The sequence below is a fragment of the Flavonifractor sp. An10 genome (assembly GCF_002161215.1).
Taxonomy (GTDB): Bacteria; Bacillota; Clostridia; order Oscillospirales; family Oscillospiraceae; genus Flavonifractor; species Flavonifractor avistercoris.
Window position 1 is genome coordinate 170,117 of sequence record NZ_NFMB01000004.1, and the last position, 230,686, is coordinate 400,802.

The 230,686-nt window shown below is 56.4% G+C and carries 188 protein-coding genes, 6 tRNA genes and 7 pseudogenes (2 of these 201 cut by a window edge); 85 read left to right on the top strand and 116 right to left on the bottom strand.

Annotated elements, in window-relative coordinates; all coding sequences use genetic code 11:
* The 4 genes and pseudogenes from B5E42_RS08350 to B5E42_RS08365 all read right to left on the bottom strand — a co-directional run.
* On the bottom strand, positions 1-321 hold the 5' portion of the coding sequence (locus tag B5E42_RS08350) for a DUF6050 family protein (protein WP_087238582.1). Its footprint begins 15 nt before the window's first position; 321 of the gene's 336 nt are visible here — the first part of the coding sequence; it begins with the start codon at positions 319-321; the stop codon falls past the left edge of the window.
* Positions 322-414: 93 nt separating this feature from the next.
* On the bottom strand, positions 415-1,764 hold the full coding sequence (locus B5E42_RS08355) for a relaxase/mobilization nuclease domain-containing protein (RefSeq protein ID WP_087238585.1): 1,350 nt from the start codon (positions 1,762-1,764) through the stop codon (positions 415-417).
* A pseudogene (gene mobC, locus B5E42_RS08360) lies at positions 1,725-2,055 on the bottom strand (plasmid mobilization relaxosome protein MobC). Before mobC ends, B5E42_RS08355 begins: the two are co-directional and overlap by 40 nt.
* Before the next feature lie 304 nt (positions 2,056-2,359).
* Positions 2,360-3,319, bottom strand: a complete 960-nt coding sequence (locus tag B5E42_RS08365; protein ID WP_087238587.1) for an AraC family transcriptional regulator — start codon at positions 3,317-3,319, stop codon at positions 2,360-2,362.
* Positions 3,320-3,529: 210 nt separating this feature from the next.
* On the opposite strand from B5E42_RS08365, the gene B5E42_RS08370 reads away from it, so the two are divergent.
* The 8 genes from B5E42_RS08370 (at position 3,530) to B5E42_RS08405 (ending at position 12,562) form a co-directional block, all read left to right on the top strand.
* Positions 3,530-5,305: an ABC transporter ATP-binding protein gene (locus tag B5E42_RS08370; protein ID WP_087238589.1), complete on the top strand. Its 1,776-nt coding sequence runs from the start codon at positions 3,530-3,532 to the stop codon at positions 5,303-5,305.
* The gene (locus tag B5E42_RS08375) at positions 5,299-7,041 is read left to right on the top strand and encodes an ABC transporter ATP-binding protein (protein ID WP_087238591.1); all 1,743 of its coding nucleotides are present in this window, start codon (positions 5,299-5,301) and stop codon (positions 7,039-7,041) included. Before B5E42_RS08370 ends, B5E42_RS08375 begins: the two co-directional genes overlap by 7 nt.
* An 88-nt stretch (positions 7,042-7,129) precedes the next feature.
* Positions 7,130-8,071, top strand: coding sequence for an ABC transporter permease (locus B5E42_RS08380; protein ID WP_162613938.1), 942 nt, complete (start codon positions 7,130-7,132; stop codon positions 8,069-8,071).
* Positions 8,061-8,885, top strand: a complete 825-nt coding sequence (locus B5E42_RS08385; RefSeq protein WP_087238595.1) for an ABC transporter permease subunit — start codon at positions 8,061-8,063, stop codon at positions 8,883-8,885. The genes B5E42_RS08380 and B5E42_RS08385 overlap by 11 nt, the downstream gene beginning before the upstream one ends.
* Positions 8,882-9,667: an ABC transporter ATP-binding protein gene (locus tag B5E42_RS08390; protein ID WP_087238597.1), complete on the top strand. Its 786-nt coding sequence runs from the start codon at positions 8,882-8,884 to the stop codon at positions 9,665-9,667. Before B5E42_RS08385 ends, B5E42_RS08390 begins: the two co-directional genes overlap by 4 nt.
* Before the next feature lie 4 nt (positions 9,668-9,671).
* Positions 9,672-10,430 (top strand): dipeptide/oligopeptide/nickel ABC transporter ATP-binding protein, encoded by a 759-nt coding sequence (locus B5E42_RS08395; protein WP_087238599.1) that lies wholly within the window; start codon positions 9,672-9,674, stop codon positions 10,428-10,430.
* Positions 10,431-10,492: 62 nt separating this feature from the next.
* Complete coding sequence (locus B5E42_RS08400) at positions 10,493-12,148, top strand: ABC transporter substrate-binding protein (protein ID WP_087238601.1); 1,656 nt, start codon at positions 10,493-10,495, stop codon at positions 12,146-12,148.
* A 42-nt stretch (positions 12,149-12,190) separates the two neighbouring features.
* Entirely contained in the window at positions 12,191-12,562 is a 372-nt protein-coding gene (locus tag B5E42_RS08405; RefSeq protein ID WP_087238604.1) for a metal-dependent transcriptional regulator, read from the top strand.
* A gap of 61 nt (positions 12,563-12,623) precedes the next feature.
* Here B5E42_RS08405 and B5E42_RS08410 read toward each other — a convergent pair whose 3' ends face one another.
* Positions 12,624-12,953: a helix-turn-helix transcriptional regulator gene (locus B5E42_RS08410; protein WP_087238606.1), complete on the bottom strand. Its 330-nt coding sequence runs from the start codon at positions 12,951-12,953 to the stop codon at positions 12,624-12,626.
* 489 nt (positions 12,954-13,442) lie between these two features.
* On the opposite strand from B5E42_RS08410, the gene B5E42_RS08415 reads away from it, so the two are divergent.
* From B5E42_RS08415 to B5E42_RS08430, 4 genes are all read left to right on the top strand, one after another.
* Positions 13,443-13,868: a sigma factor-like helix-turn-helix DNA-binding protein gene (locus B5E42_RS08415; RefSeq protein WP_242967065.1), complete on the top strand. Its 426-nt coding sequence runs from the start codon at positions 13,443-13,445 to the stop codon at positions 13,866-13,868.
* Positions 13,861-14,103, top strand: a complete 243-nt coding sequence (locus B5E42_RS08420) for a helix-turn-helix domain-containing protein (protein WP_087238610.1) — start codon at positions 13,861-13,863, stop codon at positions 14,101-14,103. Before B5E42_RS08415 ends, B5E42_RS08420 begins: the two co-directional genes overlap by 8 nt.
* 403 nt (positions 14,104-14,506) lie before the next feature.
* Complete coding sequence (locus B5E42_RS08425) at positions 14,507-14,686, top strand: hypothetical protein (RefSeq protein ID WP_087238612.1); 180 nt, start codon at positions 14,507-14,509, stop codon at positions 14,684-14,686.
* Between the two features lie 98 nt (positions 14,687-14,784).
* Positions 14,785-16,494, top strand: a complete 1,710-nt coding sequence (locus B5E42_RS08430; RefSeq protein WP_087238614.1) for a recombinase family protein — start codon at positions 14,785-14,787, stop codon at positions 16,492-16,494.
* Positions 16,495-16,554: 60 nt separating this feature from the next.
* On the opposite strand, the gene B5E42_RS08435 is transcribed toward B5E42_RS08430, so the two are convergent.
* Positions 16,555-16,642: transfer RNA gene (locus B5E42_RS08435), tRNA-Leu, on the bottom strand.
* 254 nt (positions 16,643-16,896) lie between these two features.
* On the opposite strand from B5E42_RS08435, the gene B5E42_RS08440 reads away from it, so the two are divergent.
* The 3 genes from B5E42_RS08440 to B5E42_RS08450 all read left to right on the top strand — a co-directional run bounded on the left by B5E42_RS08440 (position 16,897) and on the right by B5E42_RS08450 (position 20,220).
* Positions 16,897-17,457, top strand: a complete 561-nt coding sequence (locus B5E42_RS08440) for a TetR/AcrR family transcriptional regulator (RefSeq protein ID WP_087238616.1) — start codon at positions 16,897-16,899, stop codon at positions 17,455-17,457.
* A gap of 152 nt (positions 17,458-17,609) precedes the next feature.
* Positions 17,610-19,571: an oleate hydratase gene (locus B5E42_RS08445; protein WP_087238618.1), complete on the top strand. Its 1,962-nt coding sequence runs from the start codon at positions 17,610-17,612 to the stop codon at positions 19,569-19,571.
* A 211-nt stretch (positions 19,572-19,782) separates the two neighbouring features.
* Entirely contained in the window at positions 19,783-20,220 is a 438-nt protein-coding gene (locus B5E42_RS08450; protein WP_087238620.1) for a MerR family transcriptional regulator, read from the top strand.
* A 127-nt stretch (positions 20,221-20,347) separates the two neighbouring features.
* On the opposite strand, the gene B5E42_RS19965 is transcribed toward B5E42_RS08450, so the two are convergent.
* The 12 genes from B5E42_RS19965 to B5E42_RS08505 form a co-directional block, all read right to left on the bottom strand.
* On the bottom strand, positions 20,348-21,856 hold the full coding sequence (locus B5E42_RS19965; protein ID WP_087238622.1) for a hypothetical protein: 1,509 nt from the start codon (positions 21,854-21,856) through the stop codon (positions 20,348-20,350).
* A complete protein-coding gene (locus tag B5E42_RS19150; RefSeq protein WP_162613939.1) occupies positions 21,849-22,004 on the bottom strand; it encodes a hypothetical protein in 156 nt (51 codons plus the stop codon). The genes B5E42_RS19965 and B5E42_RS19150 overlap by 8 nt, the downstream gene beginning before the upstream one ends.
* On the bottom strand, positions 21,929-22,387 hold the full coding sequence (locus tag B5E42_RS08460; protein WP_087238625.1) for a sigma-70 family RNA polymerase sigma factor: 459 nt from the start codon (positions 22,385-22,387) through the stop codon (positions 21,929-21,931). Before B5E42_RS08460 ends, B5E42_RS19150 begins: the two co-directional genes overlap by 76 nt.
* Positions 22,388-22,595: 208 nt before the next feature.
* The gene (locus B5E42_RS08465; protein WP_141242494.1) at positions 22,596-24,167 is read right to left on the bottom strand and encodes a hypothetical protein; all 1,572 of its coding nucleotides are present in this window, start codon (positions 24,165-24,167) and stop codon (positions 22,596-22,598) included.
* Positions 24,061-24,462, bottom strand: a complete 402-nt coding sequence (locus B5E42_RS19570; protein ID WP_141242495.1) for an S-layer homology domain-containing protein — start codon at positions 24,460-24,462, stop codon at positions 24,061-24,063. The genes B5E42_RS08465 and B5E42_RS19570 overlap by 107 nt, the downstream gene beginning before the upstream one ends.
* 15 nt (positions 24,463-24,477) lie before the next feature.
* A complete protein-coding gene (locus B5E42_RS08475) occupies positions 24,478-25,668 on the bottom strand; it encodes an ABC transporter permease (protein WP_242967066.1) in 1,191 nt (396 codons plus the stop codon).
* On the bottom strand, positions 25,665-26,408 hold the full coding sequence (locus tag B5E42_RS08480) for an ABC transporter ATP-binding protein (protein ID WP_087238631.1): 744 nt from the start codon (positions 26,406-26,408) through the stop codon (positions 25,665-25,667). The genes B5E42_RS08475 and B5E42_RS08480 overlap by 4 nt, the downstream gene beginning before the upstream one ends.
* A gap of 1 nt (position 26,409) precedes the next feature.
* Complete coding sequence (locus B5E42_RS08485) at positions 26,410-28,149, bottom strand: HlyD family efflux transporter periplasmic adaptor subunit (protein WP_242967067.1); 1,740 nt, start codon at positions 28,147-28,149, stop codon at positions 26,410-26,412.
* A 429-nt stretch (positions 28,150-28,578) separates the two neighbouring features.
* Positions 28,579-29,076, bottom strand: a complete 498-nt coding sequence (locus tag B5E42_RS08490; protein WP_087238633.1) for a response regulator transcription factor — start codon at positions 29,074-29,076, stop codon at positions 28,579-28,581.
* Entirely contained in the window at positions 29,069-30,484 is a 1,416-nt protein-coding gene (locus B5E42_RS08495; RefSeq protein WP_087238636.1) for a HAMP domain-containing sensor histidine kinase, read from the bottom strand. Before B5E42_RS08495 ends, B5E42_RS08490 begins: the two co-directional genes overlap by 8 nt.
* A gap of 148 nt (positions 30,485-30,632) precedes the next feature.
* Complete coding sequence (locus B5E42_RS19155) at positions 30,633-32,168, bottom strand: hypothetical protein (RefSeq protein WP_087238639.1); 1,536 nt, start codon at positions 32,166-32,168, stop codon at positions 30,633-30,635.
* Positions 32,169-32,195: 27 nt separating this feature from the next.
* Entirely contained in the window at positions 32,196-34,355 is a 2,160-nt protein-coding gene (locus B5E42_RS08505) for an S-layer homology domain-containing protein (RefSeq protein WP_162613941.1), read from the bottom strand.
* A gap of 447 nt (positions 34,356-34,802) precedes the next feature.
* Here B5E42_RS08505 and B5E42_RS08510 point away from each other — a divergent pair, with 447 nt between their 5' ends.
* The 5 genes from B5E42_RS08510 (at position 34,803) to B5E42_RS08530 (ending at position 46,086) form a co-directional block, all read left to right on the top strand.
* The gene (locus tag B5E42_RS08510) at positions 34,803-36,677 is read left to right on the top strand and encodes an HlyD family efflux transporter periplasmic adaptor subunit (RefSeq protein WP_087238643.1); all 1,875 of its coding nucleotides are present in this window, start codon (positions 34,803-34,805) and stop codon (positions 36,675-36,677) included.
* Between the two features lie 12 nt (positions 36,678-36,689).
* Complete coding sequence (locus tag B5E42_RS08515; protein WP_087238645.1) at positions 36,690-37,385, top strand: ABC transporter ATP-binding protein; 696 nt, start codon at positions 36,690-36,692, stop codon at positions 37,383-37,385.
* Complete coding sequence (locus tag B5E42_RS08520; protein WP_087238647.1) at positions 37,382-38,590, top strand: ABC transporter permease; 1,209 nt, start codon at positions 37,382-37,384, stop codon at positions 38,588-38,590. The genes B5E42_RS08515 and B5E42_RS08520 overlap by 4 nt, the downstream gene beginning before the upstream one ends.
* Positions 38,591-38,652: 62 nt before the next feature.
* Positions 38,653-41,070, top strand: coding sequence for an S-layer homology domain-containing protein (locus tag B5E42_RS08525; RefSeq protein ID WP_087238649.1), 2,418 nt, complete (start codon positions 38,653-38,655; stop codon positions 41,068-41,070).
* Positions 41,071-41,931: 861 nt separating this feature from the next.
* Positions 41,932-46,086 (top strand): S-layer homology domain-containing protein, encoded by a 4,155-nt coding sequence (locus B5E42_RS08530; protein WP_087238651.1) that lies wholly within the window; start codon positions 41,932-41,934, stop codon positions 46,084-46,086.
* Positions 46,087-46,138: 52 nt separating this feature from the next.
* Here B5E42_RS08530 and B5E42_RS08535 read toward each other — a convergent pair whose 3' ends face one another.
* Positions 46,139-46,555 carry a hypothetical protein gene (locus B5E42_RS08535; RefSeq protein WP_087238653.1) on the bottom strand — a complete coding sequence of 139 codons (417 nt, stop codon included), beginning with the start codon at positions 46,553-46,555 and terminating at the stop codon, positions 46,139-46,141.
* Positions 46,556-46,668: 113 nt separating this feature from the next.
* On the opposite strand from B5E42_RS08535, the gene B5E42_RS08540 reads away from it, so the two are divergent.
* Positions 46,669-47,064, top strand: coding sequence for a hypothetical protein (locus tag B5E42_RS08540; RefSeq protein WP_087238655.1), 396 nt, complete (start codon positions 46,669-46,671; stop codon positions 47,062-47,064).
* A gap of 69 nt (positions 47,065-47,133) precedes the next feature.
* Here B5E42_RS08540 and B5E42_RS08545 read toward each other — a convergent pair whose 3' ends face one another.
* Positions 47,134-51,258 carry an S-layer homology domain-containing protein gene (locus B5E42_RS08545; RefSeq protein WP_087238657.1) on the bottom strand — a complete coding sequence of 1,375 codons (4,125 nt, stop codon included), beginning with the start codon at positions 51,256-51,258 and terminating at the stop codon, positions 47,134-47,136.
* 526 nt (positions 51,259-51,784) lie between these two features.
* Between B5E42_RS08545 and B5E42_RS08550 the strand changes: the two genes are divergently transcribed.
* The 5 genes from B5E42_RS08550 to B5E42_RS08570 all read left to right on the top strand — a co-directional run bounded on the left by B5E42_RS08550 (position 51,785) and on the right by B5E42_RS08570 (position 56,859).
* Positions 51,785-53,077 carry a UDP-N-acetylglucosamine 1-carboxyvinyltransferase gene (locus B5E42_RS08550; protein ID WP_087238659.1) on the top strand — a complete coding sequence of 431 codons (1,293 nt, stop codon included), beginning with the start codon at positions 51,785-51,787 and terminating at the stop codon, positions 53,075-53,077.
* Between the two features lie 118 nt (positions 53,078-53,195).
* Positions 53,196-53,984 carry an MBL fold metallo-hydrolase gene (locus B5E42_RS08555; protein ID WP_087238661.1) on the top strand — a complete coding sequence of 263 codons (789 nt, stop codon included), beginning with the start codon at positions 53,196-53,198 and terminating at the stop codon, positions 53,982-53,984.
* Positions 53,981-54,469 (top strand): 23S rRNA (pseudouridine(1915)-N(3))-methyltransferase RlmH, encoded by a 489-nt coding sequence (rlmH, locus tag B5E42_RS08560; RefSeq protein WP_087238662.1) that lies wholly within the window; start codon positions 53,981-53,983, stop codon positions 54,467-54,469. Before B5E42_RS08555 ends, rlmH begins: the two co-directional genes overlap by 4 nt.
* Before the next feature lie 126 nt (positions 54,470-54,595).
* Positions 54,596-56,323 carry a phospho-sugar mutase gene (locus tag B5E42_RS08565; protein ID WP_087238664.1) on the top strand — a complete coding sequence of 576 codons (1,728 nt, stop codon included), beginning with the start codon at positions 54,596-54,598 and terminating at the stop codon, positions 56,321-56,323.
* 113 nt (positions 56,324-56,436) lie between these two features.
* Positions 56,437-56,859, top strand: coding sequence for a hypothetical protein (locus tag B5E42_RS08570; protein WP_087238666.1), 423 nt, complete (start codon positions 56,437-56,439; stop codon positions 56,857-56,859).
* 54 nt (positions 56,860-56,913) lie between these two features.
* Here the strand turns inward: B5E42_RS08570 and B5E42_RS08575 are convergent, their stop codons facing one another.
* Together B5E42_RS08575 and B5E42_RS08580 are read right to left on the bottom strand one after the other, a co-directional pair.
* Complete coding sequence (locus B5E42_RS08575) at positions 56,914-60,714, bottom strand: S-layer homology domain-containing protein (RefSeq protein WP_162613942.1); 3,801 nt, start codon at positions 60,712-60,714, stop codon at positions 56,914-56,916.
* A 370-nt stretch (positions 60,715-61,084) separates the two neighbouring features.
* Entirely contained in the window at positions 61,085-61,963 is an 879-nt protein-coding gene (locus B5E42_RS08580) for an aldose 1-epimerase family protein (protein WP_087238670.1), read from the bottom strand.
* Between the two features lie 178 nt (positions 61,964-62,141).
* Between B5E42_RS08580 and B5E42_RS08585 the strand changes: the two genes are divergently transcribed.
* From B5E42_RS08585 to B5E42_RS08600, 4 genes are all read left to right on the top strand, one after another.
* A complete protein-coding gene (locus B5E42_RS08585) occupies positions 62,142-62,933 on the top strand; it encodes a TIGR04255 family protein (RefSeq protein ID WP_087238672.1) in 792 nt (263 codons plus the stop codon).
* Between the two features lie 85 nt (positions 62,934-63,018).
* The gene (locus B5E42_RS08590) at positions 63,019-63,549 is read left to right on the top strand and encodes an isochorismatase family cysteine hydrolase (protein ID WP_087238675.1); all 531 of its coding nucleotides are present in this window, start codon (positions 63,019-63,021) and stop codon (positions 63,547-63,549) included.
* Positions 63,550-63,563: 14 nt separating this feature from the next.
* Positions 63,564-65,012: a nicotinate phosphoribosyltransferase gene (locus B5E42_RS08595; protein ID WP_204244394.1), complete on the top strand. Its 1,449-nt coding sequence runs from the start codon at positions 63,564-63,566 to the stop codon at positions 65,010-65,012.
* A 461-nt stretch (positions 65,013-65,473) separates the two neighbouring features.
* The gene (locus B5E42_RS08600; RefSeq protein WP_087238677.1) at positions 65,474-65,845 is read left to right on the top strand and encodes a hypothetical protein; all 372 of its coding nucleotides are present in this window, start codon (positions 65,474-65,476) and stop codon (positions 65,843-65,845) included.
* 57 nt (positions 65,846-65,902) lie between these two features.
* On the opposite strand, the gene B5E42_RS08605 is transcribed toward B5E42_RS08600, so the two are convergent.
* The 3 genes from B5E42_RS08605 to B5E42_RS08615 form a co-directional block, all read right to left on the bottom strand.
* Positions 65,903-71,098, bottom strand: coding sequence for an S-layer homology domain-containing protein (locus B5E42_RS08605; protein ID WP_087238679.1), 5,196 nt, complete (start codon positions 71,096-71,098; stop codon positions 65,903-65,905).
* Between the two features lie 379 nt (positions 71,099-71,477).
* Positions 71,478-73,064 (bottom strand): recombinase family protein, encoded by a 1,587-nt coding sequence (locus B5E42_RS08610; RefSeq protein WP_087238681.1) that lies wholly within the window; start codon positions 73,062-73,064, stop codon positions 71,478-71,480.
* Entirely contained in the window at positions 73,061-73,687 is a 627-nt protein-coding gene (locus B5E42_RS08615) for a helix-turn-helix transcriptional regulator (protein ID WP_087238683.1), read from the bottom strand. The genes B5E42_RS08610 and B5E42_RS08615 overlap by 4 nt, the downstream gene beginning before the upstream one ends.
* Before the next feature lie 363 nt (positions 73,688-74,050).
* Here B5E42_RS08615 and B5E42_RS08620 point away from each other — a divergent pair, with 363 nt between their 5' ends.
* The 3 genes from B5E42_RS08620 to B5E42_RS08630 all read left to right on the top strand — a co-directional run bounded on the left by B5E42_RS08620 (position 74,051) and on the right by B5E42_RS08630 (position 76,093).
* Positions 74,051-74,284, top strand: a complete 234-nt coding sequence (locus B5E42_RS08620; protein WP_087238685.1) for a hypothetical protein — start codon at positions 74,051-74,053, stop codon at positions 74,282-74,284.
* A 77-nt stretch (positions 74,285-74,361) separates the two neighbouring features.
* The gene (locus B5E42_RS08625; protein WP_087238688.1) at positions 74,362-75,459 is read left to right on the top strand and encodes a hypothetical protein; all 1,098 of its coding nucleotides are present in this window, start codon (positions 74,362-74,364) and stop codon (positions 75,457-75,459) included.
* Entirely contained in the window at positions 75,422-76,093 is a 672-nt protein-coding gene (locus B5E42_RS08630; protein WP_087238690.1) for a hypothetical protein, read from the top strand. The genes B5E42_RS08625 and B5E42_RS08630 overlap by 38 nt, the downstream gene beginning before the upstream one ends.
* 226 nt (positions 76,094-76,319) lie before the next feature.
* Here the strand turns inward: B5E42_RS08630 and B5E42_RS08635 are convergent, their stop codons facing one another.
* The 6 genes from B5E42_RS08635 to B5E42_RS08660 all read right to left on the bottom strand — a co-directional run bounded on the left by B5E42_RS08635 (position 76,320) and on the right by B5E42_RS08660 (position 80,206).
* Positions 76,320-76,508 carry a helix-turn-helix domain-containing protein gene (locus B5E42_RS08635; protein ID WP_224765873.1) on the bottom strand — a complete coding sequence of 63 codons (189 nt, stop codon included), beginning with the start codon at positions 76,506-76,508 and terminating at the stop codon, positions 76,320-76,322.
* Positions 76,492-76,899: a sigma-70 family RNA polymerase sigma factor gene (locus B5E42_RS08640; RefSeq protein WP_087238694.1), complete on the bottom strand. Its 408-nt coding sequence runs from the start codon at positions 76,897-76,899 to the stop codon at positions 76,492-76,494. Before B5E42_RS08640 ends, B5E42_RS08635 begins: the two co-directional genes overlap by 17 nt.
* 147 nt (positions 76,900-77,046) lie before the next feature.
* On the bottom strand, positions 77,047-77,664 hold the full coding sequence (locus tag B5E42_RS08645; RefSeq protein ID WP_087238696.1) for a hypothetical protein: 618 nt from the start codon (positions 77,662-77,664) through the stop codon (positions 77,047-77,049).
* Entirely contained in the window at positions 77,664-78,473 is an 810-nt protein-coding gene (locus B5E42_RS08650) for an ABC transporter permease (protein WP_087238698.1), read from the bottom strand. Before B5E42_RS08650 ends, B5E42_RS08645 begins: the two co-directional genes overlap by 1 nt.
* Positions 78,474-78,486: 13 nt before the next feature.
* Positions 78,487-79,299, bottom strand: a complete 813-nt coding sequence (locus tag B5E42_RS08655; protein WP_242967068.1) for an ABC transporter permease — start codon at positions 79,297-79,299, stop codon at positions 78,487-78,489.
* A complete protein-coding gene (locus B5E42_RS08660; RefSeq protein ID WP_087238703.1) occupies positions 79,283-80,206 on the bottom strand; it encodes an ATP-binding cassette domain-containing protein in 924 nt (307 codons plus the stop codon). Before B5E42_RS08660 ends, B5E42_RS08655 begins: the two co-directional genes overlap by 17 nt.
* 155 nt (positions 80,207-80,361) lie before the next feature.
* Here B5E42_RS08660 and B5E42_RS08665 point away from each other — a divergent pair, with 155 nt between their 5' ends.
* The 10 genes from B5E42_RS08665 to B5E42_RS08705 all read left to right on the top strand — a co-directional run bounded on the left by B5E42_RS08665 (position 80,362) and on the right by B5E42_RS08705 (position 93,247).
* A complete protein-coding gene (locus tag B5E42_RS08665) occupies positions 80,362-81,054 on the top strand; it encodes a response regulator transcription factor (RefSeq protein ID WP_087238706.1) in 693 nt (230 codons plus the stop codon).
* Entirely contained in the window at positions 81,051-82,412 is a 1,362-nt protein-coding gene (locus tag B5E42_RS08670; RefSeq protein ID WP_087238708.1) for a HAMP domain-containing sensor histidine kinase, read from the top strand. The genes B5E42_RS08665 and B5E42_RS08670 overlap by 4 nt, the downstream gene beginning before the upstream one ends.
* Positions 82,413-82,703: 291 nt before the next feature.
* Entirely contained in the window at positions 82,704-84,758 is a 2,055-nt protein-coding gene (locus tag B5E42_RS18830) for a hypothetical protein (protein WP_141242496.1), read from the top strand.
* Positions 84,759-84,844: 86 nt separating this feature from the next.
* Complete coding sequence (locus tag B5E42_RS08675; RefSeq protein WP_087237682.1) at positions 84,845-86,035, top strand: IS256 family transposase; 1,191 nt, start codon at positions 84,845-84,847, stop codon at positions 86,033-86,035.
* A 1,023-nt stretch (positions 86,036-87,058) separates the two neighbouring features.
* On the top strand, positions 87,059-88,402 hold the full coding sequence (locus B5E42_RS08680; protein ID WP_087238710.1) for a transposase: 1,344 nt from the start codon (positions 87,059-87,061) through the stop codon (positions 88,400-88,402).
* A gap of 137 nt (positions 88,403-88,539) precedes the next feature.
* Positions 88,540-88,881: a hypothetical protein gene (locus B5E42_RS08685; protein ID WP_087238712.1), complete on the top strand. Its 342-nt coding sequence runs from the start codon at positions 88,540-88,542 to the stop codon at positions 88,879-88,881.
* Positions 88,875-89,231 carry an IS66 family insertion sequence element accessory protein TnpB gene (gene tnpB / locus B5E42_RS08690; protein WP_087238714.1) on the top strand — a complete coding sequence of 119 codons (357 nt, stop codon included), beginning with the start codon at positions 88,875-88,877 and terminating at the stop codon, positions 89,229-89,231. The genes B5E42_RS08685 and tnpB overlap by 7 nt, the downstream gene beginning before the upstream one ends.
* Before the next feature lie 96 nt (positions 89,232-89,327).
* Positions 89,328-90,866 (top strand): IS66 family transposase, encoded by a 1,539-nt coding sequence (locus B5E42_RS08695; protein WP_087238716.1) that lies wholly within the window; start codon positions 89,328-89,330, stop codon positions 90,864-90,866.
* 259 nt (positions 90,867-91,125) lie between these two features.
* Positions 91,126-92,445, top strand: coding sequence for an IS21 family transposase (istA, locus tag B5E42_RS08700; RefSeq protein ID WP_087238718.1), 1,320 nt, complete (start codon positions 91,126-91,128; stop codon positions 92,443-92,445).
* Positions 92,438-93,247, top strand: coding sequence for an ATP-binding protein (locus tag B5E42_RS08705; protein WP_204244395.1), 810 nt, complete (start codon positions 92,438-92,440; stop codon positions 93,245-93,247). Before istA ends, B5E42_RS08705 begins: the two co-directional genes overlap by 8 nt.
* A gap of 246 nt (positions 93,248-93,493) precedes the next feature.
* Here the strand turns inward: B5E42_RS08705 and B5E42_RS08710 are convergent, their stop codons facing one another.
* The 5 genes from B5E42_RS08710 to B5E42_RS08730 form a co-directional block, all read right to left on the bottom strand.
* Positions 93,494-95,902, bottom strand: coding sequence for a DUF4062 domain-containing protein (locus B5E42_RS08710; protein WP_087238720.1), 2,409 nt, complete (start codon positions 95,900-95,902; stop codon positions 93,494-93,496).
* Between the two features lie 12 nt (positions 95,903-95,914).
* Entirely contained in the window at positions 95,915-97,183 is a 1,269-nt protein-coding gene (locus tag B5E42_RS08715) for a DNA methyltransferase (RefSeq protein ID WP_087238722.1), read from the bottom strand.
* Positions 97,134-98,537 (bottom strand): HD domain-containing protein, encoded by a 1,404-nt coding sequence (locus tag B5E42_RS08720; protein ID WP_087238724.1) that lies wholly within the window; start codon positions 98,535-98,537, stop codon positions 97,134-97,136. The genes B5E42_RS08715 and B5E42_RS08720 overlap by 50 nt, the downstream gene beginning before the upstream one ends.
* Before the next feature lie 459 nt (positions 98,538-98,996).
* Complete coding sequence (locus B5E42_RS08725) at positions 98,997-100,406, bottom strand: radical SAM protein (protein WP_087238727.1); 1,410 nt, start codon at positions 100,404-100,406, stop codon at positions 98,997-98,999.
* A gap of 28 nt (positions 100,407-100,434) precedes the next feature.
* Positions 100,435-101,241, bottom strand: a complete 807-nt coding sequence (locus B5E42_RS08730) for a hypothetical protein (protein ID WP_087238729.1) — start codon at positions 101,239-101,241, stop codon at positions 100,435-100,437.
* Between the two features lie 452 nt (positions 101,242-101,693).
* Between B5E42_RS08730 and B5E42_RS19575 the strand changes: the two genes are divergently transcribed.
* A complete protein-coding gene (locus B5E42_RS19575; RefSeq protein WP_242967069.1) occupies positions 101,694-102,023 on the top strand; it encodes a helix-turn-helix domain-containing protein in 330 nt (109 codons plus the stop codon).
* Between the two features lie 97 nt (positions 102,024-102,120).
* Positions 102,121-102,363, top strand: a complete 243-nt coding sequence (locus tag B5E42_RS19330) for an IS30 family transposase (RefSeq protein ID WP_204244396.1) — start codon at positions 102,121-102,123, stop codon at positions 102,361-102,363.
* 219 nt (positions 102,364-102,582) lie between these two features.
* On the opposite strand, the pseudogene B5E42_RS08740 reads toward B5E42_RS19330, so the two are convergent.
* From B5E42_RS08740 to B5E42_RS08795, 12 genes and pseudogenes are all read right to left on the bottom strand, one after another.
* A pseudogene (locus B5E42_RS08740) lies at positions 102,583-103,383 on the bottom strand (PDDEXK nuclease domain-containing protein).
* A 66-nt stretch (positions 103,384-103,449) separates the two neighbouring features.
* Positions 103,450-103,938, bottom strand: coding sequence for a low molecular weight protein-tyrosine-phosphatase (locus B5E42_RS19160; RefSeq protein ID WP_087238731.1), 489 nt, complete (start codon positions 103,936-103,938; stop codon positions 103,450-103,452).
* A gap of 575 nt (positions 103,939-104,513) precedes the next feature.
* On the bottom strand, positions 104,514-105,263 hold the full coding sequence (locus B5E42_RS08755) for a metallophosphoesterase (RefSeq protein ID WP_087238733.1): 750 nt from the start codon (positions 105,261-105,263) through the stop codon (positions 104,514-104,516).
* The gene (locus B5E42_RS08760) at positions 105,260-106,906 is read right to left on the bottom strand and encodes a recombinase family protein (protein WP_087238735.1); all 1,647 of its coding nucleotides are present in this window, start codon (positions 106,904-106,906) and stop codon (positions 105,260-105,262) included. Before B5E42_RS08760 ends, B5E42_RS08755 begins: the two co-directional genes overlap by 4 nt.
* Positions 106,903-107,655 (bottom strand): recombinase family protein, encoded by a 753-nt coding sequence (locus B5E42_RS08765; protein WP_087238737.1) that lies wholly within the window; start codon positions 107,653-107,655, stop codon positions 106,903-106,905. Before B5E42_RS08765 ends, B5E42_RS08760 begins: the two co-directional genes overlap by 4 nt.
* Entirely contained in the window at positions 107,655-109,256 is a 1,602-nt protein-coding gene (locus B5E42_RS08770) for a recombinase family protein (protein WP_087238739.1), read from the bottom strand. The genes B5E42_RS08765 and B5E42_RS08770 overlap by 1 nt, the downstream gene beginning before the upstream one ends.
* Before the next feature lie 72 nt (positions 109,257-109,328).
* The gene (locus B5E42_RS19335; RefSeq protein WP_204244397.1) at positions 109,329-109,472 is read right to left on the bottom strand and encodes a hypothetical protein; all 144 of its coding nucleotides are present in this window, start codon (positions 109,470-109,472) and stop codon (positions 109,329-109,331) included.
* 658 nt (positions 109,473-110,130) lie between these two features.
* A complete protein-coding gene (locus B5E42_RS08775; RefSeq protein WP_087238741.1) occupies positions 110,131-110,535 on the bottom strand; it encodes a helix-turn-helix transcriptional regulator in 405 nt (134 codons plus the stop codon).
* Between the two features lie 252 nt (positions 110,536-110,787).
* Positions 110,788-111,216: a hypothetical protein gene (locus B5E42_RS08780; RefSeq protein ID WP_087238743.1), complete on the bottom strand. Its 429-nt coding sequence runs from the start codon at positions 111,214-111,216 to the stop codon at positions 110,788-110,790.
* Positions 111,217-111,226: 10 nt separating this feature from the next.
* Entirely contained in the window at positions 111,227-112,120 is an 894-nt protein-coding gene (locus B5E42_RS08785; RefSeq protein ID WP_087238745.1) for a DUF4367 domain-containing protein, read from the bottom strand.
* Between the two features lie 61 nt (positions 112,121-112,181).
* Positions 112,182-112,673 carry an RNA polymerase sigma factor gene (locus tag B5E42_RS08790; RefSeq protein ID WP_087238747.1) on the bottom strand — a complete coding sequence of 164 codons (492 nt, stop codon included), beginning with the start codon at positions 112,671-112,673 and terminating at the stop codon, positions 112,182-112,184.
* Positions 112,674-112,711: 38 nt separating this feature from the next.
* Entirely contained in the window at positions 112,712-113,068 is a 357-nt protein-coding gene (locus tag B5E42_RS08795; protein WP_087238750.1) for a helix-turn-helix transcriptional regulator, read from the bottom strand.
* A gap of 1,117 nt (positions 113,069-114,185) precedes the next feature.
* On the opposite strand from B5E42_RS08795, the gene B5E42_RS18840 reads away from it, so the two are divergent.
* Positions 114,186-114,671 carry an IS3 family transposase gene (locus B5E42_RS18840; RefSeq protein ID WP_162613944.1) on the top strand — a complete coding sequence of 162 codons (486 nt, stop codon included), beginning with the start codon at positions 114,186-114,188 and terminating at the stop codon, positions 114,669-114,671.
* A 480-nt stretch (positions 114,672-115,151) separates the two neighbouring features.
* Here the strand turns inward: B5E42_RS18840 and B5E42_RS08805 are convergent, their stop codons facing one another.
* From B5E42_RS08805 to B5E42_RS08825, 5 genes are all read right to left on the bottom strand, one after another.
* A complete protein-coding gene (locus B5E42_RS08805; RefSeq protein WP_087238752.1) occupies positions 115,152-116,537 on the bottom strand; it encodes an IS1182 family transposase in 1,386 nt (461 codons plus the stop codon).
* A gap of 127 nt (positions 116,538-116,664) precedes the next feature.
* Positions 116,665-119,148, bottom strand: a complete 2,484-nt coding sequence (locus tag B5E42_RS08810) for an O-antigen ligase family protein (RefSeq protein ID WP_087238755.1) — start codon at positions 119,146-119,148, stop codon at positions 116,665-116,667.
* Between the two features lie 15 nt (positions 119,149-119,163).
* Positions 119,164-120,546 carry an undecaprenyl-phosphate glucose phosphotransferase gene (locus B5E42_RS08815; RefSeq protein ID WP_087238757.1) on the bottom strand — a complete coding sequence of 461 codons (1,383 nt, stop codon included), beginning with the start codon at positions 120,544-120,546 and terminating at the stop codon, positions 119,164-119,166.
* A gap of 280 nt (positions 120,547-120,826) precedes the next feature.
* Positions 120,827-121,336 (bottom strand): polymer-forming cytoskeletal protein, encoded by a 510-nt coding sequence (locus tag B5E42_RS08820; protein WP_162613946.1) that lies wholly within the window; start codon positions 121,334-121,336, stop codon positions 120,827-120,829.
* A gap of 853 nt (positions 121,337-122,189) precedes the next feature.
* Positions 122,190-123,329 carry a glycosyltransferase gene (locus B5E42_RS08825; RefSeq protein ID WP_087238762.1) on the bottom strand — a complete coding sequence of 380 codons (1,140 nt, stop codon included), beginning with the start codon at positions 123,327-123,329 and terminating at the stop codon, positions 122,190-122,192.
* Between the two features lie 172 nt (positions 123,330-123,501).
* Here B5E42_RS08825 and B5E42_RS08830 point away from each other — a divergent pair, with 172 nt between their 5' ends.
* Complete coding sequence (locus B5E42_RS08830; protein ID WP_087238764.1) at positions 123,502-123,918, top strand: hypothetical protein; 417 nt, start codon at positions 123,502-123,504, stop codon at positions 123,916-123,918.
* 72 nt (positions 123,919-123,990) lie between these two features.
* Here the strand turns inward: B5E42_RS08830 and B5E42_RS08835 are convergent, their stop codons facing one another.
* Complete coding sequence (locus B5E42_RS08835; RefSeq protein ID WP_087238766.1) at positions 123,991-129,120, bottom strand: S-layer homology domain-containing protein; 5,130 nt, start codon at positions 129,118-129,120, stop codon at positions 123,991-123,993.
* 182 nt (positions 129,121-129,302) lie between these two features.
* Here B5E42_RS08835 and B5E42_RS08840 point away from each other — a divergent pair, with 182 nt between their 5' ends.
* The 3 genes from B5E42_RS08840 (at position 129,303) to B5E42_RS08850 (ending at position 131,653) form a co-directional block, all read left to right on the top strand.
* Positions 129,303-130,442, top strand: a complete 1,140-nt coding sequence (locus B5E42_RS08840; protein WP_087238769.1) for a site-specific integrase — start codon at positions 129,303-129,305, stop codon at positions 130,440-130,442.
* A 93-nt stretch (positions 130,443-130,535) separates the two neighbouring features.
* On the top strand, positions 130,536-131,102 hold the full coding sequence (locus B5E42_RS08845; RefSeq protein WP_087238771.1) for a S24 family peptidase: 567 nt from the start codon (positions 130,536-130,538) through the stop codon (positions 131,100-131,102).
* 134 nt (positions 131,103-131,236) lie between these two features.
* Complete coding sequence (locus B5E42_RS08850; RefSeq protein WP_087238773.1) at positions 131,237-131,653, top strand: hypothetical protein; 417 nt, start codon at positions 131,237-131,239, stop codon at positions 131,651-131,653.
* Between the two features lie 58 nt (positions 131,654-131,711).
* Here the strand turns inward: B5E42_RS08850 and B5E42_RS08855 are convergent, their stop codons facing one another.
* Positions 131,712-136,802 carry an S-layer homology domain-containing protein gene (locus B5E42_RS08855; RefSeq protein WP_087238775.1) on the bottom strand — a complete coding sequence of 1,697 codons (5,091 nt, stop codon included), beginning with the start codon at positions 136,800-136,802 and terminating at the stop codon, positions 131,712-131,714.
* 219 nt (positions 136,803-137,021) lie between these two features.
* Here B5E42_RS08855 and B5E42_RS08860 point away from each other — a divergent pair, with 219 nt between their 5' ends.
* Together B5E42_RS08860 and B5E42_RS08865 are read left to right on the top strand one after the other, a co-directional pair.
* A complete protein-coding gene (locus B5E42_RS08860) occupies positions 137,022-138,350 on the top strand; it encodes a site-specific integrase (RefSeq protein ID WP_087238777.1) in 1,329 nt (442 codons plus the stop codon).
* 466 nt (positions 138,351-138,816) lie between these two features.
* Positions 138,817-139,719: a DDE-type integrase/transposase/recombinase gene (locus B5E42_RS08865; protein ID WP_242967070.1), complete on the top strand. Its 903-nt coding sequence runs from the start codon at positions 138,817-138,819 to the stop codon at positions 139,717-139,719.
* Positions 139,720-139,810: 91 nt separating this feature from the next.
* Here B5E42_RS08865 and B5E42_RS18850 read toward each other — a convergent pair.
* Positions 139,811-140,002 (bottom strand): annotated as a pseudogene (locus B5E42_RS18850) (transposase); the annotation flags it as partial.
* A 235-nt stretch (positions 140,003-140,237) separates the two neighbouring features.
* Between B5E42_RS18850 and B5E42_RS19580 the strand changes: the two are divergent.
* The 22 genes from B5E42_RS19580 to B5E42_RS08970 all read left to right on the top strand — a co-directional run bounded on the left by B5E42_RS19580 (position 140,238) and on the right by B5E42_RS08970 (position 165,549).
* Entirely contained in the window at positions 140,238-140,579 is a 342-nt protein-coding gene (locus B5E42_RS19580; RefSeq protein WP_162613948.1) for a hypothetical protein, read from the top strand.
* A gap of 633 nt (positions 140,580-141,212) precedes the next feature.
* Positions 141,213-142,334, top strand: a complete 1,122-nt coding sequence (locus tag B5E42_RS08875) for a glycosyltransferase family 1 protein (RefSeq protein WP_087238783.1) — start codon at positions 141,213-141,215, stop codon at positions 142,332-142,334.
* Complete coding sequence (locus tag B5E42_RS08880; RefSeq protein WP_087238785.1) at positions 142,331-144,025, top strand: phospho-sugar mutase; 1,695 nt, start codon at positions 142,331-142,333, stop codon at positions 144,023-144,025. The genes B5E42_RS08875 and B5E42_RS08880 overlap by 4 nt, the downstream gene beginning before the upstream one ends.
* Entirely contained in the window at positions 144,026-145,273 is a 1,248-nt protein-coding gene (locus B5E42_RS08885) for a glycosyltransferase (protein WP_087238787.1), read from the top strand.
* A complete protein-coding gene (locus B5E42_RS08890) occupies positions 145,266-146,240 on the top strand; it encodes a type I phosphomannose isomerase catalytic subunit (RefSeq protein ID WP_242967071.1) in 975 nt (324 codons plus the stop codon). The genes B5E42_RS08885 and B5E42_RS08890 overlap by 8 nt, the downstream gene beginning before the upstream one ends.
* A gap of 14 nt (positions 146,241-146,254) precedes the next feature.
* Positions 146,255-147,325: a mannose-1-phosphate guanylyltransferase gene (locus tag B5E42_RS08895; protein ID WP_087238792.1), complete on the top strand. Its 1,071-nt coding sequence runs from the start codon at positions 146,255-146,257 to the stop codon at positions 147,323-147,325.
* Between the two features lie 36 nt (positions 147,326-147,361).
* Positions 147,362-148,402, top strand: a complete 1,041-nt coding sequence (gene gmd, locus B5E42_RS08900) for a GDP-mannose 4,6-dehydratase (protein WP_087238795.1) — start codon at positions 147,362-147,364, stop codon at positions 148,400-148,402.
* Complete coding sequence (locus tag B5E42_RS08905) at positions 148,399-149,313, top strand: GDP-mannose 4,6-dehydratase (protein ID WP_087238796.1); 915 nt, start codon at positions 148,399-148,401, stop codon at positions 149,311-149,313. Before gmd ends, B5E42_RS08905 begins: the two co-directional genes overlap by 4 nt.
* A gap of 21 nt (positions 149,314-149,334) precedes the next feature.
* The gene (locus tag B5E42_RS18855; RefSeq protein ID WP_141242502.1) at positions 149,335-150,147 is read left to right on the top strand and encodes a hypothetical protein; all 813 of its coding nucleotides are present in this window, start codon (positions 149,335-149,337) and stop codon (positions 150,145-150,147) included.
* Positions 150,148-150,181: 34 nt separating this feature from the next.
* Positions 150,182-150,949 (top strand): ABC transporter permease, encoded by a 768-nt coding sequence (locus B5E42_RS08910; protein ID WP_087238798.1) that lies wholly within the window; start codon positions 150,182-150,184, stop codon positions 150,947-150,949.
* Positions 150,950-150,957: 8 nt separating this feature from the next.
* Complete coding sequence (locus B5E42_RS08915) at positions 150,958-151,728, top strand: ABC transporter ATP-binding protein (RefSeq protein WP_087238801.1); 771 nt, start codon at positions 150,958-150,960, stop codon at positions 151,726-151,728.
* Positions 151,725-152,378: a hypothetical protein gene (locus B5E42_RS08920; RefSeq protein ID WP_087238803.1), complete on the top strand. Its 654-nt coding sequence runs from the start codon at positions 151,725-151,727 to the stop codon at positions 152,376-152,378. Before B5E42_RS08915 ends, B5E42_RS08920 begins: the two co-directional genes overlap by 4 nt.
* 20 nt (positions 152,379-152,398) lie before the next feature.
* The gene (locus tag B5E42_RS08925; RefSeq protein ID WP_162613950.1) at positions 152,399-153,865 is read left to right on the top strand and encodes an FkbM family methyltransferase; all 1,467 of its coding nucleotides are present in this window, start codon (positions 152,399-152,401) and stop codon (positions 153,863-153,865) included.
* Positions 153,862-156,378, top strand: a complete 2,517-nt coding sequence (locus B5E42_RS08930) for a glycosyltransferase (protein WP_087238808.1) — start codon at positions 153,862-153,864, stop codon at positions 156,376-156,378. The genes B5E42_RS08925 and B5E42_RS08930 overlap by 4 nt, the downstream gene beginning before the upstream one ends.
* A 248-nt stretch (positions 156,379-156,626) precedes the next feature.
* A complete protein-coding gene (locus B5E42_RS08935; protein ID WP_162613951.1) occupies positions 156,627-158,639 on the top strand; it encodes a hypothetical protein in 2,013 nt (670 codons plus the stop codon).
* A 16-nt stretch (positions 158,640-158,655) separates the two neighbouring features.
* Positions 158,656-160,641 (top strand): hypothetical protein, encoded by a 1,986-nt coding sequence (locus tag B5E42_RS18860; RefSeq protein ID WP_162613952.1) that lies wholly within the window; start codon positions 158,656-158,658, stop codon positions 160,639-160,641.
* 16 nt (positions 160,642-160,657) lie between these two features.
* Positions 160,658-161,023, top strand: a complete 366-nt coding sequence (locus tag B5E42_RS08945) for a cupin domain-containing protein (protein ID WP_087238815.1) — start codon at positions 160,658-160,660, stop codon at positions 161,021-161,023.
* 5 nt (positions 161,024-161,028) lie between these two features.
* Complete coding sequence (locus B5E42_RS08950; RefSeq protein ID WP_087238817.1) at positions 161,029-161,955, top strand: NAD-dependent epimerase/dehydratase family protein; 927 nt, start codon at positions 161,029-161,031, stop codon at positions 161,953-161,955.
* An 11-nt stretch (positions 161,956-161,966) separates the two neighbouring features.
* A complete protein-coding gene (locus B5E42_RS08955) occupies positions 161,967-163,181 on the top strand; it encodes an FAD-dependent oxidoreductase (RefSeq protein ID WP_087238818.1) in 1,215 nt (404 codons plus the stop codon).
* 8 nt (positions 163,182-163,189) lie between these two features.
* Positions 163,190-163,954 (top strand): glycosyltransferase family 2 protein, encoded by a 765-nt coding sequence (locus B5E42_RS08960; RefSeq protein WP_087238820.1) that lies wholly within the window; start codon positions 163,190-163,192, stop codon positions 163,952-163,954.
* Complete coding sequence (locus tag B5E42_RS08965; RefSeq protein WP_087238822.1) at positions 163,951-164,364, top strand: GtrA family protein; 414 nt, start codon at positions 163,951-163,953, stop codon at positions 164,362-164,364. Before B5E42_RS08960 ends, B5E42_RS08965 begins: the two co-directional genes overlap by 4 nt.
* Positions 164,365-164,622: 258 nt before the next feature.
* A complete protein-coding gene (locus tag B5E42_RS08970; RefSeq protein ID WP_087238825.1) occupies positions 164,623-165,549 on the top strand; it encodes a DUF368 domain-containing protein in 927 nt (308 codons plus the stop codon).
* A gap of 29 nt (positions 165,550-165,578) precedes the next feature.
* Here the strand turns inward: B5E42_RS08970 and B5E42_RS08975 are convergent.
* A pseudogene (locus B5E42_RS08975) lies at positions 165,579-166,338 on the bottom strand (IS5 family transposase).
* 570 nt (positions 166,339-166,908) lie between these two features.
* Here B5E42_RS08975 and B5E42_RS08980 point away from each other — a divergent pair.
* Complete coding sequence (locus B5E42_RS08980; RefSeq protein ID WP_242967072.1) at positions 166,909-167,304, top strand: ATP-binding protein; 396 nt, start codon at positions 166,909-166,911, stop codon at positions 167,302-167,304.
* A gap of 284 nt (positions 167,305-167,588) precedes the next feature.
* On the opposite strand, the gene B5E42_RS08985 is transcribed toward B5E42_RS08980, so the two are convergent.
* The 9 genes and pseudogenes from B5E42_RS08985 to B5E42_RS09035 form a co-directional block, all read right to left on the bottom strand.
* The gene (locus B5E42_RS08985) at positions 167,589-167,846 is read right to left on the bottom strand and encodes a helix-turn-helix domain-containing protein (protein ID WP_087238827.1); all 258 of its coding nucleotides are present in this window, start codon (positions 167,844-167,846) and stop codon (positions 167,589-167,591) included.
* The gene (locus B5E42_RS08990; protein WP_087238829.1) at positions 167,843-169,246 is read right to left on the bottom strand and encodes a type IV secretory system conjugative DNA transfer family protein; all 1,404 of its coding nucleotides are present in this window, start codon (positions 169,244-169,246) and stop codon (positions 167,843-167,845) included. The genes B5E42_RS08985 and B5E42_RS08990 overlap by 4 nt, the downstream gene beginning before the upstream one ends.
* 66 nt (positions 169,247-169,312) lie before the next feature.
* Positions 169,313-169,948, bottom strand: a complete 636-nt coding sequence (locus B5E42_RS08995; protein ID WP_141242505.1) for an HNH endonuclease signature motif containing protein — start codon at positions 169,946-169,948, stop codon at positions 169,313-169,315.
* Positions 169,949-169,991: 43 nt separating this feature from the next.
* A complete protein-coding gene (locus B5E42_RS09000) occupies positions 169,992-170,612 on the bottom strand; it encodes a reverse transcriptase domain-containing protein (protein WP_162613953.1) in 621 nt (206 codons plus the stop codon).
* Between the two features lie 113 nt (positions 170,613-170,725).
* A pseudogene (locus B5E42_RS09010) lies at positions 170,726-171,187 on the bottom strand (reverse transcriptase domain-containing protein); the annotation flags it as partial.
* Between the two features lie 139 nt (positions 171,188-171,326).
* Positions 171,327-172,086 (bottom strand): annotated as a pseudogene (locus tag B5E42_RS09015) (IS5 family transposase).
* Positions 172,087-172,923: 837 nt separating this feature from the next.
* Positions 172,924-173,307 (bottom strand): hypothetical protein, encoded by a 384-nt coding sequence (locus tag B5E42_RS09020; protein WP_343214185.1) that lies wholly within the window; start codon positions 173,305-173,307, stop codon positions 172,924-172,926.
* Between the two features lie 144 nt (positions 173,308-173,451).
* Positions 173,452-174,375 (bottom strand): DUF3991 and toprim domain-containing protein, encoded by a 924-nt coding sequence (locus tag B5E42_RS09025; RefSeq protein WP_242967073.1) that lies wholly within the window; start codon positions 174,373-174,375, stop codon positions 173,452-173,454.
* A gap of 67 nt (positions 174,376-174,442) precedes the next feature.
* Positions 174,443-175,036: an SOS response-associated peptidase gene (locus B5E42_RS09035; RefSeq protein ID WP_087238838.1), complete on the bottom strand. Its 594-nt coding sequence runs from the start codon at positions 175,034-175,036 to the stop codon at positions 174,443-174,445.
* Positions 175,037-175,149: 113 nt separating this feature from the next.
* Between B5E42_RS09035 and B5E42_RS09040 the strand changes: the two genes are divergently transcribed.
* The gene (locus B5E42_RS09040; protein ID WP_087238840.1) at positions 175,150-176,397 is read left to right on the top strand and encodes a DNA polymerase IV; all 1,248 of its coding nucleotides are present in this window, start codon (positions 175,150-175,152) and stop codon (positions 176,395-176,397) included.
* A gap of 16 nt (positions 176,398-176,413) precedes the next feature.
* Here B5E42_RS09040 and mobP3 read toward each other — a convergent pair whose 3' ends face one another.
* The 7 genes from mobP3 to B5E42_RS09075 form a co-directional block, all read right to left on the bottom strand.
* On the bottom strand, positions 176,414-177,868 hold the full coding sequence (gene mobP3, locus B5E42_RS09045) for a MobP3 family relaxase (protein WP_087238842.1): 1,455 nt from the start codon (positions 177,866-177,868) through the stop codon (positions 176,414-176,416).
* The gene (locus B5E42_RS09050; RefSeq protein WP_087238844.1) at positions 177,865-178,284 is read right to left on the bottom strand and encodes a hypothetical protein; all 420 of its coding nucleotides are present in this window, start codon (positions 178,282-178,284) and stop codon (positions 177,865-177,867) included. The genes mobP3 and B5E42_RS09050 overlap by 4 nt, the downstream gene beginning before the upstream one ends.
* 322 nt (positions 178,285-178,606) lie before the next feature.
* Complete coding sequence (locus B5E42_RS09055) at positions 178,607-179,422, bottom strand: hypothetical protein (protein WP_087238846.1); 816 nt, start codon at positions 179,420-179,422, stop codon at positions 178,607-178,609.
* On the bottom strand, positions 179,419-180,780 hold the full coding sequence (locus tag B5E42_RS09060; protein ID WP_087238848.1) for a hypothetical protein: 1,362 nt from the start codon (positions 180,778-180,780) through the stop codon (positions 179,419-179,421). The genes B5E42_RS09055 and B5E42_RS09060 overlap by 4 nt, the downstream gene beginning before the upstream one ends.
* On the bottom strand, positions 180,767-181,027 hold the full coding sequence (locus B5E42_RS09065) for a DUF6103 family protein (protein ID WP_087238850.1): 261 nt from the start codon (positions 181,025-181,027) through the stop codon (positions 180,767-180,769). Before B5E42_RS09065 ends, B5E42_RS09060 begins: the two co-directional genes overlap by 14 nt.
* Entirely contained in the window at positions 181,009-182,040 is a 1,032-nt protein-coding gene (locus B5E42_RS09070; RefSeq protein ID WP_141242507.1) for an S-layer homology domain-containing protein, read from the bottom strand. Before B5E42_RS09070 ends, B5E42_RS09065 begins: the two co-directional genes overlap by 19 nt.
* On the bottom strand, positions 182,021-182,386 hold the full coding sequence (locus tag B5E42_RS09075) for a DUF3846 domain-containing protein (protein WP_087238855.1): 366 nt from the start codon (positions 182,384-182,386) through the stop codon (positions 182,021-182,023). Before B5E42_RS09075 ends, B5E42_RS09070 begins: the two co-directional genes overlap by 20 nt.
* A 152-nt stretch (positions 182,387-182,538) precedes the next feature.
* Between B5E42_RS09075 and B5E42_RS09080 the strand changes: the two genes are divergently transcribed.
* Positions 182,539-182,868, top strand: a complete 330-nt coding sequence (locus tag B5E42_RS09080) for a hypothetical protein (protein WP_087238857.1) — start codon at positions 182,539-182,541, stop codon at positions 182,866-182,868.
* Positions 182,869-182,913: 45 nt separating this feature from the next.
* Here B5E42_RS09080 and B5E42_RS09085 read toward each other — a convergent pair whose 3' ends face one another.
* From B5E42_RS09085 to B5E42_RS09130, 10 genes are all read right to left on the bottom strand, one after another.
* Positions 182,914-183,984 (bottom strand): M23 family metallopeptidase, encoded by a 1,071-nt coding sequence (locus tag B5E42_RS09085; RefSeq protein ID WP_087238859.1) that lies wholly within the window; start codon positions 183,982-183,984, stop codon positions 182,914-182,916.
* Positions 183,981-184,772 carry a hypothetical protein gene (locus B5E42_RS09090; protein WP_087238861.1) on the bottom strand — a complete coding sequence of 264 codons (792 nt, stop codon included), beginning with the start codon at positions 184,770-184,772 and terminating at the stop codon, positions 183,981-183,983. Before B5E42_RS09090 ends, B5E42_RS09085 begins: the two co-directional genes overlap by 4 nt.
* The gene (locus B5E42_RS09095) at positions 184,769-186,610 is read right to left on the bottom strand and encodes a DUF87 domain-containing protein (RefSeq protein WP_087238863.1); all 1,842 of its coding nucleotides are present in this window, start codon (positions 186,608-186,610) and stop codon (positions 184,769-184,771) included. The genes B5E42_RS09090 and B5E42_RS09095 overlap by 4 nt, the downstream gene beginning before the upstream one ends.
* Positions 186,603-187,187, bottom strand: coding sequence for a hypothetical protein (locus tag B5E42_RS09100; RefSeq protein ID WP_087238865.1), 585 nt, complete (start codon positions 187,185-187,187; stop codon positions 186,603-186,605). Before B5E42_RS09100 ends, B5E42_RS09095 begins: the two co-directional genes overlap by 8 nt.
* Positions 187,180-187,446: a hypothetical protein gene (locus tag B5E42_RS09105; RefSeq protein ID WP_087238867.1), complete on the bottom strand. Its 267-nt coding sequence runs from the start codon at positions 187,444-187,446 to the stop codon at positions 187,180-187,182. The genes B5E42_RS09100 and B5E42_RS09105 overlap by 8 nt, the downstream gene beginning before the upstream one ends.
* Positions 187,447-187,505: 59 nt before the next feature.
* A complete protein-coding gene (locus B5E42_RS09110) occupies positions 187,506-187,907 on the bottom strand; it encodes a hypothetical protein (protein WP_087238869.1) in 402 nt (133 codons plus the stop codon).
* Between the two features lie 110 nt (positions 187,908-188,017).
* Positions 188,018-188,593 carry a DNA cytosine methyltransferase gene (locus B5E42_RS09115; protein WP_242967074.1) on the bottom strand — a complete coding sequence of 192 codons (576 nt, stop codon included), beginning with the start codon at positions 188,591-188,593 and terminating at the stop codon, positions 188,018-188,020.
* 778 nt (positions 188,594-189,371) lie between these two features.
* Entirely contained in the window at positions 189,372-190,385 is a 1,014-nt protein-coding gene (locus B5E42_RS09120; protein ID WP_087238873.1) for a site-specific integrase, read from the bottom strand.
* The gene (locus B5E42_RS09125; RefSeq protein ID WP_087238875.1) at positions 190,372-191,346 is read right to left on the bottom strand and encodes a tyrosine-type recombinase/integrase; all 975 of its coding nucleotides are present in this window, start codon (positions 191,344-191,346) and stop codon (positions 190,372-190,374) included. The genes B5E42_RS09120 and B5E42_RS09125 overlap by 14 nt, the downstream gene beginning before the upstream one ends.
* Positions 191,324-192,577, bottom strand: a complete 1,254-nt coding sequence (locus B5E42_RS09130; RefSeq protein ID WP_162613954.1) for a site-specific integrase — start codon at positions 192,575-192,577, stop codon at positions 191,324-191,326. The genes B5E42_RS09125 and B5E42_RS09130 overlap by 23 nt, the downstream gene beginning before the upstream one ends.
* Before the next feature lie 525 nt (positions 192,578-193,102).
* On the opposite strand from B5E42_RS09130, the gene B5E42_RS09140 reads away from it, so the two are divergent.
* The 3 genes from B5E42_RS09140 to B5E42_RS09150 are packed head-to-tail and all read left to right on the top strand — an operon-like array spanning position 193,103 to position 196,429.
* On the top strand, positions 193,103-194,446 hold the full coding sequence (locus B5E42_RS09140) for a site-specific integrase (protein ID WP_087238879.1): 1,344 nt from the start codon (positions 193,103-193,105) through the stop codon (positions 194,444-194,446).
* On the top strand, positions 194,443-195,411 hold the full coding sequence (locus B5E42_RS09145; RefSeq protein WP_087238881.1) for a tyrosine-type recombinase/integrase: 969 nt from the start codon (positions 194,443-194,445) through the stop codon (positions 195,409-195,411). Before B5E42_RS09140 ends, B5E42_RS09145 begins: the two co-directional genes overlap by 4 nt.
* Positions 195,404-196,429, top strand: a complete 1,026-nt coding sequence (locus B5E42_RS09150) for a tyrosine-type recombinase/integrase (RefSeq protein WP_087238883.1) — start codon at positions 195,404-195,406, stop codon at positions 196,427-196,429. Before B5E42_RS09145 ends, B5E42_RS09150 begins: the two co-directional genes overlap by 8 nt.
* 107 nt (positions 196,430-196,536) lie before the next feature.
* Here the strand turns inward: B5E42_RS09150 and B5E42_RS09155 are convergent.
* The 31 genes and pseudogenes from B5E42_RS09155 to B5E42_RS09305 all read right to left on the bottom strand — a co-directional run.
* Positions 196,537-196,761, bottom strand: a pseudogene (locus tag B5E42_RS09155) (DNA cytosine methyltransferase); the annotation flags it as partial.
* Positions 196,758-197,645 (bottom strand): conjugal transfer protein TrbL family protein, encoded by an 888-nt coding sequence (locus B5E42_RS09160; RefSeq protein WP_087238887.1) that lies wholly within the window; start codon positions 197,643-197,645, stop codon positions 196,758-196,760. The gene B5E42_RS09160 and the pseudogene B5E42_RS09155, both read right to left, overlap by 4 nt.
* 17 nt (positions 197,646-197,662) lie before the next feature.
* Positions 197,663-198,313, bottom strand: coding sequence for a DUF4240 domain-containing protein (locus tag B5E42_RS09165; RefSeq protein ID WP_087238890.1), 651 nt, complete (start codon positions 198,311-198,313; stop codon positions 197,663-197,665).
* Positions 198,314-198,327: 14 nt separating this feature from the next.
* Positions 198,328-198,672 (bottom strand): DUF3852 domain-containing protein, encoded by a 345-nt coding sequence (locus B5E42_RS09170; RefSeq protein ID WP_087238892.1) that lies wholly within the window; start codon positions 198,670-198,672, stop codon positions 198,328-198,330.
* 69 nt (positions 198,673-198,741) lie between these two features.
* Entirely contained in the window at positions 198,742-204,834 is a 6,093-nt protein-coding gene (locus B5E42_RS09175; protein WP_242967075.1) for a SpaA isopeptide-forming pilin-related protein, read from the bottom strand.
* A 74-nt stretch (positions 204,835-204,908) separates the two neighbouring features.
* Positions 204,909-205,712, bottom strand: coding sequence for a hypothetical protein (locus B5E42_RS09180; RefSeq protein WP_087238894.1), 804 nt, complete (start codon positions 205,710-205,712; stop codon positions 204,909-204,911).
* Positions 205,713-205,842: 130 nt separating this feature from the next.
* The gene (locus tag B5E42_RS09185) at positions 205,843-206,646 is read right to left on the bottom strand and encodes a class D sortase (RefSeq protein ID WP_087238896.1); all 804 of its coding nucleotides are present in this window, start codon (positions 206,644-206,646) and stop codon (positions 205,843-205,845) included.
* Complete coding sequence (locus B5E42_RS09190) at positions 206,643-207,557, bottom strand: cell wall anchor protein (RefSeq protein WP_087238899.1); 915 nt, start codon at positions 207,555-207,557, stop codon at positions 206,643-206,645. Before B5E42_RS09190 ends, B5E42_RS09185 begins: the two co-directional genes overlap by 4 nt.
* 17 nt (positions 207,558-207,574) lie before the next feature.
* Entirely contained in the window at positions 207,575-207,928 is a 354-nt protein-coding gene (locus B5E42_RS09195) for a SpoVG family protein (RefSeq protein ID WP_087238901.1), read from the bottom strand.
* Positions 207,870-208,586, bottom strand: a complete 717-nt coding sequence (locus B5E42_RS09200) for a hypothetical protein (protein ID WP_087238903.1) — start codon at positions 208,584-208,586, stop codon at positions 207,870-207,872. Before B5E42_RS09200 ends, B5E42_RS09195 begins: the two co-directional genes overlap by 59 nt.
* Positions 208,583-208,951, bottom strand: coding sequence for a hypothetical protein (locus tag B5E42_RS09205; RefSeq protein WP_087238905.1), 369 nt, complete (start codon positions 208,949-208,951; stop codon positions 208,583-208,585). The genes B5E42_RS09200 and B5E42_RS09205 overlap by 4 nt, the downstream gene beginning before the upstream one ends.
* A gap of 21 nt (positions 208,952-208,972) precedes the next feature.
* Entirely contained in the window at positions 208,973-209,986 is a 1,014-nt protein-coding gene (locus B5E42_RS09210) for a DNA adenine methylase (RefSeq protein ID WP_087238908.1), read from the bottom strand.
* Positions 209,970-210,293: a hypothetical protein gene (locus B5E42_RS09215; RefSeq protein ID WP_087238910.1), complete on the bottom strand. Its 324-nt coding sequence runs from the start codon at positions 210,291-210,293 to the stop codon at positions 209,970-209,972. Before B5E42_RS09215 ends, B5E42_RS09210 begins: the two co-directional genes overlap by 17 nt.
* A gap of 110 nt (positions 210,294-210,403) precedes the next feature.
* A complete protein-coding gene (locus tag B5E42_RS09220) occupies positions 210,404-210,805 on the bottom strand; it encodes a hypothetical protein (protein WP_087238912.1) in 402 nt (133 codons plus the stop codon).
* Between the two features lie 18 nt (positions 210,806-210,823).
* Entirely contained in the window at positions 210,824-211,819 is a 996-nt protein-coding gene (locus B5E42_RS09225) for a hypothetical protein (RefSeq protein ID WP_087238914.1), read from the bottom strand.
* A 1-nt stretch (position 211,820) separates the two neighbouring features.
* A complete protein-coding gene (locus tag B5E42_RS09230) occupies positions 211,821-212,987 on the bottom strand; it encodes an antirestriction protein ArdA (RefSeq protein WP_087238917.1) in 1,167 nt (388 codons plus the stop codon).
* Positions 212,980-213,735 carry a DUF4314 domain-containing protein gene (locus B5E42_RS09235; protein WP_087238919.1) on the bottom strand — a complete coding sequence of 252 codons (756 nt, stop codon included), beginning with the start codon at positions 213,733-213,735 and terminating at the stop codon, positions 212,980-212,982. The genes B5E42_RS09230 and B5E42_RS09235 overlap by 8 nt, the downstream gene beginning before the upstream one ends.
* Positions 213,736-213,908: 173 nt before the next feature.
* Positions 213,909-214,619, bottom strand: coding sequence for a hypothetical protein (locus B5E42_RS09240; protein ID WP_087238921.1), 711 nt, complete (start codon positions 214,617-214,619; stop codon positions 213,909-213,911).
* 17 nt (positions 214,620-214,636) lie between these two features.
* Positions 214,637-215,572, bottom strand: coding sequence for a hypothetical protein (locus B5E42_RS09245; protein ID WP_087238922.1), 936 nt, complete (start codon positions 215,570-215,572; stop codon positions 214,637-214,639).
* Positions 215,569-216,255: a hypothetical protein gene (locus tag B5E42_RS09250; RefSeq protein WP_087238925.1), complete on the bottom strand. Its 687-nt coding sequence runs from the start codon at positions 216,253-216,255 to the stop codon at positions 215,569-215,571. Before B5E42_RS09250 ends, B5E42_RS09245 begins: the two co-directional genes overlap by 4 nt.
* A 2-nt stretch (positions 216,256-216,257) precedes the next feature.
* A complete protein-coding gene (locus B5E42_RS09255) occupies positions 216,258-216,536 on the bottom strand; it encodes a hypothetical protein (protein WP_087238927.1) in 279 nt (92 codons plus the stop codon).
* The gene (locus B5E42_RS09260) at positions 216,520-217,182 is read right to left on the bottom strand and encodes a hypothetical protein (protein ID WP_087238929.1); all 663 of its coding nucleotides are present in this window, start codon (positions 217,180-217,182) and stop codon (positions 216,520-216,522) included. The genes B5E42_RS09255 and B5E42_RS09260 overlap by 17 nt, the downstream gene beginning before the upstream one ends.
* 225 nt (positions 217,183-217,407) lie before the next feature.
* Positions 217,408-218,064 (bottom strand): hypothetical protein, encoded by a 657-nt coding sequence (locus B5E42_RS09265; RefSeq protein WP_087238931.1) that lies wholly within the window; start codon positions 218,062-218,064, stop codon positions 217,408-217,410.
* Between the two features lie 51 nt (positions 218,065-218,115).
* A complete protein-coding gene (locus B5E42_RS09270) occupies positions 218,116-218,562 on the bottom strand; it encodes a DUF4313 domain-containing protein (protein WP_087238933.1) in 447 nt (148 codons plus the stop codon).
* 36 nt (positions 218,563-218,598) lie between these two features.
* Positions 218,599-219,558 carry a DUF4240 domain-containing protein gene (locus B5E42_RS09275; protein ID WP_162613955.1) on the bottom strand — a complete coding sequence of 320 codons (960 nt, stop codon included), beginning with the start codon at positions 219,556-219,558 and terminating at the stop codon, positions 218,599-218,601.
* A gap of 472 nt (positions 219,559-220,030) precedes the next feature.
* A tRNA-Lys gene (locus B5E42_RS09280) sits at positions 220,031-220,106 on the bottom strand.
* A gap of 3 nt (positions 220,107-220,109) precedes the next feature.
* Positions 220,110-220,184, bottom strand: a tRNA-Gln gene (locus B5E42_RS09285).
* 68 nt (positions 220,185-220,252) lie between these two features.
* A tRNA-His gene (locus B5E42_RS09290) sits at positions 220,253-220,328 on the bottom strand.
* 148 nt (positions 220,329-220,476) lie between these two features.
* A tRNA-Arg gene (locus B5E42_RS09295) sits at positions 220,477-220,553 on the bottom strand.
* Positions 220,554-220,556: 3 nt separating this feature from the next.
* Positions 220,557-220,630, bottom strand: a tRNA-Gly gene (locus B5E42_RS09300).
* 140 nt (positions 220,631-220,770) lie between these two features.
* Positions 220,771-221,799 (bottom strand): YeiH family protein, encoded by a 1,029-nt coding sequence (locus B5E42_RS09305; protein ID WP_242967076.1) that lies wholly within the window; start codon positions 221,797-221,799, stop codon positions 220,771-220,773.
* Positions 221,800-221,996: 197 nt separating this feature from the next.
* Between B5E42_RS09305 and asnA the strand changes: the two genes are divergently transcribed.
* Positions 221,997-223,010, top strand: coding sequence for an aspartate--ammonia ligase (gene asnA, locus B5E42_RS09310; protein ID WP_087238937.1), 1,014 nt, complete (start codon positions 221,997-221,999; stop codon positions 223,008-223,010).
* 85 nt (positions 223,011-223,095) lie between these two features.
* Here the strand turns inward: asnA and B5E42_RS09315 are convergent, their stop codons facing one another.
* Together B5E42_RS09315 and B5E42_RS09320 are read right to left on the bottom strand one after the other, a co-directional pair.
* Positions 223,096-223,683 carry a dipicolinate synthase subunit B gene (locus B5E42_RS09315; RefSeq protein WP_087238939.1) on the bottom strand — a complete coding sequence of 196 codons (588 nt, stop codon included), beginning with the start codon at positions 223,681-223,683 and terminating at the stop codon, positions 223,096-223,098.
* Between the two features lie 2 nt (positions 223,684-223,685).
* Positions 223,686-224,135: a dipicolinate synthase gene (locus B5E42_RS09320; RefSeq protein ID WP_087238941.1), complete on the bottom strand. Its 450-nt coding sequence runs from the start codon at positions 224,133-224,135 to the stop codon at positions 223,686-223,688.
* A 379-nt stretch (positions 224,136-224,514) separates the two neighbouring features.
* Between B5E42_RS09320 and B5E42_RS09325 the strand changes: the two genes are divergently transcribed.
* From B5E42_RS09325 to B5E42_RS09340, 4 genes are all read left to right on the top strand, one after another.
* On the top strand, positions 224,515-226,113 hold the full coding sequence (locus B5E42_RS09325; RefSeq protein WP_087238943.1) for a recombinase family protein: 1,599 nt from the start codon (positions 224,515-224,517) through the stop codon (positions 226,111-226,113).
* Between the two features lie 78 nt (positions 226,114-226,191).
* Positions 226,192-226,908, top strand: coding sequence for a hypothetical protein (locus B5E42_RS09330; RefSeq protein ID WP_141242509.1), 717 nt, complete (start codon positions 226,192-226,194; stop codon positions 226,906-226,908).
* Between the two features lie 190 nt (positions 226,909-227,098).
* Positions 227,099-230,389: an S-layer homology domain-containing protein gene (locus B5E42_RS09335; RefSeq protein WP_162613956.1), complete on the top strand. Its 3,291-nt coding sequence runs from the start codon at positions 227,099-227,101 to the stop codon at positions 230,387-230,389.
* A gap of 73 nt (positions 230,390-230,462) precedes the next feature.
* Positions 230,463-230,686 carry the 5' portion of a hypothetical protein gene (locus B5E42_RS09340; protein ID WP_087238949.1) on the top strand. 205 nt of this gene lie beyond the right edge of the window, so 224 of the gene's 429 nt are visible here — the first part of the coding sequence; the start codon lies at positions 230,463-230,465; its stop codon lies off the right edge, out of view.

The following is a 230,686-nucleotide window of genomic DNA, read 5'->3' on the forward strand; positions in this document are numbered from 1 at the left end:
CAGGCGGTAGATGGTGAGGGGCACATACCACGCCGCCACCAGCAGACGCCACACCAGGACGAAGCCCCCGATGAGGCCGCCGATGATGAAGTTCAGCACGAACAGCGCGGCGCCGCCGCCCAGGGAGCCGCCGCCCGGCACGATCCAGACGCACATCCGATGGATGCCGAAGGGCAGGCCGCAGAGTATCCAGAGCCAGAGGAGATCCAGCTCTCCATTCCTGATGCAGGCGGATTTGAAAATGCAGTACAGCAGCCCGGCGATGGCGACGGGCAAAACTGCCTTCTTGAAAAATTCCTTGATGGTTTCGGTTCTCGTCATTGGCGGCACCTCCATTCCTGCCTCCATTATACCGGGAAAATCTGACCGCGCCCAGGGGCTTTTGAAAAGCCTGGTAAAGGCGCACAACCTCCGCTATTCCAGCTCGTTATTTCGCTGCCTCTGCGGTTCGGCCTCCCTCGGCTTTTCCAGTAGGGCCTCCACATTCTGACGGAGGGTGTCATACTGCCGTTCCTCCCGCTGGGCCTTTCTATATTCCGATTGCAGGGCGGCTTTCCTGGCGGTGAGCTCGTCCATCTCGGCCCGGAGCCGCTGGGTGGCAGGCAGGGGTACGGCGTCCAGGCGTTTCAGTTCTCTTGCCGCCGCCTCAAACAGGATGATCTCCCCCTCATGCCCCCGGAGGAATTTTTCCTTGTCCCTGGACTGGCGATATTGGTCATACAGGGGACGGAGCTGGCGGTAGGTGGCGGCGTGCTTCATGGTGAGGGTCAGCCGCTCCATTTCCTTCTCCGTTGCCCGGAGATCCGCCTTCACCCTGGCGGTGGCGGCCGCCGCCCCGTCGCACCGCTCGGACAGATCCTCCAAACTTCCAATACCATGCTCCGTCAGGAAGTTCAGCGTTTCCGCCGCCCGCTTCAAATTCTCGATAGTCGCCCAATGCTTGTAGCCGGCGCTCTGCTGGGCTTTGAGATTGTTCTGGATGTCGATGAGCAGGCTGGGCTTCCCGGTGCGCTGCTGCGGCTGGCGGGAGGGGCTGGGCCTTCCGGCCATCCGGGCGGTCAGGGCCTCCTCGGCATAATCGGCGCCCAGGGTTTTCAATCGGGTGAACCGTTCCTGGCCCGGAGCCCTGGCGGATATGTACTTGCCCCGTTTCAGTTCGTACCCTTCCCGCTGAAGGCGGCGGAGCAGGTCCTCCAGGTCAGAGCAGCCGGGCAGGAGCCGGTCAATGGCGGCACGCAGCTTCGCCTTGTAGCTGGTGCCGTTCTGTTCCGCCTGATGCTCAATGTAGCTCTTGCCCTTGTCCCGGCCGGGGACGATGACGGACAGGCCATGTTCTTTGCAGATCCGGTCACTGGTGCGGCGGATGAAGTGATAGCTCCGCTTATTGGAGTGATAGTGCTTGTGATCCTGGAAACTGACCGCATTGAAAATCAGGTGGTTATGGACGTGATCCCTGTCTATGTGGGTGGTGAGGACAAACTCATATTTTCCGCCCAGGACCTCCCGCGCCAGCTCCATGCCGATGCGGTGGGCCTCCTCCGGCGTGACCTCCCCAGGCTCAAACGCCTGGATGAGATGCCGGCCCAGGTTCGTGCCCTTGTCGATGGCATGGCGGCGGGTCCATGCAAATTCAATATCGGCGGTCTCCACGGTGCAGCCGAAGGAGGACACCAGCAGCTTCCCGTCCGTCTTGTCTGGATTGCAGATATAGTCGATGGCCGCTTTCAGCGTTGACTTAATAGGATGCGTCTTTGTAACTGCCATATCTGCTCCAATCTCTCCAGGATCTCCTCCATATCGGCTTGATAGGTTGGGCCGCCGGCGTTCACCCTCTTGGCGATTTGATTGATGTTCCGGCCGATGGAGCCCAGGGCCTTTGTCATCTCCTTGATGTCGGTGGTGTCCACCTGAATGATATACCCGTCAATCGCCATCTTCCGCAGATATGCCCCATACCGCTTTGTGGGGAGCTGCGCCATCTTCTCGTCGATGAGCCGCTTCTCCCTCCTCCGTCACCCAGAACTTCATCTGGATGTTCCGCTTTCTGTTTACCATTCCGCTTCGCCTCCGTTTCTTATAAGGGTCTGGGACTATCCCAGCAAGCAATTTTCGTGTTTAGGGGCAGGGGGTTCCCTAAAGCCAAAAATCGCAAGCGGGTACTCGCTTGCTGTGCTTGCTATCGTAACTCTATCCTCGTATTCTCCCTCTACTAATACTACAATTCTTGTGCTTCCAAATGGCAGAAGGGAAATAAAATAATTCAAAAAAGCTGTTGCAGGTCAGATAACTCTGCAACAGCTTAACTTTACTTTGATAAAGGAACATAAATCCGACATTTTCAAATCGTTGAACGGAATACTTATAGTTCTCCCGGTGTAATTCCATATCTTTTCCTAAACGCCTCTATGAAGTGACTTGTATTGCTGTAACCTACCATCCATACAACGTCTTTCACCTTGTATCTCTCTTTCTGCAACAGCCTATAAGCCATCTCCATACGTTTTTCCACGATATATTCATAGACGGTGCAGTTAAAGCAGGTTTTGAATCCCTGCTTTAATTTTGTTTCGCTCAAAAAACACTCCTGCGCGATCTGCTGGATGGTAAGGGGATGGAGAAAATGATGGTCGATCATTTCCCTTGCATTCTGTAGGCAACGATGATCTTCTCTTGAGATTTCTTTATCCCCACTCTGTTTCCCAACGACTTCATCGCAGAACAGGGACAAAAGTTCCAAAACTTTCCCTTCCAAGTATATTTTCCTCAATTTCCGTTCTGGAGGGCAATCGACAAGATGTTGCAGCACCAATCGAATCTCGGATGTAGTAGGAAACACATGAGAACAGATTTTCTGTTCCGGGCAAATCAAATGGACTGTTTCTAACTGTTCTGTCAATTCTGCAAACCGATTTCTTTCCATAACAATGCCAAGGGTGCGATATGTTTCTCCCGGCTTATAGTAGCTGGAGCACTTGGAAAAGCGCCCACACTGAAGGCTACACTCTGTGGGTGAAATCTCATAATGTCCACCTTTACCCGTTTCAAAATTCCACTCCATACAACCATTCAGGCAAAAGGAAAGCTGAAGGACTCCACTTTCGGGATATTCTTCACGTAGTTCTGTCTCCCGGTTGAATGTCATCTCCGAGTGGAGCAAAAACAGCCCTGGAGACAGTTCCTGCGTATCTACACGCTGGCTTGCACCCTTTCTGCATCGTCCCGAGCCTTTTTCGGGCAATGCGGATGCTTTTTCCCAGACACTTTCTGAGATTGGAAGGTCGTGCTGTATGCAAATCGGCGTATGTACAGTTGAAGGCATGTCATGCGCCTCCTTTCATCTTTACGGGTTAGCAATGTCTAACCGCCTTTAATATTACCATAGCGAATGCAAAAAATCAAGGTGCGAGAATAATCCGCCGGATTGGGGTATGGAATTGCCGGCTTCGGTTACAAAAGCGAAAAAGGGCCTGATAAACTAAGTGTGTATCTGAATGTGTGTAATCCTCTAAAGAAAGCCAGGTGAAACGATATGAAGAAAGAGAAAGTGAAGCGTGAATCTCCCTACAAAGGGATTTTCCGCTTTACCAGTGCAAAAAAGCAGCAACTAACATTTTCCGTTATTCTGTCTGTTCTATCTTCTATATTCGGAATTGTTCCATATATTGCGGTAGCGGTGTTGCTTCAATTTGCTTTGGAAAGCAAACTGACGATGGAATGGGCGGTGCTGCTTCCTGTAATTGCCCTGTGCGGATTTTTCTTAAAACATTGGCTCTATGCCAAATCTACCTTGTGCTCCCACAAAGTGGCCTATGAAATTATTAAAAATATCCGTGTTGCTGTTATGCGAAAGATGTCCAGAGTATCTATGGGTACGGTACAGAGTAAATCTTCCGGTGAATTTAAGCAGCTTATCATGGACGATGCAGATCGTTTGGAAGTACCTATTGCCCATGCGATTCCTGAGATGATCGCAAGCACACTGGTACCTGTCCTTGTCATTTTATATCTGCTTTTGATTGATTGGCGCATGGCTCTGGCGGCTCTTGCCACCGGCGTTATTGGCAATGTGATTTATTACTGTATGCTGATTGGCCGGGGCGAAATGATGAAGGAGTACATGGCTTCCAATGCCAATATGAATGCCACGATAGTGGAATATGTGAACGGTATGGAGGTCATCAAAGCGTTTAACCAAACGGCCTCATCCATGGATCAGTTTCAGTCCTCCGTTTTGAAAGTACGGGATGTAACAACAAAATGGTATAGACACTGCTGGCCTTTTATGAGTATCAGTCAGGCCGTTTTACCGTCCTCTATCGCTTTTGTCCTGCCGGTTGGCATGGCGCTTTTTTCTGGCGGTGCAGTTAGCCTATCCGAACTCATTTTGTGCATTTTGCTTTCTATGGCTATTGTAGGTTCCTTACAGACCTTTTTGGATTTCTGGGAAAGTACTGCTGTTGTTGCAGAGGTACAACCCCGTATCCAAGCGCTTCTTGATATGGAGGAACTGCCAGAGCCGACACAGCCAAAACATAGTACTGGAGCGAATGTGGAGCTGAAAGATGTTCATTTTGGATATGGAGACAGTGAGGTCATTCATGGCGTTTCCTTTGCAGCAAAGGCGGGAACGGTCACAGCTTTGGTAGGGCCATCCGGTTCAGGCAAATCTACGCTTGCCAAGCTGATCGCCCGTTTCTGGGATGTCGATGCAGGTGCGGTTTTGGTAGGCGGCACAGATGTCCGGGAACTTTCCCTTTCCGATTTGACAGAGAAAATCAGTTTTGTATCTCAGGACAATTTCTTATTTAATATGAGCTTGCGTGACAACATTCGCATTGGAAAACCGGACGCTACTGACAAGGAAGTGGAGTGGGCGGCTGCGCAGGCTGGATGTGACGAATTTATTGCACGTTTCCCCAAAGGTTACGATACGAATGCCGGTGACGCCGGGGCAAGGCTTTCCGGTGGTGAGCGCCAGCGTCTTGCCATAGCAAGGGCAATCTTGAAAAATGCACCTATTGTGATTCTGGACGAGGCTACTGCCTTCACAGACCCGGAAAATGAAGATAAATTGCAGCATTCCATTGATAAGCTGACAAAAGGTAAAACACTGATCGTTATCGCCCACAGGCTTTCTACTGTCATGTATGCAGATCAGATTTTGGTTCTTGAAGATGGTCAGATTACTTCACGAGGCACACATGAGCAGCTTCTTACCAGTTCGGAAACCTACTTGGATATGTGGAAAGCTCATATCAGCACAATGGACTGGAGTATGAATCAGGAGGTGAGCGAATCATGCTGAAAATCATCCGTCGCGTATTGCGTTTGAGCGGCAACCTATCAAAACGAATTTGGGGCAGCTTTTTCTGCGGCTTTTTGGAATCCATGTTTGGCCTTCTGCCAATCGTTGCCGTATTTTTCGTATTAAACCAATTACAAAGTGGCCTTGAAATTACCGGCCAGACTTGGGGTATCGTTCTTACCCTGATTATAGGAGGACTTGTGCTGCGCAGCATTTTCAAATATCTCGTGTATCGCCTGCAAAGTACCGCAGGATTTGAATTTGTGGCACGGGAACGAATCTCCTTGGGCGACCGGCTCCGCAATGTACCGATGGGCTTTTTTCACGACCACAGCATGGGCGAGCTGACCGCCACCATGACCTCTGACCTGAATTATCTGGAGAACTACTCCATGCATATTCTGGACAAAGTGACATCTGGCGTTTTGACCATGATTGTTATGGCGATTTGCGTTCTGACCTTCGACTGGCGCATTGGAATTGTATTCCTGCTGGGGATTTTTCTCTCTTTCCCGGTCTACAACCATATGCAGAAAAAGGGAAAGGATCTGTCCGAAAAACGGCAAACAATTCAGGCGGATGCGATTGCGGCCACTCTGGAATATGTGCAGGGGATTTCGGTGGTTAAATCCTTTAATATGTGTGAAAAGAATGTCAGTGAGATTGAAAACGCTTACGAAAAAAATGCGGATTCTGCCTATGAAGTAGAAAGCGTGTTTACACCGCTGAACATGAGCTACTCTTTGGTGTTTCGCATTTGCGCCTGCATTATGATGTTCTGTGCAGGGCTCTTGGCTATTGGCGGTGAACTCACCTTTGCAAGACTTTCCGTTATTCTGCTTGCCTCGTTTACCATCTTCAATCCCCTTGAGGTCATGGGACAGATGACTACGTTAATTCGTATGCTGGATTCCACGCTTGACCGGGTAGAACGTATCAAGCAGGCAAAGAGAATTGATGAAAATGGCAAAGACATCTCTTTGGATTCCTTTGATATTGCCTTTGACCATGTTTCCTTTGCCTATGAAAATGGTAATCCGATTTTGAATGACGTGAGTTTTTCCATTCCGCAGGGAAGCATGACTGCGATTGTCGGTCCTTCTGGCAGCGGAAAAACTACGATTACGCGACTGATTGCCAGGTTTTGGGATATACAGGACGGCAGCATTACTGTTGGCGGCCACGATGTCAAAGAGTTTACCTGCGACAGCCTATTAAAGAATATGAGCATGGTGTTTCAGAATGTCTATCTATTCCGCGATACCATCGAGAATAATATCAAGTTCGGATTCCCGGAAGCAACACATGAACAAGTTGTGGAGGCCGCGAAAAAAGCCTGTTGCCATGATTTTATCACAGCGCTTCCAGACGGATACAATACGGTCATCGGAGAAGGCGGCTCTACTTTATCCGGCGGTGAAAAGCAACGAATCTCTATCGCGCGTGCCATGCTAAAAGATGCACCGATTATCTTACTTGATGAAGCTACTGCCAGTGTTGATCCCGAAAATGAAGTGCATTTGCAGCAGGCCATCAGCGCCTTAGTAAAAAACAAAACGCTGATTGTTATTGCCCACCGGCTGTCTACCATCCGGGATGCCGATCAGATTTTAGTGGTGGATAACGGAAAAATCGCACAAAAAGGTGTTCATGCCGATTTGATTCAGCAAAAAGGAATCTATCAAAACTTCTGGAATATCCGGCAGAAAGCACGGAACTGGAAACTTGCACAGTGATTTGTGGACTGCGGCGGGCAATATGCCGCCTGCCGCAGTAATCTTTACAGCATGGTTAGCTTGGATTAACCGGGAAAGGAGGGAAAAGATGAAATCTTATTGGATAAAACGGATTGTACGGTTGCTGATTTTGCTTTTGGGCGTAAGTGTTCTGTGTTTTGTTCTGACTGCGCTATCCAGCACAGATCCAGCCGTTTATATTATACGCCGTGGCAATCTCTCTCCCACACCGGAAATGATAGCGCAGGTACGCACAGAGCTTGGCTTGGATCAGCCTCTCCCTGTTCGATATTTTAACTGGATTGGCGGGATCTTTCACGGTGACTTCGGAGAATCTGTTTTTTCAACAAACGAAGTGGCGGAAGATTTGGCGAGATATTTCCCGCAAACACTGCAATTAGTTGTCCTTTCACTGGCTGAAATTATTGTGTTTTCCATATTGCTTGGGGTTTTATGCGCAGCAAAAAAGAATAAGCTAACTGACCATATTATGCGGATTATTTCGCTGTTTGGGATTTGTATTCCACCTTTTTGGCTTGGTTTTTTACTATTGCTTGGCTTTGCTGTGGAAATCCCTATTTTCAGTGTAACACCTGCACCGGGAATCGTAGGGTTGATATTACCATCCATCACACTATCCTTTCCTGTAATTTGCTCTACTGTCCGCGTATTTCGGGCTTCGTTGCTGGAGGAAATGCACCGTGATTATGTAAGCTACGCCCGTGCCAATGGAATGACGGTGAACAGAATACTTTGGACAAAAGCGTTACGCAATGCATTGCCGCCCGTTATCACTTTGTTCTGTCAATATGTAAGCTATTTAATTGCGGGAAGCGCCGTAGTTGAAAAAGTCTTTTCCATCAAAGGCGTAGGCAATTATTTAATGAATTGTATTATGGCCGCTGATGCCAATGCGATAGGCGCTTGTATGCTGATTATTGCAACGCTGTATCTTTTGGCTGAATTATTTGGAGAAATACTCAACCGTTTACTGTGTCCGTGGAGAAAGGAGGAGAGCGATGTTGCGTAAAATATTGAAAAATCCGCAAGCGGTCATTGGGCTTGTTTTGATTGTATTGATTTGCGCCATCGCAATCCTCGCACCGATTCTGGCTCCACATTCGCCGGACGAGGTAAATCCTTTGATGAAATATCAAGCGCCGAGTGCGAATTATCCCCTCGGAACCGATCAGCTTGGGCGGTGTGAATTATCCCGCTTGCTTTACGGTGCAAGAGCATCCCTTGGGCTGGCGCTCCCTATTTTGATTTTGCTGGGAGGAATTGGTTTAGTTCTTGGGATGATGACAGCGTGTATCGGCGGGGTATTTGACCGCATTATGACGGGAATCAGTCAGGTGTTCATCGCTTTCCCCACGCTCATTATCGCCGTAGCGATTATCGGCGTTTTGGGAAATGGCCTGCAAAATATTATTTGGGCGGTTGTCATTTCCATGTGGGCGAGGTTTATGCAGCTTATTCGCACCTACGCTAAAACGGAACTCGGACGGGATTACATTGTCGCCGCAAGAGTGTCTGGCTGCGGGATGTGGCAGCTTATCATCCACCATTTAATTCCCAATATACTTCCTCAATTTTTGGTGTATTTTTCAACAGGCGTAGCTTCTGCTATCCTCACTGTTTCCAGCTTTTCGTTCCTCGGCCTTGGGCTACCAAGCGGAACAGCTGAATGGGGCGCAATGCTGGAAGAAGCACAGGCGGCACTATATTCCCACCCGGAACTGCTTATTTACCCTGGTATCTGCATTTTCATCGCCGCCGTAGGCTTCAATTTGTTTGGAGAGGCACTTCGAGACATTCTCCAGCCACAGGAGGATGTGTTATGAGTAAAAAACTGTTGCAGGTAGAACAACTTAGTATTGCTCTTAAAAATCCACATCAGCAATTAATCAGAGATATTAACATTTCGCTGGAGGAAGCAAGCGCAGCTATCCTTTTGGGCCAGTCGGGAAGTGGGAAAACCATGACCTGCCGGGCAATTCTGGGCCTGCTTAATCGTAATACTTTTCAAGTGGATGGTAACATCCAGTTTGATGGAGTATCGCTTTTACAGTTAAAGGAAAAAGAACGCACACTTTACTATGGCAGCAAAATTGCTTTTGTGCCGCAAAACCCAATGACATCCCTTGATCCTTCCAGAAAAATCGGCGTTCAAATGGCTGGATTTCTCAAACTTCATCAAGATCTGAAGGGAAAAGACGCGCTTTCTCTTTATGAACAGGCATTATCACGGGCAGGTCTTACAGACACCAAAAGGATTTTAGGCAGCAGACCGTATCAGCTTTCGGGAGGTATGCTCCAGCGCTGTCTCATTGCTCTTGCGATTGCCGGTAAAGCAAAACTGGTAATCGCAGATGAACCGACTACCGCTTTAGACGCGATTCACAGGGACAAAGCAGTTGAGCAATTTTTGCATCTACAGGAGCAAGGCTGCGCCCTTTTGATTGTGACCCATGATTTTGACGTTGCCCGGCATATCGGTGGCCATGTCCTGATTATGAAGGAAGGCCGGATGGTGGAACAAGGCCGAGCTAAAGAGGTTTTGCAAAATCCGCAGGCTGCCTATACGAGAGAACTGATCGAGGCAATCCATTTAGGGTGGAGGTGAGTGTGTGCTGGAGGTGAAAAATGTAAGTAAGCAATACAAAGGTGAGGATAAACTGCTGTTTGACGCAGTTTCCGATGTGAGCCTGTCTATGGCGGATCACAGGATCTATGCTTTGGTAGGTGAAAGCGGCTGTGGGAAGAGCACTTTGTCACGACTGATTTTGGGATTGGAATCCCCTTCATCCGGGCAAATCCTACTGGATGGTAAACCGATTTCCCGTAAAAGAAAAAACAACCGGAAAGAAACAGCGAAAGCAATTCAGCTTGTTTTACAGGATGGAAAAAGCGCGCTTGATCCGCATTTTACGGTTTATCAGGTGATTGCCGAACCATTGCGAAATCTGCTGGCCTTACCGAAGGATAAGGAACGGTCAAGAGTTTATGAATTGCTTGACCGCATGGAACTGTCCAAAGAATCGGCAGCAAAGAAAACAGGGGAATTATCCGGCGGGCAGCAAAAGCGCATAGGTATCGCCCGTGCTCTGGCTGCGTCCCCGCGCTACATCGTCTTTGACGAATCCATCAGCGGTTTAGATGTCATCTTGCGAAAAAACATTTTAGAATTGCTAAAAAGAATTCAGGAGGAAGAACAATGCAGTTATCTTTTCATTACCCATGAAATTGACGCCGCGCTTTACCTTGCGGACGAGATTCATGTTATGCAAAATGGGAAACTGATTGAAAGCCGCAGGTGGTGCGGAAATCTGGATGTATTCAAAAATCCATATACCAAACAGCTTTTGCAGGCTTCCCACTTGATTTAAAACAGGTATATACGCTCCTAAAGGGCGTGATATATACAAAAAAACGAAAGGACGGTAATGTTATGAAACTAAAGTCACTTGCAGCACTGATGATGGCCGGTGTTATGGCTCTCGGCCTTTGTGCTTGCACAAACAGCGGAACGCCGGATGATTCCTCGACTTCTGACACTTCGGAGGCAGCAAATGCAGAACCGGTAAGCATTACAACAACAGAAAGCTGGGATTTTTCCACAGGTTTTTATCCCGCGCTATCTGCGGGCAGTTCCAATGGAACGATGGGATTTACCTATTATGCCCGTAACTGCTATGATACGCTTGTTGTTCGTGAAGGCAGTGAATTTAAGGGCGGGCTTGCCGAAACATGGGATATCAGCGACGATGGCCTGACCTACACTTTCCATCTCAAAGAAGGCGTAAAGTTTTCGGATGGTGCCGACTTCAATGCGGAGGCGGTAAAGACCAGTATTGAAGCAGCTTTTTCCAATATGGGACAGAGTATTGCCCAGTTTGGCAAGATCGGTGTTCTTACGGAATCCATCGAAGTAATCGACGAGTATACTGTCGCATTGCACCTGACAACACCGTATTACGGCGTTTTAAGTGACCTTGCCATGTGCAATCCAATGGGAATCGTATCGCCCAATGCGTTCAATGAGGATTTGACCACCAAAGAAGAACTGATGACCCAGACAATGGGAACCGGCCCCTACATGTACGCCGGGGACAGTGACGGAACCTCTTATACCTTTGTCCGTAATCCGAACTATTGGGGAGAAGATCCTGATGTGGACGAGTTTACCGTAAAGGTAATCGCTGATCCGGAATCTGCTGTTCTTGCGCTTCAAAGCGGCGAAGTAGATTTGCTTGCCGGTACATCCCGCTTGAGTTTTGCAGGGTTTTCCGAGCTTTCCTCTGCGGATGGAATTGGGACGACAGTGGACGACAGTGTTTCAAATAGCCGTTTTATTGGTTTCAACACACAGAAAGCCCCATTTAACGATGCGGCTGTTCGTCAGGCAGTTGCCTATGCGATTGATAAAGAAACTATCAGTTCCAATGTTTTCTCTGGACTGGAAACAGCATCGACCTATCTGCTTGATACATCCCTGCCGTATTGCGATGTAGAAACTACTACCTATAGCTATGATCCTGAAAAGGCCGCAGAACTTCTGGAAAGTGCCGGTTGGGTAGACAGCGATGGAGATGGGATTCGAGAAAAAGATGGTACAAAATTGAGCGTCACGTTGGACTATATCACCAATCAAGGAACGCTGGATGATGCTGCCCTTGTCATTGCGCAGGAATTGGGCGAAGTAGGCTTTGAAGTAACGCCACGCGGTGCAGACAATATGACTTGGTTTACACAGGTTTCCACCGATTTTGATTTCTCGCTCCACACAACCTACGGTGGCTACTATGACCCGTTCCTCACCATGACAAATATGAACCCTGAGATGATGTCCGACCCGATTTTGTGGCAGGTTGCTTTGACGATGGAAAATGGCACAAACATCATAAAGGAATTGGACAGCACCGCCGATCTGGATCGTGTGCAGGAAATCTATAACGAGGTGCTGACCTTTACAGCAGATCAGGCCGTACTGGTTCCGTTTACTTCGGCTCATCAGTATGCGGCATTTAACAGCGACAAGATTGAATCTTTCAGCTTCGGCAGTGACCAGCTTTTCATTGAGATTGCCAATGTAAAGGCAAAATAACGGTAGCTAATACCCAAAATACTCTGGATGGGAGGTGTGCCAATGGCTTTGACATCAGCAATGGAGGACTATCTGGAGGCAGTCTTGATGATGCAGAAAAGACATGGTTATGTCCGCTGTGTGGATGTGGCAGAGCATTTAGGAGTAAAAAAGCCCTCTGTAAGCCGGGCTGTCAAGGAATTGTCCAAATCCGGGCATCTTGTAAAAAATGCTGACGGCACACTCTCCCTGACAGAATTGGGATTGCAGTTTGCCGAACAGATTTATGAAAAGCACCTGTTTTTCACCCAGCAGTTGCTTGAAGTAGGAATTTCCCCCGAGTTAGCTGAACTTGATGCGTGCCGGATGGAGCATGTCATCAGCCAGGAGTCCTTCGAGCATCTGAAAAATGCTTACAAAACAAAAGAAGAATAAACTGCCCGCATAGCAAACGGGTGAAACAGTAACGCGGCCGGGCACATCGAACCCGACCGCGTTACTCACCTTTCTGGAAGGCTTCCGCCTGTTTGCAGAGCGCGATAAATTTTTCGATCTCTGCTTCACTTTTCCCGGCAAAGAAGTCTACGACTGTTTTCGAGACTGTCTGATTTACCATTTCCGGGAAGATGGCGGCGTCCACGCTGATATTCAGTTCTTTGGCGACAAGGACCACCGTTTCAAATTTCGGATTACTCTGGCAGGTCTCCAAATCTATGATCGTGCGGGAGTTCATACCGAGGCGTTCAGCTAACTGCTTCTGCGTTAGATGCTGGCGCTTCCGTTCTGACCGCACCTTCCATGCAAATAGATCCAGCGGATTGTTCACTACACATCACCTCTACATCATTGTAGAGTGTGCTTCCGCTCATATAAATAACATTAGAACTCATATAAAGCGAGTTATAACTCATATTCTGGAGTAAAGGGAGATATGGATGAGAACGCCAACATAAAGGAGGTCAAAATAAGGCGGGGTTCACCGTTTGTACGGCGGACACCCATGCCACTACAAAAAATATTCCAATAACACAGCAGCGAGCCATGCTCATGAAAGTGAGTTATGGCTCGCTTTTTATATACTGTTGCTCACATCTCGCAAAACCCGTCTCTTTGAGTGCCTGGGCGTAGGCTGCCGCTCCCCGCCCCGTTTCGTTCCGGCCTGTCAACCTGAACGAAACGAAAGGAGCCAATTATGAGCGGCAAAAAATTTTTTCAGATAGATCCAGAAAACCGGCCAAACCGGACCACTCGTGAACGAGTAGTGAGCGAAAGGGGAAGAAAAGAACTGCCTCCCGGCACGAAGGGAGGTGAGAACTTGAAACCTGACCGCCACTACGAGCACAAGCAGTACGCCTTTGACAGCTACTGCAAGAAGGTGCTGAAATGCGAGGCGTTCAACGGCTATCGCCAGATCAGCCGCCGCCAGAAGCGTTTCACATCTTTGGAAGAACTGTCCGAGGCAGAAATGGCCCAGCTTGCGGTATATGACCGCTACCCGTGGGAATACACGACCTTCCCTGTGGGAGGGGCCGTGATCCTGATCGAGGACGACGGGCTGGCCGAGGCGCTTCTGGGGCTGTCCCAGGAGGACCGGGAAATCTTTATGATGCACTGGTTCCTGCGGATGACCGATGAACAGATCGCCAGGTACATGGATATGGCCCGCCGGACGGTCAACACCCGCAGGCATAAAGCCTATCGGCTGCTGAAGGAGCTGATGGGAGGTGAAGCGGATGAGTAAATCTGCACGCACGCGGGCATCGCTGATCCCTTACCCGGTGATCGCCGCCGCTGTGGGAGGAGACCCCGAAGCGGTGAGCCGGGTAGTCCGGCATTACTCCGGCTACATCGCCGCGCTGTCTACACGGACGAGCTATGGCCCTGACAGCTATCCCCGTCCCCAGGTGGACGAAGATCTGCGCGGTCGGCTGGAAGCAAAGCTGATTATCTCCATCCTGGATTTTGACCTGAGCTGATCCAGGGCCGGGCGCTGTGTGTTCCCCTTTCCACACGGCGTCCCTTTATAGCTCCTTGACAAAGAAAGCCCGGCGGGAGGCCTCCGGCGCAGTATAAGGCAGACGGATACGATCTGTCTGTGTGGAGCCGGTCGGCCGGTGCGCCAAGATCCTGTTGCAAGTCCGCAGGACGGGACCCCTACCAAACAGGAGAGCGACAAAACCGGGCCGTAAAACAGGTGTGGCAGCCTGTGGGCGAGGACGCGCAGGCAGGATAATGAGACTCGCGCATTGGACGCCCGCAAAGCATCGTGCGCCGCACCCATCAGTATGGGCCGGGGTGAAATTCCCGTGGAGCTGTGCCAGCAGCCATCCGTTTTCTGCCTCTTTCGTATTGATCTTTCTTGCGAAAGGGGGTCATTTTATGCAAGAAAAAACTATTGCCGGTAAGCCCGGCTCTTCCAAGAAATCGTTAGATGAAAAGACGACCTATCGCTTCGGCAATAGGTCGTTTGTCGTTGAACCCGTTTTTCGGCAAGATGGCCCGGATACCCTGGGCAGCATCCTTCTGCGGCTGATGAAGTCCGAGAGCGAGGCAAAGTAAATCTCCCGGACCCGGCTGACAGGGACAGCGGATGGCGGTATAATGAACATAGACAAGTTATATTTGCTATTCGGCTGTCCCGGAGGAAGGAGGACTGAATGAGACAGTCGAACAACCGCAAATCCCGTGCTGTAACCGCATTCCTCTATGAGCGGCTTTCCCGCGATGACAACCTGGAGGGCGAGAGTTACAGCATCGGAAATCAAAAGAAACTGCTGACCAAGGTGGCGAAGGAAAAAGGTTACACCAATCTGGTCCACTTCCTGGATGACGGCATCTCCGGCGTCACGATGGACCGCCCCGGTTTCAACGACATGATGGAACAGCTTGCCGCCGGCAAGGCCGCCGCCGTGTTTGTGAAGGATCTGTCCCGGCTGGGCCGCAACTACATTGAGGTGGGGCGGCTGACCGAGGAGTTTTTCCCGGAGCACGACATTCGCTTGGTAGCGGTCTCGGATAACATCGACACCGCTGAGGGTGAGAACGAGCTGGCGCCCATCCGCAATCTGTTCAATGAGTGGTACGCCCGTGACATCAGCAAGAAGCGCCGGATCAGCAATAAGATCAAGGGCAATGCGGGCGAGCCGATGGGGCAACCTCCCTACGGCTATATCAAGGACCCTGACAATCCCAAACGGTGGATCGTGGATGAGGAGGCCGCCCAGGTGGTTCGTCGGATTTATCGTATGACCTTGGATGGTTATGGAACAGAGCAGATTGCAGCAAGTCTTGAACAAGACGGTATCCTGACGCCCCGCGCCTACTGGCTCAAAAAAGGCATTAAACGGCCCGGCAAAGGAAAGGAGCAGGCTCCGACAAAGTGGAACAGCTCCAGTGTTACCAAAATACTGTCTTTGCAAGAGTATTGCGGCGACATCCTTAATTTCAAAACCTACTCCAAGTCGTACAAGAACAAAAAGCGAATTGAAAATGACCGGGAGAACTGGGTTATCTTTAAGGACGTCCACGAACCTATCATTGAGCGGGCGGTCTTTGAGCAGGTCCAGCAGAAGCGCGGCAAGATCCGCAAGCGCCGTACCCACGAAGGGGAACGCAATATGTTTTCCGGCCTGCTGGTCTGCGCTGATTGCGGACACAACCTACACTTTCATTTCAATCAGGGCAACCCCGACATCAAGTATTTCAACTGCTCCAACTACAAGGGCAACCGTGGGACCTGTACTTCTACCCATTATATCCGTGTGGACTTCCTGGAGCAGGTGGTGTTAGGCGAGATCCGGAGGCTAACTAAATTTTCCAGTCAGTTTGAGGATGAGTTTGTGAAGGCTGTGATCGGCCATTCCCAGCAGGCAGAGGCCACCGACCGAAAGCTGAAGGAGAAAGAGCTGAAAGCCCTGCAAGCCCGCGATGAGGAGCTGGACGGCCTGTTCGAGAGGATCTATGAGGATAATGTTTCCGGCAAACTCTCGGATGACCGTTTCGCCAGAATGTCGAGGCGGTATGAGGAGGAGCAGAAGGAATTGGCGGAGAAGATCAAGGCGCTCCGCGCCGAGATCGACAAGCAGAACAGCCAGTCCATGACCACGGATATGTTCATCTCCCTGGTCCGCAAATACACCCGCGCCCGCAAGCTGACGCCCCGGATGCTGAACGAGCTCATCGAGAAGATTGAGGTATTCAACGCCGAGAAGGTAGACGGGGTGTGGGAGCAGCGGCTCCGTATCCACTACAACTGCGTGGGCGCCATCGAGATCCCCGACCTCATCCCGCTGCCCGCCCCGGAGGTGTCCGTAAACACAAGAAAGGGCGTAGTCGTCAACTACGCCCCATCCACCATCGCCGGATGAAATTAACAAAAAAAGACGAGTGTTCTTACAGCATTTCAAATGCTATAAGAACACTCGCCATGGTGCGCGAGGCGGGACTTGAACCCGCACGTGCGTAATGCACACTAGAACCTGAATCTAGCGAGTCTGCCAATTCCACCACTCGCGCAGCTTGGCGCAATCATCAGCGCGAGGAATATGATATCACACGATATATGGATTGTCAACTCTTTTTTGCTCAAAAGGGGAATAATTTTGCAGCCAGCCTGATCAAGGCAGAAAAAAGGGGGGAGGGAAGATCCCGCGGCAGGCGCAGAAAGCGGGCCCGTGCCGCTTCCGGCAGAGAAGGCCTTTGCGGATCCTGCTATTTCAGGTATAATGGGGTCAGGAAAGGGACTCAGGGAGCAACAGGAGGATCATTTCATGACGAACACCACCAAGCAGGCCCTGGAGGCATCGCTCAAGCACATGCTGCTGAAAAAGCCTCTGGACAAGATCACCATCCGGGACATCACCGAGGACTGCGGCATCAGCCGCATGGCGTTTTACTACCATTTCAAGGACATCTACGATCTGGTGGAGTGGGCCTGTATTGAGGACGCCTCCCGGGCCCTCCAGGGAAAAAAGACCTACGAGACCTGGCAGGAGGGGCTTTTGCAGATCTTCGAGGCGGTGCTGGAAAACAAGCCCTTCATCCTCAACGCCTGTCGCTGCATCAGCCGGGAGCAGATGGAGCGCTTCCTCTATCACCTGACCTACGGGCTGATCCGGGGGGTGGTGGACGAGCAGAGCCGGGGTGCAGCGATCTCCGAGGAGGAGCGGGCATTTATCGCGGAGTTTTACAAGTACAGCTTTGTGGGGCTGATGCTGGACTGGATCCGCCAGGGGATGAGTGCCGATTACCGGCAGCTTGTGGAAAAGATCAGCACCACCATGCGGGGGAATATCGCCAACTCCATCCGAAATTTTGCGGCCGGCGGCTGAACCGGTCTCTTTACAAAACCGGCCCGGTGATCAAAATCTGATCACCGGGCCGGTTTTGTAAATGGAAGCGCCGGCGGAACCCGGTTAGAATAGGGCCGAAACAAAGGATGAGCCGCCCCCGGGCGGCAGCATTCGGAAAGGTGGCCTGATTCATGGCAAAAAGTATGGAGAAGCTGGCGGCAGCGGCCGTCGGACTGGCGGCCGCGAGCGCGGCCGGCATGGCAGTAAAGAAGCACGCCGGAGGCAGAAAGGCGGCGCCCGATGCCGCCCCCAGCTCCTACCGGAATACAGAGCTGGGGAAGCAGCGGAAAAACCGCAGGGGTATCTATTACTCCAGCGGCAACTACGAGGCATTTGCCCGGCCTGAGAAGCCGGCGGGCGTGGAGGAAAAGAGCGCCTACATCGTGGGCAGCGGCCTGGCGGCCCTGGCGGCGGCGTGCTTCCTGGTGCGGGACGGGCAGATGCCCGGCTCCCACATCCACATCCTGGAGGCCATGGATCTGGCCGGCGGCGCCTGCGACGGCATCTGTGATCCCAGCCGGGGCTACATCATGCGGGGCGGTCGGGAGATGGAGGATCACTTCGAGTGCCTGTGGGATCTGTTCCGCTCCATCCCCTCCCTGGAGAAGCCGGGCGCCTCGGTGCTGGACGAGTTCTACTGGCTCAACAAGCGCGATCCCAACTACTCCCTGTGCCGGGCCACGGTGAACCGGGGCCGGGACGCCCGCACCGACGGGAAATTCAACCTGAGCCAGAAGGGCTGCATGGAGATCATGAAGCTCTTTATGACCCCCGACGAGGATCTGTACGACAAGACCATTGAGGACGTCTTTGACGACGAGGTGTTCTCCTCCACCTTCTGGCTGTACTGGCGAACCATGTTCGCCTTTGAGAACTGGCACAGCGCCCTGGAGATGAAGCTCTACTTCCAGCGTTTTCTCCACCACATTGCCGGCCTGCCCGACTTCAGCGCCCTGAAGTTTACCCGGTATAACCAGTATGAGTCCCTGATCCTCCCCATGCAGAAGTACCTGGAGGACGCGGGGGTGGATTTCCGGTTCAACACCGAGGTCACCAATGTGATCTTCGACAAGAAGGACGGCAGAAAGACCGCCACCGCCATCGAGTGCCGGGTGGACGGCGTGGAGCAGGGCATTGTCCTCACGGAGAATGATCTGGTGTTTGTCACCAACGGCTCCTGCACCGAGGGAACCATCTACGGCGACCAGGATCACGCCCCCAACGGGGACGCGGAGGTGCGCACCAGCGGGTGCTGGAGCCTGTGGAAGAACATCGCCAGGCAGGATCCCGCCTTCGGCCGGCCGGAGAAGTTCTGCGGCCAGATTGACAAGACCAGCTGGGAGTCGGCCACCATCACCACCCTGGACGACCGGATCCTCCCCTATATCACCAGCATCTGCCAGCGGGATCCCCGCACCGGGAAGGTGGTCACCGGCGGCATCGTCAGCTGCCAGGACTCCAAGTGGCTGCTGAGCTGGACGATCAACCGCCAGGGACAGTTCAGGGAGCAGGCGCCGGAGCAGGTGTGCGTCTGGGTATACGGCCTGTTCACCGACGTGCCCGGGGACTATGTGAAAAAGCCCATGCGGGAATGCACCGGAAAGGAGATCACCCAGGAGTGGCTCTACCACATCGGGGTGCCGCTGGAGCAGATCCCGGAGCTGGCGGAGCACAGCGCCGTGTGCGTGCCCACGATGATGCCCTACATTACCGCCTTCTTCATGCCCCGGGCGGCCGGCGACCGGCCCGCCGTGATCCCGGACGGATGCGTGAACTTCGCCTTCCTGGGGCAGTTCGCCGACACCCCCCGGGACACCGTGTTCACCACCGAGTACTCGGTTCGCACCGCCATGGAGGCGGTCTACGGCCTGCTGGGGGTGGATCGGGGCGTGCCCGAGGTGTGGGGCAGCGTGTACGACATCCGGGAGCTGCTGCACAGCTCCGTCTGCCTGATGGATGGCAAATCGCCCCTGGACATCGGCCTGCCCGGGCCGCTGGAGCTGCTGAAAAAGCCTCTGCTGAAGGGAATCCGGGGCACGGTTGTGGAGAAGCTGCTGCGGGAGCAGGGCGTCCTCCGGGACGGGATGCGGTAAACCCGCCTCCCGTCCGCCCTGGGAAAGCCCTTGTCCCGCGCTTGGGCGGGACAAGGCTCTGCCGATTATAACCTCATGCCCTCTCCGCCCGATTCCATTCTGAGAGAAGACGCTCCGCGGCGCCGGTTTGACAGGCCGCCGGTTCTCTGATAGAATGGCTTGTAAGATCTGAATCTGACTTCAGGTCAAGACTTTATCGGGAGCTCAAAAGATGTATACAATCGGACAGGTCTCTGAGATGTTTCATATCCCCGTCTCCACCCTTCGGTATTACGACAAGGAGGGGCTCTTCCCCGGGCTGGAACGGGCATCCGGCATCCGGCGCTTCGGCGACGCGGAGCTGGAGGCCCTGCGGGTCATCGACTGCCTGAAAAAATCCGGGCTGGAGATCAAGGACATCAGGCAGTTCATGCAGTGGTGCTGCGAGGGCAGCGGAACCTATGGAAAGCGCAGGGAGTTGTTTGAGCGTCAGCGCCGGGTGGTGGAGCAGCAGCTGCGCCAAATGGAAAAGACCCTGTCCATGATCCGGTTCAAATGCTGGTATTATGAGCAGGCCCTTCAGGACGGCAGCGAGGAGCGGGTCACCCGGATGATGCCGGATCACCTGCCGGCGGAGATTCAGAGGCTCTATGACGATGCGCGGTCATGAGCCCGGAAGGGCTGGGCGCGCCCGCGCACAGCGCCGTCTGTCCTTGGATGAATTGCAGAGACTCCAGCAGGGGCACTCCCGCAGATGCGGGAGTGCCCCTGTTGTCCGATTGGCGGCCGTCTTCCGGTCACCACGTCTGATAGCTCCCCTTCTCCGCCTCGGATGCCGGGTAGAACTGGATGGCGGTCTGGGCGGTGTGGAAGGCGCCGAAGCCGTTCCAGATCCCGGATCTGTCGTACTCCTGGGCGGTCATGGCGGGGTAGTTCAGCCATTTGACCTGGTGGGTGTAGTTGATCCAGGAGTCCAGGAGCCACCCGTCCTCCACCGTCTCCACGCCGTAGGTCAGATAGCCCCGGCAGTACTCCCCCCGCCGCGGCAGGGAGAAAAGGGCGGTGGGGTCGGTGCTCTGACTCTCCCCCCAGAAGAAAGAGTTGGTGGTGTATGGCTCCGTGGAGATGCTGTAGTAGTCCCCTTCATAGGTGGTTCCCTGCCAGTCGAAGAGCAGCCGGCCGGTCACCTCCCCCTCCTGCCGCCAGCCGTCGAAGCCGTCACGGGTGGTGGGCCACAGGCTGATGCACTCGGTGGTTCGCAGACCGGGCTCCGCCTGCCAGAGGAAGTGGTGGATGATCCGCCAGCGCCCGCCCGGCAGCTCCACGGCGATGTCGCTCAGGCGCAGCTCCCGCACGTCGTAGACGGTTTGGACGTGGATGGTTCTCCCTGAGACGCTGCGCTCCTCCCGCCCGTCGTTGAAGGGCTCCTCGTGCACCTGGGCGGTCACGCTGAGGGCCCCCTCCAGCAGGGCCAGATCCCCGGGCGCCAGATCCTCCGCCACCTGCTCCGGCATCCCCAGCGCCAGCAGGCTGTCCCGGATCTCCTCCAGCTGCTGCTGTTCTCCGGCCTCCACCGGACTCCACTCCATGGGATAGCGGCAGAACGCCGTCCCCGCCACCAGGAGCCCCGCTGCCAGGAGAACCGCCCAGGTGATCCACACCGCCAGTTCGGACAGGCGCGCCCCGGCGGCCCGCACCACGTAGCCCGCCCCGTCCAGCAGGGCGGGCAGCTTCGCCAGGCTGCGCATGATGCAGATGTAGAGCCCCAGAAAAATCACCGCGAAGAACAGCCCCTGGAGCTGGAGATTCCCCCCGCCCAGCAGGCCCAGGGCCACCAGGGCGCACTGGAACGTCAGCAGGGCCGCCGCCGCCCCGGCCCTGTCCTCCTGCCCGGCACACCGGCGCACCGCCCGGATCCCCCGCCACAGGCAGAAGCTCCGCACCAGGCCCAGCAGGGCCAGCGCCGCCCCCAGGGGCGGGAGATCCCGGGCCCAGATGGTGGCGTCCATCACCCGTCCCACATAAAAGGAGGCCAGATCCAGCAGGCTCAGCCCCCAGCAGAGGGCAAACCAGCGGTTTTCCCGCCGCAGGGTGCGGAACCCCAGGAACAGCAGCACCACTCCCACGGCGGGGAGCAGGTAGTTCAGGTACCAGAAGTTCAGGGTCAGGGTGGTCAGGCCGGTTCCCCACACGATGCGCACCATGGCCCGCCGCCAGGGGTTCACCTCCGCCACCGTATCGTCGGGCAGGGGCAGCGCAGTCAGCTCCTCCTCCAGCATCCGGTCAAATTCCCGGTCATCACCCATCCAGCTCACCTCCCAGCTCCTTCCGCAGGCGGCGGCGGAGCCGGTGCAGCCGGCCCTCCACCCCCCGCGGGGTCAGCCCCAGCTCCGCCGCCATCTGGGCGGTGGACTGGAGGTAGTAGTATTTCCGGTACAGCAGCTCCCGCTCCATACCGCCCAGCCCGTCAATGACCTCCGGAGCCGCCGCAGCCGCTCCTTCCGCAGCATCACTCCTCCGGGCCGGGGAGGGTCGGGGCGTCGGGGACAACTCGGAAGCTCCGCCGCCGCGGCCTCCCCGGCGCGCAGGCGGTTCCTCGCCGTGTTCCGGGCCACCGCGGACAGCCAGGCCGGGAATCCGCCCCGCCCCCGGTCATACTGCCCGATCCGATCCCAGGCCCGCATGACCACGTCGTTCAGGCACTCCTCCCGCTCCCGGGGATCGGGCAGAATGGGCGCGATGATATAGCGCAGCATGGGGCCGTAGCAGCGCAGCAGCTCGTCCGCGCCCCGCTCCTCCCGCCGCACCAGCAGCTCCACCAGCTCCCGGTCGTCCATGGGCCTCCCCCTTTCTTCCTTCCTATATGATTATACACGCTGAACGGGGCGGATCCCATGCCGGCGGGGGGAAAATTTGAAACCGGACAGGCCGGAGGGTTTATCGACAGCCTAAGGCCGGAGGGGGAATCCCCCTCCGGCCTATCCGGTTGGTTCGGTTCGGGCGGCAGTTATCTGCTGTGAGGCGCGTCCTGCCCGCATGCCGCGCTTACTTCGGCACCGCCACTAGAATGCGGATGCGGCCGCCGGCGGCGCAGTCCAGATCGTCGTACCAGCCGGTGAGGCGGTAGTCCTCGTCATTGATCTCGGACAGGGTGGTCACGTAGTAGGTGTTGGAGCTGCTGCTGTCCTTGAGCAGCACCTCCAAGTCGTCGGCCAGCATGTATTTCTTGTTCCCCGCCATGGCGTACAGGTCGGAGAGCTGGCTCAGGGTGACGGACTCCAGCTGGCGGATGCTGCTGATGCTGCCGTTGTTGTAAATGAGGGCGATGCCCCCGTGGGTGATGTTGTAGTTGGTGGAGCCGCTGACGGTATAGGTCTCCCCGTCCAGCAGATAGGTGTAGGAGGCGGAGATCTCCAGATTCTCGGAGTTCACCTCGCCGTCCACCAGGAAGGCATAGGTATAGGTGTCGCCGGTGACCTGGTTGAGAATCAGCCGGTCGATCTCCCCCAGCTCATTGAGGGAGTAGTAGCTCACGTCGTCGGACTCCAGCTCGGCGCCGGCCAGCCGGTCGGGGTAGATGCGGGCGTAGCCGCCCTCGTCGTCCACGTCCAGGATCTCCACGTCATCGGCGAAGTCATAGCTGCCCAGGCTGCTCCCGTCCCGGGATACGTCGCCCTCCAGCCCCTTGGAGCTCAACGTCCGCAGGCGGGTGGCGCCGTCCTCTATGGTCACCGACACCACCCGCCCGGCGGAGTAGGCCGAGCCGCTGTGGTAGAAGGTGCGCTGGGTGCCGTCGGTGCAGGCCACCACCGTGGTGGTCTGGACGCTGGTGCTCTCCTCGCTGGTGGTGGAGCCGTCGGCGGCGCCCTTGGTGCTGGAGAGCACCACGCCGTAATAGGTCATATCGGCCTCGGCGGCGGAGACGGCCTGCACCACCTCGCCGTTCATGCCCAGCAGCAGGGTGACGGTGTCGCCGGCGGAGAAGTCCCCCTGGCTGGAGAACTGATAGACGGCGGTGGAGGTGCCCAGCTCATAGGTGCCCCCCGCCACGGTGACGGAGGTGGGGGCCGTCGTGCCGGGGGAGACGGCGGTGAGGGTGCCGGTGACCCGGTCGCTGTAGATCCACACGGTGCGCAGGTTCTCGTTGTAGTAGTACACGTCGTACTGCTGCACCGCCGACAGCCCGGAGGCCGTGCCGTTGCGGTAGACCGTGATGCCGCTGGTGGAGAAGGGCAGGCTCAGGGAGCCGGAGTCCGCCACGTAGGGGCCCTTGGTGTCGGCGGTGACCAGGGTGGAGTAGTCCACCTCCCCGTTGGTGACGGTGTAGCCCAGGGTGGTACCGTAGACGGTGCCCTCGCTGTTTTCACTGACCAGCAGGTTGTAGAACAGGGTGACGCAGTCCTGCCGGGTGAGGGTCTCCCCCTGGGACACGTCCAGATCATCCAGCAGGCCCAGGGAGCGGGCCTTGGACAGCTGGGCCTCGGGGAAGGAGCCGCTCAGGCTGCCCGAGTCAAAGCCCAGCAGCCGCAGCAGGGCGGTGCAGGCCTCCTCCAGAGTGATGGAGCTGCCGGGACGGAAGGAGCCGTCCACGTAGCCGGTGACCCACTCCTGCTCCACCGCCAGCTGGATATAGCCGTTGGCCCAGTAGCCGCTCTTCACGTCGGTGAACAGGGAGGCCCCCCTGTCCGGTGCCCACCGCGTCCTGGTAGGTGGAGGCGGCGGTCATCATCTTCACAAATTCCGCCCGGGTCACCGGGCTGCTCAGGTTCAGGTTTCCGCTCTCGTCGCCGGACAGGATGCCCAGGGCCCGGATGGTCTCCAGCCGGGTGTCCGCGTCCGCCGCCAGGGCCGGCGCCGCCAGGGACAGGGCCAGGCACAGGGCGGTGAGCAGGGAAAGAAAGCGCAGTTTCAAGTTGATTCCTCCTTCTCAGTCGTAGCGCAGCGCGTCGATGGGGTTGAGCTTGGCGGCCTTCTTGGCGGGCAGGTAGCCGAACAGGATGCCGATGCCCACCGAGATGCCGAAGGCCAGGGCCACCGCCGCCAGGGTGGGGGCCACCGCCAGGGTCTCCTCCATGAGGCGGGTGACCACCTGGGAGGCCGCGGCGGAGAGCAGATAGCCGAACAGGATGCCGAAGATCCCGCCCAGGGCGCTGGTGCAGGCCGCCTCGATGACGAACTGCTGCATGATGTACCGCTCCTTGGCGCCCAGGGACTTGCGGATGCCGATCTCCCGTGTGCGCTCGGTGACGGACACCAGCATGATGTTCATGATGCCGATGCCGCCCACCACCAGGGAGATGGCCGCGATGCCCGCCAGCACCCCCACCAGGATGTTGATCATGCTGGTCATGGTCTCCACCATCTCCGCCATGCTGGTGACGGTGTAGTAGTCGTCGCTGGAAAAGATCTCATAGAGGGCGTTCTCCAGGGCGGCCACGCTCTGGTCGAGCTGGTTCTCGTCCTTCACAGTGACCACATAGCTGCTCACCTCGCCGGAGATGCGGGAGGCGGTGGTGTAGGGCAGGTAGAGGCAGTCGTCACCGCTCCCCTCCTCCAGAGTGTCCTCCTGCTGGGCGAGCACCCCCACCACGGTGAGGCTCTGGCCCCCCACCCGCAGGGTCTGGCCCACGGCGCTGCCGCCGAAGTAGGCCTGGTCCAGGTAGGCGCCGATGACGCACACCTTGGCGCGGAGCTTCATGTCGCTGTACTGGAGGTTGCGGCCGCTGGAGACGGAGGCGCCGGAGATGTCCACATAGTCCTCGCTGACGCCCTGGACGGAGGTGGAGCTCACCGTATCCGAGCCGATCTTCACATAGCCGTTCATGGACACCGTGGGGGAGCACAGATCCAGATAGTCGCTGTTCTCCTCCACGATGTCGTACATCTCATCCACGCTGAGGCTGCGGGTGGAGCCGCGGGACATGACGTTGACGGTGAGGGTATTGGTGCCCAGGCCGGAGAAGCTGTCGGTCATATACTGCTCCAGACCGTTGCCCAGGCCCACGATGACGATCACCGCCGCCACGCCGATGATGATGCCCAGCATGGTCAGCAGGGTGCGGGTCTTGCTGGAGAGGATGTTCTTGACGGCCAGGGAGAAGGATTCCAGGATGCTCAAGACGCCGCACCTCCCTCCGTGCCGGCGGCCCGGGGCGTCACCACCGCATCAGGGGCGTCGGCGGGGCCGTCGTAGATCACGTGGCCGTCCTCCAGGCGGATGATGCGCTGGGCCTGGACGGCGATGGAGTTGTCGTGGGTGATGAGCACCACCGTGTTCCCCGCGGCGTGGAGCTGCTGGATGATGCCCAGCACCTCCCGCCCGGTGCGGGAGTCCAGGGCGCCGGTGGGCTCGTCGGCCAGGATCACCGACGGATCCCCCGCCAGGGCCCGGGCGATGGACACCCGCTGCTGCTGGCCGCCGGACAGCTCGGAGGGCTTGTGCTTATACTTCTCCCGCAGGCCCACCATGTCCAGGGCCAGCAGAGCCCGCTCCCGCCGCTCCGCCCGGGGCACCCCGGCGTACATCAGGGGCACCTCCACGTTCTCCACCAGGTTCAGCTTGGGCAGCAGGTTGTACTGCTGGAAGATGAAGCCCAGCATCTCATTTCGGATCTCGGCCAGCTCGTTCTTGTTCATCTGGCTCACGTCCCGGCCGTCCAGCAGGTAGGTGCCCTCGGTGGGCACGTCCAGGCAGCCGATGATGTTCATACAGGTGGACTTGCCGGAGCCGGACTGGCCCACGATGGCCACGAACTCCCCCTTGTAGATCTGAAAGGAGATGCCGTCGGCGGCCTTCACCACCGTGTCCCCCATGTAGTAGTACTTGCACGCGTCCCGGAATTCAATGAGCGCCTTCATCTCAGAAGCCCCCCGGGCCGCCGCCCATGCCGCCGCCTCCGCCGCCGGGCATGCCGCCCATCATGCCCATGTCACTGTCCGAGGAGGTGGTGGGTATGTAGACCACCGTGTCCCCCTCCTGCAGGCCGGAGGTGATCTCAATATAGCTGTCGTCGCTGATGCCGGTGGTCACCTGGACGGAGACATACTGGGAGGCTTCGTCCCCGGCGGTCTCCGCGTCTCCGCCGTCTGCGGGAGTCTCCGCGTCCGTACCGTCCTCCGGCTGCTGGGCCTCGGCGTTGGCGGCGCTGGGGGAGTCGGCGGTGAGCAGCACCGTGTCGCCCCGGTTGAGGGCGGCGGAGGGGATGGCAAGCACGTCCTCGGCGCTGTCCAGGGTGATGGTGGCGTCCACGCTCATGCCGGGCAGCAGCCCGTCGGTCTCGTCGATGCGGATGGTCACCGGGTAGGTGGTGGCGCTGCCGGAGGAGGTGCCCGCCACGCTGACCTTGGTGACCACGCCCTCATAGGTGGTGTCCTCCACCGCGTCGGCGGTGACGGCCACGGTCTGCCCCACCTGGATGTTGGCGATGTCCAGCTCATCCACGCTGAGGGTCATGGTGAGGTAGGACAGGTCGTAGATGGTGTACAGCACCTGGTTGGCCTCGGTGATCTCGCCGGCGTTGTAGTATTTGTCCACGATGGTGCCGGTGATGGGGGCGGTGACGGTGTAGTCGTCCAGCTGCTCGGTCTGCTTTTCATAGGAGATCTGGGCGTTGCGCAGGCTCTCCTGGGCGCTCTGCACCTGGTCGGAGAGCTCCTCGCTGGTGAGCTGGAGGAGGGTCTGCCCCTTGCTTACCCGGTCCCCCTCGGCCACGGAGATGGAGGACACGGTGCCCGCCACATCGGCGGTGACGGTGGCCTCGCCGGCGTAGGCAAAGGTGCCGCCGGAGCTGCTGCCCACCCCGTTGACCCTGGCCGAGGCGGACTGGCTGGTGGACAGGCCGCCGGGGTTGGATACGTCAATGGTCACATTGCGCACGATCATGTTGCCGGTGAGCACCTCGGTGTTGCCCGAGATCTCGCTGACCGTGCCGGTGAGGGTCTCAAAGGTGGAGTCCAGGGTCACCGTGGCGCTCTGGCCCACGTAGAAGCCCGCCGCGTCGTCGGCAGGGAAGGGCACCGTGAGCTCCATGGTGTCCGAGTCCCGGATGGTGGCCACCTGCTGCCCGGCGGTCACCTCGTCCCCCACCTCCACGTCCAGGGTGTAGATCCGCCCGGCGGTGTCGGCGGTGACGGTGAGATCCTCCAGGCTCTCCACCGTGTTCTGATAGCTGCGCTCCGACTGGTTGAGGGAGATCAGGGCCTGCTCCAGGGAGTTGGCCGCGTCGGAGTCGTCGATGGTGTAGAGCACCGTGCCCTCCTCCACCTGATCCCCCTCCTCAAAGTCGGCGGTGAGGATGGTGCCCTCCAGCAGGGTGGTCACCGAGTAGGAGTCCGCCGCCTCCAGGGTGCCGCTGCCGGTGATGGTGGAGGTGATGGTGCGCCGCTCCACCTGGGCGGTGGTATAGGCGCTGTCCGCGGCGGCGGCGGTGTTCTGGCTGCCGCCCAGGAAGTACCAGCCCCCGCCGCCGGCGATGGCCAGCACCACCGCCAGGGCGATCAGCCGCTTCACCGGAATCCTGCGCCGCTTCCTGGGCGGGGCGCCGTCAACCGCCGCCAGGGCGCCCTCCGCCGCCTTCCCGCGCTTCCACTGCAATTTCATATCGTTCATCCGTCCTTTCCTGAAACGGGTTTCTGGTTCGGTACCTATTGTACCGGCGGAAGGTGAACATTCCCGGCGGAAAATCGAAACAAACTCGAAACAGCAGCCAAACAATGGAAAAACAAAGCAGGGGGCGCCGCGTCTGCGGCGCCCCCTCAGGCCGTCGATAAACCCTCCGTGAGGAAAAGCCTCGCAGAGTTCCTGCGGCCATCTCGGCCTAAGAGCCGCCGCAAGCGGCGGTTGGCCTCGAAACGCGCCTGCGGGCGCAGGCAGCCGCAGGAATAAAATCAAAATCCGTCATTTCCGGGGACATGCGCCTTGGAAATGACACTTTTCATGGCGGAAGGGGTGACTTTTTCGCAAGAAAACGAACCCCTTCCGCCATGTGATCTTTCTCGAAAAAGCGGCTTTGCCGCTTTTTCGACACGCTCAGGGACGGTTGAGGCGGTAGCCCGCCCCCCATACCGTCTCGATAATCCTCGGGTTGGAGGGATCATCCTCGATCTTGTCCCGGATGCGGCCGATGTGGACGGTGACGGTGGCGCTGTCCCCCAGGTAGTCATAGCCCCAGATGGCCTCGAACAGCTGCTCCTTGGAGAAGACGATGTTGGGGTTCTCCGCCAGGAATTTCAGCAGCTCAAACTCCCGGTTGGGCAGGCGCAGCTCCCGCTCTCCCTTGTACACCTTCCAGCTCCGGGGGAGGATGGGCACGTCGATCTTGTCCCGCAGCTGGCGGCAGATGTCGTAGCCGTCCCGCCCGGGCAGCATCACGTCCAGCAGGATCAGATCGTACTCGCCGGACAGGGCGGCGGCCGCCGCCGCATCCCCATCGGCGGCCAGTCCGGTGGAAAAGCCGGCGATCTCCAGATAGTCCCGCTCCAGCATGGCGATGTCGTTGTCGTCCTCCACAATCAGAATCTTACGCATACAGCTCCTCCTCACAGGGCAGAGAGATCTCAAACACCAGCCCGCCGTCGTCCCAGGCCGTCACCGTGCCGCCGTGGGCCTCCACGATGTGCCTGACGATGTAAAGGCCCAGGCCGCTGCCCTCGCCGTTTTTTCCGCTGCGGGAGGCGTCCCCCCGCCAGAACTGCTCAAACAGGAAGGGCAGCTGCTCCTCCGGCACGCCCCGGCCGTTGTCCGCAAAGCGCAGCCGCTCCGTGCCTCCCCCCCGCCAGACGGTGAGGGTGAGCACCAGGGGCTCCGCCCCGGCGTAGCGCAGGGCGTTGTCCGTCAGATTGGCCAGCACCCGGCCCATCTGCCCGGTGTCCATGCGCACCGGGTGGGGGGCGGGCGCGCCCCGGAGGACAAACCGGCCGCCCCGCTGTGCCAGCTCCCCCTCCGTGCCGCGGATATAATTCCGGACAAACTCCCCCAGATCCGCCCGCACGGGGGACAGGGGCAGGCTGCCCGTCTCCATCCGGGAGAAGTCGAACAGCCGCTGGAGCAGCACCTCCATATCACAGGCCTTCCGGTAGGCGATGTCCACGTACTGCGCCCGTTTTTCCTCCGTGCTGGCCACCCCGTCCCGCAGGCCCTTGAGGTACCCCTGCACCGAGGTGAGCGGGGTGCGCAGATCGTGGGAGATGCCCGCCACCAGGTCGGTGCGGGCCCGCTCGTAGGCGGCGTTTTTCTCCCGCTCCTCCAGCAGGTGGCGCTGCATCTGCTCAAAGGCGGCGCACACGGCGGTGAACTCGTCCTGCCCGCCGTAGCCCACCGGCCGGGTGTAGTCCCCCGCCTCCACCCGCCGGGCGGCGTCCGCCAGGGCGTTCACCGGGCGCATGATGTGCTTCACCTGAAAGTGGGTGGATATCAGGCTGAGGGACACAATGAGCAGGATGGCGGCGGCGCCGATGATCAGCAGGGAGAGCAGGGACGCCTCGGTCTGGGGCCGCTGCCGCCCGAAGAACTCCGGCAGATCCGGGCGGCTCATGGCCACCAGGGTATAGCCGCCGGACTGGATCCCCACCAGCAGGGCCGCGCCGTTCCACAGCTCCGCCGCCTCCCCCTCCGGCCAGGAGGCGGGAATCCCGCCGTGCCGGAGCAGGTCGCTCTGCAGGGGGCTCAGGGAGGAGAACACCTCCGCGCCGTCCCGAACCGCGTAGAGCTGATAGCCCAGCGCCTCCAGCTGCAGGTTCAGCTCCTGCCAGCCGCCGCTGCCCTCCCAGGACTCCAGCAGCTCCGCCGCCTGGGCGGCGCCGGGATCCTCCTCCGGCGGGGCCTGGCTGGTATAGTGGTCGCTCACCCGGCGGATCACCTCGCTGCTGATGAGCAGAAGGGCCACCAGCGCCAGCACCACCACAATGGTATTGGTTATAAAGATGCGCCGCTTCATTACAATCACCCACGATAGCATAGCGGGCAATTGTAAACGCTTGGCTGAGATTTTCTAAATTTTTTGCAAACTCCTGGAAAAGCCCGGGCCCCCGGGGCGGATGCCCCGGGGGCCGCAGGTTGGGGAAATGCAAAGGGAGGGTGAGGGATCAGGTGCCAGAAGAAGAAATTGTAGCCCCGCTGTCCGGAATGTTGGTCAACGTGTACACGTAGTCGCCGTTGGATCCCTGCCTCGAAAGGCTGCCGGCATCGGTGCTAAGATTGGCATCCGAGCAGGTGAACTCCAGATAGTAGGTTCCATCCTCATTCACTTTGGAGAGGGTGGAGGAGCCGAGGCTCGCGCCGGTCTCAGCATCCCATGCAGTCACACCACTGCTGAAGGTGACGGTGGGATTGGCTTCGAGACGTACACCGATGATCAGCTTGTTGCTGCCGCTGTCCACATCCGCCAAATCTTCGCTGTCGATTGTGTATACGCCATTCTCGTCAGCCGTAAGTTCAATCGCAGAAACATCGCTTGCCAGCATCCAATTCACGCGCCCCAGGTGATAGCCATCGGGGATCTGCACTGTAAAGGTGACATCCTCCGTGTTGTCAAAGTAGCTGTTCTCGCTGATGCCGATAATCACGTCATCAGCATCCACGTCATCGTTGCCATTCATGACGAAGCTGCCAGTCATGGCGGAGTAGATGGCGCTCTGGGTCACGGTGATCGTGACATCACTGCTGGTTGCTGCGGCAGGGAGGGTGTAGGTCGTGCCGCCGCCGGTGCAGGTTCCCTCGTCAGATGTGTTTTTCCACGCAACCGACTGGATGCTCATATCATCCGCGGGGGTAACAGTAAAGGCAACGGCGGTACCCTGTACCGCATAGCTGGGATCAAAGCCCTTCACGGTTGCGCCATTGTCCTCAACAGTGACCTGAACCAGGGCCTGGCGGGTCACGACAATGGTATAGGCCCGGCTGGAATAGTCATCGGCAGTCAGCAGGATGGTGTAGGTAGCAGTGCCGGCAGTGGTGCCAAGGGTGGCGGTGTTGCTGTCCAGAGCCGCGGCCCTGCCGGCAGTGGTCTCGATACTCTTGCTGTAAGAATCGGGGCCGGAGATGGTGACATTAGCGGACACATTAGTGGTAATTACAAACAGAGACTCGTCATTCATGGCAGACGTACCCAGAGTGACGGTGCCGGTGGTGCCGCTGAAGCTCACGGCCACGCCCTTGACGGACAGGGCGGTGATGCCCAGCTCGCCTTCCTCCACGTCGGAGCTGCTGCCGCCGCCGGTGGAGCCGCCGGAGGAGGTGCTGCTGTCATAGCAGACATAGACCTCGGCCACCTCGCCGTCGTCGTTCAGGAAGACGTAGACGGTGCCGGTGAAGGAATCCGACGTGTCATAGTCGCGGGCCAGGCTGCTGGCGGTGACGGTCTCGGCGTCGCCGTCGTCGTTGACAAAGATGGTGTAGTCGTCGGCCAGGGCCAGATCCACCGCCACGTCGTCATTCTCGAAGGAGAGCACGCCGCTGGAGTAGATCACGTCCACATCCTCCAGGCCGTAGTAGTCGAAGTCGCCGTCCTCGCCGGTGATCAGCTCGGCGTCGTTGACGTACTCGTCGCTGTCATAGGAGATGTCGTTGTACAGGCCGATGTCGGTGAAGGTGCTGTTGTCGGAGGCGCGGATGGTGCCCACCTCGCCGTTGACAATGGCGTCGTACTCTTAGTAGCTGTTGCCCTCGCTGTCCACGCTGCGGCTGGCGCTGTCGTCCAGGATGTAGACCCGGTCGTCGCTGCCGCCGGAGACGGACATGTTGTCGGAGTAGATGTACACCGCGTCGGCGTAGCCGTCGTCGTCCATGACCCAGGCCACCACGCCGGTCTCGCCGGAGCGCAGGGTGACGTCGGGCACGTTGCGGATGCCGGTGTAGGAGGACACGTCGCCGTCGTCGTTGATCACAAAGACGGTGGAGCTGTTGGCGCGGATACGGTCGCCGCTGCTGTCGCCGTAGTAGACATAGGCGCTGCCGGAGACGGCGATGTCGGTGCCGCCGGAGGCGCCGGTCAGGGTCTCACTGCCGCTGTCGGAGACGTCGTTCAGCTCATAGCTGCCGTCGCTCTGCTCGTCGTAGTCGTACCACTCGTTGATGGTCTCGTAGCTGTTGGTGCTGTCCTTAGCAATTTCGATCAGGGTGTCCCCATTATGGGTGGCCTCGCTGTCCTCATCCAGATCGATGACGGCGTAGGTGCCGTCGGTGAAGTAGGCGCGGGCCTCATAGTCGCTGCTTACGCCGCCGGTAGCCGCCACGCGGGAGATGAACACGTAGTCGCTGGTGCCCTCGGTGGCGTCGGAGTACACCACGTAGCCGTACTCGTCCAGCACCAGGGTGTAGGCCTCGTTCAGATCGTAGTCCAGGGCGGTGGAGTCGGTGGCCAGGCCGGACTCAAAGGTGCGGTTGTAGTAGTAGCGGGTGCCGTCCACGGTGACGCTGGAGCCCTCGGTGTAGGCGGTCACGTCGCCGTCCACGGTGTCGGCCAGGGCGATGGTCTGGATCTCGCCGTTGGCCACGGTGAGCAGCACATAGTCGCCGTCGGAGAAGGTGTCCAGGTTGTCGAAGTCCTCGTCATAGACGGTGAGATCCGTGGCGGCCATGGCGGTGCCGTCCAGGGCGTCCAGATCCAGCTCGCCGTCGGTGGAGTCGTAGTCGCCCTCCACCTGGGCCACATAGGTGTGGATCATGGTGATGGTCACATTGTTGTCGTCGTCCACGAAGACCTCGGTGAGCACGCCGTTGCCGGTGCGCTGACCACTGATCAGATCGCCATCGCCGTCCCGTACGCCTGCGGTATCGTCGCCGTTGCGGGCGATGAAGTCGTCCAGGTCGAAATCCGCATAGTCCACTTCCTCGCCGTCCACATATACATCCAGATCGGCGGAACCGTCGTCCAGATCACTGTAGACCGTGCGGCCCACCGCGTCATAGAGCTCGCCGGTCTCGGCGGTGGTGGTAAAGGTGGCGTCGGCGGTCTCGGAGAAGGTGCCGATCTCGGTGCGGCCGTCCAGCCAGGTCACGGAGGGGCGCTGGAAGCTGTCATAACCGGTCTCGTCCTTGGTCAGATCGGGGAAGTAGTACTCGCAGAACTGCTGCACCTCGTCGCCGTCAGAATAGCCGCGGTAGTCGTCCTCCTGGTCGGCGGCGATGGTGTCGGCGGCGCCGGTGATGACCACGGAGCTGCCGTCGGGAGTGGTGACGGAGGTGGAGCCGCTGCCGGTGTAGGTCACCATGTCGGCCTCCAGGGTCTGGAAGGCCATCTGGGCGGCGTCCTCACGGGAGATCACGTTGGCCAGCACCAGGCCGGAGGGGCTGATGCCCGCGTTTACGGCGTCGGCGGCCACGTTGATGGCCCAGTCGGTACCCACATAGCCCTCGGAGTCGGCATTGTAGCCCAGGGCCACCAGGCACATCTTGGCGAAGGCCAGGCCGGTCAGCTCGCCCTCGGGATCGAAGGCGCCGTTGCCGGTGCCGGCCAGGATGCCCTGCTGGGCGCAGTAGCCGATGTAGCCGGCAGACCAGCGGTCGGCGGACACGTCGCTGAACACCACGGAGTTGGTGGTCAGCTCCTCGGCATCCTCGCCCAGGAGCATGCGGCAGATGATCGCCGCGGCCTGCTCACGGGTCAGGGTGCCGTTGGGATCGAAGGCGCCGCTGTCGGTGCCCTCGAATACACCGAGGGCCGTCATGACCTGGGCCGCCTCGATGTTGGTGATTTCATCCGAATCGGTGAAATCACTGGAGCTCGCAGCACTGGCCCCGACAACCATCATGCCAATCAGCATGGCGGCCGTCAGAAGCAGGCTGAGAGTCCGTTTGAGGTTTCTCATCTTGGATTTCCTCCTTCTAAAATTTAAGGCAAAAGTTTCCATATCCACCTGTTTATGCTTGATGCGGGGGCACTAGCGGCGTATGTCGACCCTTGCGCGGGATTAGAAGTGAGGAAATCCTGCGGTATACGGGTGTTTTTAGATTGATTTGCAGCTTAAATGTTCCCATGGTAGACATTTGGTAGACACGAGACGGCAAAAGAAAGGGCGCGCAGCGGGAAGCCGCTGCGCGCCAATGGATTGCGGGATTGAATTGGTAGACGTCTGGTAGACGTTGCCTAGAATTGCATCGGACAGGAAACTTTTGCGCCGTTTGTACGTCTAAAAAAATAGATCTGCCAAAATTAAGGTTTCCGTAAGAACTTGTCACTGCTTTGTAATGCCAACGGGCGCGGCTTGTGCTACAATAAGCTGGAACAGGCAGTGCCAACCAAGGGAGGAAGGATTATGACAGAACAGCAGACCCCGGTGCTCACCCCGCCGGTGCAGCCGACCGCCCCCAAGGGGCCCAAGAAAAAGCACAAAGGACGCGGCAAGACCATTGCCGGAATCATTGTGGCCGCTGCGGTGGCCATCGCGCTGATTGTCCTGGTGTGGTACTTTGTATTCCGGGACACCACGGCGCTGGGCGACCCCATGACCACCACGGTCTACCGTGGCTCGATCCAGTCCACGGTGGAGGGCTACGGCCTCACCAAGGCCAAGGACTCCGCCACCATCACCCCCGGCACGGGCACCATTCTGGAGCTCTTTGTCCAGGAGGGCGACCAGGTCACCGCCGGGCAGCAGCTCTACCGCATGGACGACACCGTCGCCCGGGACGCGGTGGCCGATGCCCAGGAGACCGTGGACAACTGTCAGAAGGAGCTGGAGGCCGTCTACGAGAAGGTGGCCGAGCTCAACATCGCCGCCCCCCACGCCGGCAACCTGCGGGAGGTGGCCGATATCCAGGTGGGGGACACGGTGAGCGAGGGAACCACCATCGCCAAGCTGGTCAACGACACCAAGCTGCGGCTGTCCCTCTACTACAGCTATGCCTACGAGAATCAGATCCACGTGGGCCAGTCCGCCAAGATCTCCATCCCCGCCGTCATGGGTGAGTGGAACGGCACCGTGGAGCAGATCAACAAGGTGCGTTTTGTCTCCCCCGAGGGGGCCATCCACTTTGAGGTGGTGCTGTCCCTGGACAACCCGGGCACCCTCACCGAGGGGATGGACGCCTCCGCCGGCATCACCGCCGCCGACGGCACCGCCATCTACCCCTACGAGAACGGCAAGCTGGAGTACTATGAGACCACCGAGATCAAGGCCAAGGCCAGCGGCCCGGTGGAGAGCGTCAACCTGCTGGACTACGCGGATGTGGCGGCCGGGCAGACCCTGGTGCGCCTGGGCGCCCAGGATACCGACGCGGAGATCGCCGCCGCTGAAGAGGCCCTCAAGGCCGCCCAGGAGAAGCTCACCACCGCCAACGAGGAGCTGGCCGCCTACAACGCCGTGGCCCCCATCGACGGCACCGTCATCCAGTGCAGCCTGACGGCCGGCCAGGAGGTGACCTCCGGCCAGGGTCAGGGCATCACCATTGCCGACACCTCCGTCATGACCATCGAGATGCAGGTGGACGAGCGGAACATCCAGTACGTATCCACCGGCATGCCCGTGGACATCGACTACAACGGCAACTACCTCATGGGCACCGTGGTCTCTGTGTCCATGACCGGCACCGCCGAGAACGGCATGTCCACCTTCCCCGTGGTGGCCCAGGTGGAGAACCCCGACGGGCTGATCATGAGCAACTCCTACGCCAACTACTCCTTTGTGGCCAGCCAGTCCAACGACTGCCTGCTGGTGCCTACCGTGGCCCTGAAATACGTCAGCTTTGCCAACATGAGCGTGGGCGGCGACGGCATAGCGGACGATGGCATGGTGGATGGCGGCATGATGGTGGACGGCGGCGAGGTGGAGGTTATGCCCCAGTCCTATACCGGCGGAGCCGCTCCGAAGCCCCTGATGGCCGTGGCGGTGCCCATGCCCGGCGGTTCTTCCGGCGGCGGCACCATGGGCGGCGGCACCATGGGCGGCGGCACCATGGGCGGCGACGGGAGCACCGGCTATGTGGTCTTTGTCAAGGCCGACCAGGCCCCGGACAACGCCATTCTGGAGCCGGATCCCACCTGGGGCTGCCCTGAGGGCTTCTGGACGGTTCCCGTGGAAGTGGGCCTGTCCAGCACCACCGAGGTGGAGATCGTCAGCGGCCTGAATGAGGGCGATGAGGTGTTCATCGGCTACCAGAACCCGGACGAAGTCATGGGCTATGGCTATTAAGAGGACACCGCCATGCTCATTGATGTAAAGAACCTCTATAAGATCTACAACGAGGGGGAGGAGAGCGAGGTGCGGGCCCTCAACGGGGTCACCCTCACCATCGACCGGGGGGAGTTCGTGGCCATCATCGGCCAGTCCGGCTCCGGCAAGTCCACCCTGATGAACATCCTGGGCTGCCTGGATATCCCCACCTACGGGGACTACCACCTGGACGGGGTGGACGTGACCGAGCTCACCGACCGGCAGCTGGCCCACATCCGGAACAAGCAGATCGGCTTCATCTTCCAGGGCTTCAACCTGATCCCCGCCCTCAACGCCTGGGAGAATGTGGAGCTGCCCCTCATCTACCAGGGCATCCCCTTCTACAAGCGGGGGGATCTGGTGGAGGAGGCCCTGGAGCGGGTGGGCCTGGCCGACCGTTCCAGGCACAAGCCCACCGAGATGTCTGGCGGCCAGCAGCAGCGGGTGGCTATCGCCCGGGCCATCGCCACCCACCCCCCCATCATCATGGCCGACGAGCCCACCGGCGCCCTGGACTCCAAGACGGGCAAGCACGTGCTGGAGATCCTCCACGGGCTCCACGACGACGGCTCCACCGTCATCCTCATCACCCATGACAACGGCATTGCCGCCACCGCCGAGCGCATTGTCCGCATCTCCGACGGCACCATCATCTACGACGGCGGCAGAGAGGGGGCCTTTGCATGAATTTGAAGCAGGCCTTCAAGATGGCCGTCAAGTCCATTGTCTCCAAGAAGATGCGCTCCTTCCTGACCATGCTGGGCATCATCATCGGCGTGGCCGCGGTGGTCATCATGGTCTCCGCCCTCCAGGGGCAGAACAAGAAGACCATGGAGTACATTGAGAGCCAGGGCACCAACAAGCTGGAGGTGAGCGCCTACAGCTACGCCGGCAAAAACGTGTCCCAGGAGCTGTACGACTACTGCCTGGGCCTGGGCGATCTGGTGCAGGGCGTCACCCCCAACGGCCAGATTTACTCCGAGGTGGTCATCAAGTTCGGGAGCAAGACCATCTCCACCCAGAACTATGACGACTGGGAGAATACGCCCACCATCTACCTGGGCAGCGATCAGTACGGCCTGTGCAACAACTACACCATCGCATCGGGCCGGGAGATGTCCCACCTGGACATTGAAAAGGAGAACAACGTCTGCGTGCTGGGCGGCCGGGTGGCGGAGAACCTGTTTGACTTCGTAAACCCCGTGGGCCAGACCATCACCCTCAACGGAAGCCCCTTCACCGTGGTGGGGGTGTATGAGCGCAAGGACGTGGACAACTGGCCGGAAATGGACAACATCATCGTCCTGCCCTACACCCTGAGCCGCACCATGAACGACAACCAGCCCATCGAGAACTACTCGGTCAAGGCGGTGGACGCCACCTCCGCCTCCCAGGCCAAGGTGTGGATTGAGGGCTTCCTCCAGGGCCTCATCGGGGAGAACGGCTACTACTATGTCCAGAACTACAACGCCTCCATCGAGTCCTCTAACGAAATGCTGCTGATGCAGTCGCTGATCATGGGCTCCATCGCGGGCATCTCCCTGCTGGTGGGCGGCATCGGCATCATGAACATCATGCTGGTCACCGTCACCGAGCGCACCCGGGAGATCGGCATCCGCAAGGCCATCGGCGCCGAGCGCCGCAGCATCATCGTCCAGTTCCTCATCGAGGCGTCCATGCTCTGCGGCATCGGCGGCATCCTGGGCATCTTCATCGGCTACCTGGGGACGCTGATCGTGGGCAAGCTGCTGCTGAACATGATCCTATATCCCAGCATGCTCATCACCGTGGGCGCGTTCGTGTTCTCGGTGGCCCTGGGCATCGGCTTCGGCCTGTACCCCGCCATCAAGGCCTCCGGCCTCCAGCCGGTGAACGCCCTGCGGGCGGAGTAGTCCGCGGCAGCCCCTCCTGGGGACGGCTGCGATACATTATATTATATAAGGAGAACATGCGTATGAGATTCAGACGATTCCTGTCCGGCCTGCTGTCGGCGGCGCTGGTGGTTGGCCTGCTGGTGGTGCCGCCGGCCTCGGCTGCCGGCACCTCCGGCTTTACCGATATTGCCGACGCCCGCACCGCCGACGCCGCGGAGATGCTCCGCCTGCTGGGCGTGGTGGACGGCACCGGCGGCACCAGCTTCAAACCCGGCGGCACCCTGTCCCGGGCGGAGTTCTGCAAGATGACCGTGGAGATCATGGGCCGCGGCGACGAGGAGCCCGCCCAGCGCAGCCGCACCATCTTCACCGACGTGGGCCCCACCTACTGGGCCCGGGGCTACGTGAACCTGGCCTCCTCCATCACCATCGGCGGCGGCACGGGGGAGGACGCCTCCGCCGGCACCCGGCTGATCATGGGCGTGGGGGACGGCACCTTCCAGCCCAACCGGCCCATCACCTACGGGGAGGCCGTCACCATCCTCATGCGGGTGCTGGGCTACAGCGACGGCGACGTGGCAACCGGCACCAACTGGTATGACGGCTATGTGGGCCTGGGCCAGTCCAGCGGCCTGGCCGACGGCCTGACCATCTCCGGCGGGGACAACATCACCCGGGGCCAGGCGGCCATCCTGTTCTACAACCTGCTGTTCACCGAGAGCAAGGGCGGCGACCAGATCTACCTGACCACCCTGGGCGGCTCCCTGGAGAACAACGCCATCATCCTGTCCACCAACGCCACCGCCGACGACGGCACCACCGGCTCGGTGCTCACCACCTCCGGCACCTACAAGACCGACCGGGCCACCTTCGACGAGACCCTCAACGGCACCCGCGGCCAGCTGGTGCTGGACAAGGAGAAAAAGCTGCTGGCCGTCCTGCCCGAGGAGGGGAGCACCCTGCGCTCCGTCACCGTGATGGGCACCCCGGAGGCCAACGCCATCCCCGTCCTGGGTGATGAGACCATCTCCGTCACCCTCCAGACCCCGGTGTACAAGAGCGACAGCCAGAGCGCCGACACCTATGAGCATGTCTGGACATCCCTGCGCTCCGGCACGCCCCTGAAGCTGTGCTTCAACGGCTCCGGCCAGCTGGACTACATCTACATGTCCGCCGGCGGCGCCGTGGTCAGCGACGACAACGTGCTGGTGGCCAAGAACAAGCCCAGCGGCACCTCCAACCCCTTCGCCTCCCTGTCCGGCGGCAAGACCCCCCAGATCTTCAAGAACGGCATCCCCGCCGACCTGACCGATCTGCGCCAGTACGACGTGGGCACCTATGACGCCGGGAGCAACACCCTCTTTGTGTCCGATCTGAAGCTCACCGGCCTGTACGAGAACGCCTACCCCAACTCCAACGCCCCGTCCACCGTCACCGTGATGGGTGCGGAGCTCAACGTCCTGCCCAGCGCCATCCCCGACCTGGCCCAGTTCAAGGTGGGCGACCGGATGACCCTGCTGCTCACCACCACCGGACAGGTGGCCGGCGCGGTGTCCACCGACGTGGCCAAGTCCAACGCCGTGGGCGTCGCCAAGGTCACCGCCGGCGGCGAGGGCTCCGACGGCACGGCGGAGATCACCCTGCTGGACGGCCTGATCACCCTCAAGGGGAGCACCACCGGCTCGGAGAAGCTCAACGGCTGCCTGGTCACCGTGTCCTCCGGCCGGAGGGACTACCTGTCCCTGAGCCGGGTCAACGGCAAGGGCGCCAGCGGCATCCTCAACCTGACCACCAACCGCGTGGGTACCAAGGCCCTGTCCGAGGGCGCACGGTTCTTCGAGCAGGTGGGCAACGGCGAGCTGGTGGAGATCGAGCGCAGCGACATCACCGTGGACACCGTCCCCGCCAACAAGATCACCTACGTGGGCTACGACTGGGCCGGCCGGGTGGATAAGCTGGTGCTGGACGACGTGACCGGCGACCGCTATGACTACGGCATGATCTACTACCGTCCCGCCGGGCCTCAGGACGTGGAGAACGCCGTTCCCGACCCTGACACCGGCAAGGTGCCTCAGACCTACCAGAACGGCGAGATCCGCGTCACCAACGGCGCCACCGGCGAGGGCGGCATCAGCTACGTGGTGGGCTCCGTGGAGGGCGCCAAGAGCGGCCGCTACGGCGGCATTGCCGGCTCCCTGGACACCCTCAACGGCAAGCACCGCCTGGCGGGCTACGTGCCCCTCACCTCCGCCGACGGCATCCGCCGCAGCCAGATCGACACCTCCACCATGGTGCTGACCACCAACGAGATGGTTCTGCCCATCTCCAGCCAGGTGCAGATCTACAGCGAGGCCACCGGCGGCTGGTACACCGTGAGCAAGGACGCCTCCGCCAAGGATAACCTGGAGCGGGCCCTGGCCTTCTCCAACGACATGACGGTCTACTATGACCGCACCCCCGGCGAGGGCGGCAAAGTCCGCATCATCGTCCTGGAGTAAACCCATAAAAACGCCGCCCGGGTGTACGGAAACGTACCACTCCGGGCGGCGTTCTTCTGTTGGGTGGGCGGGACAGGCGATTACCGACATACCCTGCAGGGGCGGATATCATCCGCCCGTCTGCCCCCGTAACCGCTGGCCCGTGGGGCGCGACGACTCGGCGCGCCGTCCGTAGGGGCGACCTGTGGTCGCCCGTCTGGTAAAAGCCCGGCTGGCGCGGAAATTGCCATGCACTGTAGGGCGGGGGCTTGCCCCCGCCGTTATTTGCCGGGGTACCCCCCGGGGGGGGGCACGCCTGCGCGGCGGGCGCCCCCATTTCTTCCCGAAGAAATGGGGAGAAAGAAGGGCCGGGGGGCTCCGCCCACCCTGGCCCCCCAGTACGGGGGTTCATGGCGGCGGTGGGCTGTACGGACAGGGCAGAGGCCAACCGTGCATTGCCGCCCGCTCCCTTGGCAGTTACGTGACAGGCGCTGCCGCGCCTTGGGTGGCACGCATTGAGGTTACCCTGCAAGCCCTGAAAGCGGCTGCGCTGTACCTGCCTGGCCCGCCGGGCCGCCGTCGGTGCCATGCCTCTGAAATACCGGGGCGGGCACGGCAGCCATCCGCAGGCCGGGCCTCCAGGGATCCGCCACAGGGCCCCGGGGATACCCGCGAAACACCCCGGAGGCGGTCGGAATTGGGGGCATTGGGAAGGGCCGGGCGGAGTTTTACAGGTTTGTTACATTTGGCCCGGGGGTGTTGACCTTTGGGGCGGGATGGTTTATTATCTGTCCAGAGGCAAGGGGAGTCATACTTGGCTGAACTGGTCAGTTCGTGTCGAAATGCCCCCGGAAGCTCAAATTTTAGAAGGAGGAAATCCAAATGAGAAACCTCAAACGGGCTCTCAGCCTGCTTCTGGCTGCCGCCATGCTGATCGGCATGATGGTTGTCGGGGCCAGCGCTGCCGGGAGCCTCGACGACTTCTCCGATAAGGACGAAATCGTCAACCAGGACGCCGTTTCTCTGCTCACGATCCTTGGTGTGATCGAGGGTAAGGAAGACGGCTCCTACTTTGACCCCACGGGCAATGTGACCCGTGCCGAGATGGCGAAGATGATCGCCACCATCCTGAACCAGGGCGCCGACGTGGACGGCCTGTACACCGGGATGAACACCGGCCTGACCGACGTGGCGGGCCACTGGGCTGAGAGCTACATCAACTACTGCTACAGCCTGGGCATCATCGCCGGCCGCGGCAACGGCAAGTTTGACCCCGGTGCCACTGTTACCGGTAACGAGGCCGCCAAGATGCTGCTGGTGGCCGCCGGCTACGACGCCAGCATCGAGGGCCTGACCGGCAACGACTGGGCCATCCGCACTGCCGCTCTGGCCTCCACCCTGGGCATCTTCGACAACCTGAACGCCCCCACCGGCGCCCCCCTGACCCGCGACAACGCGGCCCTGCTGGTGTACAACGCCCTGGACATCGAGATGATCCAGAGCTACCAGAACGGCTATGCCATCGCCTATGATGACAACCGCACCATCCTGTCCACCAAGTACGGTGTGTACCGCCTGGAGGGCGTGGTTGTGGGTAACGAGTGGGCCTACCTGGACGGCACCGACTCCGACGAGGCTCTGGCTGCTGGCAAGACCCGTCTGAGCGACATCCGCCTGGTGGACTCCGACACCGTCAACACCCGCCCCGGCGTGGATGACGGCCAGTCCCGTCCCGACACCACCTTCAACGTGTCCACTTCCGTTGACCTGCTGGGCCAGACCGTGACTATGTACGTGCGCAACACCACCGTGCTGGCCAACGCCGAGGTGCTGGGTGTGTATCTGAAGGATGGCGCTAACACCGTCGTCACCAGCGTGAACACCGAGGATACCCTGAAGGACTTCCTGAAGGGCACCGGCCTGAGCGAGGGCAACGGTACCGAGTACTACGTCAACTACGGCGAGGTTGCCAGTGTTGACGATGCTACCGCTGCCATGGACTTCGGCAAGGACGATACCCATCTGGACAACGTGCAGGATAAGGCCAACGGCTACGGTGTCGAGCTGACTGTGATCGATAACGATCAGGACGGTATCGTGGACTATGTGCTCTACCTGCAGGAGTCCCTGTCCCAGGTCATTGCCAAGAACAATTCCAAGGAGACCACCACAATCAATGCCTTCAACAACAACAAGGCCATTGATGATGCCGACATCGTGACCGAGGCCGACCTGGCCGAGAGCGATCTGGTTCTGGTGGTTGAGTATGGCGGCCGCTACTATGTGTCCGAGCCCCAGGTTGTCACCGGCCAGATGGAGTCCTATCAGGCCAGCAAGACCAAGGAGCAGACCATCAAGGTGGACGGCACCGACTATCACCCCTCCTACATCCAGTACAAGGCCGCTACCGCTGACAACACCTACGAGTTCGATATCCAGCTGTGCGACCAGGACAACGGCTACACCGAGGGTGTCCAGTTCGACACCGACTACGACTTCATCCTGGACTCCAACGGCAACGTGATCGCCTTCCAGCCCTCCGAGGCCGGTCTGTACGACTACGCGCTGGTTCTGGATTCCGGCTATGAGCCCGGCGCCTTTGCTTCCGACGCCTCCGGCAAGGTGAAGGTCCTGCTGCCCGACGGCACCGAGGGCACCTACACCCTGAACTTCTCCGCCTCCGCCAAGAACGTGGGCGAGCAGATTGCCGATGTCCAGAATTTCTCCTACAAGAAGAACCAGGGCATCCAGGAGCTGAAGGGCTTCCTCGGCACCGCCGACTCCGATCTGTCCGCCACCGCTCCCTGGGACGACGCTCAGGGCACCCAGGTCTTCGCTGACGAGGACAAGAGCGACACCGCCTTCCGCGACGGCAACGCCAAGGGCTATGTCATCGGCTACAGCCTGACTGAGGACGATGTGCTGACCATCACCTCCATCGTGGGTTCCACTGATGACATTGCCAGCAACGCTATCGACGAGTACAACGACACCAACGTCAACTACGACACCGACGCCAACTACAGCTCCGGCTCCGGCCGCATCCGTTTCGACGGCAATGCTGATCAGGTGGCCGTGGATCGCAACACGGTTGCCTTCTACTACACCAACGGCGGCGATGACTACGGCGTGGCCGTGGGCTACAATGAGATGAGCGACGTGACCAACGCGCCCTTCGTAGCCGAGCATGTCCGCAGCACCACCGATCTGGCCGGTGTGGTCCTGTTTGACGCTGTGGGCGTCCAGGCTGAGAAGGACTACGTGTTCGTGCTGAGCAAGAACACTGTCTCCTCCAGCCGCGCGATCCTGAACGTGGTCTACATGGACGGCACCGTGGGCCAGATGACCATCGATCGCGACGACTACGATGACATCTTCCGCAACGATACCGACTTCGGCACCGCCTATGCCTACCGCACCGGCTCCAACGGTATCTCCACCCTGACCCCCGCCGACGACGATGTGGACGATCTGCTGCCCGTGATCCACGGCTATGCCTGGCAGGTCAACGACGGCACTGTGGCCGTGTACAGCGACAAGGCCGGCAGCAACCGCATCGACCGCGACGATGCCTATGACGGCACCGACGGCACCCTGAAGAACCTGGACGGCTACACCTTCTCCTACGACAAGCAGATCTGGAACGTGGAGGACGTGGACGAGGGCGACGAGAAGGCCCCCGCTGGCAGCTTCTCCCGCAACGTGGGCCGCGAGGTCGTCATGATCCTCGACACCAAGTGCAACGAGGTCCGTGCCGCTTACATCCTGGACGTGCTGGACGGCGGCGCCGCTTCCGGCGACGAGGTGGGCGCTGACTTCCGCATCACCTGGGACGAGGACAACGCCACCGTGCGCATCTTCAACCCCGAGCATGTGGGCGCCATCACCCTGATGAACGAGATCACCAACCTGCTGGAGCGCGAGGGTTATACCGATGTTGAGTTCAACAATGCTCTGACCGTCAATGCTGAGACCATCACTACTCAGATTGAGGCCCGCATCGGTGACAACGGCCCCATGATCCGCAACATCCAGGCCATCAATGTCTACCAGGTGACCCGTGACGGCAAGAGTGCTCAGTATCTGGCCAATGGCGAGGACTACGAGTTCAAGGGCACCAACGGCGATACCTATCTGGTGAATAAGACCACCGCCTCCGCCGCCGACGTGACGGTTAACGCCGCTGGCGAGGGCAAGTACACCGTTGTCAGCACCAACAAGGATGCCAACAATTGCTTCGATCTGAAGACTGCCTACTCTGTTGAGCCCGGTGCCAACCTCACCATTAAGGACTCTGCCTCCACCCCCAACACCGCTACCAACGGCAGCGCTCGGTTCTGGGTCAGCGGCACGGAGCTGACTGTGGTTCCCGACACCAATTACGCTCTGGATCCTGACTGCGCTCTGGCTGATCTGGTGGACAGCAACATGAAGTTCGAGCTGGAGGGCAATGTTGCCCCCGCTGATGCTGTTGCGGTTCGGGCCAACATCCAGATCACCTTCACCGACGCTGGCTCCACTTACATGGATGCCCGCGATCTGCCCCGCGATGTGACCGTGATGGAGAACTCCGAGTACACTCTGCCCGCCGCGGTGACCGCCAAGACTGGCTATCAGTTCATCGGCTGGAGCGATGGCTCCAAGCTGTATCAGGCTGGCGACAAGCTCAACGTTAGTAGCAGCCCCATCAACCTGACCCCCATCTTTGTGGGCCTCGTCCCGACTGAGTCCACTGCTGTGGCTAACGGTCAACAGGTTGCCACTGCTTGCGGGTATCTGGGGATTGCAACCAACCTGCCTGCTTCTATGAAGGCTGCCTTTAAGAGTGTTGCGGCGACTGTGAATGCCGACGGCACTACCTACACAGATGTAGCCAGCACTTCTAACATTTCTAGCAACAAGCTTACGTTCACCGATTTTGCCAATAGTTCGGATACCATTACCACTTGGACTAGCGGCGACAGCATTGAGCTGGTTGTGACCGTCACCTTCGAGGGCGGCGCTACCACCACCTTCACCGCTACTCTGACCGAGTAATTCTACGCTTCGACAGCACCGAAAACCCCCGGGCAAAGCCCGGGGGTTTTCCCTATTTCACCGCCAGATAATAATATGTATACCCCTCGTTATTGGTCTGCTCGCCGGTACTGCCCCGAACCACCCGGAAACCTCCGGAGGTCATGAAGAGGCATGGCTGGCCGTCTTGTGGGGCCAGGGGGCCGCCGGCTACCGCCATACCCGCCCGGGCCTGGGTAACGCCGCCCCGGGCGCCCCAGGAGGTCTCCACCAGCACGCCCCGTGGCTGAAAACCCAGGTTAATCAGGCGATTTTGTGTGCCGTCCCCGGTGTAAGTGCCGGTAACGATTTCCGCCTTGCCCTGGGCGGTTGACAGAGCCGCCTTGATCCCCGCGTCGATCTTCTGAAAATCGGTATTGAAGTCGGTGCGGAGAAAGTTGTCGCCGGGCACCCACTGGTGGAGCCCATAATTTGCCGTATAGGTTGCCATGGTTCATCCCTCCCGGCGGCGCGGGAGGGCGGCCCGGCGCGGTACGGGGAGCCGCGGCCGCGTCCTGCCGTCCCGCGCCGCCCTGCGGGCGCCGGCACCCGGGAGGGATTTTTATGGCAAGTTATACAACCAATTATCAGCTGCACCAGTGGGAGGCCAGCGACGACTTCCTGCGCACGGATTTCAACGAGGACTTTGCCAAAATCGACGCGGGCATCAAATCGGCGGCGGACGCCGCCGCAGGCGCGGCCAGCACCGCCGCCGGAAAGGCCCGGATCGTGACGGGCTCCTACACCGGCAACGGCTCTTCCAAGACGGTGAGCCTCGGGTTCCGCCCCAAGGCTCTCTGGGTGCATGGGGGTGTGTACGACACAATGGTCACCCAGCAGGGCGGACACAATATGCTGGGTCTAAACACCACCGGCTTCATCGTGCAGTTTGTCAGTGGCTATGGGGACTACTGCGCAAACAAAAACGGCCAAAGTTATACCTATGCCGCTATCCAATAGGTAAAAAGATCCCCCCGGGCAAATTGCCCGGGGGGATCTGACCTTTAGGAGAATTCAGAATTCTCTAAATTAGTCGTGAATATCTCCAGCTGTGACGTTACCAGAAACCGTAAAGCTATAGATCCCGGTCTCACCGGTAACGGGGGTCAGGGTGATGGTGCTGCTAGTGGGAGTGCCCGTCGCGGTTACAAACAGCTCAGTGCCCACAGCAACAGAATTGCTATAGGTGAGCTCAGGGCTACCAGTCTTCGCGTCGCTCAGCGAGGCAAAGATCTTAACATCGCTGTCAGTCTGGTCGGCCACGGTATAGGCATCCCAAATAAAGATCTCACCGTCATCGCCGTTGGCACCCATATCGAGTGTATACACAGCCTCTCTGCCGTTGGCGTTGATAACCGTACCAGCCACAGGAGTGCCAATGTTGGTATCGATCAAGAAGCTGGTAGAAGTGGTGTCAAAGTACACCAGATCGTTATCCTTCCAGAAGCCCAGGCTGTCACCATTGTAGAACACCTCGGCAACCTGGAGCTCGCCAATGGTGACGGGCTTGGTCACGGTGTACTCAGTGGTGTTCTTGGTGCCGCTCAGACGGTACGGGTCGGTAAACGCGACGCCGTCCTCGGTGAACTGCACGTACTTGCCGGAACCAGCCTTGTCGCCGGTAACCTCGAGTACCACACCGTCGGCCACATAAGTGGTGGAGCTGGGAGTATAGGTCGCATCATAGGTGCCGTTGCCATCGCTGTCGTACTTGAAGGTCACGCCGCCCGCGGCCTTAACCTGATAGCCGTCAGTGAGGGCAACATCCATGATGATGCCAGGCCAGGAATAGGTGAACTCGCTATTTCCGGTCGTGTAAGACACGCCGCTATCCTTGACGTCGACCTTGCCCTCAATGATAACCGCCACGTCTCCAGTGGTGTCTTTCTTCAGAGCTTCAGAAGCATCGAAGGTAGCAGTGTAACCAGCATTACGATCCATCCAATAATACTCTCCGCCATAAGAGACGTAGTGAACCTGGATAGACTCGACCTCGTACATGCCCCAATCACTCCAAGAGTCGCCGCCGGTGGTCACATTCCAGCCGCCAGCGGTACCGATGGCGGCGTCCCAGGTAACACTGACGATGTTCTCGCCCAGGAAGTCGGCCATCAGGTCGCGCACGTCGTTGATGGTGGGGCGGGAGCTGTTGACATCATGCCAACGCAGCTCATAGGCGCCGGTGAGGCTGTCGCGGGTGACGTTGTCGGTGTAGCGGGCACCCTGGACGGGAGTCTCGGTGGTGTCGTCGATCTCCCACACGAAGGCGGTGCGGATGGTGCGGCCGTTCACGGTGGTGGGAACGATGACGGAGTGGCACTCGATGTAGGAGAACTCACCCTCACGGATGTCGTCCTTGGCGGTGGTCATGTCGGTGACATCCCACACGTCGGCGTCGTCGGGCAGCGCGTAGATCTCGTTCTTGGTATTCTCCACGGTGCCGTTGAGCAGCAGCTCGGCGTTGTAGTCCTCGATGCGGGTACCGTCAACGATGTCGTAGGTGCCGTCGGCGTTCTCCACATAGGCATAGGCGTTCATGTAGCAGGTGGTGTCCTCGGGATTGAAGGTGCTCTTGCTGTACTCGTCGATTTCAATCTCCTTGGCGGTGCCATCCTCAAAGACCACGTTCAGCCACAGGGTGTCGTCCTTGGTGTAGGCGTTGCGGGACAGAACCAGCATGTAGTCGCGGCTGGTAACCACGGTCTCGGCGTTGATCAGAACGACCTCGGCCAGGTGGGTGGTCTCCCAGGTCTTGTCGGCGGTCTTCTTCTCCACGGGGTAGACCTGCACGTCCACGTTCAGATCCTTGTTGTCCTTGTTATAGGCGTCCACGTCGCCCATGTTGTTCCAGCCGATGGCGGCGCTGTAGGAGATGGTTCCGTCAGCGTTGCGGACGAAGTAGAAGGCCACGGTGTTGCGGTCAATGGCGTACTCCACGTCGTCGTTGCCGACCTTGCTGGTCAGGAAGATGGAGGCGTCGCCCTTGTCGTAGTCCTCGTCCAGAGTCCACTCCAGGTTGCTGTCGGTCTGAGCGGCAGTCACAGGGGCCTTATCGTTCTTGTCGATATAGGCATAGGTGTCGTCCTTGCCGTCGCCGAAGTTGCGGTCGGTGTTGGTCTTGGGAGCGGTCACGAGGCCGTCCACAATGCGATCCTCATGCAGGCCCAGAACCTTGTTGATGGTCAGCTCGGTCTCGTCCTCGTTCAGGGAGTAGAGGATCACGGTGCCCACGGCGGCGTTCAGGTTGCTCTGAGCGGAACCGCCGGAGGTGTTCACGTCGCGGGTGCCCAGGTAGGCTTCCAGCTTGTCGCTGTCGTCACCAAAGGCGGGATCCACGGAAGCATCCCAGTCGATGTCGTACTTGGCGGTGGTGCCGTCGGCCTTCAGGATCTTGATCTCGCCCTCCTTGGTCAGGGCGTTCTGGGTCCAGGCGGACTCGATGACCAGGCCGTAGTTGATCTCGGGCTCCTCAGTGGGCCGGATGGCGACCACGTAGCCGTTGGAGTCCAGGATGAAGTCGAACATGTCGTCGAAGCCGGGCTCCGTCTCACGGGTCTCGGGCTCGTCGATGTCGAAGTGGGTCAGCTCCACGTCCACCTTGGAGGCGGCGTCGGGGATGAAGGACTGGCGGTACTCCTTACCATTGTCCAGGGTGATGTACAGCTCATTATCCTCGTCGCGGTCCAGACGGGTCATGGTGCCGGAGACGATCTCGGGCAGGGTGATGTAGGTGCGGCCGCCGTACTGGACGTACAGCACCAGGTCGTCGGTGGCGATGGTGTCGCCGTTGGGGTACACGGCGTCCTCGAAGTCCACGGCGAAGGAGTCAGCGGTGTTGTCCAGCTCGCCCTTGGGGTCGCGGCCGGGGGCGTACAGGGTGAACTCCTCGTTGCGCTCGCTGTAGGAGCGAACCTCGGACAGAGTCTCCATGGTGTACAGGACGTACTCGGCCTTGCCGTCGTCGTTGTTGTCGATGACCTCGACCTCAATGCCGTTGGCCACGAAGTAATCCTCGGTCTGATCCAGGTCATAGTTGGCGTGCTCATTGATGGTCTCAATGGCGGCGGCCTCGTTGGCCTGGTAGCCGTAGTTGACATAGTACTCGGTGTCCTCGTCCACGGTCACGCCGGTGCCCTTCAGGTAGTCCTTAGAGGTGTCCTCGGTGGAGGCGGTGGTCAGGATCACGTTCATGTCGTCCTTGGTGGCCACGCCGATGACCTTGGAGTTGGACAGCACGGTGGTCTTCTCCACGTACAGGGTCACGGCCTTGCCCATGTAGTCCACGGGGGTGGTCACATTGAAGGGCACCACGCCGTCATAGCGCACGCCCTCGTCCACCACGGTGTTGGCGGTGGTGGAGTCGTACACGATCACGTTCTCCAGGGTGGTGCGGCCCTCGCGCAGGGCGGCCTCGGAGTCGGTCTGCTCCAGCTGAGCCCACTCGTTGCCCACAACCACGCCCTCGACGCGCATCACGCCGAACACGGAGCTCAGAATGGTGCGGTGGTCGTCATAGGAAATGGCGTAGCCGTTGCGGTACTCCTGGATCAGCTCCACGTCCAGGGCGTTGTAGATCAGCAGAGCCGCGTCGTCACGGTTCAGAGGCTCGCTCACGTCCTTGGTGAAGTTGCGGAAGATGCCCAGCTGCTGGGCCAGGGCGGCGGTGTTCAGCGCCCAGTCGGGGCCGACCAGGCCCTCGATGTCGGCGTTGTAGCCCAGGGCGGCCAGCAGCATCTTGGCGGCCTCAACGCCGGTCACGTTGGCGCTGGGGTCGAAGGTGTTGTCGCCGCGGCCGGCAATGATGCCGCGCACATAGCAGTAGTTGATGAAGCCGCGGGCCCAGTTGGCTGCGATGTCGGTCAGGCCGCTGTCCACATTGGTGTACAGGGTATCGCAGTTCTGGTTGTTGGTCAGAGTGACGGAGATCATCTTCGCCATCTGAGCGCGGTCCACGTTGCCAGTGGGATCATAGGAGCCATCGGGCAGGCCCTGGATAATCTCCAGCGTGGTCAGCATGGAAACCGCATCCTTGTTCACGATCTCTTCCCGGTCGGAGAAATCGTTGTAGCTCACAGCGCCAGCGCCGACGACCATCAGGCCAATGACCATAACGACGGCCAGCACCAGGCTGAGAGCCCGTTTGAGGTTTCTCATCTTGGATTTTCCTCCTTCTAAAATTTGAGGCCGGAGTTGCCATATAGTCCCAATATCCGGTAAAATAGGGAAATCAGAGCCGTATGACGACCCTTACATGCGGTTTGAAGTGAGGAAATCCTGCGGTATTCAGACAATTTTAGCTTGATTTGCGGCTTAAATGTTCCCATGGTAGACATTTGGTAGACATGAGGCGGCAAAAGAAAGGGCGCGCAGCGGGAAACCGCTGCGCGCCAATGAATTGCGGGATTGATTTGGTAGACATTTGGTAGACATGACCTCAAAACACAGTGTGGGTATAGAACCTGGGGAAACGGGGTATTTTGAAGGTTAGAAGGCGGCGGAAAAAAGAGAAAGAAATTTTCTTTGATTTTATCCGGAGATCTGCTATAATGTACTCGTATTGGAGCGCTCTGCCATGGAGCGTACCTGTTTTTGAACATACAACGGGCCGGCGAACCTCCGGCTTTTGGGATGCTGCCGGGCCTGGAACGGGCTGCGGCGGAAGGAATAGAGGGTTGTAGCTTTGACAAAATATGTGATTCACGGCGGAAAGCCGCTTTTTGGAGAGATCGATATCAGCGGCGCCAAAAATGCCGCTGTTGCCATCATACCGGCCGCCCTTCTGGTGGACGGTGTTTGCCGCATTGAAAATATTCCCCAGATCAGCGATGTGACACTGATCTTAAATATTCTTCAGGAGCTGGGGGCCGATGTCCGCACCGTCAACCGCACCACGGTGGACATTGACTGCTCCCATATCCGCAATTCCCGGGTGCCTGACGAGCTGGCGCGGAAAATCCGCGCCTCCTACTATCTCATTGGCGCTCTGCTGGGGCGGTTCGGCTCGGCGGAGGTGCCGCCGCCGGGCGGCTGCGACTTCGGCGGCCGCCCCATCGACCAGCACATCAAGGGCTTTGTGGCCATGGGGGCCGACGTGGACGTACGGGGCGGCTTCATCCATGCCAAGGCCAAGTCCGGGCGGATGCTGGGCACCCAGATCTATCTGGATATCGTATCCGTGGGGGCCACCATGAACATCATGCTGGCCGCCGTGCTGGCCGACGGCATGACGGTCATTGAGAACGCCGCCAAGGAGCCCCATGTGGTGGATCTGGCCAACTTCCTCAACTCCATGGGCGCCGACATCATGGGCGCCGGCACCGACGTGATCAAAATCCGCGGGGTGGAGCGCCTGAGCGGCGGCGTCTACTCCATCATTCCCGACCAGATCGAGGCGGGCACCTACATGGCGGCGGTGGCCGCCGCCGGCGGCGAGGTGCTGATTAAAAACGTGATCCCCAAGCACCTGGAGTGCATCACGGCCAAGCTGCTGGAGATGGGAGTGGACGTGGACGAGCGGGACGACGCGGTGCTGGTGCGCCGCACCGGCAGGCTCACCCGCACCAACGTGAAGACCCTGCCCTATCCCGGCTTCCCCACGGACATGCAGCCCCAGATCGCCGCGGTGCTCTGCCTGGCGGAGGGCACCAGTGTACTCACCGAGGGCGTGTGGGACAACCGCTACCGCTATGTGGACGAGTTCCGCCGCATGGGGGCCCAGATCCAGGTGGACGGCAAGATCGCCGTCATCGAGGGGGTGGAGAGCCTCACCGGCGCCAAGATCCAGGCCTGCGACCTGCGGGCCGGGGCGGCCATGGTGATCGCCGGCCTGGCGGCCCAGGGCACCACGGAGATCAGCTGCATCCACCACATCGAGCGGGGTTATGAGGACATTGTGCGCAAGCTCTCCGGCGTGGGGGCGGACATCCGCGTGGTGGTGACCCCCGACGAGGGCAAGCAGATGCAGGTGGGATAACCCTTCAAAAAAGTTTCAAAAAGTTCAGCGGCCTGTCGAAAAGCCTTTTTGACAGGCTGGGGGGGGCGCAGGCCCCCCTTTTTTATGCGATCATCTTACATAGCAAGGAGCGACTTCTGTGCTGGAACTTTGTACCCTGGCCAGCGGCTCCAGCGGCAACAGCCTGCTGGTGAGCGACGGCCGCACCCATATCCTGGTGGACGCAGGCATCTCCTGCCGCCGCATCACCAACAGCCTCAAGGCCCTGGGCGTGGATCCCAGGGAGCTGGCGGGGGTGCTGATCACCCACGAGCACACCGACCATATGGCCGGCCTGGCCACCCTGACCAAGCAGCTGCGGCTCCCTGTGTATGCCAGCCGGGGGACGGGGCGGCAGCTGTGCTACCGCATCGCCTTTCTGGAGGAGCTGTTCCACCCGGTGACCCCTGGGGAGGGCTTCTCGGTGGGCGGCATCGACGTGGAGAGCTTTTCCACCCCCCACGACGCGGCGGAGAGCACGGGCTTTGCCCTGTCCGCCGGGGGGCGGAAGGCCGCCGTGGTCACCGACCTGGGCTATGTGACGCCGGAGGTGCTGAAGGGCATCCGGGGGGCGGATCTGCTGGTGTGCGAGGCCAACCACGACGTGGAGTGGCTCCAGTCCGGGCCCTATCCCTACTATCTGAAGGCACGGATCCTGGGCGACCGGGGGCACCTGTCCAACGAGGCGGGGGCCGAGCTGGCCTGGACAGCGGTGGAGGGCGGCGCCCGCACGGTGGTACTGGCCCACCTGTCCCACGAGAACAACACCCCCCAGCGGGCCCACGAGGTGGTGCGCGCCCTGCTGGAGCGGCGGGGCGCGGCGGTGGGGCGGGATGTGATCCTGGAGGTGGCCCCCCGCAGCGAGGCAGGCAGGAGGTATCCGGTATGAAGGGCATCCATGTGCAGCTCCTCTGCGTGGGCAAGATGAAGGAGAAGTTCTACATCGACGCGGCGGCGGAGTACGTCAAGCGGCTGGGCGCCTACTGCAGGCTCCAGGTGGTGGAGCTGCCCGAGGAGCGGCTGCCCGCCAATCCCTCCCGGGCCCAGATCGACGCCGCACTGGAGAAGGAGGGGGCCGCCATCCGGGCCAGGCTGGCCCCTGGTGCGGCCCTGGTGGCCCTGTGTGTGGAGGGGGAGGAGAAGTCCAGCGAGGCGCTCTCCCGCCTGCTGGCGGGCTGGAGCGCCGCGGGCACTGGCTCCCTGGCCTTTGTGATCGGCGGCTCCTACGGCCTCCATCCGAACATCAAGGCCCTGGCCCGGCTGCGCCTGTCCATGTCTCCCATGACCTTCCCCCACCACCTGGCCCGGGTCATGCTGCTGGAGCAGCTCTATCGGGCTTTCAAGATTGACGAGGGCTCCAGCTACCACAAGTGAGACCCGGAATTTTCCATGATTCGTCAAAAGACAGGGTAGCTATTGCCGGTTATTTGTGATATAATCACAACAGCTGGAAAGCGTTCACGCCCGAATTTTGACAGATTGGTATTGGAGGTAAGTCCCATGTCCTATCGTGATGTGTATGAAAAATGGCTCAACAGCCCCGCCCTCAGCGAGGCGGAGAAGGAGGAGCTACGGGGCATCGCCGGCGACGAGAAGGAGATCGAGAGCCGGTTCTTCGCCCCTCTGGAGTTCGGCACCGCCGGCCTGCGGGGCACCATGTGCGTCGGCCTGCACCAGATGAACGTCCACGTGATCCGCCACGCCACCCAGGCCTTTGCCGAGGTGATCCTGGCCGAGGGCGAGGCGGCCGCCAAGCGGGGCGTGGCCGTGTGCTACGACTGCCGCAACCACTCCCAGGAGTTCGCCCGGGAGACCGCCTGTGTCATGGCGGGCAACGGCATTCCGGTGCGCATCTTTGAGTCCCTCCGCCCCACGCCGGAGCTGTCCTTCGCCGTGCGGGAGTACGGCTGCATCGCCGGCGTGAACGTCACCGCCAGCCACAACCCCAAGGAGTACAACGGCTACAAGGTCTACTGGCAGGACGGGGCCCAGCTGCCCCCCCACCACGCCTCCGCCATCGCCAAGAAGATGGAGGAGCTGGATCTGTTCGACTCCATCAAGCGGATGGACTATGACGAGGCGGTTTCCAAGGGCCTGATCACCGTCATGGGCGAAGAGACCGACGAGAAGTTCCTGTCCAACGTCATGGGCCAGGTCAACGACAAGGCGGCGGTGGACAAGGTGGCCGACACCTTCAAGATGGTGTACACCCCCTTCCACGGCACCGGCTACAAGCTGATTCCCGAGGCCCTCAAGCGCCTGGGCATGAAGCACGTCATCTGCGTGCCCGAGCAGATGGTCATCGACGGCAACTTCCCCACCGTGGTCTCCCCCAACCCGGAGAACCCGGAGGGCTTCGCCCTGGCGGTGGAGCTGGCGAAAAAGGAGGGGGCCGACTTCATTCTGGGCTCTGACCCCGACGCCGACCGGGTGGGCATCATGGTCAAGACCGGCGACGGGGAGTTCAAGGTGCTCACCGGCAACCAGACCGGCGTGCTGCTGCTGGACTACCTGATCGGCGCCAAACGCCGCACCGGCAAGATGCCGGACAAGCCGGTGGCCCTCAAGACCATCGTCACCACCGAGATGGCCCGCAAGGTGGCCGAGGACAACGGCCTGGCCTGCTATGACACCTTCACCGGCTTCAAGTTCCTGGCCGAGAAGAAGGACAAGCTGGAGAACGCCGGCGAGGGCAAGGTGATCTTCGCCTACGAGGAGAGCTACGGCTACATGCTGGGCGACTACGTCCGGGACAAGGACGCGGTCACCGCCGCCCTGGCCCTCACCGAGATGGCCGCCTGGTACGCCGGGCAGGGCATGACCCTGTACGACGCCCTGCTGGCCTGCTATGAGAAGTACGGCTATTACGGGGAAAAGACCCTGAACCTGGTGATGCCCGGCCTGGACGGTCTGAAGAAGATGGCCCAGCTGATGGCCGATCTGCGGGCCAAGCCCCCGGTGGAGATCGCCGGCGTGGGCGTGCTCCAGCAGAAGGACTATCAGGACGGAAGCGTGGTCAACGTGGCTGACGGCGCGAAGAGCACCATGGAGCTGTCCGGTTCCAACGTGCTGCGCTATGAGATGGCCGACGGCACCAGCCTTATCGTCCGGCCCTCCGGCACCGAGCCCAAGGTCAAGGTCTACATCCTGGCAAGAGGCGCCGACCGCGCCGAGTGCGACGCCAAGGTGGCCGCCTATACCGCCTGGGCCGAGACCCTGAAGAAGTAAGGACGGATATCATCCGCCTGCCTTACGGAATCGCCGCCCTCGGCGGCCCGTCCTGCCCGTATTCCCCTGTACCGAAGATCCCTCCCGGCTTTGACAACCGGGAGGGATTTTTTATGGCAAGCTATACAACCAATTATCAGCTGCACCAGTGGGAGGCCAGCGACAGCTTCCTGCGCACCGACTTCAACACCGATTTCCAGAAAATCGACGCCGCCGTCAAGGGGGTGGAGACGGCGGCCAACACGGCGCTGGCCCTGAAGGCGGACAAGACGGAGCTGACCCAGGCGTGCGGGGCGCTGGATGAGGCCAAGTGCGAGACCCTCACCGGTAGCTACACGGGCAACGGGGCCAACACCAGAACCATCGACCTGGGGTGTGCGCCCAGGGCGGTCTTTGTGGGGGAGTTCCTCGCTGTGCCGGGTATGACAAGCAACTATCTGCTCAGTCTTACGGCCAGCGGCTTCCAGGTGCGGGACAGCCTGGGCACCAGCACCAACAGCTCCGGCGAAACCTACTATTATCTGGCACTGGTATAAAAGGAGCCCCCGGGCCATCGGCCCGGGGGCTCCATAAGTCAAGGCTTCAGGGAATTACTCGGCGGTAGCGATGAGGTTGATAACCATCTCAACGCCGTCCACATAGAGAACGATCTCGCCGTTCTCAGGGAATGTCCAGCCACCAATCTGTCCAAAGATGGCGCTGACCAGAGTGTTCTGGGAACCGGAATCACCGTTGTAGGCGTTGTCGGAAGCGTCATACCAGGCGCTGCCCTTCACAGGCTTATCGCTGGCGTTCTTGGCATCGTCATCCCACACATAGGTCACGCCGTCAAACTTAATCTGAGAGGCGTGGCCCTGGTGATACAGAGCGCCCAGGAAGCGGGACACATCGTTGGTGATGAAGCTGTGATCCGCATCGCTATACTCCTTGCTACCAAAGTCAGCGGTCAGGGTATTGCCGTTCACAGTCCAGGTAGCCGCAGTATCACTGTACCCAACGATCTTATTATCAGAGCCAACAGCAGAGCTGGCAACATCATTGACGAACTCGTAATACCACTTCTCGGTGTTAATGCCGCCGTTGGTCTTGGTGACGCGGGCGGTCACGCTCTGCTCGTCGGCGTCGAAGCGGGTGATCTCCACATCGACAGACTCCCCGTTGACGTTCTTGTTGTAGTAGCCGAGCAGCTCGTCGGTGATCAGGGTGCGCAGGTCGGAGGTGCTGGGCTCCTCACCGGTGTACTCGATGGTGATCAGGCGGCGGCCGCTGGCGTTGTCGTCCACGACCACATCCACCAGCTCGGTGTCAGTGTCGAAGTCCACATCGGGGGTGGTGGGAGTCTCACGATCCCAGATCCACGCGGTGCGGATGGAGCCGCTGTCGTTGAAGATCACGACGGCGTTCACGTCAGTGCGGGTAGAGAAGGCGGAAGCGGTGGCCTCATCGCCGGCGTTCTCCACATCGTTGACGTCCCAGACCTGCGCGGCGCCCAGAATGGCGGCGTAAATCTGCCTGCTGTTCACCTCATCGGTGAAAGCAATGGTGCCGTTCTCCAGACGGTGGGCAACGCCTCTGCCGGTGCTGGCATCGTCGCCGTCAATGCTGACATCGGTGTCCACGCCGCGATACATGCTGCCCACGTCATAGGTGCCGTCGGCGTTCTCGCTGTAGCTCCAGGCACGGCCATAGGAATTGTTGTTGTCGACCTCGAAGTCGCCCAGGTTGTCTTCCTCTACCTCGATGGCGGCAACAGTACCGTCCTCAAAGACCACAGTCAGGGTCCAGATGTCGCCGCGGCGGTTGGCGTTGGCGTCCAGAACCAGCATGTAGTCGGAGGAATCAGTCTCGTTAGCGGCCTCGAAGAGGATCAGACCGGCCAGATCAGAGGCCTGATAGGTGCGGTTAGTGGTGCGCTCCAGCACAGGGTAGACCTGCGCGTCGGTGCCGGCGGCCACGTCGCTCATGTCGTCCCAGCCGGTAGCCACGCCGTACCGCACATCGCCCTCGTCGTCAATCCAGTAATAGAAGGCCACGGTGTTCAGATCCACGGCGTAGTTGCGGCTGACGTCGGAGAGATCGTCGGAGATGCCGCTGCCGCCATCAGGATCGTTGACAGCGCCGTTGTTCACGCCGTGAACGGTAATGGTGCCGTTGCCGTTCTCGTAGCCGCTGGCGGCAGTCTCAGCGACATTGCCCACATTATACTGCAGGTTGTCGTCGTCGGGATCAGCGCCCAGGTACAGGATCACGCCGTTGTCGCCCACACCGGCGGTGGTACGGGTCGTGTTCGCGTTGTGGATCTGCAGAGGAGTGCTGGCCTCATCGGAATCGGCGGTGAAGCTGTTGCCCTGCATGACGCTCTCGATGGTCAGCACGTCGTCGTCGTCCAGCGTGTAGGTGATGACGGAGCCCTCGGCGGAGTTCACACCATACTGGCCGGTGACATTATGCACGTCGCGGCTGCCCAGATAGAGCTCCAGCTTGGTGTCGTTGGGCAGATCTTCGATATCCTGCGCAGGACTGCCAGCGGGGGTGTAAGTATCATCGCCATTGATGGAGCTTACGCGGGCAAAAGCCTTGGCGGACTCATCCCAATCGATGTAGTAGGTGCCCTCAGTGCCGTCGGCCATGAGGATCTTCACCTGACCATCGCGATCCAGGGCGTTCTGGGTCCAGGCGGACTCCAGCACCAGGGCGTAGTTGGTCACAGTCTCCTCGGCGGGACGGGTGGCGATCACGTACTGCTCGCTGGCATCCAGAATGAAGTCGTAGGTGGTGTCAAAGCCCAGCTCAGTACGGGCCTCATCAATATTGAAGTGGGTCAGCTCCACATCGGCCATAGAGGCGGCGTCGGGCAGATAGGCCTGGCGGTACTCCTGCTCGTTGTCCAGGGTGATGTACTGCTCGTTGTTCCGGTCACGGTCCACGCGGTACATAGCCTCGGTAACGATGGGGGCCAGCTGGATGTAGGTGCGGCCGCCGTACTCCACGTACAGGATCAGGTCGTCGGTGGCGACCTCGTCGTTGAACACCACGTCCTCAAAGTCGCGGGTCAGGGTGTCCACGTCCTGGCTGGGCGTGCCGTCGTTCTCCAGCTCGGGGATATAGAAGGAGACAGTCTCGTTGCGCTCGCTGTAGCGGGTGACCTCGGACAGGGTGTCCTGAACATACAGCACGTACTCGGCGGTGCCGTCGTCATTGTTGTCAATGACCTCCACATCCACGCCGTTCACGTTGTAGTAGGTGTTGGTCTCCCCCAGATCCTCATTAGCGTACTTGTTGATGAGGGTAACGGCCTCAGTGGCGCCGTCCTCGCACCAGCCGTAGTTGACATAGTACTGGGTGTTCTTGTCGGTCTCAATGCCGGTGCCGTCCAGCAGGTCGTCCAGGTTCTCCTCGGTGGCGGTGGTGGCATGGATCACATTGGCCTCGTCGTTGGTGGCCACACCGATGACGTTGGAGTTGGCCAGAATGGTGGTCTTCTCCACGTACATGGTGACAGCCTTGCCCATGTACTCCACGGGAGTGGAGACATTGAAGGTGACAGGCTTGTCTTCCTTCACGCCCTCGGGCACGGTGGTGTTGGAGGTGGTGGAGTCGTACACCACGACCTCGTCCAGGGTGGTCTTGCCGGTGCGCAGAGCGGCGTCGGAGTCGGTCTCCTCCAGGCGGGCCCACTCGTTGGCGGTGACAACGCCCTCCACGCGAACCACACCGAACACGGAGCTCAGGATGGTGCGGTGGTCGGAGTACACCAGGGCGTAGCCGTTGGAGTACTGCTGGATCATCTCCACGTCCAGGGCGTTGTAGATGAGCAGAGCGGCGTCGTCACGGTTCAGGGGCTCGCTCACGTCCTTGGTGAAGTTGCGGAAGATGCCCAGCTGCTGCGCCAGGGCGGCGGTGTTCAGCGCCCAGTCGGGGCCCACCAGGCCCTCGATCTCAGCGTTGTAGCCCAGGGCGGCCAGCAGCATCTTGGCGGCCTCAACGCCGGTCACGTTGGCGCCGGGGTCGAAGGTGTTGTTGCCGCGGCCGGCAATGATGCCGCGCACATAGCAGTAGTTGATGTAGCCGCGGGCCCAGTTGGCGGAAATGTCGGTGAGGCCGCTGTTGACATTCTGATACAGAGTGTCGCAGTCCTCGTTGTTGGTCAGGGCGACAGAAATCATCTTCGCCATCTGCGCGCGGTCCACGTTACCAGCGGGGTTATAAGAGCCGTCGGGCTGGCCCTCAATAATGCCCAGCGTGGTGAGCATGGAAACCGCATCCTTGTTCACGATCTCTTCCCGGTCGGAGAAATCGTTGTAGCTCACAGCGCCGGCGCCGACGACCATCAGGCCAATGACCATAACGACGGCCAGCACCAGGCTGAGAGCCCGTTTGAGGTTTCTCATCTTGGATTTTCCTCCTTCTAAAATTTGAGGCCGGAGTTGCCATATAGTCCCAATATCCGGTAAAATAGGGAAATCAGAGCCGTATGACGACCCTTGCATGGGATTAGAAGTGAGGAAATCCGGTGGTATGCGGGTATTTTCGACCCGGTCTTTGGCCGAAAAGTTCCGATGGTAGACATTTGGTAGACACGAGACGGCAAAAGAAAGGGCGCGCAGCGGGAAACCGCTGCGCGCCAATGGGTTGCGGGGTTGAATTGGTAGACATCTGGTAGACATGACCTCAAAACACATGGTAAGAAGCGGCATGCTGCCCCGGGAAATCCCGACGGTTGTATATTGTGTGGCCGCCGGCTTTCAGCAGAAGCTCCTGTTACAGCGTGTCGGCCTGATAGGCCAGGGTGTGCGCCTGACCGGGGGAGAGGGTGATGCAGTGGGGCTTGCCGGCGAACTCCGTCCCCTCGCTCCAGGAGGCGGCACAGCCGTGCCACGGCTCGATGCACAGGTAGGGGGCTTTCTTCCCGGGCATAGTCCAGAAGGCCAGCATGGGGAAGCCCGCAAAGGATACCCGCACCCCCTTGCCGCTCTTTCTGCCGCGCAGGGTGACGCTGCGGGATTTCAGCCCCTCCAGGATCACGGTATCCAGCTGGTCAAACCAGCGGTAGTCCAGAGGGAAGGTATCCGTATCCTCCAGGCAGGGCATGGCCGCCGGCCGATCCAGCAGGCCGTCCCGCAGCAGCAGGGTGGGGCAGGTCTCCCTCTCCGGGAACACCAGCTCGTAGTCCTCAAACCGCTCCCCCTCCGCCAGGGGGCAACGGAAGCCGGTGTGGGCGCCCAGGCAGAAGGGCATGGGCGCCGTCCCGGTATTGGTCACGGTGACCGCCGTGGCAAAGCCGCCGTCGGTGAGCCGCTGCTCCACCGCCAGGCGGAAGGGGAAGGGATACATGGCCAGGGTGTCCGGGCTGTCCGTCAGCTCCAGCCGGGCCCAGTCCTCCCCCTGTTCCGCCACGGCAAATTCCTGCCGCCGGGCAAAGCCGTGGCGCTCCATGGCGTACTCCTTTCCCCCGATGGTCACCTTTCCGTCCCGCAGGTTCCCCACCACGGGGAACAGCAGGGGGTTCCGGCCCGCCCAGTAGGCCGGGTCGCCGCCCCAGATGTACTCCAGGCCGTCCTCGTCCCGGTAGGATACCAGCTCAGCCCCCTTCGTGTCAATCCGGGCGGTGCGGCCGCCCCGTCTCAGCTCCAGCTCCATTTTGAGCGCCTCCTTCTTGATTCTGAGGGCATGATACCACGTCCCGGCGATCTTTACAAGGCCGGGTTGGGCGGCTGGAATCTGTTTCAAAAATGGTTTCGATGTGCCGTTTGGTTTGACAGACGGCCCATTCCGGGATACAATAGGAACACGAACTTAAGAAAGGAGCAGCCCAATCATGCTGTTTGCCCAATACGAGCGCTATCAGTACGCCCGCCCCCCGCTGGTGGAGGTCATCTGCCAGCTGCGCTTCCCCACCATCCTGGCTATCGGGGCCCAGGAGCCCGCCGCCTTCCAGGAGGCCGTGCGCCGGGACTTTCCCCAGTACGCCGCCCGGCAGGAGCAGCTGCCCCCCAAGGTGGTGCGCAAAGGCAATACCGCCTCTTTGGAGGCCCAGAAGCCCATCACCAACTACAACTTTGTCTCCCAGGACGGCCGGTGGAAGCTCAACCTGACCCAGAATTTCATCGCCCTGTCCACTGTGGGCTACCAGCGGTGGGAGGACTTTGCCACCCGGCTGGATCAGCCCCTGGCCCAGTTCATCCAGATCTACCAGCCCGCCTACTTTGAGCGCATCGGCCTGCGGTATGTCAACGCCGTCTCCCGCCAGCGGCTGGGCCTGGAGGGCCAGCTGTGGGACGATCTGATCCAGAGCCAGTATATCGGCATACTGGGGGAGCCCGACGTGGAGGAGAGCGAGATCGCCAAGTGCTCCCTGGAGGTGGACACCCCCCTGGTGGGCGGCTACCGGATGAAGCTGCGCACCGGCCCCGGCCTTGTCGGCGGCGGCAAGACCGACAAGGAGGTCAAGTTCGTCCTGGACGCGGACTTCTCCACCGCCGGAAAGATGACCGCGGAGGCGGTGCCTGAGAAGCTGGAGCGGATGCACCGCTTCGCCGTGTGCTTCTTCCAGGGCGCCATCACCAAGGAGCTCCACGAGGCCATGGGCCCCACCCCCATGGCGGATTGACCGCACAGCCCCGGAAAAGTCCTTGCTTTTCCGGGGCTCTTGGTATAAAATAGTCAGGTGTCTTGACAGCTTGGAGGCGGTACGGATGAAGAGACTGCTGCTGGTGGTGGACTACCAGAAGGACTTTGTGGACGGGGCCCTGGGCTTTGCCGGCGCGGAGAAGCTGGACGGGCCCATTTCGGCCAAAATCGCCCAATACCGGGCCGCGGGGGACGACGTGGCCTTCACCATGGACACCCACGGCCCCGACTACCTGGACACCCAGGAGGGCCGGAAGCTGCCGGTGCCCCACTGCCTCCGCGGCTCCGACGGCTGGCAGCTCTACGGCGAGACCGGGCAGGCCCTGGACAGGGGCCGGGACAAGGTGCTGGAGAAGCCCGCCTTCCCCTCCCTGGAGCTAGCCGAGTGGCTCCGGGGCCGGGGGTATGACCAGGTGGAGCTGGCGGGGCTGGTGTCCTACCTGTGTGTGCTCTCCAACGCCGTCATGGTCAAGGCCGCCCTGCCGGAGGCGGAGATTATCGTGGACGCATCCTGCACCGCCGGGCCCGATCCGGCTCTCCACGCCAAGGGCCTGGACGTGATGGAGGCCCTCCAGATCACGGTACTGAACCGATAAAGGTTGTGAAACAGATGAAGGAACACATGAACTATACCCTGCTCTGCGACTTCTACGAGCTCACCATGGGCAACGGCTACTTCCAGACCGAGGGATACGCCGATCAGATCTGCTACTTCGACGTGTTCTTCCGCAACGTGCCCGACGGGGGCGGCTTCGCCATTGCCGCGGGGCTGGAGCAGGTCATCGACTATATCGAAAACCTCCGCTTTACCGAGGAGGACATCACCTATCTGCGGGGCAAGGGCTGCTTCTGCGAGGAATTTCTGAACTATCTGCGGGACTTCCGCTTCACCGGCGACATCTGGGCCGTGCCGGAGGGCACCCCCATCTTCCCCCGGGAGCCCATCCTCACCGTCCGGGCGCCGGCCATCGAGGCCCAGTTTATCGAGACCTTCCTGCTGCTCACCCTGAACCACCAGTCCCTCATCGCCACCAAGACCAACCGCATCGTCCGGGCCGCCGACGGCCGGCCGGTGAGCGAGTTCGGCTCCCGCCGGGCCCAGGGCCCCGACGCGGCCATCCTGGGGGCCCGGGCGTCCTACATCGCCGGCTGCGCCGGCACCGCCTGCACCCTGGCCGACGAGATCTACGGCTCCCCCGCCGGGGGCACCATGGCCCACTCCTGGGTGCAGATGTTCCCCGACGAGTATACCGCCTTCAAGACCTACTGCCAGCTCTACCCCCACTCCGCCACCCTGCTGGTGGACACCTACAACGTGCTCAAGTCCGGCGTGCCCAACGCCATCAAGGCGTTCCAGGAGGTGCTGCTGCCCCAGGGCATCACCCATTGCGCCATCCGGCTGGACAGCGGCGATCTGACCTACCTGTCCCGCAAGGCCCGGAAGATGCTGGACGCGGCGGGGCTCACCGAGTGCAAGATCGTGGCCTCCAACTCCCTGGACGAGTATATCATCCGGGATCTGCTGCTCCAGGGGGCCAAGATCGACTCCTTCGGCGTGGGGGAGCGGCTGATCACCTCCAAGAGCGAGCCGGTGTTCGGCGGCGTGTACAAGCTGGCCGCCGTGGAGGACAAGGCGGGCAACATCATCCCCAAGATCAAGATCAGCGCCAACCCGGCCAAGATCACCACCCCTCACTTCAAGAAGGTGTACCGCCTCTTCGACAACGAGAGCGGCAAGGCCTTTGCCGATCTGATCACCCTCCACGACGAGACGGTGGAGGAGGGGAAGCCCCTGGAGCTCTTCGACCCCGACGCCACCTGGAAGCGCAGCGTGTTCACCAATTTCACCGCCAAAGAGCTGCTGGTGCCCGTATTCCGGGCCGGTAAGCGGGTGTACGACTCGCCCCCCATCGCCGAGATGCGGGCCTACTGCGCCGGGCAGATCGACCTGCTGTGGGACGAGGTCAAGCGCTTTGAGAACCCCCACAACTACTATGTGGATCTGTCCCAGAAGCTGTGGGACATCCAGCAGGAGCTGCTGGAGCGGGAGGGCAAGTAACAGAAAGCCCATCCCCGTTACCACCGCCCCATGGAGGCACCGGCCTCCCGGCGGCGCGCCTGCGCGGCGGGCGCCCCGCTTTTGATGGCAAAAGCGGGGGGAAAACCAGCAGGGGAAGGGATTTCGATTTCCCTTCCCCTGCACCCTATCCTTAAAACGACCAAAAAGGGGGCTCCGGCCCCCTTTTTGGATTTTCCCCCAAGCTGTCCTACAGGTAGCTTACCAACCGAGGGGGCTTACTTTGTAACGCCCCCTCGGTTCGCGGCACGCGGCGGCCCCGGCGCACTCTGTAGGGGCGGATAGTATCCGCCCGAATCCGTAGGGGCGACCTGTGGTCGCCCGCCCCATGGAGGCACCGGCATCACCGCTCTGTGGCGCGCGACGACTCGGCGCGCGTGTCACCCCCGTGTTCCGTCATACCTCAAACATCCCTCCCGGCTGTCACGCCGGGAGGGATGTTTATGGCAACGTATACAGAAAATTACCAGCTGCACCAGTGGGTGCCCGAGGACGATTTCCTCAGAACCGACTTCAACACGGACTTCCAGAAGATCGACACCGCGCTGGCGGGACTCCAGACCGCGCTGGACGGGAAGTGCCGCATCCGGGAGGGAAGCTACAACGGCAACGGGAGCACATCCCTGCGGACGGTGGCCACGTCGGGCACCCCCAAAGTGCTCCTGCTGTCCACGGGGAGCAGCGTCTTTGCCGTCCTGGACAACGGCAAGACCGTCAACCGGGTCACCGTCATCAACAACGGCTTCCGCATCGAGGCCGGTTCCGGCGACCCCAACCAGAGCGGGAAGACCTACCACTTCGCGGCCTTCCTGTAAAAAAGCCCCCCGGGCCAGATGGCCCGGGGGGCAAGTGCCAGTGTCTAATGGTTGCGATTAGCGGGTGGTGTTGTCGTAGCTCACGCGCAGGGTGACGGTGTCGGTCACGGTAGCGCTGCCGTCAACATCGCCCTTGTCGGAGGTCAGGGTGACAGTGACATCCACGGTGTAGCTGAACGCGCCGGTTCCGGTGGTAGCGTCCCAATCGGGCTCGTTGCTGAAGGAAACCTTCACGTCGCTGCCCCACTTCGCCATGGCCTTGATCTGCTTCTCGATCTCGTCCTTGATGGCTTTCTCAGTGACCTTCTGATTAGTGACCTCGTAAGCCTTCAGGCTGTCCAGACCGTCCGCGATCAGAGCCTTGTCACGGTCAACGCGCTCCTCGCCGTTGGCGGACTTGACAGTCACGGTGATGACCTGATCCTTGCCCTCCTGAATGCCCTTGAAGGTGAGGGTGAACACACCGTCCTTGGGGGTGGCGGTAGAGATCACATTGGCAATGTCGCTGGAGGTAGTACCCTTGCCGCTGACGCGGTTCGCGAGGTGGGTACCAGTCACAACGTCGACATCCTTGTCAACAAGGAGCGTGTAAGCATCGTCGGAGCCAGTCAGCTCACCAACAGCACCGCTCTTGTTATCGCTGTACAGGGTCACGTTAGCCTTCTGAGCGGGCTGCTTAGACACAACGACAGTCAGATAGTAATAGTCAGACTCAGTCCCATTCTCAGCTTCAATCTTGAACTTGATGGTGCTGCTTCCGCCGTCCACAACATCCTTCAGAGCCGCAGTGCTTTCCCACTCATTCCCACCAAGGCCGAAATACTTACCGGTGTCGTGACCGATGGCAACGACATCAGCGTTCTTATCAGCGGGCGTAACCTCAACCTTCTTCTCGGTGGTGTTGATGGCCTGCTCATAGGTCAGCTCCACAGTATACTTGGTAGCATCTTTGGCATCCGCCTTAGCAGCCACACCCTTGACGGTAATGCTGCTCACATCGGTGTTGTCGCTCTTCTCGAGGACAGTCACAGCGATGGTGTAGGTGACGGTGACGGAGCCCTCCTTCACCAGACGGATGTTGAAGCTGTTGGTGCCGTTGGCAGTGATCTCAACCTCGGCCTTCTCATCGTTGGCCTTAGCAACAACATCCTTCACAGCGATGGGGGCGTCACCGGCCTCGGTGGCGCTCAGGGTCACGGTGCCGGTCTTGGTGGACTGGTTCAGAGTGACCTTCACTTCTTTGACAGTAACGCTCTCCAGCTTCAGGTCGGAGACCACGGGCTCCTCGGTGCTGCCGGTGCCGTTGGCGTTCAGGGTGCCCTCGGAGGACTCGTTGTAGCCGTCGGGCTTCACGGTGACGGTCAGGACGCCGTTCTTGTTCACGGTGACGCTGTTGGCATCAATGATGGTGCCGGGCAGGGAGACCTCGCCGTTGTTGATCACCACATTGTAGCCGTTGACGTCCATGTTGCGGATGATGCCGTTGGTCTGCTTGATGTAGCCCTTGGTGGAAGCAGAACCGACGGTGATGTCGCCGGTGGTGCTCACATCAGTGGCATTGGCCAGGTTCAGAGTGCCGTTGACCACATCAACGCCGCCGTAGACGGTGAAGTCGCCGTAGACGGTGACCACACCGGCGTCAGAGGTGTTGCCGATGGTCAGGCCGCCGGAGCAGATCAGCAGATCGCCGGAGGCAACCAGGGTGTTGTCGCTGTACACGGCCGCGCCGCGCTGGATGTGGTAGTTGGTGGCCTCCAGGTGACCGTTGACAGTGAGGGTGTCCACGTTCACGTCGCCGCGCACGTACACGCTGCTGTTCACGGTCAGGTCATTGACATAGCCGTGATCGCCGGACTTGTCGGCATCCAGGATGCTGCCATACACGCCGATACGGGCCTTGGTGGTGGTATCCTCGGTCAGGTACAGGTTGCCGCCCACCTGAGTGGGAACGGTGATGGTGCTGTTGTTATCGCCGGTGGTGTTGTCCACAGTGTAGTCACCGGTGACGCGGAAGGTGCCGGCGCCGGTGATGCTGTGGTTGTTCTCGACGACATCGCCGTCAACCTGGAAGATGATGCCCTCGGGGATCACCAGGTCGCTGTTCAGGGTCATGTCGCCGTGCCACAGGATGTTCTTGCCGTCGCGGTAGGCCTCGTAGATCTCCATCTCAGCCCACATGCCGGTACCGGCCCAGATGTCCACGTAGTTGGTCAGATCCCAGTTGAAGTTGTAGCCCAGGCCGGTGGTGTCGTCCTCGTCCAGATCCCAGATCCAGGCGGTGCGCACCTGACCCTCGGACACGATGGCCACGGTGTTCACGTACACGTTCTGGTGGAAGGTGCCGGTGGACACGTCGTCGCCGCCCTTCTCAACCTCGGTCACGTCCCACACGTTGGCGGTGGTGGGCAGGGACAGGTAGTCTTCCACGCCGGTGCCGTCGTTCAGGGCGATGGTGCGGTTGATCAGCAGGTCGGCCACGCCGAAGGTGTTCCACATGGTGCCGATGTCATAGGTGCCGTCGGCGTTCTCGGAGTAGCTCCAAGCCTTCATGTAGTGGTAGTCGTTGTCCTTGTCGAAGTAGTCACCCTCGTCGTCGACCTTGATGGTCTCGGCGGTGCCGTCCTCAAAGACAACGTTCAGCTCCAGGGTGTCCTTGCCGATGGCGTTGGCGGACAGAACCAGCATGTAGTCGGCGGCCACGGTGTCGGGCTCAGCCTCGAACAGGATCACGCCGGCCAGGTCGGAGGCCACATAGGTGCCGTCGGTCTTCTTCTCCAGCACGGGGTAGACCTGGACGTCGGTGTTGCGGTCAACGTCGCTCATCTTGTCCCAGCCGGTGGCCACGCCGTAGACATACTCGTCATCGGTGGTGGAGGAAGTGTTCTTGTCGTCCAGGTAGTAGTAGAAGGCAACGGTGTCCAGATCCACCGCGTAGGTCTTGGTGCCCTGGCGGCTGGGCAGGCCCTCGCCGTCATCCAGATCGGAGGCAGCCACGGTGATGCGGCCGTAGCCGTTGTCATAGCCGCTGGTGGTGGTGTACTGGAGGTTGTCGTTGTTGATGGGGTTGCCGTCCATGAAGATCACGGTGCCGTTGTCGGCGACGCCGGCGGTGGTCTTCACGTTGGTGTCGTCGTCGATCTCCAGGGAGGCCTTCTCGGCGGCGTCATCGTTGGCGAAGGTGTTGCCCTGCAGCACGGACTCGATGGTCAGCTCGTCGCCGGCCTCGTTCAGGCTGTAGGTGATGATGGAGCCAGCGGCGCGGCCGGTCTTGTAAGCGTCGGTCACGACGTTGCCGTCCTCATCCTGCACCACGTCGCGGGAGCCCAGGTAGTACTCCAGCTTGGTGTCGTTGCTGGCGCTGTCGGCAAAGGTCTTGACATCGATTTTGTCGATATCCTCGAAGGCCTTGGCGGACTCCTTCCAGTTGATGTCATAGGTGTTCTCGGTGCCGTCGGCCATGAGGATCTTCACCTCGCCGCCGCGGGTCAGAGCGTTCTGAGTCCAGGCGGAATCCAGCACCAGAGCGTAGTTGGTCACGATCTCCTCGGCGGGACGCAGAGCGACCACGTAGCCGTGGGAGTCCAGGATAAAGTCGTAAGCGGTGTCGAAGCCGGGCATCTCCTTGGCGTCGTCGATGTCAAAGCGGGTGACGTCCACGTCCACCAGAGAGGCGGCATCCAGGATGAAGGACTGGCGGTACTCCTCGTCGTTGACGGTGATGTACAGCTCGTTGTCCTTATCGCGATCCACGCGGGTCATGGTGCCGGTCACGATCTCGGGCAGGGAGATGTAAGTCCGGCCGCCGTACTGGACGTAGAGGATCAGATCCTCGGCCTCCAGCTCCAGAGCGTCGATGGGGGTCACACCCTCCAGGGACACGTCCTCGGCGCTGACCATGTCGGCCAGGTCGATGGTCACGGTGTTGTGGGCACCGTCAGCGGCCAGCTGGGTGTTCTCGTCACGCTCGGGGGTGTAGAAGGAGACGGTCTCCTTGGTGGCATTGTAGCGGGCGACCTCGGACAAGGTCTCCTGCAGGTACAGCACGTACTCGGCGATGCCGTCATCGTCGTTGTCGATGACCTGCACCTCAATGCCGTTCAGGTTGAAGTCATTGCCCTGGGCCTCGGTGTAGTAGTACTCGTTGATCCAGTCAATGGCGTCTTCCTCGTTCTTGAAGTAGCCGTAGTTGACGTAGTACTCGGTCTCGTCGTCGTTCACGGCCACGCCGGTGCCCTTCAGGTAGTCCTTCACGGTGTCCTCGGTGGCGGCGGTGAAGTTGATGACGTTGGCCTCGTCGTCAGTGGCCACGCCCAGCACCTTGGAGTTGGCCAGGATGGTGGTCTTCTCCACGTACATGGTGACAGCCTTGCCCATGTACTCAACAGGGGTGGTCACATTGAAGGTCACGGGCTCGGTCTCCTTCACGCCCTCCTCCACGCGGGTGTTGGAGGTGGTGGAGTCATACCAAACCACGTTGGCCAGGGTGGTGCGGCCCTCGCGCAGAGCCTCGTCAGAGTCGGTCTGCTGCAGCTGAGCCCACTCGTTGGCCACAACCACGCCCTCGACGCGGATCACGCCGAACACGTAGCTCAGGATGGTGCGGTGGTCGGCATAGGACAGCGCATAGCCGTTCTGATACTGCTCGATCATCTCCACGTCCATGGCGTTGTAGATCAGCAGAGCCGCGTCGTCGCGGTTCAGAGGAGCGCTCACGTCCTTGTCGAAGTTGCGGAAGATGCCCAGCTCGTGGGCCAGGGCGGCGGTGTTCAGCGCCCAGTCATCGCCCACCAGGCCCTCGATCTCAGCCTCGTAGCCCAGCGCGGTCAGCAGCATCTTGGCGGCCTCCACGGCGGTCACGTTGGCGGAGGGGTCGAAGGTGCCATTGCCGCGGCCGGCAATGACGCCAAGGGTGTAGCAGTAGTTGATGTAGCCCTTGGCCCAGTTGGCGCTGATGTCAGTCAGGCCGCTGTTGACGTTCATGTACAGATCGTCACAGTTCTGGTTGTTGCTCAGCATGACGGAGATCATCTTCGCCATCTGAGCGCGGTCTACATTCTCGCCGGGCGCATAGGAACCATCGGGCTTGCCCTCGATGATCTCCAGCGTGGTGAGCATGGAAACCGCATCCTTGTTCACGATCTCTCCGCGGTCGGAGAAATCGTTGTAGCTCACAGCGGAAGCGCTGACAACCATCATGCCGATGAGCATGGCGGCGGCCAGCACCAGGCTGAGAGCCCGTTTGAGGTTTCTCATCTTGGATTTTCCTCCTTCTAAAATTTGAGGCCGGAGTTGCCATATAGTCCCAATATCCGGTAAAATAGGGAAATCAGAGCCGTATGACGACCCTTACATCAGACTAGAAGTAAGGAAATCTAGAGATGTTTTGGCGTTTTGATCTGGTTTACAGCTCAAAAGTTCCCATGGTAGACATTTGGTAGACACGAGGCGGCAAAAGAAAGGGCGCGCAGCGGGAAACCGCTGCGCACCAATGGGTTGCGGGATTAAATTGGTAGACATTTGGTAGACATGAATATAAATAAAGTCGGCAGAGTGCGCGGAACAAGAATAGGGCTTCGACCTGCGTTTTCCCGTGCGTAATTCGTGTGTAAATTTGACCCTTTTCTTCGGAATTTCAATCCAATATAAGGAAGCGAACAACTAAACATGGAACCCGCGAAACGGTTGGGAGAGTAATAAAAAATCCGCAATCCCTTGTAATCAAAGAATTGCGGATTTGGTGACCCGATGCGCTTGGCGCTCGAACACCTTCGGCCGCTCCGTCTATCTCCGCCAATGTGATCGTGCGGTTGTCCCCGGAGTAATTGAAGGTGATCGTTACCCGGTCATCATAGACAAACACCGCATTCACAAAGATGTCAATAATCCGCCGCTGACTCTCCGGCTCGTCAAAATCCAGGGAGCGGAATTGCAGCAGGAAGAATTTGATATGCTCCCGGGTCAGCCGAAGGCCGCTGATCAACTCCGCATCCGCCAAGGCAGTTTCCAACGCCGCCTTCTGTTGTTCCAGTTCGTCCATGCGGGTTTTGGTGGCCGAACTTAAGATCCCTGCCTCCAGCGCACGCACCAGGTTGGCGATGGCTGTCTCCACCTGTTTCAGTTCCTCATGGAGCGCATCTGTGTAGGAGGTTTCGGTATTCTGCTCGACATAGTACTGATAAGTCCTCTCCGCAATGAAGTCGATCATCTCGTCGCTCATTACGATGGCCTTGGCCTTTTCCAGTACCAGTTGTTCGATCCACTGCTTTTGAACCGCCTTCTTTTTGCAGGTGCGGTTCTTTTTCTTCTCCAGGCAGTTGTAATAGAAATATTTTGTCCCGCTCTTTCCTGTCCCACATTCGCCTACCATGGTATGGCCGCACAGACCGCAGAACAGTTTGCCTGTCAGCAAATACTCCGCCTTTGTCCACTTCCGGGCCGGCGCCCGCTTGTTCTGGATCAAAAGCCGCTGGACTTTTGCAAAGGTTTCTGCATCAATCAAGGCCGGGATCTGCGCCTCCGGGTACTCCTTGCCGTCGTAATGGTAGACGCCGATATACTTTTTATTTTTCAGCACAGAGCGGATACTGTTGATGGTCAGCGGCTTCCCTTTCCTTGTCCGCAAGCCCTCCGCGTTGAGATGTTCGATAATCTCCTTCTGGGTGTTCCCAGCGGCGTACATCTCAAAGATGCGCCTAACCAGCGGCGCGGTCTTAGGATCAGGCTCCAGATGCTTGTCCGGTCCCGTCCGATACCCCAGCGGGAGCGTACCGCCCACACTCTGCCCCTTGCGGGCCACATTGTCCATGCCCCTCTTGACATTGGTGGCCAGTTGAACGGAATAGTATTCCGCCATCCCCTCCAGAACCGCCTCCAAAATGATGCCCTCCGGGGTATCCGGGATGCTCTCCGCCGTATAGAGTACCTTGACGCCGTTCTTTTTGCATCGATATTTGTTGAAGGCGATTTCTTCCCGGTTGCGCCCAAAGCGGTCGATCTTCCAGATAATAATCGCCTCAAACTGGTGTTTTGCTGTGTCCTTCAGCATCTGCTGGAACTGTTCCCGGTCATCATTTCTGCCTGTCTGTGCCCGGTCGATGTACTCATGGATGATGGTGTAGCCGTGTTCCCCAGCGTATTTGTAGGCGGAGGCCAACTGTCCTTCAATCGACTGTTCCCCCTGCTTGTGGCTGGAGTATCTGGCGTAGACAACGGCGTTCATGTTGTCCCGCCCCCTGTCATGGATGGCAGATCCAGAGCCATCCGCACCATCGCTTTCTCTTTCTGGCCCGCCTTGTCATAGGCCCGTGCCACCTGCCGAGCCTCCGCTGTGATGTCCGTGGGCTGATAGCGCCGGTCACCGGTCCACACCTCCAGCGGCACCCCCAGCGCATCCGACAACTGCATGGCAATGGGGAGGGGCGCGTCCTTCATCTGGCGGATGATGATCGTCCGCACCTGCCGGTCTGTCAGTCCGCTGATCTGCGTCATCCCCGGAATGTCCAGCCCCATCTGCTCCATCACATCCAGGAGAATTTTATAAAAGGGCGGATGATCCTTGGGGCACAGGGAATTGAAGGCCGCCTCCTCCGCGGAATCCCCCATCAGGTAGTCGGCGGACACGTTCAGCCTCTTTGCGTATTCCTGCACCTGGGTGATCTTCGGGATGCGCTGCCCGATCTCGTAGCGGCTGAGGACCTGCTTGGATGTCCCCAGCATCTGAGCAAACTCGTCCTGGGACATCCCCTTCTCCTTCCGGATGGCCCGCAGGCGGTCACCGAAGGAGGCATAGGTCACATCCACGGCCACATCTGTATCCGGATATTCCTTCTTGAAAAACTCCATACGCCGGTCCTCCTTTTGGAATGCCTAAACCTATTAAAGCACATCTTGTCAACAAAATCAAGTTTTATTATGCAACTCTCTGATTTTATCACCGTATAGTTGACTATATTGATTTTTCATGCTAAACTGGCCTCATCGATCCTCTGGATGCTTTTCTTTTATCCGAAAAGTCACCATTTGATTGACAGGTAAGGAGGTGATATAAAACTGATACCGCAATCCAGATCATCCCGAAACTGATCCCACGGGTGGAACAAAAAATACTGTGCGCCACATTTCTGGAGGCGGTGTTCCGATTTTACGAGGACCCGAAGAACCGGGACGCCTTTGAGCGGTGGCGCGCGGGGAAAGGAGGAAACGCGATTGGACAAACGGACAGCGGAGCAGTTGCGGCGGAACTACCCTGACTATGTCCCTCTGGACGTGGCGGCGAAATATCTGGGCGTCTCCCGCCGGCAGCTCTCCTGGCTGATCGCCGAGGGACGGGAGCCCTATGCGTCTGTCGGCGGCAACATCGGCAAGAAACAGCGGTATGCCCGTGTCTATACCGAGCCGCTGATTGCCCTGCTCTGCGGGGATCGTGAGGCTGGCGAGTAAATCGCTCTGCGCCGGGCGGAGCGGGGCGGCAATTCTGCCGTTTCCGCATCCGTCCGGCAGTTTTAAGGAGGAATGTGATGAAGAACAAACTGCACGAAAACCAACTATACTTACTGCGTCACCTGGCCCGGTTCCAGATGCTGTCCTACCCGGATTGCCTGGAACTGCTGAATACAGTGGGGACGAAGAACCGCACCGCCCTCTCCTATGCTTTTCGGCCGCTGACGAAGAACAAATACGTCTCCAAACAGCGGGACGGCTGTGTGTCCATCTTGGCGAAAGGCCGCGCCCTGTTTCCTGGAGTAACGCCCCTGATCTCCACCGGTGGTGGAGCCGCGGAGCGCCGCCGGGTCATGGAGGTGTCCCGCATGGCCGCTCTCATGGAGCGCAGTGGCGTTCCCTGTTTCGGAGAACTTCAGGAATTTGTTCAGCTGTATTTCATTCCCTCCGCCTGCTGGCGGAAGATCGTCCTCGGCATCCTGTCCACCACCCGCTTTGCCGGGATGCTGATGGCGGGGGAGGAGCGGCTGGCGGTCTATGACATTGGGGACGGCCGCATAGAGTGGCAGGGGCGGGCGGAGGGCTCCCTGTTCCATCCCCGGTACGGCTCTTATGCGGTGCAGGCCACCGGGATGCTCTTGATCTGCCGGGACGGGCTGCGAAACAGTGTGGCGGAGCAGATCATCCGCTACACCATGTGGCAGAGACGACAACTGCTCTGCGACCGCCTGCCCGCCCAGCGGGAACGGCCGGTGCGGTGGTCACGGGCCCCTATCCGCCTGCGGAAACTGTATGGGCGGGTCTATCTGACCACCCCATCCCGGTTCCGCCGGGATCTGGAGCGCATCTTGGCTGTCCCCGGGGAGATCCGGGCCCGGTGCGGCGATGACGGTATTCCTCTGCACGACCCGGCCCAGGGGGACTATGAGCGGGGAAACTACCGGGGCTTTGTCTGCTACGCCGCCGATCTGCTGAAGTACGTCTACTTCTTTTCTGCTGTCCGGGCACTGATGCGGATGCTGGACGCTCCGGGCACCCAACCGCCGGCTCTGCGGTATGAAATTTACATCCATGAGGGGGACGAGGGCCTTCTGGCCCTGTACCCGGACTGCCTGGACTTGGAGGGATTGAACATCTATGTATATCAACCTAAGGAAGACCCTGCGGGACATTGAGCGGCGTCTGCCAGAGTGCCGGGAGCCGACTCAGAGGGAACTACGGCAGGCCTACGATACGGTGCTGCGGTTGCGGAGCCAGGTGCTGGCGGCGCTGCGGGACCGGGAGGATTTTGAAGGGGCACAGGGGCCGGAGGGCGAAAGGATCGCCGCCCAAAAGAGCGGCGGGGCATTGTGGGGGCGGACGGTGATCCTCAGTTTCCAGGAGCCCCTGCCTTCTCAAAAAGAACTGACGGCGGCGGTGGAGGAACACTGGGTAGATATGCTGCACGCCGCCTTTCAAAAAGCGGCGGAGCAGGGGACGCTTCCCCATTTTCAAAAGGCCCTGGTGGTGATCCACATCGCAACGCCCAGGGGCAGCGACAACACGAAGGTATGGGACACCTCCAATCGGGCCATCCAGGTCATCCTCAACAACCTGAAGGGCGTGCTCTTCCCGGACGATGATATGGAGCATATGGCCTTCGCGGTGGCGGGATATTGGGCAGGGGGGGATGGGTACACCATCGTCCAGGTCTCCGATTTCAGCGAATGCCAGCAGTTTTTCCGCATTCCCTATGAGCGTCTGAGATCCTCATTGGGAATCGACGCGGCAGATCTGCAAACTGACACATTGGGAACTGAAATTCAGTGAACTGCACAAATCGGCGTAAACGCTTTATCATGGGGAATTCCAACCGTGGAGGGGTTCTGTGCGTTGTTTCCCGGCCAAATTTCCCCGCAAGGGTGAGCGCCCCGGTGGGAATGGCGTCCGCCATTCCCACCGGGGCCAACTCTCTTTGTATGTCGTTCTCCGGGGCGGTTCTCCCTGCGCTTTGGACAGACGGCAAATACCGGTTCCGTTGTCCTCCGATGCAAGCCTAAATCTGAAACCGCCGGATGCAGGTCAGGAGCGTAACGCACAGTTCCTGATACACGTCCTCGTCAAAGAGCCCGTTCACCACCGACTCCTTCATCAGAAGGGGCTGGTAGAGTGACAAAAGTTTCTCCTGCGCTCGCTGATCCCCGGCCTGCGCCCGGAGCAGCAGTTCCTTAAAGTTCAAGCCCATCACCTCGTAGCATCTCTCTGATCTTATAGATCACTCGGTAATAAGCGGCGGTCACACCCTTGTAAGTCAGGCCAAGTTCAGCGGCCAACTCGGTGAACGTCCGCTCGTCCAGGACATGAGCGTAGAAGATGTAGCGGTCCCGTTTCTCGATCTGGCGGAGGATCTGCTCCAACCCGATGGTATCAAACTGCGTGGGAGAATTGAAGTAGACGTCCACCGTGATCAGGCCGGGAATGTCCTGCCAGGAGTCATCAAAGCACTCGTGGTCACAGACCCGGCTTCTGATACGGAAGAGGTCGATCTTTCTCCGCTGGATGGCCGTCTTTAGATACCGGGTGAATTGATTTTGCAGGATGTTGGACTCACCCTGCCCGTTGTTCCGAAAATTCAAATGGTTTCCCTCCTATGCACCAAAGTTTTGCAAAACTTTGATAGCACGGGAGGGCCACGGCATCCGGCGGTGCCCCAATTTAGGAGGCGAAAATCGTCCGGCTCGCACCGTCAATTCTTACAGCATCCGCATGACGCACCTCACAGTTTACTCGATTTGAATGGACACGCTCCCGGTCACGCCCTCGCCCCAGACACCGAGATAGACGCTTCCGCCGCCCACCTCGATGGTGCCGGAGTAATCCCCGCTCTTGGACAGCAGGAGCACCGGGTCCTCAGAGCCGGAGCGCAGGAAGATGGTGGCCTCCCCCTCTTCGACGGTAAGGGAGCAGGTGACCTCCACCGTATCCCCGGCCTCCCGGTCCAGCGTGGTACCGCCAAAGAGCAGTTCCGTACCGGAGAAGTCCTCGTAGTCAGCCGCATAGGTGCCGGTGTAGTCGTCCTCGCCCCGGACACGCTCCCCCTGGAGGGAGCGGTCCGGCGTCAGCGCCCAGGAGCCGGCGGTATCCATCAGCGAGCTGTAGGCGTCCAGAATGGCGTCCTTCACTGAGTCATCCGTCGCGTCGGCCGCGGCGTCGAGGGCTGTGTCTGTCATATCCGCCAGGGCGCCGGTGACCTGGCCTGTCCCTTCTGCCAGGCCACCCAGAACCGCATCCGTTCCATCCGCCAGGGACTGTAGCATACCGGAACAGCCGGACAGCAGAAGGGTACAGAGCAGACCGCACAGCAGCAGCGGTGCCCATCTTCTTTCTCGTTTTTCTTTCATTATGTCCTCCTTGCCTGCCGACGGCCCCGGCCCTTGGCCTTCTTCGGTTTCACCTGCGCTCCCTTGCTGCTGGGGCGGGACATCAGCAGGAGCACCGCAGTCAAGGCGATGATAGCCCCCATGCCCAGAAGGGACAGCGGAATGCTGGGTGCCTGGGTGGCCCCATTGTATTCCTGCATATCAAAGCCGGCCAGCACCAGCGCCGCGGAGAATGGGTAGGCGGAGAGCAGAAACCCGCTCTTGAAGAACAAAATGCAGTAGCCCAAGAAAAAGGTCAAGATGGAGCCGCCCAGATAGGCGCCCCGCATCTGCCCAAAAATCAGGATCATGGGCATACACACCAGGAAGGTGGTCAGCGCCGCGGCCACCACCTGTCCCCCCTGCTGGAGGATCACCCCAGGCGTCAGCCCTGGGAGGCCCGCCAGCGTCCCTGTGAGCACCGTCACGGCCACGCTGTAAAGGCCGAACAGCAGGGACAGCAGGCCGGTGACCGCCAGCTTGCCCCCCAGGAGCCTGGGGTAGGACACCGGAACGGTGAGCAGGTTCTTCATGGTGTCGTGGGTGCTCTCCCGGTCGATCAGCCATCCGCCGATCATCACCAGGGAGATGGGGAGAAACACCTGGGTGTTGCCCCACACCACATTGGCGAACAGGTGGAGCATATCATAGTTGGGGTCCCGGATCTCCGGGTTCACGATCAGCTGGCTGCCGTACTGCACCACCGGACAGAGGGCCAGAGCCACAATGCCCACCAGCAGGATCTGGCACTGCCGCAGCTTCCACCACTCCGTTTGAATCATCTTCCACATATGCAACACCTCCTCAAACGCCCTGGCGCTTGTAGACCAGCGCGATCAGGGCCAGAAACACCGCGGCCTCCGCCCCGGTCACCAGAAACGCCTGGGCGGTGGTGACGAAATAGGGGCTGACCCGCTCCAAAAGCCCCAGCATCTCGGCACCGGCATTAGAAAAGTCGAGATACTGGAAGTACCACCGGAAGGTCAGCGGCCCAGGGAGCAGCGTCCCCAGGTTCAGGCCGAAGGGCTGGGTGATGAAGAGGTCGTTCAGGCCGAAGATGTAGTTGACGGCGGTATAGAAAAAGGTGATGATCACGGAGATGATGTAGCTCCGGTTCAGCAGCACCACCAGCAGGATACAGGGCAGTGCCCCGGCCCACATCATGATCCCCTGGCCGATGCCCACAAAGAAGAGCCGCCAGAAGCCCACCGGCTCCCATCCGGCGGCCAACACGATTAACAGAACCACCAGACCACCCACCGCCATGAAGGCGATGGAAAAGAGAAACAGCAGGGCCATCTTTGCCATGGCCAGGGCCGGCTTGCTCACCGGCACCGTCATCAGGTTTTTCAGCGTGTCATTGTCCTGCTCCTCAAAGAGCAGGTTGGAGGCCAGCACCACCAGGGCCGGCATGAGCAGCAGATAGGCGCTCATCTGGAACAGGGTGGACATCATGCCGTCCACCGCCTCAGCCCCGCTGGTGAACTCCTGAAAGTCCGGCAGGAACAGGGCGCATCCCAAAGGGATCAGGGCGGACACGGCAGCGGCGGCAAAGAACAGGGGCTTGCGCCGCAGCTTGGCAAATTCACACCACAGGAGTTTAAGCAATGCCCTCACCCCCTGTGATGCGCTTGAAGTAGTTCTCCAGGGTGTCCTCGTAGAGATGGGCGTCGGACACCACCAGCCCCGCCTCCACGAACCGCCGCACCGCCGCGCCGGTGTCCAGACGGAGATCCCGGACAGTCAGATCCCGTTCATTCTCCACTGTGACGGCCTGGACGCCCATCTCCTGCTGGAGCAGCTGGGCGGCCACCGGCGCATTGGACACGGTAAAGCGGAGGACTTTCCCGTTTTTCCGCTCCAGCTCCGCCAGGCTCTCCTCCTCCAGGAGGACACCGTGGTCGATGATCCCGATGTCGTCGGCCAGCAGGGCGATCTCGGAGAGGATGTGGCTGGAGATCAGGATGGTCTTTCCCCGTTCGTCACACAGCGCCCGGATGAAATCCCGCACCTCGGCGATGCCGATGGGGTCCAGGCCGTTGATCGGTTCGTCCAGAATCAGCAGCTCCGGGTCGTGCATCACCGCCAGGGCGATGGCCAGCCGCTGTTTCATGCCCAGGGAGTACTGGGCGTAGCGCTTCTTGTCCCGGTACGGCAGGTTCACCAGCTCCAGCGCCCCCTTGATGTAGTTGGGACTCTTGAGGCCCCGGAGCCGGGCGAAGATCTGAAGATTCTCCGTCCCGGTCAGGTTGGGATAAAATCCCGGGGACTCGATGAGGCTGCCGATGCGGGGCAGGATGCGTTTCTCGTTCCCCTTCAGCGGCCGGCCGAAGATGGACACTGTGCCGGATGTGGGGGCGGTCAGCCCTAAGAGCATCTTCATGGTGGTGGTCTTGCCCGCCCCGTTGCGCCCCAGGAGACCGTAGATACGGCCCCTTTGCACATGGAGATCCAGGTTTGAAACGCTGACCTGGTCCCCATATCGTTTGGTCAGGCCTTTCGTTTCGATGATACAGTCGCTCATAAGCGGTACCTCCTTTGCATGGTAGCAACAGGATAGCACCCGAACCTTGAGATAACGCTGAGCCAACCTTAATTTTTCTCTGAGATTTTTCCGCGGGCATAGGCAGGCCGCTGCTTTGGTGGTATCATAAAGCCAAAAGAAAGGAGGCGGACCGCATGGAACATAAGATTTTGTTGGTGGATGATGACCGGGACCTGTTGGAGATGCTGTGCTCCATCTTCCGCCGGGCGGGCTATACCGAGCTTGTGACCGCTTCCTCCGGCCAGGAGGCCCTCCAGGCTTGGCGGGAGCAGCAGCCGGCGCTGATTGTCCTGGATGTGATGATGCCGGGTATGGATGGTTTTGAGGTCCTGCGGGAGATCCGCCGCACCAGCCATGTCCCCGTCCTGATGCTCACCGCCCGGGGAGAGGCAGAGGATCGTATTGAGGGCCTGGAGATCGGGGCGGACGACTATCTCCCCAAGCCCTTTCTGCCCAAGGAGCTGCTCTTGCGCGTGCAGGCCATCCTCCACCGGACTTACCCGGAACCAAACCGGACGGTGGTACTGGCGGCCTCCACAGTGGACCTGGAGAGGGCGGAAGTTTGGAAGAACGGGGAGCGATTGCCCCTGACCGCCAAGGAACTCCAGCTGTTCCAGAAACTCTATGAGAACGCCGGGCGGATCGTCACCACCGGTATCCTGTGCGAGGCCATCTGCGGGGAGTTCTGGCAGGGCTACGAGAGTACCCTCTCCACCCATATCCGCCACCTGCGGGAGAAGATCGAGGAAAACCCCTCCAAGCCGGTCTCTCTGGTGACGGCCAAGGGGCTGGGATACCGGCTCAATCTGAAGGGGGCGAAGTCGTGAACCCGGTACAGCGGTTTTTCCGGCGATACATTTTCTCTACCATTGGCATTCTGGCGCTGTTCCTCGTGGTGAATCTCCTGCTGGTCCTGACGGTTCTGACCGCTGGATACATGAGCGGGACAGACAACGGATTATCTGTCCGGTCGGTCTCCAGCCATGTGACGGAACAGGGCGGCGTCTGGACGGCGGACGACACGGCGCTGGCCCTGCTGCAAGAACATGACGCCTGGGCCATGCTCCTGGACGAGAGCGGCACGGTGGTCTGGGAACAGGGGCTTCCCGAGGAGCTGCCACGGTCCTACACCAGCGCCCAAGTGGCCTCCTTCAGCCGCTGGTATCTCCAGGACTATCCGGTGAAGGTGTGGAGCCGGGAGGACGGTGCCCTGATGGTGGTGGGCTTCGCGCCGGACACCTTAGTGAAATACTACTTTTCCATGGAAAAGCCCTCCCTGCTGATGTTCCTGATGGGCTCCATCGTGGTCTTTGTGTGCAATCTGCTACTGATGATATTTCTGATGCTGCGGAATGCCCGCCGGGTGGAGAAGGCCATGTCACCCATTTTGCAGGGCATCCAAGATTTGAGCCGTGGCAGTTACCAGTCTTTGGACGAGCGCGGTGAACTGGCGGAGATCAACGCGGGGCTGAACCGTGCCGGGGATTACCTGATGCGCAAGGACAACACCCGGGCGGAGTGGATCCGCGGGGTATCCCACGACATCCGCACCCCCCTCTCTATGGTGCTGGGCTACGCCAGCGAGCTGGAGGACGACGATGCCCTCCCAACTGAGGCCCGGCAGCAGGCGGGGATGATCCGTCGGCAGGGGGAGCGTCTGAAATCTCTGGTGGACGATCTGAACCTGACCACCAAGCTGGAATACGCCCTCAAGCCCATCCGCCGGGAGGCAGTAGATCTGGTGGAGATCGGGCGGCAGGCGGTGAGCGAGGTGCTCAACAGCGGTCTGCCGGAGCGGTATGAGATTGCATTTTCCGAGGCACATCCGGGCCGCGCCGCCAGAATAGAGGGCGACGCCGCCCTGTTGCGGCGGATGCTGGACAATCTGATCCGCAACAGCATCGTCCACAATCCCCAGGGATGCCGAATCTCTGTTACGGTAAGCGTGGAGGATGGACGATGCACCTGCACGGTGACGGACGACGGCACCGGGATGGGCGCCGCCCGGCTGGAGGCGCTGAACCGGGAGGCGGACGTCCCCAGCACCCAGGGCGGCGAGCACGGCCTGGGCCTCAAGCTGGTGCGGCAGATCGTGAAGGCCCACGGGGGAACGGTGCGGTTCCGGCAGGCTACACCGCAGGGGTTGAAAGTTTCTATTGTCTTTTCTACAAGTCATGATGAATGAAAAATTGTCTTTAAAGACCATCCGCCTTTTCTATATCTGTTCAGCCGTGCTTTAAACTTACTTGCAAAACACTTGTGTGCCATTGCACCGGTTTTTGTTGTTAACAGAACAGAAAAAGAAGATGAATTGCCTTGTTTCTCGGCAATTCATCTTCTTTTTCTATTGGTGCACGAAATCGTGCGATTTTTTATTAATTGTGGATTATATTTATTAAAAATCTTTGTCAACCACCAATTATGTTGACGGAAAAAACCGTGAGGTGATACAATGTTCCCAGCGGGGGGTGTCTGCATGAAAATGAATCGGCTACTTATTAGCAGTTCTATGATAGCTGCAATGTGTGAAAAAAGCGCAACTGATAATCTTAAACTGCTGGAACCGTTTGTAATAGTATGCCTTTCAGATTTATTCGTTCCTGGTGAACAGATAAAAAAAGAAAAAGTTATTTCGCTCTTAGAGCAACGATTTGCTTTTCAAGAGATGCCAACAGCTGTCTTAGACAAGATACTATCCCGCATATCCCAAAAAGGGGATAAGATTGTACGTTCTCTAAAGATAAGTGGTGAAGATGGAAGACAATTCATATTTGTTGAAAAGCCAGAAAACCTTTTGACACAATTCAAAGTACAAGAAACTCAGGCTACTCATGATACAGACGAAGTGTTGCACAAGATATCTGATTGGGTAAAAAAAGAAGCCCCATCTCTGAAAGTCACAGAAGATGAATTGAGATGTTGTTTAGGGACATTTTTTGAAGATCATGGGTTTGATGTACTATATGAAGTAGACGAATTGCGAAATTCAACCATTGGGAATACTGATGCAATCCATTATCAGATCGGGCGCTTTATATTAGACTGCCAAGAAAATGATTCTAGTATATTTGATAAAATTGCCCATTTAGCAGAGGGTATGATGATCGCATCGGCTATTTATATTGATACCGCACTTCCTTCAAGACATGTAGCAAAGCGTCGATTATCTGAGGTTAATGTGTACCTTGACACAACTTTTTTGCTATATGCTCTTAATTATAAAACGCCATTTCAAAAGGCTTCTGCAGATGCGTTGCTTAATCTGTTAAGAAGTAACGGTGCACATCTCTATGTTTTTCAGCAGCATTTTTATGAAATAGAAGATATATTGAAATCTTTTCGAGACCGGGATGGCTATAGCACAAAAAATTACCAGCATTTAGAAAGACTGGAGGAAGAAGAATATACTTCGATAGAGATTGATCTCGAAATAAAAAAATTAGAGTCATCTTTGAAGACTCTAGATATTTTAGTTGCCCACAAAACATCTTATACAGATGGAAATGGAAAACTATTTTCGGAAAAGACATCTTATATTGACTATAATGGATTAAAAAGTCACCTCGCCAATAAGATACCACAATATGGAAAACGCCCAACAATGCTCATTAATGATACTGAAGCCATCAGTTCTGTTATAATAGAACGATGTGGCTTGCGCTATGATAACATAGAATCTTGTCCAGCTATTTTTGTAACAACAAACTATGCTCTTGTGCGAGAAAGCAATCAATTTCTTCGCTATCCAGTTTACTCGATGCTCATAAACCCAATAATGAGTGACATTGATATCACAACTATTTTATGGCTAAAGTATGGGATGAAGAGCACAAATATACCATCACTAAAACTAATCGAATATGCTAGGTCAGCGATGGCACCATCTGCATCTGTAATGGAAACCTTTTATGGCATTACTAAACGATTGGCTGCATCAGGAGAGCTTACTGAGGATGAAGCGGCAGACCTTCGCTATAGTGCCTATGCTCGTGCAGAAATTACTGCATACTGCGGTGGAAATGCAGCAGTTTTAGACGATACCTCTGTACTGGTTGTGCGTGATCGTTTGAAAAGAAAATATACCGCAGATGTAACTGCTCAGTTACAGGAAGCCCTTGCTAAAACAACGGCAACAGAGGATATGGCTAAACAAGCAAATAAGAGAGCTACCTCCAGTGAATCAAAATTATCTGATGCAACTAAAACAATTAGAGCAAATATTCGAAAAATATACCGTTCGGCAGAAGATGATGCAAAAAAATTTGCAAGCAAATGTGCGTGTATTATAAAACGTATCATAATAGCCGCTATTGCAATACTTACAGCGGTTACAACTGGAGCCGTTGCAAAAATCACTTTTTCCACAGAGGATATAAATCTTGTGTATATAATTTCTGCATTAACGACTGTAGCCAGCATAATCATAATGTGGATTCCCGCTTTTTCGTTGTCCTCAAAAATTTACAATACAATTTATAGGAAATGTTTTGATAAGCGCTATGCTAAAAATATCTCCGGTCAGGTAGAATAAATTTCGCAAAAATAAAAAGAGACATGGTTTGCAGATCTCTGGTAGAATGAAGTCGCGACACACCATTCGAAAGGAGACAGCAAACCATGTCCGAGAAAATTGTACAGCTAAACGAAGAAGTTATCAAGGGGCAGCTCAAGGAACTTGTACGCGGAAGTGTAGAGGAAACCCTCAACGAGCTGCTGGAGGCTGAGGCAGAGAAATTGACTCAAGCAGCCCGGTACGAGCGTAATGAGCAGCGCCAGGGCTACCGCAGCGGCCACTACAACCGCAACCTCACCACCACTTCCGGGGATGTCACCCTCAAGGTGCCTAAGCTGAAAGGGATCTCCTTTGAAACGGCTATCATTGAGCGGTATCGCCGCCGGGAAAGCAGCGTGGAAGAGGCTCTCATTGAGATGTACCTGGCCGGCGTATCCGTCCGGCGCGTGGAGGACATCACCGAGGCCCTCTGGGGCAGCAAGGTCTCACCCTCCACCATCAGTGAGCTGAACAAGAAAGCGTATGTCCACATTGAGGATTGGCGGAACCGCCCTCTGCAGGGCGGACGCTATCCGTATGTCTATGTGGATGGGATCTACCTGCGCCGTAACTGGGGTGGAGAGTTTGAAAATGTGGCTATTCTGGTGGCGATTGCGGTCAATGAGGACGGATATCGTGAGGTTCTTGGCGCTGCCGAGGGTATGAAGGAGGACAAAGCCAGCTGGGTCAGTTTCTTCCAGTGGCTGCATAGCCGTGGCCTGGATGGCGTGAAGCTCATTGTTGGCGACAAGTGCCTTGGCATGCTGGAAGCTGTGGGAGAAGTGTTTCCTGAGGCCAAATACCAGCGTTGTACCGTCCACTTTTACCGTAATGTGTTCTCGGTCACACCTCGCTCTAAGGTGAAGCTGGTAGCCAAAATGCTCAAGGCGATCCATGCTCAGGAGAGCAAGAAAGCTGCCCGGGAAAAGGCCAAGGCCGTGGTGGAGGAACTGCGCTCCATGAAACTGAAAGAGGCCGCCCAGAAGGTGGAGAATGGCATTGAGGAAACGCTGACCTATTGCGATTTTCCCAGTGAGCACTGGACCCGTATCCGTACCAATAATGTGATTGAGAGGCTGAACCGAGAGATCCGCCGCCGTACCCGTGTGGTTGGCAGCTTCCCGGACGGCAACTCAGCTCTAATGCTGGTTTGTGCCCGGCTGCGCCATGTAGCCGGTACTCAGTGGGGCAACAAGAAGTACATGAACATGAAGCACCTGGAGGCGACCTTGGAGGATGCCTCCATTGCTGGCTGACTTCATTTACGGCAGAGTCTGCGAACTAAAGTGCGAAAAATTCTTGACACGACCTCTCCCAAAACCAATCAAAAATTGACGAATGGAAAACGCTTCTTGACGCCATTAGTTTTAATAAAGTTTAAGAGATAGAGCCAAGGCCTTACGACCTTGGCTCTATCTCTTCGTTTACCGCAAATACATTCTTCACCACAAAGAGGGTTCGTATCTGCGCGTTTTGGGTTCAGACTCCAATCTGGATATTTTTGTTCAGCTATTCTCCAACTTTTGATTCTTCCCAATATCCCACCATATAGGTCATTTGTATCTGATAGCAGGAACCTGTTTTACCTTCTTACCAGCCCGCATTCCTTTCCGGTGCAAACACATATTTGAAGTTCGTTCAAAAAAACGATATCCCTTTTCCAACTGATCCCACACTTACAGCAGCACAGACCAATAAACTACTGCTTCATTTTTCGACCACAATTTAGGCAGACTCGCTTACTACTTATCTGTGTCCCTCCAACGGGTGGTAGAATTGTCAGGGTAGGAAATCAAAGCTTGTGCCCGCGCTTCCCCCTCTTGGGTAATTCGGATTAGAGATTTTCCGCAGTCGTTGAAGACCAACCCTGCATTATTCAGCCAGGCGAGAGTGTTGCGGTAGTAGTCCTTCCGGCTCAAGCAAAGCTTCTCTGCTGTTAGGATTGCTTTGTAGCGGATTCCTTCGATAGGGTATTCCTGCCAGGAAGTCAGATACACAAGTAAAACGTTTGGGACCACTGCTTGAAGGATATATGGGGCTTGTAAAGTACTGTCACCGCCATCTCGTGGATGCCAAGCTTTCTTGATATTCGATTTTACAATAAAGTGCGGCCTCACCAAACTCTGAATTATAAGAGACCACAGGCCATCGAAGATGCTTACAAGCCTGTTTTATCGGAAAGTGCTGTCTAAAGTTAGGTAGTGTCAAGGATTGGACCTGTTGACAAAGTTCCTCAAAACTCCAACCCTATGGTATAATTGAAATAAGGGGGATAGAGGATGATGGGACGGCAGAGCGGTCAGATAAGTATGTTGGTTCTGGACATAGAGGAACTGATTCCCGAAAATCATTTGCTAAGGCAAATCAATCAGCTGGTTTCATTTGATTTTATCTATGACCTTGCAGCACCGTATTATCCTGCCAATGGCCGTCCATCTGTCGATCCTGTCAGTATGCTTAAAATGCTGCTGGTGGGATACCTATACGGTATCAAGTCAGAGCGTCGGCTTGTCCAAGAAGTCCAGTTAAACATTGCGTATCGCTGGTTTTGCGGTTTCGAGCTCGGAGAGAAAATACCAGATCATTCTACGTTCAGCAAAACAAGAGTTCGTAAATGGAATGAAAGCAGCTTTTTCCACCAGGCTTTCCTTAAAACTGTTCGTTGTTGCATAGAGCAGAAACTGATAGATGGCAAAGAAATGGCCTCGGATGGCAGCTATATCCCCGCTGAAGTCTCCCGCAACAGCTGGATTGACGTAGAGGTAGAAGTCGAACAGAGTATGCTGAGCTATCTTGACGATTTGGATCAAGAACTTGCATCACAGCCAGGGTTCAAGAAGCCTCCAACCCGCACGGTCACAAAAAAGATTACAACAAGCACAACAGATCCTGAGTGTGGCTATATCCACCATGGGAGCAAACGAGGTGTGGGATACCTCATGGAAGCGACCGTAGATTGTAAACATGGGATTGTTACAGGAGTAGATGTATTCCCGGCAAATGAAAAAGAAAGCCTCTTAGTTTTGCGGCATCTGGAACGGCAGAAAAAACAGTTGGGCCTGTCTATGGAGAAAGTTGCTTTGGACAGAGGGTACGACACTGGTGCTGTTCACAGAGGGTTGGAACTATTGGGAATTACCGGGTATATTCCCGCCATCCGCTTTCCCAATGCCCCAAGTAAATATGGATTTTCATATGATCCGCAACAGGATACATTTATTTGCCCAATGGGACAATCTCTTGTATATCACCGTCTGAACTGCAATAAGTTCACAGGAAAATATCTTCGTTGTTACCAGGTACAGGGAGATGTCTGCCAGAAATGCACTCCCCGTAAGACTTGTTTTGATACGACCGGGGTGCGCAGAAGAATTTTGGCCAGCAGCTGCTATCCCGCGTTTTACAGAGGGCATTTAAGGGTCAATACTCCAGAATACCTGTGCATGATGAGAAAACGGAAAATTTGGGCTGAAGGCAGCTTTGCTGCTATGAAAAGAGAGCATAACATTTTGAAAATCAGGAAACGAGGCATTCTCGCAGCAACTGAGGAGCGCCTCCTGTCTGCCATGGCATTAAACCTCAAGAGGATGGCTAAGGCCATCTTTTCTGCAATATATGGATAAAATGTGGGCTGAGACGTAAGCGTCAATTTAAGCAGCGACTTGCCAGGGAAGAATGCCTCTGCCAAACTATAAGAGTCTGAAATAGTACAAGGTAGTATCGGAGAGTATTCAAGACTCTGAGATAGTGAGGTACAGGCATGGAGAAGACTGCAAGTTTACAGAGAGCCAATCAACAACACCGGTTGGTGGAATGGAGCCGACGTGTGGAGGCCTGCCGGAACAGCGGGCTATCGGTAGGTCAATGGTGCCAGGAAAATGGGATCGCGGTATCTACCTATTTTTCCTGGCAGAGGAAAGTGTTTCAGGCCCTGAAAGAAGTCCAGGAGGTGACCTTTGCAGAGGTGCCAATCATGGAGCATTCCCAGCTCTCGGGACATATCGTAGCCGCTATGGAGGTAAGCGGTGTGCAGATTCAGGTCTATGAGGGAGCGGATGAGGCCACACTGCAGGCAATTCTCCAGGCAGCAAAGTCATGCTGAACGATTTTAACTGCAGCTGCCCGGTGTACATTGCCTGCGGATACACAGATCTGCGTCGAGGCATTGATGGACTGGCCACTCTGGTAAAGAGCCAGTTTCAGATGGATCCCTTTCAGCGAGCGTTGTTTCTGTTCTGCGGAAGAAGGCGGGACCGGATTAAGGCGCTGTACTGGGAGGGAGACGGTTTTCTGCTGTTGTATAAGCGCCTGGAGAGCGGCAGTTTTCAATGGCCTCGGAGTACGGAGGAAGTGCAGGCCTTAACACCGCAGCAGTATCGCTGGCTGATGGAGGGGCTGAAGACCGAGCAGCCGAAGGCAAATAAAGCGGTGTCCGGCCTGAGCGTAATCTAATGCCGGAAAGCACTGAAAGCATTGGCTTTTTAGCTTGTTTTATGGTATCATTTACTCATGGAACATGAGAAGAACACTGCCGTAAGCACCCCGGAAATGGTGACCATTTCGCGGGCGGAATATGAAGAGTTAAAGCTCCAGAACCAATGGCTTCTGGAGCAACTTGGTCTTGTGAAGAAGCGGCAGTTTGGGGCATCCTCAGAGCGGCTCCAGGAGGGCTTGATGGACCAGCTGTCTCTCATGGCAAATGAGGCGGAGGCCTATGCCTATGGGACAAAAAATGCCACAGCGGAGCAGGTGGCGGTAAAGGCCCATGCCCGCAAGCGGCAGAGCGGCAATGTGCTGGATATCGTACCGGAGGGAACCCCTACGGAAGTGGTAGAGCACCGACTTTCTGAAGAAGAGCGCATCTGTGATGCCTGTGGTGCAGTCATGGAGGAGATTGGGAAAGAGGTATGCCGGAGCCTGAAGATGGAGCCGGCCCGGTTCTGGATCCGGGAGGATGTGTACTACACCTACGCCTGCAAGCAGTGCGAGACGGAAACAGGCGAAGGCAATCTCCGGAAAACGCCCAAACAGCCGACGCTCTGCCCGAGCAGCTTCGCCTCCCCGGAGGCGGTGGCCCATATCATGACCCAGAAATTTGTCATGTACTCACCGCTGTACCGCTTGGAGCAGGACTTTCAGCGGCAAGGGCTGAAGCTGTCCCGGCAGACCATGGCCAACTGGATCCTGCAGGCCTCGGACACCTGGCTGCGGCCGGTGTATGACGCCCTGCACCGGAAGCTGTGCAAGGAAACGGTGCTGCATGGGGATGAGACCACGCTGCAGGTGCTGAAGGAGCCGGGCAGGACTTCTACGAGCAAGTCCTACATGTGGCTCTACCGGACCAGCGACTGCGCTGAGTATCCCATTGTCCTGTATGAGTACCAGCCCAGCCGGAAGGCGGAGCACGCCCAGGCCTTTCTGAAGGATTTCTCCGGCTGGCTGCATGCGGATGGCTACCAGGGCTACCACAAGCTGCGGTCGAACATCCGGGTGGTGGGCTGCTGGGCTCATGCCAGGAGAAAGTTTGACGAGGCGCTGCAGACGCTGCCCAAGGAGAAGCGGCAGGAGTCTCTGGCGGCAACCGGCGAGTGTTACTGCACCCGGCTGTTTCAGCTGGAGCAGTCTCTCATGGAACTGACGCCGGAAGAACGCTATACCAAGCGGCTGGAACTGGAGAAACCGGTTCTGGACGCTCTGTTGGCATGGGCAAATGAGGCCAGCGCCAAAACGGCACCCAAGTCTGCCTTGGGCAAGGCACTGCACTATCTGCGGGAGCAGTGGCCCTACCTGGTACGCTATCTGGAGGACGGGAGGCTGGAGCTCTCCAACAACCGTGCCGAGCGCAGCATTAAGCCATTCGTCATGGGCCGGAAGAACTGGCTCTTTTCCAACACCCCCGCCGGCGCCCAGTCCAGCGCTGTGATCTACAGCCTGATTGAAACCGCAAAAGAAAATGGCCTGGACCCCTACCGCTACCTGGTTTGGCTCCTGAATAACGCACCTGGGCTGAGCCAGAAGGATGAAGCCTGGGCGGAATCTTTCCTCCCGGTGAATGCGCCCCAGAAATGTAAAATTCCAAAACCATAATGAAAATGCAGACCGCCATCTCTTTGCCTGTGCGCTGAGATGGCGGCCTTTTTATACGCCGGAAGATTTTACGGTTACGCTGAGACTATGATTTCTCAGCCTATATTTTATCTTTGTCGACAGTGTTAGCGTCAGGCGATAATCGCCATTCCGGGTCAGGCGAAAAACGCCAATTTTGGTCAACTGAAAACAGCCATTTACAATTTGAATAGTTCCTTTACACTGGAGGCGTAGCCAGCCCCCGGTGAAAGGAGATAAGATGAAACAACCCAATTTCGCAGCCATGTCCCCGGTTGTGGCAAAGGCCATTGAGCAGATGATGGCCGAGCAGGGAGACAAGTTCTCGCTGGAGAAGGTCAATCTTGCAGGGCTGAAGCGCCGTACCGGGATTTCCCGCGCCAGACTGCGCCGGATGAAGGAGCACGGCTTTGAGGACACTGAGCACGCCGCAAAGGGCTGGAAAGCGAGCACCACGCTCCTGAGCGGCTATACAGGTATCCTGGATGGTCTGCTGAAGAACGGCGTGACAAACTCCGCTGTGTGCCTCAGCAGGCTCCGTGCAAACGGATATACTGGCAGCCAGACCACGATTAAAAACTACATCCTGGCGCACCAGCATCTCATTCCGCCTGCTCGCTATGCGGTTGCTCCGCAGGGAAACCGTGGGCGGCGGTACACCACCGGCCCCGGAGACGCGTTCCAGATGGACTGGGGCTTTACCAAGGTCCAGTCTTTCACCGGAGAAGAATACTCTGTTGCCTGCTTTGCTATGGTCTGCCACCACTGCGGTGAGCGGTATGTGGAGTTCTTCCCCAACGCCAAGCAGGAAAACCTGTTCATTGGTATGCTCCACGGGTTCCGGTACATGGGCGTCCCTCAGTATATCCTTACGGACAACATGAAAAGCGTGGTTATCCGGCGGGACCAGGACGGGCATCCCCTTTGGCAGAAGGACTATGAGCAGTTCATGCGGACTGTGGGTTTCCAGACTAAGCTCTGTAAGCCCCGCCACCCCTTTACGAAGGGCAAAGTGGAGCGCCTGGTCCGTTTCGTGAAGGACAACTTCCTGGCCGGGCGGAGCTTTTGGAATGTAACCGATCTAAACCTCTCCGCGCTGGACTGGTGTGACGAGCAGAACACCACCTTCCACCGGGGATTGGGTATTCCGCAGGACATCCACAGGGAGCGGTGTGGCTCTGTGGTTACGAAACTGGACGACAGCCCTGAATTGTTGCTCTACCTTTGCCCTGAGCGGAGGATTTCCTTTGACGGGTTTGTGAACTACGAGGGGCGGCGCTTTGGCGTCCCCTACGCCTATGGCGGCAAGACGGCCCGTGTTATGCGAAACGGCTCCTGCCTTTATATTTACTCCGCAGATATGGCCCGCCTGCTCGCTACCCATGAAGTGACCTGGGCTTACCAGGACAGCTTCTGTGCTAACCAGTATGCGTTCCCAGAGCAGCCGGAGGAGTTTCCCTCCATGCCGGTGAAAACGGTGATTAGGCAGCTCCCGCAGACCTCCACCGACCTCTCCTTTGAGAAGTTTAACTTCACCAAGGAGGACGACGAGGATGACTGACTCTCTGTTTGAAGCGGTGGCCCATGCCACCCGTGAGCTGACAAAGTATGGTTTCTCCACCCAGGAATTTGCAATGCTGGTACAGCAGCACAACATGACCGATGCTGAAGCCCTCGCCGTGGCAAAGGTATTTGACTATCTCCTGGAAAAGAGGGAGCGTTCCACAGTGGATTTCCTGCTCCGCACCAGCCACCTCCCACTGAAGGTCCCCAAGACCTTTGACAACTTTGATTTCAGCCGAGTCACCGGAAAGAATGTTGACAAGCTCCGCAGCCTCCCCACGCTGTCTGCCCTCTATGCTCACAAAAACCTTGCCTTTATTGGACGGCCTGGTACGGGCAAGACCCATCTGGCCCAGGCTTTTGGGCGTACCTGCTGTGAGCATGGATTTAGGAGTTACTTCATTAAGATGACAGAGCTGCGGGACCGCATGACTTCCGCACGCCGTTCCGGCCGGGAGAGCAACCTTCTGTCCTACCTTGTCCGCCCTTCCTGCCTGATTATTGATGAGGTGGGACACTGTGAGTTTGACAAGGAGAATACCCGGCTGTTCTTTGACATGGTGGACCGCCGCTACCAGAAGGAGGGCTACTCCAACATGGTCTTTACCAGCAACCGTGACCCTGCTCAGTGGAAGGAGAACTTCTGCGAGAACGATGCTCTCCTGTGCGCCTTGGACCGCATCTTTAACGATGCTGTGGTCTTTACCATTAAGGGGGAGAGCTTCCGGGGCAGGAAGCTGGAGACGGTTGCCTTGCGTACTTCTACTGGCTCACCGGCTGACCCGCAGCAGGCCGGGTAAACAATACTACCTGGGGGCTGGCTACCCCAGATTGGTGATTTTCGTTTGACCAAAATTGGCGATTTTCTCCTGACCCGGAGTGGTTAATTTCGCCCGACCCTAACAACAGGTCCCTTATTCTACCTTATCTATTTAAAACCAAATAATAAAAGGCGGAAAACCCTATGCTACAAGGCTTTCCGCATACAATGATCCCCGCTTTTCGATAAAACAGTTCGAAAAGCGGGGATCGTTCAAATTTTTACTTTAGTACAACTCTGTAAACTTTTTCTTTACCATGTAAAAGGTTTCTTCGATTTTTTTTTGGAATTCCGGATTATTAGTGAACGGAGGATCTAGAACTAGTTCCTCCAATTCCGACAAGATTTTCTCTGTCATGGGTTTAACGGAATTACGAGATTCCATCAGCTGATAGAGCGTGAGCAGATCAATCCTACGTAGAAAGTACTGCTCTATTTTAGAACTGCGAAAATGCCTTAAGAATGCATTCAGCGTATTAGGCCAGTCACCACCCTCGTCCTCAAATGGCATACTGCCGTAGTTTGGCTTATCGTAATAGGCCAGATGATAACCTCTATTTGCAGCGCTATACTGAATATCACTTAGAAGTAAATGGTAGAATTCATCTTCTTTATCCAGTTGTCCTCTCTTGATTGCACCAAAAAAGAGTGAAAGACGTACAGAAATATGTTTTTCTATGTTAAACGCTTTATTCAGCCTTTCTTCCTGTTCCGTGCATGCCAGTCGAGATACATGATAAATAGCGTGAACCCGGACCGCTATAGATGTATTGTCATCGGATCCGGCATTTAACAGATATTGTTCGAAAATGTTAGTGGCAATCTTTTCCCTGTCATGCTCGGAACATTCTTTCCAAATAGCTCGAAAGTATCGATTAATTTCAGGACGCACAACATATCGCAAAAATTCCGGATAAGGCTCTCTTTTATAGAGACTAGCGTGATAGAAAACATTGGCCACAAGAAACTCTAAAAACTGCTCATGAAAAGTGCCGTATATTTTTCCATTTGCAATATCAAAGAGTGCATCGAACAGAGTCGTATGATAGGATATCCGGTACTCTGGCAACAAATCCTCCTGTAACATACGAAAAGCATTGTCAATTTTTGCCTGTCTGCCAAACACCTTTTCACGATACACTAACCAAGCAAAATAGGACCAGATTAGAACCAGAACATCTTCCCCGAATTCGGAGCTCGTCCTGTGGATTTCCCTTTTTGCCATCTCATAAAGAAAGGCTTGAAACAACTGTACCCGTGTGGAGATTGTTTCAGGAATAGTCATACGGTTCGACTCTATAACCCATAGCAACATGGTAATCAGCAAGGGACTGTCCAATAGACTACATAATTCGCTATTGTCTGCTAGCAAACCGTAGACCCTTTGAGAAAAATTATTATCCATTCCTTTCTTTGAACAGAAATTATTAATATACCCTTTTGCCTTCTCAATATTCCATTTATTGATTCGGATTCGGACAGAAAAACGGTTCATCAGTTCATAATTGCCTAGATAGCGACATGCGTACTGAATCCGGCTAGTCAGCATTAAGGGGCACGAGAATATGCTAGAATTACTGATACGGCTAACACTAGCGGATGGTATTTCCTCTGCAAGTTCATCAAATCCGTCCAAGTAAAAATATGGCCTAATATCTGAAATATCTAAAAAGGGGTACGGTTCTAAATTTAAAATTTCTGCAAAGCTTTCCTCAATATAGCGTGAAAATTCAAAATGGTAGTCAGAGTTTTTGTCCTTCAGCCAAATATAGAAGGGCATATTATAGTCATCCTCTGAGTTGAACCTGTCCACATGTTTTAAAAAACTTTTAGCCAGGATAGTTGTCTTACCGTATCCCGCTTCTCCGTAAATCAATATGGACTTTGCGGCCAATAGCCCGGAAACGATCATGTCCTCCAAGGTGTTTTCGGAAGCAAACAACTCACCGGACTCTTGTGTATATTCGGGTTCTATATAATAGCCTTTACGAAATACATCCTCTAAAGACATAGAAAAGCAGGTAGAGGTTTTACGGGCGAGCAGTTTCTCCTTCTGCGCATTGATAAGTTTTTTAAGCCAAAATCGGGATAAGCCCTTTAATTTGCCTTCTACCTTCACTAACAAGTCCGGAATCTCATCAAAAAAGGAAATCCAGTTGCTACACCCATATTCATCATAAGCGTGGCTAAGTTTGTCAACAAAGTGTAGGGTATCAACAGAACTAACATATTTGCATTGATAGTTCGCATCAAACTCCGTCACGTTCTGCCCGCTAGCCATTAGATCAACTTTATAAGCGTGCGTTTCGTCCCAAGTTTTCTTGTTTACAAATATAAGACAGGGAATATGGTTTTTTGTTGCAGAAAGATATTCCTGCATTGTAATTGAAGCTGTAGAAGAGCCATAAAAAATACCTCCATAGCGTTTATCAATGATCAAGATCACTACATTCGTACGTTTTAGCGCGGTAATGCAGCTTTGATGAGAATGCTGATCCGGTTCCACCGGAAATTCGGGCAACTCAAAGGCAGAGACACAAACACCTGATGCTGCCAACTGATTGATGATGGCTTTACGATAATCGTGCAGGTCATAATCTGTTGATAAAATGCCAACTACCCAGCGCAAGGCCATAATCTATTCCCCCTAGGTTTTCTTTTGGAAGATAATAATTTCCTCATGGTCGACACCACCGAGCCTATTCCATTTGTAGCTGATATTGCGTGATACCTCAAATATTTTCTGAAAGTGAAAATCGCGGACGACCATATCGCTGAGATCACCGATGGTATCGTAGCCATCTATAACTTTTGCTTTCCCCTGTCCAATGATGAAGCAAAAGAATTTGTCCTTTTTCAGCACGCGTTCCGCCTCACCACAAAAAGCCTTCATATCGTCATAAAACTTGTTTATAACCTCCTGCCCGTTTCTTTTCCTATAGGCTCTCGCTCCAATCTCCTGGCTTGGAAGACGATCAAAGCCCTCATTTGGGAAAAAAAGATTGATCAATCGCATAGTTTTTATATAATCCTGGGCACAGAGATATGGAGGTGAAGTCAGGATAAAATCGACACTTAGATCCTCAACCAAGTTCAGATTACGTGAGTCTCCACAATAAATAGCAGATCGGTTGATCAGTTCCACCAAGTCTGCCTTCCTGTTGCTCACAACAAACTGCCTTAAAAAATCGTCAATAGAAAGAATAAGCCTGTCTAGCATAGCAAGATAGGTAGAAATAGCACTATAATATCGTAACTGTGACGGTCTACAATTGTCTGTAATATAGGTAAAATGGCCTCTTTGGGAACAGACATCCTTCAAAATTGCAGTGAAAGCGCATTTTCTGGTACTACACACCCCTCTCTCGCGATCCGCGTGGATGAGCTCATACAACCGAAGTAACTCGTTTAATGTGTCGATATGATACCAGAGAATCAGTTCCTCGTTTAGGCCCAAAGATTTCATTCTATCCATCATCTCTTGAGGGTATTTTTTCCTCACGGTGTCCATGTTTTTCCCATCATATAATTCCTCATCACAGATGCGTTCTATTTTACCGGAGAGGAGCGCACCGTCTCGCTTTCTCACAGATTGAAGTAGTTTGGGGCTAATACTACTCTCTAGTAAAATTCCAACTACATTTCTTACCGTATCTGTAGCAAATGGATTTAGGTCATTGTAAAGAAATGGACGGTTCTGTTTTATCGCTTCGATAACGGTTGTACCGCTTCCCCCAAAAGGATCAAATACAACATCCCCCGGTTCTGTTAAAAGAGCAATGAGAAATTTGGGGATTGGTGGCGGAAAGGTCGCCGGATACCAAGAAATAGAGTTCACGTCCAGCGGAAAACGCTGGCTGTTATAATCAGAAAAGTCCCAGTTGACTTGTTTCAAAGTCTGTATCAGGTTTTCCATTTTCGTTACTCCCGTACAGTGAAATTTCGAAGTTCTTCAGTACGCCATTTTTCAATAACTCTATCAGAGCATCCTTCTGAATAGAGATAGTTTTTCTGCATTTCTTTCCGCTTGCTTCCCCCTCTATATAATAGCTATTTCCGTAGGGGGTAAATAACCCTAAAAGAGCCCCCTGGACGTTCTTCTCTTCCTTCTGAGCATCTTCTTTCCAATTCCAGAGTCTTTGTCGATTTGTAATTGAACGCTTTCTTTTATCAGGATAAAAATTGGCGAAAACAGGGTGATTTTCAAAAAAATCGGAATGCATTTCTTTTGTTTTTCCGACTATAGACATCAGGAATTCCCTTACTTCATCTTCAATCTCATCTATATGGTTGTTAATAAAGGCAGATACACCGTCTCCCTTGACATAAAAAATTCCAAGGCAGGTGAACGGTCTGCACAATAATACTCGTTGCATAATTTCGCGGCTCTTATTGTGCTTTAGGAGAAAATCATATGTAATCTCGGAATCCGTCAGTCTCCAGGAGTTAATATCCAGCTGAACTACGCTCTCATCCTCTTCCAAAAGGTAGCCGATTGCTTTTTTGATCATTGTTTGATAAGCGAAGTCATCAATACTTTCAAAAATAGCGGTGTATTGTAAATCCCGAATTCGCTGCCACTCCTTAATTTGTTTATCATAGAATGCGTTCAAGCAGATTTTCCCATCGCTGATGCAGAAAGCATTTGCAAGGTTTTTCGCCAGTTTCCCGCAGTCTTCAAAGATAAGGCCCATTGCGGAGGTAGCCCTAAAGATATTGTCTATATTATCTAAATCCATTCCGTCGCTGTTTACTAGTGGAGCGAGTAACTCCCCTGCATCGCCAGCTGCTAGCTTCGCTATCCGGTGGAGGTCAAGGCCAAGTCGTCTTGCCTTGGAACTTTGGCAGATACTCATAAGCTTCAATCTTTGACCCTGATATATCTGCGCCAGCGTTCCATCAAAGGAACCGCTAGTACCCATGATGAGGTCTTTTAGGTTCTGCTCATGATCAAAACCAAACCTCGCCTGTAATACCTCCTCCATCGCATGTGCAAAGGGAGGTGTTCCCACATCGTGGTACAGACAGGCAATCATTAGTTCGGTAGCATCTTTTTCCTCCAGTTTCAGGCTCTTGGCGCAAATAGTGGCCAAGTAGCATACCCCTAGCGAATGTTCATAGCGGGACGCCGATGCAAAAGAGGGAAAAGCAACAAATTGATTATTTGCCATCCGCACATCCCGTAACCGCAATAGTCCTGGACAGTTCAGCAGTTCCTGTATAATCGGAGGAAATTTCATTTCCCCATATAGTCTGTCATATATTTTCATTCAGACCTCCGTTTAAAACCGATGGTTTCCACAGCTAATAAGTCATAACTATGCTTGTAGCAACAAACTATATGTTTACCATTTGGTACTAAACAAGCGCTATGGGATATATTTTTGACGAGGATTAAGCCTTATTTGAAAAATCGAGGGAATTGTTTATAAAAAACAATACGGTAATAGCGGCCAGGCAAGCAAAAGATTGGAATGAGGCATCCCGGTTGTCATACCTGGTGGCAATTCTGCGGAACCACTTGATTTTCTGAAAAATACTCGATCAGATGCCGCTCCTTGTACAGATGCCAATCTACCGGTCAAGGCGCCGGAACATTACTTTGTGGCGGAATCATATAGCTGGCCCCATTTAGCGAATCGGGTATACACACAGAATGCAGGAGGTCGTAGGCCTCCGGTAGTTCCTGCCACTGAGCGCCAATTCGGGCAATCCAGAGCATCCCGTAATTATATACTTGGACGTAACCGAAACCTATCCTTTACCATCTTGTCATCTCTATAGGGCAAGTCCGCATAAAATTGCTTATAAGCTTCCTCAGACAGATGTAAAATTTTTTCTCTGCTCAAATTAGCATTTTCGTAGACAATCTCCCCCCACAACCAGTTGTCCTTTAATAGATAGCTGACCCATTCCCGTTCATCCGCAAAATATTCCATATATAACGGAGTCCCTGGATAGACAAATAGGGGATTGTAATGAGCAAAATCGAGATTCAGCTTTGTTGAATTCTCTATAATTCCTCGGACATCCGCCTCGGTCTCATCTCTCCCACCAAGAATAAAGGTTCCAGCAGCTTGGATGCCAGTGAGAGCTTTCATGTACTGAATCTGTTCTGGTAGACCATGCAAAGGAATATGTTTCCCAAGAGCCTGTAGTCCAGCAATAAAGGTCTTCTCAATCCCCAGATTCATCTGGCGGCAGCCGGCTCTTTTTAGCAACAGCAAATCGGTCTCGTCCAGCTGTAAAAAGGTGTCGCAACGGATCTCCATCTGCCAAGTCATAGAAAGTCCCCTGCTAATCAAAGTATTACAAAAATCTGCTACCTCCTGATGGATATTTTGAGGATTGCTGAAGAAACAATCGTCATAGAAAATTATATCCTTAATTTGATAACGCTCCTTTAAAAACTGCATTTCATCAACAATATTTTTGTTACTCCGTTTTCTGAAATTTTTGTAGTTTAGGTTGCCAGATACACAATAGCGACAATGGTATTTACAACCTCTGGAGGTAATCATACTTGCTGATAAAAATTGGTTTTTTTGTCTCCGTCTCAAGGAAAAGACATTTTCCGCGAGATATGGCCGTTCTGGGAAAGCAAGTTTATCGATATCTACAACCTTATTATGATAAAAATATCCCCGTCGACTCACACAGCTACAATTTTCTAAGCTTCTGCCATTTTTGAGACAACGAAGCATTTTGCAGACGGCTTCTTCTCCATCTCCTTTTATTATATACCGAATCTTCAAAAACTCAAAGAAAAGCCATTCTTGTCCATCGATTGAAGCTAGTGGACCACCCGCATATACCCGCTCAGGCCCATAGATATCCAGACAGTAGCACGCAATAATTTGCAAGGCTCTCAGCTGTGTTGTAATACAGGGGCCTATCCCGACAAGAACAGGCTCATAGGTTTTCAAGGCATCTTGCAAATTTTTCGCAAAGTGGTTTAAATCGCTTTCAGCGTAGGAGTCAATCATAGAATAGCCGTTGATTACATCACAGGTATAGCCTTCTTCGTTGGCTGCTGAAATAAGATATCCTAAACCGAGGGGGAATATAGTACCGCTCCCATTTCTCCTGTGAAAAGGGGGATTAATTAACAATAAATCGACTTTTTTCCTCTCGTTCATTCTATTGCACCTCACGGACTTTTTATAGCTATGGTTTTGTAGTTTTTGATTCTTGCTGTTCTGGAGCTATATGTTCCATTGAGTTGCTATCGTTATCCCAGCATAATTCTTGATAGGCAAAAATAATATTTCGGACCCAATATCTATAATACCTTTTGCTCCTAAACAGCAAAATTAGCAATAAAACAATCATTATACCCAAAATCATAAGGGAGTAAAAGAATGCAAAATATTCTTTATGAAAGAAAAAATCCGCTCCGAAAGCAAATGTAATAAGCGATAGAATGGCAAGAACTATGCACAGTGTACCGCACATATTATAAATAATATTCAGTTTTACATAATCGCCAGATTTCTTTTTGTCTTGTAGTCTTTTGTTCATCCGATGAAATAAGAATTTACTCTCATCCCTCAATTTCTCCGGCTCAGATTGAGAAAAGTCGTTACCATTGTTTAATGATTTCAGAAAAGGCATCAGATTGCGGAGTTCTTGATTGTTTAAGATCCCTGCATTTTCGTCTAACAGCAGGGTGCGGGGATCAGCCTTCAGATAGATTAATCTATTCTTCAAAATACTGCTAAGTTCGTGAAGAATCATCCCACAAAGATAGGAAAATGCCAACAACACTAGAAGTTCATAGATATCCGATGGAGTAGCAATATTCATTTGCAAGATGAGTCCTAACTTTCCAATCATTCCTGGCGTTATGGAGATGAGTCCGCTCAAGGATATCATAAAATCATAGAGGGATCTAATGCCAATCAAAAAAATTACGCCAGGAAAGAGTACTATCCAAATATCGTATAGTCCTATCTTATCAAAAAATTTTTCCATAATTTCTCCCCAAGCATCCTCTCAATTTCTAAATCAGCACATAATTCAAGATTATTTTTTACTATCATATCATATTCGCCGAAATTTTCCAATCAATATTATTTCACATATCTCTTTTGAACACTTTCCTAGATTTAGTTTGAAGCAACTGTCATGATTAAGGTCTATATTCTGCCAAGCACACATTTCGGGTTTTATTTTACTCTGCCTGTGTTTGACTGGTGACATAGAAAAGCTCGAAACCCCACAGGACCAAGCATAAAATACCCCTACCTGATCTGAACAATGACATCTCTTTGTTCAAATCAAGTAAGGTCATTCAAATTTATATATTTGTGCAAACGGTGAATTATACTATCAAGCGCAACAGTTTAGTTAGATAAAAAGAGTTCATACAGCCCCCAGTGGTAGAATGGAGTAACCACACACCCCAAACACCAGGAGGGGACTATATGAATTACCATCATCTTAGCATAGAAGAGCGCAGTTGTATACGGAAATATTATGTGGATGGGCTGAGTTACCGAGAGATCGCACGGCTGGTAGGAAGGAACGCGAGTACGGTCTCACGGGAGATACGACGAAACTGTACACATATGTATGACATTCTCACTTACTATCCTCATACAGCACAAAAAAGTATCTGCTACGGCGCAAAGGGAAGAGCCATGGGAGCAAGGAAACGCGTGGAAAATACAGTAAGGGCAAGTCGATCCACAAACGGGACAGATCCGTGTACAGCCGAAAAGAGGCCGGGCACTGAGAAGCGGATACGGTGGTGAGCGGCCAGGGCAAGAGCAAGGCCTGCTTTGCTACCCTAGCGGAACGTAAGACACGCTTTTCATTGCGGTTAAAATTCCTGACCGAAGGGCAGAGACCATGGAGAACGCGATCGTCTCTGTGCTTTCTGCCTTCCCCCGCCATTTGGTCAAGACGATCACTTGTGACCGGGGCGCGGAATTTGCTAACTGGCGCAGGATCGAAGAACGGCTGCACTGCGATGTCTATTTTACCGCCCCCTATTGTACCTGGCAGAAAGGCACAAACGAGAATCTCAACGGTCTGCTCCGGGAGTTCTATCCAAAGGCAGGAATCTATCCAGGGTCGCTCCTGCCCCCCTAAAACGAAACCTGGCGTTGATCAACGCCAGGCCTCGCAAAGTTTCGAATTTCCATTCCGCACAGGAATTATGGGACTTTGAACTCAATTCCTGTTGCACTTAGTTTGACTATTCATTTAAACTTTTTAATGCTCACACTTTCTTTGAGCTATGATATATTTTTGAATATCTTCTATGGAAGGCAATTGATTCTGCGGTTCCTCTGATAGGTTGCTGGTGACCTAATATGCGCTGACACCGATGGGTTTGCTCATATCTTTGAGGGAGTACTCCGCTACGAAGTCGTTCTTGCTCTTGCAGAGCAACAGACTGATGGACGGGTGGCCCTGCTCCTTCTTCAAAATCCCATTCACTGTGGAGAGATAAAAATTGAGTTGGCCTGTGTATTCCGGCTTGAATTCGCCGGTTTTCAGCTAAATCGCCATATAGCATCGCAAATTCAAATTATAAAACAGAAGATCAATGTAGAAATCGTCGCCGCCTACATTGAGGTGATACTGATTGCCTAGGAACGCAAAACCAGTTCCAAGTTCCAGCAGAAGCTTGGTCACATCCCTGACCAGCGCTTGCTCATTATCCCGTTCCACCATATCTTCTTTGAATGGAATAAAATCGAAGATATAGGGGGCCTTCATTGCCTGCCCAGCCAATTCACTTTGTGGCGACGAAAGCCGGTTCTTAAAGTTAGAAACCTTATCCGCTAACGCCTGACGCTGGTATAACCCACTTTTGACCTGATGGATCAGTACATTGTGGGACCAGCCATTTTCTATGGTTTTCTGAATATACCAAATTCTTTCTTCTGGACCTTTAACTTTGTCAAGAATTGCTATGTTGTGTGACCAAGAAACTTGTGCAGACAGCGTCTGCACAAATTCACGATTTGGATAGGTACGGGCGAATTTAGCCATATACTTTAGGCTGCATACGGAATAGCCTTTGCTACCTGGAAACTCTCGCCGGATATCTGCAGCCAGGTTTTCAATAAATTTATTGCCCCAGGCTTTGCGCTCACTGATCACTGTGCCGATGCTTGATATTGCGCTGTCTTGAACTCTCGCTTGAGCTGCTCAACGATGGCAAGGTATTCACCTGAATTCATCAACATGTTCATTTTTCCCTTCCACCATCAGGCACCTAAGTAGCCCTTGGCAACCCGCCAACACGTCCCTCCAGGTGGCATCGAAGTCATCGGCGTACCAGGGGTCTGCCACCTCCTGCTCCGGGCGGCCGGCGTATTCCATCAGGAGGTGCATCTTGTCGTTGAAGTCGCCGCCGCAGATGTGGTACATATTGCGGAGGTTGGCCTTGTCCATCCCGATGAGCAGGTCGTATTCCTCGTAGTCGATGTTGCGAAGCTGCCTGGCAGCGTGTCCGCCGCAGGAGATGCCGTGCTCCGCCAGCTTTCGCCGGGCTGGTGGGTAGACCGGATTGCCAATCTCCTCCCGGCTGGTGGCCGCCGAGGCGATACGAAACTCGTCCTCCAGTCCCGCTTTCTTCACCAGGTCTTTCATCACATACTCGGCCATTGGACTCCGACAAATATTGCCGTGACACACAAAAAGGATTTTCCTCATGCTCCAGACACTCCACACTCACTGTATTTTCTTCAGTATAGCAGGAATCCTGCTGTTCGTCGAGTGTGGATTGCAGCCATGCCCCGGCCTGGATCTGCTCCAGCAGCTCCGCTTTTGCCCAGTGGTGCTCCAGTGCGGCCCGGAGATACCAGGCACGCTCCCGGTTGCTCTCACAGCCCTCCAGGATAGCTACATTCTGTGTCCAGCCCAACTTCAGGGCCAATTCCAGCAGCTCCTGGTGATCAGCATAGGCACGGTGGAATTCCCGCATCCGCCGCAGGTTACGGGGTGAGAAGCCCCTGGCCCCGGGGTAGGTTGCCTGGAGATGTTCTGCAGCCATCACTGCCGCGCCCTTCTCCGGGCGGGCGCAGACAATTCTGCCGATCTCGAAGCACAGTTCTACCTCTGTTAGTTCGGTTTGTATTATGCTGCCCAAGGCGGCGTACATCGCGGTATAGTCAACTGGCTTTCGCTTGTTCATCGTTCTTATCCTTTCCGGCGCATTGCCTCAGCCAGAAGGCCGCAAAGGAAAAGGTGGCGGATCAAACCGCCGCCCTTTCCCTTACGGCCTTCTGCTATAGAACCTGTACGATCTGTTCCCGCAGCACAATGTGCTTCTGGTCTATTGCCTGATTGAGATGGTGGTGCCCGAACAGCCAGTAGTGGTATTGCGCCCGGTCTTTGACCTCCTGGAGGAAGTCCGTCAGGTGATCCGCCGCGTTGTGCCGGGAGAACTGGAGGGCAATGCCGGTGGGGGCGCAGTGGGTGAGGATGTAGTCCACCGCCCAGCCGTGGGCGTCCAGGTTTCTTCTGGTCTCTGCATATTCCTCCTCTGAGGGCAGTTCTTCCTTCCACCAGGACAGGTGGTCGATGCGGAACCGGGCTCGCTCTTTCCGCTTCAGTATCCGGTATTTCCGCTCAAAGCTGGGGTCGTCCAGACTGAGGATCCCGTCCTCAATGTCATGGGAGGCCGCGCCGCCCATGGTGAAGAAGGTGAACCCGGCCAGTTCATAGACCTGTCCCCGCATCAGGTGGAGCACGTGGGGCCGGACGGGCTGCACCTTGCCGCCGTGCCAGGTCTCCACCGGGTATCGGGCCAAGGCATCGTAGTTTTCGTGGTTCCCGGAGACGAAGGCCACAGTGAAAGGCAGGCCCTCCAGCCAGTCCAGTGCCTCGTCATCCCGTTCATCTCCGAACCACACGCCGCCGAAGTCCCCCAGCTGGAGCACCACATCCTCCTTGGTGAGCTCCTGCCCCTCCGGAAAGTATTCCGGGCGGAACCGTTCAAAATTTCCATGGGTGTCGCCTGTAGCGAAGATCTTCATGCCAGCTTCCTCCTTCTTGGCTGTGCCACATATTGCTCAACCTCCCGGCCATCCCGGAAGGTCACTCGGATTTTCTCCCGGGAGAGCACCGTCACCTTCTCCAGCAGCTGGTGGATTACCTCTTCATCCCACTCTGTCAGCGCCGCCGTCATATGTTCCATGGCGGCTGATACCGCCCGCAGGCGCTGGTTCACCTTCTGGTTTTCCTGACAGATGCCCTCCAGCCTGGCCTTTTGCTCCCTGAGCCGTGCGGTGGACTCGGACAGCTCCCGGAACCGCTCCGTGTAGTCCGCCCCGGGGGTGGCGGACGCCTCCGCCAGCAGGCTGTTGAACTGGCTGCTCAGCTCCTCCAGGGCACGGTCGATGTCCGCCAGGCTCATGCTCTCTCCCAGAACTGGGGCCAGCTCCTGCTCCATGGCAGCGGTGAGCTGCCCGGTCAGAGCGTCGTGATCAGCCATAGCCGCGTTGACGGCGGCCAGGACGGCCTGCTGGAGGGGTTCCTCGTCCAGGGTAGGGGAATGGGTGCAGAACTTCTTCCCATAGTCCAGGCGGCTGACACACCGCCACACGGGACGCTTCATCCCGTGCTGGGTCCACACGCACCGGCGGTAGGCGGTGCCGCACTCCCCACAGAACAGCAGGTTGCTCAACACATACTTGCCGCTGTACTTGCCCCGGCCGGTAGGGGTGCTCTTTCTCGTGGCGCCCGCCTTGGCGTTCCGCCGGGCCATCTCCAACTGCACGGCGTCGAAGGTCTCCCGGCTGACGATGCCCTCATGGTGGTTCTGAATCAGGTATTTGGGGAGCTGACCGGTGTTGGGGATGACCTTCTTGCTGATGCAGTCCTGGATAAATGTTTTCTGGAGCAGGACGTCCCCGCAATATTTCTCGTTGGTCAGGATGCTCCGGATATGGGAACCCATCCACACCTCTTTTCCGGAGACTGTGGGGACTTTCCTCTCTTCCAGGGCCGCCTTGATTTCCTGGATGCTGTCCCCAGCCAGGTAGCGGTCGTAGATGAAGCGCACCGCCTCCGCCTGCTCCGGGACAATCCTGGGCTTTCCGTCCGGCCCCTTCTCATAGCCCAGCAGCTGCTTGTACTGCATGGTGACGTGGCCGGACTTCATGGCCTGGCGCTTGCCCCACCGCACCCGGCTGCTGGTGCTCTCGCTTTCGGCCTGGGCGAAGGCCCCGTGGAGGGTGATCAGGAACTCGCTCTCGGGGTAGATGGAGTTGATGTTCTGCTCCTCGAAGATCACCGGGATGCCCAGGCCCCGCAGCTCCCGGGTGAAGTTGAGGGTATCCACCGTGTTGCGGGCGAATCGGGAGACGGATTTGGCCAGAATCATGTCGATTTTTCCCTGCCTGCACTGGCGGATCATCCGCAGGAACTCCTTCCGCTTGCAGGTGGAGGTGCCGGTGATGCCCTCGTCCGCGAATACCCCCGCCATGGTCCAGCCCGGTTCCTTCATGATCTTCTCGGTGTAGTAGGTCAGCTGGTTCTCATAGCTGGACAGCTGCTCCTCGCTGTCGGTGGACACCCGGCAGTAGGCAGCCACCCGCAGGTGGCGCTTCTTCTCCTGTTCCTGGGGTGTCTCCACTTTGGCTGGGATCACAATCACTTGGGGTGCGGTATCGTTCATGCATTTTTTCCTCCTTCCAAGGTCTGATTATTTTTCAGCAGGACGGTGACCGTCCCGTTGCTGACGGTGATGCGTCGGACACTCTCGTGGAGCAGTTCCTGCTCCAGTTCTGCCATGGGTGCCCGCCCCTGGAACAGCCTCCGAAGTCGACGGGTTTCATACTCCTCCGGCCCGATGGCGTCCAGTTGGAGGGCGGCCAGCCGGAAGGCCAGGTTCTTTGCCTGGGCCTCATCCACCGGCGGGCGGTGCAGGAGCCCGTCCAATTCCCGGCGCAGCTTCTTTGCCTCCGGCATGGGTTCGTCCTCTATGACTGGGCAGGTAATGAGCTCCGGGTGCTGGATCAGGCGGTTCAGGAGGCCAAGTACCCGCTGTTCCACCCAGGCCGGCGGGCTGCCGCCGCACAGCTTCCGCAGTTCCTTCTGGGCAGGCGTCTTTTTGCAGGGGCTTGCCCGTTCTTGCCGCCGCACTTGGGTCATGTGAAACTGTCCCTCCGGGATGATGGACGGATATCCGGCCTCGCCGGTGTACCGGCGGTCCGCCAGGATGCGGGCCGCCATGTTTTTGTTCCAGGGCTTATCCACGTCATAGGGGACGTCCCGTTCTCGGAGCTTGTCCACCAGGGCGTTGTAGCTGGCCCCGGCCAGGTAGCTGTCGTAAATCCAGCGCACCGTCTCCGCCTCTGCAGGGTGGAGCACCACTTCCCCAAACTCCATTTTGTAGCCGAAGGGCCGCTTCCGGTTGCTCCCCATCACCGCACCGTCCTTTCGATAGGCTCTGTCAGCTCCAGGCCGTTGACCAGCCGGAACCGCAGGCGGTCATTGCTCTCCACGATGATCTTGTCTACGAGCTCGCGGAACAGCTCCCCATCGAAGGCGTCCAGGAGGTCCGGCCCGGCCTCCAGGGCTTCTATCAGCTCCTGGGTCTGCAGGATCGTCTGATCCTCCTCGGCCTCCAGGAACCGTTCCTTCTCCAGCTTTGCGGCGCGGAGCTGTTCCGCCAGCTCGTTTCGGCGGGATATAAAAATGTCAGGATCAACAAGCCCTTGCTGCTTGAGCTGGGCCAACAGTCGATCCTGACGGGTAATGTCTGCAATTTTCTGGTTGAGTGCCACGATGTCCAGGCTCCAGAGCAGCTTGCCCTTCCGGGCGCTCTGGAGGTCTGCAAGCAGTTGGGTGAGGATGGGCAGACCCTGATGCCGAAGATTATAATGTAGCCGAAGAAATGCCCGCTCGATTTTAATCTCAAGAACTGGCATAATTGGGCAGTCATCTGTTCGGTTTTTATCTCTTCCAATACAGACCCAATATATATTCCCATCCATTGTTTTTCGGCGGAAAACCGAATTGCAGGCACCACAGAAAATTCTCCGTTTAAACGGGTACGTATGTAAAGAAGGCGGTATGATTTTTTGTCTTCTCTGCTCCATCAGCAGATTTGCGGCACGAAATTCCTCTGGTGTGATGATACCTTGATGGGTACTGCGTACATAGTAGGAATCCACTTCACCATGATTCACTTTTGACTGAAACGGAAGTGAGGTGGTCGTATAGTATTTCTGCCAATGAGAATCCCCTATGTATTTTTCGTTGGATAGGATATACCGTATCCCCGTTGAACTCCAGGCTGGCGTTCCGCTTCTGTTCGGAACATTGTCTCTGCGTAACCCAGCTGTAATTTCTTCTACATTGATACCGGATAAATACTCCTGAAAAATTCTATGAATAACTTCAGCTTGCTCCGGATGAATCTGTATTTCCCCATCTTTGTGAATGAAACCGTAGGGGAGATATGAGGGGCGGTATGTGCCATTCCGCATTCGCACCTGATAACTCCATCGCATATTATGAGAGATATTCTCGCTTTCCTTCTGATCCATCATGGCGAAGATGGCAGTGAGCAGCTCGCCGGCCAGTTCAGAGGTGTCAATGCCCTGCTCCTCAAAGCACACCCCTACCCCCAGAGTTTTCAGTTCTCGGATGATCTCCAGGCACTCCTTGGTATTCCGGGCAAACCGGGAGGAGGACTTCACCAGGATCTTGTCAATCCGGCACCGCCTGCAGTCCGCCAGCAATCGCTGGAAGTCCTCCCGCTTCTCCGCCGAGGTTCCGGTAATTCCTTTGTCGGCATAGACGTCCACGAACTCCCACTCCGGGTTGGCGGTGATAAGCTCCGTGTAGTGGGCGTTCTGGGCGGCGAAGGAGTTGAGCTGATCCTCTGAACTGGAGCTTACACGGGCATAGGCCGCCACCCGCAGCTTCCGATCCCTGACTGGATTGCTGGCCGGGATGGTGATCACCCGAGGTGCTTCGTCCAATGCCAAGGAACCTCTGCCCTTCTTCTGCTCGTCCACGGAATCGCCTCCTGTCAGCAACACACAATACCAGTACTTCCACAAAATATCCATATCCAAACGCAACAAAAATCAGAGAGAATAAATGACGTCCGCCCCGGTTTCTGTCCGGAGCCGGACGGCAATCCTCCTGGCCTCCTTCCGGCTGACAAGGCCGGCATTCTGAAGATGCCGGAGGAGGTTCACCATCCCAATGTAGTTGATGTTCTGGTTCATCCCATATCTCCATTTCAAAATGGGGGCCGTTATGAGGCATATGGCCGCAGAACGGCCCCCACTGAGTTTCTCAAAAATACATTTCGCTGGTTAGCCCTATTCGACACTACTTCCCGGGCCATGGGCGGCAGCAGACGGACTGTGTTGGCACACATCACGGGAATCTCACCCCTCCGAGGATCTCTCCGAGCTGCCCCCATTGCTTGCTCCCGGTATCACCCGGGGCTGTGGCTGGACAGGAGTATCATTACTAGATTGCTGACGAGGGTCGGGCTGGGTAAACCAGCTGCAATGCGAAACAGCCCGCCACAGGCAGCTTTGTGGACGGATGGGCACCGCTCTGCACCTTCCTTGGCCGTCTTTGATGCGGTCTCCCGCACAGGTGGTCTTGGCGCATCCTCCAGTGTCGCTTCAGCCCTCCTCCCGGAGGGCCTCTCGTCAGCGGATGTATCCCGCTGCCGGATATGAAATTTTCAAAGTTGCCGGGACACTTTGATTTTTGGCTGGTATCCCGTTCCGTCCTGATTTCCGGCCCCCTGGCCGGTTCCTCTGAACTGCCTTGATCGTAACATGGTTTCCGGAATTTGTCGTTTCCCTAAAGAGCAAACTTTTGGAAAAGTTGTTGCTCTAAACGGCAATAACTCAATTTGATGTACAGCTATTTAGTCAATGGTAACCCAATTACCATTGCTTCTGCCGCATGAAAAAATACATCTTGTTTTTCCGCAGGCAGGTTCTGTATCATTTTTGCAAGCTGGTACAGCCTGGATTCGGTCTGCTCTTGTCTGCGTAGCCATTTCGGACATAGTTCATCCAATGGTACCTGAAGCACTTCGGCAATCCGGAAAAGACGATCCACTTTCATCACCATCTGTCCGGATTCATAACGGGAGATTTTCCCCTTATCCGCTCCGATTTCCATTCCCAGTTCTTCCTGCGTCATCCCAATCCGCTCCCGCCACACCTGGATATTCCTGCCAAACTCAATTAGATCGGGATTATCTATGGGAGCTTTCCTTTCCCTGGGAGAGTACCTAGTGTTGGGAAAATCTGCTGTTTTCATAATCGCTCACTCCATCTCAAAATTTTGGGGAAAATTTGAGATGAAGCTCATGGATATTTTGCGATGTATGGTTGCCATCGTCTGACCATAGAGCCCTTTCCGCTTTTTAGCGGAGCATAGGGCAAAAAACAGAGCCTTACACATAGCTAAAAAGCTATCTGTAAGGCTCCGAACTCATTAATCCTGCATACTAATTTCTCATTATGATTTGTGCAGGTGGCTGGTACGCTTGATAAATTTATTTTCGATGAATTACCAACATGTAACGGAATTGGATGTAACAAGTCCTGTGTCAGAGCCGCCATCAGATCCTCTAGCATATGCCTGAAGGGTCACACGGTAATCAACTCCAGACTCACCATCAAAATAAGCAAACCCAATATGTCCAAATGCATCGTAGCTATAGAAGTCCGGATGCTGTATACCTAACTGTGTCTCATACGGGATCCACTCCTCGCCGTTATAGTAGTCAATGTAAAGCGCTTGGGCGCCAACACAGTCCATTAGCCCTTTCCCGTCTACATGGTAAAAAATTTCTATGCGCCCATTGCCTTGGGCCTCCAAAGAGATCCCATAGATTGAAAGGTAGTCGCTGGCCCTGTCCTCTTGTGCATTAGCTACCCCAGCGGTCGAAAAAATAAGAGAAAGTACCATCATCATAGCAACAATCCGTCTTCTCATAACATTCTCCTTATTCTAATGATAATAAGATTCCTTCAGCTTCTTCTTCAGATATATTTCCTGTTAATGTATAGCTATAGTTATCATCAACCCAATATATCTGCATCCAACCTTTATTATTGACTATCTCATATTTCTTGCCTTGAACAGATAAGACAGTTACCTCTTCCCGTAGATCCTTCTCTATGAAACTGCGCTCATCCATGTGAGGTAATGGTAATACTCCATAGACAAGCTCGCCCTCATCAGCATGGTAATAAATCCACAGCTTAAAACAGCTATCTGCCGACTCGCTTGGAATGTTTTGAACTGTTATTGTATCTATACTAAATCGAGATGGTATCCATGTGATTACGGCGGCATCCTCTGCATTATAGTCTGACAATGCTTCTTCTAATGAGGTGTATCCACCATTTGGTTGCGGAAGATTGAGCGTCCCTGACGGCCCCCAAGTCACGTTTCTAATTAAGACCTCACCTGCATCAGTTATCACTACAAATGGATCTCTTCCTGTTGCAACAACCCCGAGGCAAAAAATTCCTATTACAAGAGCTGCCGCTATGACTGTAGTACGAAGAATCTGCCGGACAGATCTGCGACGTTTCTTCTCTGTGGGCCTGTCCTTATCACCACCTTCCTGCTGAAACAGATTCGCATGTGCTTCCAAAAATTCCCGACAAGCTGTTTCAACATCCACCTGTTCTCCAATGGGTGTCCGCTCATCCAACAGGGATTGCGCCGCATCGAACAGCTCATCGTCGAATTCTTCCCCTGGCCGTTCCATTTCCTGCTCCATGATTGCCAGCAATTCTTGATTGGAACAATCACACAGGGCGCAAATTTCTTCGCGTGTGGAATCACGCAGTCGAACCTCGACAGGCCCGCCCTGCTTTTTCCCCGGCATACAGTTACCTCCTCGTTATTTAATATCCGGTGATCAGAGATTTTCGGGACATCTGTCAAAACTATTTTCCCGAGATGTCCTCCGTCAATAACTTTCTGCACTTTGCCACAGCACGCGCAACACGTTTTCGTGCCGCCACTTCTTTGATTCCCAGAAATTCTGCAATATCCTGGAATTCTGCGTTTTCTTCGTAGCGCATTCGGAGCAGCTTCTCTTCTGCCTGAGAAAGGCCTTTGGGAATTAGGTCGGAAATACTCTTTCTTTCATCGGTATATATTGCGTCAAAGGCACTCAATTCCATCGATATTTCCATGCAGTAACTCTTGCGCTCCACCTCATGCGTGCATTTGTGATATAGCGTTTTGTACAACCATTTTCTGGGTGCCGTGTGCTTTCGAACCTTGCGGATGTCTTTCCATGCCGCTAAATAGGTCTCCTCCACCAAATCCTCTGCCAAATATTCATCTACCCACCGTTTGGCGTACCTCAAAAGTTCATTTATGTAGTCTTTATACAATTTCAGGAAAAATTCTGTATCATTCACGCCGACCACAGCCCCTCTCCGTTAATAAAAGGACTGTCAAATTCCAACTAATTCGACAGTCCTAATATCTTCCGATAGAATTGGATTTCTTCTTTGCAGAAAGCTAGGATGCGTTCCCGAACCTCTACGGTAGCACCTTCCAGTTCTTCTGCAATTTGAGCCTCCAAAATTTTCTTCCGCCCAGTTGACAGGTTTGCCCCCAGCAAGGTATTGATATCTGTATCTAGGGCATTCGCTATGTCAACTAGAACCGGAAGGCTTGGTTGTGCCCGGCCTGTTTCGATATGACTGATATGTTGTGCTGAAACGTTAATCTTCTCGGCAAGATCCTTTTGTTTTAAATTCTTCTGTGTGCGGTGAATGCGGATGTTTTTTCCAATCTCTCCATAATCTATCTTTGACATATTATGCTCCCATCTTAATACCCTGCCTATCTATTAGTATTGTAAATGGGCTACAAAATATAATAAATGGATTATATAGCTATAATCGCCTGAATTTATATAATATATCATCTGTCTAAACTATCTGTTTTACGTTATGCTCGTGGATAAGCGCTTCTGCTATTTATACAAAACCAGTTTGGCCTTTTTAAAGGATCTCCAATCGAGTCGCTGTCCGCAGCGATCGCAAAACCGCTGATACTCACGTTCCATGGTAATGCCGCACCTTGGACATACCGGAAACCCTGTAGTCCCACCGGAATAACGAAAACAGCGTATCTGCAACACAGGCATTGGTTGCCGATATGTAAGTTGCTGACAAATATCCATCAAGGACGGGCTATTTAGTGTTCCATGATAGTTTGCACAGATCTTTTCTGTGGTAACAGAAAGAAAATCTGGCTTCTGTTCGGTTTGGTTTAAAATATTTCGTCCACACCACTTTCTATCAGTAGGTAAACTATCTGTCTCATAAAGTACGAGCTTATACTGTCTGATACAATAATAAGTCACTTTACACTCTATGTAGCCATATTTTATATCCGGCTGCTTCTAAAATTTGGGACAATATATTGGAATTTTATTCTGCATATTATTCGTTAATGCTGTATAAATACTATAATTCCTGGTAAAACACCCCATTTTGATGGCTACCAAATGGGCTACCCAAAGATTAAAAATGTCCACAAAATGATTCTATATTTGAGGTTTTTTAGGGGAGGTTTCCTCTTCTGCGTTGACACGCTGCGCAGCCGGCTGAAAACTGCTGGGGTGCAGGCAGGACAGGCAGACCGCTGGAACCGGGACAGCCGCCGGCTGCGGGAGCTGGAGGCGGAGGTGCGTCTCTGCGCAAGCAGGTGTCCGAGAAGGATGAGGTGATTGAAGTCCTAAAAAAATCCGTCGGCATACTTTCCAGACCATAGAGGATAAATACCGGTACATCAAAGCCGGCCGCACGGGAGTCTCTGTGGGAAAGCTATGCCGTCTGCTGGAAATCCCCCGAAGCGGATACTATGCCTGGCGTACACGTGGGCAGAGCCGGTGTACACAACGCAATCAGGTGTAGCTGCGGGAACTGGTGCGTCTGCACGAGAAATATCCCGCGCTGGGGTTGGATGGTCTGTACCATATGGTCAAGCCCGCGTACCCCTGCTCGCGGGGGCGGGTGTACCGGCTGATGAAGGCCGCCGGCATCCACTCCACGCGCAAGAAAGCCTGCAAGACCACCACAAACTCCCGCCATAGCCATCCCATCGCGCCTAATCTGCTGCATCGTCAATTTTCCTTTGAGCGGCCAAATCAGGCCTGGGCGGGCGACATTACCTACATCCCCACTGCCGAGGGCCGGCTGTATTTGGCCGTTGTCAAGGACTTATGTACTAAAAAGGCGGTAGGCTGTGCCTTTTCCAGCCGCATCGATACCCAGCTGACTCTGGCCGCGCTGGACATGGCCGTACGCCGTGAGCGGCCCGGCCCTGGGCTGATTTTTCACAGCGACCGGGGCGGCCAATATGCCGCCGCAGCCTTCCGTGACCGGCATGTCCCGCAAGGGCGACCCTTATGACAACGCCGTGGCCGAAAACTTTTTCAGCTGCCTGAAATGCGAGCTGGTTTACTTGCGGCGCTATGATTCCCGCCGCGCCGCTGCGGCTGATCTCTTCGCCTATATTGAGGCCTTTTACAACACCGTCCGCCCACATTCCGCCCTCGGTCGGCTCCCTCCCCGCGCTTTTGATCACCAGCTGCACACTTTTACCGCATGACTTGAGTAATTTTGAGTATGCCTGCGATTCTTTCCGTTTTTCTGCGTTTTTTCCTGTCTACTTTTTCGGGAAGGGCTCATCTGCCATTTTGTCAGCTTTGACAGACAGCGTCAAGAAGTTCGGCTGCCCGGTAAAGAGCAACGGAGCCCGCAGGCTTAAGCCTGCGGACTCCGTTCAGCCTGTCGAGAAAGGCAGATTATGCATAAGGGATAAGCTGGGTTTCTGGCAAATAAGGGCCAGGCCAGGAAAAAAGCGGAGGGAGAAAACAACTTCTTCCACAACTAATTTGCCAGTTTTTTGAGATTCATGGCAACAAATTTAAGCTTCACCCAGTTTGTTACCTGGGCCAAGCCTCTGTACTGGGTATAACGCATAGCGTGTTTTTCCTTGGCGTCGGCAAAGACCCGTTCAATAGTTTCTTTCCGCCGCTTGTACAGCTCCCGGTACTTCGGCGTATAGCGGGCATCGTCAGCCAATTCCTCATAGTCCTTCCAAATATGCCTGTGCATGGTTTTGACACAGTCTTTGGAATGGGTACACAAATGGCGTGTAGGACAATTGAGGCAGATGTTGGGATTACTCCTGTACTCCCGGTATCCGTCCCGGTTGGTGGTGCGGTAGGTCAGGACTTGGTATTCCGGGCAAATCACACAGTCATCGTGCTCATCATATACATACTTCCACCATTCGTGTCCGCCCTTCATGGTCTGAGGCCGCTTATATGCGGTGGACAGCACACGTCCATCTTCAAATACCTTCTTGCAGATGTGAGGCGTCTTGTAGGCGGAGTCGGCAACAATCGTCTCTGCTTCCGGAAAAGCTGCTGTCACACGGTCATAGACTACATCAAATGCCACACTGTCATGTACATTTCCGGGCGTAATGACTGTCTCCAGAATAAATCCATGTTTGTCGCAGGCCGTGTGGGCTTCATAGGCAAACTGCCGTTTGTGCTCTCCCTTTACAAATAAGCCGCTGTCCGGATCGGTTGCGCTCCGGGTCACCGTACGCAGCTTCTCCTTCTTCTGCCGGACCAGCCTCTTCTTGGAGGTATTGTCCCGGCGCTTCTTTGCCGGAGCCGGAGACTCGTCGTTGTCATCAAACGGCTTCTTTCCATGGGCCTGGCGGTCTGCATTTACCTCTTCCATCAGCTCCCTGGCGCACTGTTTGGAGGCCACAGGAACCTGGATCTTCACCTGTTTTTTCGTATTGGCATTGGCCTTAATGTGCGTGCCGTCAATAAATACCGCCTTGGGTGAAAGGCAGCCCGCCTCCGCCGCTTCCCCAAAATCCAACGGAATCTGGTCTGCCGTCTCCTCTGTAAAGCGATGCCGGAAATTATAACTCACCATGGAAAAATGCGGCGTCTCTTCCTGCAAGCTATATCCCAGAAACCAGCGGTAATAAATACTGCCCCTTATCTCCTCCGCCGCCCGCCGCAGTGACGCCAACCCATACACATGCTGGATCAGTACCATTTTGAACAGCACCACTAGGTCTACGCTTGGTCTGCCATTGTCCTCACAATACAATGGCTCCACCATTTCGTACACCCGGTTGAAATCCACTGCCTGATCGATTTTCCGAAGCAGATGATCTTGCGGTACCAGGCTGTCTATTCCTACTATCTCAACCGCATCTCGATCCATTTTCTCTCGTTCCAGCATCTTTCTCACCACCAGCTCTATTTTATCTCATTTATAGCAAAAAGCCCAGCTTTCGCTGGACTTTTTCGACAGCCTGAACGGAGCCCGCAGCCTTAAGCCTGCGGGCTCCGTTGTTCCGCGTTCCCAGTCAGGACTGCGCCCATCCCACAAAAGCCATCTCGTCCTCTGTAAGGGTGATCATCCCCATATTCTCCGCATTCCAGTCCTGGAGCATCTGATAGAGGCCGAGTACCCCCGCCCGATACTCCTGCGTATCCTGCTGATACTGCTGGAGCATCTGGAACACCGAGTGCCAGGTATCCGGATTTGCGGCCACATAATCGGCGTACTTCTCCAACATCTGAATGGCATCTGCCGGGCGGTCCATCTGGAAGTAATACTCCGCCAGATAGAGCGGGATGGTGTTGGAATCCACTCGGGACAGCTGGGCGGCGTAACCGTCCGCCTGGTGAATGATGTCCAGGTTGGACTCGTCCAGCGACTCCGCACTGTAGACGTAGGAGAGCATGTAGTCGGCCCATTCAAAGCGGTCAATGGCGATCGCGTCCTCCAGGGTATCAAAGGTGGGCGACTGATCCACCATCCTCCGGGCCTGCAGGTTGAGTCCGAGAAGTACCGCATAGGCGACCATCAGTGCGGCAAGGCCCACCACCATCCATCCGCGGATCGTGTCCATGCTGGGGAGCAGGGGCAGCGTATCGCCGCAGCACAGGCTGATGAGCGCGAATACGCCGAGAGCCAAGATGAGATAGGAGTAGGAGGAGAACACAACCTCCGTGGCGGCGTGGCCCGCCATGAACACCAGGGCCGCGCCTAGGGCGGGGGCCAAGGGATGGCTGTTCTCGCCCTTCCGCCGCTCTTTCCAAATAGCCACAGCGGCGGTAGCAAGGACGCCCACAAAGAGGATCAGGCCGATCACGCCGGTCTCCGCCAGCGCCTGGATATAGTGGTTGTGGGCATATTTGGTCTCGTAGTAGAAGGACTGCACGCTGACGATGCCGTTCTCAAAGGCGCCCATGCCTAGGCCGATCACGGGACTGCGGAGGAACAGCTTGATGCCGTCCTCAAAGAACACAGTGCGCTGGATGGCGTTCTGGTTGGCAAAGAGCCCCTGGAGCCGGTTGGCCATGAAGCCGGGCAGCAGCTTGTACCCCAGCTTCAGCTCCCCGGAGCCACCGTCTCCCTGATAGGTGACCGCCTCCACGGTGCCCCCCTCCGGGGCGGTGAAGTTGAAATAGACCACCAGACTGTCCTCCGGGACGGTGAACGCGGCCCCGTCGGCATCGCCGTTGTAGAGCACTGTGCTGGTGTGCATCATGGTGTCCTGCCGGTTCTGGCTCTCAATCATCACGGTAAGAGGGGCATCCGCCGTGACATCCAGGGTATAGGCGCCGGGCTCCGGGTAGGCCGACCGGCGGAGCCCGTCCCCAGCCGCCAGAGTCGCGCTACCAGTGAGATTAAAGGCCAGCAGGATGAAGCCAGCCAGCAGGGCCAAAACCACCACAATCAGGAGTAGCACCGCCTTCCCCTGCTCACGGAGCTTGGCGGCTAGGCGTGCGCCGACGAACTCATCCACCACGCACAGAAGCACAGCGCCCGCAATGAGGCAGAGAAGGGGGATGGGCTGGAAGCCGCTCCACTCGTCCAGGGAAGTAATGGACACCAGCATGGCGGCCGCGACGGTGAGAATCAGGGTCTCCACCATCAGCAGGAGCAGGGAGGCCCGCCGCTCCCGGCGCTCTATAATCAGGTACATCAGGAACGCCACCATAATCACGCCGCTGGCGCCCATGCTAAAGGCCAGGACGAAGGACATAGCATTAGCAAACAGACAGACCAGATGGAACCGGCGCATGCCCTTCCGCTGCTCCGTGACGGCGAGGCCCAGGGAGAGTAGCACGCCAATGCCCACACAGCCGGCAAAGGTGTTAGGATTGGTGAAAATGGAGTTCATGCGGATGCCGGACTCCACCGGGATCAGATTGGCGTAGTCCTGGGAAAAGAGGCCGAGGAAGCCCAGGAAGGGCGTACTGAGCAGGCGGGTGGAGAGCAGATCAATGCTGAACAGGCCGGCCAGCGCCGCAGCACACTCCAGGATCCCGGCGATTCCCCGGCCCAGATCCGCGCCCTTCCCCCGGGCGAACGCCACGAAAATCATAAACAGGGAGAAGGCGACCAGCATTTTCAGGAACTCAGACAGGGCAAACTTTCCGGAGACGGCGTAGAGCGTGGAAGTCCCGTTCATGATCACCCACAGGCAGACCGCAGCCAGCGGGATGGTAAGGCGCTTGTGCAGGACCGGAAAGCGGACAAACATCCCGATTACGGCGGCGATGGTGACCACCATCGCCACAACCTTGATGGTTGAGGCGGAGCTGAGGCATTGGATCAGGAAAAATACAATGATCAGCGCTGCAAACAGGCCGATCTGCTTCGGTGTCAGCGCCGGCAGGGAGACCAGCGTCTCCGGGACGGCCTTTGGGAGATGTACGGCCGGCGCGGGCTGCGCAGCCTGTTCGGCCGGCGCCGCCGGGGCGGCTGAGGCCGTGGCCGGGTTAGGGGCCGACGGTGCTGCGGCCGGCTTTCGGTTGCGGCGGTTCTTCTTGGACATAGGTTTCCCTCCAGGTCAATGCAGTTTTTCTTGGTTGATAATCCCCCGGAACAGGGTCATAAATAGGATTTTTATATCAAACAGCAAGGTCCAGTTTTCAATATAAAAAATATCATGGCGGATGCGGTCCTCAATGGAGGTGTCCCCACGCAGCCCATTGACCTGAGCCCAGCCGGTGATGCCGGGGCGCACCTGGTGTTTTACCATGTAGAGAGGGACTTCCTCCTTGAACTGCTCCACATAGTAGGGCACCTCCGGGCGTGGCCCCACCAGGCTCATGTCCCCCTTCAGAACATTGAAAAACTGCGGGAGCTCATCAATGGAGCACTTCCGGATAAAGGCCCCGAACGCGGTCTTGCGGTCGTCGTGTACCCGGCTCCAGCCGGTGTCCTGGCTGGCGTTGACCCGCATGGAGCGGAACTTGTACATGTTGAATTTCTTCTTGTTCCGCCCCACCCGCACCTGCTTGAAGATCACCGGGCCGGGGGATGAGAGCTTCACCCCGATGGCGGCAAACAGCATGATGGGGGAGGACAGCACGATCAGGACCAGGGAGCCGCAGATGTCCATCAGCCGCTTGGCAAAGGCGTTCATCCAGTTGTCCAGCGGGATCCGCCGGATGTTCATCAGCGGGATGCCGTCGATGTCATCAAACTGGGGGTTGGATGGCATGTATTCGGCGTAGAAGGGGATGATGGACAGCTTGACCCCCGCCTTTTCGCACGCCTCGATGATGGACGGGGTCGCCTGGAACTCCTCTGCCGGGAGGGCGGCCACCACCTCGTCCGGGTGCCGGCGCTCCAGCACATGGCCCAGCGCTTCCACACTGCCGTAGTAGGTCAGGCCGGGAAAGACGGAGTGGCTGGCCACATAGCCGTCCACCTGATAGCCCAGCTCACGGTCGGACTGCACGGTCTCCCAGTACCGGCGCGCCATCATGCTGTCCCCCACCAGGATCACGTGCTTTTGATTGTACCCCTGCTGGCGGTAGTAGCGCAGCAGGCTTCGCAGGATAAACCGCTTGCACGCAAACCCCAGCAGCGAGAGAAAGTAAAAGATAAAAAGGGTGCCGCGGGAAAAGTGCATCTCCTTGAACAGGAACAGGAAAGTCTGTAGCAGGACGAAGTCCAGGGAGCAGGCCCAGAACAGGCGGCCCAGCTCCTGGTAGAGCCGCTTCTTTCGGAAGGACTCATACAGGCCGAAGGCGGCGAAGGTGACCAGGTAGACCGGCACCAGGGCCGCCGTCAAAATCATGTAGTGGCTGAATGGGACGTTGATAATACCGTCCCGCAGGACGAAAAAGCGGATCACAAAGGACATGGGCATCGCAAGCAGCAGGATCAGTCCGTCCAACAGGATGTTGAGGTAGTTCAGCATCCGTTGATTTTCCTTGATCATCCGGCGAACACCCTTTCCGACAATTTAACACTTTATTTTACTTCGGATTTAGCTATCTGTCAAACCACAACAGCTGGAGTTTTCACAAATTTTTCGCATTTCATCCCGGCTGGATCCGGCGTTTTTCTGCACCAATGACAGATGGGACTCTGCCGCAGGATGTTCTCTTCCGCCCCAGCCGCAGGCGCACAAAAATTGCAGGGGACTGCCGTAATGACAGCCCCCTGCGGCTTCTACTGAAAAAGATTTCACGAGATCTACTGATAGCAGGTGCTTTCCATCAGATTTCGGCGGTTTTTTCAAGATAATCTTCTGTTTCAGGCTCTAAATCCGCTCCCTCAACACCTTTTTCTTGAGCCCCGACGGTATAATTCTGGCCGAACTGTAGCTCCGGCAGCTGTTCCCGCTGGCTTTGCACCGTCTTATCCTGCTTTTTTGCCATAACAGCATGTCCATTGAACTGTCCGCCGTCTTCAACGACTAGGGCGGCCGTTTCAATATCGCCTTCAAGGTACCCCGTCTTTTCCAAATAGAGACGCTCTTTTGCCGTCACGTTTCCCGCGATCTTTCCAAAGACGCGGATCACATTTGCCGTTACCGGCCCTTTTACCATACCGGAGGCCGCGACCGTGAGGGTGCCGTCCAAAACGACCTCGCCCTCGATCGTCCCCTCCACCTTGACGACCCCATTCCCCCGCAGGGCGCCATTGACGGTCATTCCCCTGCTGATCACCGTTTGCGCCGATTGCGGATGAGGGGGCATAGATTGCTGTACCTGCGTTTTTTCCATGGGCTCTTCCCTCTCGTCCATAAATTCTTCGCCCCCGCCAGGTTCCGTTACGAATTCATTCAGCCCATCCTTAAATGATTTGAAAAGACTCAATTTGCTCACCCCAGTCCTGTGATTGCTGCAATACCTCCGCATGTCGAATGCGGCGTACAACAGCTGATATCCACCCATATTTTATACAAAAGTGATCACTTCTTCAAGTGAAAATCGAAAAATATGAAGCTGCACCTGCTTTTTGGCGCAGCAGATCTCTACCCGGCCAGTGTCTCAGTGAGAACTTTGGGCGGGATCCCCCCGTGCCGCAGATCCCCTCCCGCCCGCGCAGCCGAGGAGAGATGTCAAATGGCACCGTGACAGCAAATTATCAGCTCCGCCAGCGGGAACCCCGGGACAATTTCCTGCGGACGGACTTCAACCAGGACTTGGCCAGGATTAACGCCGCCTGGCGCGGCTTCCAAGGCGGTTTTCTGCTCATGCACTCGTTGGGCACTTTTCCCTGCATGGTGCCGGGGCCGTTTACCAGATCACCGTCATGGAAACCGTTTTCTTGATAGGGGCCGGTGGAATCCTTCTCAACGCGTCGGAGCCCCCGTACATTTACCACGCTTTGATCTGACAAAAAAGAGTTTCCGGGCATATGTGCGGGGAACGCCCGGCAGGAAATGCGCCGGACTCAGAAAGGCGGGATGAGACCGAGAAGCTGGGCCGCTTCTTTGAGCGCACGAACCAGTGAATCCAGCACAGGTCTGGAGCTAATCGCCATGACATCTTCGCAACAATCCGTAATATATGAAAAAAATATGAGCCATTGGAATCAGCAGATGATTCCAATGGCCCATTATGATAGATGCGCTTAGACGGAAACCGGCTCCCGCATGGGCACCCCCAGCGGAATAAGGCGGTTATACTGATCCAAAATCTGCGGCAGCACGGTCTCCAGGGAATAGGGCCGCATGGCATCCTGTCCGGCCTTTGCCAGCCGCCCGGCCAGCTCCGGCTCCTCGATCAGGCGCATAATCTGCTGGGCACATTTGTTGTCATCGCCAAAGGGGAACAGCAGCCCGGTCTGCTCGGAGCGGACAAGGTCGCGGTTTCCTTTTACATCGGTGGCGACCACCGGCAGGCCGCAGTACATGGCCTCCATGATGTTAAAGGGCAATCCCTCGCTCCGGCTGGAGGAGACGGCGCAGTCCGCCGCCGCATACCAGGGGTTCATGTCGGCAATTTGCCCGGGAAATACCACGCGGCGGCTCACCTCCAGATTTTCCGCGTAGTCCTTGCACTCGTCCAGGAGCCCCCCGCGCCCCGGGAGCAGAAGGCCGACGTTGTCCGGCAGCTTGGAGAGAGCCCGAATCAATACCTTTTGTGATTTCCGCTTAGAAAATTCCGCCGCGTAAATAAGAAGAAACGCATCCGGGCCAAATCCCAGGGAAGCGCGGATGTGGCGGCGCTCTTCCTCCGAGACCGGGGTGAAGCGGCTGAAATCCACGCCGACGCCGGGGATCTTCGCGATCCGGCGGCCCAGCTTATGGGCGCGGGCATATTGGTCATCCCAGCTGTTCATGGTCAGGAGGAGATCCGTCACCGGCGCGGCCAGCGCCTCCGCCCCACCCAGCAGGACTTGATCCTTCCCGGGGCTCCCGTCCACAAACAGATAGCCGTGAACTGTGCAGACCACCTTCGGGCGGCGCCACATACCGCGCACCGCCATGCGGGTGAAGAAGGAAGCCAGGGAGGTATGGCAGCTCACCAGCTCATAGCGCCGGGAATGGATCAGCCGCCGGAGCCGGAGCATCGCATTCGCGTTCTGAATAGAGGCCATGCTCTTTTCAAAGGGGATATGTATGACGTGATCCGCCTCCGGGATTGCCATGGCGCTCCCGCCGCAGGCCACGTCCACCTGCCACCCGCGCCTCTTGAACTCCCGCAGGTACGGGCGGTGGAAGTTGACAATATGGGAGTATGTAGAGGCCGTAAAAAGGACTCGGCGCATACGGAACGCTCCTTCTCAGAGGGAATGGGGATTTTCGGATGTCTTTACAGGCATTATAACACAATATCCAGGCCGCGTCCACGGCAATGTATGGCCGGTCTGGCAGTTTCCCCGCCGCGTTCCCCCGTGCCGCAGATCCCTCCCCGCGGAAACAGCCGAGGAGGGATGCCAAATGGCAACATACACAGCAAACTATCAGCTGCACCAGTGGGTGCCGGAGGACAATTTCCTGCGGACGGACTTCAACACAGACTTTCAGAAGATTGACGCGGCCCTGGCGGGACTAAAAGCGCTGGCGGACGGGAAGGCGGGGACGGCGGCCCTGGAGGCGGTGCGGCAACTGGCGCAGGGCCGGGCACGGGCGGTCGTGGGCGGTTACACCGGGGATAACACCACTACCAGAGAGTTTAACGTGGGCGGGACGCCGCTGGGCGTGTTTCTCCTGACGCCCTATAACGGCTATTTCACCCTGTTCACCGGCGGAACCGTCAACCAGCTAACCATCACCACCAATGGCTTCCGGGTCGATTCCGGCAGTCTGGCCCTCAATATGGGGGGCCGGCTCTACACCTATCTCGCGCTGGTATAAAAAGAGAGGATCCCGGGCTTTCGCCCGGGATCCTCTCTTTAGTTCAACGCTAGATTACCTTGTAACCAGGTGTTAGGCGTTGGGACCCAGAGTCATAGTGAAGGTGCCGCTGATGGTATCGGTCTTCTCACCATTCACCAGGCTGACGGTGACGCTAACCTCCACAGGACCGGTCTCGTTGGCGTTCCAGCTGCCGGGGATTGTGGCGTTGGTCACGGTAATCCTGGTTCCCCAGAATCCCTCAGAATCCAGCTTCGTCTGGATGTCCTGAACCAGGTTGGCGGATGCGCTCCAGTTAGCGCCAGTATGGATGGACATATTGCGCAGAGCAGTCTCGACCGCAGTCTTGTCCAGGCTCAGCATCTCAGCCGCGTCAATCTGACGGAAGGTCACAGTGACGGTCTGGTCATAGGCCGTGCTGCCGGCCGGAGCGTTCTTGCCCGCGAAGGTCACGGTGAACCGGCTGGTATCCTTGGTGACCTTGTAGGCGTAGTTGCCATCGGACAGCTCGGTATCCGTAGTGTCGTTCCCATCCACCACGCTCAGGTAGGCGATAGCCTCGTCACGGTCAGCAGGCAGGCTCCCCACCAGAACCTCGTAGCTGCTTCCATTCGTGCTGGTGCTGCTGATGGTAGCGTTATTCTTGTGGGCATCGGACACCACCAGCTGAACATTGGCGCGCACGGGAGTCAGGACGCCCGCAACAGAAATCGCAATGTCGCCGGTCACACGAGCGGCGGGGATTCTGTAGGTGTTGTTGCCCAGATTCTCAGCAGTCTGCGGCTGAGTAGTGGTGACCGTATCGCCGGTGCCCGTAGTAGTAACAGTGTAGGTCACGGCGTCGGGGGACACGGTGTAGCCACTATTGGGCGTCACGGTGAAGGTCACGTCGGTGAGAGCCGGGACACTGCCGTTGTTTGTCACGCCACTGACGGTCGCGCCGGTGGCGCTGACAGTGACAGAATAGGCGTCACGGACAATCACGGTGATCTGGTAGGTCTGAACAGAGCCGTCGGGCCCGGCGACGTCGATGCGGATGACGTCGTTGGTTGCAGTGCTAAAGTTACCGGTGCTGGGCATGGTCCGGTTGTTCAGCATCACGGTCACAGGATAGGCAGTCGCGTCAGCGGACAGGGTGTAGGTCACGGTTCTGTCAGTAATCCCAGTGTTGCTGTTCATCAGGACAACGCTTCCGGTCCTAGCGGTATGGTTCATGGTCACGGCCACGCCGTTCACTTTCACGCCGCTCAGCCAGTTGCTGGAGGGGGCGGGCACGTTGGTGCCGCCGCCGACGATGATCAGGCCGCTCGTGTTACCGGACAGGTTGGCGGGCGTGCTGGTCACGGTCAGGCTGCTACCGGTACCCATGACCACGCTGGGAGCCACGATGGTGCCGGGGATGCTCACGTCGCCGTTGATGGTCACAGTGCCGGTGGACACCATGTTGTGGGTCACGCCGTTGGGCTGGCTGATGACGCCGTTGGTACCCACGGTGACGTTGCCAATCGGGCTGGCGGTGGTGCCGACGGAGGCGCTGCGGGTCAGGGTCAGAGTGCCGTTGTTGACAATCAGGTGACCGGTGTAACCCGCGCCGGAAGCGATGTTGCCGTTGACGGTGGCGCTGCCGGCGCTGGTGCCGCCGATGGTCAGGGTGCCGCCGTACACGGAGATGTTGCCCAGGGCAATCAGGGTACGGGTGCTGTTGACCACGCCGCTACGGATATAGTAGTGGTTGGCCTCAATGTGGCCGTTGACGGTCAGGTCACGGACCTCCACGTCGCCGGTGACATACAGGCCGCTGGCGGAGTCGACGGTCAGGTCATAGAAGCGGTGGTTGACATCGCCGGCAACATCGGAGTTGGTGGTGTTGCCAATGACGTCGCCAGCCACACCGATCCGAGAGGCGGTGCTGGTGGTCTCGCTCAGGAGCAGATCGCCGCCGACCTGGGTGGAGACAGTGATCCGGCTGTTGTTGGTGCCGTCAGTGGCGCCGTTGTTGTTCACCAGGTAGTCGCCACGGACACGCATGGTGCCGCCGCCGGCCACAGAGTAGCCGTGCTCGTCCAGATTGCCCTCAACCTGAACAATCAGGCCGTCGGGGATGTACAGGGTGCCCTGCAGCTCCAGGTTGCCGATCACGCGGACGTTCTGGTTGTTGGACAGAGCCTCCTGGATCTGGTACTGGCCCCAGGTGCTGTTGTAAGCGTACACAGTCTGGAAGCCGTCGGTGTTCCAGTTGAAGTTGAAGCCGCTGCCGATGGTCTGGTCATCGTCCAGATCCCAGATCCAGGCGGTGCGCACCTGGCCCTCAGAGACAACCACAGCGGTGTTGACGTAGTTGTTCTGCAGGAAGCGGCCGGTGGTAACCTCGTCGTCGGCGTTGTCAGCCTCGGTCACGTCCCACACGGCGGCGCTGCTGGGCAGAGCCAGGTAGTTGCCGTCGTTCAGGTCGATGGTGCCCTCGATCAGCAGATCGGCGGTACCCCAGTCATTACCCATGACGCCGATGTCATAGGTGCCGTCGGCGTTCTCACTGTAGGTCCAGGCCTTCATGAAGTGGTTGGGGTTCTCCTCGTTGAAGGAGCCCTCATCATCGACGGTGATGGCCTCGACGGTGCCGTCCTCGAACACCACGTTCAGCTCCAGCAGATCCTTGCCAACAGCGTTGGCGGACAGGACCAGCATATAGTCGGCGGCGATGGTGTTGGGCTCAGCCTCGAACAGGATCACGTCGGCCAGGTTGGAGGCCTTGTAGGTACGGTTGGTGGTCTTATCCAGCACGGGGTAGACCTGAACGTCGGTGCCGTTCTCCACGTCAGACATCACGTCCCAGCCAGTGGCAACGCCGTACTCGCCGCTGTCAACCGCGCCGTCGTTGTCCTTATCCAGCCAGTAGAACGCCACGGTGTTCATATCGACCGCGTAGTTCTTGGTCACATTCTGGCGCAGGTACATATCCTCGGTATCGTCCAGAGCGGAGCCGGAGACAGTCAGACGGCCATAGCCATTGTCGTAGCCGTTGGGCGCCACATACTGCAGGTTGCTGTGGTTGTTGGGATTGCCGTCCAGGTAGATCACGTAGCCGTTGTCAGCCACGCCAGCGGTGGTGGCAGTGTTGACATTGTCGGCGATCTCCAGAGAGGCGGTGTCGGCCACCAGGTTGTTGCCCTGGAGCACGCGCTCGATGGTCAGCTCGTCGCCAGCCTCGTTCAGGCTGTACTCGATCACGGAACCGGCAGCGTTGCCAGTGCTATAGGCACCAGGCACACGATTGCCGTCCACGTCCTGCACCACATCGCGGGAGCCCAGGTAGTACTCCAGCTTACTGTCGCTGGCAGTGCCGGAGCTGGGGGCGGTGAAGGTGCGGGTACGAATCTGAATGATGTCGTTGAAAGCATCGGCAGAATCGTCCCAGTTGATATCATAGGTGTTCTCGGTACCGTCGGCCATCAGGATCTTCACCTGGCCGCCGCGGCGCAGAGCGTTCTGGGTCCAGGCGGAATCCAGCACCAGGGCGTAGTTGGTCACGATCTCCTCGGCGGGACGGAAAGCGACTACATAGCCGTTGGAATCCAGGATGAAGTCATAGGTGGTGTCGAAGCCCACCGCAGTCCGGGCCTCATCAATGATAAAGCGGGTCACATCCACGTCCACCAGGGAGGCGGCGTCCAGGATGTAGGACTGGTAGTACTGGGTGTCGTTGACGGTGATGTACAGCTCGTTGTCACGGTCACGGTCAATCCGGGCCATGGTGCCGGTGACAATCTCGGGGGCGGACAGATAGGTCCGGCCGCCGTACTGGACATAGAGAACCAGCTCCTCGGCCTCGAAGGCGACGTTCTCGTCAGCGACCACGTTGGCCATGTCCACGGTCAGGGTGGAGTGGCTGCCGTCCAGGTCGTCGCGGGAGTCGCGGTCGGGGCTGTAGAAGGAGACGGTCTCGTTGCGCTCGTTGTAACGGCTGATCTCGGACAGAGTCTCCTGCAGGTACAGCACGTACTCGGCGATGCCGTCATCGTTGTTGTCGATGACCTCGACCTCAATGCCGTTCAGGTTGAAGTCATCGCCCGGGGTCTCGGTGTGATAATACTCGTTGATCCAGTCGATGGCGGCGTCCTCGCTGTTGAAGTAGCCGTAGTTGACGTAGTACTCGGTGTCCTCGTCAACGGTCACGCCGGTGCCGTCCAGATAGTCGGCCACGGTGCCCTGGTTCTCCACGGTGCCGTTGATCACGTTCATGTTATCGTTGGAGGCGATGCCCAGCACCTTGGAGTTGGCCAGGATGGTGGTCTTCTCCACGTACAGGGTCACGGCCTTGCCGATCAGATCCACGGAGGTGGAGTAGTTGAAGGTGACAGGCTCGGTCTCGCGGACGCCCTCGTCCACCACGGTGTTGGCGGTGGTGGAGTCGTACCACACCACGTTCTCCAGGGTGGTGCGGCCCTCGCGCAGGGCGGCGGCGGAGTTGGTCTCCTGCAGCTGGGCCCACTCGTTGGCGGCCACAACGCCCTCCACGCGGATCACGCCGAACACGGAGCTCAGGATGGTCCGGTGGTCGTCGTAGGAGATGGCGTAGCCGTTGCGGTACTCCTGGATCAGCTCCACGTCCAGGGCGTTGTAGATGAGCAGAGCCGCGTCGTCGCGGTTCAGGGGCTCGCTCACGTCCTTGGTGAAGTTGCGGAAGATGCCCAGGTTCTGCGCCAGGGCGGCGGTGTTCAGCGCCCAGTCGTTGCCCACCAGGCCCTCGATGCTGGCGTCATAGCCCAGGGCGGTCAGCAGCATCTTGGCGGCCTCCACGCCGGTCACATTGGCGCTGGGGTCGAAGGTGTTGTTGCCGCGGCCGGCGATGATGCCCAGGGTATAGCAGTAGTTGATATACCCGCGGGCCCAGTTGGCCGCGATGTCGGTGAGGCCGCTGTTGACATTCTGATACAGAGTGTCGCAGTCCTCGTTGTTGGTCAGGGCGACAGAAATCATCTTCGCCATCTGAGCGCGGTCCACGTTGCCGGTGGGGTTGTAGGTGCCTTGGTCGGTACCTTCAATGATCCCCAGAGTGGTCAGCATGGAAACCGCATCCTTGTTCACGATTTCGTCCCGGTCGGGGAAATCGTTGTAGCTCACAGCGCCGGCCCCGACAACCATCATGCCGATCAGCATGGCGGCAGCCAGAATCAGGCTGAGAGCCCGTTTGAGGTTTCTCATTCGGATCTTCCTCCTTCTAAGATTTAGCCCGTGAAGGAGAAGGGGAAACCTCCTCTTTTTCTGATGGCCACAGCCACTATAAAGACGGCAAAAAATCTACTTTTATCAGTTCTTGACGCTCTATGTCGAAGCTGACAAAATGGAAGATGTTTCTACTGCTCTAAGAAAAGAAGGAGGCTATTATGTCAAGAAAAAGAATTGAAAAAAACCTTGCGTACGATGATGAAAAAAGACTGTATTATGCGTATTTTGACTATGGAAAGGATGAAAGCGGTGCCCGAGTCCGGCGTACGCAGACCTTTGAGGAAAGAGATCGAGCCAAGGAGGCGCTATATCGTTTTGAGGTTGAGCATCTCCAGTATCGCCGTACAACACCGACACAAATGACGGTAAAGGACTGGCTTACCTACTGGCTTGATGAGGTCATACAGCCTAACCGTGAGCGGACAACCTACTACTGCTATCAGAGCATCATCAAGAACCATCTGATCCCGGAACTGGGGTCAGTCCGGCTGCAGCAACTGACCCCCAAGCAGATTCAGTCCTACTACACAAAGATGATGCGGAGTAAGTCGCTCAGCCCCAACACTGTCCATAAGCACCACATCCTGCTACACACTGCGCTACAGACCGCTTTTCGACAGAATCTGCTGACCGAAAATCCGGTTGACCGGGTGGAGGCACCTCATCTGCAGGCGCCAAAGCAGCTCTACTATAATCCGCAGCAGCTTCGAAAGCTTTTCCAGCTTGTAGAGGGGAGCTGGCTAGAGGTAGTTGTCAAGCTGGCGGGCTACCTTGGCCTTCGTAGGAGTGAAATCTGCGGCTTGAAATGGAAGCATATTGATTTTTCCGAAAACGTCATACAGATCCGGTTTGTCCGTACAACGGCCGGCGGCCAGGTCGTGGAAAAGGAGCCCAAGACCCCCCATTCAGTCCGCACCCTGTCTATTGCTGGCCTGGACGATCTTGTCCAGACCCTACTCAAGCAGAAAAGAAGCCAACAGATGCTGGCCCTGTCTTCTGGTGGGTTTAAGGACAGCGGATACGTCATAACTCGGGAGGACGGTCTCCCACGGCATCCAAACCAGGTCACCCAAGCTTTTCATATCATGGTTCAGGAGTGTGGGCTACCGCCAATCACAATTCACGGGTTGCGGCATACTTTTGCCAGCGTGGCAAATTTCGCCAAAATCCCTCTGCTTGATATTGGAAAGGCGCTGGGCCACAAGGATGTGTCGATCACAGGGCGCATCTATACCCATCTATTTGACCAGACCCACCAGGAGGTGGTCAGCGCTGTGGCCGCCCAAATCAAAGTATGATGGGCGGAAAGGTGGGTGCGAAAAATGTAAATTACATAAAAACAAGTTGTAGGACGTTGGATCTTATGCTATTCTTGTAAAGAGGTGGTTGTCATGACGACAGGTGAGAGAATTAGGGTCAGGCGAAAGGAACTCCGCCTCCCGCCGCGGGTGATGGCAGCGGCCGCGAACATAAGCTTGGCAACGGTCTATCGGTATGAAAATGGGCAGATCGGGAAACTCCCGGTGTCCGTTCTACTGTCGTTTGCCAAGGTACTTCAAACCTCGCCGAACGATCTGCTGGGCTGGCCGGAAGAGGGAAATGGTGAGCCTGCCTACCTGAGAAACAAAAAGTTTATGAGAATAGGAACTGCCGGTACGCAGCCCCCGGCGGTGGAATTTGAATATCAATGTGTGGGCAATGACCTGTCGGCTTCCAGGATTCTGGATGGGGACACCGTATTAATCCGGCGGCAACCCACTGTGGAAAATGGACAGATTGCGCTTGTCCGCCTTGGCGAGGAGCGGGTGCTGAAACGGATCTATCAGGGGGAAGACTATGTGGAGCTCCGGTCAGAGAATCCCGCCGTCCCGCCGGTGGTTTTGCGTGGGGGGGAGCTCACCCAGTCGAACTATGAGGTGATTGGCTTGGCGGTTGCCTTCTGCAGCGCTATCCGATAGCATCTGGCCGACGGCAATCTCCATGCAGCAGGCTGGCCATATATGGAAAAACGCGGGCGCCCTTTCAGTAAGGTGGCCGCATTTTTCCATACCCAAAATCCCTCCCCGCCGGTACGGCCGAGGAGGGATGCCAAATGGCAACATACACAGCAAACTATCAGCTCCACCAGTGGGTAGCGGAGGACCAGTTCCGGCGCACGGACTTCAACACCGACTTCCAGAAGATTGACGCCGCCCTGGCGGGGCTGAAAACCCTGGTGGACGGGAAGGCGGGGACAGCGGCCCTGGAGGCGGTACGCGCTCTGGCGGAGGGGCGCACCCGGGCCATCCTGGGCGGCTATGTAGGGGATGGGAACAGCCCCCGGGAGATCAACGTGGGCGCCGTCCCGGAGGGGGTATTCCTGATCACCCCCACAGCCGGGTATTTTTCCCTGTTCACCGGCGGAACCGTCAACCAGCTGACGGTTACCAGCACGGGCTTCCGGGTCGAGCCGGGCGACCTGCTGCTCAACGGAGGCGGCCTGTACTATACCTACCTGATTCTGATTTAGCAGAAAGTAAAAAAGTTCCCGGGCATAAGCCCGGGAACTTTTTTTGTGGTTTGGTCGCTCAGTTCGCGGCGAAGGTCAGATCCACACTGACAGTAACAGCGGGGAGCTTCGTACCATCGGCGAGAGTGATAACAACCTCGAACTCAACCACACGGGAGTCGTTTACGCTCGGGGCGCTCCAGTTGCCGGAGTAGGTGGCGACTACGCCATTCTCATCAGCCAGAGCAATCTTCTGGCCGTTCTTCAGCCAGCTCTGGATCTTAATGACCTCCGCCTTCACAGCCTCTGCAGCAGCGTTCTGGGCGGCCTCCTTGGTCAAGCCCTGCGTGGTGCCGGTCAGAGTCTCGGCCAGAGCCTCACGGATCGCGGACTCATTGCGGGCCGCAGCCTGAGCCTCGGTAACATTCACGACCTTGACGGTCACGGTCTGGTCGTCAGCGGTGCTGGCATCCTGGTTGCCCTCGAAGGTGCCGGTGAAGGTGTCGCCCTCCAGCTTCCAGGTACCCTTAGTGGAGCCCTCACCGGAAACAGTCACCAGATCGGTGATCGTGTCCTCGGTGATCACGTAATCATGGGGCACGGTCAGGGTGTAGCTGTCGCCGGAACCATCCAGCTCAAAGGCCAGTTTCACGCTAGTCTTCTCCGTCAGAGTGACGTTGGCGTACACGGGGGTCGCCGCAGTGTTTACGGTGATCACGATGTCGCCGGTCACATGGCTGGCGGGGATGGTGTAGCGGTTATCGGCGGTGGCATTCAGGGTGTAATTGCCCTGGCCGCCGACGGTGTAGCTCACGCCGGTGACGGTGTAGCCCTCAGCGGGGGTCACGTTGAACACCACGGCGTCGTTGGCCACCACGTAGTTGGTGCTGTCGACCTGCTGAGCGTTCTCCACCTTGGTAGCCGTCACGTTGCTGTTAGCGGCGAAGCTGACCTTGTAGCTGGCGGAGGCCACGGTCACGGTAATGGTGTAGGTCTGCTGCTCATTCGCGGCGTTGGTGATGGTCACGCGAATGATATCGCCGTTCTTCAGAGCGGTATTCGCGTCGTCGGCAACCGCAGCGCCGTTGAGGGTCACAACATAGTTGTAGGCGGTGTTGTAGAGCACGACGTTACCATAGACCCGAGCGTTGGCCGTAGCTACGTCGCCGGCCAGAACCACAGAACCGGTCTTGTTGTTCTGGTTCAGGGAGACAGCAACACCCTTGACATCCATGGAGGTCAGCCAGTTGCCGGCCACGGGGGTGGTGGTGCTGCCGCCGGGCAGGATGTCCATGTTGGCGTTGATGCTGCCGGTGCCGTTCAGGGTGGTGTAGACGGGGTTGCCCACCACGGTCACGTCGGCGGTGTTGTTCAGGGTCAGGGTGCCGGTCACGATGGTGCCGGAGATGGACACCACGCCGGAGATGGAGACGTTGGCAGCCTCGAGGTTACGGGCGGTACCGCGGTTCTGATAGATCTCGCCGTTTTTACCAACGGTCACGTTGCCGGTCATGTTGATGGAAGCGGTGTTGCTCAGAGTCAGGGTGCCGTTGTTCACGTTCAGGTTGCTGCCGGAGATCACGCCGCCCACAGTGGCGCTGCCAGCGGAGGTGTTGCCGATGGTCAGGGTGCCGGGGGCATACACAGTAACGTTGCCGCGGGCGATCAGGGTGCGGGTGCTGTTGACCTCGCCGCCGTTGATGTAGTAGTGGTTGGCCTCAATGTGGCCGTTGACGATCAGGTAGTCCACCATGACGTCGCCGTAGACGTACACGTTGCCGGTGGCGTCAACGGTCAGATCCTGGATCAGGTTGGCAGCGATCGTGGCGTTGTTGGTCGTGTTGCCGACGATGTCGCCGTACACGCCCACGCGGCTGCTGATGCTGGTGGTCTCGGCCAGCAGCATGTCGTTGCCGACCTGGGTGTTGACGGTAACGGTGCTGGTGAGATCGGCCTTGCCGTTGTTGTTCACATAGTAGTCATCGCGGATGCGCAGAGCGCCGTCGCCGGTCACGGTATAGCCGTTCTCGCGCAGGTCGCCCTCCACCTGGAGGATGGTGCCCTCAGGAATGTACAGGTTGTCAGACAGAGTCAGGTCGCCAAGGACGCGGACGTTCTTGTCATCGAACAGGTACTGCTGGATCTGCCACTGGCCCCAGCCGGAGAAGGGATAGACGGTCTCGAAGCCGGTGGTATCCCAGTTCCAGTCAAAGTCGCCGCCGATGGTGGTGCTGTCGGCGTCCCAGATCCAGGCGGTGCGCACCTTGCCCTCGGACACGATGATGACGGTGTTCACCACCACGTTCTGCTGGAAGCGGCCGGTGGTGACGGTGTCGTTGGCGCTGTCGACCTCGGTCACGTCCCACACAGCGGCGGTGCTGGGCAGAGCCAGATAGATGCCGTTGTTCAGGTCGACGGTGCCGTTGATCAGCAGATCAGCAGTGCCGCTGTACTGGGCGGGAGTGCCGATGTCGTAGGTGCCGTCGGCGTTCTCGCTGTAGGTCCAGGCCATCATGAAGTCGGTGCGGTCATCCTCGTCGAAGCTGCCCTGGTCATCGATCTGGATGGCCTCGACGGTGCCGTCCTCGAACACCACGTTCAGCTCCAGCAGATCCTTGCCCACAGCGTTGGCGGACAGAATCAGCATGTAGTTGTCGGCCACGGTGTCGGGCTTGGCCTCAAACAGGATCACATCGGCCAGGTTGGAGGCCTTGTACTCGCGGTTGGCGGTCTTCTCCAGCACGGGATAGACCTGAACGTCGGTGGGCTCATCGATGTCGCTCATCTTGTCCCAGCCGGTGGCCACGCCGTACTCGCCGGAGTCAGCCACGCCGTCGCCGTCCTCATCGAAGAAGTAGAAGGCAACCGTGTTCAGATCCACAGCGTAGGTCTTGGACTCGGTGCGGCCAGCCATATCGCTGCGGGCGGAGGGGCTCACGGTGATGCGGCCATAGCCGTTGTCGTAGCCGTCATAGGCCACATACTGCAGGTTGTCGCTCCGGGTGCCGTCCAGGAAGATCACATTGCCGTCGTCAGCCACGCCAGCGGTGGTCTTGACGTTGGTGTTGGCGTCGATCTCCAGGGTGTCGCCCAGACCGCCATCGCTCTCAAAGGTGTTGCCCTGCAGCACGCGCTCAATGGTCAGCTCGTCGCCAGCCTCGTTCAGGCTGTACTCGATGATGGAGCCAACAGCGCGGCCGGTGCGATAGCCGGTGTTGCCAGTGTCGTCATGCACGTCGCGGGAGCCCAGGTAGTACTCCAGCTTGACGTCGTTGGTCTCGCCCTTCACATCATCGGCGGCCTTGATGGAGTCAATGCCGGTGAACGCCTTGGCGGACTCCTTCCAGTTGATGTCAAAGGTGTTCTCAGTGCCGTCGGCCATCAGGACCTTGATCTCACCGCCGCGGGTCAGAGCGTTCTGAGTCCAGGCGGAGTCCAGAACCAGGGCGTAGTTGGTCACAACATCCTCAGCGGGACGGACAGCAACCACGTAGCCGTTGGAATCCAGAATGAAGTCATAAGTGGTATCGAAACCGGGCACGTCCTTGGCGGCGGTGTCGATATCGAAGTGGGTGAGATCCACATCCACCATGGAGGCGGCGTCCAGGATGTAGGACTGATAGTAGGTCTCGCCATCGTCAATGGTGATGTACAGTTCGTCGTCCTTGTCGCGGTCCACGCGGGTCATCTTGCCGGTGACGATCTCGGGGTTGGCAACATAGGTGCGGCCGCCGTACTGGACGTAGAGGATCAGATCCTCAGCCTCCAGGGACAGGGTGTCAGTGGTGGTCACGCCGTTCAGAGACACCTTTTCGGCGCTAACCACATCGGCCATGTCCTCGGTGACATTCTCGGTCTTGCCGGTCAGGACATTGCGGGTGGTGCGGGTGGGCGCATAGAAGGACAGGGTCTCGTTGCGCTCGTTGTAGCGGATGACCTCGGACAGGGTCTCCTGCAGGTACAGCACATACTCGGCGGTGCCGTCATCGTTGTTATCGATCACCTGAACCTCGATGCCGTTGCGGCCGAAGTCGCTGCCGCCGTCATCGTAGTAGTTCTCGTTGATCCAGTCAATGGCGGCATCCTGATCCTTGAAGTAGCCGTAGTTGACATAGTACTCAGTGTTGTCATCCACAGCCACGCCGGTGCCCTTCAGGTAATCCTTCGCGGTATCCTGGGACTCAGCAGTGAAGTTGATGACATTGGCGTCATCATCGGTGGCCACGCCAATGACCTTGGAGTTGGCCAGGATGGTGGTCTTCTCCACGTACATGGTCACAGCCTTGCCCATGTACTCAACAGGGGTGGCAACGTTGAAGGTGACGGGATCGTCCTCACGGACACCCTCAGGCACCACGGTGTTGGAGGTGGTGGAGTCGTACACAACCACGTTATCCAGGGTGGTGCGGCCCTCGCGCAGGGCGGCGTCGGAGTCGGTCTCCTGCAGCTGCGCCCACTCGTTGGCAACCACAACGCCTTCCACGCGCATCACGCCGAACACGGAGCTCAGGATGGTGCGGTGGTCATCATAGGAGATGGCGTAGCCGTTGCGGTACTCCTGGATCAGCTCCACGTCCAGGGCGTTGTAGATCAGCAGAGCCGCGTCGTCACGGTTCAGCGGAGCGCTCACGTCCTTGGTAAAGTTGCGGAAGATGCCCAGGTTCTGCGCCAGGGCGGCGGTGTTCAGCGCCCAGTCGTTGCCCACCAGGCCCTCGATGCTGGCGTCATAGCCCAGGGCGGTCAGCAGCATCTTGGCGGCCTCCACGCCGGTCACATTGGCGCTGGGGTCGAAGGTGTTGTTGCCGCGGCCGGCGATGATGCCCAGGGTATAGCAGTAGTTGATATACCCGCGGGCCCAGTTGGCCGCGATGTCGGTGAGGCCGCTGTTGACATTCTGATACAGAGTGTCGCAGTCCTCGTTGTTGGTCAGGGCGACAGAAATCATCTTCGCCATCTGAGCGCGGTCCACGTTGCCGGTGGGGTTGTAGGTGCCTTGGTCGGTACCTTCAATGATCCCCAGAGTGGTCAGCATGGAAACCGCATCCTTGTTCACGATTTCGTCCCGGTCGGGGAAATCGTTGTAGCTCACAGCGCCGGCCCCGACAACCATCATGCCGATCAGCATGGCGGCAGCCAGAATCAGGCTGAGAGCCCGTTTGAGGTTTCTCATTCGGATCTTCCTCCTTCTAAATTTTAGCCCGTGAAGAGGAGGAAACCTCCCCTTCACGAACTTACATGCATAATATACACGCCTTTGGGGCACCCGTCAAGCGCTCGGACGGGTTTGTAACAAAAGAGTAATATTGCTGCCAACCCTTTTCTTGCCCTGGAATTTTGTGATACAATGATAAAACAGATAAGCGAATTTATTTGCTTTTGGAGGGATTTGATGCTGAAACTATCTGACGCCGCCGCCCTTGCGGACAGCCGGGGGGAAGCGCCCGCGCCGCCGGAGCTGCTCCACCTGGCCGGGCACTACCGGCTCAACCGGATAACCCAGCCCGTGCTGGAGGATCTGCGCCAGCGGCTCTCCCGGAAGGGGGTCAGCCTGGCCGATTTCCAGCAAACCTACCTTCCTTATATAAAGGTATTGCTGGAGGCCGCCGTAGCCAGCGGTAGTCTTGGCGAAGTTCCCCGCCTTTTTGACTACGACCTCCAGCCTCTCCCCTTCCGCGCGTGTTGTCCGCCCTGGCTGGAGGACTTTTCCACCCGTTGCTCAAAGGCCACGTTGACCAGATATCAGGGCATCATTAAGCGCTTTTTGACCGTTTATTGGGGGGACACGGATCTGAGGGAGCTGGACGGCCCGGCGATGGACGCCTACCGCAGATATTACCTGGAGCAGCGGGGCGGCGCCCCCTCCCTCTTTTCCTCCCATATTGCCATCCTCTATTCTATTCTGGACTTCTATGTGGCGAAGGCCATCGCGGAGCACGGGCAGGACTCCCCTCCCCAGCCCAAGGAAAAGCCCCTTCTGTTAAAGGATGTGGCGCCCTATTGGCTGGAGAGCCTGCCGGCGACCACCCCCGACGCCCTGAAGGAGACGTACAAGGCCCATCTGGAGCAGTATCTTCTCCCCAATCTCGGCCTGTCCGACCTGCGCAGGTTCAACCCCCGCCGGATCCAGGACTATCAGGCCGCGCTCAAGCGCAGCGGGGGCGCCCCCTTTCTCAAGACCCACGTTGATATTCTGAATCAGATCCTCCGATACGCCGCGAAGAAGGGGCTCATGGACGCCATCCCGGCGCTCCGCGCCCCCCAGAAGCGCCGGCCCCATGACTCCCATCCGGAGCCCTCCTCCATCCCTCCCCGCGACCGGATGATGGAGGTGATCAACAGCGATCCCTCCGGCCTTGATGTGCTCATTGTCCGGCTGGCATGGCAGCTGGGCCTCTTCAGCGACGAAATCCGCTTCCTGAAATGGTCCCAGCTTGACCTGGCCGCAAAGACGGCCCATGTCAGCGGCAGGGAGATCCCCATCCCTGATGAGCTGTGCGGATATCTGTCCAAGCGGCGCGGGGCCGCCTTCGCCTCCGGCGACAGCTATGTCGTATCTACTGCGTCCCATCCAGAACCCTATAACTCCAGTTATATTTTCCGCCTGGCAAAGGAGCTTCTGTGGCGTTTTGGACTGGGGTATCTCTCCTTCGAGGAGGTGCGCCAGGACTACTACCGCCGCCAGAAGGACGCCTATATCAAAAAGCAACTGGGCATCTGAGAAAAGACGGCTCGACGCCCAGCTGTGTGCCAATACGGCTGGAAAAGACGTAGCCTGCCACCTTTTTGGTGCATAGGTCCTTGACGAGTGGATTCTGGCAGCCTTCATCAACCGATGCACACTCCTTGCGAATAGGGACATCGGGGCTTGAGCATATGATACAGGCTGTCCAGCCCCAGTGCGGGATATTTCTCATGCAGCCCCACCGGCTCCCGCGTCAGCACTTGACTGTGCTTGCCCGCTGTCTTATCCAGTAGGTGTACAGCACCAGGATTTTCTCTTCCATGTGCAACTTTTGCAGAACTCTTCCATGCGTAACTTTTGTAGAATGTAGGATTACAATACATATTGGACAAGTGAAGAAAAAGGATGAAGGATAAGGCCTCATCGGTTAAAGTTGGAGTTGCAGACAACAACTTGACGAGAGGGGGCCATATCCTTCATGAGCAAGAGTATAACACAGGACATGGCATATCGGCAATCCCTGATGAAGTACGCGGAGAAATACGGCGTCAGCCGGGCAAGCCGGAAGTATAACAAAAGCCGGTCGTATATCTACTTTTGGAAGAAACGCTGGGACGGCAGAGCAGAATCCCTGGTTTGCCAGTCCCGGCGGCCCCACAGCCATCCAAACCAGCACACAGAAGCAGAACTAAAACTGATCCGGGATATGCGCCGCCGCAATCCGAATCTGGGTATGGTGGAGTTGTGGCACCGGCTGCGGCAGCGAGGCTACACCCGCCGCCCAGAGAGCCTGTTCCGGGTGATGAGAAAGCTGGGGCTGTTCTCACCTAAAGAGAAGAAAACGGCCTACAAGCCAAAGCCCTACCAGCAGATGACCTATCCCGGCCAGCGGGTTCAGGTAGATGTGAAGGTGGTTCCCCGCCGCTGTATCACAGACCCTGAGCTGCGCCTGTACCAATACACTGCTATTGACGAGTTCACACGCCTGCGCTTCCTGGCTGCCTACCCGGAGCACTCCACCTATTCCTCTGCGGATTTTCTGAAAAAGTTGTTCAAGTGGTATGCGCGCCGCGGAATCCGCGTGGAATGTGTCCAGACCGACAACGGTTTTGAATTTACCAACCGATTTTCCAACAGCAAGCGGGATCTCCCTACTTTGTTTGAGACCACCGCCGCCCACCTGGGTATCCGCCACAAGCTCATCCGACCCTACACGCCTCGCCACAACGGTAAAGTGGAGCGTAGTCACCGCGAGGATCAGAAACGCTTCTATTCCTGCCACAGTTTTTACTCCCTGGATGACTTCGCAATGCAGCTCGCTGTCCATAACCGCCGCTCCAACAACTTCCCCATGAGGCCGCTTAGCTGGCTTTCTCCGAATGAATTCACTGTCCAATATGTTTGACAAACCTACAACTCTTCCATGCGTAACTTTTGTAGAACACCTTGCTATATTGACGCAAAAGTGCTATTCTTATAACAATATAGCTATCCTCTTAGTTCAGCCTGACAGAAGAAGCGATGGCCATGGCGAGATGCTCCAGCAGGGAATTGCCGATGTAGCGGTGGCTGAAACGGAAGCAGTACTCGTTCAGATAGGCCTGAAGGTAGGTTTTAGGTAGGCCGTGGTAAGTCCCCAGGCTGAAGGCTTTGACGTTGCTGACCACAACGTGCAGCCAATGTGGCAGGCCGGAGCTGAGACCGTAAGGTCTGTACTCATGGATGTAATCTAGTCTGTCTTTCCAAAGATAAGGTTACAGGGTTCTGTGCCCTACTTTTTGATGCTTGAAAAAGTGCCCGACAGTCAGTATAAAGTCGCTCCAGCGAGATGCTGGGCCTACTCGCCTTCACATGCCATGTCGTGTGCCTGCCCCCTCAAGTCTATTATATACCAAATTACAACTTGCTGTGTCTAGGGCTTGTTTGAAAATTGGCGATGTGCCCAGCGGCGAGGGATTTTGGGCCGCTGGCAAGCAATTTTTTCGCGGGAATCCTGACGGATTTCAAGGAAAAATTGCGCCGTCCAGGGGACAAAAGACCCGTCGATTGGGCATGTTGATATTTTTCAAACAAGTCCTAGGTGCACTGTGTTTCATTCTTTTTGGTGCTTTGGAGTGCAGTGGAAAGAATCATAAAAATGAGCACAATATAAAGGCCTTCGCCCAGCGCCAACTTGAAAAGGCAGAAAACATTGGTTATCGGTTATTTGTGTTCAGCCTGGCCAGTGGAAGCCAAGTCCACAGGCCGCTGATTATCCGACGTTGAAAGGAAGTCCCTGACATTTGCATAATAGCGTCGCAGGGACTTGTTAACCCCCGCTATTATGTAGACATAAGTAAGAGGTTTTTGCTCGGCGCGTTTTACGGTCGAGAAACTGGAATACCGGCTTATCCGCTGGGGCACTCCGAAGATGACAGCCTATACCGTTAAACTGTGTCTTGTGGAGGTATGGAGCGCCATGCTTGGGGGGTGTTGTTGCGCACGCTCTTTTCCCCGGACTGATTGGGTATGGGGGCTGCCCCGGCTAATGCGACAAGGGCCTGCTTACGTTCAAAACGGCGAACATCTCCAATCTCTGCCATGATCTGAGGGCCGAAGGACACCCCAACGCCGTACATCTCCATGACCACGGGGTGTCCTGGGAGCATAAGGTCAGATGGTTTATCTCAGCACGGTAGATCTCTACAGCTCGGGATATGCTGGTGACTTGCTTGGCGGCTTCCTGCACAAATCGAACACTGCGAATAGGACTTTCCGACGGACGTAAAAGCCGTTGGAATAGTAAGTCAGGCCATTATCTTTCTATTCTAATAGTTTAGGCAACGAGATGTCCCATGCCTATGGCAGGCTGTCATAAACCAAGGGGCAAATCTATAGTAACCAGGTATAGTCATAAAAATGAAGTCCATTGTAATCAACGCTTTACAATATAAACAAAATAGTTCAGGTATTGGCGTAATGATACATGAGTTGTTTTCACGATTTGTAGCGATTACACCCCGTCCCAGTACGGTTATTCTTCCACGGGATGGACCTGAATTTAAAGCCAGTGGAAAGGCAAAAATCGTTCCGATTCCATGGACATATGGCCAAACGATTCGCAGGCTTTTTTTTCAATCAGTTTGGTTGGGTCGTCTCTATGGAAAAAATTCGATTTTGTTGACAACAGATTCGAAAACGCCGTTTTTCTTGCCGAAAAGCTGTACATTAATTCCACTTGTAACTGATCTGGCTGTGTTTCGTATGCCGGAGGTGTATCAATGGTCCAGAGTATTGTGGTGGAAGCTTCAATATCGATACTTGTGTAAGCGCGCAGATTTTTTCTTGACGATTTCACAGTTTACAAAGGAAGAAATGATAGACGTTCTCAAAATCCCGGCTGAGAAAATCTACGTTGTCCCCTGTGCAGCTTCTCCACGGTTTGCCCCAATGACCGACCACACGCAAAAGGATACGGTCCGGGAAAAGTATCGCTTACCCCAGAAATTTCTGTTATTTGTCGGGAACAACAATCCAAGGAAAAATCTAAAGAGGATTATGCAAGCCTTTGATATTCTAAAGGATCAAGAAAAAATCCCGCATCAATTAATCATTGCTGGCGAACAGGGGTGGAAATTTAAACCGGAAGATGTGCTGCGTATCATTCAACACCCAGATGCGATCCGCTTTATTGGATTTGTTCCGGACGAAGATATGCCAACCCTCTATTCGATGGCCGATTTATTTTTATTTCCTACATTATATGAAGGGTTTGGAATCCCAGTGCTTGAGGCACAGATGTGTGGGACCCCGGTCCTTACAAGCGGCAGTTCATCCATGCGTGAGGTCGGCGGTCAGGGCGCAGTCTATGTGAATCCATACCGTGAGGCCGACATTGGGGCAGGGATTTTAGAAGTGTTAAAGGATCCGAGGGCTGCACAGGATCTGATTGCCAAAGGATTTGAAAATGTAAAACGTTTTTCCTGGGATAGTTCGGCTCAGTTATTAAACACGATTATTGAAGAGGAAGTTAAGGAATGAGAAACATTCAAGAGATTTACCAGCGTTGGCTGGTACAGACCACAGAAAATAGAGAACTCCATGACGAGTTGATTTCCATTCAAAACGATACGGCTGCGATTGAAGATCGGTTTTATCGAGACCTAGAGTTTGGCACCGGTGGACTTCGGGGCGTTTTAGGCGCCGGCAGTAACCGAATGAACATTTACACGGTGGCCAGAGCAACCCAGGGATATTGTAATTATTTGAGAAAACATTTTGATATCCCCATGGTGGCTATTGCGTATGACAGTCGGATCCACTCAGATTTATTTGCACAGACTGCGGCTGGAGTGTTTGCGGCGAATCGCATTATGGTTCATCTGTATCCTAAATTGATGCCGACTCCAGCCCTTTCATTTGCAGTGCGCGATTTTCATTGCAACGGCGGCATTGTAATTACAGCTAGTCATAATCCATCGAAATATAACGGATATAAAGTCTATGGTGCGGACGGCTGTCAGATTACTACTGAAGCGGCGGAAGAGATTCAACAGGAAATCGATATGATTGACCCATTTACTCAGGTGGCGAGCATGACGTTTGAGGAAGCGATTCAATGTGACATGGTTTCCTATATCGGAATAGACGCTGTGCGGAGATACCTAAGTGCGGTGAGTAAAACCTCAATTTTACCAAACAATGTATCAAGAGACGTTTCGATTGTTTATACCCCCTTGAACGGAACCGGTATATCTTGTGTTCCGCAATGCCTCGAGAGGAATGGATTTACGAATATTGTTATTCCAGATGAGCAAAAGAAGCCAGATGGAAACTTTCCAACCTGCCCCTATCCAAATCCGGAAGTGAAGGAAGCGCTGACCGTGGGGTTGGACTGGGCCAAGCGGACGGAAAGCGACTTATTGCTTGCGACGGATCCGGATTGTGACCGGGTGGGTGCGGCCATCCGAAGCAATGACGAGTATGTGCTCATCACCGGCAATGAAATGGGCGTTCTTCTGCTGGATTTTATCTGCAAAATGCGCCTAGAACACAACACAATGCCCCACGATCCTGTGGCGGTGAAAACCATTGTGACTACCCCTATGGCGGCCAAAATTGCGGCTCATTATGGCGTGCAGCTCATCGATGTGCTGACTGGATTTAAGTTTATCGGTGAACAGATCGGCTTGTTGGAGCAGAAAGGCGAGACCGACCGGTATATTTTCGGCTTTGAAGAAAGCTATGGCTATCTGAGCGGAAGCTTTGTCCGGGACAAGGATGCAGTGAATGCGTCGCTGCTGATTTGTGAGCTGTTTGCCTACTATAAAGCACAAGATAAGTCCCTGCTGGATGTGTTGATGGAGCTATATCAACAGTATGGGTTTTATGAGAGCCGCCTTCTCTCCTTTGCCTTTGAAGGGGCTAGTGGATTTGCGAAAATGCAGGCATTTATGGAAGATTTGCGAAAGAATTCTCCAAGGGAACTAGCAGGTTATACCGTAGAAAAGGTCATTGACTACCAGACCGATGCAACGGGCCTTCCCAAATCAAATGTTTTGCGATTCTTCTTAAACGGAGGGGGGGAGGCTGTGATACGGCCTTCCGGTACAGAGCCAAAGTTAAAAGTATATTTAACAGCAATAGGAACGAGTCGCAATGAAGTGAAATGTGCAACAGTACAGTTGTCAGATTGGTTTTATCAAATGATGAAAGATAAAGGAGCTCCTTGAATGGATAATACACCATTGTGGAAGAGGGCTGCAAAAAAAATCACTTCGCAACATACACGCGAATGTATAAAACGAGCCATTTTTCAAGGCTATTTTAGTATCCACAACATACATTCCAAAAGAGGAATCAACAAGAAGTTTGGTGTAAATTTGGTCGGACACATACGTGGTGACTTTGGATTAGGAGAGAGTTGTCGTATTTTAGCAAATATATTACAGGAATCCGAAATTCCTTTTTCTGTATATAATGTTTCGCAAAACAGTACGGCTTCTGAAAACGACATGACATGGATGAGTTTTGAACAAGAGGACTTTCCATATGCCATAAATTTGATACACTTAAATCCCAATGAAATCGCAAGCGTGGTTTGGACACTACCGTATAAACAATTAAGCTCATGTTATAATATTGCTTTTTGGCTGTGGGAACTGCCAGAATTCCCCAAAGAGTGGAATTATGCGTTTCAATTGTTTGATGAAATATGGACACCCGCTGAATTTGTTTCTGAAGCGATTCAAAAGTGTACTTCTAAGCCAGTTTTTACGATACCATATGGATTTAATGAACCAATAACAGATGTTGCTTATAATCGAACGTTTTTTGCTCTCCCCCAAAAAACATTTCTCTTTTTAATTTCTTATGATGGAAACAGCGTCTCTGAGCGCAAGAATCCATTAGGAGCAATTCGTGCATATTGTGAGGCTTTTTCTGCAGATGAGCGCAATGTTGGGATTGTGATTAAGGCGACACACGCGAAAGGACAGGATTTAGAAGCTATTAATCAATATTTAAGTGGATATCCAAATGTGTATATATTAACTCAAAGTTATAACAAAATAGAATTTAACAGTTTAATTCGATGTGTTGACGCATATGTCTCACTACACCGTGCAGAAGGTTTTGGACTTGTGATGGCAGAAGCAATGCTGCTTGAAACACCAGTCATTGCAACGGCGTGGTCAGCGAATCTTGAGTATATGGATTCAAATACGGCCTGTTTAGTGGACGCTGACGTAGTAGAACTGACGGATGATATTCCACCATATCATAGAGGAAATCATTGGGCACAGCCAAATGAACAGCAAGCCGCACAGTGGATGCGTAAGTTATATGATGACCGACAGTTTGCAAAACGGATAGCCTTAAATGCAAAGGAATATATGGGACTTCATATGACAACGAAGTGTGCCGCTCAAAGGATGAAAGAAAGGTTAGGGCGACTGGAGTTGACTCTGGAAAATGGATAATATGAAATGCTATCCGTTGAAAATGCTTCCCTGCTACAAGGAATACTTGTGGGGCGGGAATCGTTTGAAAAGAGACTACGGGAAGGCGGATGCTCCGGACGTGACCGCAGAGAGTTGGGAGCTTTCTTGCCATCCAGATGGCTGTTCCGTGGTTGAAAACGGAGCCTATAAGGGCTGGGATATCCGGCAGCTGGACGAATTCAATCATGACGGGTTTTGTGGAACGGAATGCCAGAAAGATCGGTTTCCGCTTTTGGTCAAGCTGATCGATGCGAAACGAGACTTATCCATTCAAGTGCATCCTTCGGATGAGAGCGCTTTGTCCGCTCAGGGCGAAAGCGGGAAAGCAGAGATGTGGTATATCGTGGACTGTGAACCACAGGCCAGTATTTATTTGGGATTTTCCAAACAAGTGACGAAGGAAGAGTTCCTTCGTCGGGCCTCCGATGGGACCATCTGTGATATACTAAACAAAGTACCGGTTTCCCGAGGAGATGTATTTTATATTCTCCCCGGGACTATCCATGCCATCGGCGCGGGAATTGTCATCGCAGAGATCCAGCAGAATTCAAATACCACGTTCCGCATTTATGACTATCAAAGGCGAGGAGCGGATGGTAAGTTGCGGCCGCTTCATCTGGAGCGCGCCGCAGAGGTTTTGGACTATGCACCGATTGTTCCGGAGGAGTGCAAGGCAAACAGTTGCGTGACGTTTCCTGAGTTTACCATAACCGAGATGTTTTCCTGCCGCTACTTTCGGGCTCATCGTGTCGATGTGCATAAGGGTGTGGAGCTGGTTTGCGATGGACGGTCCTTCCAGCACATTTTATGTGTGGAGGGGAAAGGGAGTATTTCTGTGGGCGGAGGGATCTATTCCATTCGAAAAGGGGATTCATATCTCATGCCTGCGGCATCGGGAAAATATAAAATTGAAGGAGAGTGCCGCGTACTGGTCTCTCGGGTATGAAAGGAAGAACGACTTTGAAAAAAACAGCGTTGATTATGGCCGGCGGCCGCGGGGAGCGTTTCTGGCCCAAGAGCCGAAAGAGCCTTCCGAAGCAGTTTTTGTCTCTGACCGATGACGGCAAGACGATGATCCAACTGACGGTAGAGCGCATTTTGCCGTTAGTCAATATGGAAGATATCTATATTTCCACCAACCGAGACTATAAGGATCTGGTTCGCCAGCAGCTACCAGATATTCCAGCGGAGAACATTTTATGTGAGCCGGTGGGAAGAAACACAGCCCCCTGCATTGGCCTGGGTGCCGTCTATATGGAAAAGAACTATGGCGACGCGATGATGATCGTGCTGCCTTCCGATCATCTGATTAAATACAATAAGATTTTTATCAATACGTTAAAGGATGCCTGTGAGGTGGCGGAGCAGGGGGAGAATTTGGTGACCCTGGGCATTACTCCGGATTGTCCAGAGACCGGGTACGGCTACATCAAATTTTTGCCGGAGACTACATTAGGCCGGGCTTTTGCAGTGGAGCGGTTTGTGGAGAAGCCGGATTTGGAGACCGCAAAAGCATATCTCGCGTCTGAGCAGTATCTGTGGAACAGCGGTATGTTTATCTGGAAGGTATCCAGTATTTTGAAGAATCTGGAGGAGTACCTGCCGGAGACCTATGCGGGCCTGCGCAAAATTGAAGAAGCCATTGGGACAGAGCAGGAACCGCAGGTGCTGGAGCGGGAATTTCATTCGTTCAAGTCGGAATCCATTGATTACGGCGTTATGGAGAAGGCAAAAAATATCTACATTCTGAGCGGCTCTTTTGGGTGGGATGACGTGGGGTCCTGGCTGGCCGTAGAACGGATTCGTACGAGCAATGAATTTGGCAACGTGATCAACGGGAATGCCATAACGGTGGACACAAAAAATACCATTATCCAAGGCGGCAATAAGTTGATTGCCGCAGTAGGCTTAGACAATATGATTGTAGTGGATACCGAGGACGCACTGTTGATTTGTGCGAAGGAGCATGCAGGAGATATTAAAAAGGTGTTGGAAAATTTGAAAATCTGCAACCGGACCGAATATCTCTAAATGGCTGGATCAAATAAGTAGAAAGGGAATAAGACTATGAAACGTGCATTGATTACTGGAATTACTGGTCAGGACGGCTCTTACCTGGCGGAGCTGCTGTTGGAAAAGGGCTATGAGGTCCACGGCATGACCCGGCGGGCTTCGCTGCCCAACACAGATCGGATTGCCCATCTTCTGGACAAGATTACGCTGCATGACGGCGACCTGAGCGATTCCAGCAGCATCATTCGGATCATGAACCTGGTTCGCCCGGACGAGATCTACAATCTGGCGGCCCAGAGTCATGTCCAGGTGAGCTTTGACGTGCCGGAGTATTCCGGCGATGTGGACGCGCTGGGCGTGCTTCGGATGCTGGAGGCCATTCGGATTCTGGGGATGGAAAAGACCTGCCGGTTCTATCAGGCGTCTACTTCGGAGTTGTATGGAAAAGTGGAAGAGGTGCCTCAGCGTGAGACCACCCCGTTCCATCCCTATAGCCCCTATGCCATTGCCAAGCAGTACGGCTTTTGGATGGTGAAGGAGTACCGGGAGGCCTACGGCATGTTTGCCGTCAACGGCATTCTGTTCAACCATGAGTCGGAGCGCCGGGGAGAGACCTTTGTAACCCGGAAGATCACCCGGGCGGCCGGTCGGATCGCCTGCGGGCTTCAGGATAAGCTTCAGTTAGGGAATCTGGACAGCAAACGGGACTGGGGCTATGCCAAAGATTATGTGGAGTGTATGTGGCTGATGCTCCAGCATGACACGCCGGAGGATTTTGTCATTGCAACCGGCGTACAACACACGGTTCGGGAGTTCACCACGCTGGCATTTGCCCACGACGGCATCGAGTTGGAGTGGCAGGGCAGCGGCTTGGAGGAGAAGGGGATTGACAAAGCGACCGGGAAGGTGTTAGTAGAAGTCAACCCCGCCTGGTTCCGCCCCACCGATGTGGACAACCTGTGGGGCGACCCCACTAAGGCGAAAACCGTACTAGGCTGGAATCCCCAGAAGACCAGCTATGAGCAGTTGTGTGCTCTTATGGCGGAGCACGACCTGCAGTTGGCCAAGAGAGAAAAGGCGGCACAGCAGGCATGAAAAAAGCGATAATAACCGGCAGTCAGGGGTTTGTGGGGCCATATCTGCGCCGGGAACTGGAGGAATGCGGGTATACCACGGTTGGACTGGACCTTCAGGAGGGGGACAACACCATAGTGGTGGATCTGCTGGACGCCGGTCAAGTTCGGACAGTGATTGCTCGGGAAATGCCGGACGTGGTCTTCCATCTGGCGGGCCAGGCCAACGTGGCCCGGTCCTGGAAGATTCCCCAAAAAACTGTGGAGCTCAACGTAGTGGCGGCTTTAAATCTGATGGAGGCAGTCCGGGTGGTAAGCCCGGACTGCCGTATGGTCATGGTGGGCTCCTCGGATCAATACGGAAACCTGGGTGAGGCGGGGCAAAGGGTGGACGAGTCCATCGTCACCCGGCCCCAGACTCCTTATGCGGTCTCTAAGAATGCTCAGGAGGAGATGTCCAGGATCTATGTACACGTCTACGGGATGAAGATCTGTATGACCCGTTCCTTTAACCACGGGGGAGCCGGACAGGCCAAAGGTTTTTTGATCCCCGATTTTGCCTCCGGCATTGTGGCGGTGGAGCAGGGAGAGGCCACCTGTTTGCGGGTGGGCAACCTGGAGGCCCAACGGGACTTCACCCATGTGAAAGATGTGGTGCGTGCCTACCGTCTGATTGCGGAAAAAGGTCATCCAGGCGAGATATACAACGTGGGTTCTGGAACCACATATAGTGCTCAAGAAATTTTGGATAAACTGTGCGCTATGGCGAAGTGTGAAATTCCAGTTCAGCAGGCCCCAGAAAAGATGCGCTTAAACGATACTCCAGTGATTTGCTGCGACCACAGTAAACTGACGCGGGATACCGGCTGGGAGCCGACAGTGACAATGGATGAAATGTTATCACAGGTCATTGCTGAATGGCGTTCCAAATAGTGTAGCAGGGTGGGAGATTGCGTGTTTTGGACAAGTAAAATGTTGCGAGAAATAGATTTCTTTTGGTATAGAAATATTTTAAAAGAGCTTCCTCCCTTATTAAAAGTATACCCTAGCTTTGAAATACCTGTGGGCATTATACATCGGAAGAATTGGGAATGGGCTTTTATTATTGCGGTGTTAGAAAAAGCAGGTATGCTGCGAGAAGGAAAATGTGGTTTAGGCTTTGCAGTTGGGCAAGAACCGCTTCCATCCTACTTTGCGTCAAAAGGTGTAAAAATACTGGCAACAGATTTATGGGAAGAAAATGGTGCGGATCGATGGTATGAGAACCAAAACTTGCATGGGAATAAACAAGTGCTGAATCAATATGGTTTCTGCGGCGAGGAACAGTTTGACAAGAATGTGCAGATCCAAAATGTAAACATGAATGCGATACCAGACGATATCGGTAAGTACGATTTTTGCTGGTCATCATGTGCAGTTGAACACGCAGGAAATCTTGCGCTTGGCAAAGAGTTTTTGATAAAGCAGATGGAGATTTTGAAATCTGGTGGTATTGCTGTTCATACAGTGGAATTCAATGTTTCTTCTAATACAGATACAATAGAAGAGGGTGATACGGCAATATTTAGACAGTGTGATATTCAAGAAATTGCCGCGTCTGTAAACCAACATGGTGGGAAAATGGTTTGCTCTTTTAAGCGCGGCAACCGTGTGGGGGACCATTTTGTTGATACACCACCCTATTACCATACTAATCCTAAGTATCATCTTCATCTTGACAGCGGAGGATATAATTGTACTTCTTATGGGATTGTAATTCGAAAGTAAGCTGAACCATAAATTAAATCAACGGAGAAACAATATGCTGGAAAAATTGAAGCAAAACCAGTTTCTATTTAAAGAACTTGTAAAACGAGATTTTACGAAAAAATACAAACGTACCATTTTGGGCATGGCTTGGAGCATTCTGGCCCCCCTGATGAATCTGCTGATCATGTGGTTGGTGTTCAACAATTTCTTTGGAAATAATGTAGATCACTATGTAGTCTACTTGTTTGCAGGGCAGCTGGTTTTTTCCTATTTCAGCGATGCGACCAATCTGGGTATGAACTCCCTGGTCAGCAATGCAGGAATTTTTACGAAGGTAAACGTGCCCAAATACCTCTTCTTATTTTCGCAAAATGTATCTTCGTTGATTAATTTTGGCCTGACACTTCTCATTTTCTTTACGTTTGTGGCGATTGATGGGATTCCGTTTACTTGGAAATTTTTCTTGCTGGCATACCCAGTGGCCTGTCTCATTGTCTTTAATCTGGGGATTGGTTTGATTCTTTCTGCGCTGTTTGTCTTTTTCCGGGATATGCAGTATCTGTGGGGGATACTAACCCAGCTCATCATGTGGATGTCGGCCATTTTTTATACGATTGACAGCTACAGCTATACCGTGCAGTGCGCATTTTTACTCAATCCGCTGTACCTGTATATTCGCTATTTCCGAAAAATCGTAATCGACGGAGAGATTCCCACTCCGCAATTTCATCTTCTCGCAGCTGCCTATGCTCTCATCGCATTTGGAATTGGCGCTTATATGTATAAAAAGAATAACCATGAATTTTTGTATTATGTTTGAGGAGTCCTATGGAAACGATGCTGAATGTGGAGCATGTCTCCATAAGCTATAAGATTGGTGATTTTAAAGACATTGGCCTGAAAGAATGGGCAATGCGTCATTTGAAGGGACAATACCATGTAGAGAATTTTATGGCGGTGGACGATGTTACCTTTGAATTGCAGCGGGGCGACATGTTGGGGATCATTGGCACCAACGGCGCGGGGAAATCAACGCTGCTCAAGGCTGTGATTGGTGTGATGGAACCGAGAAAGGGAACGATCACTCGTAATGGGACGATTGCCGCGCTGTTAGAGTTGGCGTCTGGATTTGACGGAGATTTGACGGTACGGGAAAACGCATACCTTCGCGGGGCGATGCTGGGGTATACCGAGGGGTTTATGGACGAGACTTATGCGCAAATTCTGGAATTTTCCGGCCTGAGACAGTTTGAGGACCGGCCATTCAAGCAGCTGTCTACAGGAATGCAGTCTCGTCTGGCTTTCTCTATTGCCTCCATGGTACAGCCTGAAATCTTAATTTTGGACGAGGTGCTTTCCGTGGGAGACGGCGCGTTTCAGGAGAAAAGCGCTGCGAAAATGAAGGAGATTATTGCCAACGGCGCAGCCACAATCTTGGTGTCTCACTCGCTGGATCAGATTCGGGAGTTGTGCAGTAAAGTTCTTTGGCTCGACCATGGAAAGCAAATTGCCTACGGGGAGACCGAGACGCTGTGCGACCAGTATGAGGCGTTTTTAGAGGGAAAGCTGCGGTTGGAAGAGGTAAATAGCACTATATGAAGACGAATAAACAAAGAAAAAAAAGACAGTTTCGCTTGAAAGCTCTGCTGATTATTGAAATAATTGTCTGTTATATGGCATTCTTAAATGTGATTAGCCATGCAAGGGGGCCGCAAAATTATGAGGCGGTAACAGACGCACCTCTGCTGACGGCGTCAGACTTTATCGGTTTTGACGGTGGGCGTGCAGAGCAGGGGCTGGTATTCAATAACCAGACGATGGGGGCAGCGGTGGGCTATCAGGCTGAGTTATCATTGGATGAGTTGGAGCGTATTCTTATTTCCTTTACAGTGGATTGTCAACCGGAATATATTGGCTCGACATTATATGTGGATTTATATAATGACATAGCGAACTACGATAACCCAGAACAGGAGTATCACTTAGTTCTTCAAGAGGGGTTAAACAATGCGTCGACGGTATTGGAGCCTGGGAAAAGTGCGCCTGAAAATGGTCAGCTGCGCTTCTTTACCGTAGAACCCGCTGACTATACTCTTGAAGACCTTCAAATATATCAGGAAATTCCATTGCCTAATGTTACAACTGATATGATAGCAGTGGCTGTGGTACTTTTTCTGGGGATGGGTATTACAGCGTTTATCTATTTCAGAAAGATCAATTCTTTGGACGAAACAAAAGGTAGACCATGAAAAGAGGACGAACGATGCATATGGATCATTTAGAAGAAAAGATCTTATTTGATAAGTTGAACGGGAAGCTACCAATTTATGATTTGCCCGGAAAGCCGACAGAACAAGAAAAGCCGAGTTCTGTTGAAAATACCCATACCCCCAAGTCAGAAGATGAGATTGTTAATCAATATTTAGCTGAGCTCATACAGAGAATTGCTGCAATGGAGGTGAACCGCGTCAACGAGGCGTTCCGCCCCATCTATTCATGCAGAAAATATATCGGAAAACTTATCGTATTCTGTAAACGAGTGGTTCGAAAGTGCTTAAAATGGTATGTGGAGCCAGTGTGCGTTCAGCAAACTGACTTTAATAACGCTGCAACCCCTGCAATTGGCAGATTGACTGAATTACAGGGCATTTTGTGGAATCAAATAAAAGCCGGCAAAGCGGCTCAGGAGGGCACGACGGCGCAGTTAAACCATTTGCAGGCTAACATTGAGTCAATCACGGTTGACCAGAAAGGCTTCGCAGAGTGGATGGAGGATATGGACTCTGCCATGGAAGGCAGTAAAGCCATACAGCAGGCCACGGTAAAACGATTGGAGCGAGTAGAGGAAATCTCACAACAGTGCGAACTGAAAAATCAAGAGCATGAGCAGAAGATCGGAGTTCTTACAGTTGAGCATAACGGCCGCTTGGATGCCTTAGAGGCACGTTTTGCTGAGATGGAACAACAGTATGCCATTAGTTGCCAAGCATTGCATTGGGCCCAAGCTCGTCTCCAGGAACTCCAGGAGCAGGGGGCGTTTTTAGAAAGTGAGAGCAACTCGCATTTGATTCGTTGTTCCACTTCACAATCCGGAGAGGACACGATCTTGGCGTATATTTTTATGGTATTGGGATTTAAGGAGAAAGAATGTTCCTATTTAGATTTAGGAGCGAATCATGCCAAAAAATTCAGCAATACCTACTATTTTTATCAGAAAGGAGCGCGTGGAGTTTTAGTAGAGGCCAATCCAAAACTAATCCCACAATTAAAATTTTATCGGAATGGCGATGTAATTTTAAATCGGTGCGTCTCGGAAAAAAGCGGGCAGCACGTTGATTTTTATGTTTTGAACGGTGACGGTCTGTCCTCGCCAGATAAAGAACAAGTCGAAGAAGTGATTGCATATAACCCAGCGTTAAAAGTGGAAGATGTTGTGGCGGTCGAGACAATCACGGTGAATGAGATTTTCGATACCTATTTTGAAGGCGCCCCAGTGTTTTTAAATATTGATATCGAGGGCGAGGAAATGAAGATCTTAGCATCAATCGACTTTTCGCGGCATCGTCCCTTGGCAATTTCGATTGAGACGATTCCCTATCGGACGCATTTGGTCGTTGGAATGAAACGCCAGGATATCGTTGCGTTTATGGAAGAGAAGGACTATGTAGAATACGCGTTTACCGGAATCAATTCCATTTTTATTGATAAAAAGCAGATTGCTGAGGTGTTGGAATGAATATTGCCTTTGATGGAGTAGCGCTACTGGGACGTATGTCTAAAAATCGAGGTATCGGAAACTATACGTTGAATCAAATTCGCACAATCTTGCGGAATGACAGAAACAACCGCTACTTCTTTTTCAATACAATGGAAAAAACAGATATTTTTGAACAAGAGATACAAGCGGGACTGCTGCAAGAAGATGATTTTTTCTGCATGAAGAATGGATATTTTCTATCTTCACCAGGGATGCAGGAAGTATATGAAAGCCTTGTGAAAAAATATCTTGAAACAAATAAGATTGATCTGTTCTACATTACTAGTCCATTTGATGGTTCTTTGCCTATTTATAAGAAAGAATGGTTTCAAAACACCAGGGTTGTTGCTACGGTATACGACGTTATCCCCTATGTGATGCGCAAACACTATTTTCCTCGTGAAGAGGATATGAAGTGGTACATGGAGCGAGTGGACATGCTCCGGTGGGCAGATCGCCTTCTTGCGATTTCTCAAAGTGCGAAAGACGACTTGGTTCAATATCTCAATTTTGAAGAAGAGCGGATTGATGTTATTTGGGGGGCTGCGGGTGAGAAATTCAAAAAGATTGAAATTTCCTCAGAAGAGCAGCACTCGTTATTGCGAAAGTTCCATATCGATAGTCCCTATATCATGTGCACCGGGGGTGATGATGAGCGGAAAAATATTGCGGCTCTGATTGAGGCGTTTGGCAGGTTGCCGGATGCGTTGAAAAGGCAGCATCAGCTTGTCATTGTCTGTAAGCTGCAACAGGCCTCTGTAGATCGGTATATAAAATTGGCCAAACAGTGCGGGATTAAGGATCGGGTTGTTTTGACCAATTTCGTCACCGATGAAGAACTGGTGCGATTTTATAACCTAGCGGAATTGGTCGCGTTTCCGTCTGTCTACGAAGGTTTTGGACTGCCGGTGGTAGAGGCGTGGGCTTGCGGGACGCCTGTTTTGACTTCCAACAACTCCAGTCTTGTTCAGATTGCGGGAGACGCCGCTATTTTGGTAGATCCATATTCTGTGGATGACATCAAACGGGGGTTGGAGACAGCCTTAACAGACTGTGACTTGCAGGAGCTTACCCAAAAGGGACAAAAGCGAGTAGAACTGTTTCAATGGAACCGTGTGGCACAATTAACCGTGGATTCCTTTGCTAAGATCGAACCGAAAGAAGCGTCGCCCCAGCCACGGCGTCATATTGCCATGTTTACTCCCCTTCCCACGATTCAAAGTGGAATTTCTGATTATAGCGTGGATATTCTCTGTGTGCTCAGTGAGTATTTTGACGTTGATGTTTTTGTAGACAATGGATATCAGCCAAACTGTAAGCTGCCGGAAACGGTCCGGATTTATCCACATTCCCAATACAGCAGACGACAAGAGCAGTATTACGATACGGTCTATCAGATGGGGAATTCGGAATACCATGTGTATATGTGGCCCTATATCAAACAGTATGGTGGTACCTTGGTTCTTCATGATTATAATATGCATGGAATTGCTCAAGCTGTGGCAATTTATATTCAAAAAAATAATTTTTCTCTGTATAAAGAAATGATGTTAGAAGATTTGGCACCGGAGAAAGTGCAGATGTATTTAAATAATTTGGAGCGCGGTCATAGGATCAATAGCGAAGAGATCGAGTTAAACGGATTCGTGACAAATTACGCAAATAAAATCATTGTGCACAGCCGGGAAGCCAAGGAAAAGCTGCTAAAAAGAAATATTGGCCGCAATGTCCGGTGGATTCGTCACTACGCACGTCTTGAATCGTTGCCGGACGTGAGAACTGCAAAAAAGAAGGTGGGCATACCGGAGGATACGCTCCTATATGCTGCCTTTGGCCATGTTCATGAGACGAAACGGGTTATCCCAATTTTGCGGGCGTTTGCGAAAGTTGCGCAGCGGCAAGAAAAGGCGCGGCTTGTGTTTGTGGGAAAACTGGACTCAAATCTTGAGCCGCTGTTTTCCCAGGAAGTTCAGCGTCTTGGTTTTGGGGATAAAGTCCATGTAACCGGATATACCGATCTGGAGGAGTTTAAGCGTTATATGGACGCGACCGATATCTGCCTCAATTTGCGTTGGCCCTATAACGGGGAGACCAGCGGGAGTCTGATGCGCATTCTTGCAAAGGGAAAGTGCGTCATTGTAAATAATATAGGCAGTTTTGCGGAAATCCCCGACGATGCCTGCGTTAAAATCCCGTCTGTTGAGAGTATGTCCGCAAAGGCCGAAGTAGATGCCATTTTTGAAGCGATGAGTAAGCTGGCGGAAGATGCGAAGTTGCGAGAAGATGTGCAGCATTCTGCCCGTCAATTTGCGGAAGAATGCCTGGATATTAAGAAAATAGCGGAGCAATACGCGGCATTTATTTTAGAGAGTTTTGAGCCGGTTGTGACAGAAGATTTGGTTGGAAGACTGAAAAAGGAAGCGGCTGAAAAGCGGTTCTCTGAAGCGGAGCTGCATAGTCTGGCGCATACGTTGGGATATATAAAGTTATAATGATCTATGTGATTTACGCCTGTGAATGTAATTCTGCACAAAGTTGAGCATTTGAGCACCGCAGATATTGTGGTCAATCGACCTCTGAGCCGCACTTGATATGTGAATGGTCGGTTTATGAGACAGGCGTGGTTTGTCACAGTAGAGCTTATTGTTTTGATGAAAAGAAAACATAGAGCAAGATCAGCTCACGTGGAGGATAAAAAGTTGGCAAAGATTTTGGCTTTTATTAAAACGGAGGCACTATGATGAGAAACGCAATTGCGCTGGTAAAAAGGCATCCAATTCCAGCGCTTATCCTTCTGGCTGAAGTATGTTTGCTGATATATTTCAACCTATTTGAAGGAAAAAACTATATGGGGTATGACGCTTCAGTATACTACCTGCAGACCATCGAAACATGGGAACAAAAGAAGCTTTTTTTGGATAACTGGGAATGGCAGACGACCTTATGCTGGGACAGTCCGATCCTTTTATCAGCGCTTCTTTATGGAATTCTTGGAGATGTATTTCTGGCATATGGATTATCCTGTCTCGTTTTTATTGCAGTGTTTGCCGCTGTGTTGTACGGGATAGGAACACAGCTTGCATTAAGCGGCCGCTTCAAGCTGTGGTTTTTCTGCATTCTGTTTACGCCGTATCTGGCAGGTATCGAAGTTAACAATAATCTTGGATACTTTTTTATGATGTTCTTTGATAGTTCGGCGTATCTGGTAAAAAATTGTATTATCTTTTTCGTGCTTTATATTAGCGGTCAGATTTACAGCAAGGGACTAGAGGGAAAAACCAAGTATTTGGCGCTGATATCTTTAATCGCAATCTATGTCAGCTCAATGTCCAGCGGTTTTTATGTCCTGGTCTTTGGCATACTTCCTGCAATAATATGTTATGTTATATGCTTGATTCTAACCAACCATTTGCGAAGGAATATCATTATTAATGGAGTTTACCTGTTCCTCTGCGCTGTAGCGGCAGTAATAGGAAAAATTAGCGTTGCCCTTATTTATGCTTACCAAAGCCAAGACACAACTGCTATTTTAACGTCTATCGGGCAATTTTGGGACAATTTTTTTGCCATTTTTTCGGGATTGCTTGCATTAACCGGTGTAATTCCTGAATATGAAGGTATTTCTATATTTTCAGCTAACGGGATCGGCTATTTATTTAGACTTCTACTGATTTTTTTAATATGCTGTGGACTAGTTATCGCCTTGTACGGCATAAAAACAAGGAGAGCAGAGGTCAATTATACTGTCATAAATTTGGTATCCATTATATCAGTCAATCTTCTAATGCTGATGTTTTGTTATACAAGCTATGGATCGCCAATATTTGAATATAGATACCTGATTGTTGTTTTTATAGCCAGTATGTTACTGGGCGTTCTAGGAATACAGTATATTGTTTCAACGAATAGCAATAGAGTTTTACGAGTATTAATACAAAGCGGACTATGCATTAGTATTATCGCAACTAATTTTTATTCGTATTATTATTTGAATTTAACCCGGTATGATTCCGTGTTTATGCAAACGGTTATGGGTGAAGTTGATAAATATGATGCGGCGGTCGTATATCATATCGGGAATGGCATACCTTCCTGGGTGCGCAATATAAGAGTATTAGATCAAAAACATTTTTATAATACTGGTGCAAGCTATAATGTGCCACTCTATTGGGGAACCTATACGAAGTATGCTGACGCGGGTCAATATGCAGGTTCGACAATTTTGATCTGTGCGGATGAGGATTATCAAGCGCTTCCGGATTTCATAAAAAATAAATATGTTTATCAGTCTAGAGTCGGAGATGACACATTGGGCCTATATCTGGCGGATGACAATCCGTTAGATTATAAAGTAGGTATTTCAGGCGAGGTCTCTCTTGATTATATGTATTCGCCTGGAATATATACAGCCAATGGCAGTTTTGACAGGGAAGGTTATTTCGAAACAAATGGCACAGAAGGCTTTGCGATCTGGGGGCCGTACACAGCGGTGCCTGAGGGGATCTATCAATTTACGTTAAATTATGAAGTGATGAGCAATCCCAACGAGCTGCAACAGGTGGGAGAATTTGACGTGGCAGTAGACGCCCAGAGAATAGCGGTCATCCCGCTCACCCCAGGCGAGCAGTCTGTTACGCTGGAGGTAGATTTTGATGGGTACACACCGACCGGCCAATTGGAATATCGGACCTATGTATCTACTGGAGTACAATTACGTCTGAAGTCGGTCGAAATTGTAAAAGTGTTGGAATAAAGGAATGGTAATAAGCATGTTGATGAATAATCAGGATAGAAAACTTACAATAAGCCGCTGGATATTTATAGTAGCATATTTCTTTATGATTATATTATGCGCCTGGCAAAGTGACGATGCTTATCATGGCTATACGATGTCGAAACATCTCGCAGATGGATATGGACTAGTATACAACATTGGAGAGCGAGTCAATGCAAGTACATGCCCGCTGTATACAATATTGATTGCTATAGCATACAAAATAACAGGGGAAATGTATTTCACTTCATTGGCTGTAGGAATCGGGTTGTCCATTACGGCAGTTGCCTTAATTTTTTGGAAATTATGTACAACCTATTGGCATGTAATTCTTACATTTATTCTTTTATGCAGCCTATCCTTTGTCAGCTTTACAACATCTGGCCTTGAAAATAGTCTGCTCTATTTGCTCTGCACGTTATTTGTAATAGTAGTATTTTCTGAGGATTATTCACCTAAAAAACTCTTTATACTTGCGCTATTAAGCGGTTTGGTTGCTATGACACGCATGGATAATGTGTTGATCTATCTTCCGATTCTGATATGGGTGTTTTTCATTCATAAAAGGAGTGTTTCTCTTCTAAAATCTACATTAATTGGATTTGCTGGAGTCTTGCCGTTTATACTATGGGAGCTGTTTTCCCTCTTCTATTACGGATTTCTCTTTCCGAATACTGTTTATGCAAAACTTGGCACTGGGATTTCGCTGGGACGGTACATCAAAAAGGGGATCGACTACTTTTTAGTAACTGGCGCTTATGATTTAGCAGTTGTCGTGATTCCTATTTTGGCGGTCATAGCAGTGTTTTTTATTAAGAATATAAGGTATAGATTATTGGCGGGCGGAGTCTTCCTTTATATGCTCTATATACTGCGGATTGGTGGAGATTTTATGGTCGGACGCCATTTTACAGTTATTTTCTTATTGAGCATATGTATTTTATTGAAATGTCATAGTGAAATCGCCTTGAAAAATGCGCAGGTATTGGAAGGAAAAGGAAAAATTGTATCTTCGGCTGTGTGCATATGTGTGGTAATGTACTCCTTTACAGCAGGGCATCTCGTAACAAAGGATTTTTTATATTTTGGGAAATATAATTCAGCAATGGGCATAGCTGATGAACGAGCATTTTATTATCCCAATACTGGGCTATCGAATAATATTATATCACTAGTAGTTACTGGGAATTTGTCTGTTCCTAATACATGGTCTTTTGAAGAAATTAATGGTTTGAGATCACAAAATATTACAAAAGCAATTGTGAGCTGGGCTCCCGGTATCCTAGTCTACTATAACTCGGATATGTATTTGGGGGATCCATATGCCTTGGGAGATCCCTTATTAGCTAGGCTTCCTGCACTCCCTACTTATGGTGATAACTGGAGGGTCGGCCATACACCCAGAAACGTGCCTAAAGGTTATGCAGAGTCTGTACAGAATGATACAAATGAAATTATAGACCCGAACATAAGGCAATACTACGAAATTATTAAGCTAATTACGCGGGGAGATCTCTTTGATATAGAGAGACTAAAGGCAATCGTAGACATCAATCTGGGGAAATACAATTATTTGTTGGAGGTAGATGAAAACACAAAGCATTTTTATGATACAGGGATATCCGTTGCCAATGGCCGTTTTGAGGCTGATGGCACTTATGTGACCGATGGCACAGAAGGCTTTGCGACCTGGGGGCCGTACACAGCGGTGCCTGAGGGGACCTATCAATTTACGTTAAATTATGAAGTGATGAGCAATCCAAATGAGCTGCAACAGGTGGGAGAATTTGACGTAGCAGTAGACGCCCAGAGAATAGCGGTTGTCCCGCTCACCCCAGGCGAGCAGTCGGTTACTCTGGAGGTAGATTTTGATGGGTACGCATCGACCAGCCAATTGGAATATCGGACCTATGTATTCAATGGAGTCCAATTAAAGTTAAAGTCTATTGAAATTCAAATGGTAAATACAGATGAGAATTAAGTGAGGGGGCTTAATAATGATTAAAACACTTCAAGTAGATTTTCAACACCAGGATGCGCGTGGCCAGCTGATTCAGCTGATCCATCAGGGGTATGAGCAGATCAATGTCCTGGAATCCAAGGCAGGTGTATTTCGCGGCGGCCATTACCACAAAATATCCACGGAGGCTTTTTACGTGGTAACAGGCTCGGTGGAGGTACATGCCACGCGGGATAAAGAAGAGGAGAAAAAGACCTTCCATGCCGGAGACTTCTTTGCTATCGAACCATACGTTGTACATAGCTTTAAGTTTCCAGAGGATTGCATTATGGTACAAATGTACAGCATTTGTGTACAGGGCAGCGATGGGACAATGGACATCTACAGTGAAGGAGATAAATAGTCATCATGGATAAAACGAGCAGAATATGTATTGTTGGTGATAAAGGTGCATTGGGAAGCGCGATTAAGAGCCAACTGTTACAGGAAGGGTTCTCCAATATATTGTCCTGTGATTTGCCAGAGGTTGACTGTACTTCGCAGCAGGCAGTAAAACAATACTTTGAAGCGAACAGGCCGCAGTATGTGTTTTTCCTGGCGGCGATTTCAGCGGGAATCGAGTATAAGAAGAAGTATCCTGTGGAGATCCTGCTGAAGAACTTGCAGATGGAGACCAACATTCTCTCTTGCAGCCATGAGTATGGCTGCAAGAGACTGCTGAATGTTTGCAGCGCGCTGCTCTATCCCAGTGCGTCTCCTATGCCGTTGAAAGAGGAATATGCGACGCTGACAAACCTGAATGAGATCGATACGCCCTATTCCCTGGCAAAGGCAGCAGGATTCCAACTGTGCAAGTACTATCAGCAACAGTACGGAGATGACTTTTTTACCGTAGTTCCCTGTAATTTCTTTGGGGAATATGCGGCCTTTGATGGAGATAAGGCGGGGGTTGTCCCGTCTCTGATCAGAAGGATCTCGGAGGCGAAAGAACAAAATCAGCCAGAAGTTGTTGTTTGGGGGACAGGCAATGCCTGCAGAGAATTTCTGAACAGCAAAGACGTTGCCAGCGCCTGCATTTTCCTAATGAAAGCGCCTCAGACAATTCCCTTGATCAATATCGGCCGTGGGCACGAATATACCATACGAGAGACGGCAGAAACCATCCGAAGGGTAATCGGCTATACGGGAGAGCTGGTTTTTGATCCGGAAAAACCAGAAGGCAGGCTTCACATGCAGTTAGATACCACGGCGTTATTCGGTTTAGGCTGGAAGCCCACAATGAATTTGGAAGAGAGCATTCGGGACGCCTATACCTGGTATGTTGCGCAACGATAGGGAGAGTTGACATGAAACGATGCAAATATTTGATTTTGGGGGCAGGGCCCGCAGGACTCACGGCGGCTAACATGCTGCTGGACAAAGGGATCGAGGATATTGTCCTGTTAGAAAAAGAGGCGGTAGCGGGCGGCCTGTGCAGAACGGAATATGTCAATGGCCAGCCGGTCGATTTTGGCGGGGGACATATCCTAGATACAAGAAGCAGAAAAGTAGATGACTTTGTATTCCGCTTCCTGCCTGAAACAGAGTGGAATGCTTTTACTCGGGATTCTCAAATTTATTTTAAGGGGAGACTGATGGGAAGCCCCTTTGAGGCACATATTTGGCAACTCCCGGTGGAGTGGCAGGTGGAATATCTCAAGGCAATTGCGGTTGCAGGCTGTAATTTGGGCACAGAGAAGCCAGAAAAATTTGTGGACTGGATCGTTTGGAAGCTGGGGAGTAAAATAGCGGAGGACTATATGCTACCCTATAACCGGAAAATGTTCTCTAAAAACCTGAACTCCTTAGGGACTTATTGGCTGGAAAAGCTGCCAAATGTCTCGTTTGAAGAGACGTTGATGAGCTGCATAGAGCATAAATTTTACGGCAGTCAGCCATGTCACTCCAATTTTTATTATCCCCAAAAGGAAGGATTTGGAGACCTGTTTATACGCATGTCTCAAAGATTGGGAGAGCGTTTTTACGCTAATGAGACAGTACACAAAATCGATTTTACTAACAATTCTGTTAATGACACGTTTAGCGGTGAGACGATCCTGGTGTGCATGCCGTGGACCGACATTCAAGAATTTGTGGGGATGCCGGATAGTATTGTGGACGGCATCAAGCGGCTGAAATATAGTTCGGTTCAAATCGACTACTACGCAAAATCCCTGCCCTATGAAACAACAGCGCAGTGGATTTACTACCCCAGCGAGGAGTACAGCTTCCATCGCATTATGGCTATGGAAAACTTTGCGCTGGGCTCTCACGGTTACTGGACTGAAACCAACGGTGAACGCGTGAGTATTAACAAGGAGCGCAGCGATTTCCACTACCTCAATCAGTATGCATATCCGCATAACACATTGGATAAGCCTGAAATTATGGAAAGATTGCTGGATTGGACCGGAAAGCATAAAGTTTACGGCTTGGGGCGCTGGGGAGAATGGCAGCACTTTAACGCTGATGTTGTAATCGAACGTGCTATGGACCTCGTGGACCGCCTAAGTGCGCAATAGGAGCAGCTATGAAAGAATCAACGACAGACTTCCAGTCGGCAACGATTATTCTTCCGGCAATGAATGAAACGTTTTCATTCGAGCAGACAGTAGATGTTATTGTAGAAGAGTGTGACCGGGCAGATATATGTGAATTCATTGCTGTAGTCTGTGATCGAACTACAAAAGAATGTCTTTCGTCTATTGAAAAATCAAAGAAAAAATGCCAGGAGCTGGGGTACGAGTTTACGGTTCTGTGGCAGACACGTCCCTTCGCTGGGGGTGCCATTCAAGATGCCATTGATATTGCGAAAGGCTCTCACTTAGTCATGATGTCTACTGATTTGGAGACAGACCCCCATGTGGTTGCGAATTTGATCGCCGTGGAAAAACAATATCCAGAGGATATTACTACCGCCTCAAGATGGCTGAGTAAGGGGAATTTTACGGGCTACGATAAGAAGAAAGAGATTCTCAATTACTGGTTTCAAAAAATATTTTCCCTATATTACGGAGTGAATTTAACAGACATGACATACGCATTTCGGATCTTCCCTACAAAGCTTATGCAGAAAATTGCCTGGGAAGAACTCAAGCACCCGTTTTATTTGGAAACGGCATTAAAACCGGTGCGTCTGGGAATAAAATTCCATGAGATTCCTGCGAAATGGGTGGCCCGGCAAGAAGGAGAGTCCCAAAATACATTCCTTCAAACCTTTGCATATATTAAACCGGCGTTAAAATTTCGCTTATATAGTAAGAAAAAAATTGTAAAAGAGAACGAAGATGTATGAATTTTGATAAGATAAAGCATCTCATTTACCGATATCGAGATGTCATCTCCTATGGTTTTTTTGGCGCATGTTCTACACTACTGAATATTGCTGCGTATTATGTCTTGGCATATCAGTTCCATTTCGGTACCATTATCAGCACGATCTTCGCATGGGTATTCGCGGTATTGTTTGCTTATGTGGTAAACCGCCTTTTTGTGTTTCAAAGTCAGGTACGGGATGCAAAGGGCGTGATTCGTGAATTCTACATGTTTATGGGCTGTAGGCTTGGCTCAGAACTTTTGGATATCGCGGCCATGTACTTCTTTGTAGACTGTATGCATTACAATGATATGATTATTAAAACAGCCGCCAACGTTATGGTCATTATCGTCAATTATATTGCCAGCAAGTTTTTCATATTCAAGTAAGGAAACTGCTTGCGAACATTATCTTTTTTTACATAATATGAGTGGAAAGGCGTTGGCCGTTAAGATGCGGTGACCATCTGCTTGGTGAGGATGGCATTCTGGACACGATTCATTGGTATCAAACCCATCAAGCATGGATGAATCGTATCTGGCACTTATCAAGATTACTACGCAAAAATGTATAAGGCTGCGAAAGATTATGTTCGCAAATACCAAGTTCCGAATAGCAATCAATAATGCAGAAGGGTAAATTATCACATGAGAGATAGAAACTTAGGCGTGCTGTACCGAATGATTCAGGTATTGCAAGGCGTCATCATTGGCATAGGAGCGGTGCTGCCCGGAATCTCGGGCGGCGTTCTCTGCGTGGTGTTCGGCATCTATAAACCAGTGATGGAACTGCTCAGTAACCCGTTGCGCAATTTTAAAACACATGTTCCGCAGTTAATGCCAGTCATCGTCGGTGTTGGCGTCGGCTTTTTGGGCGTGTCCAAAATTCTAAGCTTTTTCCTGGAGACATATCCAGATCCGTCTGTCTGCTTGTTTATCGGTCTGATTGTTGGTATGCTTCCATCCCTGTTTCAAACGGCGAAGAAGCGGGGACAGCCAAAAGGTTGTTGGATTGCACTGTCGATTGCCTTTATCGTGATTATCACGCTGCTTGCGTTACTTAGTCTGTTCTCCGTTCATATTGTGTCGAATCTCGGCTGGTATATGTTTTGTGGGGTTTGCGTGGCGCTGAGCGTTATCGTACCGGGGATGAGTTTTTCTACTCTATTGATGCCGCTGGGACTATATACTCCGTTTATCGACGGCTTAGGGAGCCTCGATTTCACTGTACTGGTTCCAGCTGGAATTGGCGCAATCGTCACTATGATCTGTTTAGCCAAAGCAGTGGATGCGTTATTTAACCGTTTCTATCCGTATGCCTTTCATGCAGTGATCGGTGTTGTGGTTGCCGCAACCATCGTGATTGTCCCCTTTGATAGTTTTATTCACTCAATCAGCGCATTATTGATAAATATTTTCTGTGTTATTATTGGTAGCGTCATCGCTTTAGCACTAAATAAATTTAACCAGAGTATTTCCCGCAAGAAATGTTGTAGGCAGACTTGGGGGGTGGACGAAAAGTTGGACCTGGAAGAGGTAGGAGGAGCGGCATCAACGTCGGAACAAAAGGGCTAGGCCTTGTTTGAAAAATTGTGAGACTTGTTCTAAATCAACAAAATTGCAATGGCGGCAAGGTGGACGAAGGCCAGGAATGAGGCATCCAGCTTGTCGTATCTGGTAGCAATTCTGCGAAACCACTTGATTTTTTGGAAAAAACACTCAATCAGATGCCGCTCTTTGTACAGATACCAGTCTACCGGCCAGGGATTAGACACATTGCTTTGGGGCGGGATTACGTAATTCGCCCCATGCTCTGAGATATATTCCCGAATGGATTGAGCACCATAAGCCCGGTCTGCCAGCACATTACTCCCGCTGAGTTCAACGTTTTCAAGCAGCTCCACGGCATGAACACAATCATTATCATTTCCGGCTGAGAGAAGAAACTCCACCGGGTTGCCAAGCCCGTCTACAATGGCATGGAGCTTTGTGTTCAGACCGCCTCTGGTACGGCCAACGGCCTTATCCGCCGTTTTTTCCCCCGCCATTGGCGCTTTCGTGTACCTTGATGCAGGTGGAATCTATACTTAGATTTTCCATGTCCGCATCCTCAGACAGTGCATGAAATACAGTTTCCAGTGTGCCGTCATCCCGCCATTTGGCAAATCGGGCATACACGGACTGCCAGGGGCCGTAGGCCTCTGGCAATTCCCGCCACTGGGCGCCGCTTCGGGTAATCCAGAGCATCCCGTTCAGCATCGTCCGGTTATCCTTCCGAGGGCGGCCTCGTTTCCCTGTTTCTTCCGGCGGCAGAAGAGGTTTGACACGGTTCCATTGTTCCGTTGTTAATTCATAACGTTTCATACTTCTAGTTTCGCATATCTGCTTCTTTTGTGCAACTTTTATTTTTCAAACAAGGCCTAAGCGGGGTACCAATGTCATTTGGAGCAATCCCACAAATATCAACAATATCGTGCACAAGCACGGCGGTAAAGAGTAACCATCAAATCCCCAGGCGAATAGATAACTATGAGACAATAGTAGTGGAACGAACCGGAAAAAGCGGGAAGATCCGCTACTATTGCTATAGGGGGCAGGAAACATGACGTCAGCCGAATTAAAGCACGAGGCGCATTTACAGAGATGGTCAGCAACGATTCAGGGATGCAGAAGCAGCTGTCTGTCTGTGAAGGGTAGTGTTGCATATTTCGCTCCAAGAAGTCCATCCGCACGGTGAAATAAGTCCACCGTCACGGGAAACCAAGTCCACCGTCATGGAGAAGAAGTCCACCCGGTCTCCGGTACCGGGGACCGGGTGGTGGTGAAGCAGATGTCCTAATGGCTTGAAGGAGCGTTTGGAGCCCCGCACTGAGACTATCCCCTATTTTGTGTAAACCTCTGATGTGGTGTAGATTAGAAGCACCACATTGGAGATTGGCTTGCGCCCTCGGCACGGCTGCCAGTCGCAGGTTCTACACTGTCCGCTATATCCGCCTGCCGGATCTGCTGGTGGAGATCTCCGTGGCCAGGGCCAACGGAACCTACCGGGACTACATGAAAAAGCTCAAGAAAGAGAAACTTCTCATCCTGGACGAGTGGCTGCTCTACCCTCTCAAGGAGACAGAGACAAGAGATGTGCTGGAACTGGTAGAGGTCAGAAACAAGGTGTCCTTCGCCATCTTCTGCTCCCAGTACAACACCAGTGAGTGGTACGAGAACCTATACGATCCCACCCTGGCCGATGCAATCTGCGACCGAATCATGTACAACGCCTATACCATCCAGATTGAGGGTGAGTCTATGCGCAAGCGCAAGGCCATCCCCGAGTAAGCTCCGGCATGGAGGCCCGGTACTCCACACCTCCGGCCGCCATGTACCATTTTCCCGGAATGGATGCACCATTCGTACGGAACTAGTGCACCTCCTTCAGCGGTCATACTGCACTCTTGGGGCGGTATATGCAGAAACGCATATATAGTAACAACTCCTGTGCGCTATCCAACCACTTTCGAGGGAAAACAGCTCTATTTTGGAACTCATTGCACCTCTTTTGAATACTTAAGTATCATAGTCTGCTCAACATTGACCAATTTCTATTGTCCCTGTCTTGCCGCTTATCGTACCCGATAATCATTGGATGTACATCCCCCATTCTCTCGGAACCTCGCCTGCTTCTCTACCCGGCCCTGGCGGATCAGCTCCGCCAGGGCTCGTTTTATGGTCGAGCGTGAGAGGCTGAGCTCTTTGGCCATGGTACCAATGGCGTACCAGCTCTCGCCGTCCTGGTTGGCCCGGTCGTGGAGGTACACCAGCACCTGCTTGGCCTTGGCACTCAGTTCCGGGTTGCCGTAGATCTCACCAAAATAGCTCATGGCGCTGTTTCCTCCTTTTTCGGCGTGCGGTAGTTGTTCTGGCGGGCAGGTGCGGGGAACGCCCGGTATATGGCATGGGTCAACTCCGACTTGCTGGCATAGTAGATCTTCCGGGGGGCCCTTTGGGGCACATGGTAGGGCTCCCCAAAGGTGATCCCCCACTCCAGGAACAGCCGCAGGCGGGTGCGCATGGGGTGGGTGCCGGTTTTCATGACGAAGAAGTTTCCCTTGGGGATGGACTTGAGCTCGTCCGGGGTCATGAGGGGACGCTCTATCATCTGCAGGCTCTGGCTGGATTCGCCCTTCCCCCGGGAAATGGAGCCGCTCATGACGGTGCGGCTGCCCAGGGCCTTGGAGAGCACCTCGGCGGTCTGGCTGTTGGGGGCAAAGCCGCCGAAGACGGTGTCCTGCACGTTATCCATGATGATCTCTGCCCCCTCCTTGCCGTAGTTCTTCTCTATTTGGGCGATGCTCTGGATGATGGGCACCAGGGTCAGCCGCCGGGAGCGGCCGGCGGAGAAGAGGGGCAGGATGTCGAAGGCGGGCATGGTGCCCAGCTCGTCGCAGAAGAACACCACCCGGCTGGGCAGCTTCCCACCGTGAGCATCTGCTACCTCGAACAATTCCCGGCTGAGATTCTGGATCATCAGCCCGGCCATGAAATTTTTGGTGGCATCTTCCTCTGGAAGTATCAGGAAGATGGCGGATTTCTTTGCGACGAAGCTCTCGGCGTCCATGGCGCTGTCGAAGCAGAGAACCTGCTCCAGCTCCGAGTCCAGAAAGGTGTTCAGCCGGGAGAGGACGGTGGACATGACCGAGGCCATGGCCTGGTCTGCGGCAGTGAGGGCAGAGCCGGAGAACCAGCGGGCCTTGTGTTCGTCCGGCAGGCGGTTCATGAGAAGCTGGAACTCGTTCTTGCCCGGCAGGGCACTGGGGGCCAGGAGCTCCTGCACCAGCTTGAACACGGACACGATATGCCGCCGCTCCCGCGGCTCCCCGTCGATCTCTCTGGGCGGCAAGTACTCCGCCAGCAACAGAGTGACGGCGGTGAGCACACCCTCCGCCGCGTCGTAAAAATATTGATTTTGTGCGTAGTTCTCCCCATCTGGGTTGATGATGGTCTTGGAAAGGATTTTGGCGTACTTCTCCGACTTGGCCCGGGCGGCCAGGTTGGCGGGATCCTTCCGGCACACGTCCATGTAGTGGTTGATCAGGGTGAGCAGATTGTAGCCATCCGAGCGGGTGGGGTTGCGGAGATCCACCACGGACACCTGATAGCCGTAGCAGTCCCGGGCGATGGATCCATAGTTTCGGGCCAGATCTCCCTTCGTGTCACTTGAAAAGAAACTCATGCCGCTGGCACAAGCATATTGTTGCGATAGGTAAGCCTTTGAGGTCATCTCCGGCTTTTCCCCCGCTTAGCACCGTGCATGAGAGTTTCCCCTCACACGGCGCCCCATCAATATTCACTTATATGAATCAATTTCACAATTTCCAACAAGCTTTCTAAGCTGATTCAGCCTCAGAAAATCAATCTTTATACCATTAAGCTTCTTCAGATAACACTCTATAGTTGCTCTATCCGTCGCATGGACGAGCCTGTGAACATCTGTGGTCACCCATACCAAGTTTTCATACAGGTCACCGCCGCCATCCTGTTGGCTCTTTTTGTGGTGGACTTCCATTTCACCCAAACGAAGCAGTTCTCCTGTGACATAGCACCGGCCCTGCTGTCCAACATAGAGCGATATTCTGTTGTCATTGTATTCAACGCTGGTATTCCCAACCGGGTTTTCCATCAGGCTATATAGGATTTTCCTATCAATTGCCTGTAGAAAACTGTGGATTTTCTTTCTGCCCTCCGGCGTGTAACTGCAAATATCCTGGGAAAAATTCCTGGGAGGGCAGTTTTTAACAGATACAATGGGGAACAGAACCCTGCCCCGTACAGCGTACAATTTTCCTGTGTAGCTGCCATAGAATTTTTGATAGGCTTTAGACTTAATGATATTTTTGCTGAGGATGTTCTTTAATCTGCATTTCAGGCTTTTTTTGACCTCAAAGGCAATCCGGTCAAAGTCAAGGTAGACATTGGTCGCCATATTGAAATAATTGTGCAGGCACAGCACCGCAGCGTTGAACTCGTTAACGCTTTTGGGCGTAGGAGATTTTTTGGAGCTTCTTTACCTTGTCTTTGAGGGTTGATTTGGCTTTTTCAACTGCCTTGTCATGCACATGCGCTTTAATGACCCATTTATTTCCTTTGTGCCACAGCTTCATCTTGATCCCCAAAAATTCTGAGTAGTGCTTTTTAAGGTTGACTACCTTTGATTTCTCTTGGCTGATTTCTAGGCTCAGCCGTTCTCTTAGCCACATCTGTACAGCCTGGAACAGCTTGTCCGCGTCGCTCCGCTTTTTGCAAAATAACTTGAAATCATCGGCGTACCTTACAATGAAAACCTCTTTTAATTGCGAGGTTTCTCGCAGCATCTTGTACTCGTAGGAATGCGACGAATAGTGACGCTTTGGTTGGAAAGTCTCCCATTGGCTGGCTATCCACCAATCTAATTCATTAAGAACGATGTTGGACAAAAGCGGACTGAGCAGCCCACCCTGAGGGACTCCCCTGATTGGAACACCTTCCCCAGCAATTTCCGCCTTCAGCATTTTCGATAAAATACAACGCAGATTCTTATCCCGGATACCTAGAGCCTGTTTGAAAACTAGCGATGTGCCCAGCGGCGAGGGATTTTGAATCGCTGGCAAGCAATATTTTCGCAGGAATCCTGACGGATTTCAAGGAAAAATTGCGCCGTCCAGCGGGCAAAAGGCCCGCCGATTGGGCATGTTGACAGTTTTCAAACAGGCTCTAGTGTTCATATCTGCTTGAGCAGCTTGGCATGGTTGACATGATCGAAAAATCCTTTGATATCAATATCAACTACAAACTGGAAGTTGTTCCTGCTGGTGAGGAAGTTTGCTCTGGCGATTGCGTCTCTGGTTCCTCGGTTGGGCCGGAACCCATAGCTGTGAGCATAGAATTTTGCCTCACAGATAGGTTCCAGGACTTGAAGGATACACTGCTGAATCAGCCTGTCCTCAATCGTGGGAATGCCAAGGGGCCGCATTCCTCCATTTGGCTTTGGAATCTCCACCCTGCGTACAGGGTGAGGGGTGAACCAATCCAGGCGGTTCCGCACATAGGATATCAGTACCTTCGGATTTTCCCCCGCAACAGAGAGAATTGTACTCTGATTGACACCCTTTGTCTTACTGCCCCTGTTCTTCTTGATATTGCGATAGGCGAGTAAAATGTTTTCTCTGCTGGTGATGTACTGCATCAAAGCCTTGAAGATAAATTCCCTTTGGCTTTTTGCGTATAGGTCATCAAATAGCGCCTGCGTATCATAGTACTCATTATTTCTGATTTTCTGCTTCTTGGGTCGCTTAGGGCTTGTTTGAAAAATTGTGAGACTTGTTCTAAATCAACAAAATTGCAATGGCGGCAAGGTGGACGAAGGCCAGGAATGAGGCATCCAGCTTGTCGTATCTGGTAGCAATTCTGCGAAACCACTTGATTTTCTGGAAAAAACACTCAATCAGATGCCGCTCCTTGTACAGATACCAGTCTACCGGCCAGGGATTAGACACATTGCTTTGGGGCGGGATCACGTAATTCGCCCCATGCTCTGAGATATATTCCCGAATGGATTGAGCACCATAAGCCCGGTCTGCCAGTACATTGCTCCCGCAGAGTTCAACGTTTTCAAGCAACTCTACGGCATGAACACAATCGTTATCATTTCCAGCTGAGAGAAGGAACTCCACTGGGTTGCCCAGTCCATCTACAATGGCATGGAGCTTTGTGTTCAGACCGCCTCTGGTACGGCCAACTGCCTTATCCTCTGTTTTTTCCCCCGCCATTGGCGCTTTCGTGTACCTTGATGCAGGTGGAATCTATACTTAGATTTTCCATGTCCGCATCCTCAGACAGTGCATGAAATACAGTTTCCAGTGTGCCGTCATCCCGCCATTTGGCAAATCGGGCATACACGGACTGCCAGGGGCCGTAGGCCTCTGGCAATTCCCGCCACTGGGCGCCGCTTCGGGTAATCCAGAGCATCCCGTTCAGCATCGTCCGGTTATCCTTCCGAGGGCGGCCTCGTTTCCCTGTTTCTTCCGGCGGCAGAAGAGGTTTGACACGGTTCCATTGTTCCGTTGTTAATTCATAACGTTTCATACTTCTAGTTTCGCATATCTGCTTCTTTTGTGCAACTTTTATTTTTCAAACAAGACCTAGCTGCTGCTGCCATAAGTCGGCCTCCTTTCGGACGCCTCTTTTAGTCATACCCGAACCTTATGCAGATAAAATCTGTCGTGATTTGATCCCTTACTGTAAATACTGACTGGTGGCTATCCCTCCACTGTCCTGTTAGAACAGCTTCACAGGTACTGTGCCACCACCTTCATCTGTGTGAGGGCAGGTTATACATCATTTGCTTTCCCTGCCGCCACTTCATTGGGATTACGCCCTCCATGTCACAGACTTACCACGTTCCGATAACCCTATCCAAAACCGTTTCCGGCTTTCAAGAATACCCTTAGGTCTCTCTATGAGCCTGTCTGCTGGACACCGCCTGTAACGGTGTAAGGTGGTTCATAACTTCGAATTTTACTAAACCTCACAGACCTCGCATGGTGCGAGTACAGCCATTACGCTGATTCCCGATTTAGACCCGTACATTCAAGAGTACGTCATCCGCAGTTTCTTGCTGCGGACATCCTCACCATAGGTATCCATAGACCCCCGGCCTAACACCCACAACCACCTCTGGTTTGCTTTGAAATATGGCTGTTTCTCTTTGTTAACCACCAATATTACGAGTGCATTCAGCCGACTTCACCGAGCTTATGACACAGCAGTGCGTAATCATTGCTGCGCCATTCGGAGTATCAGGGCAGGCGTTTCCGGGCGTTACCCCTTCATTCCACCTGTCGGGTTATCAGTTCTGCAAGTTGTTGTTTTCAGGGACTCCTTTCAATTCCGCTTCATTGGACTTGCGCCTGACCTTTTCAGTCAGGAACGTGTCACACCGATATTGGGGTACAGGAAGAAGGCGGTCTTGCCCACGCCGGAGGCGCCGATCATGAGGCAATGGATATCGTCACAGTCCACCAGGGCGGTGAGCCTGCCGGGCTTGCCCTCGCACCCCAGCACCAGGCCCTGCACCTCGGGAAGCCCGTTCTTCTGCCGCCACAGGGCGGGCTGGAAGGGGATGGAGCGGTAGGTTTTCCGCACCTCAGCCGGTGTGGCCCAGCGGGCCGTGCCGTGCTGGCCGTCACCCACATCCTTGCTCTTGATACTGTCCAGGCTGCCCCGGTTGGAAAAGGAGACGATGGCTATCAAGGCCCCAAAGGCCAGCGCCAACAGGAGGATCAATGTCCAGGTGTCATCGATCATTGTGATTACCCCCTTTGTCTGTTCTCTGTATTTGATCTACTTCAAGTGTGACCTTCTTGGCGGTCCAGGCTGAACCAGGCCCCGGTCCAGCGGCAGGGCGCACCGCCCCCTTGGCGGGCGGTGCGGTTCTGCCGCCTACACGCTCTACTCCATAGTCATTGCAGGGCCAGCCACGGCCTGCCCCTGTACCAGGTCGTCATTCCAGTCCTTATGCACAGGGAGCAGGATACCGCTGCGGTATCCTGCTCCCTGTAACTCTTCCTGGAGGCGCCTGGCCGAGGTCTGGCCGGGCTCATCGTGATCCAGGCAGAGCACCACATCGTAGAGATGCGTGTTCTGCTCCAGCAGCCAGTGCATGGCCTGGCCACCGGTGCCGCACAGGGCCACATAGCTGTGTTCCTGCCAGCTATCCGGGTACATCGTGAGGAAACTCAACAGATCAACCGGTGCTTCAAAGGTGTAGAGGATACTGTCCCGGCCCGCGTGATGAAAGCTGTATTGCGGCCTGCTGCCCTCCACGTTGGCCTTGAAGGATTTGCCCTGGCTGTTGGTGCTCCGCTTGTGGGCGTGGCGGGGAACGCCCTGCTCGTCCGTGCCCACAAAGACGCAGTTGTGGTACAGGGCGTCCTCGTACAGCAGGCCGTCCCGGGCGAAGTGGGTGATCACCTCTCGGCTGATGTGCCGCTGTTTCATCAGATAGGCGTACACACGGCGCATATCGGTGTGGGGCGGGGGCAGGGCAAAGGGTTTGGGAGGCTCCTCCCGCTTTGGCTGCGCGGCGGGATATGCCTCTCCCAACTCGTTTCCCAGCAGGAGTGCCATGGCCTCCTGATAGGTGGCTCCGTAGTAGTGCTGGACGAAGCTGACCGCGTGGCCGCCCTGCCTGGCGGCGTGGTCGTACCACTCGCTGCCCCGGACGGTGATGCGGTGCCGTCGCTCCAGCCGGAACTCTCGCCCGGAGCGGAGCAGCTTCTCCCCCCGCCGCCGCAGGAACTCCTCCAGGTCAACGGAGTTTGCCCGCTCCTTCTGCTCGTCGGTAAAGTGGATATAGGTTCCCGTCTTTATCACCTCTCCATGCAAAAGGACGCTGTGTGCAGCTGCACACGGCGTCCTTTACTCGCTCTGATTGATTCTCCTAAAACAGGGAGAGCTGCTGGGACGGCTCCACCTCCTCATAGGCCAGGGCCGGGGGCGTCCGGCGGAGCAGCTCCCCGGCGGCCTGGGGGCTGTGCACCCAATCGGCCAGTTGCTCCCGCTCCAGCACCAGGGGCATCCGGTCGTGGATGCCCGCCATGGAGGGGTTGGCGGCCGTGGTCAGGATGACGCACCGCCGCTGCCCGCCGTAGTCGTTCCACAGTCCCGCCAGGTAGAGCGCCCGATCCCGGCCGGGGAGCTGGAAGCGGTACTTCCGCTTCTGCCCGCTGGCGGGCCCCCACTCATAAAAGCCGGTGGTGGGAAACACGCACCGCCGCCCCAGTACGGACTGGCGGAACATGGGGCGCTCCAGGGCGGTCTCGCTGCGGGCGTTGATGATGGAGCGGCCCTTGCCGCCCACCCCAGGATAACCCCACACCATTACCTCCGGCGCCAGTTCCTCTCCCGCCTCCATCAGCACGGGGACCGGGTCGGTGGGGAAGATCTCCCCGGTCTTGAAGTTCCCCTGCACCTGCCTGATGATGTCCATGATCTCCCGGCTCTCCTCGGGGGACAGGCTGTATCTGCCGCACATCGTACTCACCTCGGTATCATATTGTACCACAGAATTACCAGAACTTACTCGTAGATATTTGGGGAGGCGCCACCCTATACTGATACTAGAACGGATGTACGGGAGGCGGTGTAATGGAGCGGGTGATTCTACACAGTGATCTGAACAACTTCTACGCCAGCGTGGAGTGTCTGGACAACCCCGCTCTGCGGGGAAAGCCGGTGGCGGTGTGCGGCGACCCGGCCCTGCGGCACGGCATCGTGCTGGCCAAGAGCGGCGAGGCAAAGTCCTTCGGCGTGGCCACCGGGCAGGCCATCTGGGAGGCCAGGCTGCGCTGCCCCGGCCTGGTGGTGGTGCCGCCCCGTTACGGCCGCTATCTGGAGCTCTCCCGCCAGGTGCGGGCGCTCTACCTCCAGTACACCGACCAGGTAGAGCCCTTCGGCCTAGACGAGAGCTGGCTGGACGTAGGCGGCAGCGCCGGCCTGTTCGGGGACGGGAGGCAGATTGCGGATACCCTGCGGACACGGATCAGGAAAGAGATCGGCCTGACCGTGTCGGTGGGGGTGTCCTTCAACAAGGTCTTCGCCAAGCTGGGCAGCGACTATAAAAAGCCGGATGCCACCACGGTGATCACCCGGGAGAACTACCGGCAGGTGGTGTGGGCCCTGCCGGTGGGCGATCTGCTCTACGTGGGGCCGGCCACCGCCAAAAAGCTGGGGCGGTATGGCATCCGCACCATCGGGGCGCTGGCACAGGCCAGCCCTGCCTTCCTCCACACCGTACTAGGCAAGGTGGGGGTGATGCTGTGGCGCTTTGCCAACGGACAGGACCTCTCCGGGGTGTCCACCTACTACGCCATGCCGCCGGTAAAGTCGGTGGGCAACAGCACAACCGCGCCCCGGGATCTGGTCAGCGATGACGACGTGAAAATCACCCTCTACGCCCTGTGTGAGAGCGTGGCCGCCCGCGTGCGGGAGCAGCGGAGCCTGTGCTCCACCGTCCAGCTGGGCATCCGGGACAACACCCTGCTGCGCTATGAGCGGCAGGAGAAGCTTGCGTTTCCGGTGAGCAATTCCAGCGACCTGTTTGCGTCGGCCTTCCGGCTGTTTTGCGCCAATCGCCCGTCCCGGCCGGTGCGCAGCCTGTCCGTCCGGGCAGCGGGGCTGTCCCCGGCGGACGAGGAGCCCCAGCTCTCCCTGTTCCCCGAGGATGTCCGCCGCCAGAAGCGGGAGGATCTGGAGCGAGCGGTGGACAGCATCCGGGCCAGGTACGGCTACACCGGCATCCGGCGGGGCGTCCAGCTGCTGGATCCCGCCCTGGATCTGGACGCCAAGGGCAGCCACATCATCCACCCCATCGGCTTTCTGGGGACGCTCTCGTAGTCTGTTGTCTCCACGACTACCTGAATTGCGGAAAGTCCTCATGGTCATCCGCCTTGTGTCCCAGGGCCATGCGCTTTTCCCGGAGCATCCGGCGGCGCTTCTTATCGATGTGCAGGCCGGCCTGGATGGTGTCCGCGGCGGACTGTTCCTGGAAGATTCGGCCCATGTTATAGAATAGCTGAAGTACACAGCGGGCGGCATCTGCGTGGGATACCGCCCGCTGTGTCTGTGTATGTTGGTGGGATGTGGCTTTTCGCTGTGGGTCATGTGCCCCTGGTGACGCACCGGATTGCATAGACGGTGTGCTCGGTGGGGTGGACATGTGTACCACCTCATCTGCCGCGGGATGCTCACCCCACCCCAGTTTGAGCACCTCACGGATGACCATATTGCGCACAGCCTTGAACTCCTTCTGACGGGAGAGGGGCAGCCGCTCCGGAAACTGCTCGGAGTAGGTGCGGCACACCTCCTCCCGCATCTGGTTCCACAGGTCATAGGCGGTGGCGACGCGCTCGTCCTTTACCAATTCGTCCACGATGGCGTCTACCACCGCCTTGGTTCCCGGCGGGAGATAGCCATAGACTTTCTTGCCCTTGGTGTTGTGCAGCCGTTCCGCCAGCTCCAGCACCAGCCGTTCAAGGTTTTCGTTCTGCATCTGGCCGTGCGCCATCTGAGCGATCAGCTCCGCCATGGCGCGCTCCGCATCCCGGCCCAGGGCGTTCCGGTATTCGGTTTTCTGCTCGTAGACGTGGATGAGGTCCTGTTGGAAGATCCGCCGACCAAAGGCGGACTTCACCTGCTGGATGCCCTGTTTGGTGAGATAGCCCTCCTTGGGATCTGTGGAGAACACCACCATGTGGATGTGGACGCTGTCCTCCTTGCGGTGGAAGGCGGCGTACCACCGCAGATGCTCCAGCGGGATTTTGTACCCCCTGGCAATCTCCGGCGCACAGGCGCACACCAGTTGCCGCCAGCTGTCCGCGTCGTTGTAGCCCAGCCGCTCCGCGTCCTCCCGCCGGATGGCCACCACCGGCGTCCACACGCTGCCGGTGTGCTCTGCCACCTCCCGGACGGCCTGGGAGAGGTTGCGCACCTTGCCCTCTGAGCACCAAAGACCGTGCTCACCGTCCAGCTGCACACCGGGGCGGTGGGACACGTAGTCCAGGTAGTTCTCCATCCGGCTCATGGGCTCCGCGAAGTCCTCCTGCACCTGGCGAATGAAAGTATCGGCGTTTGCCTGTGTGGGCGCGTTGCGGTAGTCCTCATACTCCAGCAGCTCCTCCGCGCCTGGGAAGTCCCGCAGCAGGCGCTGGACATAAGCCTGTTGTTTGTTCGTGGCGGGCAGGTCCCCGTGCTCACCCCTGAGCACCTCCACGCCGGGCCGGGTGGCGATGTAGCGGGCTCGGTTGACCAGCTTGCCGGTGTCTCGGCCGCCCTTCAGGTAGGGGGACATGAACCGGACGCGGCTCATCCGTCAGGGTAAACCTGGCGCTGGAGGTTCAGCGCGTCGTCGAAGCTGATCTTCCCATTGGTGCGCAGCACCTCGTCCACCGCGTAGGCCCGCAGCTCCCGGCGGTTCACCGGGTCCGCCCGGAAGTGTGCGGCCACGGTGTGGCCCATCATGTTGACCTCCACGCACAGCTTGAACAGCAAAGTGCGCAGCCGGTTCTCGTTGTCCGCCAGGGTTCCACGCAATGTGTCCACCAGGGCACGGGAGAGGTACTCCGAGGTGTCCTCCGTGGCCAGATAGCCCATGTAGAACCGCAGGGCCTTCTCGATGAACTCCCGCCGGGTCTTGCAGTTGTCCTCCTCCAGCCAACCGTCCATCCGGCGCAGCAAGTCTGGTTTCAGCCAGAGGGTGATCTTTTCCCTGTTCTGCTCGCTCATACGCTCTCCTTTCTCATCACGGCGGAGCGAAAGGGCGGAACCCCTTGGAATTCCGCCCTTTCAGGAAATCACCACCGCTCTCCCGCGTCCTTTTGAGCAACAGAACGGCGGTGCTCCAAATCCGGGAAAGCCCCGCACTGCGGGGCTTTGTGGCCGGAGCGCCGGGGCTCACCACGGCGGTCCTTTATCCTAGTACAAAAATCGAACGCCCCAAACCGGGGCGAAACCGGCCCCAACGGGGCGGTTTTTCGGTTGGGCGGGGCCCTGGCCCGCTCTCCGCCTGAAACCGGCACACAGGGCCCACACGGGGCCGACGGCGCGCTCACAGCTGGGCCAGGCCGGGGGCCTGGCGGAGCTGCCGCTCCTCCGCCAGATACCGGGCCCGGAAATCCGCCAGCGCTATGCCGGCCTGCTCCTGGCAGCAGGCGTCCATCTTCTCCAGCAGCGCGGCCTGCTCCGGCTCCGTCAATGGATACCGGAAGGCGAACTCATTGCCGTCCCCGCACACCAGGGTGACGTCCAGGGCGGGACAGGGCTGGCCGGTGTCCAGGTCATAGACGGCGTACACGTTGAGCCAGTCATCGTTTTCCGCTGTCGCCACATGAGTGCCAAAGACCGCGTCCGGATCAAACGTCACCGGCATATAGAACAGGAAACGGCCGTCGCACTCTGAGAGCTCGTCTGTAAAGCTCACCTTGTCCACAGGGATGCGGCGCTGCCCACCGGTGAGCTCCGGCGGCTCCGCCTCCTCCCGCACCAGCAGGTGGTTGTACTGCTGCGCCAGGGAACGGCCGGTGCGCCGCTGACAGCACGCCTCCATCTCCCCGCGCAGGACGTCCCGCTCTGCCCGGTTGAGGGGATAGGTGAACGGGTGCTCCTCCTCACCGTTATTCCGGCAGAGGGTCACATCCACATGGTCCGCCACATCCTGCAGGGCCACATCGTAGGCGGCATAGAGCTCCAGCCAGTCACCAAGCTTGCCGGTGTCCAGCTCCGGGCCAAACACCTCCCGCTGGATCTGTTCGCTGACGCAGTCAAACTGGAAATCCAGCTTGTGGCCGATGCGCAGGATCTCCTCCGGGAACACAAAATCCCCCTGCCGCAGATCCCGGCGGTGGGGCAGCACAGGGACACTCACAGGCTCATCCCTCCAAGAACCGGGCCGCTGCCCTGCTGCTGTACGCTGTGCGCCTGGTCCTGCTGGAGCTTCAATTCCTCCAAAATCTCCCGGGCCCGGTTGTCCAGCATCGTTCCTCGTTCTGCCGCCCACGCCAGGTAGCCGTCCAGCTTCATGCCCTGTCCCAGCAGGGCTTCCGCCGCCGCCGACGCGTGCTCCCGCAGGCACACGTTCATGGCATCATAGTCCTCCGGCCGCACCCGCAGGCTGTCCTTCAGCAGATGCGCCACCCTCTGCCCGTCGTATGCGGTGAGCAGAGGGAGCAACAGGGGAGCAGCATGGTCGCCCGGCTGGAGGCCCTTTTGGAGCAGCTCCGTGAGCATGGGCAGGTCACGGGCATAGGCGGCGGCGCACAGCAGCTTGGAGGGCGCGGCGGCAACCTGTTCCGGCGCGGCCCGGCGGATGAGCTCGCTGCCCATGGCGGGATTTTGCAGGTAGGCATACTGCAACACCTCACCTGGCAGGGATGGGGACGGGGCGTCCACCTTGTCCATCGTCCGATCCAGCATCATCTGCACCCGCTGGAGGTCTCCGGTGTCCACCGCCCGCTTGCAGGCGTCCAGCCAGACGTCCTCCGGGTACGGCGTCTTTGCCCCGAGCATCAGCTTGGCCATCCGCCTGCCCACCGCGCCCGGCCTGCCCGCCGACTCCACCAGCAGGCTGCACCGCTCCTCCGGTTTTGTCACCTGAAGGGCCAGGGATGAGAAGGCGTACAACTCCCCGTCCCGGACGGCCAGCACTGCCCGGTCTTCCGTGCTCATGTGCAGGGGGCGGGCGCCCACCTCGTCCATGTAGGCGGTGATGCTGCCTGCCATGCGCCGCAGGAGCTGCTCCGTATTCGTCATCTGAGCCTCCTGGCGCATCCGCTGTTCCACCAGCGCGTCCATGAGCACACGCTTTTCTTTCGGGCTGAGATGGAGCACCGCCCCATCCGCTTCCGTGCCGTCCTCCAGCCTCTGGAATCTGGCATAAGCGCCGTGCTCACCGTGGAATGCCTTGGTGATGGCGGAGGAGATGAGGAACATCCGGTCCATATCAGAGCCGCTCTCGCCCAGGGTCTTGCCCGTGGCGAAGGTTTTGATCACAGGCTTGCCGTCCTCCCCGTACCACTTCAGGCGCACGTCCAAGTAGATGCCCTCGCTGGCTCCGTAGTCCGTGGTGCAGAAGAGATCCGCATCCCGGGGGACCACCTTTCCGTCTTCCCAGACATCGTCCAGCAGGAAATACTCGTCCGGCAGATAACCCATACCCTCCAGCCGGTGCTTCAGCTCCTCGTATACCTCCTGGCCGGTGCGGCCGCTCAGTTCAATGGTCTCCATCTTTCGCTTCCTCCTTCTGTGGTTGTGTGGGTTTGGATGCTGCCGGCCGCCGACGCCTGCTCCTGTCCGGCCGGCACCGGGCGTCCAGGTAGGCCCGGGTTTCCGCCGGGACATAGGTTTCGTACAGCTCCTCCAGCGCCCGCTGGAGCTCCTTCTGGGGTGTGCGCTTGTTCTTGGCGGCAAGAAAATACCGGAGCGCGTCCAGCCGCTCCGGCTCCATACTCACCGTCAGTTCCACTTTTTCCACGAAGTCCACCTCCATAATCTGTTATGCGGCCTGCTTTGGAGCTGCCAGCCGCCCGCCTCCAGCGCGGAGAAAAACGCGAAGGTCTCCGGCGTCAGGCACTCCATCTGCGCCGCCTTTTCCGCATTGCCGCGGTTGGCTATGTAATAGGCAAAGTAATCCGCGAAATATTCCCGGCAGCCTGTCCCGGCGTAGGCACGCAGAAAGGCGGAGGCCGCACCGGCCTCCGCCTCGTAAAAGGAGCTGCGCCCGGGCGGGAATCCGAGCATGCTGTCCAGGAAGTGCCCGAACTCATGGACAGTGGCCTTTGCCTCCGACACGTAGATGTGCTTTTTATCGTAGTCCGCGGCGCCCGTACAGCTCGTGCCATACCGCCGGGTCAGGCTGGCCAAGTGCTGGAAGTCCACCGCATACGTCCAGCCGCTGTCCGCAAAGGCCCGCAGGATGGACTCCGGCACCCGGCGCAGCTCCAGCAGATAGTCGTTCAGGTTCACTTCGTCGGGGTTCTGGATTGGAAACTCCGTGAGCATGGGCGGTTCACTGACCTGAAAGTCACGGGTCAGCAGGGCGTCCAGCAGCGCCGCGGCTTCGTCCCGGGTGACCAGCTCCATTGGCTCCGTTCCCGCCGGGCACAGGCCCAGCTCCGCCCCCACCCGCAGGCAGTTCTCGTAGGCGGACAGGGCCTCGCCGCCCGGATACAGGGTGCTGTCATAGATGTGCAGCCCCGCGGCGGCAAAGGCGCTCTGGTACAGGGCGCCGCGGCAGAGGCCGCTCTCCGGCGCGGCCACGGCGGTGACGGGCAGCCAGCCCCGGTGGTATGCCTCGGCCACGCAGCCGCTTTCAGAAGGGGTATCCAGACAGGCCCCGCACAGCATGGCTGCCCACTGCCGGACGGTAACAGGGTCATCCATTTCGCCCGCGGAAGCGGCCAGCGCCGGCGTCCGCAGCAGGAGCACCAGAACCAGAACCAGAGCCAGCAGGCCGGAGCATATCTGCCTACATCGTGTAGAACTCAATATGGATCTTCCTCTCTACCTCATCGGGCTGGAAGGACTCCGGCTGGGCAAAGTGCCGGCCCCAGCGGTCTATCTGCTCCGGCGTAAGGGAGCAGAAGCCGCCGTCCGGGGTGTTCCCGGCCAGGAAGAATGTGCCGGCAATGATGTCGTCCCCCAGCCTGCGGCTGCCGGGCAGGCCCATCAGCTTGCCCTCCTCATTGCACACCAGGCAGACGTCCTCCAGGGGGATGACCTCAATGTACCCGCCCACCATCTGCTGCATGGCCTCCAGGGTGTTGGGAATGGTAACGACCTCCGGCGCCTTGCCGGGCTCTATTTTCAAGACCTGGATGGAATCTTCTTTCATTGGATGCAACCTCCTGACAGAAATCGGACGCATGAGAATCCACAAGCGCCGCCTTGAAGCAGTGCGGTATGAATATCTTGTTTCATAGTGCCCTCCATGGTATAATCAATCCAATATTGATGATAAAGAACAGCACCCGGAGGAGATCGGATATGGACAGGCTCCCTGATTTTGTGGAAACCCACCTCAGAGAGATGGGTTATTTTACGTTTCTTCTTCCTGTAACCGCGTTTGGGTATCAGGACGACATGATTATGGAGGTCAGCGTGGAGTATGGCCTCTCCGGTGACCGGACACATTATCAGGCCAATGTGTGGGCGCGTCAGGATCGTTCCCACACTAAGCACATGATCTATACCCTGTCGGTTCCTGCGGCGGGTGGGCCCGCACCCGATGAGATCTTTTCAGCACTGAACAGCGATGACGGGTTCACCGCCGTGATGCATGACTATATTTACGAGGCGGCCAAGCACCGCGAATAACCGTCCGTACTTTGGGGTAGATATCCGTATAATGCCGATATGTCCCTATCCAGATGCCGGAAGGTAGTTCCTCGGATTTGTTCTCTGGCCGTTGACGCGCACCTCGAAGTGGAGGTGGGGGCCGGTGGACCGGCCGGTACTGCCGGCCAGGGATATAATGTCGCCGGTCTCCACCGTCTGGCCCACCCGCACCAGCAGCTGGGAGTTGTGGGCATAGAGGGTGGACAGGCCATTGCCGTGGTCAATCATCACGTAGTAGCCGTAGCTGCTGTGGTATTGGGCGGCAACAACGGTCCCGGGCAGGGCAGCCCGGACGGGGGTTCCAGTGGGCACTGCCAGATCCATGCCGGTGTGTCCACGGGTCTCCCCGGTGAAGGGATCGTTCCGGTAGCCGAACTCCGACGTTACCCGGCTCTCCCAGCCCGCCCCAATGGGGGAGCAGAAGCCGTCCGCCCCGATGTAGGGCATGTCCGCACCGGGAATCCAGCCCTCCGTGCCGGTGGATACGCCATACTTCACCACGTTGTACACGCTGTCCGCGTTGCTCTGCTGTTCCGGGGTGATCTCCGTTCCGGTGAGCTGCTGGATGTTCTGCCAGACCTGCTGGAGGTCTGAGATCGGGACGGCTACGGTGTAGGCCTCCTGGGTTTCCACCTCATTGCCGTCCTCATCCACAGTGGTCACCGTGCGGGTGCACTCCTCATAGGTGACGAAGCAGTCCACAAAGCCCTGCCCGGCGTGGGCTGCCGGGTCGTCCGCGCCGAAGTACAGAGCGTAGAACATTGCCTTGACCCGGATGTCATCCAGGGTATCCCCCTCCTCCATCTGCCCCTCCACTGCCTGTATGGCGGCATCCAGCAGGGCAAAGCTGTCCCGCATCTCCTCGATGTATGCCCGGTACTCCACCGGGGTGCCCTCCGGGATGGCCCCGCCGCGAAAGCACAGGTCTACTGCGGTACGGTTGTGCTCCGCCCCGCCGGAGAGCAGAGCGCAGAAGAACACTAACAGGAGGATGATGGGGGAGAGCACTGCCACCAGCACCCACCCCACGGCCTTCCGGCTCTTTTCGCTGGTGAGGATGGACGCGGCGGCCCTGATTGCCAATGCGGGGCTCATGTGGCACACCTCCCGCAGGAGCAGGGCAGGTTGTCCTCCGGGAACACCTGGGGGAGGGCCAGCTGTCCCTCGTCGTGCTCCAGGAAGTCCCGCCAGGCCCAGTTCCGGCCCAGCCCCTTGACGGCGGTTAAATGAGGCCGGGCCCTGTCCTCAATGGTCAGGGCCCGGCTTAATAGTTCCGGATATTGGTGGTAGAGAGTGCGGATCTCCCGCCGCTTCATGCTGGGACAAAAGAAGCATGAGGACTTCCCCGGCAGGGGAAGCCCGGCTTCCTGGATGACCCGGATGCACTTGTTCCGGTCCCAGCCCCACTCCATGAGGGGGTATTCCTTCTGGTATTTCTTATCTGTCATATCCCGCTCCCGGACTTTCTCCCGCCGCTCCGGTTCTCCGGCGTCATAGCCGATGAACTTGACCACCCGGCCGCCGCCGGCCCACACCGCCTGGCAGCGGGGGTCGTGCCGGCAGAACTTTTCTTGAGGCATGATTTTGTGCTTGAGGGAGCACTTCTTATAGCCATAGGCGATGGAGGGGAGGGAACCGGAGCGCAGGCATTCCTGCTCCAGGGTGAGCCGCTGCCCATCCCGGGTGGTGTACCACACCCGGGTGATGGGCGGCATCCCGTGCTCCGCCAGCCAGCGGCCCATGGTATCCAGATAGGCGTAGGTGTGGGGCTGCTCGCCGCCGGGATCCGCGAAGAGGATGAGATCCACCGGGACGCGCCTCTGCCAAAGTCCCACCAGCATGGCGGTGCTGTCCGTTCCAGCGCCGTATCCCACCACGTTCATCCCTCTCCTCCCACAATCAGCGCGTGCTTGTGGGGCGGGGCGTGGACGTCCAGCAGGTTGCGGTCCGCGCCGCACTTGAACAGGCAGACGCCGTTATTGGGGGAACTGATCAGGTCGTACTCGGCGCTCTCCAGCTGGAGGTTGTCCATGTAGAACTTCTTGTCCACCTTGCCGCCGTGGAAGAGGAACTGATGGGTGGGGATGGCAAACAGGGGCCGGGTCAGCTCCCGCACCCCCTGGATGTCGAAGTCCTCCAGGTTCTGGGAGGCCAGGATCAGGGCGGAATTGCGCTTACGCACCCGCTTGAGGCAGTTGCGGATGTACTCAATGGTGGTCAGGTTGGACAACCAGAGGTAGAGCTCGTCCAGAGTGGCCACAGTGTTGCCCTGGGTGAGGAGCCGGTCGCTGAGGTAGGACAGCAGGTTGAACAGCAGGGCGTCCTTGACGGAGGAGTTGGCGTGGATCAGATCCTTGACGCCAAACACCAGAAACCTGGTGCTGGTGATGTTCGTGCGGCCATTGAAGTAGACGCTCTCCGCCCCCCGGCACATGGAGTGGAGGCTCAGCAGGAGTTCCCGCAGCAGCTCCCTGGGATAGAGGGGGCTGTCCTCCCGGTCATAGTGCTCGTAGGCGTCCTCCAGGACGGCGTACAGATCCTCGGCAATGGGCCAGTCCTCCGGTCCCAGGGCGGAGAAGTCCGTCTTGTCCGAGATGCCCCACTTCCGATACAGCCGCTCCAGCATCAGCTCCAGGGTGTCCACCTGCTGGTGGGTGAAGGGCTTGTAGGCCCGGAAGAAGTCCTTGAGGAAGGAGATGTGCTGGGACAAGGGGGAACGCTGGCGGAAAGCGTTGGGCGCGGTTGGATCGTCCTCCCCGTCGTCGCCAACATCCCACCGCTTGACCTCCAGGAAGTTGATGCGGTACTGCCCGCCCATGAGATCCGCATAACAGCCGCCCAGTTTGTCGCAGAGCCAGGTCAGCTCCTGCTCCGGATCCAGGCAGATCACCGTCTTGCCGCTCTCCAGCAGGTTGCAGAGGAGCAGTTTCAGCAGGTAGCTCTTGCCCTCGCCGGAGTTGCCCAGGATAAGCACGTTGGAGTTGGTCTTGTCCGGCGTGCGGCGGTCCAGGTCCAGCAGGATGTCCGAGCCGTAGTGGTCATTGCCGATGTAAAACCCGTGGGGGTCATTCTTGCCGGAGTAGTTGATGGGGTACAGGTTGGCCACGGAGCTGGCGGGGAGCACCCGCTCAAACTGGGCGCCCAGGGCATTGCGGCCCGCCGGGTTGGCGGAGAGGAAGCCCTCCCGCTGGCGGAGCAGCAGGGGGTCTGCCGCCAGCTTGGCGCGGGTGAGCTCGGCGCCCACCTCATCCCGCAGCCGCCGCAGCTCCTCGGGGCTTTTGGCGGCCAGCTCCAGGAACACCGCGCAGTGGATGAGGGGCTCCCGGTTCTTCCGGGCGCCGGCTATGATGGCGGCCACGTCCTGGAGGTTGGCCTCCGCTGTGACGCTCCGCTTCAGGTTGTCCTGACTGCTCCGATCCAGCCGGTTCTTGTTGACGGCCTTATGGTAGATGGCGTCCTCCTCCGCCGCTGTTACCTGGCGGGCGTAGAGGTGGAGTGTGGCGCCGGCCTTGTTGCAGATGTGGGAGAGCAGGGCCAGCTCCTCAGTGACGGCGGGGTAGCCCCGGAGGGCCAGGACACAGCGGTACAGCCCGCCCAGGACATAGGAGTCCGTGTTGAACTTGACCGCCGCCGGGGCAATCATGTCCAGAAAGTCCTTGGGCTGGAACATTTGCACCGATTTTTCCACCGGCTGTTTCCGCTTCTTCTGTGCTTTAGCCATGGTCGGTCACCCACCTCTCTCCGTCCACCTGGTCAAAGTGCTCGGTCACCACGTCCTGCTGGTAGTACACCGCCAGGATGCGCTTCACGTCCTGCTCCCCGGCCAGGCGGACATGGAAGCCGTGGTCCTGAATCTGCTTCTCCAGCCGCCGGGGCAGCTCACGATCCTCCGCGGCCTTGCCGTCCAGGCGGCACACCAGGGCAAACTCCCGGGAGGCGGCGGTGGAGGACTGCCTGGCGTCCAGGTGCTCCATATCCTGCCGGAGCAGCTCCCGCAGGGCGGGCTCCGGCTCCTCCTCCAGCCGCCGCTGGTAATACTGCTTGTTTTTCAGGAAGGACTCCCGGGAGTCCAGGGCCAGCAGTTCCAGGGAGGCCATCCCCTGGAGAAGCCCGGTCAGGGCCCGCACCCGGCCCCGGATGCCCTCCGGAGAGAGGATGGACAGGTTATCCGGCCGGAGCAGGTAGAAGATCAGCTCATCCCGGCCGCACACCGCGCCGTGCTCCGTCAGGCGGGTGACGCCCATGAGCTGCCGGGTGGTCTGGCGCTGGCGCAGAAGCTGCTGTTCTTTCCTATTCACAGCTCTGCCCCCATTCGTAATACTGCTGCTGCAGGAACAGGAAGCAGGCCGCCCGGCGGAGGAAGTCCAGGACGCTGGAGCCCTCCACCTGGATGGCGAGGAAAGCGTACAGCACCGTGCCTACCAGGGGGATCATGCTCCCAGTCTGGGCCAGCGCCAATACAGAGAGCAGAAAGGCCACCCCGATGATGGCCACGTCCCGCAGCTGCCACAGCCACAGGGTGGCCTTGGCCTTCAGGTTGTCTGGGTAGATGAACAAGAAAACACCTCCGAACGCGAAGGGGCGCCAGCCATACAGGCCGGCGCCCCTTCTGTGGGTCATTCTGCTGTGCCGCTTTCCTCCGTGTCCTCATCCTGGCCGTTGCTATCCGCCTCCGCTTCGCCGTCAGGCTCAGCGGAGGCATCCGTAGCCTCCCGTTCCTCCTGAGCTTCTGCCAGGGCCCTGTGGATGCAGTCCAGGAAGAAGGCGTTCTGCTTGATGCCCCTCTCCTGCAGGTAGTCCTTGAACCTCTCGAACAGCTCGCCGGGTACCTGGAATGCCACCGTCCTCTTGTCTGTGTTCATCGTGTTTTCCTCCTTATTTTGATTGTCGTAGAATGTCTGGATCAGCCATGTCATGTACTGGCCCAGGGTCTGGCCGGACGCCTCCTGTGCCTCCCGCACCCGGGCATGGAGCCCTTCCGGGATGGGTGCGCAGAGGTTTTTCACTTTTCCTTCCATATTGCAGCTCCCTTCCTTTTGTGGTAACGCAAGTATACCGATCTCACCGGCAAATAGCTATGACCAACACCAACAAGGATTTTGCCGGAAAGTAAGCAGAAGCAACAATGTTAATCCCCCTCCGCCGCCCGGGCGATGCCGGCCATGATATACTCCACGCAGGGGATGGCCACGCTGTTGCCCAGGGCCTTATAGCGGGCGGAGTCCGAGGAGCCGGGCAGGTCTGTCCAGCTGTCCGGGTAGCCCTGCAGGCGCTCACATTCCAGCGGGGTGAGCCGCCGGATGAGGAGGATCGCCGGTGCGTCACGGCCAGGCTGGCAGACCAGGTCTGTGGCGTCCTTCTGCTGGCGGGCGCTCTGGGTGGAGGCGATGCTGTCCTCTCTGAACTTATCCACCCACTGGCGGCTGAATACCGCGTGCCTGTCTGCTCCAGTCAGGGTATAGGCCACATCCCGCTGAATACCGATTCCGTTGCCGCCGTTGCGGGGCTGCCGGTCAATGGCGTTGCCGCAGATGCAGATGACCGGTTCCGGCTGGAGGGCCAGGGGCAGGTTGTTTCCGCCGGTGCCCGCCCGGGCGGAGAGGGTGGGGCACACCGGGTGAGGCCCTGTGTACCGGCTGTCCACGCCGTGGTTCTCAAAAACCAGAGGCTGATGTCCGTGCTCCTTCGTCCTCACAAACTCCATATCGCTCATTTCTGCGCAAGCGCAAAAAGTTCGCTCATTCCGTTGCTCGTCCTCTCCCCAAAAGGCTGTACAGCCTTTTGAGGGCCCCATTGGGGTACCGGTCTTATCTTCCGTGCAGTCCATGACGCTGCCGCCCTGGTCGTTGAGGCAGAGGACGGAGGGCATGCGGTTGCCGCTCTGGCCTGCCTTCAGTGTGGGGGCAACACGCTCCGAGTACCCAATACTGCCCGCGCTGGCCCCCGCCCCGGCGGAAAATCCAGCCGCAAAGCCTGGTGTCCCCGTAAGGCCGCTCTCATTCTGACTGGCCAGCCCAGCCTGTACCAGCAGCGCCCTGTGGAGCTGGGGCGGGAGGGGGCGGCCTCGCTCCCCCGCCCGGCGCAGGATGCCCAGGCAGGCTCTCCTGGTCAAATAGTATTTTCGGGGCGGATTGTCCTGCAAAATCAGCGACAAGGAACACCCTGCGTCTCCGCTGGGGGGTGCCGGGCCAGTATTGAGCGTCAAAGACCCGCCACGCCAGGGAGAACGCAGATCCCAGTAAAATTCGCCCAGCAGGTTGCCAGCCCCAGGGGTGAGGTCGAGGGATAAAAACGGCACCGCAGTTAATGCCGATGATCTGCTGGAGGACGAGCTGGAAATCCGCCCCTTTGGGGTATCCGCTGCTGAACACACCGGGCACGTTATGAGCAGAAAGCAATTATGCGTGGTCCCTCTCTAAAAAGCAGAGGAACAGCAGCGTTAAGCACTGTTCCTCTGCACATAATAATTTGGTGAAAGCGGATCATCCAAGGGATGAGAGCCAATCAATGAGTTCGCTGTCCTGTTCCCAGTTAGTGACCGGGGGCAGCCTTAGATGCTCAGTAGCCTTTTCCAACGCAGACCGTTTCGCTTCGTTGTCTGCCCTTGCATAGATTTCAGTAGTCGAAATATCCGCATGGCCGAGAAAATCCTTGATGTAAACAGGATTGACGTTGGCCTGTACAAGATGCATGGCCTTCGTGTGGCGGAGCTTGTGCGGAGAAACATTCAACGGCATATCGGATGAAACACCCTGCGCCATCTCAACGTATTTCCGCAGGATATAGGTAACACCTGACCGCGTCAGTTTTTTTCTGTGAGTATTCCAGAACAAGGGCAAGTCAGAGTGCCGGACAGGATCAATGCGGTTCTCCTCGAAATATACTTTCAGCAGATCAACCGTCTGCTTCATTAGTGGTACGGAGCGTATCTTCCTGCCTTTTCCGTGGAGTGTTATCACAGCGGGAACATCAAGGCGCACATCGCATATACGGATATCAATCAACTCGCTGACACGCGCCGCTGTATCATATAGGACCGTGAGCATGACCATATCTCGCCGTCCTTTTTTCGTAGAGCGGTCAGGCATGGAGAGCAGGAGCTTCAGATTGTCCGCAGTAAGATACTGAGCAGGGGGAGATGCAGCAACTTTTCTGGGGATATTGTGGATCTGGATGCATTGCTCCATGTACCCCGGTTCCTCCGCCATCACATAATCGAAGAAAGCATGGATTGCGCAAAGTCGCTGGTTATAGGTAGACGGCGACGCCCCCCGGGTGTTAGTCAGCCAAAGCAAAAATTCCTCCATGCAGCTCTTTCCCAATGTCGTCAGTTTTAATTTGGCAATGTTGTACCCTTTTACATCCCGACAGAAAGTAAGAAGCAGCTTAAATGTATCCCGGTAGGAACAGATCGTATTGCTGCTCAAATTTCTCTGAACCGGAAGATAGTGCGTTAGATACCGGGTCAGCAGAACGGAGAAGTCAACCGTCTTCATGCAAAACCTCGCTTTCGGGAATCAGATCACCAAACTGTTCTTCCAGCCTTGCGGTAATGTCTGGGTACATTTGGGCAGTTAATTGCAAATAATTCTGCGTCCCTCTAATGCCGGCATGTCCCAGATAGCGGGAGAGTACCGGCAGTGCAGCAGTGAGATCTTCTCCGGAGCGCACCCAGCTATTAAGGCAGTGAACAGCGAAGGTATGGCGGGTATCGTGCGGGCGAGGGCCTCTCCCAGCTCCAAAATATGGAATATTTGCATGGCTGAGAAGGTATTGGAATTGCACTTGAAGCCATGTGGCTCCATAAGCCCCACATTTACCCCGACGCGCTGGACTTGGAAACAGCAACATCTCCCCGGATCGTGGAGAAAGTACCTCCAAATATTTCGTCAGAGCATCGGCGACAGAATCGGAGAATGGCACAATTCGGTTTTTATGAAATTTTGTATCCCGGATCGTAAGCGTATTCTTTGCGAGATCCACATCTCCAACACGCAGCTCTCGCAACTCAGCGGAACGCAGACCACAGTTGAACAGGATACGAAACATAACCGGAAGCTGGTGGTGGCGGAGCGGGTTTTGCTCTGTGGGAGGGATGTAGTCAGCAGCGTTAAGCATCCGCTCAATTTCATCATCTGAAAAGATATATGCCTTGAAATTGCGGATTTGCTTTGGCAGCGAGCGACGTGGAACTTTGTATGCCGTAAAGCCTTTTCGAATCACGAAGTCAAGAAAACCATTGATAGCACTCGCTTCCCTTTGAACGGTGCTGGCCTTTTGGTTCAGCCTGTTGCCAATATGTCCGAGAACATACTCCTTTGTAAACTCCACATTGCCGTCCTCCGGGTTCTCGTAGTCCTGCAGAAATCTTCGGATGCAGTCCCTGTCAGTTTTTCCAACAAAGCCAAGTGCTTGGCGCTCATCCATGTACTGCTCAAGTAATTGTTCCGTCGTCACGACAAATCCTCCTTTCCCCGTAAGATAATGCGCACCTGCGGAGCGCCGGAATATCCACCTTGGTATAGGCAATGGTTGTTTTAGGTGTATCGTGGCCGAGAATATTACTGATCGTCATGAGGGGAACACCATCCTTGAGAAGCGTGCTTGCCACCGTATGGCGCATGGAGTGTGCTACCTTGCGTTTTCGGATTGTCATCCCGGCCTGTCGCATATACCGTTTGATATTTTCGGATAGTGTGGAACTGGAAGCAATCGGCCCATACGGATGGACGTGACGGATGAATACATTGTCGCAATCAGAATCCAGCCTGCCATTTTTCAGATAATCTATGATCGCATCTCCAATCGGAGACAGCAGAGGCAACGCGTTGATTTTTCCGCTTTTTTGCTGTGCGTAGGTAATCACCTTCTTATGCCAGTCGATTTCACGGAACTTCAGCGCGCATATATCTCCCGCCCGCATCCCTAATACCGCTGCCAAAAGGATCATCGCATAATCGCGTTTTCCAACTGCGGTTCTGCGGTTGATCGCAGACAGAAGCTGCCAGATCTCCTCCGGTGTCCATGTCTCTGGGAAAGACTCCTCTACGTAAATCTTTGGTCTTGGCACATCGCCGGACAGATCGTCTTTCAGAACACCGGTCATATAAAGGTAGCGGAAAAAGTCTCGCAAAACACTGCTGATGATGTGGATAGTCGATCTTTTATACCGATACAATGTGGTCATATAATCCGAAACGACCGAAGCCGTGATATCCGGCAAATCTACCTGCCTCCCATCGAGATAACACAGAAATTGCTTCAGCTTTGTACGCTTGACATCAATCGTACCAGCCGCCCCGTTGTTTTTGGCACAGTAACCAAGATAATTCTCCAGTATGCTGGCGTACCTGACCGGCACCCTGTAATCGTGGCGGCTGATTCGCCGGGCGCAGCCGAATTGGTAAATGTCATCCAGGAATCGAATTGTCCTGCGGGTCGTTCGCTGTTTTTCATTAAGCTTGATGGAGGGGTCCGTCATATCCATACCATAACGCTGAAAAAAGTATGTGATCCCCGTATCCGGCCTGTAAATCTGTATCGCATTTTGAACACAGTAGTCAGCAAAATCTCGTAGTTCCCTGCAATGCCAGTAAATTGTCCCCTGTGCGAGTTGGAGTCTTCGCAGTTCTCTATCTGCGATATCCAGCATTTGGTCGACTGTTATCTGCGCTGCATCTACTGACATTCCCATCGCCACCATCACTGTTATTCCGGTACTTGCCGGTATGTCTATGGTAACGGGTTATGCGCAGAATAACCAGTCTGTTATTTATATTTTTTGCCAGATACACTGAAAGATTGGCCATTGACTCTGCATAACATTTTTTAATGCATAATGTCCCTTATGCACTTCAACACATAAGGGACATTCTCCCAGCAGAACCATCTGGGGCGAACAGACTTTCCTGCCCGTCCACGTTGTACGTCCGCATTCCGCATCTCCTTTGTCACCCGGATCTGCTCCAGGAACAGCCCGGATCGCGCGCCGGTCAGACCAGCGCGGGTGCAGGATGCCACGGACAAGTCCTGATTATTCCGATATCGGAATAACCAGGATTATGCCGAGGAAATAGTTATTCCGAAGTAATTGCTGGAAACCCTGTAAATCAGGAGATTTCTGCAAAAACTTCGGAATAACGCACGGTTCCACAATCTTGTATAATGCTGAGTGCAGGCATCAGCCTGACACCAACATCTATAAGGAGGGGCCATGAAACATGTTGAATTTGCTGCGGCTACAGGGTACAAATCAAGTTTAACGTTGCCGCGGGCGCCTATGTTGCGGCAAGACATTTGGAAAAGCATACCCAATGCAGAGCAGCTTGCTGACCCGGAGGACGTTTTTGCCCTGGCATGGAGAACCCATAGAGCGATGTCAGCGCTTGGCCTCTCGGAAAAGACAGTCGAGCAGTACACAAAAGGTGGGTTAGTCATCATCTTAGATCGGCACTATGACGCTGGAACAGATCGATATTCGGATAAAATTCTGGATCGACTCGTCGGCGAGAGACGGCTTCAATATGAGCAGGGGCAAACCACCAGAGCTCTCTACCAGAACTTGCGGAAATCCGCCTATTGGTTGCGGGAAATGCACCGTACAGGCAACATTACAGTGGGGAGGATTCCGAACTGGGGACAGAGGGAACCTGTTGAGCCGTTCCAAACACTTTTGAAAGAATTTAGCGTGAGTGCAGAGCGGACTATGGCAAAGACCTCACTCAAGGTAGCCAGAAGCGCCGTCCGCCGTTTCCTGTTCGAGCTGGAGGATCACGGATTCAGCACGTTATCAGACATCTCCCCAATAAATGTGAACAGATGCGTTACCAGTTTTACTTCACATTATGCCGGTGGGCTGGGTTCCGCAATCTCTTGTGTACGGTTGTTCTTGCATTTTCTGCATGAACGCGGCTTGACGGCAACTGACCTGAGTTTATCCCTTCCAGAACTTGTAGCAGCCAGGAAAATGTTCCACGAAGGCTTTGCCGAAGATGAACTGGATCGGCTGCTTGCACATCCTGATAGGGATACAGCCATTGGAAAACGAGATTATGCCATGATGGTTCTGGCTGCACAGAGTGGTCTGCGGGCCTGTGACGTTGTCCGATTGGAATTGGGCAGCATTAACTGGAGGACAAGAGAGATTTGTCTCACCCAGCACAAAACCGGTGAACCGCTGTCCCTTCCCTTGGAACCCGAAAGTGGAAATGCCATAGCGGATTACATCCTCAATGGCCGTCCGGACACAGCGATTGCAAATATTTTCCTGTGCCATACCGGAGTGACCCGCCCCCTTGATGCACGTTCTGCCAGCGCAGTTATTTCCAGACACATGAAGCAGGCGGGAGTCCCAGCCGAGCGCCGAGCATTTCACGCGCTTCGCCGGACTTTTGGGACGAGATTGCTCCAAAATGAGGTGTCCTTAGAATTGATTCAACAACTCTTGGGGCACAGAGATATGAATTCCATGAAGCCGTATCTGTCCATTGACGAGCAAGGGCTGAAGATGTGCTCGCTGCCACTGCTTTTTCGAGGAGAGGTTGGTGGCCGCAGATGATCTACACCTTTAAAAGCCGCTTTGCCACCCGAATTCAGGAATTTATTGCACAGAAAAACGCATTGGGATTTGGCTATCTGGAATCCTCCCGCCTTTTGAGGGACTTTGACCGCTTTTGTCTGACTTATTTTCCAGATGCAGATTCCTTGACAGAAAATCTCTGCCTTGCCTGGGCAACAAAAAAGGACACGGAAGGGAATAACACCTTTCGCAACCGTATGATGCCAGTGCGTGAGTTTGCCCGGTATTTGAATCGTAATGGAGAGACAGCCTACGTCCTCCCGCCGGACATTGCTCGGAAAGATACGCCGTATGCCCCGTACATCTACACTGAGGCAGAAATTCTGGCAATCTGGGATGTCCTCGACCACTTGATACCACGCAGCGGTTTTCCTGTACGGCAATTTGTGATTCCTGCCATGGTAAAACTACTGTATTGCTGCGGCTTGCGGCCAGCGGAGGCCAGGCGATTGCGTGTTGGAGATGTGGACATGGACAAAGGGCGGCTTAATATTATGGAGAGCAAGCAGCACAGAAGCCGCATTGTTATGATGACAGATGATGTGGCGGAAATGCTCTCAGACTGTAATACTGCTGTCTCTGCCGTTATGCCGGATCGTGAGCCGTTCTTTCCCAACTCTGAGGGCGGCTTTTATGGGAAACGCGGATTGGAAAAAACCTTTCGGCAGACTTTAATGAAAGCCGGCATTGATGGAACTGGACGCCGTTCTCCGCGCCTTTATGATTTTCGCCACACGTTTGCGACCCACCGGCTGTACCATTGGATGTGTGAGGGTAAGGACTTGAATGCTATGCTTCCATACCTGAGTGCGTATATGGGACATGCACAACTCTCTGACACCTACTATTACATTCACCTGGTTCCCGGCTTGATGGAAGAAATGTCCGATTTTGCATTTTCTTCTGCCGAGGTGCTCTTGCCGGAGGTGGAAACCGATGAATGACTTTTTTGACACAGTACGACGCTTCCTGCTGGATTATCTTCCCAAGCAGCGTTGTCTCAGTGTAAATACGGTCCTCTCCTACAAACAGACACTGAACCTTTTTGTTTCTTATATGCAGGATGAGCGGGATGTTACAGCTACAAAACTGACCTTCTCTCGTATTGACCGGGATGTGATCCTTGGGTTCCTGACTTGGCTGGAAACCGCGCGAAAATGTAGTGCCAGTACCAGAAACCAGCGTTTGATGGCGCTGCGTTCCTTTCTGGAGTTTGCGGGACAAATGGATTGTACACAGATGGCGTTGTACCTTTCTGCCTGCAATATTCCCTCAAAAGAGTCACATGGCCGAATCGTTGAGTTTTTGACAGAACCATCATTGGCTGCGCTGCTTCAGCAACCTGACCCATCTAAGCCTAAAGATTTGCGGAATCTGGTATTTATGATCCTCATGTACGATACTGCCGCCCGGTGCAGTGAGCTCCTCGATATGAAAGTTTGTGATTTGCGGCTTGATGCAAAACACCCAATTGCGTATCTGCACGGGAAAGGGCGCAAAATCCGCACAGTTCCCCTTCTCGGCAAGACAGTTCAGCATTGCAAGCAATATCTGCACAAGTTCCATCCGACCGCAGATTACCATAGCGAAGCGCCACTTTTCTTTACTGTGATTCATGGGACACAGCAAAAAATGTCTCCTGATACGGTAGCTGCATTTTTTGCAAAATACGGAAGTATGGCAAAGAATGTTTGCCCGGAAGTCCCAGAGCATATCCATCCGCACATGATGCGGCACACACGGGCGATGCATTTATACCAGTCCGGAATGCCCATGGTGCTCCTCGCTCAATATCTTGGTCACACGCAGATTGAAACAACGATGATCTATGCTCATGCAGATACCGAGATGAAACGTGCCGCAATTCAGAAGGCTGATGCTGTCCGCAAGACCAAACCCATACCTAATGAAATTTGGGCTGATAACGAGGAAATGATTTTGAAGTTGTCTGGCCTGCGCTGATCTGGTTGTCATTATATGCCCATTACGTTATTCCGAAGTTTTTGCAGAAATCTCCTGATTTACAGGGTTTCCAGCAATTACTTCGGAATAACTATTTCCTCGGCATAATCCTGGCACGGGCTGCCCCCGCAGATGATATCCACCGGCGGCAGCTTCGCCCCGTCCAGTCTGGTGATGTCCCCAACGTGGAGCATCTCCGGGAAATGATGCTTCGTTACCTGGATGGGGAATGGCTCAATCTCGCTGGCCCACAGCGGAGTGATGCCCTGACGCACGGCGGCCAGCGGGAAGCCGCCAATGCCGTCAAACAAACTTCCGAGGGTAAGGGTCATCTTACCGCCTGGACAATGGTGCGGGTGGTATTGACAGCGGCCTGGGCAGTGTAGACGGCGCTCATGATATTGGCTCTGGTGGTGGTGTCCAGGCCGAAGGCCCCGGCGATGCGGGGCACCTCTCCGGCGGCCAGCATGAGGCCAAGCCCTAAGAGGGCCTTTTCGCTGAATACCATGAGCCCCGCCACCAGGATGGTGGCCTGGAGGAACGCCGTCAGGCACAGGCCGATGACCTGCTTGCACCACTGGGTGAAGCCGTCCGTGTAGCCCCGGGGTATGGAGAACATGTACAGGGAGCCCACGGCAATCTGGATGAGCAGGATGCCGCCTCTTTTGAGATTGCTGAAAAACACCTTGATCACCGCATAGGCCATGAGGATCATGGCAAAGAGAAGCATGATGGGGTTGGTGCCCAGGCCCCATTTGGCCTGGGCCGCGATGTCCAGCAGACCGGCGCCCTCCATATCCGCCAGGATCTCTGAGCCCAGCTCTCCGATGCTCTTTCCCGCCCCTGTAATCTCCATGGCGAAGGTGCCCTGGAGAGAGACGGAGAGGGCGTACAGCCGGACGGGCACGGTGGTGAATAGGCTGACGGCGAAGAAGCCCTTGATGGCGTTGAGAGCGGGCTGCTGGAGGCTGCCCCGGCCGGAGGCGTATTCGATGCCGCATTCGAAGGCGGACACCACTACACTGACGGCAAACAGGGCCCAGCCCAGCTGGGAGAAGAAGCGCACCACCGACTGTACCCAGGAAAGGTCGAACAGCTCCACCCCCATGTCGCCCATCTGGGCAAAGAAGGAGCCCAGGAAGCCCACCATCTGGCTGTAGAACCAGTCCAGGATAGACTCCATCACCGGGTTGGCCGCAAAGTCCCAAATAAAAATAACGGCTCACCGCTTTCTCATAGGCTCTGGCCAGAGAGCCCAGACCCCCTGCTTTGTTCCGGGGCCGGACTTTTGTAATCACTGCCCCATTGGGTCTCCCGCGCCTCCGGCGTCCATTCTGTCCAGACGGAACGGCCCGAATATTTTTTGACCAGACGAGGCAGAAAGCTGCGGCCGTCCTCAGCCCTGTGCATGACGCCCACCCCATCGCCATACTGGATTTCCGCGTGCATTGCATCCAGCAGGCCCGTGTCCAGCGTGCAGAGGGAATCGGGCAGGAACCACTCCCCCGTGCGCTCACGGTAGACGTCATCGGCCACATAGGAAAACGCCTCCAGGGTACATTTCCGCCCGATATCGAGTTCTGCAAGGGAATCCGGGCATCGGAGCGCGGACAGGTAGACCTCCTTCCCCTGCGAAATCAGCCAGGCGCGGAAATAAGCAAAGCTGTCATCCGAGCAGAACCTCTTGATCAGGGTCGCAGCCTCCCACAGCCCCGGCATATAGGCAATGGAGCGGTACTCCATCATGATGCCATTAAACTGGCCCAGCTCCTCGTCTGAACATGCAGACAACTCCCTTTTCACTGCCTGAAGAAATTGTCTGTCATCCTGGCCTGCCGCCTGGCGGCAGCGGCCGATCAGGTTCCAAAATTCATGCTGATTCAAATGCTTTCCCTCCTTCAGATACCCACGATGTTCCAAATGTAATTGGGCGCCAACAACACAAAGATTAAGCAGACGAAAAGGATGGCGGGTCCCGTCCACTCAAACTGGCCATGTTTGCGATAATCAAAATACGCCATCGCGAGTTTGACAAAAAAGGCGATGGCAAGCACCAGGCTCAGCGCGGGGAACACCACGGTGTCCACCACGGTCTTGATCTGGCCGGCGGCATCTGTCCAGGTCTGCTCCACGGCGTCCGCCACGTTGCCGGCGGAGGAGGATGCGAAGGCTGGAACCACGCACAGGGCGGCCACCACCAGGGCCAGGAGCAGGATCCGGACGCCCTTTTTTCTGATACTCATTCATGACACCTCCATAAAATGAAAGGGCCGCCCGGGTTGGGCGGCCCTCCTGATGATGGTTTGCCGGAATCAATAGCCGGTGCGGGGCAGGGGGTCTGTGGGCTTGTAGACCCTGGTCACCCACCGGGAGGTGGCCATGATCCACTGGCCGTTGTACACGCCGCCCACATCCGCCTGGTTGACGAACTGGCTGCCGCCGGTGAGCCAGGCGTAGACGGTGGCATAGACCTGGGGCGTCTCCACCTGCCGGAAGTTGGCGGGAACCACGCCGAAGGACACCATGAACTCGGTGACATACTCGTTGTAGGCCAGGCCCAGGGCGGCCTTGGAGGCATCCAGCACATAGTTCTGCTGGGTACTCAGGTTGTCGTACATGGTACGATAGTTGGGGTTGAGGTTGGTCTTGTAGACCACCTTATAATTCCCTGGCACGTTGTAGGTGCCGGTAACAATCTTGTCCAGTCGCACCGCCTGGCCGGGCAGGGTATCGCGCCAATAAAATGAGGTGAGGCTGGTGGTGGAGTTGTTGGCAATGCCGCTGAAATCGTAGCGGATCTGCTGGCCGGGCATGACCTCCACATAGCCGGTCTTCTGGATGCTCACATTGGTGTAGAGGCTCTTATTGGTCATGGCCGCCTTGACAATCTGGCCGGCAAACTCAATCTCCACCTCGATGGGGGTCTTGTCCAGGCCGTAGAAGTCCGCGGCCTTGGACTCCACGATTTTGTACCGGCCCAGGGGCAGCGGCCGGGAGGAGGCGACGCCGTTCTTGTCCGTCTGGATGGTGTCCACCAGATTGCCTGTTTTGGCGTTGTAGATCTCAAACTCCGTGCCGGGGATGGGGGTACCGGCGGGCCAGCCGTTCATGGAGTTATAGTCCGCCGAGGTCTTGGTCACCTGGATCTGCCCTGTGATGGGGGTGTTCTCCCAGGCGATTTCCGTGGTCTCCCCGGACTCCACATAGACGGTCTTTTTCTCCGTGTCGGGGACGTAGCCTTCATTCTCTAACTCTCTGAGATAATACCGGCCGGCCTCCATGCCCTCAATCAGCACATACCCCTCGTTGTCCGAAGTGTACTGGCCGATGGGGGTGTTGGTGTCATCATAGAGGATGAACGATACCCCATAGATGCCCTCGCCGGTGGTACTGTCTGTCTTGTGGATGAGGATGGCGCTGACCGGCGTGTTCTCCACCCGGAGGGTGGTGGTTTTGCCGTTCTCCACCTCAAAATAGTGGGGCGTATCGTCCAGACGGAAGCCCTCCGCGCTCTCGATCTCCACAGCGTAATACGACCCGTCCTCCAGGGACAGGAACGCCCGGCCATTTTTGTCGGTGGTCACGGTGTCCACCAGGGCATCATCCATGCGGCGGATTTCAAAGGTCACATTGGGGATGCGCTCCCTGGTGTCGTCCGCATTGACCTTGATGATCTCCACGCCGCCGACGGGGTCGTTATAAAACGTGAGCGTTTGTGTATCCTCTGGATTTACCTGAACCGTCTGGCTCTGGGTGGCCGGGTCGATGGTGTAGCCCTCGATGGTCTTGGTCTCCCTGGCCACAATGGTGCCGGTGACGCCGGAGATGCGGATCTCGCCGTTCTGGTCCGTGGTGTACAGGCCCAGGCTGGACAGGTGGCCGTTTTCGTCGTCCACATAGCCGCCGTCGGCGTAGGTCAGCTCAAACTCCACCCCGGCAAGCGGTTCCTTCGTCACGGAGTCCAGCTTGCGGATCACCAGGGTGCCCTTGGCCTGGTTATAAAACCTAAGCGTCTGCACCTCGCCCGCCTTGATCTCAATGGACTTGGGGGCTCCGTCCAGGACATATCCCTCCAGGGCCTTGACCTCCCGGGCGGTGATGGTGGTGCCCGGCTCCAGGCCATCAATCACGATGCGGCCCGCCTCATCGGTGATATACTCGCCGTTGGAGGGGCCGACTACCGCACCGGAGCTGTCCGTGACCAGGAAGGTCACGCCCTCCAGAGGCGTGGTGGTGCCCTCGATATACTTCTCGATCACCAAGGTGGTGCTGGGCGTGTTCTCAAAATAAATTGTCTGCGTGTCATTGGCATTGACCTGAACCGTCTGGGTCTGCTTGGCGGGGTCAATGGTGTAGCCGGGGATGGTGGCTGTTTCGGTGACCACCAAGGCGCCCACCACGCCGTCGATCTGGATCTTGCCGTCCTTGTCGGTCTTGTAGATGCCGTTGCTGGAGAGGTAGCCATTCTCATCCGGCACATATTCACCTGTGCTGGTGGTCACTTTGAACGTAACTCCCTCCAGAGGTTCGCCGGTGAGGGAATCCCGCTTGTCGATGATGAGGCTGCCCGCCTTGGAGTTGGTCACCACCACCGTCTGGGTGTCGCCGCCCTCTCCTATGACTACATTGGTGGATGGGGCATCCATGACATACCCCTGGGGCGCCTTGATCTCCGTGAGCACGTAGGCGCCGGGGGCCAGGTTGGTGACGTGGATCTCACCCGCCGAATCTGTGGTAAAGATGCCGTTCTGGGTCAGCGTGGAGTCTCCAATGACTCCATCCAGGCCCACCTCACAGCCGGCGGCGGTCGTGATTCTGAACTCCGCTCCGGCCAGCGGCTGGCCGGTGGCGCTGTCCCGTTTCTGGATGATCAGCTCACCCTTGGGCTGATTCTTAAAAGTGAGGCTGACCGTCCGGCCCTCTTTGATCTGTACGGTCTGGGACTGGGTATCGATGAGATAGCCGGGAGGGGCCTGGGTTTCCGTCACCACCACGCTCTTGCCCGGCTGGAGGCCGGAGATCAGGATTTCGCCGGTCTCGTCGGTGCGGAAGATGCCGTTGGAATCGCCAATGAAGCTCCCGTCCGCATATGTAATCTTGAACTCGGCGTCGGCCAGGGTCACGCTGGGGTTGACCGAGCACACCTTGCGGATGAGCAGATTGCCGTCCGGCATATTTTCAAATCGAACGGTAATGACACTCTGTTCTCCGTTGTCCGCCAGATAGACAGTCTCGGAGGACTGGATGATGCTGTACCCATCCGCCGGGTCTACCTCCTCGACCACGTATGCCCCGGGCTCCAGGCCCGTCCAGATGGCCATGCCGTTGGAGCCGGTCACCTTCTGGCCGATCACCGTGCCGCCGGTGCCGGAGGCGCCGCCCAGGAAGCGGAGCTGGAATCTGGCACCGCCCAGTGCCTCGCCGGTGACGCTGTCATATTTTCCCACCACGATAGCGTTGAGGGGCACATTCTGGAAGGTCACCGTCTTGTCCTTGCCGCCGGTGATGTAGAGCTCCTGGGTGGCGGGTTCCTTGATGGTGAATCCGGGGGCGGGCTCCAGCTCCGTCACCTTGTACCAGCCGTCCCGCAGGCCCTCCAGAACGATCTGACCGTTGGCGTCGGTGAAGTGGGTGCCCAGGTCGTTGAGCTCGCCGGTGTCGGTGTCATTGCTGCCGTACCATACCTGGAACTTGGCCCCCTGGATGGGGCTGCCGGTGATGCTGTCCACCTTCTGGATGGTGAGGGTGGGCTTTTTGTGGTTCTCAAAGTAGACGGTGTGGTTCCGGTTGGGGTAGAGGGTCACCAGCTGGCTGGGGGCGTCCAGCAGATAGGGGGAGGGCACGGATTGCTCCGTGATCTCATATACCCCGGGCAGCAGATTCTCCAGGGTGGCCGTGCCGTCTTCCCCTGTCTTAATTTCATCCACGCTGTGGCCGTCCGCCGCCTCCACCAGGAATACGGTGTCCGGCACAGGCTCCCCGGTGTCCGCGTCCCGCTTCACTACCGTCAGGTTGGGCCGGATGTCGTTCTCCAGAATGATGGTGGAGGTCTTGCCGGGGAACAGCTCCACATGGCGCTCCACCGGGTCGATGATGTGGTCCGAAACCGTATCCAGCTCCTTGACCGAGTACACCCCCGGCTCCAGCCCGGAGATCAGGATTTCGCCGTTCTCATCGGTGGTGCGGTCCAGATACCGGCTGCCGTCTTCAATTTTAGCGATACGGAAGGTCACGCCGGCCAGCCGGGAACCGTCCGCGCTCAGCTTGATGAGGTGCAGGGAGGGTTTCACAGAGTTGGTGAACACGAACCGGGCCGTCTGGTTGGCCTCCAGCTGGATGATCCGCTGGGCCTCGTCGATGATGTAGCCGGGGCATTCCAGCTCGGTGACCACATAGGCCCCGGTGGGCAGCTCGGACAGGTCGATCTCTCCGTTCTGGTCGGTGGTGAACTCCGCCGGGCCCCAGGAACCGTCCACCGCCTCAATGCGGAACCTGGCGTTGGGGATCACCTTGGACGGGTCGGCGCTGTCCACCTTGACCAGCCAGATGCCGGGCTTCTGGTCGTTGAAGAAGTACAATTCCTTGATGCCGTCCCCGGCTTTCAGCTCGATCTCCTGGGGAGTGGAGTCCACCAGATGTCCGCTGTCCCCGGTGTCCACCTCCTGCACCCGATAGGTGCCGGGCTGGCAATCGGTGAGCAGGATTTCGCCCAGGGCATCGGTTTCGTAATCGCCCAACAATACACTATCCCGCCAGATGCGGAACGTGACGCCGGACATGGTTTCATGGCTCAAACGGTCGTATTTGATGATCTTCAGGCCGGGCAGGGCCTCGTTCTTCAGGGTGTAGGTGACGCACTCCCCGGCGACGACGGTGGTGGTATAGGTCTGGGGATCCCGTTCCCAGCCCTCCGGGGCGGACAGCTCAACAATCTCATAAGCTCCGGGTTTCAGCTCCGTGAAGGTATAGGAACCGCCGGTGGCCGTCTCGCCGGTGTAGACGGCGCCGCTCTCGATGTGCTTGATCTGGATCCGGGCCCCGGCCAGGCTGGCGCCGGTTGCCGCATCCACCTTGATCACACGCAGATCGCCGTAGGGTTCATTTTCAAAATCCACTTCGGCCACCTCACCATAGCGGACGGTGACCTGCTTGACCGGCTCCTCGCCCAGCAGATGGTACTCCGGGGGCACCCGCTCATAGATGGTGTAATTACCCACCTCGGTGAGGGGGATGGTGATGGATCCGGACTCCGGCGTGGTGTAGACGCCGATGGTGTCGCCGTCCGGGCCCACCACCTCGAAGGTGGCGCCGGAGAGGGTGACAGTAGTGCCCGTCTCATACTTGGTGATCTTCAGGGCGGTGTTCTTAGGCTCGGGATCGGGTTCATCCGGCTCCGGCGTGTCTGAGTAGTTGGAGATGGCGTTGCGGAGCAGGCTGGTCTTGGGGTCTGTGTCACACAGGTAGCTCTGGAGATTGCCGTACTGGTCTACCTCCTGGCACAGGGCGTAGAACACCACGTACTGGTACACGTCGGCGGAGAGAGTGAGCTGGACGCTGCCGGTCTGGCCCGCCACGCTGTCCTCGGGGTAGAGCACCTTGAAGGTGCCCTTATAGCCGCTGCCGGTATTGGAGACCGTGACCTGGGTGATGTCCTGATTATTTTCGTCCACGATGCGGGCGCCCTCCGGCACATCGGCCCCCTCCTGGAAGGATACATTGACCGCCAGGCCGTCTACCCAGGTGGGGGAGGTGACGGTAAACACCTGCTGGCGGTAGGCCGCCCCGTCAATAGTGACGGGGTAGGCTGTCTCCTGATCCGGGGAGGTGGTGAGCTGGGGGTCTGCCACGCTGGTCCACCGGGTGCCCTCCGTGTAGATTTTGACGGCGGCGTTTAGAATGTTCTCCCCAATCTCCCGCTCTGTACCGGTGAGGCCGGGGGCCACAGTGACGGCGCTGATATCCCACTCGGGGATGAGGTAACACCACAGCGCGATCTTGCCGGCGTAAAACGCCTGATACTTGTTGGCTACCCCTAGTTCCGCCAGGGAGCGGTGGGGATACATGTTGGCAACCAGGCCCACCACCTTGGGGTCTGAGGCTTTTTCCTCCGCCAGGTAGCGGATGCTTTCTCCCTCATTCACGGTCTGGGGCACGCCGTACTGGTTGGGATTGACGCAGTACGCTGGGATTTCTTGGGTCTCCCCGGCGCTGTTCTCATAGAGGAAATAGGTATAGGATTGGGTCTGTACCTTTCCATTGACGGCCAGGTACTTCATGGAGTAGCCGCCGTCATAGATGTTGACCTCACCCAGGGCCTCCTCCGGGGTGGAGGCCGCGCCCGCCGGCAGAACCAGCAGAGACAGCGCCACCGCCAGGGTGAGTATCAGGCTGATAATCCGTTTCATAGTCAAGAATTCCTCCTTAACAAAAAAGCGGGAGGCTGTTCGCCTCCCGCCGGCCTGAGCAGGACGTAATCCTGTTACGTCCCTCTGATATTGTACTCTGTATAAAGGTATTTTCCGTTGTGGTACACGTCCCAGGCTTCCACCTCAAACTGGGCCCCCGGCGCGGAACAGAACACCTGGGTGAGCTGATCCTCCTGCCAGGGCCAGAACATCTGCACCGTGTTCTGCTCCGTGATGCCAAGCCGGAGATTCAGGGGTTCTGTGCGGCCGGCTGCGGCGTTGTAGATGGTGTACTCCATCCGCCGCGTCTCATAGAGGTTTCGGATGTGCAGGTTGTCCCCATACTCACTTTGAAACCGGCGCACCTCTGCCTTCGGCAGCTCCAGCTCCGGGAAGCGTGTCTGGTCATAGATGGGCAGGGGCTCCGGTTCCTCCCACAGCCGCATGTCCGTGATCTCATAGACAGTGCCGTCGTCGCACAGCACTTGGTCGCCCTCCTGTAACCGGAGGGGCTCGTCCGTCTGCGGGATAGTGACCACCCCGGAGGGGGTGGATGCCGTGGCTTCCTCTGTGTAAGGGGAGCTGGTGTCTACCAGGACGCGGTTGGTGCTCTGGTCATACTCCACACCGAAGTCCACCGCCCGGCCGATGTCCCGGAGCTGCACATAGTTGTGCCCATTGATGACGTATGCCTCCAGATCCACCTGCTCCCCGTCCACATAGAAGGTCTGGGTGCTGGGGGATGCGGTAACGGCGGTCAACGCCGCTGATGTGGCCACTGCCGCCGATGCGGCCACCGCTGCCGTCGCGGGCCCCCCCAGGGCCGCACCTATCAGAACACTTGCCAATACTGCTGGGATGAGTTGTTTCCCTTTCATGCTGTTGGCCTCCTTCTTTTCTCCGCTGCTTTGGAATTCCTTGCAGCAACAACATACCGGAAACCAGGGGCAAAGTCTACGGCAAAGAACTGCTCCGGGCGTAGAAAAGGAGGCCGCCAAACGAAGCAGATTACACAACCTCTACCGCCTGCACCTGCCAGCGGTATTCCCGCTGGTTGCGCACACAGGTGTAGAGGGTGAGCATGTTCTCTGTGGAGGGGGCGGTGCCGCTGGTGTCGGTCTCCTTGACCTTTTCCACCGAGGTGACCTCGTAGGTGCGGGTACCCAGCTTAGTGATCCAGGTGATGGTATCTCCACGCTCCAGGGTGTGGAGGTCCCCGAAGTCATCCCGCACGCCCCGGTTATGGCCAGCGATGCTCACGTTACCATCCCAGATGCTGGTGCCCTCGAAGTGGCCGGCGCCCTTCATTAAGGTGCTGCTGTCCGTGCCCTCATAGACCCGCACACTCAGATCAATGGCGGGGATTTTCAATGTTCCCAGGTGTCCGCTTGCGTAGTAGAGGTCTGAGGTCACCGGGGTATAGCCCAGTGTGGTGGATTCCGTCTCCTGTTCGGGTTCCGTGGGGAGGGCAGTGGAAGAATCCACAGAGGGCGGGAACACGATGGGCATCCCGCTGCCGCTGATGGTGCCCACCGCCATGCCCTCCGGGGCCAGGTTGGGTGTGAGCCAGGTTCCGGTGTTGAGGGTGTCCGCGCTGGCGCTGCCGAAGCCCGGCGGAATGAGGGCGGCATTCTTGCTGATGTCCTCGTTTTTCAGGGCCCCGCCGTCTGCCGTGTGTACCACCTCCACCGAGGTGGGCTTGCCGTAGTCCGGCCCGTCCGGGGCGTCAATGGCGTAATCCAACGCTCCCGCCGGAGTGGCCAGGGCCGCCGCCAGGCAGGCGGCCAGGCACAGGGTGGTCAGCTTCTTCATTCTATCTCCTCCTTGGATTCCCGGCGCCGCTTGACGAACAGGCAGGCGCCGATCACGCCGCCCACGGCAAACACCACGCCCAGGGGGAGCAGGATGGCCGCCCAGTTAAACTGGGCCAGGCCGTCCCCAAGCTCCTCCACGGGTACGACGGGTTCCAGTGGCTCTCCCTCAAAGATGGCCACGTAGCGCACCCGGTTCAGGGCGATGCGGCTGACGGTGCCGGTGTAGTCCGCTGTGACGGTATAGCCGGTGACATAGCTGCTGGTGGCGGTGCCGGTGTAGGTGGCCACGGCGGTGTAGCGGTCTCCCAGGTTGTAGCCGGCCACGCTGGCGGTGTTGTCCGTCCGCCAGTCGATGTCCTGGAGGGTGAGGGTACGCCCGTCCTCCTCGATGCTCTTGGGGATGTTGGCGGTGTCCTGGCTGGCCAGGTTGGGATAGGATCGGGTGGCGGACACCTCCCGGGTGGAGCTGCCGTAGCCCGCCGCCTCCACCTGGACGGTGTCCAGCTGGAGGGTCAGGGTGCCGGACAGGCCGTCCTCCGTGACGAACTCCTTCTCTTGGGGCAACAAGGCCAGGACGGACTCCATGTCCTTGTTCTTGCTCTGGACGGAGACGGTCTCAGTGTGGGCCCGGCTCTCATGCTCCGGCAGCTCCTGCTGGAGCAGGTCCGTCAGGGTGTAGTGGAAGCCGTCCTGCTCGAAGTCAGACCGGGGGATGCCGGCGGGATCCTGCTCCGGGGAGAGGTCATAGACCTTGCGGATCTCTGTGCCGTCCTCACTGCGGGTGACGGAGGTGGGGTAGCAGACCTGCACCTCGGGGGCTGCGGGGAAGGGCTCCGCCGCCAGGGCGGTGGGGAGCAGCGCCGCGGCCATGAGCAGACCGGCGGCGCATCTCAAGATGGTGCGTTTCACGGTTGTTTTCCTCCTTTTCACATTGACATGCCGCCCATGGAGCCGTCCTGCTTCTGGGCGGGCTGGGCCATCTGACTGATCTCCATCCGGTAGGCGTCCAGCACAGCCTGGTCAAAGGTCTGCCGGAACTCTGAGGTGCAGGGGAAGCAGATGTCCCGATACTCCCCATGCACCTGTCGGCTGGGCATAGAGACGAAGGGCCCGTTCTGCCCCGCGCGGATCTGGATGCCGCGGATGGCAAAGCAGCCGTTGAGGGTGACGCTGGCGTCCGCCAGCACCGGCCCCTTGGCGGTGGGGCGGTACAGCCGGACATCAATTTCGGTGGGAAGCTGGGGCCGGGCGGCTGCTTCCTGCTGCGCTTGCTGTTTCATGACACATTCCTTCTTTCAAATTTTTATTCTGCTCCAACCGCTCCATGGTGCGCCGGGCCAGGAGGCGGAACTCCCAGGGCTCCAGCTCCAGGGGGCGGTAGTCGCCTTTGTCCGTGATGCCGTCCGCCCGCACTTTGAGCACCAGGGGCAGGACAGCGGCAGATTCCTTGAGCGCCGAGTGTGCCAGCCAGCCCTTGCCGGCGATGTACACCCACCGGAGGGCGGAGGCCGGATTGCCGGGGACGTCGGGCCAGAGGTATTTCCCCGCCAGCTTTTTGCGGCGCTGTTTCTTGTTGGTTGGGATGGGAGCCAGGATTTTGTCCTCCATCTGGTAGCGGAGGCCCAGGGCCTCCACGCAGGCGCGGACGGCCCGGCGGGCCTCCGGGGTGTCTGCCCAGGCGGGCAGCGGCTCCCCCAGCTCTGAGGCCAGCACGTCCTCCCCGTCTTCATCCTTTGGAAGCAGGGGCACGCTTTTTACCAGCTCCAGCACGTGGAAGCCGTCCGTCACGCCCAGCACCTTCCGCTTGGTAATAGGGATGCCGCGGTAGTGTGCCAGGGCCTCCCCCAGTTCCGGGAACTGCCGGATGGTCCAGCCCTTTCGGAGGAAGCCGCCCCGGCCCAGCCGCAGGTCATCCATGGTGTAATAGGCCAGGCTCATTTGGCATCCCCCTCCCGAATCATCAGAGCGCCCAGCCCATACAGATCCACGCCGCAGTGCTCCAACATGTCCAGGAATTCCGCATCATAGGCCCGGAGTGCCCTGGGGACTCTTTTGCGCGGCCCAGTCTCTGCCGCCCGGCTGTCCAGGGCGAGGCAGACGAGCATGCCGATGTTCAGGTTGTGGAGCAGCCGGATGGTTTCCAGCCGTTCCCTGGCAGTGGGCTCCTGCCGGGTAAGCGCCACACAGCCGTGCCCCACATGGAGGGTCAGACGCTCCGCGTCCTCCAGCCCGGAGAGCTGGAGGGCGGCCCGGGGGACGGCAAGGGTTTTCTTATTTGTGTCGTGGCAGATGGTAAATTTCATCTTCTGTTTCACCTCGTATTCTCAGTCCTGCGGCCAGTTCCACACCCGGGGCAGCCGCCCGGTGGGGGCGGACAATATCCGCAGCTCCGGCCGGTCGCTGGACTCCATAGCGGGCAGCTCCAGCAGGGAGAGCTGGCGGTTGAGCATGGGGCCGGGGTCAAAATTGGTCATGAGCAGCTCGTGGTACGTGGAGTCCTCCTGCCGGGCCATGGGGTTGGGGCGGTCAAAGCCCACGATGTAAAAGTCCGGGGCAAAGAGATCCAGGATGTCCGGATGGCTGTTATAGGAGAGCACGATGTGGCTGTCCCGCATTGCCGGGGCGCACAGGCAGTCGTGGAGCCGGACGTGATCCCGGAGGGCAAAGGAGGGCGCGTACATTTTCTCGGCCTCCAGATAGGGCGGGTCCGCATAGATTACCGCACCGGGCCGGGCGTACTGCCGAACCACGTCGCAGCAGTCCTTGTTCTCCACCACCACACCCTGCAGAGCGTCCGAGGCATGGCGGAGCAGGCCGAGGAAGCGGCGCAGCTCCACGCTCCGGCCGCCGAAGGTCTTGCCGGTAGCGCTGTAGCTGTACCGGATGCTCAGGTAGTAGGCTGCGGCCCGCTGCACGTCCGGCAGGCTGGCCCGGCCCACCAGGAGCTTCTTGATCTCCTGCCTGTCCATGGGCGGGAAGTAGTCCTCCGCAATCTGGAACTCTTCCTCCAGGTAGTCCTTGGGGTCATACTCATGGTTGAGGAAGCGGAGCACCAGCTCGAAGTCTGCCCGGGCATGGAGGGGTAGGAAGTTCAGCTCCTTGAGCAGCGCCAGGGGCCGGTCCCGGGCGCTGCGGAACAGGTTGGCCAGGTCGGCGTCCATATCGTTGTACACCCGCAGGGGGGCATACCCGGCGCCCAGGCCCAGGGTCACCGCGCCGCTGCCCCCGCAGACCTCCAGCAGGCGGGGCGCCCTCCTGGGGAGCAGCTGGAAGATGTAGGGGAGCAGGAAGAGCTTCCCGCCCACCCAGGGGAAGAAGGGCTTAGCGATCCGCCCCACCTCCCCCGGACAGGCGGAAGGCCCCCATGGAGCCCTCCAGACCGTGGATGGACGCATCCACGCCGTCCCGCATCCGCCGGAGGTGCCCGATGGTGGCAATCACCTCCCAGGCGTTTGCGGGGAAAAAGTAGCCGGTGCGGTCGCTGCAGACGGGGATGCCCTCCACCCGCAGGTTGTGTACCATCTTCCGCAGTTCCGCCTCGCGGACGCGGAACATCTTTTTCAGCTGCTTACCGCTGATAGCGTTTTCCCGGCCGGGGCAGTGCTTCTTCAGGTAATGCAGAAGTTCTTTTTCTTTTGCTCTCATGACGTCCTCCTCCGGGCCGCTCTCCCGAAAAAGGGCACAAAAAACAGGGGCCGCTGTCCCCTTCGGGAAAACGGCCCCTGTTTCATCATTGATACATCGTTTGCCTGGGCTTATGACATGCTCATGCCGCCCATCTGGGGCTCCGCCTGGCACTGCTGCTGGAAGGCCTGCACAAATTCCGCAAACCCCTGGCCATCTGCCCGCTCCGGGTGCTCCGCCAGGGAGACGCACCACTGGCTGCAGGCCGCCTCCAGCGCAGACTCCTCCACCCACAATAAGCGTTCCGGCGGCGTCTGAGGTGGGGATTCCAGATCCATATTGTTGAACTCCGGGTAATTGGCCCTGCAGTATTTGACCATACTGATGCCCGTATGGGCCCGGAAGGCGGTATCGCTGGGCAGTCCGCACTTGGGGGTTCGTTCTTGCGGCGTTGGATATCGCTGTTCCCGGCGGACAAACTCGTCCACACGCTGGACGCACAGCTCACGGGTCCACTTCTTGTTATGAAACATTCAGATCCTCCCCTTTCTCTATCCCATCGTCATCCCTGCGGGTACATGGGTTTGCGTCTGCTGCCTGGCAATGTATGCACATCCGTCTGCCGTCTGGGTATAGCCCTTCTGCTTCAGCAGGTCACGCCCGTAGCGTTCCAGGTCGAAGCAGCCTGCCGCCGGTTCCGCCTCGCCCACCACTGCCCGCAGTTCCTCCAGGGCGAAGTCCCGGAGCTGGTCTGCGGTCACGATTTTATAGTGGTGCAGGCTCTGCGACAAATCCAGGGCGGCGGGCAGGGTGGTGCAGCCCTCATGCTCCAGGGCCCAGAGATAGGTCTGGAGGAAACCCTTCTGCCCCTGATTCTGCTCCTGGAGGATAAATCCCAGGTTCTGACCGTCGTAAATCAGATCCTCCAGCCGGCCATCATAGGCCGTCTCCAGCCCGGTGATGCCCGGCAGGCTGCACCGGGCCTCCAGAAGGGTACAGTCCTGGATAGTGGGCACCTGCAGGGCGTCCAGGGCCAGCCGGATCTCCCCCGGCCGCACATCCATGATGTCGTTGTAGTCCGGCAGGGCCAGCCACACCCCCTCCGGCACCGCCGGGGAGCTCAGCTTCAGCCGCAGGCTCCAGCTGTATTCCGGCCCCGGCAGGGTGACGCCGTCGTATTGCTGGAGCGGTTCCCGCTCCGGAAAGATCACATAGCAGCCCCCAACAAACAGTCCGGGGTGCTGTTCCCCGTAACGCCTGCCCAGCTTGTCCAGGTCGATGTAGTCCCGCAGCGCCAGGAGCTTGGCGTCGTTCTCCTCCAGGTCATACAGGCCCAGATCCTCATAGCTCTGGATGCCGCCCACCACCTCGTACTCGTCCAGATTAGCCAGCAGGTTGACGGCCTCCCTGGCATCTGCGGGGGCGCCCCGCTGGAGGGCCGCATCCAGGGCGATCCCCTCCCGCACGGTCAGCACCTCCATCCGCTCCCGCAGCCAGCCCTGTTCCTCCGGCCTGCCGGGGATGTTCGCCAATTCTTCTCTGTTCATATCATGATCTCCTCATCTCTATGCCGCCCAGCTTTGGCTGGGGCGGCAGCGGTTCCTGCACCGGCTGGCTGTCCGCACGGGTCAGCAGGCCGTAGTCTGTAAGCTCACCCCCATACTGCTGGATCAGCGCCTCGCCGTAGCCATATAGGTTTAGGTACCGGCACAGTAGGGCGGCCTGCTCCTCACCTACGGCGGAGCGCAGTTCCCCGCGGGCCACATCCTCCGGGGAGGCGGCGGAGCGATCCAGGCTGTAGGCGTCCAGCCGCTCCGTCAGAGCCATGGCCTCCTCCAGGCTGGCGGGGGGCGACGCCTCCAGCACCGCCTTGTACTTGACCAGCCGCAGCGGATCCCGGTCTGCCAGCACCGTCAGCCGGATGGCCAGGCAGTTCAGGGTATCCAGCCGCTCCGGGACGGCCCACTCCGCCGGGACTTGGGGAATCCGGCTGTGGAAGGCGGTGACGGCACAGTTGGAGAGGCCCACAGCCTCCATCTGATCCCGCACCTCCACCAGCTCCTGCCCGGCGGGGAGGGTGAGCTCCGCTTGCTCCTCCCCAAGTTGGAACTCAAGATGGAAGATGCCCGCCGGGGCCTCCGGCGCGATGCGGGGCGCATGGCTTTGTGCCGGCTTCCAGCTTCCATCCGGCGCTACAAAGCCCTGCCTGGTGAAGATACCGCCCTCTGCCTCACGGATCCGGCGGCCCAGGAGCTGGAAGTCCAGCAGCTCAAACACTTTGTCCGGCAGCCCATCCAGCTCTGTCAGGAAGCCGTTTTCCGCATAGAACCGGCCCAGCGAAGCGTCATTTGTGGCCTCGGGCACCACATGGCAGTGCTTGGCCTGCTCGGTCAGGGCAATGAGGGCGTCCGGCTCCATAAGCCTGCCGTCCTGCAGCCTGATCAGTCCCTCAAAGGCGGTGCGCTGCTGTTCACTCAGGCCGGCCAGACGCTCCGCCAGGACGTTGAGCGTTGGGAAATCCTCTCCGGACTGGAGGGTGGGGAATAGGAAGGGGAATTCCCCGCAGTCCTCTATCTCCCACTCCACCCTGGTATCCGGCGCTGGCCGCAGCTGCTCCCAGGCGTCCAGCACGGCCCAGGGCTCCGCCGGCACGTCCAGGGTTACATAGACGTCTTTGTCCGGGTTGCACAGGGATACCGTAAAGATCTTATCCAAGGCTCATTCCCCCCATCGTCATCGTCGTTCCGTGCTTCATATCCTTCGCCGGGGCCTGCGTCTGCCCGAACCGCTCCGCCTCCGTCTGGATGCTCCAGCCGTCTATCTGCCACAGGTGGACGTAGAACTCCCCGCCGTCCACCCGGATTGCCTGCTGCTCCAGGCCCTCGCCCCAGCCGTCTGATGCCTGGCCGCTGAGAAAGTCCTTCAGCCCGGCCAGCTCCTCCGGGGAGAGCTGGCCGATGACCTGGCACTCGGCCACGCCCCACAGCCGGCCGTCTCTGGCCTCTGCCGTGAACACGGCGGAGCGCACCTTGGCGTCCAGGATCTCTTTGTCGTACCAGTGCATGAGGCCCCGCTCCGCCTCCGCCGGCCTGCGGTTCCGAACCATGGCGGCCAGAATCCTGTCTTCGTACTCCAGAAGCGTCCGGCTGTCCCATTCCTCACCAATCTCGTCCAAATCCCCCCATTCATTCCGGGCATGGAAGCTGGCGGTCATGGGCATGTACAGCTTGAGCAGGGTGGGCTCCGGCGGGTGGACGGAGAAGAAGTCCTCCCCAAGGGCCAGGATGCGCTCACCTCCATCACTCTGCCGGACATGGAACCGGCCCTCGTCATCAATGTGATCCAGCTTTCCGGCCTCCTTCAGCGTGTTTACGGGATCATCCAGCTCCCACGTCTGGACCCGGCTGCCCGCGGGGAACTGATCCCGCAGGAACTCCAGCCACTCCTTTGATAAATCCTGCATGATGGTTTACCTCCTATTTTGCCGCAAGTGTAAAGGCCGACTCCCAAAACGGGAGCCGGCCTTCAACGGGGTCTCTGCACATGTCCTGTCTTCTCTGATAGTTCATAGCCCTTTCCCCTCTCTTGGTAAGCACACAACATACCACAGTGTGCCCGTAATATCCAGCAGTTTTTTCACATCCGCTGCATGGGCGTCTGGCTCTGATTTCGCTCCAGCCACAGCGGGTGACAGGCCACCTCCGCGATACCCAGATCCGCATTACAGGTGATATGGGCGGCCACGGCGGGGCAGTCCGGCTGGAGCTGGAACAAGGCCTCGGTGAGCTCTGACCCCCAGCCGTGCAGGATACAGCGGGGCCCGCCAATCTTTTTGGCAAACTCCGGGTGATCCATGGTGAGGCAGGCCATGGCCTGAGTGGTGGATATGCCTGCTTTCCGGCCATATGTGATGGCCAGCTTCAAGGCATGCTGCGGGTTGAACCGTCCAAAGTCCATGGTGTAGAACCGCTGCTCCCGGCCCTCCTCTAATACCGTGCAGACTGCAATCCGGCTGGGCTCCTCCGGCCGCTCCGGCCCGAAAAAGCCCATGAGGGCGCCCTTCACCGCCAGCTGTGACACCTCCGCCGGGGTGCGCCCGGCCTGGAGGTAGACGGCGGCGGCAAACATCTCACTGGGCAGGGCGGCGTTCTGGTGCTGGATGAGCTCATAGGCGCCCTGGAGGGTTTCCCCGCTGAAGTTCCGCGCCACCACCCGCAGGGCGGTGAGCATGTCGATATACTCCGACTCCGCGCACTCCCGGTCAAAGCGGTACAGCGCCTCGGTGGTGACGGGATCCGGCCTGGGAACCAGCTCATTGAGCTGCCGGATAAATTCTTTTTTCTGCATCTTTTTTCTCCTCTGGTTTACATTAGAATGTCGCCCATGGACGGCCCATGGCTGGGCTGATCCCTGCCGGCCAGCAGGTGTACCAGGGTTTTCAAATCCTCCGGCGCAATCCTCTCCGCCGCCTGGCACAGCCGGTTGAGTCCGAGTATGGGCAGATGCTCCACGGGAATCCTGTTGAAGACCGCACCGGGCAGGGTGCTGTCCACCACCCGGAAGCGCACCTGGGAGCTGTACTGGATGCCGGCGCGGCCCAGGAGCCGTTCCAGCCTGGCCTGGCTGTCCGGCAGGAGCAGCAGGGTGCTCTGCCCTTCGCCGGCCGACGCCTCCAGGAGCATGCTGTATTCCCTGTCTGCATAGCCCGGGAAGGGGCCTCCCTCCCGGTAGAGCTGTTCCAGCTCCATACCGTTGTCATAGAGTACCCCATAGGGGGTAACACTACCCTCGTTGTCTGAAATCAGGAGCAATGCGGTCTCCACACCGTCTACGTTTTCCAGCTCCTCCGCGCTGGTACAGCCGCCCTCCAACGTCATGTAATGTCGGCGGCCAACAGCGTCCAAATCTGAAAAGTCCGTTATCACTGTGGCTTGCTGGCAGCAGAAAGTTAGATTGATGAAGCCTGTCATATCGGATATACCCAACCGGACTGCTGCGGCCTGGAACTGGGCGGCCTCATAGCCGTCAAAGCTGTCCAGCCGCCGGGCCAGGTAGTCCAGCTCATCCAGGTTGGCCCCCACCTTCTCCAGACGCGTGAGGATGGGGAAGCCGCTCTCCAGCTCGTCCACCCGGCTGTCCCGCTCTGTGGGATGGCCCAGCCTCATAGCGGCCAGGAGTTCCAGGGTGCGCTCATACTCCTGGGCGGGGATAGGGAAGGGGACAGTTACCTGGCCGTACTCCGGGTGTGCCGCGTTGCTCAGGGCACAGCGCAGCACCGGCCGTCTGTTCTGTGTGGTCACATCTGCTGCCCTCCTGCCTCCGGGCCATGGCGGGCGATGTAATCCTCCAGCGGCCTGGGGTTTTCCTCCCCATGCAGGTCATATACCATATCGTCCGCCGCCTTGCGCACCGCCGGGTCATCCGTCAGGGTCTCAAAGCGGAACCCGGTCACATCCTTCATGGGCAGCTCCTCCCGGATTGTCCGGAGGTACTCCTGCGGGTCTGTAAACTCCATGCGCTCGCCGTTGGCGAAGGTCACCCGGCCCACTGGCCTGTCCATTATCTGCCGGCGCAGGTCATAGCAGTAAAGGTAGCACTGGTATTCTCCCGGGCTGGGGGTGCACCGGAGGCAGAAGCGGTAATTCCCCGCCTCCGCCAGATACCCATAGCTCCGGCCGTCCTCCGTGATGGCCCCGCCGTTCCGGCGGCAGAATCTTTCCATAGAGGGCAGGTCCCTCAGCGGCCCGTCCGCCCGCATAGCGTCCACGAACTGCTGCAGGGCCTCCTTGAACTCCGGCGTGTTGAAGTGATCCCCGTTGTGGGGCCACCACGTATGATAAAATCCCCTGCCGCTGGAACCGAAGTCCATCCGAACATGGCCCACTGTGCCCAGCGCCCTGTCCGCCTGGTCGTCTGAATAGAACAGGCCGGCCTCCTCCCGGGCGGCCGGCCGCAGGGGGAAGAGGTTGTGATATGGGTTCACCGTTAAGTCCCTCCTTTTGCTTCTTGTACCGTCCACCTGTCCGGGGCGTCAAACTTCCGCATCTCTGAGCGCAGGCACTTTCCATCCCTCCCCCAGCAGAGGAAGCCGTTGGCGGGGTAGGGGCAGCCCTCGCAGAGGGGGGAGCGGGTACACACCGGCCTGGGCGGAGGCTCCGCCGGGTGCTCCGGGGCGTACAGCTTGTGGGCACAATAGTGGAACAGCACCTGGGCATAAAAAATGGCGGCGCCCTTTTTGGCTCCGCCCTCACATAGACTGTTCAAGATGATGACCTTCCCTCTGTATTTGATTTTGCTCCGTTGCCGGCAGCTGTTCGTTGATCTGCTCCAGGAGGCGTCGGCACTGGTACTCCTGCTGGTAGGAGGCGGGGCCCTCGCCGCGGAGGAAGCCCTGCACCGCCTGGAGCAGTTCCTCCAGCTGCTCCCGGTCAAAGACCCGCTCCCGGGCCACCAGACCGGAACGGAGGGCGAAGTCCTCCTTGGCGCCCTGGTAATCCTCCATGTAGTAGTGGCCGTTGTTGACTCCTCTCCGGTCATAGTCCCGGGCCCATGTGACGAACTGGGCCCCCAGCAGTGTCTCCGTCCCGGCCAGCACCGTGCCGTTGAACTCTGCCAGCACCCGGTAACCATCCGCCAGACCTTCCGCCTTCAGCGGCGGGGCCGCCTCCAGAAGTGTCATGTACTCCAGCACCGTCCCCGCCGCTTCCCTGACCTGTGCCAGGGCGGCCTTTGCCTTGTCAGTGTCCACCCAGGTGGGGTCATACCGGACGGCGCCGCGCTCCGTAACCCGGCACAGGATGCAGCCGTTCCACTCCACCGGCAGCAGGCCGTCCTCCTCCACCGGCCGGGGCAGCAGCTCCCGCCTCCGCAGGGCGTATGACAGTTTCTCAAAATAGGCTTCTTTGGTCATGTTCCTTTCCTCCTTGGGCTTAGCGCCCTATTTCAATTATCGTTTTGTCACCCGCTTGGGACTCCCATCAAGCCATCTTATCCACGGAAAATCGATTCAGCAAATGGGACGAAAAAGTGTGTGCCCTTTTTGGCAGCGGCGATAAAGCCGGCACTCTACCATACTTCTCCAGGCACAAATGAAAAGTACCCGGGCTGAAACCTGGATCCCGGTTGGGCCAGCTCCTCACCACAGCATCGTCTGCTGCGGGCTTCGGTCAAGGCCGTGGGCATTCAGTTCTTCACTGGTTGCAGTGCGGATACCGATGCCATGCCGCGTCTCTGCCGCGACCAACCGCCCATCCCGGAGCATCTGCTGAATCAGGTTTTCGATGAACTGACCGGCAAAATCGTGTTTGCCATCCCTATCGTTGACCCGGCGCACAGAAAACAGTCGGGCGATATTTTCCACGCTGGGCCCGGTCAAATAGAGGTTCTGGCGCCTGGTCTGATAGTGCTTCAGGATTTCCGCCTCGATTTCAGCCTGCCTGGAGCCCAGCAGAGTCAGATATTCCTCGTCTGAGAGCTCCATATACTTCTCATAACAGTCCACGCCCTGGCAGTGGAAGCACTCCGCTGGGGACAGAACCTCCCGTACTGCGGGGATCTCCTCTTCCCGGATTACCCCGCTAAACTCCATGGGGTGCAGGTACAATTCCTGCAGGCCCTTTGTAACGGTATCGCAGGTCCCGCTTCCCGGCCTGCCGGGATGGAGCTCCCAGCCTGCCCCTTGGAACAGCCTGCGGCTTTCCGCCAGAAACGCATCCTCGGCGCCCTCGTCCGGCCAGCCAGTATCATATCGATAGCTGCTGGCAATTCGGATATAAACCTTTCTGTATGCCACCTGAAACCACTCCTCACTCACGCACAAATATACGGCAAACCCGGCGGGAAATCACTGCATGGACATCCCCTCCTGGCCCAGCGTCCTGTCCGCTCTGCCGATGCCCATATACTCGTCATAGCGCCGCAGGTATTCCTGATAGTTCTCCCCGCCGATTTCCTTCAGGAACTCCTCCTTGAACCGCCAGAGGGGATACCGGCAGAAGCCGCTGTGCCGGCTGAATCCTGTGTCTTCTGCAATGCCCTGCCGGAGCAGCTGGTCGGCAAAATAACAGTTGTTGGTGTCGATATATGCCCCGTTTTTCAGGCTGAGAAAATCCCCGAAGGACACCGTGAGCACGGCATATTCTTCTGCCTCATCCGGTGTGCTGCCCACCTTGTCCAGCACAATGGCCAGGCCGGGCAACTCCTTCCCCATAAAATCTCTGACAGAGTAAAGCTCCACCTTGGGCTCCAGGGAAACCCGGTCACCCGCCCAGTCCGTAATCGTGAGGATCATGATACCATCGCCAGCCTTTCATGTGATAATTTCAAATTACATCATCTGCACCATCCGCCCCTGTCCTTGTCCCTGCTCCGACTGGAGCCACAATGCCATCTCCGCCATGGCAGGGCTGAATATGGGGGCAGGGGCTGTCTCGCCCCGCTGGATCGGGAGCAGGGCGCGCGTAACTTCGTCCAGCAGGGCCTTGTCCGGACACTGGTCAATCACAGAGCCGGAGGCGCTCAGAATCAGCTCGTAGGAGGTGTCCGTCAGGGTAACCCTGTCTGCAAGGGCATGGCCTGCCAGAAAGCCGGCAATGTTTTCAGGCGTGCCGTGCAGCAGGCAGCTTGTCCGGCGCCCGGCCTGATCCACAAAGGCATGCACCTGATCCCGGCTCTGGAACAGCTCGTTCAGCTTGATCCGCCTGACCAGTTCCCTGCCGGGCAGGGTGCGGCCTCCGGCACAGATGCGTGGAAACAGGGTGGGCAGATCCCGCTCACCCCAGCCGTCTGCAATGTCCCTCCTCCGCGGCAGCTCAGAGCGGATGTCCTCCAGGATTCCGGCATCCAGAGTCCGGCCGCGCAGATCGCTGTATAAATCCCGGAGTTCTTCCGGACAGTTCCGGAAGAGCTGCACCTCGTAGGCGTGATACGCCGCCAGCGGAAGCCCTTTGAACTGGAATGTATCCCCGCCCCCGGGGAGGCCCGCCAGGCAGTCCGGCTCCCGCAGGATGTTCCGGTACACCTCCTCCCCTCCGGCGATGAGCCAGGCCCGGAACTGGCTGAATCCGTCCCCCAGGCAGGGGATGCCCCGAGCGGTGGCAGCGGCCAGGAGATCCTGCCGGCAGGCGGCCTGCATGTATTCTTCCAGGATCAACTGCCAGTCCAGGATCTCCTCCATGGTGTGTTTTTCCAGGGCGGCAGTCAACCTGCACCGCTGTGTCTCCTGGTCTGAATAAGGCCCTCCTGCGTTGACGCTGTCGATGATACCCCAAAACATGTTTCTGTCCAATTTCAATCCCTCCCCAAAGTGCCTCTTTATCACTGTTTTTGTGGCCCTCGTCCGGATTTCCATCCTGCCGTATGCTCAGCAAAGCGGACGAGAGACCGTGTGCCCTTTTTGGCAGTACCTGTAATGCCGTTGTACCCTGCTATGCTTCTCAGGGTACAAACTGAAAACGCCCTATTTGAATTTACCGGGCAGCAAAAAAGCGTCGGCCTGGTGGTTGACGAAACCAACAAACCGACGCATTGCATTTTGTGTATCTTTTTTTCGAATTTCTGTGCCCTGGCTGTGTTCAAATAGGGCGCTAAACCCTGCCGGAGCTCGGAAACTGGGGAAATCCAGGGGCAGACCCTTCCAATGCCCCGAAATACCGCGAAAATATCCTTTTTTCAGAACTCAGATTTCAGGAAAGTAAAAAAGCCACACCCTCTGATACTCTAAGCGTTCCACTTAAAATATCCAGATTGGTGTGGCTTTCTGGTGACCCGTCGGGGATTCGAACCCCGGACCCACTGCTTAAAAGGCAGTTGCTCTGCCAACTGAGCTAACGAGTCGTATGGCTGGGATGGCTGGGCTCGAACCAGCGAATGCGGGAGTCAAAGTCCCGTGCCTTACCACTTGGCTACACCCCAGTGTCGCTGGTCTGTCATAAGCGAAGGGCCGGAGCGGGACGCTCCGGCCCTTCCGCCTTGAGGTCTTATGGGGTGGGAGACGGGACTCGAACCCGCGACACTCGGAACCACAATCCGATGCTCTACCAACTGAACTACACCCACCATATTGATTGCGGAGGAAGATGGTATACCTGAAGTTTGTCCGAACAGCGGACATGCCGGCGGCATGTCTGCCGGACAAAGTCCCTTCCGAAGAAGGCGAGCCAAAGGCGAAGCCTGATTCGCAGTCAGGAACCGGGGAGAAAAGCAATGGCACGCCTGAAGGGACTCGAACCCCTGACCCACTGCTTAGAAGGCAGTTGCTCTATCCACCTGAGCTACAGGCGCGTATGGAGCGGGTGATGGGAATCGAACCCACGCGACCAGCTTGGAAGGCTGGGATTCTACCATTGAACTACACCCGCATGGGCGCCAACACCTTTGGCATGTCAGCCATAAAATAGTAGCATATCCTTGCGAAATTGTCAACAGTTTTTTGCTCATTATTTGAGGGAACCGGAGGCGGCCCGCGCCCGCCTCCGGTTCCCCTGTGCCGCAGCCCTGCTTACCAGATACCCAGCACGTGCTGCATGCCCAGGCTCACCGCCGCGATGGCCACCCAACAGCAGAAGCCCATGAGGATGGGCTTGCCGCCGCTCTTCACCAGCTTGACCAGGTCGGTGTTCAGGCCGATGGCCCCCATGGCCATGATGATAAGGAACTTGGACAGCTCCTTGAAGGGGGCGAAAAAGCCGGGCTCCACCCCCGCCGCGGTGGCCGCGGTGGTGATTACCGAGGCCAGCACGAAGAACAGGATAAAGGTCGGGAAGACCTTTTTCAGGGAGAAGCCGCTCTCCCCGGCGCCGCCGGCCCTCCGCGCCTTTGCCGTGCGCCACAGGGCCAGAGCTAGGGTGATGGGGATGATGGCCAGGGTGCGGGTGAGCTTGACGATGGTGGCGGTGTCCAGGGTGTTGGCCCCGGGGTGCATCCCGTCCCAGGCGGCGGCCGCCGCCGTGACGGAGGAGGTGTCGTTCACCGCCGTGCCGGCGAAGAGGCCGAAGCCCTCGTTGCTCAGGCCCAGCGCACCCCCCAGGGTGGGGAAGAGCAGGGCGGCGGCCACATTGAACAGGAAGATCACCGAGATGGACTGGGCGATTTCCTCGTCGTCGGCGCCGATCACCGGGGCGGTGGCGGCGATGGCGGAGCCGCCGCAGATGGAGGAGCCCACCCCTACCAGGGTGGAGATGTTGGAGGGTACCTTCATCAGCTTGTGCAGGGCAAAGGCCACCACCAGGGAGGTGGTGATGGTGGACAGGATGATGGGCAGGGACTGGAGCCCCACCTTGGCGATCTCTGACAGGTTCAGGCCGAAGCCCAGCAGGATCACCGCGTACTGCAAAATTTTCTTGGAGGTGAAGGCGATACCCGCCTGGGTGCGCCTCTTCTCCCGGTAAAACAGGGCGACTACCATGCCCGCCAGGATGGCGAACACCGGCCCGCCCACCACCGGCACCGCCCTGCCCAGCAGCCAGCAGGGCAGGGCGATGCACAGGCACAGAAGCAGGCCAAGCCCCCGGTCTTTCCAAACGCTCACAGCAGATTCCTCTCTTTCTACGGTTCTTGCCCCATCATACACCTGAACTTCTATCATGTAAAATGATACATATTTATTTTACCATAATATTATCTTATTTCTAATTTCGCCCGCTCCCGCCCTTGCCCCCAGGGCGCTTTTCCGGTATAATGTAGCAGAGTATTATGCCATTCCATAATAAAGGAGCCCTGCCAGCCATGTTACAGACCGTCATCCCCCAGGGGTACGCCCCCTGCCTGAACCTGTACGACACCCAGAAGGCCATCGGCCTGCTCAAGCGCCTGTTTGAGGACACCCTGGGCGGCGCCCTCCACCTGCGCCGGGTATCCGCCCCCCTGTTTGTGGAGGCCTCCACCGGCCTGAACGACGATCTCAACGGCGTGGAGCGGGCTGTGTCCTTTGACATCCCCGACGCCGGCCGGGACGCCCAGGTGGTTCACTCCCTGGCCAAGTGGAAGCGCATGGCCCTGTACCGCTACCAGTTCTCCGTGGGGGAGGGCCTGTACACCGACATGAACGCCATCCGCCGGGACGAGGAGCTGGACAACCTCCACTCGGTGTACGTGGATCAGTGGGACTGGGAGAAGGTGATCGCCCCCCGGGATCGGACGGTGGAGTATCTCCAGCAGACGGTGAACACCATTGTGGCCGCCATGCGGGAGACCCAGGCCACCCTGCGCTCCGTGTTCCCCCAGCTCACCCCCCTGCCCCTGCTGGCGGAGGAGGTGTCCTTCGTCACCGCCCAGGAGCTGGAGGATCGCTGGCCCGACCTGTCCCCCAAGGAGCGGGAGGATGCCTGGGTAAAGGAGCACCCGGTCACCTTCCTCATGGGCATCGGCGGGGCCCTCAAGTCGGGAAAGCCCCACGACGGCCGGGCTCCCGACTACGACGACTGGAGCCTCAACGGCGACATTCTGGTGTGGAACTCGGTGCTGGGCCGGGCCTTTGAGCTGTCCTCCATGGGCATCCGGGTGGACGCCGCCGCTCTGGACAAGCAGCTCTCCATCGCCGGGTGCGACAACCGGCGGGAGCTGCCCTTCCACAAGCTGCTGCTGGAGGGCAAGCTGCCCCTGACCATCGGCGGCGGCATCGGCCAGTCCCGGCTGTGTATGTTGCTTCTTGGCAAGGCCCACATCGGCGAGGTGCAGGTGTCCGTCTGGGACGAGCAGACTCTCCAGGCCTGCCGGGATGCCGGGGTGATTCTCCTCTGAGCATCTCAACGGATGAGCCGCGGCAAACACACGCATAGGAGAACCCCCGGCCCGTCTGGGCCGGGGGTTCTCTTATGCGTGCCGCTCATGCCGGCGGGCCCAGCAGCACCGGCTGGAGCTGCCTCCCCGCCAGGGCTGCGTCGATGGTATCCTCCACCTGGGAGAAGTCGGCCACCAGGGAGGTAGGCTTCTTCGCCGGATCGTCCTGCCGGAAGGGGACGAAGTAGACGTTTTTCTTGTCCAGCAGGGCGCCGATGTTCCTGGCCGAGGCGGCCAGGCCGTCGTTGGTGGCGGGGCAGAGCACCACCGGCCGTCCGTTGCGCAGGTGGGCCTTGGCCGCCATGGTGACGGCGGTGTCGGTGACGCCGTTTGCCAGCTTTGCCAGGGTATTGCCTGTGCAGGGGCAGATCACCAGCACGTCCAGCAGGCCCTTCGGCCCGATGGGCTCGGCCCTGGCGATGGAGTCGATCACCGGCTTGCCGCAGATACGCTCCATCTCCGCTGTGAAGTCGCAGGCCCTGCCGAAGCGGGTGTCGGTGACGGCGCTGGCCTCCGAGACAATGGGGGTCACGTCCCCATACCGGGCGCGCACCCGCCCCAGGGCCTCCATGGCCTGGCTGAATGTACAGAAGGAGCCGCAGAAGGCGAACCCCACCCTTACCTGTTGTTCCATGCTCACACTCCCAGTTCGCTCAGAATGTTGTAGATGGCGGTGCGAATGGCCCGGCCCGCCGTCACCGGGGCCACCTTGCCCGGCAGGGACAGGGCCCACACCACCTTTTTCCCCAGCCGGGCCGCCGCGTCCAGATCCACGCCGCCGGGCTTGGAGGCCAGGTCGATCACCAGGCAGTCCGGCCGGAGCTCGGCCAGCTCCGCCTCCCCCAGCACCCGGGCGGGCACGGTGTTGACCACCAGATCGTAGCCGCACAGCCAGGGCCGCAGCTGCCCGGTGTGCTCGGTGCCGAAGCCAAAGCTCTCCGCCCAGGCCAGGTCGGCGTATTTCCGGGCGGCCACACTCACCCTGGCCCCCAGCCCCGCCAGCCGGGGAGCCAGGACCCGGCCCAGCCGGCCGTAGCCGATCACCAGCGCCCGGGCTCCGTGGAGGGTGATGGGCAGCTCCTCCATGGCGATCTGAATGGCCCCCTCTGCGGTGGGGAGCGCATTGGTGAATGGACACAGAGAGCCAAGCCCCCGGCGCGATGATGCACACGGTGCCTCTGGCTATATTCAAGGACTCCACTACCCTGCTCACCAGGGGAGAGCTGACCGGCACGGCCTGGTTTCCCCATCCCCATGCAATCAGGCAAGATACGGGCAAAGAATTCATAGAGTTCTAATGTGGGGGCTTCAAGCCTGTAGGCCAAAATGATTCCGGCGCCAGGCCGGCATCCCGCCCCGCAACTCAACGGGCTAAAGCCAGTTTCCCGCCAACGGAAAGGAGCTCTCTGTATGTCCGTATACTCTATCCACGGTTTTCTGCTGTGCGCCATGCTGCGAGCGGGCCATGCACTCCGCAACTGACGCACCCCTGCGGGTGGCCGCCTACTGCCGCGTCTCAACCGACAAGGAGGACCAGCGCAACTCTCTGGCCGCCCAGCAGGCATTCTTCCTGCGCTACATCGAGGAGCACCCGGGCTGGGTTCTCGTCGGGGTGTTCGCCGACGAGGGCCTGTCCGGCACCTCAGTCAAACGCCGCCCCCAGTTCACCGGGATGATCCAGCGGGCCATGGCGGGCGAGATCGATCTGATCCTCACCAAGGAGGTCAGCCGCTTCGCCCGCAACACCGTGGACACCCTTCAGATCACCCGTCAGCTCAAGGCCAACGGAGTCGGGGTGCTCTTTCTGAATGACGGCATTGACACCCGGGACAACGACGGGGAGTTCCGCCTCACCATCATGGCCAGCGTGGCCCAGGAGGAGAGCCGCAAGGTCTCCGAGCGGACCCGCTGGGGCCAGCTCCAGGCCATGCGCCGGGGGGTAGTCTTCGGGAACAACTCCATCTACGGCTACACCCTGCGGGGTGGACAGCTCACCGTGGAGCCGGAGCAGGCCGAGGTGGTACGCCGGGTATACCACAACTTTCTGGTGGAGCGCAAGGGCACCCACACCATCGCCCGGGAGCTGACCCGGTCCGGGATTCCGCCGCCCCTGCGGCCCGCCGGTCCCTGGTCGTCCACCATGGTGCTTCGGATCTTGCGGAATGAAAAGTACTGCGGGGACCTGCTCCAGAAAAAATACCGCACCACTGACCACCTGTCCCACCGTAAAATCCTCAATGATGGATTGGAGGAGCAGTTCTGCATCCGGGACCACCACGAGGCCATCATCAGCCGGGAGGACTTCCAGGCTGTCCAGGATGAGCTGAAGCGCCGTGCAGGAATGCCGGCAGAAAAGGGGCGCTTTTCTGCCCGGTACTGGTACTCCGGAAAAGTCCGCTGCGGCTCCTGCGGCAAGAGCTTCACGCTCAAACGCACCCGCCGGACCAACGGCACGGAGTACGCCCGTTTTGTCTGCCGGGGGCGGCTGGACGGTACCGGAACCTGCCGGATGCGGGCCGTCCACGGGGAGGTCATCCGTACAGTTGCCCGCCATGTACTCCAGCAGCTGGCCCTGGACGGCCCGGCCATCATCGACCAGCTGATCCAGGCGCTGAAAACCCTTCGGGCAGACGGGGGCGGTGACGAAGCATCCGAGGCGCGGCTCCGTCAGGCCCTTCAGCGGCAGTCAAACCGGAAAGAGCGGGCCCAGGAGGCCTACCTGGACGGGGATTTGAACCGGGAGGATATGCGAAAACTGGTAGCCCGTTGCGAGGAGGAGATGGCCCGGATTCAGGCCGAGTTGGACCGTCTGGAGGCAAGGAAAGATGGCGTCCAGCTGGAGGAGCAGCGCTTCCACGAGATCCGCCAGCTGCTGGAGCGGGAACTTGCCGGCGGCGATACCGTCCTGGACGAACTGATCCAGCGCATCACCGTTCTGGAGGACTGCTTCCTGGTGGAGGTTGTGGAGCTGCCCGTCCGCTTTCGGGTTCATGCCGAGGGGATAGGCACCGGAAGGAATTACCATATCGAGGTGACGGAATGCACTCCGGAACCTCTCTGCTGAACTACATAGGGGGCGGGTTCTCCGCCCCCTCTCACAAAGGAGGATTTTGTCATAAATACTCGAAATTTGGAAAATTTTTTGTACAACAGCGTCACAGAACGGCTTTGCAAAGGAATCGCGTCAGGCCACTTTCTCCCCTTGGGGCGGGTCAATGGTGCAAAGAAGCTGCTCCGCCGCGCCCGCAAAATCATCGGCGCCCACCACGATTGGCAGAGAAACGGCAACGGCTTCCTCTTTCAGGGAAACGTACGGCTGCCGTTCTGCGCAGTATGGGGCCCTATCTTCGCTGTCCATGCGGACGGGCATCTGGTTGCACGCCTGCGGATCGCTCTGCTTCAGTACGATGCCGATGACCAGGTGGAAGCCTTTGCTGTGGAGGTGGCTAACGGCTCCGCACAGCTGGCTCGTCGGCTCCGTCTGGGCCAACAAGAGGCATCCGCTCCCACTGCTATGGCGGAGGTTGGTTTGGAATTATTTTCTAATGGCGAGTATCTGTTGGAAATTATACCTGCCGACATGGTGCCCACCAGGTCTCAGGCGGGACACTTTTCAATCCTACATGATGAGCGGAAATTTCTGGACGTGCTGACCGCTCTGGGACACTCCGGACGTGAACTTGTGCTCACCGGTATACTGAACCAGCTCTCCCCATTCCTCCCGCCCGAATACCGCCCCTGTCTGCTCGTCAATCTGGTGGGCTGCGGCCAAGAATTATCCGTTGTCTGGAGTAGGCTAGATATGTTCAAGGCCAATGTGAAAAAGGCCAAAGATCCCGAACGGGCGAATCAACGGTAACAGGGTCGTGGAACTGTTGCCATTGCGGTATAAAAGGAGTAGAATGATACAAAACGGCATCGGATCAAATACGGAACGGATATGAAAGAGAAGGAGTGTGTCTCACATGAAAAAAGGCATCTCATTTTTCCTGTCTGTCGTTTTGCTGCTGACTCTCTTACCGGGGTCTGCCTATGCCGCCGAAAGCGGCATGGGAAATTTTCAACGGAACGGCTCCTATTACACCGGGCTGTTTACCGACGTCCCCGCCGACGCCTGGTATGCCGACGGCGTCGCTGCGGGCTATGAGCTGGGGCTGATGGTCGGCAGCGGCCAGAAGACCTTCTCTCCCAATGGCACGGTCACATTGGCGGAAGCCGTGGCAATGGCTGCCCGGATCCACAGCCGCTACGGGAGTGGACTAGAGTCCTTCGCGCAAGGCTCACCCTGGTATCAGGTCTATGTGGACTATGCCGTGAACAACGGCCTCTTGCCCGCCGGCGAGTTCTCAGACTTCACCGTTCCCGCCACCCGGGGGCAGCTGGCCCATATCCTTGCCGCCGCCCTGCCGGCATCGGAACTGGCCCCGATCAACTCGGTCCCGACCCTGCCCGACGTGGATGACACCACCCCCTACCACGATGACATCTTTCTGCTGTACCGGGCCGGTGTGCTCACAGGAAACGACAGCGCCGGCACCTTCACCCCCAATGCGGCCATCACCCGCTGTGAGGTGGCCACAATCGCTGCCCGTATGGTTCAGCCAGATGCCCGCAGGCATCTGGCCGCCCAGGGCGGCGCCATCCAGCCATTGGGTCTTACCCGGCAGCTCGTCCAGCCCCAGGCGGTAGACGGGGTGGAGCCCTACAGCGATCACTACTTTGGAGATTCCCTCACCATTTCCGCCGACCTGTCCGGCGCCCCGGCGCTGGCCTATTCCCTCACCTTCTCCGACCGCACCAAATTCCCCGCGGCTGATCAGCTCCCGGCTGGCTACGACCCGGAGGCGCTGCTGGAGTGGGGAAAAGCCCCCGGCCTCAACGTGGATATTCTCCACGCCCATGGGTTCACCGGAGAGGGGGCGGTTGTCGCCTATGTGGACCAGCCCATCGGCAGCTATGAACAGACCAGCGGGATCAACCTCCACTATGTCAACAACAGCGGCAACGACGCTGAGATGCACGGCCCTGCTGTGCTCTCCCTGCTGGCCGATCAGGAAATCGGCACTGCTCCTGGCGCGGAGGTATACTACTACGCCCATGCCGCCTGGAAGGCAGATCAGACAACCCACGCGGAATGTCTCTACCAGATCATTGAGCAGAACAAGTCCCTGCCCGAAGGGGAAAAGATCACCATGGTGGGCTTTTCCGACAACATCGACGTGACCGAGGCCAATGCCCAGGCTTTCCGGGACGCGGTAGCCGCCTGTGAAGATGCGGGTATCATGGTCTGGTTCTGTGGGGAATATGGCGCAGCCTCCTTCCTGCCGCTTAGCGACAAAAACAATGTGCAAAATCTACTTCCGGAACTGTGGTGGGGAAACAGCGTTGCACCCGATATGGTATTTGTGCCCTCCGCTGGGCGTACGACGGCAACCACTATGAGCGGTGCGTCCTATATCTACTGGAGCTCCGGCGGTCTGAGCTGGACCATGCCCTATATGCTCGGCCTGTACGCCATCGCCATCGAGATCGACCCGGCTCTGACCCAGGATGAACTGCGCACCCTGGTGGTAGAAACCGCCTATGACAACAACGGCATGAAAGTCGTCAATCCGGTGGGCTTCATCGCAGCAGTGCTGGAGGGGGTAGGCCGCAGCCAAGAGGCTGAAGCGCTGATTCAGGATGCGGAGGCACGTACCCGCTATCTCTACGCGGTGATGGATACGGCCGCCATGACACAGGAGGATCTGAACGCCGTGGGGCGTTATCTGGCATCCATCACGGACGCGACAGTCCTGGTGGCCGACGCCAGCTCCTTCTCCAACGCCGAGCAGCTCTATACCGCCCTCCAGGCGGATGCCGCCCAGCGGGGCGGTACCGTGGCCGGCGTGCAGATCTTTGGCACTCCCTCCATGGTGCCCGCCTTCCGTGTCAACTACAAGGTGCAGATGCAGAGCGGTGTGGATGACAGCGGGGACTTCCTCACGGATCTGTTCTACGGCAACTTTGATAACGACGCAGATACCATCTCCAATGGCTACAGCGTCATGGACCACTTCGAGCAGGGATGGGACGTCACCCTGGTCCCCCAGTGGCCGGTGGCCCGGCTTCCCCTGTCCAAGGGCCAGTTTACCGCCTTCTTCGACAAGTACGACCGCTTTGTTCGGGAGACCGGGCTCACCCAGCTGGAGCTGGTCAATTTCTCCAATCCCATCTTCGCCCAGAGCCGGCACATTGACGATATGGGACGCTTCCTGAACCGGATGCACAGCGAGTTCGGCCTGCTGGATGTGCCCTACCGGCTCTATGGCAACCTGGACGGGCAGTACCCTGTCACCACCAAGGTGCTGGGCAACTTCACTCTGGAGAATTTGGCTGCGGAGACCCGCTCGCGTCCTGTGGAGCTTCTGATCAACAGCCACGGCCAGTGGGACAACATCGACCAGTGCATCTATGTGGACGGTGAGGAACAGCGCATCTCCCTGCTTAATATGGATAACATCAACACGGTTCTGAACGGTGCGCCCTACTATCTGGACTGCTGGACATGCCTCAACGGCTATGAGATGGAGAACAATCTCACCACCACCGCCCTGAACGGCCAGTGCGTGGGCATGTTCTCCGCCACCGCTGTTATCTCCAACAACGGCGTCAACTGCGATGCCAGCCTGTCCGACATGGCCAAGAGCAACTTCTACTATTTCTACTACAGCTATCTGAAGGCCCTCCACGAAGGACAGAGCCGCTCCCAGGCATTCTTTACCGCCCAGCAGGCATACGGGGAGGCCCTCCTGGCCGACAGCGCCAATCCGCTCCGGGGCGAGGGGAATTACCAGTTCAATCTCTGCAACCTCCTGACCTATCACAACTTCGGCGTGCTGGAGCCAAACGCATCCGCCTCCTTTGAGGCCAACGGCTACATCGCCCAGGCGGGGCAGAGTGTCCCCAAGGAGTCGACCGGCTCGCCGGGCCACGGCACCAGCCCCTCCGGCACTGAAATTGTCCTGACGGACGGAAATCCGGTGGGCGAGCCGGCGGCGGTGGAGTATGCGGAAAACAACATGCTCCAGAGCGGCTCCTACACCATCCACGGCGTCACCGCGCAGCGCCTGGATAACGGCTATACCCGGTATACGATAGACTACACGGCTCCGGCCGGTATGAGCACCTGTATATTCAGCCCTCCGAATGGTGATCTGTTCAAGATCTTCGGGCCGATCACTACCGGCGCGCGGGAGACCCTGATCTTTGACCTGGAGGACCAGGCGGTGGAAGAGTCCGGCGAAATTTCCATCAGCTTCAACTTCAATGACGATGACCGGTTCTTTGTCTTTATCTGATGCCAATAACCCTATAGACGGGTTCCCTCATACCGGAAAATCCCTCCCGGAATAACAACCGGGAGGGATTTTTATGGCAACCTATACAGAAAATTATCAGCTCCACCAGTGGGAGGCCAGCGACAACTTTCTCCGCACCGACTTCAACGAGGACTTTCAGAAAATCGATACCGCCGTCAAGGGGGTGGAGACGGCGGCGGACGCCAAGCTGGCGCAGAAGGCGGACAAGACAGCCCTGACGTCGCTGGCCGCCACGGTGGACGGGAAGGCGGAGATTGTCACGGGCAGCTATACGGG

Bases quoted from the DNA above. Each gene is read 5' to 3' on its own strand.
- B5E42_RS09205 (WP_087238905.1), bottom strand. From the start codon at position 208,951: ATGAAATTTACCATCTGCCACGACACAAATAAGAAAACCCTTGCCGTC.
- B5E42_RS08920 (WP_087238803.1), top strand. From the start codon at position 151,725: ATGAAGACGAATAAACAAAGAAAAAAAAGACAGTTTCGCTTGAAAGCT.
- B5E42_RS08680 (WP_087238710.1), top strand. From the start codon at position 87,059: ATGATGGGACGGCAGAGCGGTCAGATAAGTATGTTGGTTCTGGACATA.
- B5E42_RS08660 (WP_087238703.1), bottom strand. From the start codon at position 80,206: ATGAGCGACTGTATCATCGAAACGAAAGGCCTGACCAAACGATATGGG.
- B5E42_RS08405 (WP_087238604.1), top strand. From the start codon at position 12,191: ATGGCTTTGACATCAGCAATGGAGGACTATCTGGAGGCAGTCTTGATG.
- B5E42_RS08630 (WP_087238690.1), top strand. From the start codon at position 75,422: ATGTATATCAACCTAAGGAAGACCCTGCGGGACATTGAGCGGCGTCTG.
- B5E42_RS08605 (WP_087238679.1), bottom strand. From the start codon at position 71,098: ATGAGAAACCTCAAACGGGCTCTCAGCCTGGTGCTGGCCGCCGCCATG.
- B5E42_RS09260 (WP_087238929.1), bottom strand. From the start codon at position 217,182: ATGACCAAAGAAGCCTATTTTGAGAAACTGTCATACGCCCTGCGGAGG.
- B5E42_RS08910 (WP_087238798.1), top strand. From the start codon at position 150,182: ATGCTGGAAAAATTGAAGCAAAACCAGTTTCTATTTAAAGAACTTGTA.
- B5E42_RS18860 (WP_162613952.1), top strand. From the start codon at position 158,656: ATGTTGATGAATAATCAGGATAGAAAACTTACAATAAGCCGCTGGATA.
- B5E42_RS08960 (WP_087238820.1), top strand. From the start codon at position 163,190: ATGAAAGAATCAACGACAGACTTCCAGTCGGCAACGATTATTCTTCCG.
- B5E42_RS08825 (WP_087238762.1), bottom strand. From the start codon at position 123,329: ATGCGCCGAGTCCTTTTTACGGCCTCTACATACTCCCATATTGTCAAC.
- B5E42_RS08915 (WP_087238801.1), top strand. From the start codon at position 150,958: ATGGAAACGATGCTGAATGTGGAGCATGTCTCCATAAGCTATAAGATT.
- B5E42_RS08355 (WP_087238585.1), bottom strand. From the start codon at position 1,764: ATGGCAGTTACAAAGACGCATCCTATTAAGTCAACGCTGAAAGCGGCC.
- B5E42_RS08490 (WP_087238633.1), bottom strand. From the start codon at position 29,076: ATGCGTAAGATTCTGATTGTGGAGGACGACAACGACATCGCCATGCTG.
- B5E42_RS08995 (WP_141242505.1), bottom strand. From the start codon at position 169,948: ATGGCGACCAATGTCTACCTTGACTTTGACCGGATTGCCTTTGAGGTC.
- B5E42_RS08835 (WP_087238766.1), bottom strand. From the start codon at position 129,120: ATGAGAAACCTCAAACGGGCTCTCAGCCTGATTCTGGCTGCCGCCATG.
- B5E42_RS09320 (WP_087238941.1), bottom strand. From the start codon at position 224,135: ATGGAGGAGCTGCCCATCACCCTCCACGGAGCCCGGGCGCTGGTGATC.
- B5E42_RS08515 (WP_087238645.1), top strand. From the start codon at position 36,690: ATGCTCATTGATGTAAAGAACCTCTATAAGATCTACAACGAGGGGGAG.
- B5E42_RS08970 (WP_087238825.1), top strand. From the start codon at position 164,623: ATGAGAGATAGAAACTTAGGCGTGCTGTACCGAATGATTCAGGTATTG.
- B5E42_RS09050 (WP_087238844.1), bottom strand. From the start codon at position 178,284: ATGAGCGAGCAGAACAGGGAAAAGATCACCCTCTGGCTGAAACCAGAC.
- B5E42_RS08875 (WP_087238783.1), top strand. From the start codon at position 141,213: ATGAAGTCCATTGTAATCAACGCTTTACAATATAAACAAAATAGTTCA.
- B5E42_RS09175 (WP_242967075.1), bottom strand. From the start codon at position 204,834: ATGAAACGGATTATCAGCCTGATACTCACCCTGGCGGTGGCGCTGTCT.
- B5E42_RS08485 (WP_242967067.1), bottom strand. From the start codon at position 28,149: ATGAAATTGCAGTGGAAGCGCGGGAAGGCGGCGGAGGGCGCCCTGGCG.
- B5E42_RS09115 (WP_242967074.1), bottom strand. From the start codon at position 188,593: ATGGAGTTTGTGAGGACGAAGGAGCACGGACATCAGCCTCTGGTTTTT.
- B5E42_RS08725 (WP_087238727.1), bottom strand. From the start codon at position 100,406: ATGAACGAGAGGAAAAAAGTCGATTTATTGTTAATTAATCCCCCTTTT.
- B5E42_RS08520 (WP_087238647.1), top strand. From the start codon at position 37,382: ATGAATTTGAAGCAGGCCTTCAAGATGGCCGTCAAGTCCATTGTCTCC.
- B5E42_RS08955 (WP_087238818.1), top strand. From the start codon at position 161,967: ATGAAACGATGCAAATATTTGATTTTGGGGGCAGGGCCCGCAGGACTC.
- B5E42_RS09335 (WP_162613956.1), top strand. From the start codon at position 227,099: ATGGGAAATTTTCAACGGAACGGCTCCTATTACACCGGGCTGTTTACC.
- B5E42_RS08705 (WP_204244395.1), top strand. From the start codon at position 92,438: ATGACTGACTCTCTGTTTGAAGCGGTGGCCCATGCCACCCGTGAGCTG.
- B5E42_RS08380 (WP_162613938.1), top strand. From the start codon at position 7,130: ATGAAATCTTATTGGATAAAACGGATTGTACGGTTGCTGATTTTGCTT.
- B5E42_RS08710 (WP_087238720.1), bottom strand. From the start codon at position 95,902: ATGGCCTTGCGCTGGGTAGTTGGCATTTTATCAACAGATTATGACCTG.
- B5E42_RS08565 (WP_087238664.1), top strand. From the start codon at position 54,596: ATGTCCTATCGTGATGTGTATGAAAAATGGCTCAACAGCCCCGCCCTC.
- B5E42_RS08460 (WP_087238625.1), bottom strand. From the start codon at position 22,387: ATGGACGACCGGGAGCTGGTGGAGCTGCTGGTGCGGCGGGAGGAGCGG.
- B5E42_RS09200 (WP_087238903.1), bottom strand. From the start codon at position 208,586: ATGAGCCTGGCCTATTACACCATGGATGACCTGCGGCTGGGCCGGGGC.
- B5E42_RS09075 (WP_087238855.1), bottom strand. From the start codon at position 182,386: ATGAAAGAAGATTCCATCCAGGTCTTGAAAATAGAGCCCGGCAAGGCG.
- B5E42_RS08665 (WP_087238706.1), top strand. From the start codon at position 80,362: ATGGAACATAAGATTTTGTTGGTGGATGATGACCGGGACCTGTTGGAG.
- B5E42_RS19160 (WP_087238731.1), bottom strand. From the start codon at position 103,938: ATGAGGAAAATCCTTTTTGTGTGTCACGGCAATATTTGTCGGAGTCCA.
- B5E42_RS09085 (WP_087238859.1), bottom strand. From the start codon at position 183,984: ATGAGCCCCGCATTGGCAATCAGGGCCGCCGCGTCCATCCTCACCAGC.
- B5E42_RS08610 (WP_087238681.1), bottom strand. From the start codon at position 73,064: ATGAACGCCGTTGTCTACGCCAGATACTCCAGCCACAAGCAGGGGGAA.
- B5E42_RS09225 (WP_087238914.1), bottom strand. From the start codon at position 211,819: ATGAACAGAGAAGAATTGGCGAACATCCCCGGCAGGCCGGAGGAACAG.
- B5E42_RS08810 (WP_087238755.1), bottom strand. From the start codon at position 119,148: ATGTCCAAGAAGAACCGCCGCAACCGAAAGCCGGCCGCAGCACCGTCG.
- mobP3 (WP_087238842.1), bottom strand. From the start codon at position 177,868: ATGAGCCGCGTCCGGTTCATGTCCCCCTACCTGAAGGGCGGCCGAGAC.
- B5E42_RS08615 (WP_087238683.1), bottom strand. From the start codon at position 73,687: ATGGAGTTTTTCAAGAAGGAATATCCGGATACAGATGTGGCCGTGGAT.
- B5E42_RS08600 (WP_087238677.1), top strand. From the start codon at position 65,474: ATGGCAACGTATACAGAAAATTACCAGCTGCACCAGTGGGTGCCCGAG.
- B5E42_RS09145 (WP_087238881.1), top strand. From the start codon at position 194,443: ATGATCTACACCTTTAAAAGCCGCTTTGCCACCCGAATTCAGGAATTT.
- B5E42_RS08780 (WP_087238743.1), bottom strand. From the start codon at position 111,216: ATGAGAAGACGGATTGTTGCTATGATGATGGTACTTTCTCTTATTTTT.
- B5E42_RS19150 (WP_162613939.1), bottom strand. From the start codon at position 22,004: ATGGAGCGGGAGCTGCTGTACCGGAAATACTACTACCTCCAGTCCACC.
- B5E42_RS09035 (WP_087238838.1), bottom strand. From the start codon at position 175,036: ATGTGCGGCAGATACAGCCTGTCCCCCGAGGAGAGCCGGGAGATCATG.
- B5E42_RS19965 (WP_087238622.1), bottom strand. From the start codon at position 21,856: ATGGGTGATGACCGGGAATTTGACCGGATGCTGGAGGAGGAGCTGACT.
- B5E42_RS08650 (WP_087238698.1), bottom strand. From the start codon at position 78,473: ATGTGGAAGATGATTCAAACGGAGTGGTGGAAGCTGCGGCAGTGCCAG.
- B5E42_RS09170 (WP_087238892.1), bottom strand. From the start codon at position 198,672: ATGAGTATCAGAAAAAAGGGCGTCCGGATCCTGCTCCTGGCCCTGGTG.
- gmd (WP_087238795.1), top strand. From the start codon at position 147,362: ATGAAACGTGCATTGATTACTGGAATTACTGGTCAGGACGGCTCTTAC.
- B5E42_RS08480 (WP_087238631.1), bottom strand. From the start codon at position 26,408: ATGAAGGCGCTCATTGAATTCCGGGACGCGTGCAAGTACTACTACATG.
- B5E42_RS08930 (WP_087238808.1), top strand. From the start codon at position 153,862: ATGAATATTGCCTTTGATGGAGTAGCGCTACTGGGACGTATGTCTAAA.
- B5E42_RS09040 (WP_087238840.1), top strand. From the start codon at position 175,150: ATGGAGCGGGTGATTCTACACAGTGATCTGAACAACTTCTACGCCAGC.
- B5E42_RS08760 (WP_087238735.1), bottom strand. From the start codon at position 106,906: ATGAACGATACCGCACCCCAAGTGATTGTGATCCCAGCCAAAGTGGAG.
- B5E42_RS08530 (WP_087238651.1), top strand. From the start codon at position 41,932: ATGAGAAACCTCAAACGGGCTCTCAGCCTGCTTCTGGCTGCCGCCATG.
- B5E42_RS08890 (WP_242967071.1), top strand. From the start codon at position 145,266: ATGGATAATATGAAATGCTATCCGTTGAAAATGCTTCCCTGCTACAAG.
- B5E42_RS08535 (WP_087238653.1), bottom strand. From the start codon at position 46,555: ATGGCAACCTATACGGCAAATTATGGGCTCCACCAGTGGGTGCCCGGC.
- B5E42_RS08865 (WP_242967070.1), top strand. From the start codon at position 138,817: ATGGCATATCGGCAATCCCTGATGAAGTACGCGGAGAAATACGGCGTC.
- B5E42_RS08715 (WP_087238722.1), bottom strand. From the start codon at position 97,183: ATGGAAAACCTGATACAGACTTTGAAACAAGTCAACTGGGACTTTTCT.
- B5E42_RS09140 (WP_087238879.1), top strand. From the start codon at position 193,103: ATGAAACATGTTGAATTTGCTGCGGCTACAGGGTACAAATCAAGTTTA.
- B5E42_RS08775 (WP_087238741.1), bottom strand. From the start codon at position 110,535: ATGAAAACAGCAGATTTTCCCAACACTAGGTACTCTCCCAGGGAAAGG.
- B5E42_RS19335 (WP_204244397.1), bottom strand. From the start codon at position 109,472: ATGAACCAGAACATCAACTACATTGGGATGGTGAACCTCCTCCGGCAT.
- B5E42_RS08370 (WP_087238589.1), top strand. From the start codon at position 3,530: ATGAAGAAAGAGAAAGTGAAGCGTGAATCTCCCTACAAAGGGATTTTC.
- B5E42_RS09220 (WP_087238912.1), bottom strand. From the start codon at position 210,805: ATGTTTCATAACAAGAAGTGGACCCGTGAGCTGTGCGTCCAGCGTGTG.
- B5E42_RS08540 (WP_087238655.1), top strand. From the start codon at position 46,669: ATGGCAAGTTATACAACCAATTATCAGCTGCACCAGTGGGAGGCCAGC.
- B5E42_RS08730 (WP_087238729.1), bottom strand. From the start codon at position 101,241: ATGGAAAAATTTTTTGATAAGATAGGACTATACGATATTTGGATAGTA.
- B5E42_RS08495 (WP_087238636.1), bottom strand. From the start codon at position 30,484: ATGAAGCGGCGCATCTTTATAACCAATACCATTGTGGTGGTGCTGGCG.
- B5E42_RS08795 (WP_087238750.1), bottom strand. From the start codon at position 113,068: ATGTCAAAGATAGATTATGGAGAGATTGGAAAAAACATCCGCATTCAC.
- B5E42_RS08570 (WP_087238666.1), top strand. From the start codon at position 56,437: ATGGCAAGCTATACAACCAATTATCAGCTGCACCAGTGGGAGGCCAGC.
- B5E42_RS09110 (WP_087238869.1), bottom strand. From the start codon at position 187,907: ATGGAAGGAAAAGTGAAAAACCTCTGCGCACCCATCCCGGAAGGGCTC.
- B5E42_RS08445 (WP_087238618.1), top strand. From the start codon at position 17,610: ATGGCAAAAAGTATGGAGAAGCTGGCGGCAGCGGCCGTCGGACTGGCG.
- B5E42_RS08525 (WP_087238649.1), top strand. From the start codon at position 38,653: ATGAGATTCAGACGATTCCTGTCCGGCCTGCTGTCGGCGGCGCTGGTG.
- B5E42_RS09180 (WP_087238894.1), bottom strand. From the start codon at position 205,712: ATGAAAGGGAAACAACTCATCCCAGCAGTATTGGCAAGTGTTCTGATA.
- B5E42_RS08785 (WP_087238745.1), bottom strand. From the start codon at position 112,120: ATGCCGGGGAAAAAGCAGGGCGGGCCTGTCGAGGTTCGACTGCGTGAT.
- B5E42_RS08885 (WP_087238787.1), top strand. From the start codon at position 144,026: ATGGATAATACACCATTGTGGAAGAGGGCTGCAAAAAAAATCACTTCG.
- B5E42_RS08585 (WP_087238672.1), top strand. From the start codon at position 62,142: ATGCTGTTTGCCCAATACGAGCGCTATCAGTACGCCCGCCCCCCGCTG.
- B5E42_RS08805 (WP_087238752.1), bottom strand. From the start codon at position 116,537: ATGCTGGAACGAGAGAAAATGGATCGAGATGCGGTTGAGATAGTAGGA.
- istA (WP_087238718.1), top strand. From the start codon at position 91,126: ATGAAACAACCCAATTTCGCAGCCATGTCCCCGGTTGTGGCAAAGGCC.
- B5E42_RS08440 (WP_087238616.1), top strand. From the start codon at position 16,897: ATGACGAACACCACCAAGCAGGCCCTGGAGGCATCGCTCAAGCACATG.
- B5E42_RS08845 (WP_087238771.1), top strand. From the start codon at position 130,536: ATGACGACAGGTGAGAGAATTAGGGTCAGGCGAAAGGAACTCCGCCTC.
- B5E42_RS09240 (WP_087238921.1), bottom strand. From the start codon at position 214,619: ATGCAGAAAAAAGAATTTATCCGGCAGCTCAATGAGCTGGTTCCCAGG.
- B5E42_RS09270 (WP_087238933.1), bottom strand. From the start codon at position 218,562: ATGATCCTCACGATTACGGACTGGGCGGGTGACCGGGTTTCCCTGGAG.
- B5E42_RS09060 (WP_087238848.1), bottom strand. From the start codon at position 180,780: ATGGAGACCATTGAACTGAGCGGCCGCACCGGCCAGGAGGTATACGAG.
- B5E42_RS08425 (WP_087238612.1), top strand. From the start codon at position 14,507: ATGCAAGAAAAAACTATTGCCGGTAAGCCCGGCTCTTCCAAGAAATCG.
- B5E42_RS18830 (WP_141242496.1), top strand. From the start codon at position 82,704: ATGAAAATGAATCGGCTACTTATTAGCAGTTCTATGATAGCTGCAATG.
- B5E42_RS08860 (WP_087238777.1), top strand. From the start codon at position 137,022: ATGCTGAAACTATCTGACGCCGCCGCCCTTGCGGACAGCCGGGGGGAA.
- B5E42_RS19330 (WP_204244396.1), top strand. From the start codon at position 102,121: ATGGAGAACGCGATCGTCTCTGTGCTTTCTGCCTTCCCCCGCCATTTG.
- B5E42_RS08815 (WP_087238757.1), bottom strand. From the start codon at position 120,546: ATGATCAAGGAAAATCAACGGATGCTGAACTACCTCAACATCCTGTTG.
- B5E42_RS08990 (WP_087238829.1), bottom strand. From the start codon at position 169,246: ATGACCTCAAAGGCTTACCTATCGCAACAATATGCTTGTGCCAGCGGC.
- B5E42_RS08880 (WP_087238785.1), top strand. From the start codon at position 142,331: ATGAGAAACATTCAAGAGATTTACCAGCGTTGGCTGGTACAGACCACA.
- B5E42_RS08645 (WP_087238696.1), bottom strand. From the start codon at position 77,664: ATGAAAGAAAAACGAGAAAGAAGATGGGCACCGCTGCTGCTGTGCGGT.
- B5E42_RS09020 (WP_343214185.1), bottom strand. From the start codon at position 173,307: ATGATCGATGACACCTGGACATTGATCCTCCTGTTGGCGCTGGCCTTT.
- B5E42_RS09315 (WP_087238939.1), bottom strand. From the start codon at position 223,683: ATGGAACAACAGGTAAGGGTGGGGTTCGCCTTCTGCGGCTCCTTCTGT.
- B5E42_RS08420 (WP_087238610.1), top strand. From the start codon at position 13,861: ATGAGTAAATCTGCACGCACGCGGGCATCGCTGATCCCTTACCCGGTG.
- B5E42_RS09195 (WP_087238901.1), bottom strand. From the start codon at position 207,928: ATGAAACAGCAAGCGCAGCAGGAAGCAGCCGCCCGGCCCCAGCTTCCC.
- B5E42_RS09325 (WP_087238943.1), top strand. From the start codon at position 224,515: ATGCACTCCGCAACTGACGCACCCCTGCGGGTGGCCGCCTACTGCCGC.
- B5E42_RS08985 (WP_087238827.1), bottom strand. From the start codon at position 167,846: ATGAGCTATTTTGGTGAGATCTACGGCAACCCGGAACTGAGTGCCAAG.
- B5E42_RS08385 (WP_087238595.1), top strand. From the start codon at position 8,061: ATGTTGCGTAAAATATTGAAAAATCCGCAAGCGGTCATTGGGCTTGTT.
- B5E42_RS08675 (WP_087237682.1), top strand. From the start codon at position 84,845: ATGTCCGAGAAAATTGTACAGCTAAACGAAGAAGTTATCAAGGGGCAG.
- B5E42_RS08965 (WP_087238822.1), top strand. From the start codon at position 163,951: ATGAATTTTGATAAGATAAAGCATCTCATTTACCGATATCGAGATGTC.
- asnA (WP_087238937.1), top strand. From the start codon at position 221,997: ATGTTACAGACCGTCATCCCCCAGGGGTACGCCCCCTGCCTGAACCTG.
- B5E42_RS08925 (WP_162613950.1), top strand. From the start codon at position 152,399: ATGGATCATTTAGAAGAAAAGATCTTATTTGATAAGTTGAACGGGAAG.
- B5E42_RS09185 (WP_087238896.1), bottom strand. From the start codon at position 206,646: ATGAAGAAGCTGACCACCCTGTGCCTGGCCGCCTGCCTGGCGGCGGCC.
- B5E42_RS08820 (WP_162613946.1), bottom strand. From the start codon at position 121,336: ATGGAAAAAACGCAGGTACAGCAATCTATGCCCCCTCATCCGCAATCG.
- B5E42_RS08365 (WP_087238587.1), bottom strand. From the start codon at position 3,319: ATGCCTTCAACTGTACATACGCCGATTTGCATACAGCACGACCTTCCA.
- B5E42_RS08375 (WP_087238591.1), top strand. From the start codon at position 5,299: ATGCTGAAAATCATCCGTCGCGTATTGCGTTTGAGCGGCAACCTATCA.
- B5E42_RS08400 (WP_087238601.1), top strand. From the start codon at position 10,493: ATGAAACTAAAGTCACTTGCAGCACTGATGATGGCCGGTGTTATGGCT.
- B5E42_RS09130 (WP_162613954.1), bottom strand. From the start codon at position 192,577: ATGTCAGTAGATGCAGCGCAGATAACAGTCGACCAAATGCTGGATATC.
- B5E42_RS19575 (WP_242967069.1), top strand. From the start codon at position 101,694: ATGAATTACCATCATCTTAGCATAGAAGAGCGCAGTTGTATACGGAAA.
- B5E42_RS08855 (WP_087238775.1), bottom strand. From the start codon at position 136,802: ATGAGAAACCTCAAACGGGCTCTCAGCCTGATTCTGGCTGCCGCCATG.
- B5E42_RS08450 (WP_087238620.1), top strand. From the start codon at position 19,783: ATGTATACAATCGGACAGGTCTCTGAGATGTTTCATATCCCCGTCTCC.
- B5E42_RS08430 (WP_087238614.1), top strand. From the start codon at position 14,785: ATGAGACAGTCGAACAACCGCAAATCCCGTGCTGTAACCGCATTCCTC.
- B5E42_RS08950 (WP_087238817.1), top strand. From the start codon at position 161,029: ATGGATAAAACGAGCAGAATATGTATTGTTGGTGATAAAGGTGCATTG.
- B5E42_RS08905 (WP_087238796.1), top strand. From the start codon at position 148,399: ATGAAAAAAGCGATAATAACCGGCAGTCAGGGGTTTGTGGGGCCATAT.
- tnpB (WP_087238714.1), top strand. From the start codon at position 88,875: ATGCTGAACGATTTTAACTGCAGCTGCCCGGTGTACATTGCCTGCGGA.
- B5E42_RS08840 (WP_087238769.1), top strand. From the start codon at position 129,303: ATGTCAAGAAAAAGAATTGAAAAAAACCTTGCGTACGATGATGAAAAA.
- B5E42_RS08945 (WP_087238815.1), top strand. From the start codon at position 160,658: ATGATTAAAACACTTCAAGTAGATTTTCAACACCAGGATGCGCGTGGC.
- B5E42_RS08850 (WP_087238773.1), top strand. From the start codon at position 131,237: ATGGCAACATACACAGCAAACTATCAGCTCCACCAGTGGGTAGCGGAG.
- B5E42_RS08755 (WP_087238733.1), bottom strand. From the start codon at position 105,263: ATGAAGATCTTCGCTACAGGCGACACCCATGGAAATTTTGAACGGTTC.
- B5E42_RS08505 (WP_162613941.1), bottom strand. From the start codon at position 34,355: ATGAGAAACCTCAAACGGACTCTCAGCCTGCTTCTGACGGCCGCCATG.
- B5E42_RS08390 (WP_087238597.1), top strand. From the start codon at position 8,882: ATGAGTAAAAAACTGTTGCAGGTAGAACAACTTAGTATTGCTCTTAAA.
- B5E42_RS08685 (WP_087238712.1), top strand. From the start codon at position 88,540: ATGGAGAAGACTGCAAGTTTACAGAGAGCCAATCAACAACACCGGTTG.
- B5E42_RS08935 (WP_162613951.1), top strand. From the start codon at position 156,627: ATGAGAAACGCAATTGCGCTGGTAAAAAGGCATCCAATTCCAGCGCTT.
- B5E42_RS09120 (WP_087238873.1), bottom strand. From the start codon at position 190,385: ATGAAGACGGTTGACTTCTCCGTTCTGCTGACCCGGTATCTAACGCAC.
- B5E42_RS08720 (WP_087238724.1), bottom strand. From the start codon at position 98,537: ATGAAAATATATGACAGACTATATGGGGAAATGAAATTTCCTCCGATT.
- B5E42_RS08510 (WP_087238643.1), top strand. From the start codon at position 34,803: ATGACAGAACAGCAGACCCCGGTGCTCACCCCGCCGGTGCAGCCGACC.
- B5E42_RS09080 (WP_087238857.1), top strand. From the start codon at position 182,539: ATGGACAGGCTCCCTGATTTTGTGGAAACCCACCTCAGAGAGATGGGT.
- B5E42_RS08590 (WP_087238675.1), top strand. From the start codon at position 63,019: ATGAAGAGACTGCTGCTGGTGGTGGACTACCAGAAGGACTTTGTGGAC.
- B5E42_RS09090 (WP_087238861.1), bottom strand. From the start codon at position 184,772: ATGAACGTGGTGGGATACGGCGCTGGAACGGACAGCACCGCCATGCTG.
- B5E42_RS08695 (WP_087238716.1), top strand. From the start codon at position 89,328: ATGGTGACCATTTCGCGGGCGGAATATGAAGAGTTAAAGCTCCAGAAC.
- B5E42_RS08765 (WP_087238737.1), bottom strand. From the start codon at position 107,655: ATGGGGAGCAACCGGAAGCGGCCCTTCGGCTACAAAATGGAGTTTGGG.
- B5E42_RS08595 (WP_204244394.1), top strand. From the start codon at position 63,564: ATGAAGGAACACATGAACTATACCCTGCTCTGCGACTTCTACGAGCTC.
- B5E42_RS08830 (WP_087238764.1), top strand. From the start codon at position 123,502: ATGGCAACATACACAGCAAACTATCAGCTGCACCAGTGGGTGCCGGAG.
- B5E42_RS08635 (WP_224765873.1), bottom strand. From the start codon at position 76,508: ATGGGCTTGAACTTTAAGGAACTGCTGCTCCGGGCGCAGGCCGGGGAT.
- B5E42_RS09095 (WP_087238863.1), bottom strand. From the start codon at position 186,610: ATGGCTAAAGCACAGAAGAAGCGGAAACAGCCGGTGGAAAAATCGGTG.
- B5E42_RS08545 (WP_087238657.1), bottom strand. From the start codon at position 51,258: ATGAGAAACCTCAAACGGGCTCTCAGCCTGGTGCTGGCCGTCGTTATG.
- B5E42_RS09150 (WP_087238883.1), top strand. From the start codon at position 195,404: ATGAATGACTTTTTTGACACAGTACGACGCTTCCTGCTGGATTATCTT.
- B5E42_RS08575 (WP_162613942.1), bottom strand. From the start codon at position 60,714: ATGAGAAACCTCAAACGGGCTCTCAGCCTGGTGCTGGCCGTCGTTATG.
- B5E42_RS09215 (WP_087238910.1), bottom strand. From the start codon at position 210,293: ATGAGAGCAAAAGAAAAAGAACTTCTGCATTACCTGAAGAAGCACTGC.
- B5E42_RS08580 (WP_087238670.1), bottom strand. From the start codon at position 61,963: ATGGAGCTGGAGCTGAGACGGGGCGGCCGCACCGCCCGGATTGACACG.
- B5E42_RS08625 (WP_087238688.1), top strand. From the start codon at position 74,362: ATGAAGAACAAACTGCACGAAAACCAACTATACTTACTGCGTCACCTG.
- rlmH (WP_087238662.1), top strand. From the start codon at position 53,981: ATGAAGGGCATCCATGTGCAGCTCCTCTGCGTGGGCAAGATGAAGGAG.
- B5E42_RS09235 (WP_087238919.1), bottom strand. From the start codon at position 213,735: ATGCAGGATTTATCAAAGGAGTGGCTGGAGTTCCTGCGGGATCAGTTC.